Consider the following 228894-nt stretch of genomic DNA (forward strand, 5'->3'; position numbering starts at 1 on the left):
TCCCGAATCCATTGCCGCAACCATGGGCTTGAGCTGGCGCAAGTGGTGACGGCCCTTAGCTGCGGTCGACTCGAGTCCTAATTTCTGCGCCGCAGCTTTTCTGGACCAGCCATTTCCGAGTATCTCCTTTCTCTCGGGTTTGTTTTTTTTGGAGCCCTGTTGAGGCCAGTGGAACTGCCCCATTAAAGAGTCGCGGTCAAGGAGTGTAGGTTTGAAAGAATCTGGCGGCGAACATCCTCGATTGGAATTTCGAGTAAAGTAGCCATCATCTCAACAGCGCAACCAACGTCTCCTGGTGCAATTGGCGTGTCGCCGCGAAGTATGAATGGCCCGTCCGTCTCCGTCAGCACGCGGTCTTTGGGTATGTCGCGCAAAACGCGCTCACCGTTCGTGGAACCGAGCATTCTCTCGTTTATTGAGAAGTAACATCCTCGTTCGACTGCTCGCCGCACGTCGGAACGACTGCCATTGAACCAGTGCAAAACCACCCGAGCGCGATCCGGCGGCAGGTGTTCGTCGAGCATGTCCAAGACCGGCCTCGTCGCCCTGACACTATGCAAGCTTAAAACCTTACCGCCGTCCTCAGCGCAGGCTCGCAAGATGCGCGCGAAAATCGAGCGTTGCAGTTCGAAAGAGCGGTAGTGGGCGGGACCGCGATCAAGCCCGATCTCACCGACGTAACGCGTCCGCGGCAGGAGCTTCTCGAACAGTTCAATCTCATGATGCCGATCAGCGACGAGCTGCGGATGCAGGCCAAGGCCGACCCGAACGAAGTTGCTGCAGGAGGACAATTCGAGGTTCCTTTCAAATGCCTTCGGTGTGGTCGTTACCGCCAAAGTGGCTACCCGCCGCCTGTCACAAGTAGAGATAGCTCGCTGAAGGTCGGGATAGAGATCGAGATGCGTGTGAAAGTCTACGTAGTCGGGCCGCATGGTCAGCCGCCCGGCCGTGTCCGAACACCCTTCAGGAGCTCGGCGACTTCAAGAACGCCGCGCCGATAAACGTCGGCGTAGTCCGGGATCTCATCCGGCACGGCATGGAGTGGACCGGGCTTGTGGACCAGTATGTTCGCGAGACCCGGCTTTGCCCTGATCCGCTTGGCCATCAGCTGAAAAGACCGGACGTGCTCCCCTTCGGGCCTATCGGAGGCCAGGATATTCCCCTTTAGATCCTCAACCATGTAGAGTGTCTCATCGGCTCCATCGAGACCGAATGCGAGCGAAGCTCTACGGATCAGACAGGGAACGCAATACCCGCAATGTCGAGGCGAGAGCCTCTTGTAACGCGCCTTCGCCGGCGATGAGCAAGACATGGAGTTCGCCACGATCTTTTCAAGGAATGGTTTGTCGGCGCAGTTCGCAACCATCTCGCCCTTCGTCATGTGCCTGTACGGGTTGTTCAGTTCGACATCGAGGGCGAGAGTGTCGATTAGCCTCCGCATGCTCGCGATGAAGTGCGGATGCGCCGTCCGCGTGCTCAGTGCCCCAAATCGCAAGGGATCAAGGGGCACGTTGAGCGCAATGAGGCCGTTCTCCGGTATGTCGACCGTGGCCCGTCCATCGATCGCCGACGCCGCCAGCGTCGCCAGCGAGTAGAAGAGAAAGGACCGTCCCCGCTGGGTGTTCTCCGTCTCCCCGGTGGTGAGATGGTGCTTGTCGAAACCGAGCCGCACCCGGAGACTCTTGAAAGCCTCTTTGCCGAACCGGTTTTCCAACCGGTCGAGGATATAGGCTTGCGCTTTGGCAGTCTCGCTGTCCCAGTAGTGACTGACGAATAGCGGGCGTTCACTGCCGCTCAGGAGATCGACTGCGCCGATGAGGCTGTCCAAACCACCGGACAGGAGGCTGACCTTTGTCAGCCCGTCGATCGCCAAGCGCTTCGGAGCGACAGCGAGGGTTCTGGTCCTCTTCGTCCGGTCGCGGAAGAAGACACGCCACCGATCCCCGGAGAGAAAGCGCAACATCGACTCGATCGATCCAGTGCTCGCCGTCCAGGCCGCGGCAGCAGATACCGGGACGTATAGATCGATCTCGCGGGTCCAGCCATCTTGAGCGTTCAGCTTTCGGGAGACTCTCGTGTCCCCGGCGTTGACGAGCGCCGCGAGTACGACGAGGTCAATGGCCCTCTCGGAAGGTTGCAGCCCGAGGGAGGCGAGTTGGTCTAGCGCGTGACCGATACCGAAGCCCATACGCAGGTCACCGTCTAGGAAATCGATCTCGAATACGTCGGAGTCGGACTGGACCAAGTTGATCTTGCCCTTGTCGTCGGGACCGAGCCGACCGATCAGACTGAACCTTCTCATCGGTCGTCTCCCAAGGCCTCTACCAGATCGAGTGCTGCGCCGTAGAGGTCGTCGACGAAGCTATCGATGGCGGCCGCATCCAGGTCTCCGAGGTCGGTGCCACGCGCATCGAACTCATCGCGCACACAACCTTCGACGAAGTCATGCAGCATGGCTTGTGCGCGTTCGACTCCGCCGATGTCCGAAGGCGCCGCGATGGCGTTGGTCCCTACCTCATTGAGAATTTTGCCTTCGATCGAACGGCTCACCACCCCGATGAAGAATTCGCGCAAATCGTCTGCGGAGAGCTCATCGAAGTTCCCGACACCCGAGGCGGCTAGATCAGCGACCGTCTCAAGCATCGCGTCCCTCGCGATCGCTTCGTCAATGGTGCCGCCTGCAGGACACAGCATATCCGTCAAAGCGACGAACACGTCCTCGGCGGGAGCCCCCGCCATGCCCTCAAGATTGAACCGCCTCAGCGCCTCTGTCGGACCCTGATTGACGAAGCTCCTCGCGAGGCCGGCCACACCGCCGGCCACGGCGCGGGAGTTTGGCATACGGCTCGCCGCAGCGCGTCCGCCACCGCTCGCACTTACATATCGGCCTGCGCCTCGCCGCAGGGCTCGCTCATCGGATGCTCGCGCACCCCTCGTGATGTTCCCGCGAGCGCCACCGAGACCCGAACTCGCTGGAACGGCAGGTATCGGCGGGTATGCCTGAGCCGGTGCCGGCCCGGCCGGCGCCTCCCCGTTTTGATCCGGTCCGCCGTTCCCGTCGCCGTCTGTGGAGTCCGGCTCGGCATTGTCGGGCGCGGCCGCGGGCGGCGAGGCGGGCTCGTCGACCCAGCTCGGAACCAGCCCGTTTTTGGAGCCGTCGAATGTTCCGGACGTCCCCATCAGCTACGCTTCCGCTTGCTGGAGAGTTTCATCGCCGCGCTCGCCGCCGCCTTTAGCGGCTTGTTATCATCCTGATCGGCCCATCCCTTGAGCGTCGTCGCAAAGTCCGAACCTACGTCGGTTTCGCTGAAGGCTGACGCCCAGCCGCTGACCGCCCAAGGGCCGAGTTTGGAGACCGGAAGATCCTGCACGAAAGAGAGCAACGGCCTCTGCAGGAAGGGATGCTGACGCGCCATCTCGGCCAGCCCCTTCACGCCCACGGGCTCCTGAGCCAGGTCCTCAGCATCTCGCACTTTGGCGCGCAGCGCATCGAAAACCTGTTCCGCTTCGATCGGCTGAAGCCGAGCAACTTCCGCCGCAGCCTGCTTCACCTGTAGCGGCGAGCCCTGAAGCTTGGCGACGAGTTCGTCCAGTTCGCCCAGGGATGTGACCGCTCCAAAAACGCTTCGCCTGTCTCGGGTTGGTGTTTCCATGACTGATCCTCCGATCCGCCACGCCCTCCCGAAACGACAACCATTTGTTGACAAGGAAGGTTAACACAGAACCCAATTTCCCGTCGTGGCGCCTAAATTACCGGTCTGAAAGTAGACCCGCTCCAGCTCAAACCATCGGCCAAAGCATCACGACCGCCATTCCGATCATCATCAAGTTTTCAGTCAAGCTCACGAACCCTAGCGGGACATTTGAATTTCCACCAACGCAGGCACATTTGAGCTCACGCTTGTCGATGTAGACGGCCTTGAAGACGCTGATGGCTCCAATGCCAGCAACGAAGAGTGCTGCAGGAGCTGACACCCAAGTTAGGATCATGCCGGTCATGAGGATGCCGGCGCCCGTTTCGACGAATGGATAAATGTATGCGTAAGGCACCCACTTCCGCGCAAGAAGGTCGTAGTTGAGGAACATCGTGGAGAAGCCCTCGATATCGCGCAGTTTTTGCATGCCGAGAAGGATCATCGAGACGGAGATGAACCAGCCGAGTGTCTGCCACGTGATCGCGCCGAGAAACCCGATGGAGAGCGCCACGGCAGTAAGTGCCGCGACGGCGAACAGGTACAGGACGGGTCGATAGGTGGTCGCCTTTGGATCCCAGCCCGTCAGTTTTTCGCGCAGGTCCGTGTAGCCGCCAACGCGTTCCCCTTCGATCCAGGCTTGGGGTGTTGTCTTGACGTCGTACTCGGCTTTGAAGGCGTCCACTTCGGCGCGGGTTCGAAACAGCCTGTCGTCGACATCGTATCCCTGACGTTCGAGAAGCCAGCGCGCCTTTTGACCGGAGGGGCACAGATGGTCCGGCAGGGCCATGCGGTAAAGCACAGCCGTCTTGCCCGCCGCCACTTTGGCCGGGTTTGTATCAATGTCGGCAACGTTGCGCGTGTCCTTTGGCATTGGCTTCTCCGTCAATTCATTTGCGAGAGTATTTCGTATTTTCATATACCCCCATAGGGTATACAATCAAGAGTGCGAGCTTTAGTTCCGCACTCACTCGACTTTCTATCTGCCACCATGCGAAAAGAGACCTATGCACGAAAACCGCGAAGCTATTTTAAAACGTCTAAAACGCTTGGAAGGGCAGGTCCGTGGGATCGCCCGGATGGTCGAAGAGGACCGCTATTGCGTTGACGTCTTGACGCAGATTGCGGCGGTGCGCGCTGCGCTGAAAGGCGTCGAAAAGCTCGTGATCGATGATCACGCGTCGCATTGTATCGAGGATGCACTTGCCTCAGGTGATCGTGAGGACCAGCGGGCGAAGTTCACCGAACTCCTTGAACTGCTCGACAAGGCGCGCGGCTAAGTCGTCAGAGATTTACGGGCGGCGTCGTTACGCTTGTGATCGTTGCCGTTGCCAACAGGATCATCACGACGGCCAGTATTTCCATTGAAATAGAACGCCGTAGGGTATGGGCAGCACCGGACTTCTCAGCACTCAAGGCAGGGACCAGCCTCACCTTATTCCAAGCCGCAAAGCCGAGGAGGACTGCAACAATCGCGACTTTGACCAAAAGGGCTAAGCCGTAGGCCGTTCCGAATAGCGCGGTCACAGAGCCTGAAAGGAGCCAGGCGAGCGTTGTACCTACAATGATTAGGACGGCCACTCCGAAAGCAGCGAGCTTTCCAAAGTGGTCCAACAGATCAGCACCATCTGGGACAAGTGCCGCACGGCGCAATGGCACAAGCGCACCAACCCAGAAAGCAGCGGCTAGAAGATGTACCACCAGCAGGACTGCCAGTGCTGCTCTGGGCTCCCCCAGGGCGTGGCCTACCTGAGCAAAGGATATCGCCGCGGCAACGGTCCCTACCAAAGCGATCCATTGGCCTATGCGGGGGACTAAGATTGCCAATATCGCAAGTTCGCCTATCCCGCGCCAAATCGCGGCGGTTCCAAGTGGACTTTCCCAAACGAAGCCGAGCATCATTGGGTCGGTGGCGCCCTCGAAGCCCATCCCGGATATCCGTGCCGCGCGAACGCCGAACCGGATGGCCAGCACAGCGAGACCGACTAGCGCCGCACCGACTGCAAGTTGCCTCGCTAGGCGCAGTACCGATGCCTCAGCCCTCTGAGAAAAGACGGCTGAAAACAGCACGCCTCCCATCGCAAGTAAAGCCGCGCCATAGCCAATCGCCTTGGCCAAGATGGCCAAAACGACAAGGCCGTCGATCGGTGCGAGTCCAGTCACTCAGAGACCGTGAAGGAGAAGCTGCCCTGCATCGGATGACCGTCCGACGCCAAACCGCGCCAGTCGAAGCGATAGCTTCCTGGCGCAAGCTCCTCCATTGGCGAGGCCCGAAACTCTGTAGCGGGGTCCATACCTGTCTCGCGTTCGATTTCGACATCGCCATTTGGAGAGGTGAGCGTGACTGAAATGATGCGCATCGGATCATCGAACCGCATTGAAAGCTCTGACACTTCCGTAACTGTCGCACCGTCAGCAGGTGTTGTTGCTTCAGACTTCGAATGCGCGAAAGCAAATGCGGGTGCAACTGCAACGGCCAAGACGAGAAGAGTATGTTTGATCATTTGAGCTTCCCTCTATTCGGACTGTGCATTCAGTTCGTCGTGATACTGACGAAGGTCGTCGGGCCAAGTTGACTTGATGAAGGACAGCACCGCAATGATCTCGTCATCGGTGAGAACATCCTCATAAACAGGCATGCCGGATGGTGGCGCATTCTCCATTAGACCTGCAAGCCCGTACTTGGTCAGGGTGAAAAGTGTTTCGTCATCATGGTGCCATGTGTGCCCAGTGGCATCATGCGGCGGTGCCGGAAGCAAACCGTCCTCGCCACGTATACGCCAGTTTGGTTGCCCCTCCAGACGCGCACCATGGCAAGCGGCACATTGGTCTGCGTAGATGCTTTGGCCCATAGCGACCACCTCGGCGTCGTTCGGCGTCAAAATACCAACCTCTTTGGAAGGTTGTGCCAGAACAAATGCGGCGGCGAAACCGGCGAACGTGAGCCCGCCGGCTAGCAAAATGGCTTTCCGACTTACCATCAGGTGTCAAACGGCTGGGCGGTGCCAGCGCGGTAGTAAACCGTGCCCGTTCCAGCCTCCTTACCAAATGCAATGACGTCGTAACGGGCGGAAGGGTCGTCTCCCATGCCAGGAGAGCCCATAGGCATGCCCGGAACAGCAAGTCCAGTAATGTCTGGGCGATCCTGCAAGACGGCTTCCAATGCTTCGAACGGCACATGCCCTTCGAAGAGATATCCACCCATTTCAATAGTGTGGCAGGAGGCGAGCTCAAGCGGAATGCCACGCTCTAACTTCTGCGCATCGAGGTCGGTCAGTTCCTCAACGGTGACAGCGTAACCGCGAGTGCGGGCCAAGTCAGCCCAAGCGTGACAGCACCCGCAGCCCGGTGAGGCGAGCACGCGCATAGGTGTGTCAGCACGTACAGGCAGGGCAGCCATGACAAGAGCTGTTGCAGATAGGGTGGTGAAGTGACGACGTGTGATCATGTCTGTCGGTCCTTTGATTTGAAAGTTGAATGGATTGCGAGCGAGCGCCCGTTGCCGTTCAGACTTTCGGAGGACCGGTTGGAACAGCCAGCGTCAGGTTTGAAAAATCACACTCAGTGTACGTCCCAGCCACGACCGTACTGTTTGCAGGATCGATTGGCGAAATCTCCGATGTGGCGGCGAGATCGCCAAAACAGGGCATTGACCCCATGCCGCTTGTGGCGTCGCAGCAGTCCGCGAGTGCCTTCTCAGCATCAGCCAAAGGACCGCTTTCTGACATTTGGGCGTGGTGGTCGGCGTGATCCGATCCATGATTCAAGCCATGCATCACGGATGCGGTGGATGCACCAGCGAATGCAAAAACAAGAATGATCGACAGAACCAAACGAAACATAACCAATACCTACTGGGGGTATATGGCTTTGACAAGTCACGAGGATGTGTCGCCGCGAACCTGCCTAGTTGCACCCGTTATGGCCACGCCACATCTCCGGATCATGCCCGTTTGGACCAGAGGCACAGGGATCATCTGAATAGCCGCGCAAGACCGAGTACCGGCTGACTTGGGCATCAGTCAGCAGTGGCAAAGTCAACAGATGGGCATTCAGATGGACGAGGCGTAGATCTGAACGCGCTAGACCTGCTTCTGCAACCAATTGTTCAAGCGCCTCGGCATCTGGTGCACCTTGTTGAAAAGCTTCGTCCAGCGCTCGTTCTGCCGCGACGAACCGCTCTCCGGCAGCGATGGCTTCTGCTTGCATCTGCGTCCTGATCGGCTCAAGCTCCTCGCGCTGCTGATCAGTCAGACCGATTTCATCGGCAAGCTCAAGTAGGTGAGTTGGCCCTGGAACACCATTAAGCTCCGCGGCGCGGGCGAGTCCCCATCCGCCGCCACGCGCGATTTCTTCCAGGTCTTGCTCCGAAAGAGACTTGATCAAGCGTGTTTCTTCACCTGCGTAGGCGGAAGGCGTCGAACCATGACTTCCATCGTGGGTCTGAGACAACGCGACGTTGGGGAAAGCCATCAAAATAAGTGCAAAGTGTTTGATACCCATAATTGAAGTCCTTGATAGATCCAGCTTTTGCACCAAGGCATTGCATGAGGCGGGCGAAACTGAACATGATAGAAATCATGTCAGATTATTGGCTTCATTATTTTGATGGCGCACCCAAACGAACGTTGGACGCAGGCGAAACGCTGTTTCGGCGAGGCGACCAAGTTGAATGGGCGTTCTTCGTCCGCGTCGGAAGGATTTCACTTCGACGTGCGCTGAAAGATGGCGGGCTTTTGACCCTGCACGCAGCCTGGCCAAACGACCTCGTTGCCGAGGCATCCCTATTTGCTCGTTGCTATCACTGCGACGCTATTGCCGAAGCTCCGACAACGGTTTCTTTGGTATCCAAAGTTGATCTCATTGGGTACCTTGAGAACTCTGCCAAATCCGATCGCCTATCGGTCAAAGCGTTTGAGCGCACTGCGAGAGAGCTGCAGAACCTTCGGACCCGAATTGAGATCATGCGTATGCGGAAGGTTACAGATCGCCTTGATGCCTATCTCGAACTTTACGGTTCGCCGGAAGCAGGCAGGTGGGTGCATGTCGCTGATTGGATCGGAGTGTCACCTCCAGCGCTCTACAGAGAGCTAGCGGAACGGCGGACGAAAAAACTGATCTCTTTAGATTGAGTAGCAGGAAGCTAGAAATTCCAATGTCTGCTTTTGGGAAAGCTGCACCGCAGCATCGGCTGTCACGACGAACGGCTGGTGTGGGCCGGAATTCCCCTGACCTATCCCCGTGCCATGAGAGACCGAAGTCAGATGTAGTCACGAGGACGCTGGAAAACCCTTGTTCTCTTCTCGAATTCCGATTGAACGTTGAAGAAGTAAAATCAGGCGCGACTTGCGGTATCAGGTTTTTTCTCCTGGACTTCTTCATGAACCCGGAAGAAACACTCGCCCCCGCAGTGAGGCGAAAGACGCCGGCCCTCGGCTGAGCAGCCAGAGCGTTTCAACAAGGTACTTCATTCTCAGAGTTCCCACCAAAGAAGAGGCCCGGCGTTCTCCTCTACGTTCGCTTGCCGAAAAACCGAGAATGCTGCATCATCAAGCGAGTGAAGCACGGCTTCAACATCAGGTAGGGACTATTGCTACATATGTGCTACGCGCCAAATTCACCCCCAATAAACACATATAAAACAATACGCTACGCTCAGCCGCACAAATCCATCATGGGTGCCACGCTTAAACGCGCAGCTTGTGTTGCCTTGCCTGTCACAGCAACGCCTCCGTCCTGCTATGCTTCGAAGTCCGATGGCCTGTCAGCGGCCTTGCCCACCCGAATCAAGTCGAAAAGCCCTAACACATTCCTCTGACGACGTCCCGACTGCGACCATCAGAATTCAGCTCCTTCCGATCAGACGCCATATCGGCTCATCACCATCTGGACACTGCTTTCGATCGTTTCCGTCATCTCGGCTTCGCTGAGCACCCCACCCGTAAACAGCAGCGGCCAGAAGGCGCGCGCCTTGATCAGGCCAATGAATTCGCGCCCGGCCCGTTCCGGATCATCGATCCGAAGCTGCCCATCCTCGGCCGCATCTTTGAGCATGGCAATGAATGTCGCCGTCTTGTCCAGCTTGCCCTGCGCTTCCGCCGCAAGCGTCGGGTTGCGCAAGGTTTCGCTGATCACCATCCGGGCCATTGCGATAACATCGGGCCGCATCAGAATGCGCCCTTCGGCCCAGGCCAGTTCAGTCAGTTGCGTACGAATATCGCGACCTTTTTCATACCGAATTTCCAACACTTCAGCAAAGCGGCCGGACAATTCGACCACAATGGAGCGGAACAGGTTTTCTTTACTTTCAAAGTACTTGTACAACGTACGCTTGGACACTTCGGCCCTTGCTGAAATGCGATCCATACTGGCCGCGGCAAAGCCCTTTTCCTGGAACTCGGCCACGGCAGCTTCGATGATCTGTGCGCGCTTGGACGCATTCTGTGCGCTGCATTCGTTCATGTCAGAGCTATAGACCTATTGACGTGCCCCGGTCAAATACTAGGTAAACGCAGGAGTTTACAAGGGCGAAATTATATGCCATGAGTAAACCCGCGAGTTTACCAATTGCGGAAACCAGCACCAACAGGAGACCCCCTCATCATGGCTCTTAAATTGAACCTGAACGGCACGACCCACGAGGTTGATGCCGAACCCGGAACGCCTCTTCTCTGGGTGATCCGAGACGAACTGAAACTGACCGGCACAAAATTCGGCTGCGGCGTGGCATCCTGCGGGGCCTGCACCGTGCACGTGAATGGTGAGCCCGTCCGTTCCTGTCAGACATTCATTGAAGACGTCGAAGACGCCGAAGTCACGACCATCGAAGCTGTCGGTGACGACAAGATCGGCGCCGCCGTACAACAGGCCTGGGTCGAACTGGATGTCGTCCAGTGCGGCTATTGCCAGTCGGGTCAGGTGATGTCGGCTGTCGGGTTGTTGTCCGAGAACCCGAAACCGTCAGTCCAGGAGATTGACGAGTACATGTCCGGCAATGCCTGCCGCTGCGCCACCTATCAACGCATTCGCGCCGGCATCCAGCGCGCGTCTGAAATTCTGGAGGCCTGATCCATGACCATCAACACTTCTCGCCGTGGGTTTCTGAAAAGCGCCGCCGCTGCCGGTGCCGTCCTGCTGGTCGGCACCCGTCCGGACGGTGCACTGGCCGCGGCCTCGTCCGAGACCGCGCAGTTCAATCCATTTGTGAAGATCGATGCCGATGGCACCGTGACCGCCATCGTCAAACATTTTGAAAAAGGTCAGGGCCCGGCGACCGGACTGCCGACGCTGATTGCCGAAGAAATCGGCCTGACCATGGACCAGATCGAATACGAGTTCGCCCCCTCGGATCCGAATGTCTACAACAACCTGCTGTTCGGCCCATTCCAGGGCACCGGCGGTTCGACCGCGATGGCGAATTCGTGGCTGCAATACCGTCAGGCCGGTGCTGCCGCGCGCGAAATGCTGATCAACGCCGCCGCGCAAAGCTGGGGCGTGGATGCATCCGGCATCACCATCGAAGACGGCATCGTGAAGGCAGGCGACAAGTCGGCTCCGATCGCTGAATTCGTGTCCGCTGCGTCGCAACTGGACGCTCCGGCAGAGCCACGCCTGAAGGACCCGTCCGAATTCCGTCTGATCGGAAATGAAACGGTGCGCCGCAAGGATACGGCCATCAAAAGCAACGGCCAGGCGATGTTTGCCATGGACGTTCACCTGCCCAACCAGATGATCGCCATGATCAAACGCCCCGAAGCGAAGGGCGGCGTCGCGCTGGGCTTTGATGACAGCGCATCGAAAGAGGTCAAAGGCTATATCAGCGCCGCGGTTCTGCCCAATCAGGCGGGCGTCGCGGTGTACGCCGAGAACACCTGGGCCGCGATTCAAGCACGCGATGCGCTTGAGGTCGAATGGGACATGTCCGGCGCGGAAACCCGCAACTCGGACCAGATCAAGGCCGAGATCATGGCCGCGCTGGAGGCTGAGCCCACGTATAACGTCAACAAGGCGGATTTTGCCGCTGTGGCAGCCGCCATCGACGGCGCGGACAAGGTCGTCGAAAAAACGTTCTACTTCCCACTGCTGGCCCATGCCCCGATGGAACCGTTGAACTGCACCATCGAGCAGACCGCAGACGGAGACATCGTTCTGCATGACGGGGCACAGATGCCGACGGGTCCTCATATGGCCTACCAGCAGATCTTTGGCCTGCCGGCCGAGAAGATCCACATCAAAACCATGCTGGCAGGCGGGTCTTTCGGGCGCCGCGCCACCCCGGATGCGGATTATCAGGTCGAGGCCGCCCTGGCCTTTGTCGTCACTGACCGCTCGCGCCCGGTGAAACTGGTCTGGACGCGCGAAGACGACATTCGCAGCGGGTATTACCGACCGGCTTTTGGCCACAAGGTTCGTGTGGGTCTGGACGCCGAAGGCAACATCGTCGGGTGGCAGCACCAGATTGCCGGTCAATCCGTGATCAAGGGCACCCCGTTCGAGGCTGTTCTGGTTCATGACGGCATCGACCACAGCTCGGTCGAAGGCGTTTCGGACAGCCCCTACAGCATCCCCGGCATGGCGGTGGGTCTGACCGACACGCCAAAGGCGACGACGGTTCTGTGGTGGCGCTCGGTCGGGCACACCCACACCGCCTATACGATGGAAACCATGATGGATCTGGTGGCCGAGGCCGCCGGTCGTGATCCGGTGGAGTTCCGTCTGGCCCATCTGTCCGACAGCGGCAACCCGGACCAGCAACGCAAGGCAGCTGTTTTGAAGCTGGCGGCCGAAAAGGCAAACTGGGGCAATGCGCCAGAAGGCCGGTCGCAGGGGATTGCCGTTCACAAGTCCTTTGGGTCTTACGCGGCTGAAGTGGTCGAAATCTCGGGCGATCCGGAAAGTGGCATCAGGATTGAAAAGGTCACCTGTGCCGTGGATTGCGGTATCGCCGTGAACCCCGATATCGTGCGGGCCCAGATGGAAGGCGGCATCGGCTATGGCATTGGCCATGTGATGCGTGACCAGATCACCCTGACAAGCGGGGCCGTTGATCAATACAACTTCCCGGATTACGAACCGCTGCGCATCGGGGATATTGCTGCAATCGACGTGCACATCGTGCCATCGGCCGAAGCGCCGACCGGCGTCGGAGAACCCGGCACGCCACCGTCGGCACCGGCTTTGGCCAATGCGATCAAGGCCCTGTCAGGTTTGCATGTGGCGCAATTGCCCATGGAAGAACATGGCGTAAGCTTTGCCTGAAAACAGCTCTCCGCGCCGGTCAATACCGGCGCGGGCGTTCCTTGAATACCCAAGTCAGAATTTGATCAAATTTGGTGACAAAGCACATCCATTGAAGTAAATCACTGGGGAGTTTCACCGACGGAGCCCCCAATGGATCTGAGAGCCCTGCACAATTTTCGCGTTGCCGCATGTGACCTGAACGGTCAGATGCGGGGCAAACGCGTGCCCCCCGGCTATGCCGACAAACTGGGAAAAGGCGCCGTGCGAATGCCGTTTTCGGCACTGAACGTAGACCTGTGGGGCGCTGATATCGAAGGAAGCCCGCTGGTCTTTGAAACCGGCGACGCTGATGGGGTGCTGCGCCCGACCGAACGCGGCCCGGTCCCCGTGCCCTGGCTGGATACGGAAACAGCGCTGGTGCCGATGTGTCTGTATGATGATGACGGCGTACCCTTCCCGGGCGACCCGCGGCATGCCCTGTCCGCCACACTCGACCGCTATGCGCAACGCGGCTGGTCCGTTGTTGCCGCGACGGAGTTGGAGTTCACACTCGTTGACGCTTCTGGCGCGCAGCCGCAACCGCCGGTGAATCCGATCACAGGGCGGCGCCTTGCGGATGAGGCCGTTCTGTCGGTTGCCGAAATGGACGCGTTCGAGGCGTTCTTTACCGACCTGTACGATGGCTGCGCCGCAATGGGCATCCCCGCGCAGACGGCCATTTCCGAAAGCGGCATCGGTCAGTTCGAAATCAACCTGAACCATCAGGACGCCATGCGCTGCGCTGATGATACGTGGCTTTTCAAGGCATTGACGCGTGGATTAGCACGCAGGCACGGATTTGCGGCCACCTTCATGTCCAAGCCTTATGCCGATGACGCGGGCAACGGAATGCATGTGCATTTCTCAGTGTTGGACCAGAACGGACACAATGTGTTCGACAACAACGGGCCGGAAGGCACCGAGATATTGCGGTCTGCCGTAGCGGGCTGTGTCGCGGCCATGCCGGGCAGTACGCTGATATTTGCACCTCACGGCAACTCCTACACACGGCTCATACCGGGTGCACATGCGCCCACGGGCGCCTGCTGGGCCTATGAAAACCGAACCGCTGCCATTCGCATCCCGGGCGGAGCCCCGGCCGCACGGCGCATCGAACACCGCGTCGCCGGCGGGGACATAAACCCGTATCTGATGTTGACCGCGGTTCTGGGCGCGGCACTTGTCGGCATCGAGGACGGCTTGACCCCACCTGCCCCGATCACGGGGAACGCCTATGACATCGCGGACCTGCCTCAACTGATGCCGGATTGGTCGAGCGCGATTGACAGGTTCGCTACGGATCCCTTGGTGGCCCGGCTGTTCCCCGCTGACCTGATCCGCTATCTGACCATGACCAAGCGACAAGAGATCACCCGATTTGCGAACATCCCGCCCGAGGATCACTGGCTGTGCTATCTCGAGACGGTTTGACCCCCTTGCCGCGTCAACCAGTCTCGGTTAGGATTAATTTGATCAAATTTGGTGACACATGAAAATCGGTATTCTACAAACCGGCCACACCCCCGAAGTGCTACAGGAAGAATTCGGGGATTATGACGAACTTTTCCCCGCGTTGCTGCGTGACAACGGGTTCGAGTTCGTGACCTTCGCCGTCGTGGACGGCACTTTCCCCGATGGTGCGGATGATGCGGATGGATGGATCATTACCGGATCGCGCCACGGGGTTTACGAGGACCTTCCCTGGATCGCCCCGCTGGAAGCGTTGGTGCGCGAGATCCGGGAAAGTGGAAAACCCCTGATCGGCGTTTGCTTTGGCCACCAGATCATTGCTCAGGCACTGGGTGGCAAGGTCGAGAAATTCTCGAAAGGATGGGCCGTAGGTCGTACGGAATACGAATATGACGGCAGCAGATTATGGCTGAATGCCTGGCACCAGGATCAGGTTGTCGAATTGCCGAAAGAAGCGCGGGTTCTGGGCCGGAATGCCTTATGCGAAAACGCGATGCTGGCTTATGGGGACACAATCTGGACGGTTCAGGCCCACCCGGAATTCACCAACGGATTCGTGGCAGGCCTGATGCGGACACGGGGCAAGGGCGTGGTGCCCGAAGACCTGATGCGCGAAGCCGCAAATCGCGAGACGGCCCCGGACGACAACGCCAAAATCGCGCGCCACATGGCCGAGTTTCTAAAGAAAGAGAGAGCCTGATGGCTGATTGGACCGATAAACTGCCGGAAGCCGCAAAGGCATATTTCCACGGGCAACGACTGGACGAAGTTGAATGCATCATTTCGGACCTGCCGGGCATTGCGCGCGGCAAGGCGGTGCCTGCATCAAAATTCGCAAAGCAATCCTATTTCCACCTGCCCGACAGCATTTTTTACCAGACCATCACGGGGGGCTGGGGCGAAGCGGCCGGCGATGACGGGTTCATCGAAAAGGATATGATCCTGAAGCCCGATTTCTCGACCACTTCCGCTGCGCCGTGGACGGGGGATTGGACATTGCAAGTGATCCACGACGCCTACGACCGGGATGACAATCCGATCCCTTACAGCCCGCGTAACGTGCTCAAGCGTGTTGTGCAGCTTTATCATGATAAGGGATGGAAGCCGGTTGTTGCACCAGAGATGGAGTTCTTTCTGGTTGCCCCCAACGTGGACCCGGCGCAGGGCATCAAACCCATGATGGGGCGTTCCGGCCGCCCGGCCGCGGCGCGGCAGGCCTATTCCATGACGGCCGTGGACGAGTTTGGCCCGGTGATCGACGACATCTATGATTTCGCCGAGCATCAGGGGTTCGAGATCGACGGCATCACGCAGGAAGGCGGCGCCGGGCAGTTGGAAATCAACCTGCGTCACGGCAATCCGGTGAAACTGGCCGATGAAGTCTTCTATTTCAAACGCCTGATCCGCGAGGCCGCGCTGCGCCACAATTGTTTTGCCACCTTCATGGCCAAACCGATCGAGGAAGAGCCGGGTTCGGCCATGCATATCCATCACTCGATCATCGACATGGAAACCGGTCAGAACATCTTCTCTGGTCCTCAAGGGGGTGAGACGGACGCGTTTTACCACTTCATCGCCGGTCTGCAGAACCACCTGCCCGCTGGTCTGGCGGTCATGGCACCTTATGTGAATTCCTACCGGCGCTATGTGAAGGATCACGCGGCACCGATCAATCTGGAATGGGCCCGTGACAACCGCACCACCGGTATTCGCGTGCCCCTGTCCGGCCCGGAATCGCGGCGCGTCGAGAACCGCATCGCCGGGATGGACTGCAACCCGTATCTGGGCATCGCGCTGTCGCTGGCCTGCGGCTATCTTGGCCTGGTCGAGCAGGAACGCCCACGTCGTCAGTTCTATGGCGACGCTTATGAAGGCGAGGGCGATATCCCGCAGGTCATGGGCGAAGCGCTGGACCTGTTCGACGAGGCCACTGCCCTGCACGAAGTTCTGGGCCCCGAATTCGCCCGCGTTTACGGCATCGTCAAACGGGCCGAGTACGAGGAGTTCCTACAGGTCATCTCTCCGTGGGAACGTGAACATCTGCTGATCAACGTCTGAGACCTTCCGTGAACCTGCTCTATTCCAATGACCGCAAGGGCCAGTACCCTGACAGCTGGTATGCCGCGACGGCACATCCGATGGATCGCTTTCCCGCGTTGTCAGAAGACACCAAGGCGGATGTATGCGTTGTCGGTGGCGGTTATACGGGGCTGTCCGCGGCCCTTCATCTGGCCGAAGCCGGATTCGACGTCGTGCTGCTTGAAGCGCACCGCGTCGGCTTTGGCGCGTCGGGCCGAAACGGCGGCCAGTTGGGCAGCGCGCAGCGGATGGACCAGGAAGACCTCGAGCGTCTTGTAGGCGACGCTGACGCCGCCAAGCTGTGGGAGTTGGCCGAAGACGCCAAGGATCTGGTCAAATCCCTGATTGCAAAACACAAGATCGCCTGTGACTTGAAACCCGGTGTCGCCGTTCTGGGCCTGAGCAAATCCGAACAAAAAGAACTGCATGACCATGCCGGCCATCTTTCCGAGCGGTACGGATACGACCAGATCGAGCTGTTGGACGAAAACGCGGGTCATTCGCTGTGCCCGTCGCCCGCCTATCACGGGGGGTATCTGGATATGGGTGCGGCGCATCTGCACCCTTTGAACTTTGCGTTGGGATTGGCGCAAGCTGCGGCCAAAGCGGGCGTTCGCATCCATGAAAGCACCGAAGTGACCGGTATTGACGAGGGCCAGACGGCTGTGATCCGAACTGCTCACGGCAACGTTCGGGCCGAGCACGTCATTCTGGCCTGCAACGGGTATCTGGGCGACCTCAATCGTTCCGTCGCCGCCAGGGTCATGCCCATCAACAATTTCATTGCGGCCACCGAACCCCTTGGAGAGGACACCGCCCGGGTTTTGACCCGGGATGTGGCGGTTGCGGATACGAAATTCGTGGTGAACTATTTTCGCCTCAGCGCCGATGGCCGCCTCTTGTTCGGAGGCGGCGAAAGCTATGGCTATCGCTTTCCATCAGATGTCGCCGCCAAGGTCCGCAAACCCATGACCGAGATTTTCCCGAATTTGCGGGATGTGAAGATCGACTATGCCTGGGGCGGAACGCTGGCCATCACCATGCGGCGGATGCCGTATCTGGCCCGTGTCGCACCCAATATTCTTTCGGCTTCGGGATATTCCGGTCACGGTGTCGGCACTGCGACCCATGCCGGACAACTCATGGCGATGGCGATTCAGGGTCAGGCCGAAGGGTTTGACACGATGGCACGCGTGCCCGCGCTGTCTTTCCCCGGCGGCCCTGCCCTGCGCAGCCCGCTTCTGGTGCTGGCCATGACATGGTTCGCACTGCGCGACCGGCTTGGGGTCTGATCCACGTAAATTGCGACAGATTGGTGAATTTTCGCCTGCCCGGCGATTGAGGGCTTGGATTGCCTTCCGATTATCTTTATCTTTCCCAAAGATAGAATTCGGGAATTCCAAATATGACGCTGCCCCCCAACGTTCACGACGCCGAACCCATCCCTGCCGCCGCCAAGGACGCGATCGAGGCCCTGATGCAGTCAGGTGACCTGTTCCGCTATACCGCACCGCAGGATGCCCCGGTGGCCCTGCTGGAAGCCGAGTTCGCGGAACTGTTGGGCACGAAATACGCCTTGGCGGTGTCGTCCTGTTCGGCCGCGCTGTTTCTGTCGCTCAAAGCACTGGGCCTGCCTCGCGATGCGCGTGTTCTGATCCCCGGCTTCACCTTCGCGGCCGTGCCGTCTTCGGTTGTCCATGCCGACTGCATTCCGGTTCTGTGCGAAGTGGGTGAAAACTATCGCATCGACATGGCCGATTTCGAGGCCAAGCTGGACAACGTTCAGGCAGTCATCATCAGCCACATGCGCGGGCATACATCCGACATGGATGCGATCATGGCCTTGTGCGACGCACGAAACATTCCGGTGATCGAGGATGCCGCGCATTCGCTGGGCACCACATGGCATGGCCGCAATATCGGTACGATCGGAAAGGTCGGATGTTTCTCGTTCCAATCCTACAAGATGATCAATGCCGGCGAAGGTGGCATCCTGATCACGAATGATGCAGATCTTGTAGCGCGGGCCGTCATCATGTCGGGCGCGTATGAGCACAATTGGAAGAAGCACAAAGGTCCTCAGGGTGACAATTCACCCGAACTGGAAGAGGCCTTTGCCCGCTGGCAGAACAAGCTGCCGCTGTACAATCTTCGCCTGAGCAACCTCAGCGCGGCGGTGATCCGTCCGCAACTTCCGGAACTGGCGCGCCGCGTCCGCGATGGCCTGGCGAACCATGATTACGTGGCTGGTCGCCTGAACACCTCGTCTCATATCGAGGTTCCCGCCCCCCTGCCTCCCGAGCAGCGTGCGCCGGATTCGATCCAGTTCAATCTTGTCGGAATGCAGGAACATGAGATCCGCGCCTTTGCCGCAGCGTCCGAGGCACGCGGCATCAAGGTTCAGGTTTTTGGTCTGAGCGAAGACAACGCCCGCGCCTTCTGGAACTGGCAATTCCTGCCAGAAAGTTTCGACCTACCCAAGACGCGCGACATGCTGATGAAGGCCTGTGACGTGCGCCTGCCCGTCCGCCTGACCCGCGAAGAGCTGGACGTGATTGCAGACATCCTGCTGGCATCGGTTGGCGAAGTGACCGGCCCCATGCCGGTTTATGGCACTTAAAGCAACGGCGCTTTGAACAAGAAAGGCCCGCACAATGCGGGCCTGTTTCTTTGTTCGGAACGGATCAGTTCAACTTGGACAGTTTTTGCTGCAACTCGGCCAGCTGTTTCTTGATGTCGTCCAGATCCTCTTTCGGTTCGGACTTGTCCTCTTCCTTTTCCGGGCTGGACCATCCGCTGGACAGCCCACTGGTCATCGCCTTCAGGAAAGCCTGTTGCTGCGCCTGCAATGCGTCAAAACCCGGCATCTGAGACATCGGATTCATCGCGCTCATGTTTTCCATCATCTTGTTTTGGCTTTCGCGCAGCATCTCGAACGAGCTTTGCAGAAACTGGGGCATCATCCCCCCGCCCGGCAGCATGTAACTACGCACCAGATCATTCAGTACATTCACCGGCAGCACGTTTTCACCCCGGCTTTCATGTTCGGCAATGATTTGCAGAAGATACTGGCGCGTCAGGTCATCGCCGGTTTTCAGATCAATGATCTGTACTTCGCGCCCGTCACGGATGAACCCCGCGATATCTTCGAGCGTCACGTAATCGCTGGTCTCGGTATTATACAGCCGACGGCTGGCATAGCGCTTGATAAGCAGCGGTTTTTCTTGGTCCGACACCGGGTTCCCTCCCCAAGGATGATGCGTTGCAGCACAGGTTATGCGAGTGCAGCACAAAAAGAAAGGGCAGGTCAATGGACCTGCCCAACGCGATTGCACCTAATGGGAGGGTTGGGTGCGCTTCGCGGACGTTTCTTACTTTGCAGCTGCAGCTTTCTTGGCTGCGGTGGTGACCTCGTTGGTCGCTTTTTTGACGGCAGCGGTTGCTTCTTCCGCGGCGTCTTTGCCGGCAGCCATCAGCAGCTCGACGGTTTCGGTCTGAACTTTTTTCGCGATTTCAGCGAAAGCCGCCAGGTTTTCAGCTGCAACTTCAGCCGACGCGCTTGCGAAGTCAGTTGCGGCTTTTGCGTAGTCAGCAGGCTCTGCCTTGGCTTTCGACATCTCGCTCAGCTTGGCCAGGGTGTCCTTGGTCCATTTGTTCGAGATCTCGGCCGATTTCTCAGCAGCGTCCAGGGCAACGCCCGACAGCTTCTCGTTCAGCGAAGCGGTCGATTTGAATGCGCCTTCCATTGCGGTGGTGTCCACCGGAAATGCACCCATCATGTCTTTCATGATCGCGGTAAAGTCTTGGGTCTTTGCCATTGTCCTAATCCTTTTAGCCTGTCCGGGCCCACCCCGGGTTTCATCAGCTTGAGGACAATATGATTGCTGCACCGCAGCATTGCAAGTTTTTTCTTGCTGCGACGCAGAATTTTTAAGTTTCAAAATGAAATCAGGCGTTTGGTTTCGCCACAACATAAGTCCCGGGTGCGGATGCAAGGCTCGGGTGCTTCGAATCACCCGGCTCACGGGCCGGAACCTGCTTGCCGGACCGCTTCTTCAACCACGCGTCCCACATGGGCCACCAGGACCCCTCGTGAAAATCAGCTTCTTTCAGCCAGGTGCTGGCGTCCGACTTCATATCCGGGTTGGTGTAGTGGCCATATTTCTTCTTGCTGGGCGGGTTCACGATGCCCGCAATATGACCCGATTCTGAAACCACGAAGGTTTTGGACCGCGAGCCCATTTTCTGCACGCCGCGGTAACAGTCTTTCCATGCCGCGATGTGGTCGGTTTCGCAGGTTATGGCCATCAGCGGCACATCCACGTCTTCGAGTTTCAGCTTGTGCCCCATCAACTCGAAACCGTCGGTTGCGAACTCGTTGCGCTGGCAGAGGCCTCGCAGATATTCCACGGCCATTTTTGCTGGCAGGTTTGCACCATCGCCGTTCCAGTAGAGCAGATCAAAGGCCGGAGGCACTTCCCCCATCATATAGCTGCGAATGGCCGGACCATAAATCAGGTCGCGTGATCGCAGGAACGACATGGTGCGCGCCATGATCCACGACCGCAGAACGCCCTCCTTTTTTACTTCCTCTTCGATTCCATCGATGAAGTCGTTTTGCAGGAATGGCGTAAACTCACCCTGATCGGAAAAATCCGTCAGTGCCGTGAACAGCGTTGCGGATTTGACCGATTTGTCGCCACGCTGTTTCAGCAAGGACAAGGTCAGGCTCAGCGTCGTGCCCGCGATGCAATAACCCACTGCGTTGACCTCTTTGACCTTGCAGATCTTCTTGGCCGTTTCGATTGCGGTCAGGAAACCGTCCTGAATATAGTCTTCCATGCCGGTTTCGGCATAGCTTTCATCCGGGTTCACCCAGCTTACGACAAACAGGGTATAGCCCTGTTCGGTGATCCATTTGATCATGCTGTTCTGGGCTTTCAGATCCAGAATATAGAACTTGTTGATCCAGGGCGGGAACAGAACGATGGGCGTCTCATAAACCGTTTCAGTCACCGGCTTGTATTGGATCAGCTCCATCATCCGGTTGCGATATATGACCTCGCCCGGCGTTGTCGCCAGGTTTCCACCAACCTCGAACGCGCTTTCATCCGCCAGTTTGACGACCAACTCGCCATCATTGGCTTCGAGGTCTGAAACAAGGTTCTCCAACCCTTTTATCAGCGACTGACCTTCGGTCTCGACCGCCTTTTGCAGAGCATCCGGGTTAGTCGCCAGAAAATTCGTGGGCGCCATCATGTCGATGATCTGCTGCGAGAAATACTGTAGGCGTCTTTTGTCCTTGGCATCCAGATCATCGACCGACGAGACAGCCTGCGCAATCGCTTCCGCGTTCGTCAGGTATTGCTGCCGGATCAGTCGGAAATAAGGGTTTGTCTCCCAAAGGCGATTGGAAAACCGTTTGTCACCGGGCTTGGTTTCCTCGGTTTCCACCTCACCCGTTGTCAGCGCTTTCTGCGCTTCGGCAAAGTTGAGAACCGACTTGCCCCAGAATTCTATCTGTTGCTCCAACAGTTTGGCGGGATTTTGCCATGCATCGGCCCAATACGCCGTTGCTGCTCGTGCGAAAAGCTCTTGATTCGGGCCGTCCAGCGCTGGGGTGTGCGACTTTTTTGACGCCATAATTTCAATCAGGCGCTTCGAGAGCTGCTCGACCTTTTCCATATTTTCTTTAATGCGTTCAATATGTTCTTCGGACACGTCCGGCATTTGGTCTTCACTTGTTGTCATTTTAACAATTCCACCCTAACCTCGCTGCCATGCAGAATAACGTCGTGGGTGCTGGGGGGCAAAGCGACGAATGGTCCAAACTCTCAGGATGACACTCAGGAGGCCCCATTTATGCGCTATATGATGACTTACGACCTGATGGAGTCCATGCGTAACACCAACCAGTGGCTTGGTGCAACCGCAAGCGCGATGGCGTCCTACCCGCTGTTTTCCATGACACCCAACCCGGCGTTCAGCTGGATGGCTGCCTGGGGCGAAGTTACCGAACGAACCTTCCAGCGAATGATCGTCAAACCTGACTGGGGTATTCGAACTTTCACCTGCGAGGATGGAAAGGACCATCTGGTCGAGATCACGACAGTTCTGGAACGCTCCTTCGGCGATCTGGTTCATTTCCGTGTCAACGGCCGGGAAGAACAACCGCGCAAGGTCCTGCTGGTTGCGCCCATGTCCGGCCATTACGCCACGCTGCTGCGCTCGACCGTCAAAAGCCTGCTGGTCAATTGCGAAGTTTACATCACCGATTGGCATAATGCGCGCGATATTCCTGTGTCTGCCGGCAAGTTCGATGTCGAAGACTACACGCTCTACCTTGTAGATTTCATGAAGGAACTGGGGCCGGACACGCATGTCGTGGCGGTTTGTCAGCCCGCCCCCCTGACACTGGCGGCCACCGCTTATCTGGCCGAGGTCGAGCCCAAGGCTCAACCCAGCACTCTGACACTGATTGGCGGGCCGGTGGACCCGGACGCGACCCCGACCGACGTCACCGACTTTGGACGCCGTGTGACGATGGGTCAGCTGGAAGAAACCATGATTCAACGGGTCGGATTCAAGTACAAAGGTGTCGGGCGTATGGTCTATCCCGGCCTGCTGCAACTGGCCTCGTTCATGTCGATGAACGCCGATCGCCACTCCAAGGCGTTTTCCGATCAGATTCAGCGTGTTATCCGCAACGAAGCCTCGGACTTGGATGCGCATAACCGTTTCTATGACGAATATCTTGCGGTGATGGACATGACGGCCGAGTTCTATCTGTCAACAGTCGAACGCGTCTTCAAAAACCGCGAGATCGCACGCAACGAATTTGTTGTCGCCGGCCACAAGGTGGATATCGGCAAAATCACCGATGTCGCCGTGAAATCGGTCGAAGGTGCGAATGACGATATCTCGGCGCCCGGTCAATGTATTGCTGCCCTGGACCTGTGCACCGGCTTGCCAGACAGCAAAAAGGCCAGCCACGTAGAACCCGGCGCGGGCCATTACGGCATTTTCGCGGGCCGCAGCTGGCGCGACAACATTCGCCCGCTTGTGATTGATTTCATGAACGAAAACAGCCGCAAGAAACGTCGCCGCGCAGCGAACACCAACAAGGTCGCCTGATGAACATGGGCGGGCCGGCACATAGTGGCCTCGCCTTTTCCTGCACCTGCGGCCAGTTGAAGGGTCAAATCTCGGACCAGGGTGTTCGGCTTGGAACCCATGTCGAGTGTTTCTGTCATGACTGCCGCGCGGCGCAGCTGTATTTCGGGCAGCCCGACCCGGCGCCCGGCCCGGTCGACATCTTCCAGATGGCACCGGATGAAATCGAAATCACCGCCGGAGGCCAATTCCTTTCCGCCATGAAGCTCAGCCCAAATGGTATGCTGCGATGGTATGCCAGCTGCTGCAACGCCCCGCTGGCGACGACGCCCCAGACTGCACGTTTGCCCTTTGCAGGGTTTATCGTCGGCAGGATTACTGGTGATGTTTCCGCATTGGGGCCGGTCACAACCCGTGGGTTTGTCCCTAGACCCGATGGAAAACAAAGACATGAAAAGGTCAGGTTTGCGGCGTTTGGCCTTTTGCGCCGCGCCCTGCAATCGCGCCTGTCAGGACGGTGGAAGAAAACGCCGTTTTTCGACCCCGAGACCGGCGATCCTGCGGTCGTACCGAATGTCATTTCGAAAGACGAGCGGGCGGCTCTTTACCCTTAGACAAACCTTTGCGGGATATTCAGCCAGGTTTCCAAGGCTTTGTTCACGGCATCGGGCGCTTCAAGCGGTAGCAGATGTCCGGCGTTTTCGACGATCTCCAACGCAGATTCCGGTATCAGGTCAGACATGAAAGAGTGCCGTTTGACCGGGGTAAGCGTGTCATGGGCACCGCACATGATCAAAGTGGGGACTTTGATGCGGCGCAACGATCCCTGTTGGTCGGGTCGGCGCTGCAAGGCACGCATTTGGCGCACAAAAGCTTCGGCGCCCAGATCATTCGCCATTGCCAAAAGATCATTCAGAATGGGGATTCGCCTGGGCCCCGGCGCCAAAGTATCGGTGCCGACCAGTTGGCGCATGACCTCTTCCAGCCGCCCACCCAAGGCCCCGATGATCAGGTCCTCGCGACTGGCCGCGATCTGAGGCGTGTCCGCCTGTGCGTCCGTCGACATCAGGCACAAGCGCGTCACCCGTTCCGGTGCCCGCCGGATCAGTTCCAGCCCCACCACACCACCCATGCTCTGCCCGGCCAATGCAAACCGATGTGGAAGCTGATCCAACAGCCCCGAGGCGATCTCTTCAATTCGCTCGCCTCCGGAAACAGGTGCAACAGTGACGGGCCGTGACCGTGACAACACCTCGATCTGAGGTCGAAACAGCCGGGCATCACACATCAACCCAGGCAACAACACCAGCGGTTCGTTCACGCGGGGGCTCCATCTGCTCGGTTTTCCGAGTCCTTCCAGTTGTTGTCAGGATGAGAGTTTTGCCGCAGCCGGGCAAGGAAAACTTCACGGGTAGGCGATGGTGCGAAATGCCGGAAAATCGGCGTAACGGGCTTGCCGCGTCGCAAGGTCTTCACCGGGTTCAGCGCCGGGCCTCAACAGACACCCACGCGGAGCAATATAGCTGTCGATCCGGCGATGCGGCTTGGGCCGCCACACAAGATTGAACGCACAGAGCTTGGGGAAGAACCAGATTTCGGAATACTCCAGATGATCGTGCATCCACCACGCCAGATCCCGCCAGTCCCGGCCCTGCGCATATTGATCCGCGAACCACGGGATAACGATGGATGCCCCGGCAATCCGCGCATCCCCTTCCCCGCGATCCCAGATGTGGCATTCCAGCGGGTGATCGTTTCGGGCGCAGTTCAGCTTGTTTTCATTGCCAAACCGGTTCAAGGACGATGAACGATAACCCGACCTGACCGCGACCCGGCCAAATGTCTCTTCCAATGGGTCAAGAAGGGTTTCGCAAAACGCGCGGCCTGTTTCGATCGCCAGATCCGGGTTGTCCGGAATATTCTGCTTTTGGTGGAAGTTGCCGATTTCCGAATACAGAAAATCGCGCATGAAGAAATGCCGGGACAAGCGGACACGACCCAGGGTCTCAAGGCTCCACATGCTGCCCGGCTTACGCATCTTGCATCCTTTTTATCCGATCAATCAGGGTTTATTCCACCCCCAAGCCCTTCAGCCACTCCAGAATGCCAGCAACGGCGGCATCGGTTTGACCCGGCGACATCAACCGCCCCGCGATAACATGTGAAGACGGATCGTCACCCGGCCCCATTGTCACCAGCCTGACCGTTGCCGGAGCGCCCCAGGCCTCGGCAACCTTGTGCGTCCGGTCCGGCCGCACAACCTGATCATCATCCGAAAACCAGAACAAGGCGGGTATCAGGGCCTCAGAGAAATCCAGCGCATAGACCGTATCCACCAGCACGGACATCGGCACGACGGCTTCCCACGGGTAGACCGACGTCCAGTACCTGTTCTTCTCTGGGTCCGGCCCTGACACATCGCGTTCTTGCCCCATCAAAACAGGCAACCAGCTTCTTGCCCATGGCAATGAAGGCACCCACGCCGCGACGGTATTCACACCAAAGTTCGGCGAGACAAAAACCATGCCGACCACATCCTGGCTGAGGTCGGCATCCAACGCAGCGGCCGCCGCCAGCGTTCCTCCGGTCGAGGTGGAAATAACGATCACCTTTTCCCCGACCGCGCGCGCCGCTGCCAGCCCTTCTGCGGTATCCTGCATCCAGCCCGAGGCCGTACCCTCGGCCATCGCTGGCCCATCCCGACCGTGACCTTGCAACCGCGTGTAGACCAGATTGGCGCCCAAAGCGTCAGCCACCAGATCAGGAACAGGGCGGATTTCCTCGGAACTTGCTGAAAAACCGTGGATGTACAGAACAGAATACGGCGTGCGCTGTTCCTTGAACCCGTCCTGCCAGATCACGCGTTTTTCGACACCCGGAACGATGTCATCATAGGCGGACTCGGTGCTTTCAAAATAAACCTGAACACCTTCACCAAATTTCCGAGAGTCAAAGGTCGGGTGCAGGTTCACTTCCTCGCGCGGGCCGAACCAGAAGACCAGGCCGCCAAGAACAACCAGCGCTAGAAGAGCGCGCCCCAGAAACCAACCAAAGCGCCGCATCAGGCTTCTCCCAACACGTCAAGAACCGCGGTCTTGATCAGACGCAGGCACTTCTCGTCCGAGAAGCGATGATCGGCCCCCTTGACCAACAGCAGCCGCATGTCAGGGCCCGCAGCATGTTCCAGCAGCCGCACGGCTGTTTCGGTCGAAACTGCCGTGTCTGCGGTGCCTTGCAGGAAACGAACCGGGAACGGCAGATCCAGTGCGCCCCGCAGAACCAAATTCTGGCGTCCGTCTTCGATCATGCGCTTGGTGATGATATAGGGTTCCATATAGTCGGACGGCAGCTCGACATGGCCGACAGTGTCCAGCGCAGCTTTTTGTTCGTCGCTGAACGAAGCCCAATACCCGTCCTCGGTGAAATCCGGCGCGGCGGCGATTGTCACCATGCCTGCAATTCGCTCGGGCATGACTTTGGCCAGCAGCAATGCCTGCCATCCCCCCATTGATGAGCCAACCACGATCAAAGGTCCGTCCGTCAATGCCTTTACCGCAGCCAATGTGTCCTGATGCCAGTCACCGATACAGCCCTCGGTGAACGCGCCCGAGCTTTCGCCGTGGCCGGAATAATCGAACCGCAAGAACGATTGCCCCCGCGCCTGTGCCCAGGCTTCCAGATGCACGGCCTTGGTGCCTTCCATGTCCGATTTGAGCCCGCCCAGAAAAACGATGGTCGGTCCTGCCCCTTCGGTCTTGTGATAAGCCAGTCGCCGCCCCTGCGGCGTCTCCAGAAAATCCGTCGCTGCCATGAAATCCTCTTTCTCTTTAGGCAACATCATGCACGGCAGCACGATGGTCGCAATTCCGGAATTCGATTTCCCGTTGCGTCAGCTACGCACCTTGCGACACTTGACAGTAATTGTTGCACCTGCCACATGGGCCGAACACACATAACCCGCAACCGGGCGTTCAGTGGGCGCCAAACCGACGAGGAGAGCCGATATGGCCCTGGATTCTCAATCCGTCTCTCTCACCTTTCCCGATGGCAATGCACGCACCTACGCCGCAGGCGTCACGCCCGCGCAGGTGGCTGCCGACATCTCAACCTCGCTGGCCAAAAAGGCCATCTCGGCCACCGTTGACGGCCAGCACTGGGACCTGCAATGGCCCATCGAATCCGACGCGCAGATCGCCATCCACACCATAAAGGATGAGGCCCAGGCCAATGAGCTGATCCGCCACGATCTGGCCCATATCATGGCGCGCGCGGTTCAGGAGATCTGGCCCGCCACCAAGGTCACCATCGGCCCTGTCATCGAAAACGGCTGGTATTATGACTTCGACCGCGAAGAGCCGTTCACGCCGGAAGATCTCGGCCTCATCGAGAAAAAGATGAAAGAGATCATCAACAAGCGTGATCCCGTCACCACCGAGGTCTGGGACCGCGAGCGGGCGATCGAGTTCTACAAGGCCAACAACGAGCCCTACAAGGTCGAGCTGATCGAGGCTATTCCCGGCAACGAGCCGCTGCGCATGTACTGGCACGGGCACTGGCAGGATCTGTGCCGAGGTCCGCACCTGCAACATACCGGGCAGGTTCCGGGGGATGCGTTCAAGCTGATGTCCATCGCCGGCGCCTATTGGCGTGGCGACAGCGACCGTGCGATGTTGCAGCGTATCTATGGTGTGGCCTTCACCGGAAAGGAAAAGCTGAAAGCGCACCTGCATATGCTGGAAGAGGCCGCCAAGCGCGACCACCGCAAGCTGGGCCGCGAGATGGACCTGTTCCACATGCAGGAAGAGGCCCCCGGCCAGATTTTCTGGCACCCCAATGGCTGGACGATCTACACCCAGTTGCAGGACTACATGCGCCGTCAGCAGCGCAACGGCGGCTATGTCGAGGTCAACACGCCGCAGGTTGTAGACCGCAAACTGTGGGAAGCATCGGGCCATTGGGACAAGTATCAGGAAAACATGTTCATCGTCGAAGTGGACGAGGAACATGCCCGCGAAAAGGCGATCAACGCGCTCAAGCCGATGAACTGCCCCTGCCATGTGCAGATTTTCAATCAGGGCCTGAAATCCTATCGTGACCTGCCGCTGCGCATGGCCGAGTTCGGGTCTTGCAACCGCTATGAGCCGTCAGGTGCGCTGCACGGTATCATGCGTGTGCGCGGCTTTACCCAGGACGATGGGCACATCTTCTGCACCGAAGACCAGATCGAGTCAGAAACCGCAGAGTTCATCCGGTTCCTGTCCCGGATCTACAAGGATCTGGGATTCGAGAACTTCTCGGTCAAATTCTCGGATCGCCCCGAGAAACGGTCGGGGTCGGATGAAGTCTGGGACAAAGCCGAAGCCGCGTTGCTCAGCGCGACACGTGCTGCCGGGATCGAGCCGGAGCTCAACCCCGGTGAAGGCGCCTTTTATGGTCCCAAGCTGGAATTTGTTCTGACGGATGCGATCGGTCGCGATTGGCAATGCGGCACGCACCAGGTTGACTTCGTGCTGCCCGAACGCCTTGATGCCACCTATATCGGCGCCGACGGCGGCAAGCACCGCCCCGTCATGCTGCATCGCGCGACGCTGGGCTCGTTCGAGCGTTTCATCGGTATCCTGATCGAAGAACACGCCGGCAAGCTGCCCTTCTGGCTTGCGCCGCGTCAGGTCGTGGTTGCGTCCATTACCTCCGATGCGGATGGCTATGTCGCCGAAGTGGTCGAAACGCTGCGCGGCGCCGGTGTGCGGGCCGAAGCCGACATTCGCAACGAAAAGATCAACTACAAGGTTCGTGAACACTCGGTCGGCAAAGTTCCGGTCATTCTGGCCGTCGGCCATCGCGAAGTTGAAGACCGTACTGTCAGTGTCCGGCGTCTGGGTGAAAAACAGACGCAGGTACAACCGCTTGACGTTGTAACAAACGAGCTGTCGCAGGCAGCCACCCCACCGGATTTGCTGTAACAATCGGCAGGAAATCGCAAGAAATCTGGCCCCCGATTTGGGGCCAGATTGAAACATTCCCCCCTTTCTTCATCAAAAACAATGCATTACGCTGCAAGAGGGCACGCCGCCCCCTGACGTGCTTGTGAGACACGGGCTCGTGAATTCAACTCTGTCCACCAAGCTACTACCTTTGTCATTGTCACAAGCAGACATACCCAGTCATCAAGAGGATTACCGAGATGTCGAACACAGCCAAGTCCCTGGTTATCGCAACCGCAGTCGCAGCCGCCGTATCGGGCGCCGCAACCACTGCATCCGCTCAGGCAAAAGAAAAATGCTATGGCGTATCGCTGGCCGGTCAGAACGACTGCGCCGCTGGCCCCGGCACCACCTGCGCGGGCACCTCGACCGTTGATTATCAAGGCAACGCATGGACCCTGGTCGATGCAGGCACCTGCGCGGATATCGAACTGCCAGCACAGGCAGACGGCACCCCGCGCAAAGGCTCGTTGGAAGCTCAGGATCGCGACCTGCCGGCATAAGAACGGCCTGACGAATTCAGGGGGCGGGCACCATCGCCCGCCCCTTCCCTTTCGTGATCAAGGAACTGGCCCATGTTGGATGATGCCCACAGGTCGAACCGCCTGCCCGCAGCTCCGGGCGTAGGTTACAAGCCGCAACACTTCGCTCAGATACTTGAACACGCGCAGCCCGTCGCATGGCTGGAAATTCATGCGGAGAACTATATGGGCGATGGCGGGCGGCCTCTGGCGCAGCTGCGCCATCTTTCCGAACAATTCCCGATCTCGGTCCATGGCGTTGGCCTGTCCATCGGCGGCGAAGGCGCGCTGGACCCTGATCACCTGGCCCGGCTGAAACATCTGGTAGGCTGGCTGAACCCTGCCAGCTTTTCCGAACACCTGGCCTGGTCCACCCATGACACCCATTTCTACAACGACCTGCTGCCCCTGCCCTATACCGACGCAACACTGACACGCGTTTGCGATCATATCGATCAGGTTCAGGACACCGTTGGACGGCAGATGCTGTTGGAAAACCCCTCAAGCTATTTGGCTTTTGAGGAAAGCACCTGGTCCGAGCCCGACTTCCTGCGCGAAATTGCACGTCGTACCGGATGTGGCTTGTTGCTGGATGTCAACAACGTCTTTGTCTCTGCCACCAATCTGGATTTCTCTCCTCAGGGTTACATCGATGCCTACCCACTTGAAAAAGTGAGGGAAATTCACCTTGGCGGCCATGACGAAGATGAAGACGATCACGGCCATCCGCTGCTGATCGACAGCCACGGGCGTGAAGTGGTCGACCCGGTTTGGGCGCTGTTGGATTACGTGCTGGAACGCACGGGGCCGAAACCCGTCCTGGTCGAATGGGACACCGACGTCCCCGACTGGCCCGTTTTGCGAGAAGAGGCCGTTCGCGCGCAGACCGCCCTGGAACGGATCCCGGCATGAGCGTTTCGCAATCCGAATTTCGCGCAGCCATGATGGATGCGTCAGCCCCTGTCCCCGAAGGTTTACTGGACGCCCAGGCGCAGCCAGCCGGTCGTCGGTTCAGCGTCTATCGCAACAATATCGCCGTGTCCTTGACCGAGGCGATGCATCAGGCGTTTCCAGTCATCACCAAGTTGCTGGGGCCGCAGAACATGGATGGGCTGGCCGGGATATTTCTGCGCCAGCACCCGCCATCATCACCTCTGATGATGTTCTATGGTGAAGCCTTTCCCGATTTTCTGGCTGGAATGCAGCAGCTTTCGCATCTTGGGTACCTGCCGGATGTGGCGCGGCTGGAACTTGCGTTGCGCAAGTCGTACCACGCCGCCGACAGCCAACCCGCCCCGGAAGACGCACTGGCCGCAGACCCCGAACAGGTCATGCGGGCCCGGTTGCGTTTTGCCCCGGCCATGCGGGTGGTGCGCTCGGACTGGCCCATTCACGCGATCTGGCGCTTCAACACCGAATCCGACGCGCCGAAACCGGTTGCCCAAGCCGAGGATGTATTGATCACACGCCCGGAATTCGACCCGGTTGCCCAATTGCTGCCCGCCGGCGGCGCCGATTGGATCGCCTATATGCAAGGTGGCGACATGATCGGCGAAGCGTTTGAGAAAACCGCGACGGCGCAACCTGAATTTGACCTTGGAACCACTCTGGCACTGCTTTTGCAGGGCGGTGCAATAACTTCTGTGACTATCGAAAGGCTGGAGACATGACTGCCCTGATCTCACTTCACAACAACGTTCTGGGAAAGGTGGACCTTGCGTCCAACTGGCTTACACCCACGCTGGCGCGGCTGGTCTTTGTCGCTGTCCTTCTGGTCTATTACTGGAACTCGGCAATGCTGAAGATCGACGGCTCGATCTTTTCACCTTCGGCAGGTGCCTTCGGTCAGATTTTCCCCAAAGCCGCCGAAGCCGTCCTTTACGACGTATCCCAAATGACGTTCTTCCAACGTATCGTCATTTTCTTGGGCACGGTTGCAGAATTCGTCCTTCCTGCGCTGCTGCTTGTCGGTCTGTTCACCCGCCTGGCGGCCTTGGGCATGATTGGTTTCATCTGGGTGCAGACTCTGGTCGATGTTACTGGCCATGGCGTGAAACTGGGCAGCCTGTTCGACGCAGCGCCATCCATTATGGATCAGCGCACGATGTGGACGTTCCTGATGCTGGTGATCGTGATCAACGGTGCGGGGCCCATCTCACTTGATCGGATTCTGCGTCTGAAATGACCTAGAAATGCGCTTTGGGCTGGTCCGGTTTACCCGCTGCCAGCCCAAGCACCCCGGCAACCCCGGCAAATGCAATCGGGAACATGGTGAAGACACCAAATCCGAATGCATAATACATCGCCGCCGCTGAAATCAGCAGCAGGATCCCGGCAACAAGGGCGCGCGCGGGCGCCATCGCGCCCCCGGCAATGGCCAACAAAGGTGCAATGATCGAAACAGCCTGAATCAGGTCAGGGTTGTCCACCTGCCTCAGAACGCCGTCTATCTCGCCGACGTGATCGATGACGACCACCTTCGCATACCCGAAAAACCCGACGATCATCCCGATCAGCCCGGCAATAACGCCCAAGATCATGGCGGCATTACGCATTTAACGTCCTCACTGTTGCTTGCAGGCACATAAGCATTCCTTAAGAAATACCAAGCTGCGTGCGTGTTTCCGCAGTCCAGCCGAGAAACAGCTCTCCGCCTTTCTCGATCAACGGGCGCTTCATCAGGGTGGGATGCTGTTTCAAAAGCTCCAAAGGTGCTTTCGCGCGCTGGTTGTCATCCAATCCGCGCCATGTCGCTGACCTGGTGTTGAGCAAAGCGTCGCCGAAGTCAGCAAGAGCCTGCGACAGCACAGCATCCGGCACGCCGTCGCTGCGGACATCCACGAACTCTGCGTCTGGCAATGTTTTCAATGCTTTGCGACAGGTGTCACAGGTTTTCAATCCATAAAGGCGCATGTTTTTACTGCTCCTGCATTTGATTGCATTTTAGGCAAACTTGCCAGTTTCCGGCGGTTATTCTTGATTTTTTACTTCACCGTGCAATGCTGAAAAAGGCGAAACACACGAAACGGACTGTTCAGAAAGTGCCAAACAGTCTTTTTTTGTGGTGACGCTGACCACAGCCCCCACCAATTTGTGGGACAATGCGCAAGTAGAAGGAGACACGGGACATGCCAACCGGCACCGTGAAATGGTTCAATACCACTAAAGGTTATGGTTTTATTGCCCCTGATGAAGGGGGCAAAGATGTGTTTGTACATATCTCGGCCGTAGAACGGTCCGGCCTCACCGGACTCGCAGACAATCAGAAAGTCTCGTACGAGTTGCAGGACGGACGCGACGGCCGACAAATGGCTGCGGAATTGAAGCCGTTGTAACGACATCCCCGCTGATCGCGGGATGAATCCATTAAGGATGGCGGCCAATTTCCGGCCGTCAACCACCCCCTACCGGGCCTGTTCCATTACCCGCGCGCGGATTGTTCATTTGCGCGGCGTCGATGGTGTATATCCGTTGCAGTGGTGTCGGATACCCCGGGTTCCTGCGAACAGATCCCAGCCCCGCCCGCAAACCGGACTTCCCAGGCTTCATTGTGTGCTCGGGGCGACGCTGGCACGTTGCGACGCCCTTCGTTCCGGTTTCAGGTCACCGTGCATGCGTCGCAAAAGCCCACACACTGCTTAGGCGATGGGCCCCTTGGCACGACAATCCAAAGAAATTAGCGCCCGGCAATTCGAATACTATTTGCGAATGATCTCTTCGAATTCGCGCCACTCCCGAGCCGTCATGCCCGAGCTTTCCTGCGTGACGTCCTCACCCGCCAGCATGCGGCGCAGGCTTTCAACCATCTGAGCCGACAGGTTGACGGCCCCAAGACGGTAATCCTCGAACGCTTTATAGGCAAAGGGCACCCAGTCGGCGACAATCTTGCACATCGTATCAGCGTAAACGCGGATTTCATATTGAGCATGAGGGTCAGCGCGCAGCCGCAGAAAATGGAACAGGTTGTGCAGGTCGACCTTCCAATACCACTGCGTATAGATGTTTGCGGGCAGGTTCATCCGGGCCAGTTCACGTGCCAGCCCCTGCTGCCCGTCCTGGCTGATCATCGACTCGTAATTGTCATAGCACCGGGCGCTGTCGGCCTTGAGGATGTCCAGAACACGCGCGGCCTCTTCACTTTCCAGAGTAGAGCCACGGCCTTGATTGTTCACCTCTGATTGGGCGGCCACATGTTCGGGTGCGGGAATATAGAACTCACGATCCAGAATCGAATACCGCGCCGAGTATTCATTTACATTGGCCGTACGGTGCCGAATCCATTGCCGCGCCACGAAGACCGGCAGCTTCACATGCAGTTTGACCTCGCACATTTCGAAAGGGGTCGAATGCCAGTGCCGCATCAGGTACCGGATCAGACCTTCGTCATTCTGAACCGATTTGGTTCCCTTGCCGTAAGACACACGCGCGGCCTGACAGATGGCCGCATCATCGCCCATATAATCAATCACGCGGACAAAGCCGTGATCCAGAACCTGATGCGCGGTGTACAGGTGATCTTCCATTCCCGCTGAAACGACGCGACGAGTGGGATGCGATTGGGCACGTTGCGCTTCGATCTCGGCCTGTTGGTCAGCGGACAGCGGCATCAAGTTTTCCTTTCTGGCAATGAGTCGCCCCCTACTATATCTCGCCAACCGCAACATCGAAACCGCGATATATGCCGCAACCCACGCAAAATTCAGTTCGCCAGACCCAGCGGTCTCGACACGCTAGGTCGGCGCGCTAAGCTCTTTGAAAACTGAGTCGAAAAGGATGACCAAAATGGCGCTGACATATCTTCACACCATGGTCCGCGTGAAGGATCTGGAAAAGTCCATGGCGTTTTACAAGCTTCTGGGCCTGAAGGAAACACGCCGCTATGACAGCGAAGCCGGGCGGTTTTCACTGATTTTCATGGCGCCTCCGGGGCAGGAGGATGCGCCGATCGAGCTGACCTACAACTGGGACGGTGATGACCGCCTTCCCAGCGACAGCCGCCATTTCGGTCACCTCGCATACGGCGTCGACAATATCTACGAGGTTTGCCAGCACCTTCAGGACAATGGCGTCACGATCAATCGCCCTCCGCGTGACGGTCGCATGGCCTTTGTACGCTCACCCGACAATATCTCGATCGAGCTTTTGCAGAACGGCGATGCGTTGGAGCCGAAGGAACCCTGGGCCAGCATGGAAAGCGTTGGCCACTGGTGATCCGGTGGGTCATAACGCTTGGGTTGGCCGCGCTGGCCAGCCCGATCAAGGCCGAGACGTGTCGTCTGGCCCTTGCATTGGCCATGGACATTTCAGTGTCGGTCGATGAGGCCGAGGACTTGCTGCAACGGCAGGGTTTGGCGGCTGCGCTGATCGCACCCGAAGTGCAGGAGGCCTTTTTCTCCTCTCCCATGCCGGTTGCTTTGGCTGTTTATGAATGGAGCGGTCGTTCCACCCAGCACGTCATTTTGAATTGGTTGCTGATAGAAGATGTTGCCGACCTGCTTTTCGCCTCCGGTCAGATAAGTGCCTCTGTGAGATCAGATTCCGGATCAGCGACCGCCATGGGCTATGCCCTGGCTTACGGGTCTACCTTGATGAACCAGGCACCCGACTGCTTGTTTCAAACGATTGACCTGTCCGGAGATGGTTCAAACAACGATGGCTATGGGCCGCAAATAGCCTATCGTCACTTCGCGTTCCAGAATGTGGTGGTCAATGGCCTCGTGATCAACGCGGCGGATTTTGAAGGCGAACTTTTTCTGATCCCGTTTTTTGAAAACAATGTTCTGCATGGTCCCGGTGCCTTTTTGGAGGTCGCTCAGGGGTTCGAAGATTTCGAACGGGCCATGCGGAAAAAGCTGAAACGGGAATTGAGCGGTTTGCAGATTGGTGCGCTTGATGAAGACCCGCAATAAATCCGCGCCTGAGTGCTGCTTTTGCGGGCCTGTTCTCTGGACCGGCATTTGAACAAGGCCGCCAGGCCTGTGCATCAGTGCAGGACGGTTTTGGTTCTGCGCGACACACAACCCCGGTCAGTAGATGTATCGGATCTGGTCGGTCCAATATCGCTCCACCCGGCGCAGTGACGTGGTGATGTCTTCGATACCTTCCAACTCCAACACGCCCCTGCTTTGCAATCCTTCGGCGTGACGCGCAAACAGGTCGGACACGATATTGCGGATTTCCCTGCCTCGTGGTGTCAGACGTACGCGGACAGAGCGGCGGTCAATCTCGCATCTCTGGTGGTGCATATACCCCATCTCAACCAGCTTCTTGAGGTTGTAGCTGACATTGCTGCCCTGATAGTAGCCGCGGCTTTTCAGCTCGCCCGCCGTCACTTCGTGATCGCCGATATTGAACAGCAGCAGCGCCTGAACCGCGTTGATTTCCAGCACGCCGACGCGCTCGAATTCATCCTTGATGACATCCAGCAGCAACCGATGCAGCCGCTCCACCAGGGCCAGTGCCTCAAGATAGCTGGTCATGAACCCCTTGGCTTCAAGCCCGGAGACCTGCATTTCCATACTCATCCGACCCTCCGATTCAGTCGTGCTGTTTGAGACACGATGACCTGAAAGTCCGAAAAATCGGTTAAGCCGGTATTTTCTTATTTCTGAAAGGTCTGCGCGATGTTTGAAATCAGACTGGCAAACTGCGCCGGCGGCTGCACCTGACCTGTGACCCATTGATAAAGGTCCTGATCGTTTTCGTGCAGCAGCGCGTCAAAGACATCCAGCCCGGCGGCATCCATATCTGCCAGGTTGCGATCGGCATAAGCGGACAGGATAATGTCCATCTCTTTGATCCCGCGCCGCATGGATCGCATTTTCATTCGCTTGATGCGTACGTCCCGGGGTTCACTCAATTCTTCTGCTCCAGCATCAGACGCATTTTCTTTTCCAGACGCGCCGCACGTTCAGCGCAAACCCGCATCTCTCCTCGGATGGCGCGCAGTTCGGCCACCGCGGTCGACAGTTCCATTCCACCTTCGCCCTCTTCCACCGGGGCATCCATGCCATCGCCCTCACCGGTCAGCAGCCACATGATCGAGACATTGACCAGCCCCGCCATCATCGACAACCGGTTCGCACGCGGCTCGGACAGATCGTTTTCCCAATCGACAATCGTCGTCTTCTTGACCCCAAGGCGGCGCGCCAGCTCTGCCTGGGTCATTCCGGCCGCTTCGCGCGCGCCTGCCAGACGGTCCCCGAATGTCGCAGACTCAGGTCCATACCAGTCTTTTTCATCATTCATCGGGGTCTCCAATTCACATTGTCCATTCGGCTTGATCGTCATTCCGGCGCACCCTATGACAGTCGGGTTGAACATACAAACCGAGGCCATCCATGAGTTTCCTGTCTGCGACACTGTCACGCGTTAAACCATCGCCCACGATCGCCATGACAGCCAAGGCCGCCGAGTTGAAAGCCGCCGGGCGCGACGTGATCGGCCTGAGCGCGGGTGAGCCGGATTTCGACACCCCGCAAAACATCAAGGACGCCGCCGTTGCAGCGATTGCAGCCGGAAAAACCAAGTACACCGCACCGGACGGCATTCCGGAACTGAAGCAGGCGGTTTGCGCCAAGATGAAGCGCGATCACGGGCTTGACTACACGCCCGCGCAGATCTCGGTTGGAACGGGCGGAAAGCAGACGCTGTACAACGCCTTGATGGCAACAATGAATGACGGTGACGAGGTGATCATCCACGCGCCATATTGGGTAAGCTACCCCGACATGGTTTTGCTGGCAGGTGGAACGCCGGTTGTTGTTGAAACGACGCTGGCCAACAGCTTCAAGCTGACGGCAGAACAACTGGAAGCCGCCATCACCCCAAGGACAAAGTGGTTCATCTTCAACTCGCCCTCGAACCCGACAGGCGCAGGGTACAGCCGGGATGAGCTCAAGGCCCTCACCGATGTTCTGATGCGCCATCCGCATGTTTGGATCATGTCGGACGACATGTATGAACACCTGGCCTATGACGGGTTTGAATTCTGCACGCCTGCCGAGGTGGAGCCCGGCCTGTATGACAGGACGCTCACCTGCAACGGTGTTTCGAAAGCCTACGCCATGACCGGCTGGCGCATCGGTTATGCGGCCGGTCCGGTCGAACTCATCTCGGCGATGCGCAAGATCCAGTCGCAATCCACCTCGAACCCCTGCTCGATCAGCCAGTGGGCGGCGGTGGAAGCGCTGAACGGAACACAGGATTTTCTGACGCCGAACAATGAAACGTTCAAACGCCGCCGTGATCTGGTGGTGCGCATGTTGGACGAGATTGACGGCATAACCTGCCCGACACCCGAGGGCGCGTTTTATGTCTACCCCTCGATCGCCGGGCTGATTGGCAAAACGACACCCGCGGGAACCGTCATCGAAAACGATGAAGCCTTTGCCACGGCCCTGCTGGAAGAGGCGGATGTCGCCGTCGTGTTTGGCGCGGCCTTCGGCCTGTCACCCAACTTCCGGGTCAGCTATGCGACGTCCGATGCAGCCCTGACCGAAGCTTGCGCTCGTATACAGCGCTTTTGTGCATCTCTGAGGTAAACATGTCTGCCGACCTGCCCGAATATTATTTTCGTATCCGTGAAAACGGGGCCGCGGTGTTTCGGATCGATACGGAAAACCGCCAGCGCCGGATCGAGATGGACCAGATCGCCGTCATCAACATCCGCAACGGTGAGGTCAAGCCGCACGGCCAACGGGTTTTGTCCGAACGGGATCAGGCAGAGATCGCCCAATGGATGGACGAGCGCCGGGCCGTACTGGCCCAGCGCGACATCGACGACATTCACCGCGCTGTCGACTATCTGAATCTGACAACGCAATGGGCGCAGTCCAAGGCAAGCGACGAACAGCTTGAGGATGTAACCGACAGGTTGCTGATGGCGATGCACGATCTGCGCACGGTTCTGGTTCGGAAAAAGGCCGACCGGTTGAGCAAAGACTAGGCAGGTTCCGCTGGCGCCTGCATCTGCCGCACCGAATGCATCCAGAACCGGGCCATCAGCAGCACCGCCGCGAAGGCCAGGCCAAGCACCAGTCCCAGCCAGACACCGATGCCATCCATCTGACGGACGAAGCCGAAATAGTAGGACGCCGGAATTCCCACCACCCAATAGCTGAGCGCCGCCATAACCATCGGTATCTTGGCATCCTGCAAACCACGCAGCAGTCCCAGCGCAATCACCTGCGCCCCGTCGACCAGTTGGAACAGGGCAGCCATGGCCAGCAATCCTGTCCCGATTGCCAGAATTTGTCCGCGCTGCGGATCATCGGCCTCCATGAACAGGGAAATCAGCGGCTCGGCATATGTCAGGAACAGGATGACGGTCACGACGGACATGACCAGCGACATGCCCGTCACGGCAATCGCACCTTTCTCCAGATGCGCCTTGTCCCGGCGGCCCAACGCGTTGCCGGCCCGGATGGTGGCCGCATTTGACAGCCCCAGGTGCACCATGAATGTGGCCGACGCCAGATTCAGGGCGATCCCGTGCGCGGCCAGCGGGACCTGACCCAGCCAGCCCATCATCACGGCGGATGTTGCAAACAGCGACACCTCGGCCAGGGTGGTCAGGCCAATGGGCACGCCCAGTTTCCACACGCTGATGAACATTTCCCAATCCGGACGCCAGAAGCGCTGGAACAGGCTGTGTTCCGGCAAGGTCCGGACCACATAGACGACAACCGCGACCAGAGAAACGACCTGCGTCGCGATCGAAGCGATCGCAGCGCCCATCACGCCCAGTTCCGGCGCGCCCCAATTGCCAAAGATCAGCGCATAGTTGGTAAACCCGTTCACAACCGCCGCCGTAACCGTGATCCACAGCACGATCTGAGTTCGCTCCAGAGCCGCAAGGTAGGATTTCAACACCATCACGATGAGCGCCGGAAACAACCCCCAACCGGCAACACGCAAATATTCCGACGCGGTTTCAGCGATATGCGGCTCTTGTTTCATGGCGATCAGGATCGGATTGGACCACCACAACAACGGCATGACCACCGCAGCGTACAGAAGTGACAACCACAGCCCCATGCGCGTCGAGCGGCGAATGCTGGTTTCGTCCCCTTCTGCTGCGGCGGTGGCAACCATCGGCATGACGGCCCAGCCAAAGCCTGCACCAAACAAAAACAGAACGAAATAATAGCTGCTGGCCAGTGTAACCGCCGCCAGCGCCTCGACCCCGTACCAGCCCAGCATGACGGTGTCGGTCAGGCCGATGGCAAACTGCGCCAGATGGCCACCGATCAACGGCAGGCCAAGCACGGCAATTGCCCGAAAGTGGGCCGGATATGTCATCACTTTTGTCATCGCACCAGCCATATGCGCGGGCTTGGCGCGAGACAAGAGATGATCGCTAAAATGTCAACATGATACTTCGGTGCCCGCTTGCGCAGTCCAGGCGGGCACCGGCGTGATTAACGAGCGTCCGGATGCAGTGCTGTACCCAGAATATGCTCGGAGCGGTGAATCACGTGATGCGCCTGCCCCACGATCAACGGATCGGGCTCACCCACAATGTCGTGATCCTTGCCCGGATAGTCCAGCGTCGACAGGAAATGGCGCATACAATTCAGCCGCGCGCGTTTCTTGTCATTCGACTTGATGATCGTCCACGGCGCGTCCGCGGTATCGGTGTAAAAGAACATGGCCTCTTTTGCTTCGGTATAATCGTCCCACTTGCTGAGGCTGGCCTTGTCAATCGGTGACAATTTCCACTGTTTCAGAGGATCCGTCTCGCGACTTTTGAAACGACGCTGCTGTTCTTCCTGCGTGACCGAGAACCAGTATTTGTAAAGCTGGATGCCCGAACGTACCAGCATCCGCTCCAACTCTGGCGTCTGCCGCATGAATTCCAGATATTCATTGGGAGAGCAGAAGCCCATCACCCGCTCGACACCGGCGCGGTTGTACCAGGACCGGTCGTAGAACACCATTTCGCCAACTGTTGGCAGTTCCTGAATATAGCGCTGGTAATACCACTGCCCCTTTTCTTCCCAAGTGGGTTTATTCAAGGCCACGACCCGGGCCTGACGCGGATTGAGGTGCTCCATAAACCGCTTTATCGTACCGCCCTTGCCGGCAGCATCGCGCCCTTCGAACAGCAGAACGAAACGCTGCCCGGTTTCCTGCGCCCACAACTGAACCTTCAGCAACTCTGCCTGAAGCTTGGCCTTCTGTTCTTCGTACACCGACCGCGCCATCTTGCGGCCATAGGGGTACTTGCCGCTTTCAAACGCCTGCCGGATCTTTTCAGGGCTGGGCTCTGCGACCTCTGCAACCGGCGTCGGCCTGGTCTTGACCTGAGTTGAATTTGTTTCGACCCGAGCAATGGCTTCCATGAAATCTTTCCTTTTCTGTTGTCCCGGAAAGGAGCTAGCAGAAAGGCCACGGATGCGCTTTGATTGGGGTCAAATTGATGCCTCAAAAACCCATATATTCCGCACTGGATACAAGGTTCCGATACAAACGCCGTTTTTCAAGCTGTGCCCGAGCGGCCCTTGCCTAAATCCTCAATAGGATCGTCTAATCGACCTCGGCCAACATGGCCGAGGCTGGCGCCCGTTTGGCGCACCGGGTCGCTGATCCCCTTGTTTCAGGCTTCATCTATGCCCCCAATCGTCAGGGTTGTCAGAGTTGTTGGGCGACAGACCCAATTCGTCGCCTTCCGTCGAACATCCCAGCCCCAGAACCGTGCGGTTCGCATAAGAGAAGTAGGAACAGACCTGATTGATCTCGAGGATTTCTCCATCATCCCACCCTGCCGTGCGCAGCGCCGTCACATCCGCTTCGACCAGATCGCCCGGATCCTCGGTCAGTTTGCGCGCATAGGTCATGGCCGCCACCTGCGCTGCATCCAATGGCGCGGCGGCCGGATCGCGGGCTTCGATCGCGGCCCGGATCGCGTTTCCCCGTTCTTCGTTGTCCAGCAACCGCTGCAACCCTGCGAAATGATGTTCGACGCAATATCCGCATCGGTTCAGAGAACTGACCCACACACCCAGCACCTCGAGGAACCACTTCGGTATCTTGTTGCCCGAGTGATGCAGCACTGCCTTGTAGATCGCCATGTGCCCTTCCATCGAATGCGGCCGCAACGAATGCGCCATCATGATATTGTCCACATTGTTGCCCGGGCCCGTGACGCGGTCATAGAGTTTCTTCAGCCTGCCTGTGGCCTGCTCGAATGGGATGGTTCTGATCCAGCTCATTTGGCTTCCTGTTGACGTGATTGCCTGTCCTTCAAAGACTAGAAGCGCTTTGAGCCCGAGGCGAGACGAATTCGACACCCCGTCAGAAAGAACCCGGACCAGCACAGACCGCAATTCGATCATCGGCCCGGTTTCCCGAAACACCAACACGGCAAGTCCAGTTTAAGCCCTGCGAGCATCCGCCCTAAACCATCAGCCGTTCGGCACCCCGGTCAGATTGGGCTAGACGCCCTCTATCTCCATGGTGCGGAACTCATTCTTCAGCCAATTGTGCCGGGCACACATCGGTCTTGTGAAATGCTGACGTATCAATTTGCTCATGGCCTTCTGGATCAGCACCGACGTTGTTGCCGGGTATACTTCGGTTGTAAACAGCGATACTGTGCGAACGAAGTTGCTGCCGGGAAAAGGCATGGCCTTTACGCTGTTGTGAAACCTCTGCGTTCGGTGAAAGCACGCCGCCGTCGTGATTGCCCAGCCACTGCCCTGCGCGACCAGGCCGATGATGGATTGGTTGCACTCCAGTTCAAACCGGTTGGGCAGGCTGAACTTGCTTCGGGCCAGTTGAGTTTCAATCTGCTTGCCGATCACATAGTCACGCGAATACCTCAACAATGGCAGGTCGGCATCCGGGTTGAACAGCTCGTCCGGGGACCCTTCAAACTTGTTGGGAACCACGACGATGAAGGGGTCTCTCATCAACGGGTATTCGATCAGCCCCTCGGTACGACCCAGCGGTCGTGTGGCGACGCCCACGTCAAGCTTGTGTTCCTGAAGTTTGGCAAGAATTTCGTGGCTTGGGCGCGTGAAATGGCGGAAATTGCACCGCGGCAGAGCCTGCGCCAGAAAACGAACAAGGTCGGGCGCGATCTGGTTGTCGAAATCATCGATCAAAGCCAGCCGCAGATCCGTCGCATGCTGCCAGTTTCCCGTTCGTATCTCGGCCTCACCGCGTTTCAGCACAGTCAGACCCTCACGCACATAGCGGGCAAACACCTCGCCCGCCGGCGTCAGGCCCATCGGGCGGCGCCCATGGTCGACCAATTCAATACCCAACGCGCGTTCGAGGCTGCGCAGGTGGTTCGAAACCGTGCTGATCGACAAGTCTGTTTCTGATGCGACTTGCTGAATCGATCCGGATTTGGCGATCAGCTGAAACACTTCCAGCCATCGAAGACTCAGAGATTTGGACACGGCAACCGACCATTGTTTCGATTTGTTCGAAACTAGCGAAGCAGAGTTTTGCCCATGCGGCAATGAAGATGTTGATCGAAAGGGTCGATTCTAGGCTTTCATCCGCACAAAATCAGGGTCGTACGGGCTTGGGCTGATAACCGTCGCACCAATCCGTTTCCCGCAGCTGTCCAGCTCCATTTCGCGGCCAATCTTCGCCAGGGACGGATGAATGAAAGCGTGCGCCAGATTTAGCTCCGTGCGATACCCCCATTCGCCCGACGTGATGGTGCCAACGACAGTATCATCCTGCATCAGTGATGCGCCGGGATGCGCGGGGCCAAGGGATGAATCGATGCGCAAGGGGACCAGCTTGCGTCGTGGTCCATCCGATTTCCGTTTCAACAAGGCATCACGCCCCACGAAGGCGCCCTTTTCCAGTCGGACGAACCGATCCAAGCCGGTTTCAAAAGGATCAAATTCGGTGATCAGATCGGCTTTCCAGTGCAAAAAGCTCTTCTCCATGCGCATGGATTCAACGGCCCTGGCACCGAACAGTTTCAGCCCATGCGTTTCGCCGGCCTCGCGCAAGGCAAGATAGGCCGCATAGAGCGAGGCGTTGGGAACATGGATTTCATAGGCCAACTCGCCCGAGAAACTGAGGTTCATGACCGTCGCCGGAGCAATACCGACAAAGCACTCGCGCACGCTGAGCCACGGGAACGCATCTGCCGCCCAATCTCCTCTGGCGCAGGCTGACAAGACAGAACGCGACTTCGGGCCAGCCAGAACCAGAATGGTCTGATCATTTGTCAGGCTGCGCAACTGAACGTCCTCATCGCTGCGCAGATGCAGGCGCAACCAATCCATGTCGTGAAACTCGCTTGCCGCGGCGGAACCATACCAAACGCGGGCCGGCCCCCTGTCGCAGGCGGGCAGATTGGCAATCGTCGCTTCTGCCTTGATCATACCGTAGTGATTCAACAGGTATCCCAACCCGACATGCCCCTCACGCCGAGGAACAAGCCCGCAAAACAACCGATCCAGGAATGCGTGCCTGTCCGATCCTGTGATCTCGATGCGGTTGAACCCGTTTACCTCTGCAAGCCCAACGCCGGTTCGAATGCTTTCGACTTCGGCGGCCACCAAATCGAAGGTTTCGTCAAAATCGAAACTGAGCGTCGGCGAGAAATCGGGATCGGGTTTGAAATAGTCCACCCTTTCCCATCCGTTGACCACAGTGAACTCGGCCCCTTCGGATGCCAGAACAGGCGTCAGAGGGGTCGTCTTGGCGGGTCGGCCCGCGGGGCGATGTTCATGCGGAAAGTGGAACCTGAATTCGTTCTGATAATCTTCAATCGCCTTGAGCGCGGTGAGTTCCACATTGGCATGACCCGAAAACCTCCGCGGGTCGAGGCACCACGTGTCATAACATGCCTCGCCATGCACGATCTGCTGTGCCAGCAACCATCCGTGACCGCCACCTTCACCCAGCCCTGCCCGCAGTCCAATGATACAGTACGCGTTGCGCTTGCCCGGGATTGGACCGACCAATGGGGCGCCATCAATGGTGTAGGTGATCGGTCCGTTGACCACGGTGTGAATACCAACCTCCATCAAGGCGGGCATGCGCGCAAAGGCCCCTTCCAGCACATCGGTTACCCGGTCCAGATCATCCGGGCACAATGCGTTCACGAAGTTCGGATCAATCCCGTCCATACCCCAGGTTTTGCACCCCTGCTCGTAGAACCCAAGCAACAGGCCGTTCTTTTCCTGCCGGCAATAGTAATCGCTAATCGGGCAGCGCAGCAGCGGCATTCGGTGTCCGGCATCCCGGATGGCCTCGATTTCTTCGGTCAGGAAATACTGATGTTCCATGGACGACACGGGATGATGAACACCCATCATGGCGCCGACTTCGTTGACCCTGTAGCCGCAGGCGTTGACGACTACATCACAGTCGATATCCCCGTGCTCGGTATGCACGGTCCAGGTGTCATCGTTGTGCTGTGTCAGCGCGGTCACCGGCGTATTTCGATACACCTCGGCGCCCGCCTTGCGTGCCCGGCGCGCAAGGGCCTGGCACAATTGCGCCGGATCGATGTCGCCGTCCAGCGGATCCCAAAGCCCACCGATGAGATTATCGGTCGAAATCAACGGGTGTCTCCGGGCACATTCATCCGCGTCTATCACCTCGAAATGCACGTCCATCCCCCGCGCCATGGACGCAAAGTGACGATAGCCCTGCATCTGCCCTTCGGTGTTGGCCAGACGGATCCCACCGTCTGCGTGGTGATAGTTGATAGGGTAATCCGGATCGTCGGCCAGTTCCTTGTACAGACGGATCGAATGAGATTTCAGGCCGACCATCGTCTGGTTCATGCCGAAATTGGTGACCTGCGCCGCCGAATGCCATGTCGTGCCCGAGGTCAGTTCATTCCGTTCGACCAAAACCACATCGGTCCACCCTTCCCGGGTCAGGTGGTAGAGCGTCGAACATCCGGCGATCCCGCCCCCTATCACAACGGCTCTGGTACGCGACTTCATGGCATTGCTCCTTCAACTTCGGCACCAGTCTTGCTGAATAACGGGATGGGCAGACAACAGGGCAGATGCGGGTGCCGGAAAATCGAAACCGCGATTTCGGATTCTGAAAACGGCACTTCTTCTTTGATACCGGGACAACTTGGGTCCTACGGTGCAGGAAAACGCAAGGTGACGAAAACACATGCCATCCGACATCATCAAACGAAGCGGACGCAAAGCACGGCATGCACAGCGTGCGGCCAAACCCGTCATTGATCCTTGCCCGCCCGGTCAGAAAGGCGGGGCATTCAAGCCCTTGAGCCTTTTGGAAATCGAGAAAATCTATGACACGGCGCTGCGTTTGCTGGAAGAGCTGGGGATGGGAGACGTGCCGGTCAGGCTGGCCTTCGACCTCAGGGCAGCGGGTGCCCAGGATCGGGAACAGAACCGGCTGATTTTTCCCCGTTCAATGGTGAAACAGGCCATCGACTCGGCCGCGAAGAGCTTTACCTTTCATGGCCGGGATGAAAAACGATCCATCGAGGTGGGTGGCGACCGCGTGTATTTTGGCACTGGCGGTGCTGCGGTTCAGACCCTTGATATCAACAGTGGGCTTTATCGCCCCTCCACCCTAGCCGATCTGCATGATTTCACCCGGCTACAGGACACTCTGGCCAACGTCAGTTGGTTTACCCGGTGCTGCGTGGCGACCGACGTCCCGGATGTGTTCGATCTGGACGTCAACACCGTTTACGCATTGGTACGCAACACAACCAAGCCAATGGCAACGTCTTTCACGTTGGCGGAACATGTCGGCCCGATCGTCGAGATGCTGGACATCGTCGCCGGAGGTGTCGGGGAATTCGCCAAACGCCCCTTCCTGAAAGCCCATATAAGCCCGATCATTTCGCCAATGCGATATGGCGAGGATGCCGTGGACGTGGTTTATGAATGCATCGCCCATAACATACCGATGTCCTGCATCACGGCCGCGCAGGCGGGCGCAACCGCCCCGGCAACTCTGGCCGGATTTCTGGCGCAATCACTGGCCGAAACGCTGGCCAGTCTCGTGATGGTCAATGCGATCAAACCCGGCTTTCCGATGGTCTTTTCCAACTGGCCCTTCATCGTGGATCTCAGGACCGGCTCTTTCGCAGGGGGCAGCGGCGAGACCGCAATCCTGAATGCAGCGTCGGCGCAAATCACGAACTGGCTGGGTTTGCCGTCGGGTGTGGCCGCCTCGATGGCCGATGCCAAGGCCATCGACGCCCAGCATGGGGCAGAAAAAGGCATCACGTCGCTGGCGGCAGCGCTGGCAGGAGGCAATCTGATCTATGAAAGCTCGGGCATGACGGCATCTCTGCTCGGGGTCAGCTTCGAGGCCTTCGTTCTCGACAACGAAATGCACTCGCACACGTATCGTGTCTTGCGCGGGATCGAGGTCACCGAAGCGAATCTTGGCTTTGACGCCATATGCCATTCGGTTCTGGGAGATGGGCATTTTCTGGGCAGCGAGCAAACCTATGAAGCCATGGAACGAGACTATTTCTATCCGAAACTCGCCGATCGTCAGGAACCCCGCACCTGGCAAACCGATGGCGCGATGGATGCGTGGTCATCCGCACGGCGCGCCGCTCAAGAGGTGTTGCGCACGCATTACCCCGAATATCTCACCCCGGAACAAGACGCCGAAATCCGCCGGCGTTTTCATATCCTGTCTTGAAGAGCGGCGGGCATTTCCAGCCCGGTCCTGAACCGTTAGGGTCACTGAGGAAACTTGCAGAGGATGGGGCATCATGGCCGATTCATTTTTTCAACCGGTGTCCGCCATGGAACTGGCCCGATTTGCCGGCATTCCCGCATTCATGCGCCTGCCCATGCTGGATCTGGCGCACGAACGGATTTCGGAAGTCGAACTGGGTATCGTCGGTATCCCTTGGGACGGCGGAACCACCAATCGCCCCGGCGCCCGGCATGGTCCGCGGCAATTAAGAGATTATTCCACCATGATCAGGGCGATGAACCCGGTTACGGGTGTGGCACCGTTTTCAATGGTGAACTGCGCAGATCTAGGAGACGTCGCCCCCAATCCCGTCGACATAGAAGACACGCTGGATCGGGTCACGCGTTTCTACACGGATCTTCAAGCCCGCAACATCACACCATTGACCGCCGGAGGGGATCACCTGACCACCCTGCCCGTCCTGCGAGCCCTGGCCGCTTCGGGTCCGGTTGGCCTGATCCAGTTCGACAGTCACACGGACTTGTTCGACACTTATTTCGGAGGTCACAAATTCACCCACGGCACCCCGTTCCGCCGAGCGGTCGAGGAAGGGTTGGTGGACCCGAAGCGTTTTGTACAAGTCGGGATTCGCGGCACGGCCTACAACACTGAAGATATCGAATGGGGCGAGGCGCAGGGCATCCGCATCATCCGTATCGAAGAACTGTTCGACAGGGGCATGGTCGACGTTATGAACGAGGTACGCGATATCGTTGGCATGCAGCCGACCTATTGCACCTATGACATCGACTTTGTCGATCCAACTTACGCCCCCGGCACAGGAACACCTGAAATCGGCGGGCCCAACAGCTTTCAGGCCCAGCAGGTCATTCGCAGGATGTCCGGTCTGAACCTTGTTGGCGCCGATCTTGTCGAAGTGTCACCGCCATTCGACCCCCAAGGTGGAACGGCGTGGCTTGGCATCTCGCTGATGTTCGAGTTGCTGTGTGTTCTGGCACAGGCGATCGACGCGCGGCGCTAGGCCCGCGCGACGTTCTCGGCGATCATCGAAATCATCTCGAACATCACGGCCGCCGCCGTCAGCGCGGTGATGTTGTTGGGGCTGTCCTTGGTGGGCATCATGCAGACCACATCGCCGCCGATGATGTTCAATCCGCGCGCCGCGCGCAGGATGCCGACCGCCTCATCTATGTCAAACCCCTTCTCACCCGGTTCCAGATTGGACACGGCCGGCGCGACGGTTGGGTCCAGACAGTCCAGATCGAAGGTGATGTAAACCGGGCGGTCACCCAAAACCTCTTTGGTCTGCGCGACCACATCGGCCAACCCGCGCTGTCGGAACTCTCGCATTGTGACGATATTGTACCCGTAGTCATAAGACGGTTGCAGCCAGTCCAGGCTGCGTGGATGGCCCCGCAGACCGATCTGCATCGACCGGGTTGGATCCACCTGCCCCTGATCGGCCAGATAGGCCCCCCAGTGAGCCGCTGATTTCTTGGCACCAAGAAAGTGATCAACCTTGGTGAAGACATCCGTATGCGCGTCCAGATGCAGAAAGCTGACCGGCTGCCCGCCTGCAAGCTTGCCGCCACCCAGGGCCTGAACAATGCCACCGGTGATGGAATGGTCGCCTCCGACGGAAACGGGGCGCGCTCCGGCCGCGTCTATGGTCTTGTAGAATTCAGTGATGCGTTCGATGCAGTCTTCGTTGTCGTTGGCCTTTGGAAAAGGCACATCACCAACATCGGCGATCCGCGCACTCTGCCAAGGATCAATTTCAAAGACCGAATGCACCCTGCGTTGTACGGCCGAGACATGCCGCAACGCGCGTGGTCCCAGGTGCTGGTCCCTTTCGGTCGTGCCGTTGCCCGTCGAATGCGGCACGCCCGCCAGTGCGATATCCTGCCCTTCGGGCCCGACATTGGGACACCGGAACAGTGTGGGCACGCCCCACCAATACAGGTTGTCCATCATCGATTGTTCATACGGGTCGGTCATGATTTCCTCGGATCAAAGAAAAGCGCCCCCGATCAGAACCGGGGGCGTTTGCGTTCAGAGTTTTTCGTCTTCTCGTCGGAACGCGCCCTGCACGATCCGGTCCATGACCATGGCAAGGAACAGGATCGCAAAGCCCCCCAGCAGGCCCGGCCCCTTGGCCGCGTATTGCAGCGCCTCGAGGATTTCCTTGCCCAAACCGCCCCCGCCGATCAGTGAGATGATCACGACCATGGACAGGCACATCAGGATCGTCTGGTTCACACCGGTCATGATCGATGGCAGCGCCAGCGGGATTTCAACATCCTTCAACAATTGCCATTTCGACGCGCCAAAGGCGACGGCAGCTTCTTTGATGCTTTCAGGCACCCCCCGCATTCCCAGTGCCGTCAGGCGGATCACCGGCGGCATGCCAAAGATGATGGTGGCCAGAATCCCCGGCGGGTTGCCGGTGCCGAAGAAGGCGATGATCGGGATCAGGTAGACGAAGGCGGGAAGCGTCTGCATCAGGTCCAGAACCGGTTCCGCCGCGCGATAAGCGCGCTGCGACTTTCCGAACCAGATACCCAGCGGAATGCCGAAGACGACGCACAGCAACACCGCCGCACCGACCAGAGCAACCGTTTCCATCGCCACGTCCCAATACCCCAGCAACGCGATATAGGCCAGGGAAGACGCGGTGAAGATGGCAACCCTTGGTCCCGCCGCACGCCAGGCCGTCACACAGATGACCAGCATGACCACCGGCCAGGGCGACCCAATCAGTGCAATCGTCAGCGCATCAAGCACCGATCGCACGCCCGCCACGATCCCGTCAAAGATGTCGCCGCCCGCCGCTGCAGCCGCATCAATCCTGGCCTCCATCCAGTTTGCCAGGCTCGAGAACAGCGTGCCGTTGCCTTCGCCAAGAAACATCGCAGACACTTGCTGTTCCGGGAACGCGTCAAGCAATGGAAGGGATGCGTTCACTGTGAACTTGTACACAATCAATGGTCCGATTGCCGCAACAAGGATCGCGCCCATGACGATGTTACGGGTCGAACGCCCACTTTCAGTGCTTTCCGGATCGATACGCCAGTTCGAATACTGTTTCTCGTAGACGCGGTCGGCGTAGAACCCTTGAACCAACTTGAACACCAGCAACATCAACAACCCGGTAATCAGGATTCCTGCCGCCTCGGACTGGGCGGCGGCAGCCCTTTCCAGACTTGTGGCCGCTGCTTTTTGTATGTTCTCGGCCAGTTTGGTGAAACGGTCGATATCGGCCTGTTCCGTGGCATCCGCTGCGCGCGCCAACAGTTCGGCCGCACGTTCCTGCTGACGCGCAGCGCGCTCGGCGAAATCCGCGCCGGGATTGCCCCACGCGCCCCTGCCGATCTGGACCCACGCGATGATCTCAAGGATCAGAAAGGTCCAGAACATGCCCCAAATGGCGCGTGACGCAGACCAGAATGGCCCCAGCACCGCGGCCCACTTGTTGAACGTGTTGGGAATCGCGCTGGTCGCATCATGAATCTTGTGGAACGCATTGACATAGTATTCACCGTTCGGACCCGCGAACTCTTTGATGGAAAGGTCCAGGGCCTCGCGATCGACCTCGATATCAGAGGCGGCCGTTACTTTCATCTCTGTTGCAGCATCAGTCATTTTTGCCCCCCTGGATACCGCGCAACAGGCGCGGCTTGGTCACGACACCCACATCGATACCCGCATCCGTGATGACGACCGGCAGATCAGAATTCACGGCCAGGTCGATCAATTGATCCAGATCCGCGCCCTCGTCGGCTCGGGGCGCACCGTCAAGTGGCCCTGAGTAACTGCCCACCGGCTCCATGATGGAATGCGCCTTGACCAGTTTGAGCTTTGAGATGCCCTGAACGAATTCGCGCACGTAATCGTCGGACGGGTTCATGACGATGTCTTCGGGGGTTCCGATCTGTACGATGACGCCATCTTTCATGATCGCAATCCGGTGGCCGATCCGAATGGCTTCGTCCAGATCGTGGGTGATGAACAGCGTGGTCTTTTTGAGCTGCGCCACAAGTGCTTTGAACTGGTCCTGCAATTGCAGGCGGATCAGCGGATCAAGGGCAGAGAACGGTTCATCCATCAACAGGATTTCCGGGTCCGAGGCCAGCGCCCGCGCGATCCCCACGCGTTGCTGCATCCCGCCCGAAAGCTCTTTGGGCAGGCGGTCCTCGTAACCTGTCAGATTCACCAGGCTCAGCGCGTGATCCGAGACGGCCCAGCGCTTTGACTTGGACACCTTTCGGATCTCCAACGGATAGGCCACATTATCGCGCACGGAACGATGCGGCATCAGCGCCATGTGCTGAAAGACCATCCCGATTTGCTGGGCGCGAATGCGGCGCAACTCGGATTCCGACAGTTTCGAAACGTCGTGACCCAGAATCTCGATCCGACCCGCCGTGGGTTCGATCAATCGATTCACATGTCGCACCAATGTGGACTTGCCCGAGCCGGACAGCCCCATGATACAGAAAATCTCACCCCTCGGCACTTCGAACGTGGCGCCCTGAACGCCGACAACACAGTTGAACCGCTCCAGAACCTCCGGCTTGCCTATGCCTTCGTTTCTGACCGCTTCCATTGCCTCTTCCGCACGCGAGCCGAAGATCTTCCAAACGTTTTCTAATTTTACGACAGGTTCGTCCATTTATCCCCCACAGGGCGATGCCCTGCCCGACAGAAAAAGGCCGCCGCGGTTTTGCGCGACGGCCCGAAGAGTGGTGATTTAGTTGGTCAGCCAGCCGATGACGGTGTCTTCATTCGCAGCCACCCATTCCTTGGCGAAATCCGCAGCTTCGATGTTGTCGACGGCCAGCGCCTTGCCCATCGCGCTCAGATCGTCGCCTGTCATCTGGTAGTTGCTGAACAGGGCGGCCACTTCGGGATAGCTCTCTTCCAGTTCCTTGGCGTAGTGCAAGTGAAGCGTTGCTCCGTTCCAGGCCGAGGACGCCTCGGACTTGGACAACCAATCCGGATCATCCGTGGGCTGAACGATTGTCCAGGTGGCCGGATCATGAGGCGGTTCTTCCAGAACCGTCAGATCCTGTGTCACGAAGATATAGTGGGGGCTGTAGCAGAACCCGATCCACGGGTCGCCCGCTTTGGTTGCATTTGCCAGATTGGCATAGGCAATGGTTTCTTCGTATTCCGTCAGCTCGAAGATCTGGTCATAGCCATAGGACTTGGCCCGGATCTTCTCGACAACGGTCGACGCCCAACCCGGCGCACCGATCCATACCTCGGGTGTTCCGTTGCCATCAGTATCAAAGATCGCAACCTTGTCGGGGTCGCTCAGGTCATCGATCGATTTGATGTCATATTGTTCCGCGATATAGGTCGGCACGCACATGCCCTGTTCGGCCTGAACCGGGTTTTGGTTCATGACGACGGTGCCGTTTTCCTTGACATAGGTATCGTGCAGGTTCTGCTGATTGGGCATCCACACTTCCGGATGGACATGCATCGAACCGCTGTCCATCGCCTCGAAGACAATCGGGTTGGTGCCGTTTTGCAATTCCACGTCCAGGCCGAGGTTTTCTTCGATCACGACCTCAAGAATATGTGCCGTGGCGTTCACCGAGGCCCAGTTGGGCACACCGATCACGATATCCGCGGCCATGGCCGGCCCGGCAATCGCGAAAGACGCGCTTCCAAGTAGCGTTGCAATTTTTTTCATCTGATATCTCCGTGTTGGGTAGCTTCCGCGCTTGTTTTTCTCACCCTCTCGGGCGGCGGTGCGCTCAGGTTTTTGGTGTGGAAAGGTAGTGCCTTTCGGTTTTTTGGGGCCAGCAAAACCAAATGCTGACATAGCCCCGAAAGTGAAGCATGCGGATGCATTGCCCATCAAGGGTTACGTCTTTCTACCTCATGAATGCGATATTATCATAAGTTTGTTTCGGCTTCTTGCAATTCAATGCGGTACTTCCGAAACCTCCGAATCCGAAGATACCTGCTGTTTTCATGAGCACTGAATTGCCTCGCGCGAAAACCACAGCCAGTTTTAAAACGGCTTTTGAAGCTTTCCTTTTGCAGGAAGCAATTGATATCAAGCAGATATTGCTGCACCTGATATAGCGTGTCGCGCACGCCCCACCCTCAAAACGAGGCGTGAAACCTCTCCGTGGCGGTTGCGCCACCTAACCGTACGACCAAGCCCCCCTGACAAGAAACCGTTCAACACTCTGTGAAACGTGTCGAGAATTCTAGTTTTGCAGCTGGCGCTTACCTACCTACTAGTAGATAATATCACGCGTCGTAACCAAGGAAGAGACCTGACCCCATGGAAATCAATTCGGACTTCTCTGACCGCGTTGTCGTTCACTCAGACCAGCTGGAATGGCAGGCCTCTCCTATGAAGGGTGTGGATCGCAGGATGTTGGACAGGATCGGAGGCGAGGTCGCCCGGGCCACCACTATCGTGCGTTATGCGCCGGGCAGTCATTTCTCTGCCCACACCCATACCGGCGGCGAGGAATTCATTGTCCTTGACGGTGTATTTCAGGATGAACACGGTGACTATCCGGCGGGGACCTATGTGCGCAATCCGCCAACCTCGCAACACACACCGGGGTCGGAACCGGGATGCACGATCTTCGTCAAGCTCTGGCAGTTCGACGTGAACGATCGAACCCAGTTTCGCAAAAACATGGTGGATGAGCTGCGCGCGCCCGCGAACGGCATCGCCACCTCAGTCCTGCATGAGGATGCGCGCGAGATAGTGACCTACTCCGATCTGGACGCGGGCGCGACGCTGCGTTCGGACGCCCCTGGCGGGATCGAGGTTCTGATCATCGACGGGTCGGTCACCGAAGGCGGGGACGAACTGGTCAAAAACGATTGGCTGCGCCTGCCTGAAGGCCACAGCCTGACGGCCGTTGCGGGGGCGAACGGGGCCAAGATCTGGATGAAAACAGGCCACCTGCCTTACGCCCAACCGCCGGCGGTGTAACCGATGTCTGAACAAAAACCCTTGGCGCTCGTCGCCGGAGCGGGGGCTGGGCTTGGCCAGGCGTTGGTGTCGCGTTTCCAGGCCGAAGGCATGGTGACCGTGGGTCTGGGCCGAACCCAACCCGACAACCCAATCGGTTCCTTTCATCAGGTCGATCTGTCCGACCCCGGCGAAACGGCACCGGTCATAGCCGATTTGATTGCCGCTTACGGGCCGCCCAAGATCGTGGTTCACAACACCGCAGAACTGGTGATCTCACCCTTCCTGAAAACAACGCTGAACGATTACCAGCGCAGCTGGACGTCGATGGTGCAAACGCTGATCGTGCTGGCGCAATCGGTGATGCAGCCGATGGTCCGTGGCGGTGGCGGAACCTTGATCGTGTCGGGTGCAACCGCCTCTCTGCGCGGTGGTGCACAGTTTTCAGCATTTGCTTCGGCCAAGTTTGCCCTGCGCGGGCTGACACAATCGCTTGCACGAGAGTTTCAACCGGCGGGCGTGCATATCACGCATGTCATTCTGGACGGCATAATCGACACGGCCCGGTCACGCGACCGGCACAGTCTGGACCCAGCCAAAATGATGAAGCCCGAAGATATTGCCGAGGTATATTGGCAACTGGCGCAACAACCCAGGTCGACTTGGACCCAAGAGCTGGACCTGCGTCCTTCAACTGAGGGGTTCTGATCCATGCGCACCGATACGCTCATCATCGGCGGTGGGCTTTCAGGGCTCAGCCTGGCGACACAGCTTGTGGATCAGGGTCAGGAAGTTCTGGTTGTTGAGGCGCGCAGCCGTCTGGGAGGACGCATTCTGACCGAGGTTCAGGGGAACGCCCATCTGGACATGGGTCCGGCTTGGTTCTGGCCCGGCCAGCCACGTATCGCAGCGCTGACAGACCGGCTGGGCCTGCACCGGTTTGACCAATTCAGTTCCGGCGCGCTGAGTTTCGAAGATGAACAGGGCCGTGTTGAGCGGGGCCGCGGGTTTTCATCCATGGAAGGGTCATATCGTCTGGTCGGGGGGCTCGCTGCTTTGACAGATGCGCTGTCGGCACGGTTGCCGGATGGGGCAATTCACCTGTCCACGCAGATCACCGTCTTGGCCTGCACCGAAGGTGGGGTTCGGGTCACCACGCAATCTGGGCAGCATATTCTGGCAAACCGTGTGGTACTTGCCGTGCCCCCACGCATCGCGGCCGAGTTGATCTTTGAGCCCGCCCTGCCCGATGGCACGTTGTCAGCCATGCGGCACATCGCGACCTGGATGGCCGGGCAGGCCAAAGCGGTTGCGGTCTATGACACTCCGTTCTGGCGCGAAGACGGACTGTCAGGGGATGCTATGAGCCGGCACGGTCCCATGGTGGAAATCCACGACGCGTCGCCTGCCAGCGGTGGTCCCTTCGCGCTGTTCGGTTTCATCGGCATCCCCGCGCAAGTTCGCCGGGATGAAGGGGATTTGCGGCAGCAGGTTCTGGCTCAGCTGGGGCGATTGTTCGGGCGCAAGGCGACCAGCCCCGGCGCGCTTTTGCTAAAAGACTGGGCGTTTGATCGCTTCACAGCGACCGACCTGGACCTTCAGCCCGTATATGCCCATCCGCAGTACGGCATGCCGAAGGCCATGACACGGATCTGGGAAGACCGGATCATTTTCAGTGGCACCGAAACAGCCGCGCAATTTGGGGGATATCTGGAAGGTGCATTGGAAGCAGCAGAAAACACCGCGGCATTGTTGAGCGCAAATAGGATGAACGTGGTATGGAAATAGATACAAAAACCGCTTTGCTGAATTCTGCCGAATTTGCCGTACGCAGCAAAGGCTTCGACGGCTTCAGCTATGCCGACCTCGCCAATGATGTGGGCATCCGCAAGGCATCGATCCACTATCACTTCCCGACCAAAGCCGCGCTGTCAGCCGCTTTGATGATACGCTACCATACCGAGTTTATGGGACGCTGCGACGAGATCGAGGAAACTTGCGAAACGGCGGGCACGCGCATGCGTGCACTGATCGCGCTGTATCGCGCGGCTTTGAACGACGGAAAAACCCTGTGTTTATGTGTGTCGCTGATCATCAGCCGGGAGAGCTTGTCGAATGAGGTCACCGACAAAATCCGCGAGTTCCGGCGCATGATGACCCGGTGGATCGAGAATGTCTTTGCGCTTGGCAAAACCGATCATTCGATCACGGGCGTTGAAGATCCGAAAGCAGAAGCACGCGCGGCTTTGGCCTTGCTGGAAGGCGCTCATCTGACGGCGCGGGCCGAGAATAGCGCCCAAACATTTGATTACGCCGTGGAAACGCTAACAGCACGTTGTTTGTGACACGGCCTATGCTTGCTCATACAGAGTGGCCGCGTCGATTGTTGAGGCACATACCTGCCTCAACCCGGTTTTTCAAACAAGGCCTGCAATTCAACCCGCAAAGCAGAAAGCCTCACTCCAGCTTGACCCAGGCCGAATTTCTGGCAGAGCTTTGCACGCATGCGGCCACAAACCTGACGCCTTCAAGCCCATCCCGGACCGTTGGATAGACGACGGATGCGTCAGGTAAACTTCCGTTTCTGAACGCCAGAATGGCTTCGGCTGCTTCGCCATAGATATTGGCGAACCCTTCCAAGTAACCTTCGGGGTGTCCCGGGGGCACTCTGCTGAGCCGATTGGCCGCATCCCCTGCCCCGACCCCATTTCGGGTGATCAGACGCTTTGACTCTCCGTAAGGAGTAAACCAAAGATAGTTCGGGTCTTCCTGAGCCCACTCGATGCCGCCCCTTTCGCCGTACACACGCAATCGCAGAGCGTTTTCGTTACCGGGCGCAACCTGCGAAGACCACAGCATGCCACGGGCTCCGCCTTGGAACCTCAGCAACACATGCGCGTTATCGTCGACCTGACGACCCGGCACAAAAGCCTGCAAATCCGCCGCAAGGCTTTCTGCCCTTAATCCGGTTACAAAGCAGGCAATATTATACGCATGAGTTCCAATATCACCGGTTGATCCTCCGGCACCGGAGCGTTCCGGATCAGTCCTCCATTCGGCCTGCTTGAAATCCTGCGGCTCGGTCAGCCAGTCTTGCGGATACTCAACCTGAACCACGCGGATTTTGCCGATATCCCCGTTGGCAACCATCTCACGCGCTTGCCGAACCATTGGATAGCCCGTGTAGTTGTGGGTAAGGATGAACAGCGCGTTTGAGTTTTCAGCGGTTTTGACCAGTTTCTTCGCATCACCAAGGGTCGACGTAAGCGGCTTATCGCAAATCACGTGAATGCCGCGTTTCAGAAACTCACGCGCGGCAGCATAGTGAACGTGATTTGGCGTGACGATCGAAACCGCTTCGATCCCGGATTTCAAACGCGCTTCTCGCATCGCCATCTGCTTGAAGTCATCGTAAACCCGCTCGAGGCCCAGCGCCTCGCCGCTTTCCCGGGATTTTTCGGGCGTCGAGGACAACGCGCCTGCAACCAGCTCGAACTTGTCATCCAGTCGCGCGGCTATGCGGTGGACACCACCGATGAAAGCATCGTTTCCACCGCCGACCATACCAAGGCGAATGCGCCCCGTTCTTTCTTCGTTGCGTCCTGTTACCATCAGCCTATCCCCAGCATTTTCCGATTGGCCGCTTCGTCGGTGCCGCCGTCGGCAAAATCGTCAAAGGCCTTCTCGGTCACGCGAATAATGTGATCGGAAACGAACTGAGCACCTTCACGCGCGCCATCCTCGGGATGTTTCAGGCAGCATTCCCATTCGACCACGGCCCAGCCATCAAAGTCGTTTGCCGCCATCTTGGAAAAGACAGCCCCGAAATCCACCTGTCCATCACCGAGTGACCTGAACCGCCCTGCGCGATCGACCCAGCTTTGATAGCCGGAATAGACACCTTGCCTTCCGGTCGGATTGAACTCGGCATCCTTTACGTGAAACATCCGGATGCGGTCTTTGTAGATGTCGATATTGTCAAGGTAATCGAGGCATTGCAGGACATAATGCGACGGGTCGTACAGCATGCACGCCCGCGCATGGTTGCCTGTTCGTTCAAGGAACATTTCGTATGTCACCCCGTCATGAAGATCCTCGCCGGGGTGGATTTCATAGCAAACATCAACGCCACAGTCTTCGGCGTGGTCCAAAATCGGCACCCAACGACGGGCGAGCTCATCAAATGCGGTTTCAATCAGACCAGCAGGACGTTGAGGCCAGGGATACACGTAAGGCCAGGCCAGCGCGCCAGAGAATGTTGCATGAGCCGAGATTCCCAAATTCCGAGAGGCTGAAAGCGCTTTCTTGACCTGATCAACGGCCCATTCCTGCCGGGCTTTGGGATCTCCCCTTACGCTTTCGGCCGCAAAACCATCAAACGCCGTATCATAGGCCGGGTGAACAGCGACAAGTTGGCCTTGCAGGTGCGTCGATAATTCTGTGACTTCAACGCCGTTCTCTTGGGCTTTGCCCTTGAAGTCATCGCAATAGTCTTTGCTTGTCGCGGCCGTTTCAAGGTCGAACAACCGCCCGTCCCAACTGGGCACTTGAACGCCCCTGTATCCGCAATCCGCCGCCCATTTGGTTATGGCGTCCCATGAATTGAACGGCGCTTCGTCACCGGCAAATTGTGCAAGAAATAATGCAGGCCCTTTGATCGTCTTCATTCAGTTTCCTCCCCGAAACCAATGCCTCTATGGCGGCAAGTTTTCCTTCAGATAGATGTCGATGCGGATGCGTTCCTGTGATTTGTTGAAAGGCACTTTGTCCGATGTTGCACGCAACAGACGCACGGCGGACCGCACCAGATGCCCAGAATCCTGCGAGATCAGCGCGTCAAATGTGCCACGGCGAAGCGCATCACGACTAAGCGGTGTGAGTTCATGCGCGATAATGACCAGATCCTTGCTGATCCTGCTCTCTGACAGAAATTGAACCAAACCCGCATTGCCCGCGGCGGAAGAGTATATTCCGACCAGGTCGGGGTAGGTCTCAAATATCCCAGGCATCATCTTGTAGATCAGATCCGGGTCATCCCTGCCCTCGACAGACGCCACGACTTCCAGATGAGGGAACTCTTCAGCGACAACAAGATCAAATCCCTGGCGCCGCTCCAGATGATCACGTGCCAAACGTGAGCCCGTCAGAACCAAAACCTTACCCGGACGATGCACAAAGCGCCCCATCAACTGAGCTGCGGTTCGCCCGGCCGAAACGTTATCGATCCCGACAAAATGATCTCTGTCCGAGCTTGGCAAGTCCGACACCAATGCAACCACTGGAATGCCTTTATCCCTGACCCTCTTCACAGCGTCGCGGACCGAAGGCGTTTCCGGCCCGAATACGGCCACCCCGTCGACGCTCAGGTGGTCGACCCCATCCAGAATGTTGACTATGTCCTGAGGCTCGAACGGAGCGACCTTTTTTATCGTGACCCGCGTTCTTTCTATGAACTGATCGCGCGATTGTTCAGCTATCTGATCGCATATCGCCTCGACAAATTCATTGCCGGCATCCGGCAGAATAAAGACGAAATTATAGACACGGTTCCGCGCGAGGTTGGCGGCAGCGGTGTCGCGCACATACCCAAGCTCATCAATCGCCTTTTGTACTTTCTGCACGGTCACCGCCCGCACACCGGGACGCCTGTTCAAGACCCGGTCAACAGTCGCCAGACTGACACCCGCAACGCGCGCGATGTCGTTTACGGTTGGCTTTTTCACCAATTCTAGTTTTTGCTTTTGGTCTTCCACGTGTCTTTCAGCCCTCAATCTCCCGTGCCAAGCCTTCGAACAACAATGCAACAGCTTCTGCACCCGGGTCGTTATGTCCGATCAGGTTTTCTTCGGGAACATAGGCTGCACGGCCTGCTTTGGCACGGTGAATATTTGCGGTTTTGTCAGCACCTTCGCGCGCGGCTTTCGCGGCTTGCACCAGCCCTGAAGGCAGCGCCTCAAGCGCAGGTGCCAGAGCATCAATCATTGTCCTGTCGCCAACTTTGGCCCCACCTACCTGGCTGACCCGGTTCAGGCCTTCGACCAAAGACTTTGATATGGAAGCGCCACTGGCACAGGCATCTCCGGCGGCATTGAAAAAGATCGCCAGGATCACACCGGAAGATCCCCCCATGGTCTGGCTCAGCTCATTGCCCAGCGCGGGAAACAATTGCGTCAGATCCGCAAGAGGCATTCGATCCAGGCTTCCCTGCAAAGATCTGGCTGCTGTCGCCAAGGTACTGCCTGTATCTCCATCTCCGGATTTCGCGTCCAATTCGTTCAGGTCTTTCTCGGCTTGGATCAGCAGTTCTGCCAAGCGATTTATTGTTTCCTTGGTCGCCGGATTGTTCGACGGGATGGGGTCAATCGGGGTCAAACCATCAGGCAAAGGGGCAATTCGAACCGGCTTTATCGTTTTGACCCCTGGCCATGCCACCAACTCGACCGGTTCTTCCAGCGCCAACAAGTCACTCGGATCAACCGGCAGAATCGAAACAGAAAATCCATGCATGTCCAGCGAAGTCATCAGCGGTGCCGGACCGATAATATGTCCCGCGATACCGGTTTCGGACAAGGCGTGCGTCAAAACAGACATCTCAAGCGGTGTTGTAGACCCCAAGTTGTTTACCAGCGCCACGCAGTCACCCGCCCCCACTCGCTGCTGCAACTTTTCCACGACGGTGGACATTGCGGTCACGGCATTTGCGAACTCCACCTGCTCAACACCCGGCTCGCCGTGAATACCCAGCCCGAGCTCTGCTTTGCCGGGGGCAATCCTGTCTTCTTTCGGGGAACCCGGAACGGTGCAGGTGTCCAAACTCATCCCGATACTGACTACTTTCTCGACTACGTTCTTAGCGGCTTTGGTTACAGTTTCCAGATCAGCCCCACGTTCTGCCAATGCTCCGGCAATCTTGTGCACGAACAGGGTCCCTGCCACGCCACGCGGTTGCGGCAGGTCAGGAAGCGCGATGTCATCATCGACCACCACCATTTCCACCTTGCGCCCCAATGCGCGGGCGCGCTCGGCCGCCAGTCCAAAATTCAGCCGGTCGCCAGTATAATTCTTGACGATCAGCAAACACCCCGCCTCACCGGTCACGGCCAGAATGCCCGCCAGGACAGCTTCTACCGATGGGGAAGCGAAAACCTCTCCGCATACGGCCGCAGTTAACATTCCCGCGCCCACAAACCCGGCATGGGCAGGTTCGTGGCCGGAACCTCCGCCCGAAACCAGGGCGACTTTCGATTTGTCCCAATCCGATCTGTAGACAACCTTGATATGAGGGTACCCATCCAATCTGGTCAGTGCCCCACCTGAGGATGCAAGAAGACCATCTATCGCCTCGGTCACGAGGGTTTCTTTTGTGTTGAGGAACTGGGCCATGCTTTTGCTCCTTAATTCACGCGCGCGCCGGACGCGTCAAAATACAACGGGTTTCGTGGGCTAATTTTGATAGTCTTACCTGCGGGGTAATCTTGATGGACATCGATCAGCGTCACGACCGGATGGCCATTCAAGTCCAGATGAAGTCGGGTTTGGTCACCCAGGTGTTCGGCACGTATCACGCGCGCGTCACTGCCTTCGCCTTCAATGATGTTTTCCGGGCGAAGACCAATCTGCGGGCCCTTGTGATCTCCTCCGAACAACTCCGACGGAAGGATATTTATCCGCGGCAGACCCAATCGACTGGCAACATAAACACTGCACGGGTTTTCATAGATGTCCCTTGGCGTGCCGTACTGAACCAGCCTGCCCTCTTCCAGAACTCCGATATGTGTTGCCATTGTCATGGCCTCAACCTGATCATGGGTCACATACAAAAGCGTGGACCCAAGGTCGGCCTGAATTCTCTTGAGCTCAACGCGCAGATCCGCTCTCAGCTTGGCATCCAGTGAACTGAGCGGCTCGTCCATCAAGAAAATTTGGGGATCCCGCACCAATGCGCGACCAATCGAAACACGTTGCATCTCTCCGCCGGACAATTCCGTGGCCTTGTTGTCCAGCTTGTGCGGGATTTGCAGGATTTCCGCGACTTCGTTCACCTTTTTCTTGATCTGATCCTCAGGAGTTTTCAGGATCGGCGAACGCAGTGGAAACGACAGATTCTCGCGTACCGTCATATGCGGGTACAGCGAATATTGCTGAAAAACCATCGCCACATCGCGTTGGGCAGGCGTTTCCAGGCCAACATCTCGGCCGGCGATGCGTACCGATCCCGAATCCATCTTCTCGAGTCCGGAAATCAATCGAAGCGTTGTCGTTTTTCCCGCACCTGTCGGACCCAAAAGCACGACGAAGGCACCATCGGGAATTGTCATCGAGATACCATCGACGGCTTGAACAGTTCCGAATGACTTCGAGATGTTCTGCAAAATGACTTCAGCCATTGCTCAGCACCTCTTCGTTCAGGGCGGATTTCAGCGCCCGGCCCGTGGAGCGCTCAAAAAGAGTCACCGTTGTCGAACGGAAATCCAATCCCACGGTTTCACCCGGCGCAACCTTTTCACCTGCGCCGATGCGGGCCTTCAACTCACCGTTCGGGCTTTGCAATGTCACGATCTGGGTTGTCCCCAAGTATTCAGCTGTCAGAACTTTGGCCCGATAGTCACTGTCGTCGGACAAAAAAACATGTTCCGGCCGGACACCGAAGACCAGTTCCCCTTCCGCCCCCTCCATCAGCTTCGGGACCGCTTCGTCATGGCCGTTCAGCCTGACCCTTTCAGAGCCGGGTGCCACTTTTCCCTGAAACGGCAAGAAGTTCATTGACGGAGATCCTATGAAATCCGCCACAAACATGGTCGCAGGTTTGTCGTAGATTTCTTGCGGCGTTCCGAATTGTTCGATCACTGCGTTATTCATGACAACAATCTTGTCGCCCATCTGCATGGCTTCTAGCTGATCGTGTGTGACGTAAACCGTTGTCGCTCCCATTCGATCGTGAAGCGCGCGCAACTCTTCGGCCATATGCTCGCGAAATTCGGCATCCAAAGCGCCAAGAGGTTCGTCCATCATGAACGCCTTGGGCTCGCGAACGATCGCCCGCCCAAGTGCAACGCGCTGCCTGTCGCCACCCGAAAGCCCCCCCACCGGGCTTTCCAGAATGTCAGTTATCCCCAGAATTCCGGCAACTTCTTCGACTTTGGCTTTGACGGCTGCACGTGACATGCCTTGTGAAATCAGTGGATAGCTGATGTTCTTGCGAACATTCATGTGCGGATACAGCGCGAACATCTGGAAAACGAACGCTATGTCACGTTCTGAAGGCGGCTTTTGGCTGATTTCCTCACCATCCAGATAGATTTCGCCGGAAGTCGGAAGTTCCAGCCCCGCAATCATCCTGAGCGTTGTCGTCTTTCCACATCCCGACGGCCCAAGCAGCATGAAAAACTCACCGTCCTCAATTGTAAAAGAGCTTTCGCGCACAGCAGTGAAATCGCCGAACATCTTCTTTACGTTTTTGACTATGATTTGGGCCATTTCTACTCCGGAAAATGGCTGACGATGATGAACATGACGGTTCCGATCAGCGTGACGATGAAGGAATAGGTGAACGCCCAAAGGACAAAGGGCTGCATCAGCATGAAGACACCCAGTGCGATCAGGATGGTGGCGACCATCTCCCACGGGCCGCGGCGGAGCCGCATCAATCCGGTAAGAAACTCGCTCATTTGCGTACGGCTCCGAATGTGATCCCGCGCAGCAGGTGTTTGCGCATCAGGATGGTGAAAATCATAACGGGGATCAGGAAGATCGTCGCACCAGCCGCAACCGCTGGCCAATCCAGACCGCCGATACCGATGATGGTGGGGATAAACGGGGGCGCTGTCTGCGCGTTGGCCGAAGTCAGCAGCACGGCGAAAGCATATTCATTCCATGCGAAGATCAGGCAGAAGATCGCAGTTGACGCAATGCCTGTGGCGGCTTGCGGCAGCACCACTTTGTAAAAGGCCTGAAACCTCGTGTAGCCATCTATAAGGGCGGCTTCCTCGTACTCTCTTGGAATTTCGTCGATGAAACCCTTCAGCAACCAAACCGCTAGGGAGATATTCACGCCCGTATACAGGAGGATCATTCCCAGATGCGTGTCGCTCAGCCCAAGGTTTCTGAACATCAGGAAGATCGGGATGGCGACAGCGACCGGAGGCATCATCCTTGTACTAAGAATGAAGAACAGAAGGTCGTCTTTGAGCGGTACCTTGAACCTGCTGAACGCATAGGCGGCCAGCGTGCCGAGGAAAATACTCAAGAACGTGGATCCAAATCCGATGATGACCGAATTCATGAAACGCTCGCCGAATTTGGAGGGCCCAACGATCACCATGTCGTATTGGCGGACGATCTCATCGGCCCAGTTCTGTGGCGGGTTGGCTTCCAGAAACTCCTGCGTCTGCCTCGTGCGCGTGGTGAAAAGATTGACGTAACCTTCGAGCGTTGGGTCAAAGACCACTTTGGGCGGGTAGCTGATCGCGTCGGCAGGGGATTTGAACCCGGTCAGCAAAATCCACACCAGCGGGATCATCGTGATCAGCGCATAAGTGATGACCAGGATTCCTGCGATCCATTTGGACCGGTTCGAAGGTTCAGTGACGGAAAAGCCGCTCATCTCTGCTTCACCTTGTTCAGGGCTTTGACGTAAATCGACGCAAGGCCGAACACGGTGACGAACAGGATGATTGCATAAGCCGATGCATACCCTGTACGCCACTTCTCAAACGCCTCTCGCTTGAGATTGATCGAAGTGAGTTCCGTAACGGACCCCGGCCCACCGCCGGTCAACTGCACCACCAGATCAAACATTTTGAAGTTCTCGATCCCTCGAAACAGCACCGCCAGCATCAGGAATGGCAGCACCATCGGGATCGTAATCGTAAAGAACTGCCGCAGCTTGCTGGCCCTGTCGATCTCGGCCGCCTCGTAGATGTAATCGGGAATACTGCGCAGCCCGGCCAGGCAGATCAGCATCACAAACGGCGTCCACATCCATGTGTCGACGATGACGATGGCCCAGGGCGCCAACGTCACCGAACCCAGCATCTCAAAACTTGACGGGTCTTTGCCGGTGAACCACGAAACGATATAGTTGAACAGTCCGATCTGAGGCTGATAGAGAAACTTCCAAAAGTTCCCGACGACAGCAGGGGACAGCATCATTGGCAAGACAATAATCGTGGTCCACAGGTCATTTCCCTTAAACTTCTTGTTGATTAGCCACGCCAAAGTGAACCCGATCAGAACCTGAAAAAAGATCGTCCAGAACAAAAAATGCGCCGTCGCCTGCATATTCAACCAGGTGTCGGAATCCGTCAGGATACGCTCGTAATTCCTGAACCCGACATCCTTGACCTCGCGCCCTATCCGATTGGCTTTGTAGTTGGTAAAGCTAAGCTGGATTGTCCAAATCAACGGAAAAATGTTGATTGCAAGCAGCAGGAAGATCGTCGGGGAAATGAATATCCAAGCAATTGCTCGATCGGATAACCCTCTGATTTTGCGCGCAACTCGCGTGGGCGTTGCCTGCGCAACGCGATCTATGGTCCGGTCAGACATTTCTTTGCCAGTTCTTGTCGGTTTGGGACACACGGGTCATGGTGGAGCGGGATTGAACCCGCTCCTGCCCTGCTTCCGGATTAAAGCTTGCCTTCGTCTTCGAAGACTTCGGTCCAATCCTCGATCAAAAGATCAAGCGCTTCCTGGGCGGTGCCTTGATCGGCGACAACGTAGTCATGGATACGTTTCTGCATGGCCAACAACAATTCCGCATAAGCAGGCTCCTGCCAGAAGTCCTGCACACCTGCCATGGCTTCCAGAAAGTCACCGGCAAAGGGTTGGCTGTCCACGAAGCCGGGGTCTTCCAGCACGGAATTATGTGCTGAATAACCGCCCAGTTCCCACCATTTGGCCTGAACTTCGGGTTGCGCGAACCACTTGATGTACTCAAGCGCGGCATCCTGTTTGTCAGAATAGCTGACGACAGAAATCCCTTGCCCGCCCAACGTTGAACCTGCCTGATTTTGCGGCGGGTTCACGAAGAAGTCGATCTTGTCGCCACCGGTATTGGGATCGGCATAGAGGCCCGGGAAGAATGCAAACCAATTCATGGCCATGGCGACCTGACCTGACTTAAAGGCGTCCAAGCTTTCACCCATGTAAGAGTTTGTGTAACCCGGAGGTGTCGCTGTTTTGTAGAACTCTTTGTAGAATTCCAGCGCTTCGACGGCTTCGGGTGAATTCACGGCGCCTTCCATGTCATACGAGCCCGGCGTATTTTCATACTTGAACCCCCAAGGGTAAAGCGCACTCGTCACACCCATTGTTATCCCTTCCGAACCGCGCTCGGTAAAGATCGCAGCGCCGTACACGGTTTTTCCGTCGATCTCGCGACCTTGGAAAAATTGCGCAATCTGCAACAGCTCTTTCTGGGATTCCGGTTCACGCAAATCTTGACCGGTTGCTTCCTTGTAGGCTGCTTGGATATCGGGATCTTCGAACCAGTCCTTGCGATAGAACCAACCGTTCGCATCACCCATTGCAGGCAGCGCATAGTAATTTGGCGTGCCCTTTGGCCAAGTCGAATAAGCGTACACAGTTGCCGGCGCGAAATCATCCATACTGATGCCCTCAGCATCAAAGAAGTCATTCAGCTTTACATAGTGACCGTTCTCAGCTCCGCCGCCAATCCATTGGCTGTCCCCGATCAGCAGGTCACAAAGCTTCCCTCCGGAATTCAGCTCGTTCAGCATGCGGTCCGCAAAGTTCGGCCAGGGCACAAACTCGAAGTTCATTGTGTGGCCAGACTCGGCCTCGAATTCTTTGGATAGCTCAACCAGCGCGTTGGCCGGGTCCCATGCCGCCCAACACAGTATCAGGTCTTCAGCATTTGCCTTGGTAGAAAGAGTAGTAGCGGCAAGGACTATTGCGCTGGCAGACGCCAGTTTTGAGTAAGTCATCCATTCCTCCCTTTTTAACGCCGTCAATCGAGGATGTGCGAATCGCGGCATACTTCCAAGGCTATTTGAGGTACGCACCTCAAGTCTAGACAATTTTGAGGTTCGTACCTCAAAACGCCCTATACAACTTTAATTTACCATTCTATTTCATTGTTTTTGAAAAATTTATACCGAAACGTTTCCTTCCACATACTTTCCAACAATCCATAGGAAAAACCGCTAGTCTCAAAACAGTTCTTTGAAACTGACCTGCTGGCAGCTTTGGATAGCCAGTTCTCACAGGCCCTGCATTGCTGGATTTCCGGCTTTACGCCCCCCGCCCGAACGCGTGGAAATCGATGGCCCAGAAGACGAAAGACGAGCCAAATTCGGCTATACACGACGGATCGGAAACCAAGGCATGAGCGAACTCACCATTGTCAGAATGAAGCGTTACCCTATCAAGGGTCTGAGTCCGGAGCCGCTGAACACAGTCAACCTGAGCGCGGGTGAGGGTGTACCTGGTGACCGCCTTTTCGGCTTTGCTCGCTACAATTCCGGCTTTGACCCGACTGACCCAAAGCCACTTCCTAAAGACCGCTTTGTTGTTTTGCTGAAAGAAGCTGGGCTTGCGGGTCTCAGGACACGTTTCGACGCAACAACTCAGCAGTTGGAAATTGATGTGGACGGCCGCACCCACTGCTTCCGCATGAGCGAGCCCCAAGGAAAAACGGATGCCGCCAGACTCCTCTACGATACGCTGGAACTACAGGATCCTGAACCGCCTAGATTCGTGTCTTCGCACCCGCATCGTTTCACGGATGTTTCAGTCGTTTCACCGAAGATGATGAATGCGATATCGGTTCTCAACTTAAGCTCTGTTGATGCGTTAAGCAGAAAGTTGCGCACAGACATTCACCCGGACAGATTTCGGGCGAATATCGAAATTGACGGATTGCCACCGTTTTCCGAGCTGAGCTCTGTCGGTTCCACCTTTGTGTTTGGCGATGTCAGGCTGCGGATACTCTCGCGGACGAAAAGATGCGCCGCTACCGAGGTGAATCCTGAGACGGCCCTACGAGACTTGAACATTCCGTTCTTACTTCGAACCCATCTGGGCCATATGGATATGGGGGTTTACGTAGAAGTGCTGGATGGCGGCACCCTCTTTGCTGGCCAAAAAGGAAAATGCCCGCAGGAATAAGTGGCCCAATTGATCTGACACTTACACGTCGCCGGAGTTCTTTTGGCATTCATCGGACGTGATCAGACCAACCTGTGCTCGGAGTCACGCTATGCAACGCGCGAAAATTGCAGCATGAATCCAGATCGTCGAATGGAAATGATGCGAAACGGATACAAATGGCGGTGCTGTAAGACAAATTGGAACCAGTCTCTGCTAAGCCAGTATAGCTGCCCTTTTTGTCGCACCAAGTTCGCGCGGCCCGGCGAGAGCGATTGTGCGTGTTCGCTTATCCTACGCTCATTCATCAGGTCTTCGACATTGTAAAAGGCACAGGAAACCGAAGGTACAATATCACGGCCCGACGAATGATCCTGGGGTTGGCCTTGAATTCCTTGAATGGGCTTAGGTTGGTCATAGGTGGAGGCTTCGAAAGCCCCTACCCGTTTCAACCCGAGTTCTTCTGACAAGACTATTTTAGATGTTCACCTGTTTTCGCAATTCAGGTCTGATTTTGGGTTGGTGCAATAATGGTTCAGAGCTTGCGAAGGAAATCATTGCACTCCGGCGAAAAGTATTTGTTTCTTGCGGTCTGCATCCCTTTGACACAAATCGAAATCGTTCTCATGCAAAAAGCCCCGAGGGGAAGGCGCAACTAAGAAATGCCCAAAATCATCTTGCCCCGCGACAAGCGCAACCAGAGTTTTCACGCCGTTTTTCTGTTTCATCGAGGGTTTTATGAAACGCAACGCCGCGCCAATGCGTCTGTCGTCAGTGTTATTGGGTCCCGATGCGTGAAAGAGATGCCCGTGATGCATGGATGCCTGCCCCGCACGCAATTCCGCAGCCACTGCATCTTGTTCGTTCACATCGACTGCGATTTCCTGCCCGCGTGATAACAGATTGTTTTTGCTGAAGGTGTCTACGTGAGGCACGATACGGTTTTTATGACTGCCGGGAACAAACTTCATACACCCGCTTTGCTCAGACGCTTCTGAAATCGCAACCCAACAAGTAACCTCTTCTGCATCATCCAATCCCCAATAGGTCAAGTCCTGGTGCCACGAGACGATTTTCGATGATCGCGCCTCTTTTACGAAAAGTGCACCGCTCCAAACCATGAGGTCCGGCCCCAACACCGTTGAAGCAGCCTCAATCAGCTTCGAATGGCGGAGAAGTGCATCGAATGATGGTATCAGCCTGTCCGGATACGAGTATAGAAGCTTGAGTTTCTCTGGGTCATCTCTGAGGGTGCGCTCTGCTTTCTCAAAATCATCGCGCAGCGTTTGAACCTCGGAAACTGTCAGGATATCCAGCGGAGCCACGAAACCATCTCTTTCATAAGTCGTCGCTATATCAGGCATTCGTTTAACCATTGTCATTATCCGGAAATGTTAACTGCACCTTCATTGATCGGCTTCGATCAGACGCAACCTCGAAAGCAGTGACAGCCTCCCCAACTTCGAAGGAATGCGTCACCAGATGGTCGACGTTTAGTAGTCCGCTTCGCATCATTTCGACAGCGACCGCGAACTCGGAATGGAAACGGAAAGATCCGCGAAGTGCAATCTCTTTTGCAGTCAACGCCTGCATCGGCACTGTCATGTCTCCGCCCAGGCCAAGCTGAACCAAAGTTCCACGCGGGCGCAAGCATTCGACGCCAGAAGCCAGGGCCGATTGAGCCCCGGAACATTCCAGTTGGACGTCAATCTGGCCCTTGTCCTTTTCAAACCGTTCCAACATTTGCGGATCAGTGTAGGTGTTGATGACATCGTCTGCCCCGCATTCACGCGCTATGGCTAGGGTCTGGTCCGAGATATCTGTCGCGACTATTCTGGCCGCCCCAGAACGACGTGCCACCAAGGTCGTAAGGCAGCCGATCGGGCCGCATCCGGTGATAAGCACCGTTTTACCAACCAGGCTTCCAGCTTGTTTAACCGCGTGCAAACAAACCGCCAGCGGTTCTGCCATAGCGGCCTGTGCAGGGCTCAACCCGTCTGCCGGAACACATTGACTGGCTTTCGCCACGAGTTTGCTCCGAAAAGCGCCTTGGATATGCGGGAACGGCATTGCGCTGCCATAGAACTTCATATCAAGACAGTGGTTTTGCTGCCCGTTCAGACAATAGTAGCAGGCTTGGCAGGGGCGGGATGGAGAAACTGCAACCAATTGACCTAGGTTCAGCCCCTGCACACTTGACCCGAATTCTACGATTTCGCCGGCGACTTCGTGTCCAAGCACCATCGGTTGAAGCAACTTGATCGCGCCGAAGCCACCGTGGTTGTAATAATGCAGGTCAGAGCCGCAAATCCCCCCCACGCGCAATGCAATTAAAACTTCGTCTTGTCCCAGGTCGCGTACATCCCGGTTTTCCAACCTCAGATCTTTCGCAGCATGGATAACAACAGCAACACTGGCCGAAGACATTGCGCAGACTCCCTATACACATCGCCAAAAGATACGGATAGTCGGTGCCGACAACCAAGGGATTTTTGCATGACGCTTGAAATGTTCAGCCTAAGTGGAACTCGGGCGCTGATAACAGGCTCCAGTCAGGGAATTGGATTTGCACTGGCGCGAGGTTTGGCTGCTGCCGGTGCGCAGGTCGTTTTGAACGGGCGCGACACCACAAAACTGGCGGCAGCAGCCTCCGAACTAAGTGAAACAGGCGCCTCGGTACGGGAACTTGCGTTCGATGCGACCGATCATGAAGGCGTCCGATCTGCTGTGGACGACTTTGAAGAAAAGGTCGGCCCGATAGACATCCTGATAAACAACGCCGGAATGCAACACAGGACGGAGTTACAGGATTTCCCCGCTGATGCCTTCGAGCGCCTACTACAGACAAATGTGGCGTCCGTCTTTCACGTCGGTCAGGCAGTGGCACGGCACATGATTGAAAGAAAGTCGGGTAAGATCATTAACATTGCGTCGGTTCAATCCGCATTGGCAAGACCGGGTATTGCGCCTTACACGGCGACAAAAGGTGCCGTGACCAACCTTACAAAAGGAATGGCGACTGATTGGGCCAAGTATGGTCTGAACTGCAATGCCATTGCGCCTGGATATTTCGATACACCTTTGAACGCCGCATTGGTTGCTGACCCAGCGTTTAGTGCATGGCTCGAGAAACGTACTCCAGCCGGTCGCTGGGGAAATGTAGAAGAACTTGTCGGTGCCGCCATATTCCTTGCGTCCCCTGCATCCAGTTTCGTCAATGGACATACTCTCTATGTCGATGGTGGAATAACGGCGTCACTTTGATCTGTGGCTTTCAATCCTATGCTGAATGCGACTGACCGTAGATATCGTTTACAGCGCCGACGCCAAAGCAATCACCACAACAACAATCAAGGAAGCCGCCATCGCAAAGTTGATCCTTCGATGCGATCTTTGGCTTATATCAAGTCTGCCCAGTTTTGCGCCAGCACCCAGCCAGATCATGTGAACTGGCACCCATATCATATTGAAAACAAGGATTTTTATGACGACCTCCCAAACGGGCGCATCGGGCAAAAAGGCAAACCCTGAAAACAATGCTGTGCTGACCACGTAAGCCTTGGGATTAATGAACTGAAGTGTCAGCCCATTCGCAAAACCAAGTGGCGAAACCGCTGGAGAAAACCCGACCTTTGAGCCAGCGCTGGCAATTCGCCAGGCCAGAAATACCAAATACCCGACTGAGGCGAATAGCAGCAAAGTTCTGAGCGCCGGTATAGCCAAAGCTACCGCAGCGACTCCAGACACAACCAACATCATGTTGATGAACCCGCCCAGCATCAAACCAGCCACGAAGGCGAGACCAGCTCGAAAACCAAATGCTGATCCAATACCCGCAGTTGTTAGAACACCTGGGCCCGGCGTAATCAGCAGAAAGAAAACCGCGACAGCAAACTCAAACACTCTTCAGATTGGCCTTTTACAGATCTCTGCATTCTGGCACAGCTGTGATCACCGATCCGTCCTTAAGGTGTTGCAGAAGATTGTCGACGGTTAGGTCACCCATAGCTGCACGCGTCTCAATAGTCGCGCTACCAGCGTGAGGGAGCAGAACGACATTGGACATCTCGCGCAACGCTTTTGGAACACGCGGTTCGTCCTCGAAAACATCAAGCCCCGCCCACCCAAGCTCGCCGTTTTGCAATGCGTTGATAAGGGCAGTTTCGTCGACGACCGAACCTCGACTAACGTTTATCAGAGTGCCGCCCGCCCCCAACGCGCGAAGCACCTCAGCGTTGACCAGCCTATTGGTCGACGGACCGCCGGGCGTGATGCATATGAGGACGTCAACATGTTCTGCCATTTCAACCAAATTGTCAAAATAGCGGTACGGGACATCCTTTTGATTGCGGGTATGATAAGAGATTTCGGGGGCCCACGGCTCTAACTTATCAACGATCGCCTGACCAATGCGACCAAGACCAAGAATGCCTATCTTTTGATTGTCTGCTGATCGGGTCAAAGGGGCATTGCCTTCAACCTCCCACCGTTCGGACCGAACGTAATTGTCGTCACGTAAAAGCTCTCGGTAACATGACAGCAATAGCAGAACGGCGGTGGTTGCGACTTCTTTGTTCAAAACATCAGGTGTGTGTGTCACAACAATTCCGCGCTTAGCCGCAGCACTGGCGTCGACGGCGTCGTAACCGACCCCATAGACACTGATCATCTTAAGATTACTGAGTGATGTCATCAGGTCATGCGGAACACCATCGTGCCCGTTCGTTACGATATGCGTAATACTATCCGCGTTGAAATCGTCCAATTGATGAATGTCGAACGCTGCGGACAGGCGTTCTCGCATCCGTTCAGTGATCCCGCCGATTTGCAATAAGTCAGTCATCTTGGCCGACCGTTTGCCGCTGAACACCAAGCCCATCGATGCGAAGCTCCATGACGTCGCCTTTTTTCAGGTAAACTGGTTCCGGTTTGATCCCCATTCCGACGCCGGGCGGTGTTCCAGTTGAAATGACGTCACCGGGGTGCAGTGTGAAAAGTTGGCTTAGATGTTCAATGATCTCGGCAACGGAAAAGATCATCGTAGAAGTATTCCCGGTTTGCATGCGCTGACCGTTCACATCCAGTGACATACCAAGGCTTTGAGGATCCGTCACCTCATCCCGGGTCACTAGCCAAGGACCTGTGGGGCCAAATGTGTCGCAAGACTTGCCTTTGGTCCATTGACCGGTCAGTTGAGTTTGAAAGTGCCTTTCAGACACATCGTTCACGATGCAATAACCGGCAACGTATTCGAGCGCGTCGGCCTTGGACACGTATTTGGCCGTTTTGCCGATGACGACGCCCAGTTCGCATTCCCAGTCGGTGTGAGTAGATCCGCGCGGCATGACAACATCATCATAGGCACCAATGACGGCTGAGTTTGCCTTGAAAAAAAGTATCGGATGCTCTGGAATATCTGCGCCGGTTTCTGCGGCATGGTCCGAGTAATTCAAACCGATGCAAAGAAATTTTCCGATGCCACCGACACACGGTGCGATACGAGGATCCCCCTCGACAATTGGCAGGTTATTCGGATCCAATGAGCGCAGATTATCAAGCGTTCCGTCATCCAGAACATCGCCCGTAACATCATTGATGTGGGCGGACAAATCCCGCAATTGACCCTGGGAATCGACCAAAGCAGGCTTTTCCGAGCCCTCGGCTCCGTAACGAACAAGTTTCATTTCTGTTCCTTTTAGTGATTGTCGCGTGGCATGAAGCCTCGTGCGATATCGCGGTAGTTTTCGGCACCCTTGAGCGTCATACCGCGATCCAACCGATCTACTTTTTCGCGGAATATTTCCTGCCATGGGGATTGATTGGGCGGCATTGTATACCCACCCTTTGCCTCCAGATCGCGGGCGCGTTCATGCAGTTCTTCAAGCGAAACCAGCATATCTGCTGTGCCTTTGCCAAGATCGATGCGCAGTCGGTCGCCAGTTCGCACCAAGGCCAACCCACCGCCCTCTGCAGCTTCTGGTGAAGCATTCAGGATAGACGGGCTTCCTGATGTGCCGGATTGCCGGCCATCACCGATGCAAGGAAGGGCTTCGATGCCTTGTTTCAACAAATATGCAGGCGGACGCATGTTCACGACCTCTGCGGCACCCGGGTACCCTTTTGGTCCTGCTCCGCGCATAATCAGAATACAGCTTGCATCGATTTTTTCGGCGGGATCATCGATCCGATGGTGAAAATCCTCGGGCCCGTCAAACACAACCGCCCTGCCCTCAAATGCATTAGGATCATCCGGGTTCGACAAGTAGGTCTCTCGAAATGCCTGCGAGATCACAGATGTCTTCATAATCGCACTCTCGAACAAGTTGCCCGAGAGATTGATGAACCCCGCTTGTGGCTTAACCGGGCTACTGACAGGCTTGATCACGTCGCTATTCTGAGACCGGCGCGTCGAGCAATTTTTGCCTATCGTCTTACCGTTCACCGTTATCGCATCGGGATGCGGCAGCAATCCTGCATCAAGAAGCTCTCCGACAACTGCGGGAATGCCCCCGGCCTGTTGGTAATCTTCGCCCAGATATTTTCCCGCAGGCTGCATGTTAACCAACAGAGGAACGTCGTGGCCAAGCTTCTGCCAATCATCGTTGTTCAATGGAACACCAAGATGCCGGGCGATTGCATTCAGGTGGATCGGCGCATTTGTCGATCCGCCGATCGCCGAGTTTATGACAATCGCATTCTCAAAAGCCTGACGTGTCATCACATCACTGGGGCGTAAATCCTCCCAGACCATGTCCACAATGCGTTTACCCGTTTCATAACTGATTTGACCGCGCTCTCTGTACGGGGCTGGTATGGCTGCTGATCCTGGCAATTGCATACCCAAGGCTTCAGCAAGCGAATTCATGGTCGTTGCTGTTCCCATCGTATTGCAATAACCCACCGAAGGTGCCGCGGCGGCTGCGATCTCCATGAACTCATCGGTGTCGATTTCATCAGCCGCAAGGTCTTCGCGCGCTTTCCAAATAACCGTTCCTGATCCTGCGCGCTCACCTTTCCACCAGCCGTTGAGCATTGGGCCGACCGACAGGGCAATCGCTGGGATGTTGACGGTCGCAGCGGCCATAAGAAGTGCGGGCGTGGTCTTGTCGCAACCAATGTTAAGAACAACGCCATCAATCGGATACCCGAATAGACTCTCAACCAGGGACAGATAAGCCAGATTGCGGTCGAGAGAGGCCGTTGGCCGTTTACCGGTCTCTTGTATCGGGTGGACCGGTATTTCGATGCACGTTCCCCCGGCGGCGATGATCCCGTCGCGAACGCGTTTGGACAACTCGATATGATGCCGGTTGCAGGGGCTCAAATCACTCCCGGTCTGAGCAATCCCAATGATCGGCTTGCCGGATTGCAGTTCTGCGCGGGTCAATCCGTAATTCAGGTATCTCTCAAGATACAATGCCGTCATCTCAAGGTTCTCAGAATTCATGAACCACTTGCGAGATCGCAGATCATTTTTTGATATTTTAGTCATTGGCCTGACCATCCCCCATCAATTATGTGCGTGTGTCCCGTGGTGAATGCACTTTCATCGCTCGCCAAATAGACGACCAATGCAGCAATCTCTTCTGCCTTCGCTACACGCCCCATGGGCTGACGCGCCACAAATTGTGCAAGGGCTTCTTCTCTGCTGCCCAGTTGCTCGCCCAACGCATCTACGCGGTCACGCCAACTGGGACTGTCGACTGTTCCCGGACAAATGCAATTGCACCGAATTCCTTGTGTTATGAAGTCCACGGCTACCGATTTCGTCAGCCCAACAACAGCAGCCTTAGTTGTTCCATATACAAAACGATTTGGCGCACCGATTATGGAACCCAATGCGGAAGACATGTTGATAATCGAGCCTCCTCCGCGCTCTAGCATCCCCGGCAATACAGCCTTTGTTGTGCGCACCATTGAACGCACATTCAGGTCCATGGCGAAGTCCCATTCTTCATCGGTTGCATCCAGAATAGTTCCATGATGCACGAACCCGGCGCAGTTGAACAAAACATCCGGCCGCGCTCGCGCGACCCCATGATGAATACTGTCATTATTTGTCACATCCATCTCGAAAATTTCGAGATTTTCGAGATTCCGATCGCGAATCAAATTTAGTTTTTCAGGGTCAATATCCGTCGCATAGACTTTCGCACCCTCTCTTGCCATCGCAATTGCGCTTGCAAGTCCGATCCCTTGTGCGGCGGCTGTAACCAGGACGTTTTTTCCCTTAAGTCTCTCTGACATATACATTTTCCGACCCTAAAAGTGGCGACTGGACAAGTGTTGCTTCGTCCCACAGATCAACCGAGAAGCAAAGAAACCTTGGTGGATTTGCAACGACTTCTGGCATGTGGGCCCAGAGCCGTTAGCGTATGACAGAGATTTTGGTTTGGCCATAACCATGCGTGGCGCACCTTCGGAAGGACAGAGGATTATGAGCAAGCAGTTCAAAGTAGCTCTATTGGGAACCGGCCTGATGGGCGCTCCTATGGCGAGGAATATTTTGCGCGCCGAATTTCCGCTAACTGTATGGAACCGCAGCTTGGATAAGGCAAAACCGTTGACGGCGGAAGGCGCGACATTGGCGGAAACTGCCCCGCTGGCGGTTTCGGGTGCAGACGTAATTGTAACGATGCTGTCGGACGGATACGCGACCGGCGCGCTACTTTCTGACGAGGCTTTCCGCAAACAACTCAAACCCGGAATGATCTGGATTGATATGTCCAGCGCCAAACCCGAACACGCCCGTGAACAATCCGCGCAATTGTCTTCGATGGGGTTGCAGCATCTCGATGCCCCGGTTTCCGGCGGCACCAAAGGTGCCGAAGCTGCCACGCTTGCGATCATGGTCGGTGGTGATCAGGACGTTATGGAGAGCGTCCGACCAGTTCTGTCAGCAATGGGCCGCCCTGTGCATGTAGGCCCAAGTGGTTCTGGCCAATTGTGCAAATTGGCCAATCAGACGATTGTCGCTGTGACTATATCGGCTGTCGCCGAAGCGACTTTACTGGCTCAGCGAGGCGGGGCTCACCCTGCCGCGTTGAGGGCCGCACTGAAGGGGGGATTTGCTGATAGCATTATCTTGCAACAACATGGCGAACGCATGTCTGACGGAAATTTTGTACCCGGAGGTTTGTCCAAGTTTCAGTTAAAGGATTTGGACAACACGCTGGAGGAAGCGCGAAGCCTTGGCGTTGAGCTACCTAGCACCCAATCTGTGCGCGACCGTTTCGAATATCTGATTGACGAAATGGATGGGGCCGAACTGGATCATTCGGCTTTGTATCTAGAACTCAAAAAACGGAACGGAATGCTGTGACGCGGATCCTGATTATAGGCGGCGGAGGAATGCTGGGCCAGAAACTGGCCCATCGCGTGTCGACCCAAGAAACCTTTGGAGCCGATGCCCAAGTTTCACTGTTCGATCTCTCGTTCCCGCCCGACAGTGCGGCAGGTAATCAAATTGTGGGGGACTTGACCGCGTCAGGCATGGCTAAGTCTTTTGCTGCGCAGCGACCGGATGTCATTTTCCATCTTGCAGCGATCGTTTCTGGCCAAGCCGAGACAGACTTTGCGTTGGGCTGGGATGTAAACCTTATGGCGACGTGGGCACTGCTGAACGCACTTACGTATGAACACGAGGCATCAGGAAGGGAGTACACTCCTCGCCTGGTTTTTGCCTCATCCATAGCGGTGTTCGGGTCACCGTTCCCTGAAAAGATAACCGATGAGTTCCTTTCGGCACCTTTGACCAGTTACGGAGCGCAGAAAGCGGCGGCTGAATTGATGATCACGGATTTCAGCAGGAAAGGATATATCGACGGTGTTTCCTTGCGCTTGCCCACTTTGTGTGTGCGCCCGGGCAAAGCCAACGCTGCCGCTTCGTCCTTCTTTTCAGGTATAATCCGAGAGCCATTGAATGGGGATGAGGCTGTCTTGCCAGTTGCCGAAACTGTTCGACACTGGCACGCTAGCCCCCGCGCCGCTGCGACTTTTTTGACCCACGCAGCAACATTGGACACGCAGCTTTTGAATGACCGACGCGCCTTGAACATGCCAGGTGTCAGTTGCACCGTCGCCGAACAAATCGAAGCTCTGCGCAATGTCGCCGGTCAAGGCGCGGTTGGCCTAATCAGGCGAAAACCAGACAAGACAATTGAAGGAATAGTCAAGAATTGGCCGCGCGACTTTCAAACAGATCGCGCTCTGAAGCTGGGGTTTGAGGCGGAATCAAGTTTTGATGATATCATTCAGGTGTATTTGGAAGACGATTTTCGGCCTTAGTCGCCCATCGTCTTTCCGGTTAGATGGCGTTTCAGATGATTGTGGATTTTCTCCCGTGTTAACTGCTCATCCCCCGACAATGCCGCTTCAAGTATATCTGCATGATGCCTTATGTTCTGAGAAATGAACTCAAAGTTCCGGTCTGCCACCATCAACTGTTGTCTGAATTGCGCGTAAATCCGGCTATGCAATTGTTTTAAGGTTTCCGAACCACAGGCAGAAATAAGCGTCTGGTGAAACTCCTTCTCCGAGGCAAACCAGATCTCGACAAGGTCGCTTGGGTCGTCCGTGGCGTGAATGCGTTTTTCGATATGGCTGAGTTTGTGATGTGCAGCCGTCAATCTTGCTTCCCAATCCACCCCGCCATTTCGGATCGACATTGCGGTGCCTTCGGCCTCCAACAGAACACGGACATGCGTCAATTCGATAAGCTTCTGCGGTGAACGCTTTGGTACGCGGAAACCTTTTTGTTCCTGAAAGTCCACCAAACCAACAGCGGCCAAACGAAAAAGGACTTCACGAACCGCACTTGCGGAACAGCCATACACTTTACGTAGTTCTTCGGCCCGCACCTTGGCTCCATGCTCGAATCCATTAGAGATCAGGCGCATCTTAAGGTCTTGATAAATATCTATTTCTTCGTTCATCGCGGCATGCACCTTAAAGTTTTGTCCAAGTAGCGTCCTAAACTTATTTTCGAATTATCGCAAGAATCTCGAAATTTTTGGAAATTTCAATTTTTTCTTGTTGCATTCGATTCGTCGGCTTAACGTTTACCTGCGTGACAGCAAAGGAGGCGGCAAGATCTTCCACACCGCGCAACGCACAACGTCTGGGAGGACAATATGAAAGTAGTCAAGACAGCGGCCGTGGCGGCCGTAGCCACGACAATGGCAGCCGGTTTCGCGATGGCCGAAACAACGAAGCTTAGAATTCAAACCCATTTTTCGCCCGAAACTCTGTCTGGCCAGATGGCTGCAAAATTCGTTGAAGACATTCAGGAAATGTCGAACGGCGAAATCGAAGTTGAAATGTTCTATTCCTCTTCGGTGGTCAAATCGGTTGAAACCTTCGATGCCGCAGCTACGGGAATTCTGGATTGCGACATGACGGGCGGCGGCTATCAGACCGGGAAAAACCCGGCCTTCCAGTTTGCGGGTGACCTGCTCGGCGGATATCAGAACCCATACCAGCAAATGGCTTGGCTTCTTCATGGCGGCGGAAGAGAAGCTGTAAACGATCTATACAACGGCTACGACATGGAGTTCATCGGATGGTGGATTCCCGGGCCGGAGTCGCTTTCTTCGACCAAGCCGATTGCAAAAGTTGAAGACTTCAAGGATTGGAAATTCCGCTCGCCTCCAGGCCTTGCAACCAAAGTGTTCGCGGAACTTGGTGCTTCTCCGATCGTGATGGACTTCAACGAAATCTTTACGGCCTTGGAAACCGGCATCATTGATGGTGCGGATGCTGCGAACCTGACTAACAACGTGGGCCTCGGTCTGTACGAGATCGCAGGTCATACAAACTATCCCGGTTTCCACTCGATGCCCGCAGATCACCTAGCCTGTCGCAAAGACGTCTGGGAAGCGATGCCTGCGCACCACAAGAAGATCATGGAAGTCGCAATGGATAGCCTGGCATTGCACAATGCGACAATCAATGAAGTGCAGAACGCTCAGACTGCAAAAGACCTGAAGGCAAAAGGTGTTCAGTTGTACGAATGGTCGCCTGAAGACCTGGCAGCGTATCGCGCGGCCGTTCAGGTTGGTTGGACTGAGTTCGCAACGACTCCTGAGGCAAAGGCGCTTTTGGAAAGCCACATCAACTTCCTGCGTGACCTGGGCGCAATGCAGTAATCAGGCTTCGACCGCATTAGGACACTCGGAAAGGCCGCATCAGCGGCCTCTCCGCATCTGCGCCAGGGTTCAGAACTTCATGAAAATTACCAGAATTATAAGTCATGTACTGCAGTACGACATGCCGGAAGTTCTGGGCTACTCGCAACAGTATTATGACAGGCGCACAACCCATCTGGTCGAGATTCAGACAGATGAAGGGGTAACCGGTTGGGGCGAGTGCTTTGGTCCCGGAAACGTAGCCATAGCCAACAAGTCCATCGTCGAAAAGGTAATCCAACCAATGGTCCTCGGATTGGACCCCTTGGACAAAGACGTGATCTGGCACAAGGTGTACAACCTTTTGCGAGACCATGGCCAAGGCGGAATGCCAATACAGGCTTTGTCCGGGGTGGACATCGCACTTTGGGACATCACCGGAAAAATCTCTGGCCTCCCCCTCCATAAACTTGTCGGGGGCGCGCATCGCACAAGCGTTCCTTGCTACGGCTACGGCATGATGCTCCGGGATGAACCGATTTCTCATCTGGCCAGCCGTTTTGAGGATGAAGCCGCAAAGATCAAGGCAATGGGGTTTACCGCCACCAAAATGAAAACGGGCTTTGGCCCGAAGCCTGATGTGAAGCTGTGCGAAGCAGTTCGACGCGGAGTTGGTGACGACTTTCCTTTTATGGTCGATGCGAACCATGCCTATACGACTTCGGACGCGTTTTTTGTCGGTCGGGCGCTGGAAGAACTGGACGCATATTGGTTCGAAGAACCCGTCGCGCCAGAAGACATGGAAGGATACCGAGAATTGCGCGCTTCGCTTAAAGTCAACATCTCGGGCGGAGAGGCGGTATTCAACCGCTGGGCCTGGCGCAGTCTTCTTGAAAATCGAGGTATAGACATAGCGCAGCCAGAAGTATGCGCTTTGGGCGGTGTTTCAGAGTATCTCAGGGTACTGGCCCTATGCCACGCACATTTCACTCCGGTCGTAAATCACGTCTGGGGCAGCGCCATCGCCGTCGCAACTAATCTGCACCTACTGGCGGCCATGCCAGCAATTCCAGGCGGTTTGCATCCTTGGGAGCCGATGCTGGAGTTCGACACAACGGACAACAAGTTTCGGGACGATCTGCTGACCGTACCGCTGGAAATTCAAAATCAGGTCAAGGCCAATAATGGCCGTGTCATGATCCCGACTGGCCCCGGACTGGGTGTCGAGCCGGATCGAGACTTTATCGATCATTACAGGATCGAAGGATAGGGACGAGGGTTACGCGATGCACAAGAATTCAGGCGGACCAATTGAATGGCTCATACCGTTGGCCTTCGTCGCGACTGCCAGTTGGCTTGTTTGGCATCTTCCAGCATTCCTGTTGGATTGGCTGCCTTACACCTCTGAATCCCTCAAAAGTCAGGTAACGGAAATATATCTACGCAGCGACGTCACGCCAGAATTGCCGGGTGTGTTCGGGGGGTTTGTCGACATCATCGACGTGGCCGCGCTCGTCCTTCTGCCGTTTCTTGCAGTGATTGGTACAAAGACCGTGCGCCCGGCGACGATGGAGTTCGAAGGCTCGACGGTTATGGATCGTTTCGCCCTGTTCATAGGCCGAGTTACGATGATGATGATAGCAATCATGACTGTCGTCATGCTCTACGAAGTCTTCATGCGCTATATCCTTGAGAAGCCGACCGAGTGGGCCAACGAAATGACGCTCTGGTTCGCCAGCTTTGTGTTTTTGATGTCTGGCTACTACGCCATGCAGCAACGCAGTCACATACGAATATTCCTGCTTTACGACGCAGTTCCACGTTGGCTTCAGCGCGTTTTTGACACGGTTTCGACAATACTGATCGTCCTGTTTGCCTTCTTTCTGGTCTACGGCAGTTACAAACAGGTGTTCGTCAATAAGCTCTATAAATGGGAGCTTTATGGCTCCGCCTTCAATCCTCCGATCCCGGCGACGTTGCAGCCGATGGTACTGATCGTGATTACGCTCGTCGCAATGCAGGCAATTTTGAACTTGGTCGCGGATTGGAACAAAGAACCGGAAATCCACACAGATGAACCGGACGAAGACGAAATTGAAATGATCAAACGGGCGATGGGACAAGACTGATGGATATTGGAACAATCTCACTCATCCTGATGGTCGCCCTGATCATTCTCCTGGCGATCGGGATGCCCCTGGGTCTGGCCTCGGCTTCGCTTGCGGTTCTGGTTCTTGTCCTGAAGTTCGAACCGACACTTCTTTTGAACCCGTTTTCATTCGGCGACGGGATTCTCACCGGGCGGCCAGGCACTGGGCCGCTCTATATCCTGGCGCAAAAGATATACGGGCTCTTAACGGACTATGTGCTTATATCCGTACCTTTGTTTATCTTCATGGCGTCGCTGCTAGAGCGGTCTGGGATCGCGCGCGACATGTATTCGTCGCTGAATGTCTGGCTGTCCAGAACGCGTGGCGGTATCGCGATCGTGACCTCGATTATGGCAGTGATCATGGCGGCCATGTCCGGCATCATCGGCGGTGAGGTTGTCCTGCTGGGCCTGATCGCCCTGCCCCAGATGCTGCGCCTCGGCTATGATCAGAACCTCGCGATCGGCGTCATCTGCGCCTCGGGGTCGCTGGGTACCATGATCCCGCCCTCGATCGTTCTGATCATCTATGGGCTGATCACCGAAACCTCGATCAAGTCGCTGTTCACCGCGTCTTTCATTCCAGGCTTCATGCTGGCCTCGATGATCATCCTGTACATCATCATTCGCACGCGGCTGAATCCTCACCACGCGCCGCTGCCGGAACCGGACCCGAGCGACCCCGAACCGGCTGAAAAGCGCAAACTGTTTGCGGCCTTCATGAGCATCGTCGTCGCTGGGTTTTCTACTGTTCTTTTTATCCGGGCTGCGTTTTTCGAGCTTTCCGGCTCGAACGCTGCCAGCCAGGGCGAGCCCGCACGGCTGGGTACGGCTGACTACCTGCCCTGGTTTGCCGGCATCACGATCATCGCCCTTCTGCTGATCTTCTTCGTCTTTGGCAGACAGCGCGCCAAAATCGGGTGGGAAATGGGCAAAGGTCTCGTCGCGCCGCTGGTCGTCATCGGCGTCGTGCTCGGCTCGATCTATGGCGGGATCACGGGCATCACCGAGGCTGCAGGCATGGGTGCCTTCGCTGTTCTGATCATCGCCATTCTGCGGGGCGAAGGATCATTCGAGCTGGTTTGGGACAGCTTGATGCGGACGCTCAAATCCACAGGCACCATCATATGGGTCACCATCGGGGCCGCCGCGCTGGCGGGTGCCTACACCATTGCCGGCGGACCTCAATACGTGGCCGACCTGATCGTCGGGCAAGACCTGCCGACCATGCTGGTCATTCTGGTAATGATGCTGATCCTGCTGTTCATGGGCGCGTTCATGGATTGGGTCGGCATCGTGCTGTTAATCATTCCGGTCTTTCTGCCGATCGTCCTGCGCCTTCCTATCGAGGAAATCGGTCTCATTGGCGAGTTGCAACCGAGTCATGTCGCGATCTGGTTTGGTGTCGTGTTTTGTATGAACATGCAGGTCAGCTTCCTGTCCCCCCCGTTCGGCCCGGCTGCGTTCTATCTGAAATCTGTGGCTCCGCCGCATATCAGCCTGACGGATATCTTCCGCGGCTTCCTGCCATTCATCGGGATCCAGTTGCTGGCGCTTTCCGTTCTTCTGATCTGGCCGGGCATCATCGCGCTGCTTTTGTGAGGTTGTACACATGCTGACACAAGATCAGATTGGCAAGTTCCAGACCGATGGATACCTCGTGGTCGAGGATGTAATTCCCGGTGACGTCCTTGATCGGGTGCAAGCCGAATATTCGGATGTCCTGAACCGGCTATATGACGGTTGGTACGATAAAGGGCTGGTCAAGGACGAGCCGTCCGGAATGTCCTTCTGGGACAAACTCCTGTCCGCCTATCAGGCCGGTTGCGACTATTTTCAGCCATTGGACATCTCATTGCCCGGCGACCGGATCATGGCTGACACACCTTTCCATATTGGGCCGGCCGTGTTCGACTTGCTGACGGCCCAACCCATGCTGGACATCGTCGAGCAGTTGATCGGGCCAGAGTTGGTCAGCAATCCGATCCAGCATGTTCGGCTGAAGCCCCCTGCCCTCAAGCTGTCCAAGGACGAGGTGCGGGCGCATATCACCGCAACGGACTGGCATCAGGACCGGGCAGTTGCGTTGGAGGATGCGGACCAGACCGACATGGTCACGGTCTGGATTGCCGTCAACGATGCAACAGTCGAAAACGGCTGCCTGCAAGTGCTGCCTAAGGCACAGGACCAATCCATCCTGCCGCATTGCGCGCGGACGCAGACAGGCATTGCCGACGGGTTCATTGACGAAGACCGCGCCCTGCCCCTGCCTGTCAAGGCGGGCGGGATCATCCTGTTTCACCCTCTGACACCACATGCGTCGCTGGTCAATAAAACGGACCGGTTCCGCTGGTCTTTCGACATCCGCTTCAGTGCAGCAGGCCAACCCACCGGTCGAGACCATTTCCCAGGCTTCATCGCGAGGTCCAGATCGCGCCCCGAAACCGAGCTGCGTGATTGGCGTGTCTGCAAGTCAAATTGGGAGGCGGCGCGGGCAAGGCTGTCCGGGCAACTGCACATAGATATTCACCGGTGGACATCGGACTCGCCCTTTTGCGCTTAGATTCGGCTGCCAGGAAAGCTGATTATGACTTTTGTACGTTTAGATCGAACGGATAGCGTGGTGGTTGCAACTCGGCCTCTGGAGGCCGGCAGTTTGGTCGAGGATGTCACGACCAATGCGCGCATCCCCTCGGGCCACAAGGTCGCCACGCAGATGATTGTACCGGGCGATCCGGTGAGAAAATATGCCCAGATCATCGGTTACGCGACCCAAATGATCCACCCCGGCGATCATGTGCATACCCACAATGTCGAGTTCCGCAACACCAGCGTGGACTACGAGTATGCGACGGATCACAGGCCTATGAGACCCGCCGCTTCGGTCGATACGTTCATGGGCTACCACCGGGACAGTGGTCGGGTCGGTACGCGTAATTACATCGCGGTTCTGACCACCGTGAACTGTTCGGCGACGGCGGCTCGCATGATCGCCAATCACTTCACGCCGGACAAGCTGGCCGAGTATCCAAATGTCGACGGCGTGGTGGCTTTTGTCCACGGAACAGGCTGCGGAATGGCCGATTCAGGCGACGGTTTCGAAGCTCTTCAACGGGTCATGTGGGGGTTTGCCAAACATCCCAATCACGCTGCCGTTCTGATGGTCGGTCTGGGCTGCGAGATGAACCAGATCGACTGGCTGCTGGACGCGTATGGGCTGAAGCAGAACCCCACTTTCCAGACGATGAACATCCAGAACATCGCCGGACTGCGCCGGACCGTGGAAATGGGCATCACCAAGATTAATCAGATGCTTCCCATTGCCAATGAGGCGCGGCGCAGCGAAGCCCCTGCGTCCGAATTGATGGTTGCGCTACAATGCGGTGGATCGGACGCCTGGTCCGGAGTGACCGCGAACCCGGCGCTCGGACGCGCCTGCGATCTGTTGGTCGCCCAAGGCGGCACGGGTGTCTTGGCTGAGACGCCCGAGATTTACGGAGCCGAACACCTTTTGACCCGCCGTGCCCTTGATCGCGCAACCGGGGAAAGTCTGATCGGACTGATCGATTGGTGGCAGGACTACACCGCCCGCAATCACGGTTCGATGGACAACAACCCAAGCCCCGGCAACAAACAAGGGGGTCTGACGACCATCCTTGAGAAATCGCTGGGGGCGGCGGCGAAGGGCGGAACCAGCCCTTTGACCGGTGTGTTCAAGTACGCCGAACCCATCACCGCCAAGGGCTTCACCTTTATGGACAGCCCCGGATATGACCCAGCCTCGGTGACAGGGCAGATCGCGGCCGGGTGCAACCTTGTGTGCTTCACCACGGGGCGCGGCTCTGCATTTGGATCGAAACCGGCGCCCACGCTCAAAATCGCCACCAATTCGGAATTGGCAGCGCGCATGCCTGAAGACATGGACGTTGATGCGGGCGACATCCTGACCAAAGGCGTCAGCGTCGAAGAAAAAGGACAGGAAATATACCGACGACTGCTCCAAGTCGCCTCGGGTGAGCAAACCAAGTCCGAGGCGCAGGGCTTGGGTGATTACGAGTTCGTTCCCTGGCAGATCGGAGCGGTGATGTGAAACGGATCCTTGTAGCCGGCGGCGGATTGATAGGTATCCGCCACGTGCGCGCCGTGATTGAGCATCCCGGCTGCACGTTGGTCGGGTTGGCCGATCCAGACGGCTCGATCCAGATCGACGCGCCGCGTTTTGCCAGTATGGACGAGGTGCGGGACCCGGTGGATGGCGTTATCATTGCAACGCCGACCCGCCTGCATGCCGAACATGGCATTCTGGCCGCATCCCGCGGTTGGCACATGCTGATCGAAAAGCCGGTTGCCGCGTCGGTCGATGATGCCCTGCGCCTGAAGACGGCCGTTCGTCAAGCCGAACTCCGCAGTCTGGTGGGGCACCACCGGCGGTATCACAGCACCTTGCAGCACCTGAAAAAAGTGATCGAGAAAGGTGCGATCGGACAAGTCATCAACGTCTCGTTGTTGTGGGCCATGCGCAAGCCCGAAAGCTATTTTGAACAGAACTGGCGGACTTCGGATGGCAGCCCGGTCATGATCAACCTGGTGCATGATATCGATGTCCTGCGCTTTGTGATCGGAGAAATCTCGGATGTCGTCGCCCTGCCCGGTGCGTCGATCCGCGGATCGGATCGGATAGAAAGCGGCGCGGTCGCGATTGCGTTCGAAAACGGCGCGACGGGCGCCATCAGCTTTGCTGACACCGCGCCCAGTCCCTGGGGGTTTGAAGCCGGAACCGGCGAAAATCCGAACATCGGCACGACCCACCAGGACATGATGTGGATCACGGGAACCAGCGGCGCTGTCAGTTTTCCCTCTATGACCCTGTGGCGCGGAAATGATTGGAGTACTGCGGCCCAAAAAAAACAACTTACACGACCGGAACAGCAACGCGCACCGCTGGAGGCGCAACTGGATCACTTTCTTGACGTGATCGACGGCGCGTTTCCACTGATCGACGTCGAGGATGCGGCCCGGACGCTCGAAGTCACATCAAGGATCGAAATGGGGCTTAAGGCGCGATCAGCTCGAGTGCGGGCGCCGGCCTGATGTACATGCGGTCCGGCAATATACCTGCCACTCAAGAACCAGCGATTGTCCTCCGGGCGAATTAGCATCCAAACCGCGAAACCGCACACACCAGACACAAGAATGAAAACCAGACACATTCACGGAAAGGGAAACCAATGAGCAAACCATCAATCGGGTTTATCGGCCTGGGTCTCATGGGCGGAGCCATGGTGAGCCGGCTGTTGGACCAGGGATACTCGGTCACCGTGTTGGGAAACCGAGACCGCACACATCTGGACGCCGCCATTGACCGGGGCGCCCGCGAGGCGCAAAACGCCCGGGAACTGGCTCAGGTCTGCGACATCGTGATGCTGTGCATGGGAACCTCTGAACAGGTCGAGGGCCGTATGCGTGGTGCTGATGGAGTGATCGCGGGACTGAAACCCGGGGCGATCGTCATCGACTTTGGCACCTCGCTTCCGGGCAGCACGCGCGCCGTGGCCAAGGAGGTTGCCGCAGCCGGCGGAAGCTATCTTGATGCGCCGCTTGGCCGGACGCCCTCGCACGCGCTGGAAGGCAAGCTCAACATCATGACGTCCGGCGACAAGGCTGCCTTTGACAAGGCCGAGCCGACACTAAAGGACCTGGGCGAGAACGTCTTTTACCTTGGCCCGGTCGGATCGGGACACACCATCAAACTGATCAACAACTTCTTCGGAATGACCGTTGCGAACGCGATGGCCGAGGCCTTTGCCATGGCCGACATCACCGGCGTTGACCGCAAGCAGCTGTACGACGTGATGGCCGCAGGGCCGCTGCATTCCGGAATGATGGATTTCGTGAAGGCCTACGGTGTCGAGAATGATCCAAACCAGCTGGCCTTTGCCATCAAGAACGCTGCAAAAGACCTTGGGTACTATGATCGAATGGCGCGCGAGGCAGGCGTTTCAAGCGTGATGTCGCAGGGTGCGCTTTCGGCGCTGAAGGACGCGCGCGACCACGGTCAGGCGGATGACATGGTCAGCCAGATGGTTGACTACTACGTCAAGCGTTTCAACACCTAATCGATGGGCGTCACCGCCAACCCCACTGCGGACCTGCCGCGCCTTGGCATCGTGCTGATGCTGATGGCGTGGCTGATCTTTTCGCTGGTGGACCTTGGGGCCAAGTGGTTGGCGTTGGCCGGCGTGCCGGCATTTCAGTTGGCGTTCATGCGCTATGCGGGGCACTTCGTGATCTCGGTGGGCGTGATCGCCAAAGGTGGGATTGAGGCCGGCCGGTTCAAAACGGACCATCCATGGCAAGTCATAAGCCGGGCCTTGTTGCTGATCTCGGCGACCGTTTTCAATTTCTATGCCCTGCGGTTTTTGCCTCTGACCGTCGTATCGGCAATCATGTTTTCCAGCCCGGTCATCGTGTGTTTTCTGTCCGTCTTCGTGTTGAAAGAAAGCGTGGGCCCATGGCGTTGGGCGGCCATCATCCTGGGCTTTCTGGGGGTGTTGGTTGTCGTGCAGCCGTTTGGTTCGGCCTTTCATCCAACTATGCTGCTGATCGTCTACAACGCCACCGCGTTGGCCTTGTACTCGATCATGACGCGCAGGCTGTCCGGGGTTGTTGCGGTGGACACCATGCAATTCTACCTCGGGCTTACCGGGACTGTAGTTCTGTTGCCCTTCGCCCTCTGGTACTGGGTCCAGCCGGAAAACACCTGGAGCCTGATTGTCCTGATCGGCCTTGGCGTCTTTGGCTGGGGCGGGCATCAACTGCTGACGAACGCGCATCGGTTCGGAACGGCCAACCAGTTGATGCCATTCACCTATTCGTTCCTAGTCTATGTTGCGATTTGGGGCTATCTGTTCTTTAACACGGTACCTGATGCATTCACGTTGGCAGGAGCTGCGCTGATCATGGTCGCCGGGCTCATCATCTGGAAAAGAGAAAAGAAATGACGCGAATTGCCTGCATCGGCGAAGCAATGATCGAATTGTCCATGCTGGAAACCGGCGCACAGGTAGGCGTCGCGGGGGATACGCTGAACACAGCCATCTACATGCGCCGCGCAGCGCCTGACCTGCAGGTGGGGTATGTGACATGTCTGGGTGACGACCCGTTTTCGGGGCGCATCGCGGACTTCATCGCCAGCCATCGCATCGGGACATCCGGCATCCGCATCATTCCGAACGCCTCTCCTGGATTATATGCAATCACGACATCCGCGGACGGTGAACGCAGCTTTACCTATTGGCGCAGTGAGGCGGCCGCCCGCCAGCTTTTTGCCGATCACGATTTCAGCTCGTTGAACGGTTATGACGTGCTGTACTTGTCGGGTATTTCTGTGGCCATTCTTCCGCAAACGGTTCGGCTTGCGCTTCTGGACTGGCTCGAAGGCTCTTCCGTCCGGTTGGTCTATGACAGCAACTTTCGTCCGCGTCTTTGGGACAGCGTTGAACACGCCCGGCAGATCAACCAGCGGCTTTGGCGGCGTGCTGACATTGCCCTGCCATCCATCGACGACGAGATGGCACTGTTCGGGGAAAGCGCGGATCAGGTGGCAGCACGCTTTGCCGTCCATCACGGCATCGGTGCGTTGAAACGCGGAGAGAACGGACCTCTGTCCATCGGTCAGAACATTGAACAAACCTATGAACCTGCCAAGAGCGTACTGGATACCACAGCAGCGGGCGACAGTTTCAACGGTGGGTACCTCGCGGCCTTGCTGACCGGGAAATCACAGGCCGTGGCCCTGATGGCTGGACACAATCTGGCATCCACCGTTGTTCAGTTCCGCGGCGCGATCATTCCCGGATAAGTGGCGCGAGGTCTTCGGCCCCGACAAGACGCAAAAGCGGCACTAGCGGATCTGGCTGCTTGGCAGCCAAAGCGATTTCCGACGCGCAAGGATCGTTCAGCGCCCTGCCTTTGGCGGTCTCAGACGTGCAATAGGAAATCCAGGCCCGCACCCCCGTGATCGCCGCCTGAGACCCGGTTTCACGGAGTGTGGGAATAAACCGATAGGGCAGCTTTTGGCTGCCATCCATCGCTATTTGGTCCAAACGGTGCGCCAGCTCGGGGTTTTCAAACCGGCGCAACAGAGCCTCGGCATAGTCCATGACCTGCGCTTGCAGCGCAGCGGGCAGCGTTGCACCCGCATCCTTCATCAACCCGGAAACAAGCGGGCGCAAGACCGGGTCTCGAACCGCTTCGTGAACGTAGCTCAGGCCCCGCTCCAAACCTGCATAAGCCAACAGGGAATGGGCACCGTTCAACATGCGCAGCTTTCGCATCTCGTGCGGGGCCACATCATCGACCAGTTGCACGCCAGGCCATTCCGGGTGCGGACCGGCAAAATTGTCTTCGACCACCCACTCCGAGAACGCTTCGGTCGGTACGGCCATAGGATCGCCGCAGATTGCGCGAACGGCGTCCGTAGTGGCCGGGGTGATCCGGTCGACCATCGCGTTGGGAAAGCGAACGGCATCCCAATTGACGTCCAGACCGGCTGCATTCGCAAAATCGGAAACGGCCATCTCGAGCGTTTTTCCGTTTTCCATGCGGTTGTCGCAACTCAGCACCGTCACTGGCTTGCGCCGTTCCGCAAGGCCAAAAGCCAGAAACCCGATCAGCGTCGCAGGCCCTTGCCCCGCCAGATCGGCGGCAATCGCCGAGTCCTGAAGGTTCAGCTTGCCCGCGGCATCCAAATGATAACCTTTCTCGGTCACGGTCGCCGAGATAATCTCGGCATCCGCCATCGCGTCTAATACCGCTGCACGATCCTCGGGCGCGACCAGAACGTCCCGCAGGGCCTTGATGCGCCGGACGCCCTGCCCCTGTACGCACAGGTCGTACTCGAAACCCTGACGGGCCAATCCATCTCGAACCGAGGATGAACGCAGGCTGACGCCGACAACGTCCCATCCGCCCGCTTGATCGGTGTAGTCCAGCAAATGCGCCCGGGCAAAGTTTCCAAGGCCGAAATGAAGAATTGTACCCATCTAGCTTTGCAACCCGTAAACCTGTTTCGCCAGATCAACCGCCAGCAACCGCGCAAGATGCTCGGCACTGTCCCGACTGAAGCAACCGCGCGCAACCTGCTCGGCCAGATGAATCGCCACGCCCCGCCGCCAAAGGTCGTGTCGTGCAGGAATGGACAGAAAGGCTCGCGTGTCGTCATTGAATCCGGCCAAATTGAAATATCCGGCCGTTTCAACAACCTGATCGAAATACCGCACAATCCCGGCTGGGCTGTCATGGAACCACCAAGGCGGCCCTATCCGAAGGCATGGCCAATGTCCCGCCATCGGGGCCAGTTCACGGGCATAGGTGCTTTCGTCCAGTGTAAACAGAATGATGCGCAGTTCCGCCGTGTTTCCGACCCGGTTCAACAGTGCCTCAAGGCCCGTGACCCAGTCCATCGCTATTGGAATGTCGGCCCCCTTATCCCGTCCGAAGTCCCGCATTACAGCGGGGTTCGTGTTGCGCTTGCTCCCAGCATGTATCTGCATGGTAAGACCATCATCGACAGACATCTGTGCCATTTCGATCAGCATATGCCCATAGAACCGGCGAGCATCCTGTTCGGTCCCTTCCCTCCGTCTCAGCCGCTGGTACATCGCATCCGGATCTTCCAGCCACTCGGTCTGCACGCGTTCGATACCGTGGTCGGTGGCTGTACAGCCCAGCTGGATGAAATAAGCCCGCCGCATCCGCAGCGCATCGAGATAGCCATCATAGCTGCCCAGATCGCAACCTGTCAGTTCGGCCAACTTGTTCAGGTTCTGTACGAACTCCGGATCCGCCCCATCCAAAACCCCGTCTGGGCGGAACGTCGGAACAACCCGCCCGCCCCAACCGCTTGCACGGATCTCCTGATGCTCCACGAGGTCGTCGAGAGCGGAATCCGTGGTAGCCAGAACCTCGATCCCAAACCTGTCGAACAAAGCCCTCGGGCGAAACTCGGGTTGCGCGAGCTTTTCTGAGATCTTGTCATAGATCAGGTCTGCCGTGCGCGAAGACAACTCGTCAGACACGCCCAGCGTTTCATGCAGCACGTAGTTCATCCAGATCCGGGATGGCGTTCCCAGAAACAGATGCCAGTGCTCGGCAAAGGTGCGGAACACGGCGCGAGGATCCTTTTTTCGTCCCTCTTCCCCAACGCCAAGTTCGGACAAGGGAACGCCCTGCGAATAGAGCATACGGAACACGTAGTGGTCGGGAACCACCAACAGCTCTGCCGGGTTGGGAAACGGCGCATCGGTTGCAAACCAACCCGGATCGCAGTGACCATGCGGAGACACGATCGGCAGGTCTTTGATGCCCAGATACAGGTCTTCTGCCATCCCATTCAAATTACCAGTCAATTCTGCCTCCGATACTGCCGCCCGCAATTGTTAACACAGTTTTTAATGGTTGCATCTTTCCCGTTCGAACCCGCAGACTGACCGAGTGATCCGGGGGATTTAATGAATATAGCGTTGATTGGTTTGGGGATGGTTTCTGGCACGCATGTCGCCGCCATTCGGGCATCGGAACAAGGCCTCAGTCTTGCCGGCGTCCTCGGGCGCAATCCTGAAAAAACAGCTGAGTTCGCGCGGCGAAACGATACCCTCGCATTCGGCTCGGTCGAGGAAATTGCAAACGACCCAAACGTTGACTTTGCGATCATCGCAACCCCGCCCGATCAGCGCACAGAGTTGGTGCGGGTTCTTTCGACCGCTTCGAAACCGATCCTGATGGAAAAACCCATCGAAAGAACGCTGGACGCCGCGACAGCCATTGTCGAGCAGTGCGAGATGTCCGGCGTGCCGCTGGGCATCGTCTTTCAGCACCGCGCCCGCGCCGCCTCGCAGGCGCTGAAATCAGCCATCGAACAGGACGAGTTCGGCGCGATTGCCACGGTCGAGATCCGTGTCCCCTGGTGGCGCGATCAAAGCTACTATGACGAACCGGGTCGCGGCACTTATGCACGCGACGGTGGCGGCGTCATGATCTCGCAGGCAATCCACACGCTTGACTTAGCGATGTGGATGCTGGGGCCGATCTCGGACATTCAGGCCGTGATGAGGAAAACTCCACTACACGATCTCGAGGCCGAGGATTGGGCAGGTGCCATCTTTGAAATGGGTAACGGCGCGGTGGGCACGTTGATGGCAACCACCGCCGAATTCCCCGGGGCCGCTGAATCAATCACCATCCAGGGCACGCGCGCCAAGGCGCATCTGGAGTCAGGTGTCCTGACCCTGACCACTTTCGACGGTCAGAAATCCACCATTGGCGAAACCGCCGCGACAGGCGGAGGAGCCGATCCCATGGCGTTCACGCATGCGTGGCATCAGACGGTCATCGAGGATTTTTCCAAGGCCGTTTCCAGTGGAACGCAGCCCATGGCCACCGGACGCAGTGCCCTTTTGACACACGCCGTCATAGACGCGATGCAGATCGCCAATCGAACCGGCCAGAAAACACGAGTCATCTCATGAGCCTGACCTGCGTCGCCCTTGGCCTGGACCACCGCCATATCTATGGCATGACAGAAAACATGCGCAAAATCGGCGTGGACTGCGTTGGCTATTGGACACAGGGCGATCCGGAAACGCTGGCGGGCTACGTCAATAGGTTTCCCGATATTCCGCGGCTGGCCCGACTGGAAGACGCCCTGACCTGCGGGGCGGATCTCGCGCTGATTTCGGCAATACCGGCAGATAGGGCCGCGTTGACGATCCGCGCCATGCAAAACGGCATGGATGTCATGAGCGACAAGCCTGGCTGCACGACGTTCGAACAACTCGAGCAAATCAAGCAAACGGTCGCGGACACCGGTCGCATCTGGTCGGTGAACTTCTCCGAACGGTTCGAAACGCCCGTCAGCACCCGGGCGACCGAGTTGGTCGAGGCCGGTGCCATCGGGCGCGTGATCCAGACGGTCGGACTTGGCCCACACCGATTGAACCGGGCGACCCGGCCAGAATGGTTTTTTCAGCGTGACCGCTATGGCGGCATTCTGACCGACATCGCCTCGCATCAGATTGATCAGTTCCTGCATTATACAGGTTCGAAAACCGCAGAAATCACAAACGCTTATGTGACAAACTACGCAAACCCAAACGATCCCGGATTGCAGGATTTCGGCGAGGTCAATCTGCGCGGCGAGAATGGAACCGGGTACATCCGGGTTGACTGGTTCACGCCGGATGCCCTGCCAAATTGGGGGGATGGTCGTCTGACGATCCTGGGCACGGAAGGATATATCGAGTTGCGGAAATATGTCGATGTGGGTGGAGCCCCGGGGACAGATCATCTGATCCTCGTCAATGGTGAAACCTGCCAAAGGATCGACGCATCCGACGCCGGCCTTCCCTACTTTGCGCGCCTGGCCGATGACATTCGCAACCGGACTGAAACCGCAATGACGCAGACCCACTGCTTTACGGTCATGGAACTGGCACTGCGCGCGCAGGAAATGGCGGAACGCAGATGATCAACGTTGCGATCCTCGGCGCAGGTATCGGTGCGCAACATCTGAGCGCACTGGAACGGCTTGACCGTACTTTCCGGGTAACCGCTGTGGTCGACCAGAATATCGACCGGATCGAACAGATACGGCAGAACTCGGGTTTTCGAGCATTGATCAACATTCAGGACGCTCTGGATGATCCGACGATTGATGTCATCGACATCTGCCTGCCGCCCCATCTGCATGTACCGACTACCCTTGCAGCACTGGCCGCAGGAAAAAACGTTGTCTGCGAAAAGCCTCTTGCGACCTCGATGCGGGATGTGGATCGGATCACGGCAGCCGCACGCGACGCGGGCAAGGAGGTGTTTCCGGTTTTTCAATACCGGTGGGGCCCGTCACTGGCCCAATTGCGCCACCTGCAACGCGCAGGCCTGACCGGAGCGGTCCAAACTGCCGCGCTTGAAACCCATTGGTCCCGAGGGGCGGACTATTACGCGGTACCGTGGCGGGGAACATGGGCCGGTGAACGCGGCGGCGCGGTTCTGGGCCATGCCATCCACAACCATGATCTGCTGACTCATATCGCGGGTGATATCGCCTGGGTGTCTGCGATGACCACAACGCGGGTCAACCCGATCGAGACCGAAGACTGCGCCGCGATCTGCTTTGGCATGACTTCCGGCGCTTTGTGCACAAGCAATATCACCCTAGGCGCCGCCACGGACGAAACCCGCCTGCGGTTCGTCTTTGAAAAACTGACCGCCACTTCTGGCACCGAACCCTATGCCCCGGGTCAAACGCCCTGGACATTCGTCGCGCGGGACCCTGTGGATCAATCCGCTATCGACGAGGCCCTTGCAGCCGCCGCTGCCGAACCAACGGGGTTCGAAGGGTTCTTTACTGAAATCGGCAAGGCGCTGCGGTCCGAGGCAAATTCGGCCGTTACGCTGAAGGATGGCGCTGCGTCCATCGGCCTTGTGACGGCGATTTATCACGCGGCGCGCACCGGGCATCGCGTTGCCCTTCCCATCAGGCCCGATCACCCGCTGTATGAAGGATGGCTGCCATGAAACAATGTTGGCGTTGGTTCGGACCCGATGATCCGATCGCCCTGGCCGATCTCCATCAGGTCGGGGTTCAGGGCATCGTCACCGCGCTGCATCACATCCCTCCGGGACAGCCCTGGGACGAACCAAGCATAGCCGACCGGCAAGCCGTTCTGGCCGCTGCCGGGTACAGTTGGGACGTTGTCGAAAGCCTACCCGTCTCCGAGGCGATCAAGACGCAGTCGGCGGACATGGCCGAGCATCTGAAGGCGTACAAATCCAGCCTCCGGGCCCTGTCCGCCCGTGGCGTCAAAGCCGTTTGCTACAACTTCATGCCGATCCTGGATTGGACGCGCACCGCCCTTCGCGCCCCGCAGCCGCATGGCGGAACGGCCATGCTGTTCGACCTGACCGACTTTGCTGTATTTGACATACATATTCTCGAACGTCCGGGCGCGTCCGAAGACTATTCCAGCGCCGTCCAGCAAACGGCCAAGGATCGCTTCTTGCACATGTCGGATGAATCCAAAGCCCATTTGCAGCACAATGTCACTGCGGGATTGCCCGGCGCCAACGATCAGTGGAGCGTGCAGGACGTGCGCGCTTTGTTGCAGACATATGCGCATATCGACCGTGACCGGTTGCGCGCAAACCTTGTCGACTTCCTGTCCGAGGTCGCCCCATTCGCCCAAGAACTGGGGCTGCGCTTGTGCTGCCATCCTGATGACCCGCCATTCTCGTTGCTTGGCCTGCCGCGGATCATGTCCAGCTCCGATGACTACGGCGCCGTTTTGGATGCCGTTGACATACCGTCGAATGGCGCAACGTTGTGTACCGGGTCTCTGGGTGTTTCCCCGGAATTCGATGGGCCGGATTTCGTGCGCCGGCATGGCGACCGGATTCACTTTGTTCACTTGCGAAACACCCGACGCATTGCGGGGTCGGACAGACAGAAGCCGGATTTCTATGAGGCTCCGCATCTGGAGGGCGACACCGACATGGTCGGCACCATTCGCGAGCTGATGAACGAACAACGCCGCCGCAAATCCCAAGGACGCAGCGACTGGCAAATTCCGATGCGGCCTGACCACGGACAAGAACTGCTGAGCGATCTGGGCGGACACAGCACTCCGGGCTATCCGCTGATCGGGCGTATGCGCGGGCTGGCGGAACTGCGCGGCATTATGGCCGCGTTCTCATAACGCGTCCGGTCAGGCGGTTTCTTCCCGCCCGGAACACTTCTTTGCTTGCCTGAACGCCGCATTCTTCGTTTACTTACGGCACGTAAACGGGCAGCGGGGTGTCTTCCGGACTCGCCCGACGTCTGTTCAAGACGCGTGAAACTCCCGCGAAAACCGATGCGATTGGGCATCATTTTTCGAAACGTCTGCCGTACGGAAATGGCGGAAAAACGGGAGGACTCCAAATGAAAACTGCAGGCGTAATCGGTCTTGGCGACATGGGCAGCGGCCTTGCCAAGAACCTGATCAAGAATGGCTTTGAAACATCAGGTTTCGACCTGAGCGAGACACGCATGACGGCATTTGCCGACATGGGCGGCCTGCCCAAGAACAGCGTTGGACAGGTTGGTCGTCACGCCGACAGCGTATTTGTCATGGTGATGAACGGAGATCAGGCCCGCGATGTCATTCTGGGTGAAGACGGGCTGGTTGCGAATATGGCCAAAGGCGGAACGGTCATCCTGTCGGCGACCATTACCCCCGCCGAAGCCCACGCTATCGGGCAAGACATGGAGGGCTCGGGCATTCATCTGATCGACACGCCGGTCTCGGGTGGGTTTCCCGGCGCGCAAAACGGCACTTTGACGATGATGGCTGCCGCCGCAGCGGATGTGCTGGACCGAAACGCCGAAGTCATGCAGGCAGTGTCAGCAACCATTCATCGGGTCGGAGAAAACGCCGGCGACGGCCAAACCGTGAAAGCCTGCCTGCAGTCCCTTATCGGATCGATCTTTTCCGCGACGTTCGAGGCTGCGGCCCTGGCGGCCAAAGCCGGTGTCAGCGGTCAAGCATTGCTTGACGTGTTCTCATCCTCCAGCGCGGGGTGCGGTGTGGTGAATACCGCCCTTGAAAACATCATTGATCGCAAGTTCGAAGCTACCGGCAGCCACATCGCAACCATGCACAAGGACCTGACGATCTCTCTGGCACTGGCCGGTACGTTGGGCGTTCCGATGCATACAGCCTCGTCCGCAATGCAGATCTTTCACGCCGGAAAAACCAAATACCCGAACGGCGACAATTGGGTGTGTACCCGCGTCATCGAAGAGATCGTTGGCGCAGAATTGCATCGCTGAGGGGGCTGAACATGAAACTAGGTGTGATTTGCGACGGCATTTCCCGCGATTTGCGGCATGCCGTTGACGTGATGGACGAATTCGGTCTGGACTATGCAGAGCTTCAGTTCGTTGATGATACGGAGGTTGGGGACCATTCCCCGCAGCAAATTGCCGAGATCGACGCGCTCTTGCGTGACCGGGGCAAGCCTGTGTCCTGTCTGTCGCGCCATATCTTTGCCGGAATGACAGCTGCAAACAGGCCCGGTGACGGCCTGCACACCGAACACATGGACGCCTTGAAGCGCGTAATCGACATGGCGCATGTTGTTGGGTCTCCGCTGGTTCGGATCATGACCCAACGAAAAGAGCAAATACTGTGGGGAAAAAACGGCGCCGAAAAGTGGAACGTAGCACATGGGGTATGGGACTCGATGCCTCCGTTAATCGCGCCAGCGGTTGAACTGGCAAGAGCTGAGGGGGTGACGCTTGTCGTAGAAACCGGAAACGGCACCCTGGTCAACTCCAACTATACAGCCCGCAAGCTGATTGACGATTTGGATGCGAAGGATGCGTTGAAAGTTCTTTGGGACCCCGGAAACAACTGCTGGTGCCATGAACTGGCATACCCGGACGGTTATGAAGAACTGCGCGGCGGCTATCTGGGGCACATTCACATCAAGGACGTGAAGGTCGACACGCCACGGGCAACACTGGAAGTGCGCCGCATGGGGGAAGGTCAGCTTGCGCCTCTGTTCCAACCCATCGCCGACGCGCTCCGATCCGACGGCTATGATGGCGTGATTTCATTCGAAAGCGTTTATCATCCCGGCAACGGAAATTTCGAAGATGGGTTTCGTCTGTGCATAGACAGGTTCAAAAGCCTGTTTGCATGAAAGAAAGCTATAGAGTGTAATTAATCAGATACTTAAGCCTCAAAGTTGAATGCCGTATGGGGTGCGGAAAGCTGGGCGCATTCCCGCAAGATCAAGGAAAGGATCTGATGGATGAAGCAAGAGCTTTTTGAGTTGTCCATTGAAACGCCCGGCAAATCCCTGACCGACATCAGCGGGATTGTTCAGCGTGCGGTTTCCGAACATGAGTTTGTCTCGGGCCTGCTGACCCTTTGGTGCGTCCACACAGGTGCCGCGCTGTTGGTGCAAGCCAATGCCGATCCCGAAGTGGTCAAGGATATCGAGACGTTCTTCGAGAAACTCGTACCCAAGTCACCAGGCAAGTATCACCACCGCCCGACCGAAGACGACAACGCCCCGTCGCATCTGCGGGCGCTGTTGACACAAACTCAGGTATCGATCCCGGTCGAACAGGGGCAGCTTCCGCTGGGCCGCGTGCAAAGCCTGTACCTGTTCGAACATCGCGAGGCACCTAAAACCCGCCGATTGAAGGTGCACTACATCGGGGATTGATGCCTTGGGTCCCATGGAGGGTTGACGGTGCTACCGCCCCATCCAGCCCCCGTCGACAACAAGGATTTCACCGTTGACGTAGTCCGACGCTGCAGAAGCCAAAAAGACTACAGGTCCGGCAAAATCACCAGGCGTACCCCAGCGGCCCTGAGGTGTTCGTTCCAGGATCGACTTCGACCGGACCGGATCGTCCTGCAGGGCTTGGGTATTGTCGGTCGCGATGTAACCAGGGGCGATCGCATTCACGTTCACGCCCTGCCCGGCCCATTCGTTGGCCAAAGCTTTGGTAAGCTGTCCAATCCCGCCTTTCGAGGCCGCGTAGCCCGGCACAGTGATGCCCCCCTGAAATGTCAGCAGCGATGCGGTGAAGATGATCTTCCCCGAGCCGCGTGCCAGCATGTCCTTGCCGATCTCTCGGGACAGAACGAACTGCGAGGACAGGTTCACCTCGATCACTTCGTCCCACCAGTCGTCCGGGTGTTCGGCGACGGGTTTGCGTTTGATCGTGCCGGCATTGTTGACAAGGATATCAATAGTTTGTCCGTCTGCCCTCAACTGATCAATAAACGCATGCAGCGCAGCGCGATCCGAGAAGTCGCATTGGTAAGCCCGGAAATTGCGTCCCATCGCCGTCACGGCTTTTTCGACATCAGACCCGGACAGCTCGAGCGAGGCCGACACTCCGATGATATCAGCTCCGGCCGATGCCAATGCCTCGGCCATGCCGCGCCCGATGCCGCGTTTGCACCCGGTCACAAGCGCAGTCTTTCCCGTCAGGTCGAAACTTTGCAAAACACTCATGAACGCGGTCCAACTTCGATCAGGCTTTTCATTGCGGTTGGGCTGCGATCCAGTGCTTCGAACGCAGCCTGAATGTCTGACAGAGGGCTGACGTCGGTAATCACAACATCCGCGTCCACTCCGCCCGAAGCGACAACTGCGATCGCCTTCTCGTAATCCTCAGGCTCATAGACCCGAGCACCGATCAGTTGCAGCTCTCTCCAGAAGAATTGGAACAGGTCGATCTGGGGCTTTTGGGCATGGATCGCGACCATCACGATCCGGGCCCGCGTCGCGGCAACGGCGGTCATCGCATCAACACCAGGCTGCGTTCCCGATACCTCAAAAACCACATCCGCCCCTTTGTCGCCCGTGCGCGCGTTGATCGTCGTCACCAGATCGGTTTCGATTGGGTTGATCGTGTCAAAACCAAGCTTTTCAGCAATCGCCAGACGGTTCGGATTCACTTCGGAGATCACGACATTGCCACCCGCGTCCCGCGCGACCATGGCAACCAGTATGCCGATCGGGCCGCCGCCGATGACGACAACGTCCTCGCCAGGTTGCAGGCCGGATAGCCGCACATCGTGGCAGGCAACGGCGACCGGCTCGATCAGCGCCGCGTGATCCATACGCAATTCATCCGGCAGAACGTGCAACGTGTGGGCTGGAACGGTCCAGATCTCTTGCATGGCGCCATCAGTGTCGAGGCCCAGGAACTTGAGATTCTGACAAATATGCTGATGCCCCCGTTTGCAGGCTGGGCATTCTCCGCAGTGATCAAGCGGTCGGACAACGACCTTCTGGCCGGGCGTTATCGTATCGACGCCCTCGCCCACCGCTTCGACGACACCGGACATCTCGTGCCCGATTACCCGGTTCAGACCGACACGGGCATCCATGTTACCGTGGTAGACGTGCATATCTGTCCCGCAAATCCCGCAATAGGCAACGCGAATGGCGACCTCGCCGGGGCCCGGAGCTGCCGCCGCGGCCTGTTCTACGGCAAAGCTCTTATTGCCCCGATAATACGCCGCAGAGATCGTCTGGGTCGTCATGTATGCATCTCCTTGTGTTCCTCATTCAGTTTGTCCCAGTCGAATTCCACTCCGGTCCCCGGCGTATCCGGGGCCACGGCCAGGCAGTTTTCCACAACCAGCGGACGGGTCGTGTACTGGTCTATCGGGAATGAGTGTACTTCCAGCCACCCCGCGTTGGGTTGCGCCGAAACGAGGCTGACGTGCAATTCCTGCATGCCATGGCTGCAAACCGGAATGCCATGCTGAGCGCTCAGCGCGGCCACGCGCAACCAGCCGGTGATCCCGCCGCAATTTGAGGCATCGGGCTGGATGAAACTCAGCTTCGCGTCATCAAAGGCGTACTCGAATTCGTGAATGGTGTGCAGGTTTTCACCCATGGCAAGGGGAACGCCCGTGGCTTCGGCAATTCGGCCATAACCTTTGTAGTCGTCTGGAATAGTCGGTTCCTCGAACCACAGGATATCGCAGTCGGCGAACCCTCGGGCGGCCTCGATGGCCTGTTCGACGCTCATGGAGTAATTCGCATCGACCATGAAGAACCGGTCCGGTCCCAGCATCTCGCGCACCGCCCGGGCGCGCGCCAGATCATCGGCCAGATCCGGTTGCCCAACCTTGATCTTGACCGCGTTGAACCCACGCGCAAGGTAGCCTTCGGTCTGCCGCAGCAGTTTCTCTAACGAGAAATTCAGGTCGATCCCGCCAGCATAGGCCTTGCACTGTTTGGACGCTCCGCCGGCCATTTGCCACAGCGGTGCATTCTGCGTTCTGCCGCGAATGTCCCAAAGTGCAATATCCACTGCCGAAATAGCGAACGAGGCGATCCCGCCCCGTGCAACGTAGTGCACGTGCCACTGCATGGCATCGTACAGGCTTTCGATCTGTTCGGCGTCTTGTCCAACCAGGAACGGCGCAAGGTCATGCTGGATCATCGCCAGAATGGCATGACCGCCCTTGCCGCCCGTATAGGTGTACCCAACCCCCTCAACCCCATCCGACGTTTGAATGGTGACGGTGATCAATTGAAAGAACGTGTGATCCCCATGTTTGGCATCAACCAGGACTTCGGCGAGCGGGACGTTGAACAGCCGCGCTGAAACACTTTCTATGCGATTCACGAACCCAAGACCTTCTGCTGCCTGGCAATAACCCGAGACTGTAAAAGGATGACCGCAAAAAGAAAGCCTCCACGTATGACCATCTGCCAATAGGCACTGAAACTGATGGTCCCCTGACCGTTTTCAAAGTTCAGAACGTTGAAGACCAGCCCCAGCAGCAGCGCGCCGGCCACCGTCGCGGGGATCGACCCCATTCCACCCGTCAACAGAGTGCCGCCCACAACGACGGATGCGATGGCCGACAATTCCCATCCTATGCCCTCAAGGGGTTGTCCGGCTCCAAAGCCCGAGGCCAGAAAGACGCCAGCCAGCCCAGCACAGCCACCCGATAGCAGGTAAACGAAAGCCTTGGCCCGGTTGACTTTCAGGCCCATGAGGTTCGAGGCATCCTCGCTGCCCCCGATCGCCAACACGGTCCGCCCGATGGTTGTTCTTTCCAGCACCAGCCAAAGTGCCAGCGTCAGTCCGGCCACGATGACGATTGCCCATGGAAACAGGCCGAACGCCTGCCCCATGCCAAGCTTAGTAAAGTTCGACCCCCAATCGACTGAAATTGTCTGGGCGCCCGAAATCACCAATGCGCCGCCTTTTGCGGCAAGCATCGTCGCCAGAGTGGCGATGAAGGGCGGAATCCGAAGGATGATAATGCAAAAGGCGTTGATCGCTCCGAAGCCCACCCCGGCAAGTACGGCCCCCGGCAGCGCAACCTGAATCCCGTATGGGCTGAGATAGGCCGCAACAACCGAGGTAAAGGCCGCCACGGATCCGACCGACAGATCAATCCCGCCGGTCATGATCACAAAACACATGCCAAGCGCAATCGCGATGAACATCGCGTTGTAATTCAGGAAAGACGAGAAATTGTAGGCGCTGCCAAAGTTGTCATAGCGCATCAGCCCGAACAGGATCAAAGCCAGCAGTGCGATCCACACCGTCACCGAGGCCGAATTACGTCGAAGGTATTTTCGCAGGTCAAAAGCCGTTTCATCCAACATCGATCAAGCCCTCCGAAACTGCTGGACCCAAACGGCCAGGATAATGATGACGGCCTTGGCTATTAGCGCAACTTCGTCCTCTACCCCGTTGGCCAGCAACGTATATTTGACCAACTGGATGATCACGGCTCCCAGAATGGCGCCAAAGATCGGCGCCCGCCCGCCTTGTAAAAGCGCCCCGCCCACAACCGCGGCCGCGATGGCATCAAGTTCCATCAGATTGCCGTTGCGCGCAGCGTCCGAGGCCGAGTTGATCGCAACCACGATCAGACCCGCCAGGCCCGCAAGCACCGCGCAGATGACATAAGCCCCGATCTTGACCCGCCAGACGGGACCGCCCGACAGATATGCCGCGCGTTCATTGCCGCCTATTGCCAGCAGGTAACGGCCCCATGTGGTTCTGGTGATCACCCAGAACAGCACACAGGCAATGGCCAGCGCCAGCCAGCCTTGAAACGGCAAGCCAAGCACTTTTCCGGTTCCAAGATAACTGAATGAAGGGTTTGAAAATGTCTGTAGGTTCCCGTTCGTCAAAACCTGGGCAATACCGCGACCAGAGATGAAGAGAATGAGCGTTGCCACAATGGGCTGAACGTTCAATATGGCAACCATCACTCCGTTGAACACCCCGCATAACCCTGCGATGAACAGCGGCAGGATAATGGCCAAAGTGACGCCGAGCATTGGATTAGCGACTCCCAGATCCGACAGAAATATCAGCGGGGCCAGCGCCCCCGCCAGAGCCATGACCGCGCCAACCGACAGATCAATCCCACCCGTGGCGATGACCAGCGTCATACCCATGGCCACGATGGCGATCGTGGCAACCTGGCTGATATTTACGAACAAAGTTTGCAGTTGCAGGAAATTGGGGGTGAAAAACGCGTTGAACACCAGCAGGGCGACCAACGCGGCGATGCCGCCGTGAAAGCGGAAGGGCATCGATGCGACCCGTTGCGGCAACTTCATTGCGCGGTCCATGAACCAGTTCCTTCTTCATGATGCGCAAGCGCGCGCACCAGTATGTTCTCGGTAATCCCGGGGTTTGTCAGCTCCTTGACCGAACGCCCCTCGTGCATGACAACGATGCGGTCGGCACCTTCTACCAGTTCTTCGAATTCCGAACTGATGAGGACAACGCCGAACCCCTTTTCGACATAAGACCGAATGAACGACTGGATCTCTCGCTTGGCACCGACATCCACGCCTCGGGTCGGCTCGTCCAGTATCAAGATGTCGGGCTGCGTCGCCAGCCAGCGAGCAAGCAACACCTTTTGCTGGTTGCCGCCGGACAATTCGCGAATGGGCTGGTCCATATGCGCCGCCTTGATGCCCAGATCGTCGATAAAGGCCTGAACGATCTCGCGCTCGCGGGCAAAGTCGATTTGACCACGGCTGGCCAGTTTCGGCAGCAGGGCCAGCGTCATGTTCTCGCGCACGGACATGTCTGGAATGATCCCTTCGGCCTTGCGATCTTCGGTCAGAAAGCCGACGCCGTTTGCGATCGCGTCACCCGGTCCGGACGGTTGACCGACCGTGCCATGCAACTCGATTGCGCCGCTGCGTTTCCCGTCCACTCCGAACAAAGCGCGCGCCGCCTCGGTCCGGCCAGAGCCCAGCAATCCGCCCAACCCGACGATTTCCCCACGGTGGAGCGTGAGGTCGAAATGCGTCAGCCGCGGGCCTGTTGAAACAGAGTCCGCCCGTAAAACGATATCGCCTTTCTTGGCCTTGGCACCTGCGAAGTCCGTCAAACCGTCTGCCGCGATCTCATCCTTGTTGCGGCCCAGCATGTCCGCGATCATTTCCAGTTTGGTCGTGTCCTGGACGTTACGCGTGCTGACGGTGCGCCCATCTCGCATCGTTGTGACTCGATCGCATATTTGGAACAGCTCATCGAGGAAATGCGAAACATAAAGAACAGACACGCCCTGTTTCTTCAACTCGCGCACAACACCGAACAGCACCTCGACTTCGCTGGCATCCAGCGACGACGTGGGTTCGTCCATGATGACAAGTTTCGCATCCAGCGAAACAGCCCGCGCAATTGCAACCAACTGCTGGATCGCTGTCGAGAAATTTCCTAACGGCTCGGTCACGTCGATATCTATGCCAAAGCGCGTAAGCACCTCGCGTGCGCGCCTGTTGCCCTTGCGCCAGTCGACCAGAAAGCCGAGACGTTTGGGCTCGTACCCCATGATGATGTTCTCGGTCACTGACCGCAGAGGCACCAGGTTGAGCTCTTGATAGATTGTGGCAATTCCGGATTCCTGTGCTTCGCGCGGGGTGGAAATGCGGCTTGGCACACCGGCCAGATGGACGTCACCGACATCCCGGTCGTACACTCCGGTCAGAACCTTGATCATCGTCGATTTACCGGCACCGTTCTGGCCGATCAGCGCATGAACCTCGCCGGGTGCGATCTCAAGGCTGGCCTGGCTGAGTGCCGGTACACCGGCAAAGGACTTTTCAATTCCCGACATCGAGACGAGCGCATTCATGAGATGTCTTCCTCCGATTGCTTGCAGGCGGCGCCGACCACAGGCCAGCACCACCCACCAGGGAGAATCAATAGGCTTCGTCGATGTGATCGGCCGCATTGTCCTTGGTAAAGATGCGATCTTCGACCTTCACCCATTCCGGGATCGTCTCGCCAGCCGCGTATTTCTTCATGACTTCACAGGCCAATGGGCCAAAGAAGGGCGAGCTTTCCACCGTTACCCCCATCTTGCCATCGATAATGGCCTGAAGCGCGTCGCGTGTCCCGTCGATCGAAACGATGGTCACGTCCTCGCCGGGCTTGCGCCCAGCCAGTTCCAAGGCCTGAATCGCGCCGATCGCCATCTCGTCATTATGGGCGTAAACCACGTTCACGTCTGGATGCGCCTGAAGCAGGGTTTCCATCACTTGTCGACCCAGGTCGCGTGCAAAATCACCGGTCTGAGAGGCCACGATCTCAAAACGGTCATCCGCTGCAATCGCGTCGTCGAAACCTTTTTTGCGGTCATTTGCAGGTGAAGACCCTGTCGTGCCTTCCAACTGTACAATGATGCCTTTGTCGCCGTCGAAATTCTCCATCAGCCATTGTGCGGCCCGGCTGCCCTGATCAATGAAGTCGGACCCAAGGAATGCCACGAAATGCTCGCCCGGCTTGGCAACGGCCGGATCAACCGAGCGGTCCACCAGAAAGGTTGGGATTCCCGCAGCACGGGCCTTCATAACGGCAGGGATTAGCGGCTTTTCTTCCCGCGGGGGCAGGAACAGAACGTCGATACCTTGCGCGATCATGCTGTCCACATCCGCAACCTGCTTGGCAGCAGATCCAGCCGCATCCGTCGCGATCAGATCCCAGCCACAGGCCTCGGCCGTGTCATGGAACGATTTCGTCTCAGCAATGCGCCACGGGTTGTTCGACTCCATCTGCGCAAAGCCGACCTTGTAGCGATCCTTCTGCTCAAGCGGTGGTAGATCCTGTGCCATCGCCGTAGTGCCCAAGAGCGCACCCGCGACAACAGTCGAGATCAAAAGAGTTCTGCGTTTCATGGTTATTCCTCCTCCATTGGTGCGGTCGCCTCCATTTTGACCGCAAGTTTTCAGGTCATGCCCAATTCATGTAAGTCGTCTGTTTCCTCAGATAGCCATCGAAGCCATAAGCGCCGTCTTCACCCCCAACACCGGACAGCCCCCAACCGGTGTGAAATCCCTGCACGGCTTCGCCATTCGAGCGGTTCAGGTACAATTCGCCGAACTTCAATCGGCTCGGGGCCTCCATCAATCGGCGGTGCGATGCCGTAAAGAGATAGGCAGACAGCCCGAATGAAGTGTCATTCGCAAAACTTATCGCCTGATCAAAACCCTCGACTCGCATGGCTGTCGCGACGGGGCCAAAGACCTCCTCTTGCATCGCGGCATTGCCGTTGTCGGAGACCTCGAGAACGGTCGGGGACATCCAGTGCCCCTTGCGATGCGCGCCGTCCGTCAAGGGCCCACCTTCGAGATGGACCGTGGCACCTTCGGCGATGCTGCGTTGGATGATATTAGCGACCTTGGTCACCTCGACTTTACTGACTTTGGGACCCAGATCGCAGTCTTCCATGGGATCCCCGATCGACAAAGCGCGGGCTGCGGACACGAATTTTTCAAGGAACTGATCCGCAATGTCGTGATGCAGATACATCCGCTCGTTGCAGGTACAAATCTGGCCGCAATTGGCAAACCGGGCGCCAATGGCGGCCGAGACTGCGGCATCAATATCCGCATCCTCCATCACTATGAACGGAGCCTTACCGCCAAGCTCGAGCCGGACGACCTTGATTCGGTCGGCCGCGGCGCGAAATATCTCTTTCCCGGCGCGTGTGCTGCCGGTCATCGTGATCAGTGATGTATCGGGGTGTTCGACCAGCCGCTGCCCCACCACCGGCCCCTTCCCCGTCAGAACATTCAGAACACCGGGCGGAAACCCGACCTTGTCGGCAAGCTCGGCGACCGCAAGACCGGACAACGGCGTGATTTCATGCCCCAACAGAACAACGGTGTTGCCCGCGACCAGCGCGGGTCCGACCTTCCTGGCGGCCAATGCCAAGGGGTAGTTCCAGGCCGTCAAAGCAACAACAACGCCATAAGGATGACGCCGGATCTGGATTTCCTCGGACTTGTTGTCCGATGCCACTATGTCACCCGAAATCCTCCGGGCCTCTTCAGCTGCATGGCAAAGAAAAGTGACGGCGGCATCTACTTCACCTCGGGCTTGCGAGATCGGCTTGCCCTGCTCGGCCGTGATCAGAGCTGCCAGACGACCGGCGTCGGCCCGGATAGCCTCGGCGAGCTTCAGAACCAATCGCGCCCGCTCGATCGCCGGGCGCGAAGACCACGCGCCAAAAGCGCGGCGGGCCGCCTCGACCGCTGCATCCGCATGAGCGGCAGTGCCATCTGGAACTTGCGCAACGATCTCTTCATTTGCAGGGTTCTCGACATCAACCGTGCCCGCGCCAAAGTCGGCAAAGCGGCCATCGACAAACATCGAATGGCGAATGACTTGACCCAACTCCCCCACTACAGATCGCAATTTCGCCTCCCGCGCTTGCTCGGCCAAACCACAGTGGCGACCGCACCGTCGATCAAAACACTAATAATATTATTTCGTCAACACTAATATTAATTATTAGTCACTAATATTAGTTGCGCACCTTCTGCATAGTCGATAAAAAGGATGCGAACAAAAAGGTTGAGCGATGAACAATCAAGCGAACAAAGCCGGGCAGCACAGGGGTGTGGGACGAGTCGCGGGCCGGCAGCGCGTAACGATGCACGACATTGCACGCGTCGCCGGATGCTCGCAGACGACAGTATCGCTGGTCCTCAACAAAAACGATTCCGTCAAAATCTCCGAGGACACCAAGCAACGAGTCCTGGATGCCGCCAACACGCTTGGATACGCCATGCCCTCTCAACTCAGGAAACCCCAGGACAGCGCGCGCCGGCCCGCGGCGTTGGACAGAACCATCGCTTTTGTCGTGGATGATCTGGCGTCGAGCCCCGAAATGGTAAACGCGTTCAATGGCGTGAAACAGGCCGTTCGGGACACCGGAAATCTTGTATTGCTGGCAGAAACCCAAAACGACCCCGAGGTCGAGCCCAGAACGCTTAGTTATTTCCTCGACCAACAGGTTGCGGGCATCATTTACGCAACCGTTTTCACCCGGCGGGTGGTTGTTCCGGAAATCCTCAGGCAGACCGCTACCCCGGTTCTGCTGCTGAACTGTTTTTGTGACGACCTCTCTTTTCCTGCTGTGATCCCCGGCGAAGTCGCTGCTGGACATACGGCGACCAACGCCCTGATCAAGGCTGGGCACAAGCGAATCGCCACCATCACCGGCGAGCCGTTCATGGAATGCGCCGCAGGACGTACGACCGGGTATAGAAACGCTTTGGCTTCTGCCGACATTCCATTTGACGAGGACTTGGTCATCGAGGGCAACTGGCTGCCCAGCGCAGGCTATGCTGCCACGCGTGAATTGATGGACCTGCACTCTCCGCCAACCGCCATTTTCTGCCAAAATGACCGCATGGCGATCGGCTGCTATGAAGCGCTCAAGGAACTTGGCCTGTCCATCCCCGAGGACATCTCGGTCATCGGATTTGACGATGACGAAACCGCGCGACACCTGTCGCCGCCCCTGACCTCGATGATCCTTCCTACTCGGGCGATGGGACGCTGGGTCGTCGAACAACTGTTCCACGGACCAACTGATGGTCAGCGGCACCCTCTCGTGAAGCTTGAATGCGAACTGGTCGAGCGCGACTCGATCAGCGAACCCAAACGCCGGACCTGAAGGCGAAATCATGACGGAAACCTTTGATCACATCGTCATCGGCGGCGGCTCTGCCGGCGCCGCAGCCGCAGCGCGACTGGTCAACCAGGGCAAGTGCAGGGTTCTGGTGTTAGAGGCCGGTCATTCGCATCGCCATCCGTTGCTGGACATGCCGCCGGGCATCTTCAAGATGATCAACGGGTCAAAGTTCATGACCTATCACAAAACTGAACCGCAAGACCATCTGGACGGTCGTGTGCATGACATTCCGCAGGCCAATGTGTTGGGCGGCGGGTCTTCCGTTAATGCGCAGGTCTATATGCGTGGTCGCCCTTCTGATTATGACGCGTGGGACGACCTGCTACGACAGACCAACGACGGGGTCGGCTGGGGATGGGACGATGTACTGCCCTATTTCCGCAGGATGGAAGACAATAACAGGCTTCACAATGACCTGCATGGCAGCGACGGTCCGGTGCAGGTTTCGGATCCGGGGCATATCGATGACATGTCCCGTTGGTTCGTCCAGTCGGTTCAGGCCCTTGGCGAACCATTCAACACGGACTTCAACGGCGCAACGCAGCGTGGTGTCGGGTTCTATCAGTTCACCAATCGCGCTGGAAAGCGCAGCTCGTCGGCCTATGCTTTCCTCGCCCCTCTAGAGATGAACCCGAACTTGACCATCCGGCTTGGCGCAACGGTCAGCAAAGTCATCATTGAGAACGACAGGGCGGTCGGGGTGCAGTACCGGGACAAACGCGGAGCAAACACCGTCCGGTGCGATGGTGAGGTTGTCCTTGCTGCGGGCGCTCTGGTCACGCCGAAAATCCTAATGCTGTCAGGTATCGGACCGGATGCACAACTTGCAGAACACGGTATTCCCGTCATCTGCCCATTGCCCGGGGTCGGACAGAACCTAATCGACCACCCCGAAGTTCCCATCACCGCCTTTGCCAATGGTCCTTACGGATATTTCAAACAAGGTGAGGGCTGGCGGATGCTGCGCAACGGCATCCAGTTCAAACTGTTCGGCAGCGGCCCGGTGACTTCCGCGGGGGTCGAAGCCGGCGCCTTTGTCAATCCGTCAAATCCCGACGGAGAACCGACCATTCAGGCCTTTTGCGTGCCCATCGTCTATCTGGATCGCGACGCGCTGGACGAGGTGCAGGATGACTTTGGCCTGACCGTTACGACCGTGGTGGTCAAACCGAAATCACGCGGAGAGGTTCGGCTTCGCTCGGCCGATCCTCACGCCATGCCGGTGGTCTCGCCCAACCTTCTGAAGCATGAAGACGACATGCAGGAGATGATCCGGGGGCAGCAGTTCTTTCGCCGGGCATTCACGTCCGGCCCGCTTGCGCGAAGGATCCGCGAAATCGTCATTCCAACAGCGGATGACGATCAGACGTTGCGAGCACATTGCAAGCGGTTTGTGAAAACCAACTATCACCCGGCGGGCACCGCGAAAATGGGCCGGGACGGCGACGGAATGGCCGTGCTGGACGCCAGAATGCGCGTGCGCGGGATCGAGAGCTTGCGGGTGTGCGACATGTCCGCCGTGCCGGACATCAACGCCGGCAACACAAACGCACCTGCCATGATGCTGGGTGAACGATGCGCCGACCTGATCCTTGGCATCGGTTCGGCCCGCGAGATACGCAATTCCTGACCTGAGCTGCGACGTCACCATTGGTTGATCCAACTTCTGACGCAATGAAATGGCCCCCGCCCTGCCCGTTGCACCGAAAACAGAATACCCTCCTGCCACAAGCCGTCAGGACGTTCCCCGCCAAAGGTGCAGGAGCGTGTGGCATACGCCCTACAGAAAGTTGTCCCGCCTGGGCGTGAAACAATCGATCAACTCTCCGGCAGTAAGGCAAACACACCCATGGCTTGCACCGGACGGAATGATCAGGCTGTCAACAAGTCCCACCCAAAGCGACCCTGCCAAAACGCGACAATGAGCCCGGGGCCTGTCTCGTGCGCCGAGGGTACGGTCTGCTTCGCCTCTGATGGATAGCGCATGCGTCAAATCGCTGGAATTGCGCCTCAATTCCGGATCAGAAAACACAACTGAAGTGAAACGGGTATGAGTGGCGGGGAGACAGGGATTCGAACCCTGGGGACGCTCTCACGCCCAACGGTTTTCAAGACCGCCGCATTCGACCACTCTGCCACCTCCCCGTCGAAAGCAGGGTCTAAGGCGAAGTTCGCGCAGAGGCAAGTCGAAATCGGGAAATCTTGCCGAAGCCCATGCAGCGGTCTTTCCATGACACTTCAGCCACGTTATGATCCGTACGAAAGACCGCAACAGGCTGGCACACAGAACCAGCAGATCGGCAGTGGGGTTCGGAAAACGAAACCCCTTCAGGCAAGGGAAAAGCAGATGAAGCGAGCGATCGAGACACGCCCGGGGCCTAAACGGCTGGCGTATCTGGCGTTGACTTTGACGATACTGGCCGGATGCGAAGAAGTTTTGTCAACTTCTGAATCGACTGAAAAACCGGAAGACAATTCGGGAAAAACAGAACTCCTGCCCGAGGTGACTTCCGGCTCTCAGCGTGATGTCGAGGCCCCTGAGGTTTTTCAGACAACCGAAGCAGGGCTTTGGGATGGCCGGCCTTCTCTTGGCGGGATATGGGTTGCGCACCCGGATGCGTCCCAACCTGAACGTGTCGTGATCAAAAACACGTCCAACAACAAATCGGTGACCGGTGCCTTGTTCCGGCGCGAGCGCAATTTGCCCGGACCCGCGCTTCAGGTGTCGTCCGCTGCCGCGAAAGAACTGGGAATGCTTGCGGGCGCGCCGACAAAAGTCAGCGTCGTCGCACTGCGCCGTGAAAAGATCGAAGAACCATCGTCGGAGGATACTCCAGAGGCAGAAGAATCGGCCGCTGAAACCACGGCCGCGGTTGCTGATGGAGCTTCCGACACGCAAGCGTCCGCAGAGCCGGAAAAACCGGTCAAACGGAAGTGGTGGCAGAAAAAGGAACCAGCCGCCGCGGCTGGTACGGCTGCGGTTGCAGCCGGTGCGGCCAGTTCATCCGATGAAACGGCTGATGACGTCGAGCCCGCAAGCGAAGATGCCGAGACTACCACATCAACCGTCGATCAGGCCGATGCACCTGCCGAAAAACCTGCAAAGCGGAAATGGTGGCAGAAGAAAGCCCCCGCCGCTGCGGCTGCGGGAACGGCCGTGGCCGCGGCAGACACAGCAACCGAAAGCGCAGAGGTAGCCGCCGAAGCCGCTGCGGCCGTGGCATCGCCCTCTTTGTCGGATGCAACGGTCACGCCCCCTGCCGAAAAACCTGCCAAGCGGAAATGGTGGCAAAAGAAAGACCCCGCCGCGATCACCGAAACACCGCTGGACCCGGCAGAGGGGGCCGCAGCAGCAATTGATGCGTCAGACGCCACGCCTGTTGCAGCAGCCACAACGTCGGCGACATCTTTGAGCAAACCGTATGTTCAGATTGGAACTTTCAGCGTTGAGGCAAACGCCAAGTCAGCAGCCCAAAAGGTGCGTCGCAACGGATTGCCCACAGTTGTTCGGGAACTGAAAACAGCGAATAGTACAGTCTGGCGCGTGCTGGTCGGCCCCGCCACAACCCGGGCCGAGCGCAAAGCCTTTCAAAAGGACGTGAAAGACCTTGGCTTCAAAGATGCGTTCACGGTAACCGACTAATTCAGGGAGGCGTAACATGCTGTCCTCAATACGAACATCTGTTCTGGCTCTTGGGCTTGCCGTTCTGGCGATACCAGCCCAGGCTTTTGATACATCCGCCCGCGCGGCTTACGTGATCGACCAAACCACCGGTACCGTTCTGCTGTCGAAAGAAGCCGACCAACCGTTGCCGCCTGCGTCGATGTCCAAGCTCATGACGCTTTATGTTGCGTTCGAAGCATTGCGGGACGGACGCTTGACGCTGGACGAAACTCTGCCTGTTTCGGAACACGCGATGAGCTATGGCGGCTCGACGATGTTCCTGAATACGCAGGATCGCGTTCGTGTCGAAGATCTGCTGCGCGGCATTATCGTTTTGTCGGGCAATGACGCCTGCGTCGTCATTGCCGAGGCGCTCAGCCCGGATGGAACCGAAGCGGGATTTGCGCGATACATGACCCAGCGGGCCAAGCAGATGGGTATGAACAATTCGAACTTCGCAAATTCGAACGGCTGGCCCGCCGCCGGGCATATGATGTCGGCTCATGATCTGGCCGTTCTTGCAGACCGGCTGATCACCGACTTTCCGGAATACTATCCCCTTTTCGCCGAAGAAGTTTTCGAATTCGATGGCCGCGCGCCGTCAAACGCCCGCAACCGCAACCCGCTGCTGCGGCTGGATATCGGCGCAGATGGCCTGAAAACCGGCCATACACAAGAAGCGGGCTATGGCCTTGTCGGGTCCGCCAAACAAGGCGACAGGCGTGTGATCTTTGTGCTGACGGGTCTCGACAGCACCGGCCAACGGGCAGAGGAGGCTGAGGCCGTGGTTAACTGGTCGTTTCGAAATTTTGTCGAGAGGACAGTTGCCACCGCGGAAACGCCGATAGCCGAAGCCAAACTGTGGATGGGCGAGAAAAAGACCGTGGGGCTTGTTCCCGAAGGTGATCTGAATGTGCTGTTCCCGGTTCTGGGCACTCAGAATGTCGAGGCCGAAGTGGTCTATGAGGGCCCGATCAACGCGCCCGTCAAAAAAGGTCAGCAACTGGCCGAACTGGTGATCAAGCCCGAAGGGTTGCCGGAAATCCGGCGCCCGCTGGTGGCAGCCGAAGATGTTGCGATTGGCGGGTTTATGGTGCGCATGCTGACCGTCGGCGGTATCGTGTTGAAAGACGTGATCAACAACCCGCTGGAGTCGATGTGACGAAAGCGGGGTTATTTCTGACCTTCGAAGGCATTGACGGTTCAGGAAAGTCAACACAGGCGCGGATGCTGGCGGAACATCTGCGCGCGCAGGGTCACGAGGTGGTACTGACGCGCGAACCCGGCGGTTCTGCGGGGGCCGAGGAAATTCGCAGCCTGGTTTTGGAGGGCGACCCGGATCGCTGGTCGGCCGAGACCGAGATTTTGCTGTTCACAGCAGCCCGCCGCGACCATCTGGAGCGTACAATCGAGCCCGCGCTGGCGGCAGGGAAGGTGGTGATCTGCGACCGCTTTGCTGACAGCACACGTATGTATCAGGGCTTGTCCCGGGGTGACCTGCGAAATCTGGTGGATCAGTTGCACAGCCTGATGATCGGGCGCGAACCGGACATGACGCTGCTGATCGATATGGACCCTGAAACGGGCCTGGCACGCGCCAAGGGGCGACAAGGCACCGAAGAACGGTTCGAGGATTTTGGCCCGGAATTGCAGAAGAAGATGCGCGCCGGCTTTCTGGCGCTGGCCGATGAGTTCTCCGACAGGTTTCACATCGTGGATGGCAACAGGGACATGGACAGCGTTGCGCAGGATGTGACAGAAATCGTCCAGGCAGCACTGCGGTAGACGATGAGCGACGATATCCCTTCTCCGGATCAGGTGCCGGGCGCACCACATCCGCGCGAAACCGTTCGGCTTTTTGGCCAGGATGCGGCTGAACAGGCATTCCTGACCGCCTACACGTCGGACCGTTTGCATCACGGTTGGCTGCTGACAGGGCCACGCGGTGTCGGCAAGGCGACCCTTGCCTGGCGAATTGCAAGGTTTCTGCTTGCCACGCCGCCGGTCGAGGATGGCGGGTTGTTCGGCGCGCCGCCTCTGCCCGAGACGCTCGATATCGATCCCGATCACCCGGTGGCCCATCGCATTCAGGCCGGGGCAGAACCGGGTTTGGCGGCGATAACCCGGTCGCTGAACGATCAGGGACGGCTGCGCGGTGAGATCGTCGTGGATGACATCCGCAAGCTCGGGAAATTTTTTGGCCTGTCCTCTGCGGACGGCGGCCGCCGCGTCGTGATCGTGGATTCAGCAGACGAAATGAACGTCAGCGCCGCCAACGCGTTGCTGAAAATGCTGGAAGAGCCGCCTGCCCGCACCACCCTTTTGCTGGTATCGCATCAACCCTCACGCCTTTTGCCAACCATCCGTTCGCGCTGTCGCACGCTGCGCCTCGGTCCGCTGAACGCGCAAAACATGCAAGCCGCCCTGTCACAAACGGAAACCGAAATTCCCGCGCAGACAGAACACCTTGCCGCGCTTGCCGCAGGTTCAGTCGGAGACGCCGTGCGTTTGATCAATCTGGGTGGTCTGGACATCTATGCCGAACTGATCGCCATTCTGGGCACCCTGCCCCGCATGGACCGCCAGCGCGCGCTGGCCCTAGCCGAAGCGGCAGCACAGCGCGGCGCGGCGGACCGGTTCGAACTTTTGCTTACCCTGATCGACATCGCTCTGTCACGGCTGGCCCTGACCGGGGCAACGGGCACGCCCCCGCTTCCTGAAGCCGCCCCCAACGAGGGTGAAACACTGGCGCGTCTGTCAGCATCGCCAAATCAAGCCCGTCGCTGGGCCGAGGTCGCCGCAACGATCACAGCCCGAGCGCGACATGGTCAGGCAGTCAACCTTGACCCTGCCGCTCTGGTCCTAGATACGGTGTTCAAGATACAGGAAACTGCCGGTCAGAACAGATGAGCGACACCCCCCAGATTACCGACAGCCATTGCCATCTGGACTTCCCGGATTTCGAAGGCCAGTTGGACGACATCATCGCGCGTGCTGCCCAGGCTGGCGTGACCCGGATGGTGACGATCTGCACCAAACTGCGCAACGAACCGGCCGTCCGTGCGATTGCCGAAGCCCACGCGCCGGTCTTCTATGCCGCCGGCACACACCCGATGAGCGCCGCGGACGAGCCATTGGCCTCGGTCGATGATCTGGTCGCCCTGACACGGCATCCTAAATTCGTCGGTATCGGTGAAACCGGCTTGGACTACCACTATACCGCCGACAGTGCCGAAGTGCAGAAACAGTCACTGCGCATTCATATCGAAGCGGCCCAGCGCACCGGGTTGCCCCTGATCATTCACGCCCGCGCAGCTGATGAAGATATGGCCCGCATTCTGGCCGAAGAATATCGCAACGCACCCTATTCCTGCGTCATGCACTGCTTCTCATCGTCTGCTCAATTGGCCAAGGCCGCGCTGGAGCTGGGGTTTTATCTGTCCATGTCCGGCATCGCAGCCTTTCCGAAAAGCCAGGAGTTGCGCGATATCTTCGCAAACGCCCCGGTGGACAGGATTCTGGTGGAAACTGACGCGCCCTATCTGGCCCCGCCGCCCTATCGCGGCAAACGAAACGAGCCGGCCTATACTGTGCACACGGCCCAAAAGGGGGCCGAAATCTTTGGCATGGACTATGCCGCCTTTGCTGATCAGACACAGACGAACTTCGACCGGCTGTTTACCAAAGCGGCATCATACAAGGCCGCCGCATGACCGGCTTCCGATTTACAATTCTGGGCTGCGGGTCCTCTGGCGGCGTGCCGCGGCTGGGCGGTCAGTGGGGCCATTGTGATCCTGCGAACCCCAAGAACATCCGGCGCCGCTGTTCGATGCTGGTCGAACGCGACGGGCCAGATGGGACAACCTCGGTTCTGATCGACACCACGCCGGATATGCGCAGCCAGTTGCTGGATACGGGTACAGGGCGGTTGGATGGGGTCGTCTATACGCACTCCCACGCAGACCATGTGCATGGAATCGATGATTTGCGCATGATCGTGTTCAACATGAAAACCCGCGTTCCCGTTTGGGCGGATGGAGACACCCAGAACGCCTTGTTGGGGCGGTTTGGATACGCGTTCATTCAGCCGGAAGGCTCTCCTTATCCTCCGATACTCGAGCTCAAGTCCATCAACGGTCCATTTGAAATCAACGGCCCCGGCGGCCCGATTCCGTTTCGTCCTTTTAAAGTGAATCACGGTTCGATCGATTCCCTTGGATTCCGCATAGGGCAACTCGCCTATCTTCCGGATGTCGCCGAGATCTACGACGATGCCTGGCCCGAAATGAAAGGGCTGGACTGCCTTGTCATCGACGCCCTGCGCCGCTCACCTCATCCAACGCATGCGCATCTGGAAAAGACGCTTGGGTGGATCGAAAAACTCCAACCGAAGCGCGCGGTTCTGACCAACATGCATATCGATCTCGACTATGCCACCGTCGATGCTGAAACCCCCGACCACATCACCCCCGCCTTCGACGGGATGGTGATCCATCAGTCGCAGTAGGCCGCTGCCCGTCGCCCGCATGATATCGCAGCAGGCCCGTCGCACGGGGGCCACATGCTGCAAAGCCTGATCGACGTCATTCTTCCGGTTTTCCTTGTAATCGGGGCCGGGTATACGGCAACCCGCACGGGGTACTTCAAAGAAGCGCATGTCGATGGGCTGATGAAGTTCACCCAAGGCTTTGCGATTCCCTGCCTTTTGTTCCTGGCCATTGCGCATCTGGACCTCAGCGCCAGTTTCGACCCCCGGCTTTTGGCCAGTTTCTATTCCGCTGCCGCCCTGTGTTTCACAGCAGGCCTGTTCGGCGCACGCATCATTTTCGGGCGCGATTGGGAAGATTGCGTCGCCATCGGGTTTTGTTGCCTGTTCTCGAACTCTGTCCTCTTGGGCCTGCCGATTACCGAACGCGCATATGGGCCCGAGAACCTGACGGGCAACTACGCGATCATCGCCTTCCATTCTCCGTTTTGTTACGGCGTCGGGATCACGGTGATGGAGGTCGTGCGAAATCGCGGTCATGGAGGCATCCGCATGGCACGGTCTGTTTTGTCCGCAATGTTCAAGAACGCGCTGATCCTTGGTATCGCCCTTGGGTTTCTGGTCAACCTATCCGGTCTGGCGATCCCTGCCGTGGTCGACGAAGCGCTGGGGTTGATCACCCGTGCTGCCCTGCCCGGGGCGTTGTTTGCCTTGGGCGGAGTGCTGGTCAAATACAAGCCCGAAGGCGACCTGCGCACCATCGCATATGTTTGCTGTATCTCGTTGATGCTGCATCCCAGCCTGGTGTGGATGTTCGGCAAATCCGTGGGCCTGCCGCAGGATCTGTTTCGGTCGGGCGTATTGAATGCCGCCATGGCTCCGGGTTTCAACGCCTATATTTTCGCCAATATGTATGGTCGCGCAAAACGGGTCGCAGCGTCGGCCGTGCTTATCGGAACAGCCTCGTCCATTCTGACCGTCTGGCTATGGCTGACACTTCTGGGCTAACTGTGGTGTTGACTTCAGGTCGACGTGAAACACCTATCGCGCAACGCAGCAGGAGATCCGAATGTCACATGCAATTATCGTCGCTCATGGCCAACCGTCTGACCCGGAACCGGCCGAAGCTGCACTTGCTGCATTCGCAGCCAAGGTCAACGCGCTGACCCAGCATGTGGCGGTGCATTCGGCCACTCTGGCCGCGCCGGGCGCGTTGGAGGCGAAGCTGGACCGCGCGCCCGACAATTCGGTCATCTATCCACTTTTCATGGCAAAGGGGTGGTTTGTCACCAGCGCGTTACCCAAACGGCTTGGGCACCATCCGGCAAAGATTTTGGACCCGCTTGGAATTGACCCGGACCTGCCGGCCCTGACCGCAGAGGCCCTGCAATCGGAATTGTCCGACAAACACTGGGCCGCTCGGTCCACCGATCTGGTCATTGCCGCGCATGGTTCCGGGCGCAGCCGGAACCCGTCGTCCGTGGCGTTGCAGTTTGCGAAACAGCTTGCGGGATTGGTGGCTTTCAAATCTGTTCGCGTCGGTTTCGTCGAAGAGCCACCTTCCATATCTGACGCTGCCAACGGCACCGAAGATCAGGCGCTGTGCCTTCCGTTCTTTGCCTGTGCCGGAGGGCACGTGCAGGAAGACGTCCCGCAAGAGCTGGATCGCGCGGGGTTTTCAGGCGTGGTCCTGCCGGTGGTGGGAGAGTTGCCTCCGATCCGGCAACAGATAGCCAAGAAGATAAATGAGGCATTCGATTCAGCCTGAAGCCCCGATGCGTTGCCCATCGTGTTTCCCGGGCGAATTCAGGTTTGCGCCTTGCTCAACGCTGAATACATGCGATGGCATGACCGGCCGTCACGTTTGGCCTGATAAAGGGCCAAATCTGCTGCGTGAAGAATGTCGGCGGCGTTGGGGCAGTCGAACTGCGTGGACAAGGCGGTGCCAATACTGGCCGAGATCGTACAGCTTTGATTCTGAAACGTCATCGGTTCATTCAACCTTGATATCAGGCGCCCAGCAATGCAGGCCAGAGTATCTTCCCGCGTCAGATCTTTGAAAACAATAACGAATTCATCCCCGCCGACCCGGGCCACAGTGTCGTTGCTTCGTGTTTCCTCCTGCATGATGCGGGCGGCCTGCTGCAAGACGAAATCACCAGCCGCATGACCCAGCTTGTCATTCACGGCTTTGAAAAAATCCAGATCCAGATGCATGAGCGCGAAGGTGGAATTTCCCGAGATCAAATGCTCGAGCAAGTGATCCATTGCCCTGCGGTTCTTCAGTCCGGTCAACGTGTCGGTATAGGCCTGCTCTTCGGCGGCAAGCATCGCACCCTGAAGCCGAAGGTTGAGAGAGCGGGATGCCTCCATCGCGGCGGATTTGGCTTCGACCAGATACAACAGCTCGATCGCCAGATCCGTGCCCGAGAAATCAGCACTAGTCAGCGCATAGTCCCGTACCGCATCCAAAATCGAGATACCAAATGACAGATTGATGACCGCACCACCTGAATGCGGCAAAGGAGCGACCAAGCCTTTGAGGATTGTACGGGGTTCATCATGGAACCTCAGATGCAGCTTCGCCCCCGCCATTGACATCAGGGCGGGAACGGTTGTGATCGTTCTGGGGCGGATAAGTTCAAATACATCCAGAAAACCCTGCCCCACCAGCGGCAATTCTGGTCGCAACTTTTGCAGGGTCGGACCTGCTTGTTGAATATGCCCGTTTTGGTCCACCAACAGGAACATCGGGCAAAGCGTTTCCAGCAGACCAGCCAGTTCTTGGGTATCTGTCATCCGTTCCGAGCCCCCAGATCAAAATGCCGCCCCTCAGCAAATGCGCTTTCAACCAACATGATGGAAATGACGTCACTCCCTTGCTGCTGCCCCTCGTGTGACAGCATCACCAGCGCACCATAGTCATCCGCCATTGCGCGCAGGACCCCAACCATGACATTGGAGTACCCGGGCAGGCCCGGGGAACAACTCAGTTGAAATTCCGTGGCTGACAGCTCTCTCAGTTCCAAGGTCGGCAGGGTCAAATCAGACACCGCCAGCCGTACGCGGTCCGCCAGATCGTCGAGCGAATGAAGAAACTCGACATAGCTGACGCCGCCAAACCTGAGAAGGCGGCGCAGCCCTTCCATATTCGGGTGAGACACGAGATACGTTCCCAAGTCCTCAAAGACTTCGGCTTGCGGCCGGTCGAGGTCGGCGCTCAGCGCCTCCATTACCTTGGACGTCATGTCATCGTCATAGACGAGCATGGCTTCAAACTCGACAAACCCCAGCCGCGCGGCGTCGGTCACGCGCAACCAGCAGGATCGCCCGTAGGTCGCACAGACAAAGGACTGTATCGCCCGATTGATCAGACCATGCATCAGATGCCCCAGATTTGTGTCCTGTGCACTGTGGCCGGAAAAACCTTAACAAATAGCCAAAATCCACCCTGAGTTGTAGCGAATTCAACCGAGTATCAACTCGATACCACCCGTCCGGTCAGAAATCCGTGGGCGCGCCGCCTTCCGCTTTGCGGCGTTCGACAAAAGCGGCCAGTTCCTCGCGAATACCTTCATCCATCGGGGGGGCTTCAAAGCTTGAGATGATCTCCTTGAACATGTGATGCGCGCGTTCTGCGGTCCAGATACCGCCGGCGACCTCCCATCCTTCATAGTTTTTCCAGTCACTCAGGAAGGGTTGATAGAACGCCGTGGTATAGCGATCCTGCGTATGCTGAATGCCGAAGAAATGGCCGTCATTGCCGACTGCCCTGATCGCATCCAGGGCAATCTCGTCCGGCCCTGTGGCGGTCAACTCGGGGTTCATATAGCGTTGAATTTGCTGTAGGATTTCGCAGTCCATGATGAACTTTTCCGGGCTGGCGATCAGACCGCCCTCAAGCCAACCGGCTGCGTGGTAGACCATATTGGTGCCCGATTGCACGGCGGCCCAAAGCGAGTTCGAAGTCTCCCACACCGACTGCCCGTCCGGCACATTTGCCGCACAAACACCCGAAGACCGCATGGGCAAACCATAGAACCGCGCCATCTGGCCGGTCATCTGGGTCGAACGCATATATTCCGGTGTTCCAAAGGCCGGCGCGCCGGATTTCATATCCACATTCGACGTGAATGTACCGATCACACAGGGAATACCGGGGCGCACGTATTGGAACAGCGCAATGGCACACAGCGCCTCGGCCAAGGACTGCGCCACGGCACCCGCCATGGTAACGGGGGCCATCGCACCCGCCAGCGTAAAGGGCGTGACAACAATCGCCTGACCACGCCGCGCCAGGCGCAGACACCCGTCGATCATCGGGTGATCGTGTTTCAGCGGCGAGGTCGAGTTGATATTGGTATACATCCGCGGCGCGGCTTCGAACTCCTCGTGACTCAAACCGCCTGCGATGCGCACCATCTCCATGACATCTTCGACGCGTTCCTTGCCCAGCGAATAGGCGTGCATCGCCTTGTCGGTCAGGGTCAGCTTGTCGTACAGCACGTCCAGATGGCGCACGCTGGCGTGGATATCGACCGGCTCGACCGGGTATCCGCCGGCGAAATGGATGCAGTTGAAGTATTGCGTCAGCTTCAGAAGGTTCCGGCACATCTCACGATTGCCCGGTACTTTTTTCCCGATCTCCATGTCCCAGTAATTCGGTGGGGAAGAGACGTTGCCGAACAGGATGTTCTTCCCGCCGATTTCGATCTTGCGATCCGGATTGCGAGGGGTGATCGAAAAACGGCTGGGAGCCTTGGCGATCATCTCCATGACAAAGTCCCGCCCCATGCGGACATTGTCGCCGTCGATGGTGCAACCCGCCTCGCGCAGGATGCCTATTGCCTCTTCGTTGTAAAACTCGATCCCGATCTCTTCGAGGATGCGCATCGCCCCTTCATGGATCGCTTCGATGCCGGCCTGATCCAAAGGTTCTGTGGGTCGATCGATGTTGACCGGCGGATCCCAAGGCATCTGGTCAATCGCTGCACTGCCCCTGCGCGCAGCCGCCCCTGCGCGCCCTCCTCCGCGGCGCTTGCGTGTCTTGGTCTCGGCCATCGGTGCCTCCTGTTCTTGCTTTCGTAAAGCAAGCCCTGAAGAGACGCCTATGGCCGCTCCGTCTGCGACAGAATATGTCGGTTTTTCATCCCGTTTTGTCGAATCTCGGATTTGAAAATCAGATTTTGGCCAACCATTCGGGAATATGTCCGATATCCGGCAAAATCACATCCGCCATCGGAGCCAATGCATCCGCCTCGGCCAAACCGGTCAAAACACCGATCGTGGTCATCCCCGCCGCACGCCCGGCCTGCAAGTCATGAAGACTGTCACCCACCATCGCTATACGAGATGGCTCGACCCCGATATGGGCGGCAAAGGCCAGCAACTGGCCCGGTCCCGGCTTGAACCCGTGACCACTGTCATACCCGGCGACGAAATCGAAATGCCCCCTTATTCCGACAGATTCGAGATGCTGCAAAGCGGGATGTTCACTGTCATTCGTCGCAACGCCCAGCTTGATTCCGGAATTTTGCAGACCTTCCAGGAAAGGAACCAATGGCACGGCGGGCACCTGCGGGGCCGAGGCGGCCTCGGAGTTCATCAAATCAATGATCTCCTGCAAGGTTACGCCATCGACATGGGCAATCAGAACTTCTGCGATTTCCTCGACCGTGGCGGCGATTACAATACTGTCTTCGGTATATTTCCCTTGCTCGAAATCATATCCGATGACACGGCCAAGCTTGGTCGCGCGATCTTCGTCCCCGTTGGACAGGCGCAACAGCATCGAGCGTCCGAACCCTCCCCACGTATTGGCAAAGTCAAACAGCGTGCCATCTTTGTCAAAGATGATCGCATCTATCGGCATCCGGTGCTCCTGCGGAAAATATGGTTATGTCCAGTGTATCTCAGCGCCGCCGGACAATACCGCCCTTGCCTGGGCGGGAAGATCATAGGCGAGTGAATTGGCGTCACAAAACGCCATGACCCACGAATCGTCAAGCACCAGAAAATCAAGAACCGATGCCAGAAACTCGGTATCGCTTGCCCGATCGCGCACATCCTCGATCGATGCGCCCGTAGAGCCCAGAAAAACAGGCAAAAGCTCGTCATTTCTGACCAGCCAGGCCAGGGCCGTCAGCGCAAGAGTTTCGGCGGAATCAGAGGATATCGGCATAAACTTGGGTCAGATCCGGTCTTGGAAAGGGTTTGTTAACCAGAGTCATAAACACTTTGTTCACGCATGCAATCAACGGTGAACAACTATGTCTGTGCAGGGAACCATCCTTGTCCTCGACGGGGTATCGACCAATCGCATCATGCTGAAGGTACAGCTGACGGCGGCCTGGTATCACGTGGTGCAGGGCGAAAAGCTTGAAGGGTTGCCCGGACTCGTGCGGCGTACGCAACCGGATCTGGTTCTGACGGCCCAGACGTTGCCGGACGGAACGGCTGCGGATGTGAAGAAGGCGATCGCGAAGGAACCCGGCCTTGACGACGTTCCGGTCGTGGTGATTGCCGCGCAAAATGACCGGGACGCCCGGCTGCGGGCGTTGAAGGACGGGCTGGATGATGTTCTGACGCACCCGTTCAAAGACACTTTGTTGTTGGCGCGGATTCGCAGCCTTCTGCGTGCCCGTGCGGCCACTCAGGATTTGCAGGTCAGCAACGGATCGCAACCGATTGGCTTCGCAGAGCCGGCCCAACCGGTAATCAGACCGTTCAAAGCGGCGCGGGTTGATATTCTGACCCACACGGCCCGAAACGGCACGCTTTGGCAAAAGGCCCTGGAAGATCAACGTCAATTTGATTTGAACTGGCATCTTCAGTCAAACCTGCGAGGTGTTTTGTCCGGCTCTGTTCCTGATGCGATCGTGGTTGAACTGGGCTCGAACCCGGCAGGTCTGAATATCCTTGCCGACCTGAGATCACGCGGCGTGACCCGGCACACAGTTTTGATCGGGGTGCTGAAAGACGAAGACGCCGGACAAGCTTCGGAAGCTCTGGACCGAGGGGCCGATGCCGTCTGTCTCGGCGGGTTCTGCGCGCAGGAGATCCTGCTGCGGCTTGAAAACCAGATTGCCCGCAAGGCGCGGCTGGATCAGATGCGGGTCTCTCTCAAAAGGGGTATCGCGGAATCCTGGATCGACCCGTTGACCGGGCTGCACAATCGCCGCTACGCCATGCGCGCGCTGGATCAGATCGCGCGCCAATCCGCCAGAACGGGGCGCAGTTTTGCCATCATGCTGGCCGATCTGGATCACTTCAAGGCAATCAATGATGGCCATGGCCATGCAAGCGGCGATTACGTTTTGACGCAAGCGGCGGAACGAATGCAAAATGCCTTGGGATCCCGTGGCTTTGTCGCTCGCATCGGCGGTGAAGAGTTCATGATCGGGGTACCGGATGTGTCGCCCAAACAGGCGTTGAACCTAGCCGAAACCGTTTGTGACAGCATCTGTCAGTCCCCGTTCCTGTTGCCGGACCATGGGGCACAAGTTGATGTGACGGTCAGTATCGGGTTGAAGTTGTCTCAGGTCGGTTTCGCCCGGCAAGACTGTGCGGCTGAAAGCGTGGAAAACCTTATCAAATCCGCGGACAAAGCGCTGTATGCTGCGAAGAAGGCAGGGCGCAATCAGGTGAGTATCAGGCAAAGTGCCGCCTGATCTGTTCAGTCTCTTTTCTTGTGCCCATGCGGCCCGCGTTTGACGACCTCCTGCAATCGGTCTGCATAGGCCTGCCGCTCATCATCACTCATGGCGGTCACACGTGCCAGCCATTGCGTTTGCAAGGCCTGCTGCAAATCGGCGGTGGCCTGTGCTTGTTGTTGCAACAGAACCTGAACGGCCACCGGGTCAAAGGGCGTTGCACGCAACGCCTGACTGAGCGCTTCAAAATCCTGAGCACGACCCTTGGATCCCTTTTTGTGCAGGCCCGTCAGCTCGCCTCGCATCGCCTTTCGATCATCCTTGGGCAGGGCCCGGTACAACGTGGGGCCGAAGCCGGGCGGTGATTTGGCATGATCCCCACCTCTCAGGCGCAATACGGTGCCCACAGCGACACCGACAACCAGCAGGTTCAGCGCCAGTGACAGGGCCAGGACGACAGGCACCCACCTGCGTTTGGGCTTGGGATCAGCGTTCATTCCGTGCTCTCCAGAAAACTCGAGTCAAATCCAAGGTCCGCGACGAGGAAGGGTGTCTCCTCTGACGTCAACAGGTTGGCCGGGTCCGGCAGAAAGCCCGGTGCGGAAAACCCGATCCAGACCCCGGCAGCGCTTGCGGCGACAAGCCCGCCAAGGCCCTGCCATCCTCCTACATTGCTTATCAACCTGTTCCATATCGAAGGCATCGGCTGCGGTGCGGGCGCAAGGCGACCGAGGCGAACAGTTTCAGCATCCGTCTGGATGCGCACGGCAAGATCGTCTGGCAGTGCTGGTCGCTGCCGCTGTGCCTGTGCAAACAAGTGATCCAGTTCCAGGTCTTCATCCGCCATTGTCATACCCCAGTTCTTCGCGTCGTCCGGCCAAGATCGCGGTCAGGCTGCGCTTGCCTCTTGCGGTCAGGCTTTCAACTGCTTCTACCGAAATGCCCATTATCCCGGCAATCTCGGGGTTGGGCAGCTCTTCAATATGGCGCAGCACGACCGCTTGTCGCTGCCGCTCGGGCAGCTCAGCCAAAGCCGACTGCAGGGCATCCTTGCGCGCCTCGTCCTGCATGCGGTCAACAACGCTGGCCTTGCCATCTTCGGGTTCGGGAACGTCCGACAACCTGTCGGGTGTCTTCTTGCGCCTGATGTCCACGCACAGGTTCAGCGTCACCCGATACAGCCAGGTCGATACCTTGGCCTGACCCGAAACCCAATTCGGCGCCATCTGCCACAACCGCATCATCGCATCCTGCGTCACGTCTTCCGCCTCGGCCCGATTGCCCAACATGCGCAAAGCAACCGAGTAACAGCGAGGCCCCAAACGATCGGTCAGGATCCGTGCCGCCCCCGCCTCGCCGTCGGCGAATTGCCTCAGCAACGCATCGTCGCTGAGTGTGTTCGCGGTGCAACCCGCACCGCGAACATCTTGTGGGTGGGAGGTCAGGTCCTCCATCCTGCATCAGTTATCGCTTGCATTCGATTTTTGATGCTTTTTCTTATGGTGCCGTCCCATCCGATCTTTGGCATCGGCAAATTCCTGTTCCGAGATTCCGCCACTGTTGTCCGCATCCATCCGATCAAACATCTTGTCAGCCCGGCGCGGTTTCGGCAACTCATCCTGGCTGAGGAAGCCATCTTTGTTCGCGTCGTTGTTTTCGAACATCCTGGCAACCCGATCGCTGGCTTTCTTCTGGGCGGCAGCCTGCATTTCTTCCTGGCTCAGCATTCCATCCCCATTGGTGTCCGCCTCGGTGAAACGAGCGGTGCGATGCGCCTCCATCTCTTGTTGCGTCACCTGACCATCGCCATCGGCGTCCAGTTCCTGAAAGGACACCGGCTCGCGGCCACCCGGGCCAGCGGCCAGAACAGAAGTACCGGTAATCGCAACAGCCGACATAACAATGGCCGAGATGAATGTAACGTTTTTCATTTCCGTTTCCTTTTGTTGACGCGGCCCGAGTGCCGCCGCTCATACCCATTCAAACGGGCGGCGCCAGGATATCCGTCGCTGAAATCGAATTTATTTTTGAAAGGTTCGGGGTCGCCCCATGCCGACGTGTCGGGCAGACGTTGCAAAGCGACGCACCCCCCTTTTAAATTTTCACGATCAGGCCCATTATCCGCAAAAGATTACTGCGCGAGTTACATTATGACGGATCAGACGATCGAAACGACCTCTGAAGATGAGCGTGAGACATGGCCCGCCCTGGTCAAGGGGTTTCGCTGCAAATGCCCCAACTGCGGGGAAGGCAAGCTGTTGCACAGCTATCTCAAGGTCAATGACTCCTGCTCGAACTGCGGGCAGGAGTTGTTTCACCATCGCGCAGATGATGGGCCCGCCTACCTGACAATCCTACTGGTCGGCCACCTGCTGGCGCCAGCTCTGCACGTGTCCTATGTGCATTGGCGGCCCGATCCGTGGACCATGGCCATCGGCTTTTCCGTCGCCTGCGTTGCCCTGTCCCTGTACCTGTTGCCACGCCTGAAAGGTGCGGTGGTGGCGTATCAGTGGGCACGCCGCATGCATGGCTTTGGAAAAACCGCGTGACCCGACCCAGTTGACCAGTTTGGACATGACACCCGACAAAACAGCCATCCGGGACGCAGCGACGGTTATCGTGCTGCGGGACAGATGGACAAACCCCTCGATCCTTATGGGGCAGCGCGGGTCCAAAGCGGCCTTCATGCCGAACAAGTTCGTCTTTCCCGGTGGCGCGGTTGATCCGGCTGACGCGGATGTTCCATTGGCAACGGATTTGCCGGATCTGTGCTTTGAACGTTTGGGCGAACAGGCCGAGCCGGGGACTCAACGCGCCCTCGCCGCGGCCGCCATACGCGAGCTTTGGGAAGAAACCGGTCTTGTTCTTGGCCAGCCGGGCACATGGCCCGGTCATGTATCTGACGATTGGCAGAGCTTTGCCGCGTTGGGTTACCTGCCAACTGCCGCTGCGCTTCAGTTCGTCTTTCGCGCGGTAACTCCGCCTGGCCGGCCCCGCCGGTTTGATGCGCGGTTCTTTCTGGTCGACGCCGACGCTCTGCAAGGTGATGTGGATGATTTCAGTCACGCCTCGGATGAGCTGTCGCACCTGCAATGGGTGCCACTGGATCGGGCACGGGATCTGGATCTGCCGTTTATCACCGAGGTCGTTCTGGCGGAAATAGCGGCCCGGGTTACGTCCCCCGAGCCGCCATCGTCGGTTCCATTCTACAAAAACAACGAAGAAGCCAACCTGTTCCTGCGTCTCAGGGGCTATCCGATGCCAACCCACGACTGACGGATCGGTTTCACCGCATCCGGCTGACCACCACCGTCACTTCGGGCTTTTTGCCAATTTCGGCTTTGGCTGTCTGCCGCACGATGCGGCGCATTTCTTCTTCCAGCTTGTCGTCATCGCGCAGGGTCTTGGCGGCGGCCCGCATCAGGAACTGGTTCAGGTCCTCTTCCAGAACTTCGACCAACGCGGCACGGGACGTGCCGGTTTCGGGCAGCCCCATGGTATCGCACCACGGCTCGCCCAGCGGTTCGTCTTCTTCGTCCAGAACCACCGTCACCGTAACATGGCCGTTCAAAGCCATGCGGATACGATCCCGCACCACGCCGTCAAGGGCGCCGATCTTAACGGTGCCGTCCAGATATGTGCGACCGGTTTCAACATAATCAACGACAACAGGCGCATTGCCGCTGAGATCCAGCATGGTGCCGTTCACTGCCAGCACTCCGGTTCTGCCGCCCTGCTCTGCCAGTTTGACATGCTCGCGCAGGTGCCGGTGTTCGCCATGCATCGGGATCACGAATTGCGGATCGGTCAGTGCGTGCACTTTCTCGAGGTCCGGCCGGTTCGCATGGCCCGAGACATGATAGAGGCCCGAACTGTCATCGACGACATCCACGCCCTTTTCGCTGAGCTGGTTCATGATAAAGATCACGCCCCGCTCGTTCCCGGGAATGGTTTTCGAGGAAAACAGGAACAGATCGCCCTCGGCCAGCTCCAGACCACGGTACTTGCCACGGGCCAGTTGGGCGCTTGCGGCCCGTCGTTCCCCCTGGCTGCCGGTCACGATCAGCATCAGGTTCTGGCGCGGAAGGTCCAGAGCCTCTTCGGCGCTGATCACCTTGGGAAAATCCGCAAGAATACCGGTTTCGGTCGCGGCTTCGATCATCCGACGCATCGCGCGCCCCAGCAGGACGACGGAACGCCCGGCCCGCGCACCCGCCTCGGCCAGCGTTTTGACCCGCGCGACGTTTGACGCAAAAGTGGTCGCCACGACCATACCTTCCGCGCCTTCGACCAGCTTGACAATCTCGGGGCCAACTTCGGATTCCGAACGCCCCGGATGGGTCGAAAACACATTCGTACTGTCACAGACCAGCGCCTTGATGCCGGGCTTGGCGACCTCGGCCCACAGGTCAGGGTCAAAAGCCTCTCCAACGACCGGAGCAGCATCCAGCTTGAAGTCGCCCGAATGCACGACACGCCCTGCGGGGGTGTCGATGACCAATGCGGCACTTTCGGGAATCGAGTGCGAAACCGGAAGGAAACCAACCGTGAACGGCCCGACGGACACCTGTTCAGGCCAGGCGGAAACGGTCGTGACCGCCTCGGTCGGGTGTGCGTGTTCTTCCATCTTGCGGCGCGCGATATTGGCCGTGAAGGCGCGCGCATAGACCGGCGCGCCCAAAGCTTCATAACAATGGGCCACGGCACCGACATGGTCTTCATGGGCGTGCGTGATGAAAACACCATCCAGTCGGTCGGCACGCTCTTTCAGCCATGAGATATCGGCAAAGATAAGGTCAACGCCCGGCGTTGTGTCCATATCGGGAAAAGTGACGCCCAGATCCACAAGGATCAGGCGTTCCTTTCCCGGTTCACCGTAGCCGTACACATAGGCGTTCATGCCAATTTCGCCCGCGCCACCCAGCGGCAGGTAGATCAATCTTTCACTGCTCATACGGAGCCATTATCCTTGTTGTAGCGATGGATCACGGTCAGGCCGTGCATCGTCAGATCATCCTCGATTGCGTCGAACCCCACGTCGGCCTGATCGAACAAGGGGGCCAGCCCTCCGGTTCCAACGACTTTCATCGGCATTCCATATTCAGCCTTGATCCGGGCGATCAGCCCCTCGATCAAACCGGAATATCCCCAATACACGCCCGATTGAATACAACCAACCGTATTCGTACCGATCACCTTGTCAGGTCGGGAGACATCGATATGCGGCAGCGCCGCGGCGCCCTGATGCAGGGCCTCAAGGCTCAGGTTCACACCGGGGGCGATAATGCCCCCCACATATGCGCCGTCGGCGGCGACAACGTCGAAATTCGTTGCGGTTCCGAAATCCACGACAACCACATTGCCACCATGGCGGTCAAAAGCGCCCACGGCATTGGCCAGTCGATCCGGGCCAGGCACCGTGCCTTCATCCACACGCGGCGGGACAGGCAACAGGCAATCGGGCTTGCCCACAACCAATGGTCTGCAACCAAAAAAACGATCGGCGAAGATACGCAGGTTGAACACGACGCGCGGAACGGTCGAGGCGATGATCACATCGGTGATGTCCGCCTCGATCCCGTAATGCTTCACCAGCGTCGAATACCAGGTGAAATAAGCGTCTGCCGTGCGCGCATGGTGGGTCGAGGTGCGCAGGGTACACAAAAACTCCTCACCGTCCCAGATCGAAAAGACGGTATTGGTATTGCCGCAATCGATGGCCAGAAGCATCCGCGCCCCTCTCAGAAATAGACATCCGCCGCAGGAATGCTCACGCGGCCTTTGGCGGTGTTTAAGACAAGGTTACCGCTTGCGTCCACCGTTTCGAAGGTTCCAACCGTTTCTGACGTACCGGTCCGCGCGGTGATGACCTCGCCCAACCGGGCCGCGCGGGACAGCCAGGCGGTGCGGATCGGTTCGAACCCATAGGTGACGAACTGGGTTTCATACGCGGCGTAGGCCGCGGCCAGTTCGGTCAGAAAATCCTCGGGCGAGACATGTGCCCCGGTTTCCGAAAGAAGTGAGACGGGACGAACCGCACCGGGCTCTACCGCGTCGGCATCCGGGGCATTGGCCAGATTCACTCCGATGCCGATGGACAGATGCCCCACGCCATGCCCCTGCCCCGTGCTTTCCAGCAGGATACCGGCAAGCTTGCCGCCGTTCAGCAGCACGTCATTGGGCCATTTCAGCGACAGTCCGGCAGCCCGCCCGGTAACGGCGACGCACGCGTCAAAAAGGGCCAGCGCCGCCACGAAACTGCGCAAAGCCGCCTGTTCCGGCGCGCCCTGAGGACGCATCAGCAAGGTCGCCGCCAGGTTGCCCATCGGGTTGGCCCAGCTTCGTCCGCGCCGCCCGCGCGCCGCCGTCTGGTGATGCGCCATGATCCAGACGGGACCACGCGCATTCGGAGCAATCCGCGCCGCTTCATTCAGCGTGCTGTCGACTTCCTGCACCTCGTGCAGGCCATAGCCTTGGGGCCATTTTGTCATATCAAAAAGGCTCGGTCGCGCAACCGAGCCCCTCTTTCCGGTTGTGCAAAACGATCAGTTGACAAGCGTGGCCGCCGCGGCTGCTGCCGCGCCCTCGACGCCGAACTGATAGAAGATACCGACCAGCATCAGGGCCGCAGACCCCATCAATGCCACCCACAGAACAGGGGTCGACCGGGTTTCGATCGGCTCTTCGTTCTCGGCCCCGAAATACATGTAGAACACGATCCGCAGGTAATAGAAGGCACCGATGACCGAAGCGATGGCCGAGACGACGACCAGACCGGTCAGACCCGCACTGACGCCCGCCTGCCAGACGCCGAATTTCGCAAAGAAACCAAGCATCGGAGGCACGCCCGCAAGGCTGAACATCAGGATCAGCACCGCCAGCGCCTTGCCCGGATCACGCTTGGAGTATTGCCGCAGAGCGTCAATGTCGGTGATGGGTTTGCCGTCACGCTCCATCATCAGAATGAAGGCGAAGGTGCCGATATTCATGGTCACGTAGATGGCCAGATACATCAGCATCGCCTTGATACCCAGCTCGGTACCGGCGGCAAGGCCAATCAGCGCATAGCCCATATGGGCAATCGACGAAAACGCCATCAGACGCTTGATGTCGCGCTGCCCGATCGCGGCCACGGCCCCCAGCAACATCGACAATACGGACAGCAGGACAATCACTTGCTGCCAGTCTTCGACAACACCGCCGAACGCGTCATGCAACAGGCGCGCGAACAACGCCATCGCCGCAACCTTGGGCGCGGTCGCAAAGAAGGCCGTAATCGGCGTGGGAGACCCCTCGTAAACGTCCGGCGTCCACATATGGAACGGAACGGCCGAGACCTTGAAGGCCAGACCCGAGATCAGGAAGATCAGACCAAACAGCAGCCCCAACGAAACATCGCCATGGTGAACTGTCTGGATGATGCCCGAGAACAACGTTGTGCCGGTGAAGCCATAGACCAGCGAGGCGCCATAAAGCAGCAGCCCCGAGCTCAGCGCACCCAGCACGAAATACTTCAGACCTGCCTCGGTCGATTTCGCGCTGTCACGACGCAGAGCAGCCACGACATAGAGCGACAGCGATTGCAGCTCGAGCCCCATGTAAAGCGACATCAGATCGCCTGCGCTGACCATCATCATCATCCCCACGGCGGCCAGTGCCACCAGCAAAGGATATTCAAATCGCAGCAGATCACGGCGCGCCATGTATTCCTGGCTCATGACCAGAACGGCACCCGCCGACAGCAGGATGGCAACCTTGGCAAAGCGGGCAAAGCCGTCATCGACGAACATGCCGTTGAAGGCGACGTTTGTACCCTCACCCTGAGTTGCAATCCAGATTGCCAGAAGGGCCATAAGACCTGCCGTGGTCCAGACCAGCAGAGGCGCCAGCCCGTCCTTTGTCGTATAGACAGCCCCCAGCAGCGCCGCCATCGCATAAAGCGCCAGAACGATTTCCGGCAGGATAATTGTCAGATCAGCCTGGATCATGTCTCCAAAGCTCCCTTAATGCGAAGCGGCTGTCTGAGTCGCAGCCTCAGCCGCGGCCAGAGCCGTGTCATAGTTCGAAATCAGCGCCGCTGTGGATTGCCCGATCACATCGGTCACCAGCGACGGGTAGACACCCAGCAGGATGGTCATCACGATCAGCGGGGCGAAGATCAACCGCTCGCGCGTGCTCATGTCGGTCATCGCCTTGAGGCTTTCCTTGATCAGATCGCCAAACACGACCCGGCGGTAGAGCCACAGCGCATAAGCCGCCGAGAAGATCACACCGGTCGCGGCCACCGCCGTTACCCAGGTGTTGACCTGGAACGCGCCCATCAGGGTCAGGAATTCGCCGATGAACCCGGATGTACCCGGCAGGCCGACATTGGCCATGGTAAACAGCATGAAGACCAGCGCGTATGCAGGCATCCGGATCACCAGACCGCCATAAGCCTCGATGTCGCGGGTGTGCATCCGGTCATAGATCACGCCGACACAGAGGAAGAGCGCGGCCGAGATGAACCCGTGGCTGAGCATCTGGAAGATCGCTCCGTCAATGCCCTGCTGGTTCGCAGCAAAGATGCCCATGGTCACAAAGCCCATATGCGCGACCGAGGAATACGCGATCAGCTTTTTCATATCCTCCTGCACCAGCGCCACCAGCGAGGTGTAGACAACCGCGATGGCAGACATCCACAGCACCAGATCGGTCATCACGGCCGAACCCACCGGGAACATCGGCAGGCTGAACCGCAGGAAACCATAGCCGCCCATTTTCAAAAGGATCGCCGCCAGTACGACCGAGCCCGCCGTGGGCGCCTGAACGTGGGCGTCCGGCAACCAGGTATGCACCGGCCACATCGGCATTTTCACCGCGAAAGAAGCAAAGAAGGCCAGGAACATCAGGGTCTGCATGCCGCCGACAACATAGATGCCCAGCACGCTGAAGCCCTCGGACGAGAACTGGTGCGTCATCAGCGCGGCAATGTCCGTGGTGCCTGCGTCCGCATACATTGCAACCATGGCCACCAGCATTAGGACCGAGCCAAGGAAGGTGTAGAGGAAGAACTTGAAGCTGGCGTAGATCCGATCCTTGCCACCCCAGATCCCGATGATCAGGAACATCGGGATCAGGCCCGCTTCGAAGAACAGGTAGAACAGCACCAGATCAAGCGCCATGAAGACGCCCAGCATCAGCGTTTCCAGCAGCAGGAAGGCAACCATATATTCCTTGACGCGATCCGTGACATTCCAGCTGGCCAGGATGGTAAGCGGCATGATGAAGGTGGTCAGCAGGACGAACAGAACACTGATGCCATCAACACCCATCTTGTACTTGAGGCCCATCAGCCACTCACCCTCTTCCACCATCTGGAAGCCGGGGTTCGACGGGTCAAAGCCTGTATAGATGCCGATGGAAACCAGGAAGGTCACAGTGGTGGCCAGCAGAGCAGTCCACTTAGCGTTCCGCTGTGCCGCTGCATCGTCACCCTGTAGGAACAAGGCCAGAATGCCTGCGGCGAAGGCGGGGATAAACGTGACGATCGAAAGGATATAGTCCATTAGTGGGCCCCTCCGCCGATCGACATCCAGGTCACAAGGGCCGCGATGCCCAGCACCATCCAGAAGGCATAGGTAAAGATGTACCCGGTCTGCGCCTTGCCGGCGAGGCGGGTGAAGAAGGGAACGACGCCCATTGCTACTCCGTTCAGGAAGCCATCGATTGTATTGCCGTCACCGCGTTTCCACAGGAAGCGGCCAAGCGCGACGGTGGGTTTGACGAAGATCGCATCGTAAATCTCGTCAAAGTACCATTTGTTCAGCAGGAACAGGTACAGAGGACGCTGGTTGGCGGCCAGACGTGCCGGTAGCGACGTATTCACGATGTAGAACCAGTACGCGACCACAAAGCCAAGCAACATGGCAGCGAACGGCGAAAACTTGACCCATTTCGGCGCGGCGTGCGCGTCGTCCAGAACATGGTTGTCTGGTGCCATATAGAGAGCACCCTCACCCGGCTTGCCCGCGAACACATAATGATGGTCACCGCCATGCGTGTCTTTCTCGCCATGTTCTGCATTGTCGGCATGGCTGTCAGCCGCGTGGCTTTCATCGGCATGGCTGTCTTCACCGTGCGAAGCATCCGCCGCAGCATGATCACCGGCCTCGGCATGTTCTGACGCTTCTGCCACCGGAATACCGTAGAACTTGCCGACCTTGTCCGCATGGCCGAAGAAATTGCCATACCAGATCATTCCGGCAAACACCGCACCCAGTGACAACACGCCCAAAGGCACCAACATGGTCATCGGGCTTTCATGTGCGTGGTCGTGGGTGTGCTTGTCCCCACGCGGTTTGCCGTAGAAGGTCAGGAAGATCAGACGCCAGCTGTAGAACGAGGTGAACATCGCCGCGATCACCAGCATCCAGAAAGCATAGCCAGTGCCGCCCGCATAGGCGCTTTCGATAATCGCGTCTTTCGACAGGAACCCAGCAAAACCGATCGTGGTAAGCGGAATGCCGACACCTGTGATGGCCAGCGTACCGATCATCATCGCCCAGAAGGTATAGGGGATCTTTTTGCGCAGACCGCCGTACTCCGTCATCTCTTGCTCGTGATGCATGGCGTGGATCACCGACCCCGCGCCAAGGAACAACAGCGCCTTGAAGAAAGCGTGCGTGAACAGGTGGAACATGGCCGCCGAGTACATGCCGACGCCCGCGGCCACGAACATGTATCCCAGCTGGGAACAGGTCGAATACGCAATGACGCGCTTGATGTCGGTCTGTACCAGACCCACGGTCGCCGCGAAGAACGCAGTCGAGGCCCCAAGGAAGGTGATGAACCCGGTCGCGCCCGGCGCGAACTCCATCAGCGGCGACATGCGGCAGACCAGGAACACGCCCGCTGTCACCATGGTGGCCGCGTGGATCAGGGCCGACACAGGCGTCGGGCCTTCCATCGCGTCCGGCAACCAGGTGTGCAGGATCAGCTGCGCGGATTTACCCATCGCACCGATGAACAGCAGAACACAGATCACCTCGACCGCGGTCCATTCGCCCCACAGGAAATGCAGCTTTTCTTCTGCAAGCGCGGGTGCCGATGCGAAAATGTCCGAGAAGTTGATGCTGTCGGTCAGGAAGAACAGCGCAAAGATGCCCAGAGCAAAGCCGAAATCGCCCACACGGTTGACGATGAACGCTTTCATCGCCGCCGCATTTGCCGAAGGCTTGCGATAGTAGAAGCCGATCAGCAGGTAGGATGCGACCCCCACGCCTTCCCAGCCAAAGAACATCTGCACAAGGTTGTCCGCCGTCACCAGCATCAGCATGGCGAAGGTAAAAAAGGACAGATAGGCGAAGAAACGCGGCTTATAGCTTTCGCCTTCGCGCCATTGCGGGTCGTGATCCATGTAGCCAAAGCTGTAGAGATGCACGAGCGCCGAAACCGTGGTGACCACGATCAGCATGATGGCGGTCAGCCGGTCCAGACGAATGGCCCACGAGGTCGAGAGCGACCCGCTTTCGATCCAGCGCATGATCTCGATCTGCTGGGTCTGTCCGTCAAAGCTGAAGAAGACGATCCACGAAAGCAGACAGGCCAGGAACAACAGGCCCGTGGCCGTCCACAGCGCGGCCTTTTCACCGATGAACTTCCAGCCAAAGCCGCAGATCAGCGCGCCCACCAGCGGGGCAAAGAGGATTGTGGTTTCCATGATCCCTTACCCCTTCATCATATTGACGTCTTCAACCGCGATGGTGCCGCGGTTGCGGAAGAAGCAGACCAGAATGGCCAACCCGATCGCCGCCTCGGCCGCCGCCACCGTCAGAACGAACAGCGTGAAGACCTGCCCGACCAGATCGCCGAGGAAACTGGAAAACGCCACGAGGTTGATATTCACCGCCAGCAGCATCAGTTCGATGCTCATCAGCAGGATGATGACGTTCTTGCGGTTCAGGAAGAGACCGAAGATGCCGATGACGAACAGCGTCGCCGCGACCGTAAGATAGTGTTCAAGTCCGATCATGGTCTCAAAGTCCCTGCCCCGGTTTCACGTCCTTCAAATCCATTGCCTTGGCCGGGTCGCGCATCATCTGGCCGACGATGTCCTGACGCTTGATGTCCTGACGGTGGCGCAGCGTCAGCACGATGGCACCGATCATGGCCACCAGCAGGATCAGGCCCGCCAGCTGGAACAGAAGGAAGTATTGATCGTAAAGAATGACGCCAAGCGCCTCGGTGTTGTGACGGTCCGCCGGGACCGGCTGCGCCAAATTGGCCGCTGCGCCCTGCGCGCTGTCCCAGGCCCCGAAGGCCATGACGAACTGCATCAGGATGACCAGACCGATCAGCAGGGCCAACGGCATATAGCGCGCCATCTCGGCCTTGAGTTCGGCAAAGTCCACGTCCAGCATCATAACGACGAACAGGAACAGAACCGCGACCGCGCCCACGTAAACGATGATCAGCAACATCGCCACGAACTCGGCCCCCAGTAGCACAAACAGCCCCGCCGAGGATAGAAACGCCAGGATCAGCCACAGCACCGAGTGCACCGGCTGGCGGCTGATCACCGTGAACAGCCCGCCGGTGATGGCGCTGATGGCAAACAGATAGAAGGCAAAGACGGTCATTGATCCTCATCCTCGTTGTCGCCCATGACCTCTTGCGCCAGATCCAGCGCGCGGGTCATGGCCGGGATGCCGGCAAAGACCGACATCTGACCGATCGTTTCCACGATCTCTTGTTTCTTTGCGCCTGCCTCCAGTGCATGGCGCACAGTCTGGCGTACGGCCGAGTCCGCCTGAGCGCCCTGACAGGTCAGCCCGGCCAGCGTCAGCAACAGGCGAGTCTTGGCATCCAGCCCGTCCTTGTTGACGGTGTTGCCGAACATCATCTCCATGACCTCTTTCGGCATGGTCGGCCACAGCGCCTCGAACCCCTTGGGCGAGAAGCTTTCCATCGCCGGGTTCATCGCCTTGGCCATGTCCTGAGCCTGCTTCATCATCAGCTCGAACGGATTTGTCGGGCTGTCAGTCATCGGTAAGGCGCGTCCAGTTCCAGATTGCGGGCGATCTCGGCTTCCCAGCGTTCGCCGTTGTCCAGCAGTTTTTGCTTGTCATAGAACAGCTCTTCGCGGGTTTCCGTTGCGAATTCGAAATTCGGGCCTTCGACGATGGCATCGACCGGGCAGGCCTCCTGACAGAAACCGCAATAGATGCACTTGGTCATGTCGATGTCGTACCGCGTAGTACGGCGGCTGCCGTCTTCGCGCGGTTCGGCGTCGATGGTGATGGCTTGCGCCGGGCAGATCGCCTCGCAGAGTTTGCAGGCGATGCAGCGTTCTTCACCATTCGGATAGCGGCGCAGAGCGTGTTCGCCGCGGAAACGTGGGGACAGAGGCCCCTTTTCGTGCGGATAGTTCACCGTGGCCTTGGGCGCGAAGAAATACTTCAGCCCCAGCTTCATGCCGACCCAGAAGTCTTGCAGAAGGAAGTATTTGGCAGCGCGGGTATAGTCAATTTGAGTCATATCAGCCTCCTACGCTCCAACGGGCAAATGCGCCCCAGAACCAGTCGAATTTCGCCGCGAAGGCCACGAAAACCACCCAAGCCAGCGAGAATGGCAGGAACACTTTCCAACCCAGCCGCATCAGCTGGTCATAGCGGTAGCGGGGCGTGATCGCCTTGACCATCGCGAAGATGAAGAAGAAGAACGCCATCTTGGCGACCATCCACAGCACGCCATCGGGCAGGCCCGGGATCGGCGAAAGCCAGCCGCCGAAGAACAGCAGAGAGGTCAGCGCGCACATCAGGAAGATCGCGATGTATTCGCCTGCCATGAACAGCAGGAAAGGCGTGGCCGAGTATTCGACCTGATAACCGGCGACCAGTTCAGATTCCGCCTCGGGCAGGTCGAAGGGCGGGCGGTTGGTTTCGGCCAGGGCCGAGATGAAGAACAGGAACACCATCGGGAAATGCGGCAGCCAGTACCAGCTGAAGAACCCGAACGAGCCGTCCTGAGCACGCACGATGTCACCAAAATTCATCGAGCCGGTCGAGATGATCACACCGATGATGATCAGGCCGATCGAAACCTCGTAGGAAATCATCTGCGCGGCCGAGCGCAGCGAGCCCAGGAACGGGTACTTTGAGTTCGACGCCCAACCGCCCATGATCACGCCATAAACCTCGAGCGAGGACACGGCGAATACATAGAGGATGGCCACGTTGATATCCGACAGAACCCATCCATCGTTGAACGGGATCACCGCCCAGGCGATCATGGCCAGAACGAAGGATGTCAGCGGTGCGAGGATAAAGACCGTCCGGTCGGCGCCCGCAGGAATGACGACCTCTTTCACCACATATTTCAGGGCATCCGCCACCGATTGCAGCAGGCCATAGACGCCCACCACGTTGGGGCCGCGGCGCATCTGGACAGCAGCCCAGATCTTGCGGTCCCCGTAAACAAGGAACAACAGTGAAATCATCACAAAGGCAACAACGGCAAGCACTTGCGCCAGAATGATGATGGCTATTCCGCCTGGGGTGTTAAAGAATTCAGCCATTGGTCCTCACACCGTGGGTATTCCGTTTTCCGCGCGCGATGCAAAGGCCAGAAGCCTGCGCAAATTGCGGCTGGGTCGGCGCGTTGGTGTAAACAGCATCTGCCGCCATTGCGCCACCCTTAATATTCGGTTTCACATGCAAATCTGGCGCGGCGAACTGCCACCCGGCAGCCGCTTTTGCCTGCGATATGAAACAGGTCTGGGTCATTCCGCCGCGATCTTCTCGGATTTGCGGGCCTGCGCCTGTGCCGACAACTCGGCCATCAGCTGTGACGCCCGTGCGATCGGGTTGGTCAGGTAGAAATCCTTGATCGCATAGCGGAAAGTTGCGTTGCCCAGAGCACCGGCGTCGAGAGCTTTCACTTCGTTCTCGATCACTTCGTCGATGCGGGCCAGATGCGGAACCGCCTCGATCAAGGCCGTGCGCAACTGTGCCAGAGAGTCGAAGGGCAGTGTTGCGCCCAGTTCGGCCGACAAGGCGCGCAGGATGGCCCAGTTCTCCTTCGCCTCACCCGGCGCAAAACCGGCCCGCATCGCCAGCTGAGGACGACCTTCGGTGTTTACGAACACGCCGTTTTCCTCGGTATAGGCCGCGCCTGGCAGTATCACATCGGCGCGGTGTGCGCCCCGGTCACCATGGCTGCCCTGATAGATCACAAAGGCGCCTTCGCCGATCTCGACCTCATCCGCACCAAGGTTGTAGATCACGTCGGCGGCGCTGATCGCGTCCATTCCGCCTTCGTTCGTGGCACCCACATCCATCGCACCGACGCGCGACGCCGCAGTGTGCAAAACGATCAGACCACTTTCCGTATTGGCCGCGATGGCTTGCGCAGCAGCCAGCACGGCGGCGCCGTCCGCTTCCTGCAAAGCGCCCTGCCCGATGATGACCAACGAACGTTTGCCCTTGATCTCATCATCTCCGCCCATGTCGACAACTTTTTGCAGCGCTGTTCGATCATCGCCAACATGGTGATACTCATATGTCAGATCCACCGCAGGACCGACCAAAGCGACTTCGGCCCCATGCGCCCACGCCTTGCGAATGCGCGCGTTCAGGACAGGCGCTTCGTCACGTGGGTTGGTTCCGATCAGCAGGATGCGTTCCGTGGTGTCGATGTCTTCAATCGCGGAGGTACCAGCGTAAGCGCCGCGATTGCCCGCCGGAAGCTTTGCGCCATCGGTACGGCATTCGACAACACCACCCTGCCCTTCGATCATCTGTTTCAGCGCAAACGCCGCCTCGACCGGAGCCAGATCGCCCACGATACCGGCAGGTTTCTCGGCGCCCTTCAGCGCCTCTGCTGCCCTGGTAAGCGCCTCGGACCATGAGGCCGGGCGCAGCTTGCCATTTTCACGGACATAGGGCTTGTCCAAACGCTGACGGCGCAGGCCATCCCAGACGAAACGTGTCTTGTCGCTGATCCATTCCTCGTTCACGCCGTCATGGTTGCGCGGCAGGAAACGCATGACTTCACGGCCTTTGGTATCGACGCGTATGTTCGATCCCAACGCATCCATCACATCGATGCTTTCGGTTTTGGTCAATTCCCACGGACGCGCGGTAAAGGCGTAGGGCTTGGAAGTCAGCGCCCCAACCGGGCACAGATCGATGATGTTGCCCTGCAAATTCGAATCCAGCGTCTGGTTGAGATACGAGGTGATCTCGGCATCCTCACCGCGACCGGTCTGACCCATCTGAGTTATCCCGGCAACTTCGGTGGTGAAGCGCACGCAGCGTGTGCAGCTGATGCAGCGGGTCATCGCCGTGCCCACAAGCGGGCCAAGATCCAGGTCATCGACTGCCCGCTTTGCTTCCTTGAAACGGGATCCGGACATGCCATAAGCCATCGCCTGATCCTGAAGGTCGCATTCACCACCCTGATCGCAGATCGGGCAATCCAGAGGGTGGTTGATCAGCAGGAACTCCATCACGCCTTCGCGGGCCTTTTTGACCATGGGCGAGTTCGTCTTGACCTCCGGGGGTTGCCCTTCAGGCCCCGGACGCAGGTCACGCACCTGCATCGCGCAGGAGGCCGCAGGTTTCGGCGGCCCGCCGACGACCTCGACCAGGCACATCCGGCAATTGCCAGCAATCGACAGACGCTCGTGATAACAAAAGCGCGGCACTTCGACCCCGGCTTGTTCACAAGCCTGGATCAGGGTCATCGCGCCATCGACTTCGATTTCCTGTCCGTCGATATTGATCTTGCGGAGGTCAGACATGGCTTTCAATTCGCCCTCAAATAAACGCCAATGGCGCTGTTTCTTTGGATTTCCTTCTGCCCCAGAGTGCAGAATGTGTTGGGGTTGTCATAGGTCACGCCATTCGAAGCCAGATACGCCTCGCCCTTGGCGCGCATCCGGTCCTTTTCAGCATCCGATTCGACGTAAGAGCGGATTTCGGTATCCGAATACCCCAGCTTGTTCGCCTTGGACCGCAGCCCCCACATCACACTGATCGCTTTCAATCGACGCCCGCTGATCGAGGGGCAATATTCCGAAATTTCATTTGCGATGGCGATGTAATAGAGTTCGTCGTCGATCTCTTTGACATCCCTCAAGGGCGGCTTCGCATTTGCGACGGCAGGCAATGTGATCAAGACAGCCAGGGTGAGTGTTTTGGCAAAAGACATGGATCTTCCCTTCGTTTTGGACGCACCAAAACGAACCGGTCCGGTCTTGCTAGGCAATAGCGGCCGGCAATCCGTGTCGTGATATGCAAAACCGCGCGTCATGGCCGTTGGCATTTTCCCGCAAAGGTCAATTGATCATCACTGATGCGCAGGTTCTGCGGTTCAGTGTCCGGCCCCACTTTCCAGTCGATCCGCGAAGACCCGAAATTCTGCACGCAAAACTTGGTTCCTTCGTGTCGGCCGGCCTCACGCGCGCCGTCCAGCGATGCGGACGCACCCTTTACCACAACGGTAAAGTCCGTTGGCGATGCTTTCTTGTCGACCGCCTTCGCCTTTGCCTTGAACGCCTTTCCATCGAACAGAATACGATCTTCCGACGGCTTGATGATGCCGCAGGCGGACACGCTTGCCAGTGCCAGCAGGACTACAAGGGTTTTTCGGGCCTTCATACTATCCCTCTTCGTGTTCTCATCTGCCGGGACGTCATCACAACGCCGCCACCAATGCCATAAGCCCAATCACAAACATGCAGGCCCAGCCCAATACATACAGCACGGACCGAAGGCCACTGTTCGGTTTGCCTATGCCTTTGATGTGCACCACCAGCATCACCAACCGCGCGACCAAAGCGACAGACGCCAGCAGATTGACCCAGAACGGGCTGGCGCCCAGCAATACCGCCGCGGTCACAACAGCCACAAACGCCGGAAGCGTTTCCGTTCCGTTCAGATAGGCCCGGTTCAGTCGATAGGCCTGGTCGGAATAGTCCTGCTCAGGGGTTGCCCCCGGCGCGAGGCCCTTGCCCTGCTTGGCCAGTGCTGAAAACGGGGCCAGGAACAGAACCACCAGCGTGAAAAGCACAACCGATGAAATCGCGTGGCTGTATTCTGCAAACATGTCCATCCCGATCACTCCGCCGCCATCGCACCCATACGGCCCGATTTCTGAGCCTTGATGCGATCTTCGATTTCTTCGCGGAAATTCCGGATCAGGCCCTGGATCGGCCAGGCGGCCGCATCGCCAAGGGCGCAGATCGTGTGACCTTCCACCTGTTTGGTCACATCAAACAGCATGTCGATCTCTTCCAGCTCGGCCTCGCCGCGCACCAAGCGGTCCATGACCCGCATCATCCAGCCGGTGCCTTCGCGGCAGGGCGTGCACTGGCCGCAGCTTTCGTGTTTGTAGAATTTCGACAAGCGCCAGATCGCCTTAATGATGTCGGTGGACTTGTCCATCACGATCACCGCCGCCGTTCCAAGCCCCGAGCCCAGATCGTTGCGCAGATAATCGAAATCCATGATCGCGTCGCGCATGTTCTCACCGCGCACACACGGAACGGAGGATCCACCGGGGATCACGGCCAGCAGATTGTCCCAGCCGCCGCGAATGCCGCCGCAATGGGTCTCGATCAGCTCCTCGAAGGAAATCGACATCGCCTCTTCGACCACGCAGGGGTTGTTGACGTGACCCGAGATTGCAAACAGCTTGGTGCCCGCGTTGTTCTGGCGGCCGAAACCTGCGAACCAATCCGCCCCACGACGCAGAATCGTAGGCACGACAGCGATGGATTCGACGTTGTTCACGGTCGTCGGGCAGCCATACAAGCCCGCACCTGCGGGGAACGGCGGCTTCATCCGCGGCATGCCCTTTTTACCTTCGAGGCTTTCAATCAGCGCGGTTTCCTCGCCACAGATATAGGCGCCTGCCCCGTGGTGTAGAAACAGGTCGAAATCCCAGCCCGAGCCGGCGGCATTCTTGCCCAGAAGACCCGCGTCATAGGCCTCGTCGATCGCGGCCTGCAACGCCTCGCGTTCGCGGATGTACTCACCACGCAGATAGATGTAGCAGGTGTGAGCGTTCATGGCGAAAGACGCGATCAGGCAGCCCTCGATCAGCGTATGCGGATCATGGCGCATGATCTCGCGGTCTTTGCAGGTGCCGGGTTCGGATTCGTCCGCGTTGACCACCAGATAGGACGGGCGCCCGTCGCTTTCCTTGGGCATGAACGACCATTTGAGACCAGTCGGGAAACCCGCACCGCCGCGTCCGCGCAGCCCGGAATCCTTCATCGTCTGGATGATCCAGTCGCGCCCTTTTTCAATCAGGCCAGCAGTGCCGTCCCAATGCCCGCGAGCCTGCGCACCTTTCAGCGTGCGTTCATGCATCCCGTAGATGTTGGTAAAGATCCGGTCCTGATCCTTCAGCATCGCGTGTTACCTTCAGCTGTCCTGACGCATGCGCCAGAGTTGAAAAATGTTGACACCCGCATAGATGAAACCCGCCAGAGCGGCGAAATCAAACAGCAGCGCATGCCGGGTTGTCAAACCCAGCGCGGGGCCAATGAACAGGTTCATCGCAAGCCAGATCAGCATGGTCACGGCGATGACCACCCCGATATGTCGGCCCTTGCGGGCTATGGCTTGTTCCTTGTCCTTGTCCATCTTCCCCCGAAGCCCGGAACGGGCATCCGTCTAGTCTTCGTATGTGCCCTCGGATTTGGCACGTTTGGCGAATTCGGTTTCCTCACCCGCAGCAAGCTTGGCCGCCTGCTCGATCCAGCCATCGCGTTCGATCCGGCCTTTGAATTTCAAACGCGCATCGACCCAGGCCACATGTTCGGGCGTCCAGGCCGCTATCTGGTCGTAGTGATAGAAACCAAGCTGGTTCAGCGTTTCTTCCAGCTTGGGGCCGACGCCTTTCAACAATTTAAGGTCATCCGCCTTGCCGTCACGTGCCGCGGTTAGAGTGTTAGGCTGGGTCTCCTGAACTTCCGGGCTATCCGACTTTGCTGCAGCGCCCTCGGGAGATGCCGGTTCGGTATGGGTCGATTTTTTGGTTCCACTCTGTTGTGCCGCCGTCTTGCCGGGCTCCGGCTTTTTCGGCGGTTGAGGAGCGGAACCGGAAGCTTCGGCTTTGCCATCCTTGCCAAGCCACGGTGTCAGTATCGGAACTTCGGTTCCGTCGATACGCTTGACCGTGTCCCCAAGCTCTGTCGCCAGCTCAACACTTGCGTTGTATTTCGGCTTGCCAGCTTCATATTCGGACAGGCTGGAAAGTCCTTTCAACGGCTCGGCCGCGTAACGCCCGTTCTGAGGACCGGGCGTCGGCACCTTGCCCGCCACCAGATCGTCGAGGATCTTGCCAAAGCTCTCGGCGGTCAGATCCTCGTAGTAATCCTTGCCGATCTGCGCCATTGGCGCGTTGGTGCAGGAACCGAGGCATTCGACCTCTTCCCAGCTCAGCTTGCCATCGGCAGAAAGTTCATGCGGTTTCGCGGCGATCTTTTCCTTGCAGACCGCGATCAGATCTTCGGCCCCGCAGATCATGCAGGATGTCGTTCCGCACACCTGAATATGCGCCACAGATCCAACCGGTTGCAGCTGGAACATGAAGTAGAAGGACGCCACCTCGAGCACGCGGATATAGGCCATGCCCAGCATGTCGGCGATGGATTCAATCGCCGGGCGGCTCAGCCAGCCCTCCTGTTCTTGCGCGCGCCACAGCAGCGGAATGACCGCGCTGGCCTGGCGGCCTTCGGGGTATTTGGTGATCTGCGCTTCGGCCCATTGCTGGTTGGCAGCGGTGAAGGCAAAGCTTTCGGGTTGTTCGGGATGAAGACGGCGGAGCATTAGCGGTCAATCTCTCCAAATACGACATCCATGGTGCCGATGATGGCGGCGACGTCGGCCAGCTGGTGGCCTTTGGCGACGTGGTCCATGGCTTGCAGGTGCAGGAAACCGGGCGCGCGCAGCTTGGCGCGGTAGGGCTTGTTGGTGCCGTCGGCGACCAGATAGACGCCGAACTCGCCCTTGGGGGCTTCGACCGCGGCATAGACCTCGCCTGCGGGAACGTGGAAGCCTTCGGTATACAGCTTGAAGTGGTGGATCAGGCTTTCCATGGAGGTCTTCATGTCCGAGCGTTTCGGCGGGGTGATCTTGCCGCGCGCCAGAACGTCGCCGGGGCAGTCGCGGATTTTGACGATGGCCTGCTGGATGATCGACAGCGACTGGCGCATCTCTTCCATGCGGACAAGATAGCGGTCATAGCAGTCGCCGTTTTTGCCGACGGGGATTTGGAATTCAAACTCGTCATAGCATTCATAGGGCTGCGCGCGGCGCAAATCCCATGCCAGCCCGGATCCGCGCACCATCACGCCCGAGAAACCGTATTTCTGAATGTCATCTTCGGTCACGACACCAATATCGGCGTTGCGCTGTTTGAAGATGCGGTTTTCGGTCAGCAGACCGTCAATGTCGTCCAAAACGGCGGGGAATTCGTGGCTCCAGGCCTCGATATCGTCCAGCAGTTCCGGCGGCAGGTCCTGATGCACACCACCGGGACGGAAATAGGCCGCGTGCAGACGGGCGCCGCAGGCACGCTCGTAGAACACCATCAGCTTTTCACGCTCTTCAAAACCCCAGAGCGGCGGGGTCAGCGCGCCCACATCCATAGCCTGCGTGGTCACGTTCAGCAGGTGGTTCAGGATGCGGCCGATCTCGGAATACAGAACCCGGATCAGCGAACCCCGACGCGGCACTTCAACCCCGGTCAGCTTTTCGATGGCCAGACACCAGGCATGTTCCTGGTTCATCGGCGCCACGTAATCCAGACGATCGAAATACGGCAGGTTTTGCAGATAGGTCCGGCTTTCCATCAGCTTTTCGGTGCCGCGGTGCAGCAGGCCGATATGCGGGTCGCACCGTTCGACGATCTCACCGTCGAGTTCCAGCACAAGGCGCAGAACCCCGTGCGCCGCAGGGTGTTGCGGGCCGAAGTTAATGTTGAAATTGCGGATCTTCTGTTCTCCGCTCAGCGCGTCCGTGCTGCCGTCATCGTATCTTGAGCCGTCCATCAACGCCCTCGTTTCTTTTTCGCATCGGCCCGAACCCGAACCTTTTCCGCCTCGGCCGCTTTGACTGCGGCCCCGGCCAGAAGAACCCCCAACGCGCCCAGAATGATCAACTCACCCATCATCTCAGCGGCGCTCCAACTCTTGCAGTTTCAGCCCGACCCACCACAGCAAGGCGATCGTGCCAAAGGGAACCAGACACAGCAGGCACCAGTATTTGTTGATCCCGAAGAACGGCAATATCTTCACCATCGGAATGATGGTCAGCGCAGACAGGATCAGCCACCAGATGCCACCCATTATTCAGTCTCCTGTTTTTCATCCCCCGGCAGAATGTAGTTCGCACCCTCCCACGGGGACATGAAATCAAACTGACGGTATTCCTGCACCAGGCTGACCGGCTCGTAGACCACGCGCTTTTGCGCCTCGTCATAGCGCACTTCGGTATAGCCGGTGGTCGGGAAATCCTTGCGCAGTGGGTAACCACGGAACCCATAGTCGGTCAGGATGCGCCGCAGGTCCGGATGGCCCGAGAACAGGATGCCGAACATGTCGAACACCTCACGCTCGAACCAATTGGCCGAGGGGTGCACGTCAACGATCGACGGCACCATGTCGTCTTCACGGATCGAGACCCGCAGCCGGATACGCTGGTTCTGGTACATCGACAGGAAATGGTACACCACGTCGAACCGTTTGGCGCGCTCGGGGTAATCCACGCCAGTGATGTCCACAAGGGTCGAAAACTGGCAGCTGCGATCAGATTTCAGGAACTCAATGAATTCCACGAGATTCGACGGTGCCACGTCCACGTTCAGTTCGCCATGGGTCACATCCCACGACAGAACACAATCAGACCGTTTCAGCTCCAGCTGTGCGCCGAGTTCTTTGAGTGCTTCACTCATTGCGGCCCTCCTGCAAAACTTCGTCATAGAACGTAGCTTCTGCGTCGTAAGATTTGAAAAACTTCGCCATAAAGTCGGGCATAACCGTCTTTGCGACGTTCTCGCCCGCATAATTCGCAACAGCGGCCATGTCACGCCATTTGGTCAGTACCATGACTTGGCAGGGATCCTGATCGCGCCGGACGAGGAAGGACACGCTTTCAAACCCATCCACGGCGCGCATGCCGGGGAGCGCACGTGTCCGAAAAGTACCGACCCACTCGGCAACATCGTCTCGGGCAACCACAGCCTCCCAGCGCCTGACAACCGGATCACTCATCGCACAATCGTTCCCGTGCGGCGGATTTTGCGCTGCAGCTGCATCAGACCGTAAAGCAATGCCTCAGCAGTCGGAGGGCAGCCGGGCACGTAGATGTCCACCGGAACAACCCGGTCACAGCCACGCACGACGGAATAGGAATAGTGGTAATACCCCCCGCCATTCGCGCAGGAGCCCATCGAGATCACATAGCGCGGCTCGGGCATCTGGTCATAGACCTTGCGCAGCGCGGGCGCCATCTTGTTGGTCAGCGTACCGGCCACGATCATCACATCAGACTGACGTGGCGACGCCCGGGGCGCGATACCAAACCGTTCCGCGTCATAACGTGGCATCGAGGTGTGCATCATCTCGACCGCGCAGCAGGCCAGACCAAAGGTCATCCAATGCAGCGAGCCAGTACGCGCCCAGTTGATGATGTCTTCGGTCGAGGTCAGCAGAAAACCTTTGTCCTGCAACTCGGCGTTCAGGGCCTGAGTGGCGACTTCCTTGTCCACACCGGCAGTGTTGGCACCTGTCATCACTCCCATTCCAGCGCCCCTTTCTTCCATTCATAGGCAAAGCCGATGGTCAGAACGCCCAGGAACACCATCATGGACCAGAACCCGACATCGCTGATGTCTCTGAAGCCCACGGCCCAGGGAAACAGGAAAGCAATTTCCAGATCGAAGATGATGAACAGAATCGAGACCAGATAGAATCGGACGTCGAATTTCATCCGCGCGTCGTCGAAGGCATTGAAACCACATTCATATGCGCTGACCTTTTCGGGGTCGGGATTGCGGACGGCCAGTACTACGGCGGCCAGAATCAAGACGATCCCAAGGCCCACGGCAACGGCCAGAAACACCAGAATCGGGAGGTACTCCCGCAGCAGGTCTTCCACGAATAGCTCCTTTCCTGCGCACATGTCTTGTCGGGTGCGCCGTCAATTGGCGTGTTGACTGGACATTCTCTATCTCTGCGGGGTCAGAGGGTCAACCGAACACAGCCCCCTTCGCGATCAAACCTGCGTTTGACAGCGCGGCATAGAATCGCAGCACCGGCGTTTGACTTTGGCTTGGCGGAACCTAGTAAAACCTACTTATTCCATGCAGGTTTTCGTTTTTCAAAAAACGCCGCGATCCCTTCGCGTGCCTCTTGTGTTTCCCAGCGCTCGACCAACTCGCCTATGGTCTGATCGATCACGGCATCGTCGATGCGCGGACCCAGAGCGCGTACCAGCGCCTTGGCAGAGGCAACCGCCCCGGGCGCGCAAGACAAATAGGGGCGAATTTCGTCCTCAACCGCGTCCGAAAGCCGATCTGCCGAAACAGTTTTCGCCAGCAGGCCCAGATCAACGGCCTCGGACGCATCGAACAAACGAGCTGACATGAACACCCGGCGCGCGCGGGCTTCGCCCATACGGGCGATGACATAGGGGCCAATTGTTGCGGGGATCAGCCCCAGGCGCGTTTCGGTCAGCCCCATCTTCAGACTGTCGACCCCGATCGCGACATCACACACGGCCGCCATGCCCACCCCGCCCCCAAAGGCATTGCCCTGCAACGCCCCGATCAGAGGCTTTGGCATTGTGTTCAGAGCCTGCAACATCTCGGCCAGCTTGCGCGCCTCGACAAAACGCGTCTTTTTGTCAGCCGCCATCTGGTCCTGCATCCATACCAGATCACCACCGGCACAAAACGTCTTGCCCGCCGCGGCCAGAACGACCGCCCGGACCGCGTCATCCTGACCAAGTTGCGATGCCGCCTCGGTCAATTCCGTGATCATCTGCCCCGACATGGCATTGTGTTTTTCAGGCCGGTTCAGGGTAAGCGTCGCGACACCACGCATATCCGTCGAGATCGTGATCGTTTCAAACATGTCAGCCCCTCAAAGCCCTGGCCATCTGCGCGGCCTTTTCAATGACGTCGATATCCAGGCCAGTTTCATACCCCAGCCGCTGCAAATGCGCCGCAACTTCCTCGGTGGCCACGTTACCGGCCGCACCCGGGGCGTAAGGGCAACCGCCCAACCCACCCACGGCTGCATCGAACACCCGCACGCCCAGCGCCAATGCCGCATCGATGTTGTCGATCGCGCGCCCGTTGGTGTCATGGAAATGCCCCGCCAGCCGCGTCACCGGAACCCTCTCGCGCACTGCCAAAAGCATATGTGCAACCTTGTCCGGAGTTCCCTGCCCAATCGTGTCGCCCAGCGAAACCTCGTAACAGCCCAGCGCGAAAAGCCGATCAGCAACCTCAGCCACTTTTTCGGGCGGCGTCGGACCGTCATACGGGCAATCCGTCACGCATGAGACATAGCCACGAACCGGCAGGTCGATATGGCGCGCCGCCTCCAGAATCGGCGTGAACCGCTCGATCGACTCGGCGATGGAGGCATTGATATTGGCCTTCGAGAATCCTTCGGAGGCCGAGGCGAACACGGCGATCTCGTCCGCCTTGGCCGCCAGCGCGTCGCCATAGCCATGCATGTTCGGCGTCAGCGCGGCATAGCGCACCCCACTCGCACGCGTAATCCCCCCCAGTACCTGAGCGGAACCCGCCATCTGCGGCACCCATTTCGGGGACACGAAGCTTGCAACTTCGATCCGGCGAAACCCCGCACGGCTGAGACAGTCGATCAAGGCGATCTTGTCCGCGACCGGTATTTCGCGCTTTTCGTTTTGCAGCCCGTCGCGCGGCCCGACCTCATAGACTTCGACCAGCTCACCCATGTCCGCCCCCCTTCTGGATTGTCGTCGTTTCAAGCAATTATTGTCTGACCTTGGCACGCCGCGTTGCGCGGGTACAGATCAAGCTTCGTCCTCCAACCTCACCAGAGCAGCCCCGGCTTCGACCTGCGAACCATCCTCGACCAGCACTTCGGCAACGATCCCGTCCCGCGCCGCAAGCAGCGAATGCTCCATCTTCATCGCTTCCAAAATGGCCAGACGATCGCCTTTCTGTACGGTTTGTCCCGCTGTGGCAAAGACGGCTTTGACCAGACCGGGCATAGGCGCCTCGATCACATTGGTGTCGCCGGTCGCGCTGGTATCCCGGTCCAGCGGATCGATGACGTCGAAGCTCTGACCGTAATCGGTGAAAACCGTCAGGGTCCCGTTATGTGCGGCAACGCGAGGCATCGGCGTGCCGTTCAACATCCAGCGCCCGGCGGTGCGTTCCGCAACGACACGGTTTTCGCCAATCTGCCAAATCTGGCGATCCGGCCCATCGACCTGCACGTCCAGATCCAGCACGTCGTCGCGACGGGACAATTGTACGGCGCGATGCAGCGGCGCCCACAGCGAAAACCCGGTTTCCGGATCGACATCCACCAGATCCAATGCCGTCATCGCAGCCGCGACCGCGGTAACATCCGACGGCTCGGGTTCCTGCACCAACGTTTCAAGGTCTCGCCCGATCAGCCCCGTATCGACATCGCCCGAGGCAAATCCTTCGTGACGCGTCAACGCGCCCAGAAAGGCCAGATTGGTAACAGTACCCGCAACTTCGGTCTGTTGCAGCACCCGGTTCAACGTCTCAAGTGCAATGGCACGCGTCGATCCATGCACCACCACCTTGGCGACCATCGGGTCATACCACGGGCTGATCGTGTCCCCGACGCGAACGCCGCTATCGGCGCGACAGTTGCCGGGGAAAACTAGATGAGTCAGCGTTCCCGTCGCGGGCAGGAACCCTTTCGGCACATCCTCGGCATAAAGACGGGCCTCGAAGGCATGGCCAGAGATCGCAAGATCATCCTGTTTCTTGGGAAGGTTCTCGCCTGCGGCCACGCGAAGCTGCCACTCGACCAGATCGATCCCCGTGATGGCCTCTGTCACCGGGTGCTCCACCTGAAGGCGCGTGTTCATTTCCATGAACCAGAATCTGTCGGGGCGCAGCCCGTCCGAGGCATCGACGATGAATTCGACCGTGCCCGCGCCTTTATAGCCGATCGCCTCGGCGGCGCGCACGCCGGCCTGCCCCATAGCCTCGCGCATTTCAGACGTCATGCCCGGGGCGGGGGCTTCTTCGATCACCTTCTGATGGCGGCGCTGCAACGAGCAGTCCCTTTCAAACAGATGAACTGCATGGGTACCATCGCCGAACACCTGCACTTCGATATGGCGAGGTTTGGCCACGAATTTTTCGACCAGCACGGCATCATTGCCAAAGGCGGTCCGGGCCTCACCCCGCGCGCTGTCGAGCGCGGTCGCGAAATCCTCGGGGCGTTCGACAAGGCGCATCCCCTTGCCGCCGCCGCCCGCAACGGCTTTGATCAGAACCGGATAGCCGATGGCATCCGCTGCACCTGCCAGATGCTCGGGGTCCTGATTGTCGCCGTGATAACCTGGCACGACCGGAACGCCGGCCTTCTCCATCAGAACCTTGGCCGCGTCCTTGAGGCCCATCTTGCGGATCGCATCAGCCGAGGGGCCGATGAACGTCAGCCCCGCCGCCTGTACGGCATCCACGAAATCGGGGTTCTCGGACAGAAAGCCATACCCCGGATGGATCGCCTGTGCGCCGGTGTTCAGCGCGGCCTGAATGATCACATCACCCTTCAAATAGCTGTCCGCCGGGGCGGGGCCGCCAATATGAACCGCCTCATCCGCCATCTGAACATGTTTTGCGGCTGCATCCGCATCGGAATAAACAGCAACGCAGGACACGCCCAGGGACTGGGCCGTTTCCATGACGCGGCAGGCGATCTCACCCCGGTTGGCAATCAGAATTTTGTTGAACATGGCCTTCACCCTTCCAATGCCAGATCTTCGACAAGACGGAACCGTTCGCACACGAGTTTCATCTCAGGATCAAAGCCGCCGTTTCGCTGGAAATATCGACGATGATCTTCCCGCCATCCTTCAAGCGTTTCATTTTCACCTTCCGCCAAGGCGAATTCCTCGGTCACATCGCAGTAACGCTGGATCGAAACATCAACGGTTTCAATGACCAACGCCGGAGTGTCATCCCAGTTCAGCGCAATATCGCGGCGACCGGACTTGGGCATCTCAAGGCTGTCATCAGGATAGTTTCTGAGCGCGTCGCAGGTCGCTGTTTTACGGCCAGAACGGACCAAGGCCAGAAGCTCTGAACTCAGCACGGGGTTGTCGCCGAATTTGAAGGTTTGTGCACCCGGATAGCGGGCTATTATGTCTTTCAAACTCTCGCTCATCTCACATCCTGAACACGCCGAAACGTGTCTCCTCGATCGGGGCATTCAAAGCGGCGCTGAGCGACAGGGCCAGCACATCGCGGCTTTTGCGCGGGTTGATGATGCCGTCATCCCACAGACGGGCCGAGGCATAGAGCGGATGCGACTGTTCCTCGAACATATCCAGCGTTGGGCGTTTGAACTCGGCCTCTTCTTCGGCGGACCACGTGCCACCCTGCCGTACTATCCCGTCGCGTTTGACGGTGGCCAGAACGCCAGCGGCCTGCTCGCCGCCCATCACCGAAATGCGCGAATTCGGCCAGGTCCACAGGAACCGGGGCTGATAGGCACGACCGGCCATGCCATAGTTCCCGGCCCCGAACGAGCCGCCGACCAGCATGGTGATCTTGGGCACCGACGTCGTGGCCACCGCCGTCACCATCTTGGCCCCATGCCGCGCGATGCCTTCGTTTTCGTATTTGCGACCGACCATGAAACCGGTGATGTTTTGCAGGAACACAAGCGGGATTTTGCGTTGTGAACACAGTTCGACGAAATGGGCGCCCTTTTGCGCGGCCTCGGAAAACAGCACGCCGTTGTTGGCGATGATCCCCACCGGGCAGCCTTTGACATGGGCAAACCCCGTGACCAGCGTTTCGCCGAAGCGCGGTTTGAATTCGTCGAACCGAGACCCATCGACCAGACGCGCAATCACTTCACGGATGTCATAGGGCGTGCGCAGATCAGCAGGGACAACGCCCAGGATTTCCTCGGGGTCATAGGCCGGATCTTCGGGGCTGGCCCAGTCCACCGTCTGCGGCTTGTGGCGGTTCAGCGACCCAACCGCCCGGCGGGCCAAAGCCAGTGCGTGGGCATCATCCTCGGCCAGATAATCGGCCACGCCGGACAGGCGCGTGTGTACATCGCCGCCGCCCAGATCTTCGGCGCTGACGACCTCGCCCGTTGCTGCCTTGACCAGCGGCGGACCGGCCAGAAAGATCGTGCCTTGTTCTTTGACGATAATCGTCACATCCGACATGGCCGGCACATAGGCGCCACCGGCCGTGCATGACCCCATCACCACAGCGATCTGAGCGATCCCCTTCGCGCTCATCCGCGCCTGGTTGTAGAAGATGCGGCCAAAGTGATCGCGGTCGGGAAAGACCTCATCCTGATTGGGCAGGTTCGCGCCACCGCTGTCGACCAGATAGATGCAGGGCAGATGGTTTTCCTCGGCAATCTCCTGCGCCCGCAGGTGTTTTTTGACCGTCATCGGGTAATAGGTGCCGCCCTTCACGGTGGCGTCGTTGCAGACGACCATAACCTGCTGCCCCTGCACAAGGCCGATGCCCGCAATCACCCCGGCACAGGGCGCGGCACCGCCATACATCCCATGAGCCGCCGTCGCGCCGATTTCGAGGAACGGAGACCCTGGGTCCAGCAGGTTCGCCACCCGCCGGCGCGGCAACATCTTGCCCCGCGACACATGGCGGTCGCGCGATTTCTCACCCCCGCCCATGCGCGCGGCCTCGGCGGCCTCAGAGATCTGCGCCAACGCTTCGAGATGAGCAGTACGGTTTGCTTTGAAGCCCTCGGATGTGGGCATGGCTTTGGTTGTGAGTTTCATTTTCGTTCTTAAAACCTCGCATTCCCCAAATATTCTAACATGTTGACTCGTGTTGACGGAGCATACGCCAAATGTGCATTGCTCATTGCCACGAACATGGCCCATGGGCGCTGCGAGAAGTAAGAACACCAGTTGTATCCCAGACGAGGAATTATACTTACTTCCTCGGGCAACTTGTCATTAACTGACTTGTCCGGGTGGTCGACTGTCTTTGCCGCAACTCGCGTGTTTCCATCCAATGAAAAAATGGCTTCGATCAGCGCTCCAGTCGCTGGCTGCGCCTCAAGTGCATCTCGGGTCGCATTATAGAAATTTTCTTTGGTGCCTGTTTCTACAGCCAGAACAAAAAAGAAAGGGTGCCAAAGAGAACTTATTTCGACCCCTTTAAATCTAACAGGTTGAGCAAAGTAATTCGGGTGCAGTTGTGCTGATCTATCTAAGTTCTTAAAGGACGCACATTTAACGAACGCGTCAAGAACCTCCGTTTTGTTCAATTTCGTTTTTATCTCGCCAGCCGCATAAACGCATTCCGATGGCAAAACAGAGATTCCTTTTGAGAATATCGGCAACGTCGCGAATTTGTCGTATAGAATAATATCAAGTTGCTTAGATATCGATCCTTTGGAATCTTGAACGAAACCTGAGCAAACTCCAACTCTATCTGGAAGTGCGTCAGCAAGTGCCGCATGAAAGACCCGCTCAACTTCTGATCCGATTTCACCGGAATGCGGAAGTAGGCCACGAATACTCTTTATTTGGTTTTGTATATTTTTCTCCGCTGTATCCAAACCCAATAAGTATCCAGAGTCTTTTGTACCGTTGTCATTCATCATTTGCCACCAAACATGCGAGTTTCCCCCGCCGCACGGGCCTTCAACTCCTTGCGGATCACCTTCCCCGTCACGGTCATCGGCAGTTCCTCCAGAAACGTCACCTCACGCGGGTACGAATAATGCGCCAGACGGTCCTTGACCCAATCCTGCAACTCTTGTTCCGAAGCCTCGGCCCCCGGTTTCAACACCACATAGGCCTTCACGATCTCGGTCCGCAGCGGGTCGGGCTTGCCGACCACGCCCAAGGTGGCCACCGCCGGATGGGTCAGCAGGCAATCCTCGATCTCGGCCGGGCCAATGCGGTAACCGGCGGATGTAATCACATCATCATCGCGGCCCACAAAGCGCAGATAGTCGCCTTCCCACACGCCGCGGTCTCCGGTGATCAGCCAATCACCCCGGAATTTCTCGGCCGTCGCTTGCGGATTGTTCCAGTATTCCAGCAGCATCGAGGCCGAACCCCGCCGGATGGCGACATCGCCTTCCTCGCTGGTCGGGATGCCGTCATCGTCGATCACCGCGACTTCATGCCCGGGCACCGGCTTGCCGATACAGCCGGGTTGAACGGGGAAATCCTCGGCGCAGGAGGATACGACCATGTTGCACTCGGTCTGGCCGTAGAATTCGTTGATCGTCAGACCAAACGCACCTTGGCCCCAGGCCAGCATCTCGGCCCCCAGCGGCTCACCCCCGGACGCGACCGAGCGCAAACCGGGGATCGCCTGATCCGCCGCCTTGAGCATCCGCAGCGCGGTCGGCGGAAAGAACACATTCCGCACCCCGCCCCGCGCAATGATCTCGGCGCAGGCTTCCGGGGTGAACTTCTCAAGCCGTGCCGCGACAACCGGAATGCCCAGCGCAAGGCCCGGCATCAGCACATCGAACAACCCGCCGATCCACGCCCAATCCGCCGGGGTCCACAGGCAGTCTCCTTCGCGCAGGTGATTGTGGCTGATCGAGACACCCGGCACATGCCCGGTCAGAACCCGATGCCCGTGCAGTGCGCCTTTCGGGCTGCCGGTTGTACCAGAGGTGTAGATCAATACGGCAGGATCCTCGGGCCCGGTCGCGGCATAGGGCAGCGCAGGACCGGTCACGCCAATTTCGGATGCGATAAGAGGTTCAGCCAGATCGCCCAGCAGATCCGCTCCTTCAGCATCGGTCAGCACGATCTGAACGCCTGCATCGCGCGCTCGCGACCGCAGCGCATCCTGCTTGAACAACTTGAACAAGGGCACCGAAATCGCGCCGATCTTCCAGATCGCCAAATGAGCTGCCGCACACCAGGGTGACTGGCTCAGCAGCACTCCGACCCGATCACCGGGCCAGACGCGGGCCAGCAGGGCGCGGGCGATCCCATCAGCCATTTGCGACAGCTGCCCATAGGTTATCAGCCGCCGCCCTGATCCGGTCAGATCGATAAGCGCCACCTGATCAGCCGGATGGTTCAGACATTGCTGCGCCATGTTCAGCCGGTCCGGTATGTCCCAGCCTCCTCCTGAGCGCAAACCCGGTATGCGCTCAGCGTGCAACAACGCGAATTCCCCTTGTTTTCCTGATGCTTCGCGACCTGACCTTGGGCGGACACATCACGCAAACTTGATGCAGATCAGAGTGGCCGGACACCGCCTTTGCGAAACCAAGAGCATCAACATAACCAAAGGCAAGAATATGACAAAGAAACTCGCCGCTTTGACACTGTCTACCGCGTTGGCCGCCCTGGCGGCTCCGGCTTTGGCCCAGTCGCAAGGGGACTGGACGCTGGGTATCGGTGTTGGCTATCTGGACCCGAAATCCGACAACGGCACGCTGGCCGGTGCGGCAGCGACGATCGACGCGGACACCCGCCCGATTTTCACCGCCGAGTACTTTATTCGCGACAACCTGGGCATTGAGCTTCTGGCTGCGACCCCGTTCAAACACACCGTGGCCCTTGGCGGTACGGACGCGGCCACGGTCAAGCACCTGCCGCCCACCTTGTCGCTGAACTATCACTTCCCGACCAACAGCGCCTGGAAACCCTATGTCGGCGCCGGTCTCAACTATACGATCTTCTTCGACGAGCAATCGCCCCTGGGTAACATCAAGGTCGATGACTCCTTCGGCGTCTCGTTGCAGGCCGGTCTGGATTACATGGTCACCGACAACGGGGCGATCCGCCTGAACGTGCGCTGGTTCGATATTGACTCGGACGTCTCGCTCAACGGCGCGCCCATCGGCACCGCGGAAATCGATCCCTGGCTGGTCGGTGTTTCCTACGTCCATCGGTTCTGATCCCGTTTCCAAAGCGCCCTGCGGTTACCTCGTCCGCAGGGCGTTCTTTCTTTCAGAGCATTTCATTCATCATTTCGCGGCCGATCAGCATCCGACGAATCTCGCTGGTGCCTGCGCCGATTTCCATCAGCTTGGCATCCCGGAAAATCCGGCTGACTGGCGCATCCGACAGGAAGCCCGCCCCGCCCAGCGCCTGAACCGCCTGATGGGCCTGAACCATCGCCTGTTCCGACGCGTAAAGGCAGCACGCTGCCGCATCCTGTCGGGTCACGTCACCGCGGTCACACGCCTTGGCGACTTCATAGACATAGGCCCGCGCCGAGTTCATCGCGGTGTACATGTCGGCAATCTTGCCCTGCATCAACTGAAAGCTGCCGATAGGTTTGCCGAACTGCTTGCGTTCCGCCAGATAAGGCATCACTTCGTCCAGACAGGCGGCCATGATGCCGGTCCCGATGCCTGCCAGCACGACCCGTTCATAATCCAGCCCCGACATGAGCACGGCAACACCCTTGCCCTCTTCGCCCAACACGTTCTCGAACGGCACCTCGACGTCTTCAAAGATCAGCTCAGCCGTGTTCGACCCGCGCATACCCAGCTTGTCGAAATGGGGCGAGGTTGAAAAACCCTTCATCTCTTTTTCGATCAGAAATGCGGTTATACCCTTCGATCCAGCATCGGGGTCCGTCTTGGCATAAACCACCAGAGTATCCGCATCCGGCCCGTTGGTGATCCAGTATTTGTTACCGTTCAGACGGTAATGGTCGTTCCGCTTTTCCGCGCGCAGCTTCATCGACACCACATCCGACCCGGCCGAAGGTTCCGACATGGCCAGCGCCCCCACATGCTCGCCCGAGATCAGCCGCGGCAGGTATTTCTGCTTCTGTTCTTCATTGCCGTTCAGCTTGATCTGGTTCACGCACAGGTTCGAATGCGCCCCGTATGACAAAGAAACCGAAGCTGAAGCGCGCGCGACCTCTTCGACGGCGATCGTATGCGCCAGATAAGACATGCCTGCACCGCCGTACTCTTCCGGCACTGTAACACCCAGCAGACCAAGCTCTCCCATCTCTTTCCACAGCTCGTTCGGAAAGGCATTGGTGGCGTCGATCTCGGCCGCCATCGGCTTGACACGCTCCTGCGCCCAGCGATGCACCATCTCGCGCAGGGCATTCACATCCTCACCCAGATCGAACTTCATCGTGGCCATGAACATCTGCGTCTTCCCTCCGCTTTAATGAACAAGTGTTCAATAAATCTCTAGCAGCGAATCTTCTGCCGGTCAATCTTTGTGACAGCGCGTCCGAAACGGAAAACGCCGCCCCGAAAAGGGCGGCGTTTCTAAAGATCGAGCGTGCGCCGCAGGCGCACTCCGATTGGTCAAGACTGATAAACCGCGCTCACTTCGGCCCGGATGATCCGGGCGATCAATCGACAATCCTCCAGGGAAAACGTCAAAGGCACGCGCATATCCATAACGCCGGCCAGAACGCGGTCGCTTTCCGGCATCCGCTCGCTATCGAAATATCGCCAACTGTCATAGCGCGACGTGAATCCTGTCGGTTCGGCACCGCCGAACCACTTCAGCTCAACCCCACGCGCCCCGCAACGGCTGATCACTTCGGCTATCCGTTCAGGCGCCCAATCCAGCAGCAGGAACTGAATCGAAGACCCGACATAGGTTTCCTCTTCGGGCCGTTCGACGATCGTCAGGCCCGGCGTACCCCGCAACCCGGTTTCGATCTCGTGATAACGTTCGTTCCACCGGGCCACCTGCCGGTCCAGATCCCGCAATTGCGGGCGCAGGATCGCCGCGCGCAAATTGTCCATCCGGCCCGAGACGTTGGGCGTGGTGTATTTGATCCGCTCGAACACGTCCGGCCCCGGGGCGGCCAAGTGGCGTTCGTACAACATGTAGGACCCCGACAACATGGTGGCCTTGGCGGCCAGTTCCTCGTCATCGGTGACCAGCAAGCCCCCTTCGCCCGAATTGACATGCTTGTAGGTCTGACAGGAATAACACCCGATCGCGCCCTGCCGTCCAGACAACTGACCGCGCCAGGCTGCACCCATCGTGTGTGCGCAATCCTCGATTACGATCACCCCGGCCGCATCACACATCCGCATCAGCCGGTCCATATCGCACAGATGCCCGCGCATATGGCTGAGCATCAGAACACGGGCTTGATCCAGCTTGCCCTCAAGATCATCCAGATCGATGGTCAGGTCTTCCGTCACTCCGACAAAAACTGCCCGTCCTCCGACCGAGGCAATCGACCCCGGGACCGGGGCCAGCGTAAACGCATTGGTTAAAACCGGATCGCCCGACTGCACGCCGACCGCGCGCAGGGCCGTGGCCAGAGCGTAACCGCCAGACGAAACCGCAAGACAGTATTTGGCCCCCATCTGCGCCGCAAATTCCTGCTCCAGCAGGGCCGTTTCCCCCAACTCTCCGGGGACGACATTGTATCGATGCAGACGCCCATGGCGCAGAACGGCCAGTGCCGCCTCGATTGCATCTTCCGGAAGGGGTTCTTGCTGCGTAAAGCTGCCAGAGAATACGTCGGTCATGGTCTTGTTCTGAGGCTCCGAAAGGGTCCGGTCAAGGTTTCAGGCTGCCGCACCGATCAGATCAGGCACGAGGCCGGGCAAGTCGTCAAAATGATGCAGAAGGGCTTCGGGTTCCAGCGCCGCCATGTCATCCCCCGATGGCCCGAAGGTAACCAGCACCGAAGGAACGCCCGCCGCTCTGGCGGTGTTGCGGTCGGTATCCGAGTCACCGACCAGCACGCACAAGTCCGGATCGCCCCCGGCACGGCGCGCGGCTTCACGCAAAGGCGCCGGGTCCGGTTTGCGGACCGGCAGCGTATCGGCCCCGACCAAAGATGCAAAACGGTCCCGTACCCCCATGCGCGTCAGCAACAATTCGGCCAGATGTTCCGGTTTGTTCGTGCAAATGCCCACACCGTAACCCGCGTCACTCAGCATCTCGACCGCCTGTAGGGCACCCGGGTAGAAACTGGTGTGGGTGTCGATGTCCTGCGCGTAGGCCTCAAGAAGAACCGGGTAATAGGCCTGCACCGTATCCTCGTCATAGACCCCGACTCGTTTCAGCCCGTGAGTCAGCATCATGCGTCCACCTCGCAGGGCCACACCGGAATCCGGCCCGTGGACCAGTACATCCCCGTGCCCCATCTTGCGGAAACAATGGTTCGCGGCCGCCAGCAAATCGCCGGATGTGTCCGCCAAAGTGCCGTCCAGATCGAAGATGACGGTGCGCATTTCGCCCCCTTGCTCGGCAGGTTTTCGCCGTATCCTGTTTCAATCGGCAATCTTGTTTGATGGCCGAACGGCTTGCGCCTTTGACCTCAGCGGATAAAACGGAAGGCAACAAAACACAAAGAGAAAACGAATTCATGACCACTGCCCTCGTCATCCTTGCCGCCGGAAAAGGCACCAGGATGAATTCGGACCTTCCCAAAGTTCTGCATCCCATCGCTCAGGTTCCGATGCTGATCCATGCGATGCGCGCCGGATCTGTCCTGTCGCCCGAACATACCGTGATCGTCACCGGCCACGGGTCCGAAGCTGTGGCAAAGGTTGCACGGGCCGAGGATGAAGGGGCGCAGATCACCGTGCAGGAAGACCAGTTGGGTACGGCCCATGCGGTCGCCCAGGCCCGAAGCGCATTGAGCGGGTTCGAAGGTGATGTGGTCGTTCTTTACGGCGACACCCCGTTCTTGCAGCCCGACACGCTGGAAAGGATGATCGAGGCACGGTCAGGGAATGACCTTGTTATTCTTGGCTTTGAAGCAGCCGATCCCGCCCGTTATGGCCGGCTGGTTATGAATGGCGACGTGCTGGAACGCATTGTCGAATTCAAGGATGCGTCGGATGAAGAACGATCCATAACATTCTGCAATTCAGGGCTTTTGGCCTGCAATGCGCAGCTGCTGTTTTCGCTGATCGATGAGGTCGGAAACGACAACGCTTCGGGCGAATACTATCTGACCGACGTGGTTGAAATTGCGCGCCGTCGGGGGCTTAACGTGACCGCAGTCGCGTGCGACGAGGCGCAGACGCTGGGCGTGAACTCTCGCGCTGATCTGGCGGCCGCCGATGCCGTATTTCAGGCGCGCGCCCGTGCCGAGCTGCTTGACCTGGGCGTCACCTTGATGGCGCCTGACACGGTGTATCTGGCCGCAGATACGGTGGTCGGGCGCGATACGGTGATCGAACCGAATGTGGTGTTCGGCCCGGGCGTCACGGTCGAAAGCGGCGCAACGATCCGCGCCTTTTCTCATCTTGAGGGCTGCCATGTCAGCCGGGGCGCTGTCGTCGGCCCCTACGCTCGCCTGCGCCCCGGTGCCGAACTGGCCGAAAACACGCGGGTCGGCAATTTTGTCGAGATCAAGAATGCCGAAATCGCCGAAGGCGCGAAGGTCAATCACCTCAGCTATATCGGGGACGCTTCGGTTGGCGCTGCGACCAACATCGGCGCAGGCACGATCACCTGCAACTACGATGGCGTGATGAAGCACAAGACCACGATTGGTGAGAATGTCTTTGTCGGCTCGAACACCATGCTGGTAGCGCCGGTCACAGTGGGCGACGGCGCGATGACCGCGACGGGCACTGTCGTGACCAGGGATGTGGACCCTGATGCGCTGGCTGTTGCGCGGGCCAAGCAGGAAAACAAGCCCGGATATGCGCGCAAATTGTTTGATATGTTGAAGGCGAAAAAGGCTCGCCGCGATAAAAAGGCCTGAGATATGTGTGGAATAGTAGGTGTTTTGGGGCAGCACGAGGCCGCCCCTATTCTGGTAGAAGCCCTGAAACGGCTGGAATATCGCGGCTATGACAGCGCCGGGATTGCAACCGTCAACGACGGCGCATTGGGCCGGCGGCGCGCGGTTGGCAAGCTGGTCAACCTCAGCGACCTTCTGGTGCATGATCCTCTTCCCGGAAAATCCGGCATAGGCCATACCCGCTGGGCCACGCATGGCGCCCCGTCGGTCAACAATGCACATCCGCACAAGGCGGGCCCTGTGGCCGTCGTTCACAACGGCATCGTCGAAAACTATCGCGACCTGAGGGCCGAACTGGCCGAACATGGCGTTGATTTCCAAACCGAAACCGACACGGAAACGGTTGCCCTCATGACGGAACACCACCTGAACTCGGGCCTGTCCCCGGTTGAGGCCGCGTTCAAGACGATCGACCAGTTGGAAGGCGCCTTTGCGCTGGCCTTTCTGTTCGACGGAGAGGACGACCTTATCGTGGCGGCCCGCAAGGGATCACCACTGGCCATCGGCCATGGGGATGGCGAGATGTATGTGGGCTCTGACGCCATCGCCCTGGCGCCTCTGACCAACCAGATCACATATCTGGAAGAAGGCGACCGCGCGGTTCTGACGCGAACGTCGCTTGAAATCCGCAACGAAGCCGGTGAGCTGGCCAACCGGGAAAAGCGCAAGATCAAGCTGGATCATACGCGTGCGGACAAGGGCGAGCACAAGCATTTCATGGCCAAGGAAATCGCTGAACAGCCCATCGTTGTAGCAGAGGCGATCCGGTCCTACCTGCCCACGGGTGGTGACCGCGTGGCACTGCCCGATGCCGATCTGGATTTTAGCAAGCTAGACCGTCTGACCATGGTGGCCTGCGGCACCGCGTTTTACGCCTGCCTGACCGCGAAATACTGGTTCGAGCAACTGGCCAAGATGCCGGTCGAGGTCGATATCGCCAGCGAGTTCCGCTATCGCGAACCTCCGATCACGGATCGAACACTGGCGCTTTTCGTCAGCCAGTCGGGCGAAACCGCCGACACGCTGGCCGCGTTGCGGTATTGTGAGGGCAAGGCAGACAAGATCGTTTCGGTCGTCAACGTGCCCGAAAGCTCGATTGCACGCGAAAGCGATATCGCCTTGCCGATCCATGCCGGTGTCGAAATCGGAGTGGCGTCGACAAAAGCCTTCACCTGCCAGTTGAGCGTGCTGCTGATGCTGGCGCTCAAGGCCGCAGCAGACCGGGGCACGATGACGGATGAGGACATCGCCGATCATGCCGCCGCGCTGCGCGGGTTGCCGACCGTATTGAACGCCGCACTCGATCAGAACCGGGCAATCCGCAAAGCCGCCCAACGCCTGTCCGAGGCACGCGACGTCCTGTTTCTGGGCCGTGGCCTGATGTATCCGCTGGCAATGGAAGGCGCGCTGAAGCTGAAGGAAATCAGCTATATCCACGCCGAAGGTTATGCGTCAGGAGAGTTGAAACACGGCCCCATCGCCCTGATCGACAAGCATATGCCCGTGGTTGTCATGGCACCCCGTGACACCGTGTTCGACAAGACCGTGTCGAATATGCAGGAAGTGATGGCGCGTAAGGGCAAGGTGATCCTGGTTTCTGATGATGACGGCATTGACGAGGCCGGCGACGGCGTCTGGAGCACCATCCGCATGCCGCATGTTCACACCAGCCTTGCACCGATCCTGTATTCGGTTCCCGCGCAATTGCTGGCCTATCACACGGCGGTTGCCAAGGGCACGGATGTGGATCAGCCGCGCAATCTGGCCAAGTCGGTCACGGTGGAGTGAATTATGGCCAAGCAGTTCCCGCAGCTTGAGGAAGCGCATCAAAAGTTCATCGAAGATCAGCATATGTTCTTCGTCGGCACCGCTGGGGCCGAAGGTCGGGTCAATATTTCCCCCAAGGGAATGGATTCGCTGCGGGTATTGGGGCCGAACCGCATCGTCTGGATGAACCTGACCGGCAGTGGCAATGAAACGGCGGGGCATCTTTTGCAGATCAACAGGATGACGCTGATGTGGTGTTCCTTCACCACACGTCCGATGATCCTGCGCACCTATGGCACGGCACGTTGCCTGCATGTCGGGGATGATGGATGGGACGACCTTGCCGGCCTATTCCCAAATCACCGAAGCGCACGGCAGATCTATGACCAGTCGATCGACATGGTACAGACCTCTTGCGGCTATGCCGTGCCTTTCATGGAATTCCAATCCGACCGCGATACGATGCAGAATTGGGTGGATGGAAAATCAGACGAGGACATCCGCTCGTATTGGGTGGAGAGGAACAGCCAAACGATTGATGGAAAGCCAACCGGCGTACCAAAGTGAGCCCGATGCTGAGTGGATATCTCGATCAGATCAAAGCGCATGGTGACCCCGAGCGGGCGACCCAGATGGCCAGTTACCACAAGGCGGATCGCATCTATCTGGGCGTCGCGAACCCGGTTCTCAACGACCTGACCAAGGCGTGGCGGAAAGAACTGGACGTGCCGGCGCGGGTCGCATTGGCGGACGGGCTATGGCAAAGCAACATCCACGAGGGGCGACTTGCCGCATCCAAACTCTTGACTCAGGCACGCATCCGACCGGATGCGGCGGTTTGGAATTTGCTTCAAAGCTGGCTGCCGGATTTCGATGCCTGGGCCGTTGCGGACCACGCGTGCATGGCGATGCAAAAACGGCTTTCAGCAGATCCCGAACGGTTGGACGAGGTCGAACTGTGGACCCGGTCCGATCACATGTGGACCCGGCGCGCGGCCTTGGTCGCAACCCTGCCCTGGACCAAACAGAACCACCCCAAGCCTGACGATCTGCACCGCCGTGACCGCATCCTTGGCTGGGCTGCGGGATATGTTTCGGACCGCAACTGGTTCATCCAGAAATCCATCGCCTGGTGGCTGCGCGAACTGTCCAAACATGACCCGGAACGCGTGATCGCCTTTCTGAAACAACACGGTGATGCCATGAAGCCGTTTGCCCGCCGCGAAGCAGGCAAATACCTGAAGAATCAGTTCACATAGACCTCAAGCTCGACAAGTTCGTCGAAGGGCACCAGCAGGGCCCTCATGGCGTCCAGCGACAAGCGGCTGCCGCTGCTGTCCGGACCGGAAACCGGGACCAACGTAATATAGGCCTGCGCCCCGGTCCGTGGCACGACGACACGCGCCGTAACTTCGCTGTCCACCAGCGGCGTCTGCATCCAGCGCCCCGGAGTGGTCGGATCCCCAAGCCCGGCGATGGTGGTTTTCGCGCCAACCCAGTTCGGGCGCGCGGAAACCGGTTCGGGTTGCAACACCTCTTCGGCAACTGCGGTGCCCGTTTCCGTGTCAGACACCGTCTGGGCGGGCGCGTCGCCGCCGCCGAACACTCGATCAGTCGTTGACTGCACGGCGTCGCATCCGGCCGTCATTACGCATGTCAAAACAAGTATTTTCTTCATGCCAGAAACCTACAACCCTGCGCCCACCTGTTCCAGCGCAAAGCGCAGTTCGCCCTTGTCGCGGCCATGTTCCAGCTTTACCTATATGGCATGACAGCTCCGCTAATCGACCCGTTTGCCCGCGCCATCACGTATCTCCGCGTCTCCGTCACGGATCGCTGCGATTTCCGCTGCGTGTATTGCATGTCCGAGAACATGACCTTTCTGCCCAAGAAAGACCTGCTGACATTGGAGGAACTGGACCGGATGTGTTCGACCTTCGTCAGAATGGGGGTCGAAAAGCTGCGCATTACGGGTGGTGAGCCTTTGGTGCGTCGCAACATCATGACGTTCTTCAATTCGATGACACGTCATCTGGACAGCGGTGCATTGAAGGAGTTGACGCTGACAACCAACGGTTCGCAACTGCACCGATTTTCCGAAGACCTGTATGCGGCCGGTGTGCGTCGGGTGAATGTCTCGCTGGACACTCTGGATGATGACAAGTTCGCCAAGGTGACGCGCTGGGGTCGCCTGAAACAGGTTTTGAACGGAATCGACGCCGCGCAAAAAGCTGGCCTGCGGATCAAGATAAACGCCGTTGCCCTGAAAGGGTTCAACGAGCCCGAACTTCCTAAAATCACGGAATGGTGCGCCCAGCGGGATATGGATCTGACCTGGATCGAAGTCATGCCCATGGGCGATATCGGCAACGAAGACCGCCTGGATCAGTACTGGTCGCTCAAGGACGTGCGGAAAGAATACGAAAACCACTATTCGGTCACCGATCTGGCCGAACGCAGCGGTGGCCCGGCCCGTTACGTGCGCCTCGAGGAAACCGGCCAGAAAATCGGCTTTATTACGCCGCTGTCGCACAATTTCTGTGAAAGCTGCAACAGGGTCCGCCTGACCTGCACGGGCGAACTCTACATGTGCCTGGGTCAGGAAGACATGGCCGACCTGCGCGGCGCCCTGCGCGATCATCCTGATACCGAACAGCCACTTGAGGACGCGATCCGATCTGCGATCAATCTCAAGCCCAAAGGGCATGACTTCGACTATTCCCGTCAAGCCGTCGATGGCCGGATGAGCCGTCACATGAGCCATACAGGCGGCTGATATGCCGGATCACGACGGCCGCCCCACGGCGTTGTACCATGTGTACTGCGCCCTCACATCTCTGGCAGCGCCTCTGATTTGGCGGGTCGTTCGGAACAAGCTGCGTGCAGCAAACGTACCTGATAAGCGTCAACAAGAACGCCTTGGCCATGCCAGCCTGCCCAGACCGAATGGGCGTTTGGTCTGGTTCCACGCCGCCAGCGTCGGCGAAAGCCTTTCGGTTCTCAGCCTGATCAGACGGCTGGCAGATCGCCTGCCTGAGGCCGAGTTTCTGATCACCTCGGGCACCCCGACCTCAGCGGCTCTGATCGAAAAACGCCTGCCGCCCCGCACACGGCATCAATTCCCGCCGCTGGACACGGCAGGCCCGGTCCGGCGCTTTCTGAACCATTGGCAACCAGAGGGCGGAGTTTTCGTCGAAAGTGAGATATGGCCGCGTTTGATCGTCGAAAGCGCCAGACACGGCGTTCCGCTGGCTCTTCTGAATGCACGACTGTCGGACAAGTCCGTTGCCGGTTGGAAAAAACGCCCCAGAACAGCGCGGTTCGTTTTGAACAAGTTCAACCTGTTCCTGACGCAAAACGACAAAACCGCAGCCAACCTGGCAGCCATGGGTGCCCCTGCCGGTCGCGTCCGGCCCGGCACCAATCTCAAGGCCATGTCAGACCCTCTTCCCATAGACCACGGCACGCTCGAAGACATCGGTTCTCAGATTTCTGGCAGACCTGTGTGGATCGCCAGTTCAACCCATGCCGGTGAAGAGGAAATCGTTCTGGCCGCGCATAAATCACTTCTGGAACGCTGGCCCGATCTGCTGCTGTTGCTGATCCCCCGCCACCCAGAGCGCCGCGGCGATATCGCAAAACTACTGGACGCCTCCGATCTCAACGCCGCGTTCCGATCAGAAAGTTCCCCGATCAAAACCGAAACCCAGGTATATGTCGCCGATACATTGGGCGAGACCGGCACATGGTACGCTCTGTCTCCCATCGTGTTCCTGGGCGGCTCCCTGAAAAACATCGGCGGCCACAACCCTTTCGAACCCGCCCAGGCCGGAGCCGCCGTGATAACCGGCCCCGGATACTTCAATTTTGCTGAAACTTTCGCGCCGTTGATCAAAACCGGTGGCGCCATCGAGGTTCGAACCGAAACAGATCTCTCTGCGGCGGTCGACCATTGGCTTTCAGACGACCAAGCCCTGACCCGGGCCCGCAGCGCCGCCCAATCCTGCGTCAAGACGCAAAGCAACGCACTGGACTCCGTCGTGGAAACGCTGTGCCGTTCGCTCGACCTGACGTAAGTAGGCGGGATCCTTCTTCATCTGGCCAAAAATATCCCGGGGTGTGGGGGCAGAGCCCCCACCCGCCCCATCAGGCCGCCGGCATCCGCTGCTCGACGATCTCTGCCCACCAGCTGCACCCGGCGGGAATCGCCTCATCGTTGAAGTTGTATTCCGGGTGGTGAACCATGGCCGTATCGCCGTTACCCACTAGAATATAGGCGCCTGGGCGCTCCTCCAGCATAAAGGCAAAATCCTCGCCGCCCATGACCAAAGGCGCATCATCACAATCACCAGATACCGACCGGGCAACAGCTGCTGCAAACTCTGTCTGCTCTTCACTGTTCACCATCACCGGATACCCGCGGATATAGGTCACATCGGCGGTGCCTCCGAACGTTGCCGCCACACCATTGCAGATCTCATTGATCCGCTTTTCGGCCAGATCCCGCATATCCTTGCTCATGGTGCGCACGGTACCCTTGATCTGAACAGTCTGCGGGATCACGTTGAACGCTTTCGACGAGGTCTCGAACGACGTCACCGACACCACGACCTGATCGATAGGGTCGGCATTGCGCGAGGAAATCGTCTGAAGCGCCAACACCGCCTGCGCGGCCAGTACCGTGGTATCTACTGTTTCATGCGGCTTGGCAGCATGACCGCCGCGCCCTTCGAAAGTGATGTCGAACTGATCGGTTGCGGCAAAGAAAGAGCCGGGACGGATGGCGAACTTGCCCACAGGTTGTCCCGGCCAATTGTGCATGCCGTAGACTTCCTGAATATTCCAGCGTTCCATCATGCCATCTTCACACATTTCGCGACCACCACCGCCGCCCTCTTCGGCAGGCTGGAAGATTACAACAACCGTGCCATCGAAATTTCGGGTTTCAGACAGATACTTCGCCGCACCAAGCAGCATCGCCGTGTGGCCATCATGGCCGCAGGCATGCATGGCGCCCGGCGTTTTCGACGCATAGTCCAACCCCGTCGCCTCATGGATCGGCAACGCATCCATATCCGCCCGCAAACCGATCACCTTGCCGCTGCGGTCCGAATTGCCCTTGATCACGCCAACAACGCCTGTACGCCCGATGCCGGTGACGACCTCGTCGCAACCAAACTCCTGCAACTTCTCGGCCACCATTGCGCTGGTGCGGTGCGTTTCGAACAGGATTTCAGGGTTTTGGTGCAGATCCCGTCGCCAGGCGGTGATCTCATCCTGCAATTCGGCAAAGCGGTTTTTGACTGGCATGTCTATTCTCTCCTAATTCAGTTCAAGCCGCCGGCATTCGGCGCTCGACCATTTCTGCGAACCACGAACATCCAATCGGGATGATCTCGTCGTTGAAATCGTATTCAGGGTGGTGCAACCCGGCGCTGTCACCGTTGCCCAGAACGATGAAAGCTCCGGGCCGTTCCTCCAGCATGAACGAGAAATCCTCGCCCCCCATCACCATCGGCGCCTCGATGCAGCTGCCCCCGACCGAGACTGCGGCCTCCGCCGCATATCCCGTCTGAGTTTCGGCATTGATCGTCACCGGAACGCCGCGCGAGTAATTGACGTTCACTGAACCACCGAATGTTGCTGCAATCCCTTCGGCGACCTCTTTGAGGCGCTGTTCGATCAGATCTCGCATCTGGTTGGAATGGGTCCGGACCGTGCCGCGTATCTGCGCCGATTGCGGGATCACGTTGAACGCTTTCGATGATGTCTCGACAGACGTCACCGACAGCACGGCTTGCAGGATCGGATCGGCATTGCGCGACACGATCGTCTGCAATGCTACGATCATTTGCGACAGCATCACCGTCGTATCGACCGTCTCATGGGGTTTTGCAGCGTGACCTCCGCGCCCTTCAAGATGGATATCAAATTCGTCCGCTGCGGCCAGCAAAGGGCCCGAACGGATCGCGAACTGCCCGGTTGGCAGGCCCGGTACGTTGTGCATCGCATAGACTTCCTGAATGCCGAACCGGTCCATCAGACCGTCCTTGCACATGGCCTCGGCGCCATTCCCGCCCTCTTCGGCAGGCTGAAAGATCACGATTGCAGTGCCATCGAAATTGCGCGTCTCAGAGAGGTACTTTGCCGCCCCCAAAACCATGGCGGTATGCCCGTCATGCCCGCAGGCATGCATCGCACCTGATGTCTTCGAGGCATAGTCCAGCCCGGTCTGTTCCTGCATCGGCAGCGCATCCATGTCGGCGCGCAGGCCAATCACCCGACCCTGCGTGTCGCTCTTTCCCCGAATGACCCCGACCACGCCGGTGCGACCGATGCCTGTAACGACCTCATCACAGCCGAATTCCTTCAGCTTTTCCGCCACCAGCGCGCTGGTGCGGTGCGTGTCGTACAGAATTTCCGGATGTTGGTGAATGTCACGCCGCCAGCCTGTGATCTCTTCGTGCATCTCTGCAAGGCGGTTTTTGATCGGCATGTCACTCTCCCTCAATTATGCCACGGGCAATCGTCGTTCCACGATCTCGGCAAACCAACTGCAACCGGCGGGAATCGCATTGTCGTCAAAATTGTATTCCGGGTGATGGCACATGGCCGTGTCCCCGTTCCCGATAAAGATGTAAGCTCCGGGCCGTTCTTCAAGCATGTAGGCAAAATCTTCCGACGGCATGATCGGATCAGTGCTGTCATTGACCTTGCCCGCCACGGCCTCGGCCGCCTCGGCAGCGTATGCCGTTTCGGCCTCGGAATTCACAGTCACAGGATAGCCGGGTGTCCAGACGACATCCGCCTTTGCGCCGAAGGCCGAGGCCGTATCCTCGGCGATCCTGCGCACGCGTTCTTCCGCAATGGCGCGGTATTCGGGGTCGAGCGTCCGGACGGTCCCCTGCAAGCGGACGGTATGAGCGATCACGTTCGACGCGACACTGTCCGTTTCAAACGTACCCACGGTCAGCACCACGCGTTTGATCGGATCGACGGTGCGCGCCACGACGGACTGCAACGACACGACGATATGCGAGGCCACCAGCGTGGTGTCTACCGCGTCATGCGGTGCAGCCGCGTGTCCGCCCTTGCCGGTGATCGTGATTTCGAATTCATCAGATGAGGCCAGCAAGGCGCCGGGTCGGATCGCGAATTCTCCCACCGGCAACCCCGGCATATTGTGCATGCCATAGACCTCATCAATGCCCCAGCGATCCATCAGGCCGTCCTGACACATGGCCAAACCGCCTGCGCCACCTTCTTCGGCGGGCTGAAAAATCAGAACTACGGTGCCATCGAAGTTTCGGGTTTCAGCCAGGTACTGGGCGGCCCCAAGCAGCATCGAGGTATGCCCGTCATGCCCGCAGGCGTGCATCTTTCCCGATACGGTCGAGGCATAATCCAACCCCGTCGCTTCTTCGATCGGCAATGCGTCCATGTCAGCACGCAACCCGATCACGCGCCCGGTCGTATCCTGCCGCCCCCGGATCACGGCCACGACACCCGTCCGGCCAATTCCCGGCGTGATCTCATCCACACCAAATTCCCTGAGACGCTCGACAACGAAAGCAGCGGTTTCGTGCACGTCATACATCAATTCAGGATGTGCGTGCAGGTGGCGGCGCCACTTGGTAATATCGCCATGCATCTCTGCAAGTCTGTTTTTGACAGGCATCTCAAGACCCTCCCCTGAACAATTGATGCTGTGTTGAATGCTACTCTGCGCCGAGCTTTTCAACCAGTCGTTGCATAAACTTGTGCCCCGCATCGAACTGCGCGATTGATATGAACTCGTTCGGCTGATGCGCCTGCGCGATATCGCCGGGACCGCAGATCACGGCTGAATACCCGGCCTCCTGAAACTGCCCCGCCTCGGTCCCGTAGCTGACGACGTGGCTTGCGTTGTCCCCGGTCAGGGCGCGCACCAAAGCTTCGGCTTCTCCGTCCTGTTCAGGCACCAGCCCCGGGATCGCGAAATGTTCAGACAGTTCGATGCGGGCATCGGGGTGAACGGCCTGCATCCGTGCTTCGACCTGGCGAACCTGTTCGATATAGACCTCGCGCCATTCAGCCTGCGTTTCGTCCGGCACCGTGCGGAAATCCATCATGAACTTGCAGTCTTTGGCAGTGATGTTGTGGGCTGTCCCGCCTTCAATCATGCCGACATGACAGGTGGTCCACGGCGGGTCAAAAACAGCCGCGATTTCGCTCGGCTCAGCGGCCATGCTCTCGGCGTTTCTGTGATTTGCCCAATCGATCAAAGGCGCCGCCGCCATGATGGCGTTCACGCCAGTATGCATGATCGAGCTGTGCACTTCGAACCCGACGATATGTGTATCAATGCCGAACCCGCCCTTGTGCCCCGTCACCGCCTGCATCATCGACGGCTCACCCACTATCACTGCCGATCCCTTGGGCAGAACCTGTTGCATTGCTTCAATCATGGGCGGCGCACCGGTGCATCCGACCTCTTCATCAAAGCTGAGCGCCAGCTGAAGCGGCCGGCTGATATTGGCATGGTGTGCTTCGACCAGGGCCCAGATGGCCAGGGCGTCAAACCCCTTCATGTCGCAGGTGCCGCGACCGAAGTACTTGCCGTCTTTCTCGGTCACCGTGAAAGGATCAGTGTCCCACGGCTGACCGTCCACCGGCACGACATCCGTGTGACCGGACAGAACCACCGCACCTTCTTCGGATGGACCAACATGCGCAAAGATCGCGGCCTTGTGCGGTTGGTCCGGATCTGGCCAGCGGTGGCTTTCGATTCCGTGGCCCTGCAAGTAGTCCTGAACCCAATCCACCAGCGGCAGATTGGTATTACGGCTTACGGTCGGAAATGAGATCAGCTGTGTCATGATCTCAAGCGGGGTCAGGCGTTTCGCCATTGGGGTCAATACCCGCTGTCCGTGGTCAGAATGAAGTGCCCTGCCTCAACCTCTTGATATTGCGAAGGTTCCGGCGTGTAGTTGGTGGGGTGAATAGGAGAAGGGATCGGTTTGAAATTCAGATCCTTTTCCGATTTCCGCTTGTTCGGGTCCGCGATCGGAACCGCCTTCATCAGCGCCTGTGTATAGGGATGCTGCGGGTTCTCGAACACCCGCGCCCGGGGCCCAAGCTCGACAATGCGCCCCAGATACATGACCCCGACATAGTGGCTGACCCGTTCGACAACGGCCATGTCGTGGCTGATGAACAGGTATGACAGGCCCAGCTCGGACTGCAATTCCATCATCAGGTTCAGAACCTGCGCCTGAACCGACACGTCAAGGGCCGAGACCGCCTCATCCGCAATGATCAGCTTGGGGTTCAGGGCCAAAGCGCGGGCAATTGCAATCCGCTGACGCTGACCGCCGGACATTTCATGCGGGAAGCGACGCATGAAGCTGCGCGGCAATTGCACCTTGTCGAACAATTGTGCCACGCGATCCTGAAGTTCGGATCCCGACGCCACATCATAATTGCGCATCGGCTCGGCCACTTGGTCGACCAGCTGCATCTGCGGGTTCAGCGAGGCGAACGGGTCCTGAAAAATCATCTGCATGTCCAACCGCGCCTTGCGCAAACCAGACGGATCAAGCTTCATGATATCGACACCGTCCAGATCAATCTCGCCCGCCAACGGCTCAACCAGCCGCAGGATCGAGCGCCCTGCTGAAGACTTGCCGCACCCGGATTCCCCGACAAGACTGAGCGTCTGACCTTTGTTCAGAGTGAACGAGACATCCTCGACCGCATGAACGTTCGAAATCGTGCGCCGCAAAAGCCCGCCTTTGACCGGGAACCGTGTTGTCAGGTTCTTGACGGTCAGCAGAACCTCTTCCGTACCCGGAATTGGCGCAATATTCTGCCCTTCGACCCCCAGCAGCTTCATTGGCTCGGGCGCAGATTTACCCTGCATCTCGCCCAGTTTCGGCACCGCGGCCAGCAACGCCTTGGTATAGTCGTGCTGTGGGTTTTCAAAGATTTCCTTGACCGTGCCTTCTTCGACCTTGTTGCCGCGGAACATCACAACAACGCGGTCAGCCATCTGGGCAACCACGGCCATGTCGTGGGTGATGAACATCACCGCAGTTCCGGTTTCCCGCTTGAGGCGGTCCATCAAGGCCAGGATCTCGGCCTGAATGGTCACATCCAGCGCCGTGGTGGGTTCGTCGGCGATCAACAGGCGCGGCTCACAGGCCATCGCCATCGCAATGACAACACGTTGGCGCATCCCGCCCGACAACTCGTGAGGGTATTGTTTCAGACGGCGCTCGGGCTCTGGGATACGGACCTGACGCAGCAATTCCAGCGCCCGTTCCTCGGCCTGCGCTTTCGTCATGTCCTTATGGATGCGCAGACCTTCGGTCAACTGGCGGCCCACGGTGAAAACGGGGTTCAGCGCGGTCATCGGCTCTTGAAAGATCATCCCGATCTCGTTGCCGCGAATCTGCTTCATCAGATCCTGATCGGCCTTCGCCAGGTTCATTTCTTCGCCATCACGACGATCAAACAGCAATTCACCGCCCGCGATTTCGCCGCCACCGAACTCGACCAGACGCATCAAGGACAAAGATGAAACCGACTTCCCCGAGCCCGATTCGCCAACGATACAAACGGTTTCGCCTGGTTTGACCTCGAACGAGACGTCCTCAACACCAACAACGGGACCGTCCTTTGTCTGAAACTCCACCCGCAGTTTTTTGATTTGAGCAATAGGCTGATCCAGCACGTGCGCGCTCCCTTGACGAGGTTATTCTTGTTCTGAATGCCGAACGCTACGGCGGGCCACCGGGAAAAGTCAAACCCATTACACATTTTCGCGACGGCACCACTTGCATTTTTCTCAAGTTCTGTTTCGATACCCAACGTAACCGCCTTGGGGAGGCAGCGCCGATTTATGTCGTTAGCGCTATTATCTTTGTTGATCAAAAACTTACCCCGAAGCGGCAACGCCAAACCCGCAGGCCTTGCGGAGATAATCGAGACACGAACGTGTCCAATTCGGGAGTGACTTATGAAAATCAAAACCCTTTTGCTTGGTGCGATCGCAAGCACGGCAATGGCCCCGATGGCCTTTGCCGAGCGCGGTTCGGACGGCAATGTCAGCATCATCTATTGGCAGGCTCCGTCGATCCTGAACCCGTTCCTGTCCGGCGGTACGAAAGACGTGGAATCAGCCTCGCTGGTGATCGAACCACTTGCCCGCTACGACCAGGACGGCAACATGGTGCCATATCTGGCGTCTGAAATCCCGACCGTGGAAAATGGCGGTGTCAGCGAAGACCTGACGTCGATCACATGGAAAATTGCACCGGGAATCACATGGTCTGACGGCTCTCCGTTCACCGCTGCTGACGTGAAGTTCACCGCCGATTACTGTATGCACCCGGAAGGTGGCTGCGCGCAGGTGACCAAGTTCGAAGGCGTCACCTCGGTCGAAGCTGTTGATGACCTGACCGTCAAGGTCACTTTCGACGCACCGACCCCCTTCCCCTATGGCCCGTTCGTCGGCGGTGAAAGCCCGATCCTTCAAAAGGCCCAGTTCGAAAACTGCATGGGCGCAAAAGCCCCGGAATGCACCGAACAGAACTTCAACCCGATCGGCACCGGCCCCTTTGTCGTCACCGAGTTCAAACCGAACGACGTGATTACCTTCAAGGCCAACGACAACTATCGTGATCCGGCGAAACCTGCCTTCGCGACCGTGACCTTCAAAGGCGGCGGTGACGCGACGGCTGCAGGTCGTGCCGTCATGGAAACCGGTGAATTTGACTATGCGTGGAACCTGCAACTGGCTCCGGAAGTGATCGCACAGATGCAGGAAGGTGGCAAAGGTACGCCGGTTGCAGGCTTCGGCCCGCTGGTCGAGCGCATCATGCTGAACCAGACCAACCCGTCGCCCGAGTTGCCGGAAGGCGAGCGTTCGACGGCCAAGCATCCGCACCCATTCCTGAAGGACCCGGCCGTTTACAAAGCCATGTCGATGGCCATCGACCGTCCGCTGCTGGTGGAAATCGGCTATGGTCAGGCTGGTAAAGTGACCTGCAACTGGGTTCCGGCCCCTGCGGCGTTCAACTCGACCTCGATGACCTGCGACACCCAGGATATCGAAGGCGCCAAGAAACTGCTGGATGATGCCGGTATCGTCGACACCGATGGCGACGGCGTCCGCGAGAAGGATGGCGTTCCGCTGAAGATCGTCTATCAGACCTCGACCAACGCTGTCCGTCAGGACTTCCAGGCACTGATCAAGGAGTGGTGGAGCCAGATCGGCATTGAAACCGAACTGCGCAACATCAACGCATCGGTCTTCTTCGGTGGTGACCCGGGCTCGCCCGACACGTTCCAGAAGTTCTATGCCGACGTTGAAATGTACGCCAACACCTTCAACGGCACCGACCCGCAGTCCTATCTGGGCAACGGTCTGTGCGACAAGGCACCGCGTCCCGAGACGCAGTGGCAGGGCGAAAACATCAGCCGCTTCTGCAACGAAGAGTTCGACAAGCTGCACGCTCAATTGGCCGAAACCGCTGGTCTGGAAGCGCGTGCGGAAATCGCCAAGCAGCTGAATGACATCATGGTTCAGAATGGTGGTATGATCCCGCTGGTTCACCGTGGTCGCCTGTCGGCACATGCAAACACACTGGGTGGCGTTGTCCTGAACGTTTGGGACAGCGAGCTGTGGAACATTGCGGACTGGTACCGCAAAACCGGTTCCTAAGCACTGACCTTGCAAAACCGCGCCCCGATCGTTATCGGGGCGCGGTCATTTGCATCCCACCCCAACAAGAAGACGCATATAAAGGCGCCTCTTAATGCTTAATTTCACAATCAGACGACTGGTGCTGGCCGTTCCAACGCTGCTGTTCATCAGCCTCGTCATCTTCCTGCTCCTCGAACTCGCACCCGGCGATCCGATGGCACAGGTTCCGCTCACCGTTCCCCCCGAAGTCAAGGAAAAGATGCGCGAGGCGCTCGGCCTTGGCCAGCCGATGCATATCCGGTTCTGGAAATGGATCGTGCAATTCTTCTGGATCGAACCGCAGGTTCTGATCGACCACATCTTCGGCACCAATTTTTCCGCAGGCGACCTGCGCGTGATATCCTGGCAGACCCGCTCGCCCGTCATGGACATCGTCGTTCAGCGTATCCCGCAGACCCTGTGGGTTGTCGGCACCGCCTATGTTGTCGCCATTCTGATCGCCCTGCCCATCGGCATCTATTCGGCCTATCGCCAGTATTCCTGGTTCGACCAGATGGGCACCTTCGTGTCGATGGTCGGCTTCTCGGTCCCTCCGTTTTTCTCGGGCGTTCTGGTGATCGTGATCTTCTCGGTCCAATTGGGCTGGTTCCCGTCGATCTATGACACGACCCATGTCGTCAACAGCTGGGACAGCTTCGTCGTGCAGCTGAAGCAGATGATCATGCCGGTCATGGTGCTGGCGTTGCAGATCACTGCACAGCTCAGCCGTTTCATGCGCGCCTCGATGCTGGACAATCTCAACCAGGATTACGTCCGCACCGCGCGCGCCAAGGGGCTCAGCGAATACACCGTGGTCATGGTCCACGTTCTGCGGAACTCGATGATCCCCGTGGTCACGGTCATTGCACTGGGCATTCCGGCCATCTTCGGCGGCGCCATCATCACCGAGCAGGTTTTCAAGGTGAATGGTATCGGCCAGTTGCTGATCGGAGCCATTCAGGCCAACGACCTGCCGATGGTGCAAACCCTGACCTTCATCTTTGCCGTGCTGATCGTGCTGTTCAACCTGATCGCCGACGTCCTGTATGGCATTCTGGACCCGAGGATTCGCTATGACTGATCACGACAAATCAGACACGCTGATCCCCGACGAAGGTCTGGCCCCGGCATCCACCGCGCTGCCAACCGCTGATGTGATGGAGGAACTCACGACCCCGCCGCGCAGCCAATGGCGCGACGTCTGGGATCAGTTCAAGACGCACAAGGGCGCCATGGTGGGTGCGGTGCTGTTTATCCTGATCGTGGCGGGCGTCTATCTGGGCCCCTATCTCTGGAGCATTGATCCAACGCAGATCGATATCCGGGCCCGCAATCAGGGGCCAAGCTGGGCGCATCCTTTCGGCACCGATCAACTGGGCCGGGATATTCTGGCGCGCATGATGTCGGGCGGTCAAACCTCGGTATCGGTGGGCATCACCGCGATGCTGCTGGCACTGTTCCTGGGATCCTTCATCGGCGTTCTGGCCGGGTTCTTCAAACGGCTGGATGGTCCGCTTATGCGTCTGACAGACCTGTTTCTGGCCCTGCCCCTGCTGCCCTTGCTGCTGGTCATGATGCTGCTGTTCCGTGAACCCCTGTCCGCCGCGTTCGGGCTGGAGCGCGGGATCTTCATCCTGATCGTCTGCGCCATCGGTATCACCTCGTGGATGCCTACGGCGCGGATCGTACGGGGTGACGTGCTGGCCATCAAAGAGCGTGAATTCGTTCTGGCGGCCCGGTCCATCGGCACCAGCAACACTCAGATCATCACGCGGCATATCCTGCCGAACGTGTTGTCTCCGATCATGGTATCGGCGACGCTGGGGATTGCGACGGCGATCATTACCGAAAGCGCGCTTTCCTTCCTGGGTCTGGGCTTTCCGCCCGACTTCCCGACATGGGGCCGCCTGCTGTTCGACGGAGTCGATTATCTACAGCAATACCCCGAGCGTGTGTTCTGGCCTGGTCTGGCAATCTCGCTGACCGTCCTGAGCGTCAACTATCTGGGTGACGGTCTGCGCGATGCGCTGGATCCCCGCATTCGCGGTCGTTGAACACTCTCAGCCGGCGCGCTTCATCGCGCCGGCCAACAACACGATCAGAACGGCCAATGGCAGCAGCACGGCGAATGCCAGACGCAGGCCGAACACTTCCGCCAAAAAGCCAATCAACGGCGGACCGATCAACAGCCCCCCATACCCCAATGTTGCAACACTTGCGATGGCTTGCCCCGGCGGCACATTCGGATCGCTGGCCGCGCGGCTGAATGCCAGCGGCATGATCACGGCATAACCTATTCCCATCAAGGCAAAGCCGGCCAGCACGGGCAGGATCGTTGCTGTCGAAACCACCGTGAAAACGCCCAAAGCCGCGCAAATTCCTCCGAACCGGGCGGAAACGACCGGACCGAACCGGGTGATGACAAGCGCGCCTGCAAGTCGAAACGCCACCATGGTCACTGAAAACACCGCATAGCCCAAGGCAGCAACGCTTTCGGACGCCCCTGTAATGTCACGCAGATATATCGCGCTCCAGTCCGCGACGGCCCCTTCGCCCAATGCCCCGCACAAGGCGGCTATGCCAACCAGTATCAACGCCCCGGATGGCAAGGCGAAAACCGTACTCTGAGGCCCTTGGGATTGGCGCGAGGTCCAGCTTACCCAGGATGACGCAAGCGCAAGGCCAACAACCACGCCACCCGCCAACAGGAAGTGCACAAGAACCGTCAGCCCCATCTGAACCGCGGCATAACCGCTGAGCGCGCCAAGGCCAGCACCAAGGCTCCACATTGCGTGGAACGAGGACATAACGGGTTTGTCATAGGCCTGCTCTACCTCGGCGGCCCATGCATTCATCGCAACATCCATCGACCCGTGAAAGGCGCCAAAGACAAACAGAAACACTGCCAGCCCCCAAAGCCCATCAGCCATGGAAAGCAGGATCAGTGACCCCGTGTACAGAACCGCAATGATCCGGGTGATTGCAACCGCGCCGAAACGATCCGTAAGCCGCCCGGTTATCGGGAAAGAGCAGACAGCCCCCGCAGCCATGAACAACAGGCCATATCCAAGCGCCTCATGGGACAGTTCCAAGCGGTCACGTATGGCGGGAATGCGCGACGCCCAGATTCCGAACAGGGCACCATTCAGAATGAACATGGCGGCGACAGCGCGCCATGCTGCAACTATGCTTATCATCCCAAGTCCTCGCTCTGCTTGCCCAATGCCCCTGTTCTACAGGTCAGACGAACACTGGCAATTGCTGCTCAACCGAGCCGTTTGCGAATGCGTCGCACCGAGTACCACACCCCGGCGACAACCGGGATCGTAACCGCTGCCGTCAGCATGCCCTTGCTGATGCCAGAGGCCGTCAGCGGATACAAAAGATAGCTGACCAGCGAAACCGCGTAATAGCTGATGGCAACCACGGAAAGCCCCTCGACCGTATGTTGCAAGCGCAGTGCCAGATCAGCGCGACGGTCCATGCTTTCCAGCAACGCCTGGTTTTGCGCGCTGCGTTCCACATCCACTCTTGTCCGCAGCAACTCACCCGCGCGGATCGCCCGATCCGACAAGGCCTGAAGCCGGCGTTCCGTGGATTTCACGGTGCGAATTGCAGGGTCATATCGGCGCATCATGAAGTCAGCGAAATTCTGACCACCCTCGAAACGTTCTTCTCGCAACACTTCGATCCGCTGGTTGACGATGGCCTCATACGCCCCCGTAGCTCCGAAACGGAAAGAACACCGGGCCGACAATGTCTCGAGCTCGATCGACGTTGCCAGCAAATCCTGTAACAGCGCGTCAGGCTGCGCCGAGTTGCCGGTCATCTGCCCCATCAATCGGGTGAGTTGCCCGTCCAGCTCTCCGATACGCGGCATCAGCTGCTTGACGCGCGCAAAACCCAGCATCGACATCGCCTTATACGTTTCTATTTCGCAAAGACGCTGAATAATCCGTCCCGTCCGGCGCCGTCCGGTGCCCTCGGCCACGAACAAGGCAAAGCGCATGTGACCTGCCGGATCGATCCGAAAATCACTGGCACAAACCGCGGCATCGTCCAACACCCTGGACACGGCCAGGCTTTCCGGCTCGAACCAATCCAGCAGTTTCGACTTCACCAAGTCGTCACTGTCGCGTTCAACGACGCGCATCAATACTGACGTAACCCTTTGGCCAGGACTGGCCATCAACCAATCGGGCGGAAAGACCTCAAAGTCAGCCGGATCAAAGGCGCGATCACTCACATTCTGCGCGATCGCCGTGTAAGTCACGAATTCGGTATGCTGCTCCCACTTCAACCAATGGCGGCCAATCTGACCCGCGTAATGCGTGGCGTCCGGCCGAGGGTGCTGCGCACCGTGGCGATCCAGCAGGTCGATCAAATGAGCCAAATCCTCACGTCGATCGCGCGCCACGGCGGCCTCGGGCTTTTTGATCGCAAGAAAGACCACCGTACAGGGCATTGACGCGACCGGGAACGGTCGCGCATGCAGTTCATTTGCCAGCGCATAGCGAAGGGGATGGTCGTCTATCGGTGTCATGTATGGCTCCGCCTCGTCACGCGCACTATACGGTACATAATTGATACATCAATTCTCTTTTTATTTCATATACTTACAGGGATACAACGGTATACAACCCTGCTATCTCATTGATTTGGCTGCCACAGCTCGATGGGGTTGCCTTCGGGATCATGGATGCGGGCAAATTTTCCAACTTCGCTGTCCCAGTCAGGATTGGTTTCCACCGTGATTCCAGCCTGCTCAAGCTGCGCCGTCAGCGCGGCCAGGTCATCAACACGAAAATTGATCATCCACTGTTGATCGGTCCGTCCGAAATATTCAGTGTCCTCCTCAAATGGCGCAAAGACCGTATAGCCTTCTCGCTGCTTCCAGGGCACGGGGTCATAATAATTGACGCCCAGGTGCTTCTCATACCAGGCGCTCAGCGCTTTAGGGTCGCGGGCGCGAAAGAACACTCCGCCAATACCATTCACTTTCTCCATCCTCGACCTCCTGCCATCTGTGCCGCCACCCCAGACTACCACACTCCGCCTGCTTCATCTGGCTGGAAATATCCTGGGGGTTTGGGGGCAACGCCCTCATGCACACTCAAAAAGAAAAGGGCGCCCAAAGGCGCCCTTTGCAATCTGATCAAACGCGACGATCAATCGATCATCGGCAGCAGCTTGTCCAGCGACTCCTTGGCGTCGCCGTAGAACATCCGGGTGTTCTCTTTGAAGAACAGCGGGTTTTCGATGCCGGAATACCCGGTGCCCTGACCACGTTTCGAGACAAACACCTGCTTGGCTTTCCAGCATTCCAGAACCGGCATTCCGGCGATGGGGCTGTTGGGATCTTCCTGCGCCGCCGGGTTCACGATGTCGTTCGAACCGATGACGATGGCCACATCGGTGTCCGGAAAGTCGTCGTTGATCTCGTCCATTTCCAGAACGATATCATACGGCACCTTCGCTTCGGCCAGCAGAACATTCATGTGGCCCGGCAAGCGGCCCGCCACAGGGTGGATTGCGAAACGAACGTTCTTGCCCTTGGCCCGCAGCTTGCGCACCAGTTCGGAAACCGATTGCTGCGCCTGTGCCACGGCCATCCCATAGCCCGGAATGATGATCACGCTGTCCGCGTCGTTCAAAGCCGCAGCAACGCCATCAGCCTCGATAGCGATCTGTTCGCCTTCAACGGCCATCTGTTCGCCCTGCGGGCCACCAAAACCGCCAAGGATCACGCTGACAAAATGGCGGTTCATCGCCTTGCACATGATGTAGGACAGGATCGCACCCGACGAGCCCACCAGCGCACCGACCACGATCAACAGGTCGTTGCCCAGCGAGAAACCGATCGCCGCAGCCGCCCAACCCGAATAGCTGTTCAGCATCGACACCACCACCGGCATGTCAGCGCCGCCGATGCCCATGATCAGGTGATAGCCGATGAATAACGCCGCCAGCGTCATCAGGATCAGCGGGAACAGACCACCTGTCGATGTGTACCAGATCAGGCAGATCAGCGAGAGACCCGCCGCCGCCGCGTTCAACGCATGGCCACCGGGCAGCTTGGTCGCTGCCGAGGTCACCTTGCCCGCCAGCTTGCCATAGGCGACAACCGACCCGGTAAAGGTGATCGCACCGATGAAGATGCCCAGGAACAGTTCCACGTGCAGGATTGCCAGTTCAGCCGGGGTTTTCTTGGCAATCAGCTTGGCAAAAGACCCAAGGTCGGACAGGTCCGCCTGGCTGGCGCTGTCAGCAATGGCCATGACCTGCGCCACGTTGCCGATCTCGAAATGCGCGTTGAAACCGACGAACACGGCCGCAAGACCGACCAGCGAGTGCATCGCCGCAACAAGCTGCGGCATCTCGGTCATCTGCACGCGCTGCGCAACATACTGGCCGATGAAACCACCGCCCGCGATCAGCAGCAGTGACAGCAACCACAGGCCCGAGCCCGGGCCAACCAGCGTGGCGAATACCGCCAGCGCCATACCGACGATGCCATACCAGACCGCGCGCTTGGCGCTTTCCTGGTTCGACAAACCGCCGAGCGAAAGGATGAAAAGGACAGCCGCAACAACATAGGCGGCAGTGGTGAAGCCATAATCCATGTGCCCGGCCTCCTTAAGATTTCTGGAACATGGCGAGCATGCGCCGGGTTACGAGGAAGCCGCCGAAGATGTTGATCCCGGCCATGAAAACGGACAGTGCCGCCAACAGAATGACCAGGAACGACCCCGATCCGATCTGCATCAAAGCCCCGACGATGATGATCGACGAAATCGCGTTGGTGATCGCCATCAGCGGAGTGTGCAGGCTGTGCGCGACGTTCCAGATCACCTGGAAGCCCACAAAGATGGCCAGCACGAAGACGATGAAGTGCTGCATGAAACTGGCCGGAGCGATCAGCCCCACCAGCAGCATCAGCGCGCCCCCGACACCCAACAGGGTGAACTGCTGCTTGGTCTGCGCCTTGAAGGCCGCGATTTCCTGCGCCTTCTTTTCTTCCGGGGTCAGCTCCTTGACCTCGGGCTTTTTCTGCGCCGCGATCGCCTGCACCTTGGGTGGCGGCGGCGGGAAGGTGATCTCACCCTCATAGGTCACGGTCGCGCCGCGGATCACGTCATCTTCCATGTCGTGGTCGATCTGACCGTCCTTTTCAGGCGTCAGATCGGTCATCATGTGACGGATGTTTGTCGCGTACAAAGACGAAGACTGCGCCGCCATCCGGCTGGGGAAGTCGGTATAGCCGATGATGGTCACGCCGTTGGGCGTCACGACCTTTTCGTCCGGCACGGTGCCCTCGACGTTCCCGCCGCGCTCGGCCGCAAGGTCAACGATGACCGAGCCCGGCTTCATTGCCTTGACCATGTCTTCCAGCCACAGCTTTGGCGCCGGACGATTGGGGATCAGCGCCGTCGTGATGACGATATCCATTTCCGGGGCCAGCTCTCGGAACTTGGCCAGCTGCGCATTGCGGAACTCTTCTGACTGGACCGACGCATACCCACCGGTGGCCGCACCATCCTGCTGTTCTTCTTCGAAGTCCAGATAGACGAACTCTGCCCCCATCGATTCGACCTGCTCGGCCACCTCGGGGCGCACATCGAACGCGTAGGTGATTGCACCCAGCGAGGTCGACGTGCCGATCGCGGCAAGCCCGGCAACACCGGCCCCGACGATCAGAACCTTCGCAGGCGGCACCTTACCGGCGGCTGTCACCTGACCGGTGAAGAAACGGCCAAAGTTGTTGCCGGCTTCGATAACGGCGCGGTAGCCGGCAATGTTGGCCATCGACGACAATGCGTCCATCTTCTGCGCGCGAGAAATACGCGGCACCATTTCCATGGCGATCACGTTTGCGCCCTTGGACTTGGCAAGTTCCATTCCTTCTTCGTTTCCGGCAGGATTGAAGAAGGAAATCAGCGTCTTGCCCTTGGTCAGACGCTTCAGTTCCGTCTCGGTCGGGATACGAACCTTGGCGATGATATCTGCGGCCTTCCACAGCGATGCCGCGGTTTTGACAACCTCAACGCCCACAGCCTCATACGCCGCGTCCGAAAAACCGGCGGCAGCACCTGCGCCTTTTTCGACCAGGCACTCATAGCCCAGTTTTTGCAGTTGCACGGCCGAGTCCGGTGTCATCGCGACCCGGTTCTCGCCGTCCAGTATTTCCTTTGGCGTGCCTATCTTCACTGGCAGTCCCCCTAATTCTTACTCGGTCTGAGCGGGTGATCGGTATTCTTTGTTAAGCAAAGATGTATCCTGCGCAACATTATTTCGCAAGCGCAGCATTCCTGACGTGATGTCATTGCAGAATTCACCCTAGATCCAGCGCCGTGTCTTGCGTTCATAACGCGCGAAGTCGGCGCGAAAGGTTCGACGCAGGCGATCTTCTTCCGGCAGGATGAACCGACGCTCCAACACCCAGACGAAGACTGGCACAAGAACCAGGGACAATACGGCGTCAAAACGAAGAATAAGACCTGCAAGGATCAGAACGTCGCCCACATAGATCGGATTGCGACTGCGCTTGTAGATGCCGGATTGCACCATCGACGATGGTGTTTCATGCGGAACAACAGTTGTCTTGTGACGGCGGAATTCGACCACCGCCAGGACAGCTATCAGGATTCCACCTCCGATCAACAGCCCGCTCAGAAGGTCCGTCAAACCGCCCTCAAGCGACAGGCTGAATTTCAGATACTTGCCCTGCAACCAAGCAAGCGCAGCAAAAGCAATCAGCCAAACCGGCGGCACGTCTATCCAGCGCATGCAGAGCCCTCATTGAGTGACGACAAGATCGAGTACATGTCGCATCTGAGCGATGTCCTACCGCTTTTGGGTCAAAATGGCAAAAGACCAGTATGTCGCATCGCATGGACTCACATTTGAGGATCGACTACCTCAAAAGCAATCACCGACGTTCACACAAGTTAGCGAGCCCTCATGACTGATTTTGCAGCAACCAAAGCCATGTTCGACCTGCCCGAGGGCGTCATCTATCTGGACGGCAATTCTCTGGGCTCGCTGCCGAAATCGGCAGGCGCGCGAGTACAAAGGATGCTGACCGAAGAATGGGGCCAGATGCTGATCACCGGATGGAACAAGGCAGGTTGGATGGGCCTGCCCACCGGGCTTGGTGACCGGATTGGCCGCCTGATCGGAGCAGAGCCCGGCAGCGTGGTGACCGGAGACACCTTGTCGATCAAGGTCTATCAGGCCCTGGCCTCGGCCCTTGAACTGAATCCGGATCGCAAAGTGGTTCTGTCGGATAACGGCAACTTTCCTTCGGACCTGTACATGGCGGATGGCCTGTTGCGGTCACTCGGCGACGACTACGAATTGCGGATTGTCGATCCGGAATCCGTGGCCGACGCAATCACCGAAGAGGTCGCCGTTCTTATGCTGACCGAGGTGGATTACCGCTCGGGCCGGATGCACGACATGAGGGCGCTGACCGAACTGGCGCATGCCGCCGGTGTAGTGACGGTATGGGATCTGGCCCATTCCGCAGGGGCCATCCCCGTAGACCTTTCAGGGTGCAACGCCGATTTCGCGGTCGGGTGTACGTACAAATACCTCAACGGGGGACCCGGCGCACCGGCCTTCATCTATGTCGCACCCAGATTGGCAGACAACACACGCCCTGCCCTGTCCGGTTGGCTGGGGCACGAAGCACCCTTTGCCTTCGATCTCGACTACCGCCCCGGCAGCGGCATTGAACGGATGCGGGTGGGAACGCCGCCCATCATCCAGATGACGGCCTTGTCGGCTGCGATGGACATCTGGGATCTGGCGGACATGACCGACGTCCGGGCCAAATCGATTGAACTGACCGAGCTTTTCATAGAACGCGTCGAGGCAACCTGCCCGGATCTGCAACTGGCCAGCCCCCGTGATCCGCAGCAGCGCGGCAGCCAGATCTCGTTCCGTTTCAAGGAAGGGTATGCCGCCATGCAGGCCCTGATCGCCCGCGGCGTGATCGGAGATTTTCGTGCACCCGACATCATGAGGTTCGGCTTTACACCTTTGTATATCGACGAAGGCGATGTTGAACGCGCCGTCGGGATTATGGCCGATATCATGCAGAACCGCCTGTGGGACACGCCCGAATACAAGATCCGTCAGCGCGTTACCTGACTTCGAGTCCAGCGCCGAAAAGGGCCGCGACCTGTGCGACCTGCCGTTCATAGACCTCGGCGCCGGCACCAATCAGCTTCAGCCCCTTGAGCGTGGCCGTGATCGTCCGACCGGTCTCTGCCGCGTCAGCCAGCAGGCGAACCCGGCCCGCCTTTTCCTGTTGCACCAGCCAGTCCGCATAAAGCGCGGCCAGCTTGGCCTCACCCGCCGCGATGATTTCCGCAGACAGGGACTTTGTGTTGTCGAGTATCTCAAGCCCGTGGGGCGAGGCCAGAATTTTTGCCATCCCCTCGGTCTGCGCCTGGATCGCGCGGCTCAGAACCTCGGGCACCGAACCCTGGGTGGCCAGCGCTTCGGCCACCGCAACGCTCTTTTCGGCATAGTACAGCTCGGTCAGTTTGCTGACGATCGCCTCTTTGTTCTTGTAATGCAGATACACCGCCGGCCGAGACATCCCCGCGCCGCGCGCGATGTCGTCCATCGAGGTCTTTCGGTATCCATAAGTGGAAAACGCCTGAAACGCCGAGTTCAGGATCGCCTGTTGCCGTGAGCCGTCACCATTGTCTTTCATATCCGAAGCCCTGACATTTTTTGTCCAATTTGTCAATTGACATCCTGACACTTTCGTCCAATTATGTCAGAAACCAGCCACAGCAACACGAGGTGCGCCATGGCGACGACCCTGAAGATCAACGGCAAGCAACATCAGGTGGATCTGCCTGATGACGTCCCCCTTCTTTGGGTTCTGCGGGACGAGGTCGGGCTGACCGGCACCAAGTTCGGCTGCGGCGTGGCCGCATGCGGGGCCTGCACCGTGCATATCGATGGCGAGGCCGTGCGCTCGTGCCAGGTGGCGCTGTCGGATGTCTGGGGTGACGTGACCACGATCGAAGGGCTCGGCTCGCCGGACGCGCTGGCCACGATCCAACAGGCCTGGATCGATCATCAGGTCGCGCAGTGCGGATACTGCCAGTCCGGCCAGATCATGCAGGCCGCGGCATTGCTGGCGGAAAACCCGGACCCCACTGACGCAGACATCGACGAAGCGATGCAGGGCAACCTGTGCCGCTGCGGCACCTATCCCCTTATCCGCGCAGCAATCCATGACGCGGCATCCAAGCTGAAGGAGGCGTAAGCAATGGCTTCCGTTGGAAAAATCCTCCGCCGTACGTTCCTGATCGGCTCTGCCGCGATCGTTGGCGGCGTGGCCTTCGGGGCCTATTACGTGACCCGCCCCGCGGCCAACCCCTTGAAACCCCGCGAAGGCGAGGCAGCGCTGAACCCGTTTGTGCTGATTGACCAGAATGGTGTCACATTGTTCGCGCCCCGCGCGGAAATGGGTCAGGGCGTCCGAACCACATGGGCCGCGCTGATCGCCGAGGAACTGGATGTCGATCTGGATCAAATCACCGTTCTGCATGGTCCCGCTGCGGCGGCCTATTACAACTCGGCCCTTGTGGGCGAAGGGTTGCCGAACAAGGGGTACGATATCTCGAATTTCCAGCACAATCTGGGCGAGGCGCTGGGCATTCTGGGCAAGACGCTCAGCCTGCAAGTCACGGGTGGCTCGACCTCGATGAAAGATGGGTTCGACCGGATGCGGCAAGCCGGTGCTTCGGCCCGTGAAACACTCAAACGCGCTGCCGCAGACCGGTTGGGCGTCGACCCCTCGGATCTGAAAACGGCGTCAGGCCATGTCATTGCACCCAACGGCGACAAGATCGCCTATTCAATGCTTGCCGAGGATGCCGCCGGGCTGGAACCCGTTGAGGTACCGTTGCGAGACCCGTCTGAATGGCGCTATCTGGGCCGAAGCCAACCGCGTCTCGACATGGTGGGCAAGGCGACGGGCACCGCTGAATTCGGCGTCGATGTCCGCCTGCCGGGCATGAAATTCGCCAGCGTCCGAATGAATCCCAAACTGGGCGGCGCGATGAACGGCTTTGACGACAGCGCCGCAAGATCCATGCCCGGGGTTGAGCAGGTCGTCGATCTGGGCACAGGCGTGGCCGTGATCGCAAACAACACATGGTTGGCCAATCAGGCAGTCGAGGCCATTGTTGTCGATTGGGGCGACGCGCCCTATCCGCCGGAGACCGAAGACATCTTCGCCAGGATCGCCGAGGCGTTTGACGACGCACCGAACTCGACCATGCGCGACGACGGCGATGTCAGCGCGAGCCCGGAAAACGCCACTGAAATCACCGCCGAGTATCGCGTGCCCTATCTGGCCCATGCAACGATGGAGCCAATGAATGCCACCGCGCTCTACACGGGAAATGCGTTGGAACTCTGGTGCGGCAACCAGGCCCCCACACTGATTCAGTTCCGCGTCGCCAACACTGCCGGTCTGGATACCGAAGCCGTCCAAATCCACACCACCTATCTGGGTGGCGGGTTTGGTCGCAGGGGCGAACTGGATTTCGGCGAAATCGCAACCAAGGTTGCCATGGCCATGCCCGGCACACCGGTTCAGACGACCTGGAGCCGCGAAGAGGACATGCGTCACGACTATTTCCGCCCCGGCGCCATCGCCCGGATGCGCGGCGCGGTTCAGGACGGCAAAGCCGTGCTCATTGACGGGAAGGTCGCGGCCCAATCTCCGACCCAACAGGCGGTCGAGCGCTACACCGGGTTCCCCGGCGGCGGCCCTGACAAGGTGCTGGTCGAAGGTTTCTTCAACCAGCCCTACGCGGTACCGAATTACCGCATGAGCGGCCACATTGCTGATTTGGCTGTTCCCGTGGGGTTTTGGCGCTCGGTCGGCAACAGCCATAACGGCTTTTTTCACGAGACATTCATGGATGAGATGGCTCATGCCGCAGGCCGTGACCCGCTGGAGTTCCGGCTGGACCTGATGAAGAACGAACACGCGCCGTCGGCGGGATGTTTGGAAGCGGTGAAGGAAATGTCAGGCTGGACGGGTCAGACGACCGAAGGCGTCGGCCGGGGCGTGGCTTTCACATACAGCTTCGGCACCCCGGTGGCCCAGGTCATCGAAGTGGTCGACGAAGACGGCACCATCCGCATCAGCAAGGCCTGGATTGCCTGCGACATGGGGCTGGCGCTGGACCCGGAAAACGTCAAGGCACAGATGTTCGGCGGCATGATGTACGGCCTGTCTGCCGCATGTTTCGGCGAGATCACCTTTGCGGAAGGCGAAGTCGAGCAGTTCAACTTCCCCGACTATGACGCGATGCGGATACACACAGCCCCGCAGGTCGAGGTGCGCGTGCTGGAAACCAATCGGCATATGGGCGGTGCGGGCGAGCCCGGAACACCGCCTTCGATGCCGGCACTTGGCAATGCGCTTTTCGACCTGACGGGCAAGCGCGCACGTTCACTTCCGCTGATCAATCAGTTCAACCTATTGATCTGATCGTCTTGGCGCCGCCTTTTGACTTGAGGCGGCGCTTTCCTTTTTCGCCCCTTGAGGATCAGAAGCTGACAGAAAGAAAAATGGACGCTTCGGTCGTATCCAGATCATCTTCGAACAAACTCAGATATCCCAGTGTCGCCTCGACAAAAACGGCCTCACTCGCACACACACACCCACGCGCGAGGCCCAAGTCAAGTCGGCCTGCGATCCAGCGCCTAATCCAACATTTTCACGGTCGAACCAGTAGGTCGCGCTCAGCGTCGCAAACGGAGACACGATCGATCGCGAAGTGACAAATGGCCTGCTGATTTCCAACTCAGGTGTTAAGGCGCTGTAACTCACTGAAGCAACTTCGCCAACTATGTTGACCGGAACACCTGCCACAGTGCCGCTCAGATCATAGTCTTCTGCGCTGTAGTTGTAATAGTCATAGGCAATCGACGGACGTAACAGGAAATTCCCGGCCTCGTACTGACCGATCGCCTCCAGATTGGCTCGCCACCGGGTCCGGTCGAAATCGCCACTTAACCCCAGCACGTTCACATCCGTCGAAAACTCGCCAAAGGTCGCCAGTCCATTCAGCACCCATCTCTCGGACATGCGCCAGGCAAAATAGGGGCCCGCAGCAAGCCCTTTAGTGTCTTGTCTGAATTGACCCTGAAACCCTTCGACATCAAGGTTTTCATATTCAACCTGAAATCCAACGACCAAGTCCGGCCTGACAAGCCTGTCGAACCCCGCCGCAAAATAGTTGTCATTTATGTCGACTTCTCTGACCCCGCGCGTGTCTTCGATTTCGGTATAGGTGAAATCAGTCCATACATTCCATGTGGACGGCGGCGCGAGATCTCGGCCTTCGGTCAAAGGAGGGCCCAAAATAGGAGCGGTAACAGAGGGATCACATATTGCCGCGTCAAGGTTACCCGTCGCTGCGTCAACACACTCAACACCGACAGCGTATACCCCGTCAGCAGCACTTTGTGGTCGAGTACGAGGTACAGCGGCCGCAGTTCCACCTCCAGCAAAACCACCACCAGAGCCACCGGAACCGCCACCGGAGCCACCTGAACTGCCACCGCTGCCAAAGCCGCCGCCGGAGCCACCTGAGCCACCTCAACCGCCAAAGCCGCCGCCCGAGCCACCTGAACCGCCACCGGAGCCGCCTCCACCGCCACCTCCACCGGGCAAGCTCCAGTTTCTCTGTTGGTTTTGCGTATCGATCAGGCAATCCTTGCCATTTGGTGCTCCACCGATTTCGAACAATCGGTGAATTCCACCATTTCCGTTTGAGACAAAGGGTGAAAAACTTAGATGAACGCCTCTGCGAGACTTGTTCCACGTGTCCACCGTTGTGTTGCCTTGCGCGGCTTCCAAACGAAAACCGCCTTGCTCAGTCGCAGACAACCAAACGGAGGATGCTGAATCACGCGTGCGTCCGATGTAGAGCAGCTCACCTAAAGAACCACACTGCTGCGCATCACTTCAGCTGCGAAACCGGAAGTTGCTAAAAATGCCACTGCGAGAAACCTAACTGAACACAGTCGCCATTGGGTTGATCCTTGCATATCTCAATCTCGCACCGTTTCGTGGCATCGGGGGCAAGCATTCAGACCTGCTGGCGGATAAACAAAGGTATTGGGCTCGTCTCATAAACAATTATTCGAATGTTGCGTTCAGAGACGGGGAATCGAGGGCAGCCCACTGGCGCCGGTCAAGCAGATTGCCTTAGCCTTGCAGAACGATTTCTACAATTCCAGTTTCTAACCGCATCGCCGAAGGCTTCGAACAGGGGGCGCGAGACCGGGTCATTGATCGCATCCCATTCCGGGTGCCATTGAACCGACAAGGTAAAGCCGGGCGCATCCTTGATGTAGATCGCCTCGGGCGTCCCGTCCGGTGCATGGCCATCAATGACCACGCGCTGCCCAATCGTTTTGATGCCCTGACCGTGCAAGGTGTTGGTCATGACCTCGGTTGCGCCGAACAGTTTGTGGAAAACGCCGCCGTTTTCCAGTGCCACCACATGACGCAGAGCAAACTTTTCCTCCAAGGTTCCATCGGGCGGCATCCGGTGGTTCATCCGCCCCGGCAGATCGCGGATCTCGGGATAAAGCGTTCCGCCCATGGCAACGTTAACTTCCTGAAACCCCCGGCAGATGCCCAAAAACGGCTGTCCCTTTTCAACGCAGGCGCGAACCAACGGCAGAGTTATGGCGTCGCGTGCCCGGTCGAATTCGCCATGTGCATCGGTTGCAGGTTCCCCGTATTCTTCCGGGTGCACGTTCGGGCGACCGCCTGTCAGCAGAAAGCCGTCACAGACCTCCAGCAACTCATCTACCGACACGTAACGCGGATCTGCGGGTATTAACAACGGAAGACATCCTGACACGTTGGCCACGGCATCCGAATTCATCGTTCCCCCAGCATGTGTGGGGTATTGATCGTTCATGAGGTACGAGTTGCCGATGATACCGACGACAGGCCGAGACATTCCGCTTTCCCTGCTGTTGTTGTGCCTGTCAAGGAAGCTAGCGGCAGCGGATTTAACGTGCAAGAATACACGCCCTGCATGAAAGCGCAGGGACGTGTTCGAAGACGCACTGTACGTTCTGGTCTGCCCAGCTTAATTGGAAAAATTTTCCAACAAACAGCTACGCGGGGGAATAATTTCCCCACTCAGATGGAAAGACGTATAAATACAACGCTCTCGTTAAATCTCACCGATCAGGCCGGCTGCCTCAATTCCCGCCATTGCGGCCAGCGCATCATTGTCTGATGTATCTCCGGTAACCCCAACGGCGCCGATCACGGCCCCCTTGCGATCACGCAACAGCACGCCACCCGGAACAGGCACGACCTGACCACCATAGACGCCATTTACCGAGGCCATGAAATAGGCCTGTGTTTCAGCGCGTTGCATCTGCGCAGTGCCCGCCATTCCCAGCATGACCGACCCATAGGCCTTGCCCTGCGCAATCCCGAACCGGCCCGGTGCTGCACCATCCTCGCGCTCGAACGCAATGACATGCCCACCGGCGTCCAGAACCACGACGGAGAGCGGCTTCAACTCCATCTCTCGGCCCTTTTCCAGGGTTTTTCGGATGATGGTGCGGGCCTTGCGTAGGGAAACTGACATCTGAAGGTCCTCTCGTCAGATTGAAGTTCGACAAAGCCCACAAACGATCGGTCTGTGGGCTTTTTTCGGTGTTATCTTTGGCTGGCTTTCGATTCCAGACGGCGCGCATGCAGGACCGGCTCGGTATAGCCCGACGGCTGAACCCGGCCCTTGAACACCAGATCGCAGGCCGCCTGAAAGGCGATACCGTCAAATCCCGGCGCCATCGGTGTGTAATTCGGATCGTCTACATTCTGGCGATCCACGACGGCGGCCATCTTTTGCAGTGCGGCCATGACCTGAGCTTCATCCACGATGCTGTGATGCAGCCAATTGGCCAGTGCCTGCGACGAAATCCGGCACGTCGCGCGGTCTTCCATCAGGCCGACATCGTTGATGTCGGGCACCTTGGAACAGCCAACGCCCTGATCGACCCAACGCACGACATAGCCAAGGATACCCTGCGCATTGTTTTCAAGTTCACGCGTGATTTCCTCGTCACTCAGATTGCGCCCAGCCAGCAAGGGGATGGTCAACAGATCCTTCAACGTACCACGTGCGCCGCCTGCGGCCAACTCGTCCTGACGGGCCAGCACATCGACCTTGTGGTAATGCGTTGCGTGCAGGGTTGCGGCCGTGGGCGACGGCACCCAGGCACATGTCGCTCCGGCCATGGGGTGGCCGATCTTGACCTCAAGCATATCGCCCATGCGATCCGGCATGGCCCACATGCCCTTGCCGATCTGCGCCTTGCCCTTCAGGCCACAGGCCAGACCAATATCGACATTGCGATCTTCATAGGCCGCAATCCATGGCGTATTCTTGATGTCACCCTTGGGCAGCATCGGACCGGCCTCCATCGAGGTATGAATTTCATCGCCTGTCCGGTCCAGGAAACCCGTATTGATAAAGGCGACCCGTGATTTTGCGGCGCGAATGCACTCTTTGAGGTTGACCGAGGTGCGGCGTTCCTCATCCATGATACCCAGTTTCACCGTGTTGCGCGGCAGACCCAAAATGTCTTCGACCATGTCGAATATCTCGACCGAGAACGCAACTTCCTCGGGTCCGTGCATCTTGGGCTTCACCACATAGACAGAGCCCTCGACAGAATTGCCCCCGTCTTGCTTCAGGTCGTGCATGGCGATCAGGGTGGTGCACAGAGCATCCATCAAGCCTTCGCCGATCTCGCGCCCTTCTGCGTCAAGCACGGCCGGGTTGGTCATCAGGTGACCCACGTTGCGCACGAGCATCAGCGACCGGCCTTTCAGCTTGGCCTGATCACCCGACGGAGTGGTAAAGCTCAGGTCCTCGGCCAGTTTTCGAGTGAACGTGGTGCCGCCCTTGGTGACCTCTTCGGTAAGGTCGCCTTTCATGAGGCCCAACCAGTTGCCATAGGCCACGACCTTGTCGGCAGCATCGACGCAAGCAACCGAGTCTTCACAATCCATGATGGTGGACAGCGCGGATTCCAGCCGGACATCTGCGATGCCCGCGGGATCGGTCGCGCCTATGTTGCTTGTGGGGTCGATCATGATCTGGATGTGCAGACCGTTGTTTTTCAACAGCACAAAGTCGGGCTTGTCTGCCGAACCGCCAAACCCGGCAAATTGGGCGGGATCGCCCAGCGCAGGGGTCAACGCACCGTCGGTGACACCCAATTCGCTGACATCCGCCCATGATCCCGACGCCAGAGGCACGGCATCATCCAGAAACGCCTTGGCCCACGCGATTACCCGCGCGCCGCGCGCCGCATCATAGCCACCGCTTGCCGGCAGATCCCCCATTGCATCCGTTCCGTACAGCGCATCATAAAGGCTGCCCCAGCGCGCGTTGGCCGCGTTCAGGGCAAAGCGTGCATTGGTAATCGGAACAACCAGTTGCGGGCCCGGGGTCAGGGCGATCTCGGGGTCGACATTGGCCGTTTCAATCTGGAACTCGTCGCCTTCTTCGACCAGATACCCGATCTCTTTCAGGAAAGCCTCATATTCAGCGGCATCGGTGTTCTGCCCCTTTCGGGACATGTGCCACCCATCGATGCGGCTTTGGATCTCGGCCCGTTTGGCTAGCAGCTCACGGTTTTTCGGCCCCAGTTCGTTCACCATCCGCGCCATGCCGGCCCAGAACTTCTGCGAAGAGACGCCCGTGCCCGGCAGCGCTTGCGTCTCGATGAACTCAGCCAAAACCGGATCGATCTGCAGTCCGCTCAGGGTCTGTCTGTCCGTCATATTCCTGCTCTCCTGCGATTGTGCGCCATTGTATGCACTGTGACTTAGGCGGAAAGTTTCCGATAGGCAACTTTCATCCCGTCATTTGGGGCATTCGCTTCGGCTTGAAGCTGTTTCAAAAACCTCAAGGCAATGGCAGGGCCGGTTGCAGCGCCGGAACGAAGCCCCTAACGTCGCGCCAGTCCCGAACAGATACGAGGCCCAAGATGCGCGACGCTGCCCCTACCACGATCTACCTGAAAGACTACACACCGTTTGGCTATCTGGTGGACAGCGTGCACCTGACCTTTGATCTGGACGCGCACGCCACGCGCGTCACCTCGCGCATTGCGTTCCGGCCCAATCCTGACGCCACTGACCGCACATTCTTTCTGCATGGGGAAGAACTGAAACTGATCCGCGCCGCCATTGACGGGGCCGAGATCACGCCGGACGTGACCGATAAAGGACTAACCGCAGATGTCCCGGACGCGCCGTTCCTGTGGGAAGCCGAGGTCGAAATCGACCCCGGAAACAACACCGCGCTGGAAGGTCTGTACATGTCGAACGGCATGTACTGCACCCAGTGCGAGGCCGAGGGGTTCCGCAAGATCACCTTCTATCCCGACCGTCCCGACGTGATGTCCACCTTCACCGTTCGGATCAACGGCGACCTGCCGGTTCTGCTGTCGAACGGCAACCCGTCGGGCAAGGGTGAAGGCTGGGCCGAATGGGTCGATCCATGGCCCAAACCCGCCTATCTGTTCGCTCTGGTCGCCGGAGACCTGATCGCACATCCCGGTCAGTTCACCACCAAGTCAGGTCGCACCGTCGAACTGAATCTCTGGGTCCGTCCCGGAGACGAGGGGAAATGCGCTTTCGGCATGGAGGCGTTGAAGAAGTCGATGAAATGGGACGAGGATGTCTATGGCCGTGAATACGATCTGGACGTCTTCAACATCGTCGCCGTCGATGACTTCAACATGGGCGCGATGGAGAACAAGGGGCTGAACATCTTCAACTCGTCGGCCGTTCTCGCCAGTCCCGAAACTTCGACCGACGCCAATTTCGAACGGATCGAGGCGATCATCGCGCATGAGTATTTCCACAACTGGACCGGCAACCGCATCACCTGCCGCGACTGGTTCCAACTTTGCCTCAAGGAAGGTCTGACAGTATTCCGGGATGCGCAATTCACCTCCGACATGCGCTCGGCCCCGGTGAAACGCATCCACGACGCGATAGACCTGCGTGCCCGGCAGTTCCCCGAGGACAACGGTCCGTTGTCGCATCCTGTGCGCCCCGAAAGCTTTCAGGAGATCAACAACTTCTACACCGCCACCGTCTATGAGAAGGGTGCCGAGGTGATCGGCATGCTGAAACGGTTGGTCGGGGATGCGGCCTATGCCAAGGCGCTTGATCTGTATTTTGAACGCCATGACGGTCAGGCCTGCACGATCGAGGACTGGCTGAAGGTTTTCGAAGACACCACTGGGCGCGATCTGACACGATTCAAACGTTGGTACAGCCAGTCGGGCACTCCGCGCATCAGGGTTGAGGAAAACTGGGCCGACGGCACCTATACACTTACGCTGAAACAGCGAACCGATCCCACGCCGGGACAGGAGGAGAAACTGCCTCAGGTCATCCCGGTTGCCGTTGGCCTGCTTGGGCCCAACGGCGATGAGGTTCGCGCGACCGAGGTGCTGGAACTGACGCAGGCTGAACAGAGCTTTGCGTTCACTGGTCTCGCGGCGAAACCCACAGCATCGATCCTGCGCGATTTCTCGGCACCTGTCATTCTGGAACATGACCAGTCCAACGCGGAACGCGCGTTTCTTCTGGCGCATGACACGGACCCGTTCAACCGTTGGCAGGCAGGGCGAGATCTGGCACAGGACACCCTGATGCGGATGATCCTTCAGGATGCGGCACCGGATACCGATTACCTTGACGGAGTGTTGGCCGTGCTGCGCAATGACGAACTGGACCCGGCCTATCGTGCGTTGATGCTGGGATTGCCGACACAGTCGGAATTGGCAGCGGCCCTGCATGACCGCGGTCACACGCCCGACCCCATGGCGATCTGGGCCGCGGTGGAAACGCTGCGGCAGGCAACGGCCCAGAACGTGCAGGATTTGCTGCCCCGCCTGCACAGTGAGGCCTTTGTGGACGGCCCCTACAGCCCGGACGCCGAGCAGTCCGGCAAACGGGCACTTGGCAGCGCTGCGCTGGCACTGACCTCTCGTCTGGATGGTGGGGCGATGGCGGCTGAGGCGTACGACACAGCCGACAACATGACGTTGCAACTGACTGCGCTGTCTTGCCTTTTACGCGCCCGCAAGGGTGAGGCGCAGTTGGACGCATTCTACGAACAGTGGCAGCATGACCGGCTGGTCATGGACAAATGGTTTGGCCTGCAAGTCGCGATGGCAGCACCCGAGGCGACACCCGCGATTGCCACGACCCTGACCGAGCATTCGGATTTCAACTGGAAAAACCCGAACAGGTTCCGCGCCGTCATGGGGGCCCTGGCGATGAACCACGCAGGGTTCCACCAGCCGGATGGCGCCGGATACGCCCTGCTGGCCGACTGGCTGATCCGTCTGGACCCGGTGAACCCACAGACCACGGCCCGAATGTGCTCGGCGTTCCAGACCTGGAAACGGTATGATCCGGATCGTCAGGCCCTGATGCGTGCGCAGCTTTCCCGCATCGCGGAAACACCGAACCTGTCGCGGGACACGACCGAAATGGTGTCCCGCATCCTCGGCGCATGACGCCTTACAGCTTTGCCCGCAGCAACCGGAATTTGCGAACGCTGGCCATCCTGGCCGGTGTTTATGCGGCGTTGCTGGCGCTGGTTGTCCTGTTTGACGCGGCCTGGTGGATCGCGGGGCTGCTGTCTTTGGCCACGCTGCCCGCAGTTTGGGACGTGGTTCAGAACACCAGCGCGGGCATGCAACTGGATCAGAATGCGCTAAGCTGGTTCACGGGGAACCGGCAGGCAGAGGTCGCGCTGCGCGACATCGACCATTTCCGGTTTGACACCCGTTGGGATTTCTCGGTTCGAGTGTCGATTGTTTTGCATTCCGGCAAACGAATCCGTCTGCCGGATGAGTCGCTTCCGGCGCATCTGGATTTGGAAACCCTTCTGAAACAAGCCGGATTTCGCGTAGAACGGCATCATTTCACTGTTTTCTGAAACACTGGACCTTTGAGGGGCGAATTGGACACAAAAGAAAGAAATTAATAGGCAATTTACTTGATTTGAACCCGATATCCCGCCAGACTTCGGTGTCAGTTATACGTTTTTACAGTTTTGAGTATCGCCATGTTTCGGTCGCTAAGGGCACTGTTCGCCCCATCCACAGCTACTCCTACAATTGCTTCAGCAGACCTGTGCGCGACGAAATCCGCGCTTGCGGCCGCCTTGCCCGAGCAGGGTCAGCTCAATATTCCCGTTGCAACATCCGATCGCGATGATCTGATCGGACATTCCGCGATCGAACATGGCCGCTACCTCGCCCGGCAAGACCGCTGGGCAGAGCTGTCGCAGGAAATGCGCGTGGCTGATCAGGATCGCGCCGCCGTTGCTGATGGTATGCCTGTGGCCGATCTGCTGGCCTTCGGTGCCAGATCGGACGTTGTACTGGCCGCTGAACATGCGCTCTCGGATGGCGCGGCCATTTCGGATTACGACCTGTTGGGTGGCATCTCGGAACTTGAAGGCGAGATGGCGGACAACCCCGATGACCCGATGATCGCCACCGTCGTTGCTCTTGCCCATATCGATCTGGCGTGGGCATGGCGTGGAACGGCCTCGGACGCGACGCTGCCACCTTTGCATCGGTCACGCTGCGCCGCGCATTTCGACCGGGCCGCAGCAATCCTGCCCAAATGCAGAAAGGATGCTCCCGACAGCCCCCTGATTGCAGCGACCGGATGTGCGCTGCTGGCTGGTCAGCGCAAATCCAACGCGCGGGTGGCCGAAGAATATGAACGGCTGATCACGCTGGATCCATGTAATCAGCGCCACATGCGCGCGATGGGCAGCCACCTTCTGCCCCGGTGGTTCGGCAGCTACGAAGAGCTGGAGCTGCAAGCCTTGCGTACAGCCGCCAGGACACAGGATATCTGGGGCGCGGGCGGATACACATGGGTTCAGTTCGACGCTATTGCATTGGACGAAGAGGCCTGTGCCCGCGTCGATATCGAATATTTCCTTGAAGGTCTGCGCGATATCCTGCGCCTGCGGCCCGATCAGCAGATGATCAACATGCTGTCATCCTACTGCGCGATCACTGTCCAGAACGGATTTGGCCTGAACGATCAGGCCGACCTTGTCCGTTCGCAGATGCGCGACACGGCAAACCGGCTTATCCGCGATCACCTGACGGAATTGCACCCGTTGATCTGGGCGCATGCGGCCAACGGTTTCAACAATTCCGTCCGCATAAACTCGCCCGAACGATTTGCAGCGCGCGGTCAGCGCGATGCCTTGCGCGCCATCTCGGATCTGTTCCGGGAAGAACTGCGCAGCGGAATGGATGTGACATTCACACCGTCGGGCCTGCGGTTTTCCCAGAACTGAACACGACAGGATTCCCCCTTGCCCCTAGGCCCTCCCGGGCCTAATACGCAGGCTTAGACTTCTGCGGAAATGAGGCGCGCCATGCTCGATCTGACATACGAAATGCCCAAACCCAAAACCATTGCCGGGGCCAAGCACGATTGGGAACTGGTGATCGGGATGGAGGTGCATGCTCAGGTCTCATCCAATGCCAAGCTGTTTTCGGGTGCATCCACCCAATTCGGGGCCGAGCCGAATTCAAACGTGGCCTTCGTGGACGCGGCGATGCCGGGGATGCTGCCGGTGATCAATGAATACTGCGTGGAACAGGCAGTGCGCACCGGACTGGGCCTGAAGGCGGATATCAATCTGAAATCGGCCTTTGACCGCAAGAATTATTTCTACCCCGACCTGCCGCAAGGGTATCAGATTTCCCAGCTCTACCACCCCATCGTGGGCGAAGGCGAAGTGCTGGTCGAACTGGGCGACGGTACCGCGCGAAAGGTGCGGATCGAGCGTATCCACATGGAGCAGGACGCGGGTAAGTCGATCCACGACATGGATCCGCATATGTCCTTCGTCGACCTGAACCGCACCGGTGTCTGCCTAATGGAGATCGTCAGCCGCCCCGACATCCGCGGGCCGGAAGAGGCCGCGGCCTATATCGCCAAGCTGCGCCAGATCATGCGTTATCTGGGTACCTGCGACGGCAACATGCAGAACGGCAACCTGCGGGCCGATGTGAACGTCTCGATCTGTTTGCCCGGCGCCTATGAGAAGTATCAGGAAACACAGGATTTTTCGCATCTGGGCACGCGCTGCGAGATCAAGAACATGAACTCGATGCGCTTCATCCAGCAAGCGATCGAGGTCGAAGCCCGTCGTCAGATCGCCATCGTCGAGGCCGGCGGCGAGGTCGAGCAGGAAACGCGTCTGTACGATCCGGACAAGGGTGAAACCCGTTCGATGCGTTCCAAGGAAGAAGCGCATGATTACCGCTATTTCCCCGACCCCGACCTGCTGCCTCTGGAAATCGAGCAGGCCTGGGTCGATGATATCGACGCCAGACTGCCCGAGCTGCCCGACGAGAAAAAGGCGCGTTTCATCAATGACTTCGGCCTGACCGACTATGACGCATCAGTGCTGACCGCCGAGGTCGAATCCGCCGCCTATTTCGAGGAAGTGGCCAAGGGCCGCAACGGAAAACTGGCGGCGAATTGGGTCATCAACGAGCTGTTCGGCCGCCTGAAGAAAGACGACCGCGACATCACCGGCTCGCCGGTTTCGCCCACGCAGCTGGGCGGGATCATCGACCTGATCGCCTCGGACGCGATTTCGGGCAAGATCGCCAAGGAGCTGTTCGAGATCGTCTATACCGAAGGCGGCGACCCGGCGCAGATCGTCGAGGAACGCGGCATGAAGCAGGTGACCGACACCGGCGCGATCGAGGCCGTGCTGGACGAGATCATCGCCGCCAACCCGGCGCAGGTCGAGAAGGCCAAGGTGAACCCGAAACTGGCGGGCTGGTTCGTGGGTCAGGTCATGAAAGCCACCGGCGGCAAGGCGAACCCGAAAGCCGTCAACGAACTGGTCAGCAAGAAGCTGGGCTCGTAAACCTTTCTTTTTGTAAAAGCCTGCCGGCAGTCTTTGGCGGGTTTGTACAATCCGGTTTCTCACGAAATCTCAAAACTTGGGGTCAAGCCATCGGCTTGACTTCCTGCTGTTCGCGCCCTTTCCTCCGCCACAGAGAGGTGAGGTATTATGCAAAGCAGATTTGATCAGGAACTCGAAGACCGGCTGGTGCGTTATGCCGCCATCGACAGTCAAAGTGACGAGACATCCCCGACGACCCCGAGCACTCAGATCCAGTTCGACATGCTGAACCTGTTGCGTGATGAGCTGATCCAGATCGGCGCGCAGGATGTTGAGATGACGGGCGACAGTGTTGTTGTCGCGACCATTCCCGGAACGGCGCCGGGGCCGACCGTGGGCTTTCTGGCCCATGTCGATACGGCCCCTCAGTTCAACGCAACCGGCGTCAAGCCGCGGGTGATCAAGGGGTACAAAGGTGGGGACATCACCTTTCCCGACAACTCGGATCTGGTTCTTTCTCCGGATGACAACCCCTATCTGGCCGAAAAGATCGGCCACGACCTGATCACCGCGTCGGGCACAACCCTGCTGGGCGCGGACGACAAGGCCGGTGTATCGATTCTGATGACGATGGCACGGCACCTGATCGAAAATCAGGATATTCCACATGGCCCTATTCGTATCGCGTTCACTCCGGATGAAGAGATCGGCCGGGGCGTCACGGAACAACTTCCCAAGGATCTGGGCGTGGATTTTGCCTATACGCTGGATGGGCAGCAAGTGGGTGAGATCGAGTATGAAAGTTTCTCGGCCGACCGCGCCGTGATCCGGATCGAGGGTGTTTCGATCCATCCCGGCCTGGCCAAGGAAAAGATGGTGAACGCCACGCATCTGGCGGCAAAGATCGTGCAGACATTGCCTCAGGCCACCATGACGCCGGAAACCACGGACGGGCGCGACGGCTTCATCCATGTCACTGACATGAACGGCGGATCATCCGAGATGGAGATCAAGCTGATCCTGCGTGATTTCGAGATGGACGGGCTGGAGGCGCAACGAAACATCGTGCGGCAGGTCTGCACCGCCGTGCAGGCCACGGAACCGCGCGCGACCATCACCTGCGACATCAACCACCAGTACCGCAACATGCGGTATTGGCTGGAAAACGACATGACTCCGGTCGAGCTGGCGCGCGATGCGTGTCGCGAACTGGGGGTTGAACCGTTGTCGGTGCCGATCAGGGGCGGCACGGACGGATCCCGCCTGACCGAATTCGGCACCCCCTGCCCCAACATCTTCACCGGTATGCAGTGCGTTCACGGCCCGTTGGAATGGATTTCAGTGCAGGACATGGCGCTGGCGACGGAACTGTGCCTGTCGGTTGTGGCCAAGGCGGCACAGGCCGAAACGAATGGTCAGAGGTGAATTCCGCCGGATGAGCAAGGGCCCTTTCACCCGGGGGGCAGCGTGTTAAGTTAGCGCGGAAACGCATTTAGGAACAGTAGATGAAGCGCTACGAATACAAGGTCATCCCCGCCCCGCAAAAAGGTGTCAAAGCCAAAGGCGTGAAAACGGCCGAGGGCCGCTTTGCCGTCTCGGTCGAGCAACTGCTGAATCAGATGGGTCAGGATGGCTGGGAATACCAGCGGGCCGAGCTGCTGCCCAGCGAGGAGCGCTCGGGTCTGACCGGATCGACCACAAACTGGCGCAATGTGCTGGTGTTCCGCCGCGTGGTGGAAGAGGAAGTCGATGCCTCGTGGGTCGGCGCAGTACCTGAGATGGATGACACCCCGTTGGCCCAGCCGATTCCGGGCCCCGACCAGGTACAGGCCCCGAAACCAATTGCCGCAGAGACGGACGAGCCGCCTTTGTCGTTGAAGCGGTCTGATGACGCCGTTGATGAAAGCGGCCCTTCGAAAACTTAGGCCTGAGGGCTGTTACGACCGCCAGACCGAATGCACCAGACCGAATGCAAATGCCCTGTGGCCGTGTGCAGGACATCCGTGTTCGCTCTGGCATACGTCAAGTCGATCCGGGACGGCCTGACCGCATTGGAAAGCAATAAAGGCTACACCCTTGGGAAATCTGTGGCATGTTAGCCGGATATTCTGGAGGGACATCGAAATGGCTATTCGGCAGACACAAGGGCGGACACGCCTGTATGACAGCATTCTCGACACGGTCGGTGACACGCCTTGCATTCGGGTCAATCGGATCGCGCCCGAGCATGTGACCGTCTATGTGAAATTCGAGGCCTTCAACCCGGCAGGCTCGGTCAAGGACAGACTGGCGCTGAACATCATCGAGGCGGCGGAACGTGACGGGCGGCTGAAGCCCGGACAAACCGTTGTCGAAGCGACATCCGGCAACACCGGGATCGGGCTGGCCATGGTGTGTGCGGCCAAGGGATATCCTCTGGTCGTGACAATGGCCGAGAGCTTCTCGGTCGAACGGCGAAAGCTGATGCGGTTTCTGGGCGCCAAGGTTGTTCTGACCCCCAAGGCGCAAAAAGGGTTCGGCATGTATACCAAGGCAAAGGAACTGGCCGAGGAAAACGGATGGTTCCTTGCCAGCCAATTCGAAACTTCTGCCAACGCCGATATTCACGAAAACACGACGGCGCGCGAAATTCTTGCCGATTTCGAAGGACGACGGCTGGATTATTGGGTGACGGGCTATGGGACCGGTGGCACCGTTTCGGGTGTTTCGCGTATCTTGCGGAAAGAGCGGCCCGAGACCAGAATCATCCTGACCGAACCGGCAAATGCCGCAATCGTATCATCAGGTTACGTCAATACGCGCAACGCTGACCATCAGCCGACCGAAAGCCACCCCGATTTCGAGCCCCACCCGATTCAGGGCTGGACACCGGATTTCATCCCCTGGGTTCTGCAGGAAGCCATCGACAATTCATACTATGATGAGCTGATCCCCATTCCCGGACCCGAAGGAATCGCATGGTCGCGCCGGCTTGCAGCCGAAGAAGGGATATTCACCGGGATTTCGGGCGGATCGACCTTTGCGGTGGCCATGAAGCTGGCCGAATCCGCGCCGGCAGGCTCTGTCATACTGGTCATGTTGCCGGACACCGGCGAGCGATACTTGTCGACCCCCCTGTTCGAGGGAATCGAAGAGGTCATGACACAAGAGGAATACGCCATCTCGGCATCTACGCCGTCCGCGCAGATGGAGGCTGGTTGACACGTAAAGGTCTTCAGACGCCGATATCCAGGGCCAGCGCGTGGATGCGCGGCACGATGTCGCCCAGCGCCTTGTGTACCGCACGGTGGCGGGCGACGCGGGATTTGCCTTCGAATGCGCTGGCGCGGATACGAACGTTGAAGTGGCTTTCACCACCTTCCTGATATCCTGCATGGCCCCTATGGCTTTCGCTGTCGTCGATCACTTCAAGCTCGCGCGGATCAAAGGCGGCTTGCAGGCGGGTTCGGATCTCGTCGGTCACACTCATTTTTTTGCTTAGCGGCAAAAATATTGCCGCACCCCTCTTCTACTTTCGGCTGCTTAGATTAAACTGCTGCCTCCGAGTCGAAAAGACGCGTTCTTGAGGATTAGAGCATGGCGAAATCAGACCCCTTCGGATTCGATATGTCCGTTTCCAGCGCCAAAAAGAAGAATCCGCGGGGACGCCGGGGCATGTCGGGAGCCTCTGAAACCTCGGTCCGGATCTGTGACCACGAGGGATGTGAAGAGCCGGGAAAGTTCCGCGCGCCAAAAGCACCGGATGTCCTGGATGATTATTTCTGGTTCTGCCAGCAACACGTGCGGGAATATAATCAGAAGTGGAATTTCTTTGACGGCACCACCGAAGCCGAGCTGAACGCACAGCGTTCGAAAGACAAGGTTTGGGAGCGCGAGACCAAGCCGATGGGCGACCCCGAAGCACGTGCCTGGGCCCGTTTGGGGATCGAGGATCCGCATCAGGTTCTTGGTGCTAACAGCACGCAGAACAAAGGCCGCACGACGGGTGGCGGCGGACGACGCCTGCCGCCGACCGAACGCCGTGCGATCGAGATTCTCGAGGCCAATGACAGCTGGACCAAGGCCGAGGTTCGCAAAGCGTACAAGAAGCTGATCAAAGTGCTGCATCCGGACATGAACGGCGGAGACCGCTCGCAGGAAGAGCAGTTGCAGGAAGTTGTCTGGGCCTGGGATCAGATCAAGGACAGCCGGAACTTCAAGTAAGGGGACGGCTTTCCCTGCTTTGCGTTCGCGGCGCGCTCTGCCTGAATGGTTGGGTGCCGCAGACGACACAACCTGAAAAAACTGCGCAAGTTCCGTATGGAATCCTGTTTCATTCCACACGAAAGTGATGGAGGATTTGGGACAGGAGTTTCCAGGGATCAGTTTCGTGCGCACATCCATTTGCCTGTTGCTCGTCTCGCTAAGCGGGCTCATCGCTGCCAGCTTCATTCCGACTGATGCGGATTGGCTGTTCCTTTTGGCGCTGATTTGCGTGATGGCCAGCGCAATCTTGTTCATACGGGCCTGGTTCAGGTGGCGCCGGGCAAATACATGGATCATCGTGGACGGCTCGAACGTCATGCACTGGAAAGATGGCACGCCGGATCTGGGTACGTTGAAGAAGGTCCTTGAGACTTTGAAGCGCGCAGGGTTCAAACCGGGCGTCATGTTCGATGCGAATGTCGGGTACAAAGTCGAAGGCCACTATATGGACGACCGGAAGCTGAGCCGCGTCCTGGGCCTACGATCCAAGCAGGTCATGGTGGCCCCCAAAGGGACACCTGCGGATCCGCTGATCTTGCGGGCGGCGCGGGATAGCAAGGCACGCATCGTCACAAATGACCGGTTTCGGGATTGGGTAGACGAGTTTCCGGATGTGTTGAACGCGGATCGTCTGGTAAAAGGTGGCTTTCGCAACAATGAGCTTTGGTTTTCGCTATAGTCAAGCAACAGTTGACCCAAGGCACAGATGTGTAAGGCCATCACAACGGTGCTGCACTGAGAAATTGCCTAAGGCAACTGATCCGAGAGAACACATTTGAAGGGGTTTGTTGAGGCCAGGGATCAAACCAGGGGCGGTTCGGATTACAACTATTCGCGCTTTAGTCCGGGTATGAGCTTCGCAATGCAATTGCTTCCCGGCGCTTCAAACAACTTAAGCGAGTTTGTTGCGACTCTGCAGTGCCGTCACGCAATTCGGGGAACAGTGCGAGCAGTTCTTCGACGTCTTCACGACAGAAAGACTTCAGCGCTGTGTCGCCCAGAAAAAGACTTTCACTGCGTAACCCCTGCGAGTGCAGTACTGCGTGTCGAGAGCAGGCAATGTGGTAATATGTGATGTCTTCACCTGTGTGCACCTGCTGAATTGTTCCGTCATTCACCAAGTGGATTGCCGCAACAAAGACCCGATCTTGTCCGAACAACAACTCGGCGCGCCAGCCTTCCAGCATGATCCGATGTTCCGGGGACACAAAAACATCCTGGTTGGGTTGACCCTTGCAAATCGCGTCGCGCCGAATGCGAACGGGTCTAAATTTTGGTTGCAAAGCCAGTGTTTGTGCACTCAGCACTTTTTTCCCGATCCACAAAATCGGCAGCGTTTTCCCACCTGACACGCAAACTCTGTCACCGATCATCAGGTTCTCGACCGGGCGTGGACCGGCCTCGGTCTCGATCAGGGTTCCAGCAACAAAACAGGGCGGATTGTTTGGATCAAGATCTCCGGTTGTGATTTGCCAGTTTCCGGTTGTCATTGGCCCGGTGGGGTTGTTGGTGTCCCAGGCATAGATTTCGGTCCCAACCTGAATAAACTCACCAGATTCGCCGGTACCTCTGTAGTTACCTTGTCCGAGGTACGTGTAGGGTACGAACGGACCACCGTTGATCGAAATCGTTTGACCCGAGACAGTGGCTGGATCGGTCTTGTTTTGGACGATCAAGTCGCCTTGCCCGCTTGTGTTGACCGAATGAAGTAAGACATCAAACGACATACGTTGTGTCCGCTAAGCAGGTTGGACCAAAAGGAAACTCGCAACGAACAAGCTCCCTCTGTGTGTTGACTGAACAGAACACCACAGACCTCACAAACTCACAAAGAACGCCAAAAACCACATTTAAAAGTCATGTTAACGCGCCGAAGAAGCATTTCAATGATAGTATGTTAATGTTTGCATTTGAACGAGGCGCGAAGGTTGTTGCCAACCTTTCACCGAGGACTTCTGGGTTATGCGCAATCGGCCTCAAAGCTTGTTAACGCGAGGTGCCAAATCGTAGTGTGGGTCATCATTCTGGAATGACACCCCATGCGCAACGATAGGGCCAGTTTGCAAGAAAAACATGCGCACCTTTGGGCGTCTTTCGCTTTCCCTTGCCCTTGCCCGCAATATGTTGCACCACACACGGGTTCATACCCGGTGAACGGGCCAAAGGATAAGGACTAGGCGCATGGCTGACGGATCGATCGATATCAACGCAAAACCTACCGAGGATATCTCGGTCCGTGACGTGTTCGGCATTGACAGCGACATGGCGGTCAAGGGTTTCGCCGAGCGCAGCGACCGAGTGCCGGTGATCGATCATACCTACAAGTTTGATCCGGAAACCACGCTGGCGATTCTGGCGGGCTTTTCCCATAACCGTCGTGTGATGATCCAAGGCTATCACGGTACGGGTAAATCGACACATATTGAACAGGTCGCTGCCCGTCTGAACTGGCCCGCCGTGCGTGTGAACCTCGACAGCCATATCAGCCGGATCGACCTGATCGGCAAGGACGCGATCAAACTGCGCGACGGCAAGCAGGTGACCGAGTTCCACGAAGGCATCCTGCCCTGGGCGTTGCGCAACCCGGTTGCCATCGTATTCGACGAATATGATGCGGGCCGCGCAGACGTGATGTTCGTGATCCAACGTGTGTTGGAGCATGACGGCAAGCTGACCCTGCTGGATCAGAACGAGATCATTACCCCGAATCCGAATTTCCGCCTGTTTGCCACCGCCAACACGGTCGGTCTGGGCGATACCACGGGCCTGTATCACGGCACGCAGCAGATCAACCAGGCGCAGATGGACCGCTGGTCGCTGGTGTCGACCCTGAACTATCTGAGCCACGACGCCGAGACGATGATCGTTCTGTCGAAGGCGCCGCATTACAACACCGCCGAGGGCCGCAAGACCGTCAGCCAGATGGTCACGGTCGCCGACCTGACCCGAACCGCCTTCATGAATGGCGATCTGTCCACCGTCATGAGCCCGCGGACCGTGATCAACTGGGCCCAGAACGCCGAGATTTTCCGCAACGTGGGCTATGCGTTCCGCCTGTCCTTCCTGAACAAATGCGATGAGCTGGAGCGCCAGACCGTGGCCGAGTTCTATCAGCGCTGCTTCGATGAGGAGTTGCCTGAAAGCGCCGCGAGTGCGAGCTTGGGGTAAGCACCCGAATTGCGCCCGGAGCGGGCGCAATGCCTCCGGCGGGGATACTTTTGGCCAGATGAAGACGGATCCGTTACTGTTTTCGACGCCGGGCAGGCCAGTACTATGAGGGCTTAAGGACATGGCACAGAAGAACGACAACCCCGCCGATCCGTTCAAGAAGGCCTTGGCCGAGGCCACCAAGGTCATGGCCGATGATCCCGAACTGTCGGTGACCTATACAGTGGACCCTTCGGGCATGACGGGCGAGTCGATGCGGCTGCCTCAGGTCTCGCGTCGGATGACGCGTGAAGAGGTGCTGTTGGCGCGTGGCACGGCGGACGCCTTGGCATTGCATCGCAAGTATCATGACGACGCGACCCATGCGCGCTATGCGCCCCCGGGCGATATGGCGCGGGATCTGTACGAGGCGATGGAGACCGCCCGCTGCGAGGCGATGGGCGCGCGGGACATGCCGGGCACCGCCAGCAATATTGACGTCAAGATCGGGCATGAAGCAATCCGGCGTGGGTATGATCAGTGCAAGCAACCCGCCGATGCACCTCTTTCGGTTGCGGCAGGCTACCTGATCCGGCATCTGGCCACCGGGCGTGATCTTCCGCCTGCTGCCGAAAACATAATGAACCTGTGGCGTGGATTCATCGAAGAGCAAGCGGGCGGGACGTTGGAGAATCTGGACGAGATTCTCTCGGATCAGGCGGAGTTTGCCAAATTCGCCCGTCAGGTGATCAAGGATCTGGGATATGGCGACCAGCTTGGGGATGACCCCGATGAGCTGGACGACGAGCAGGAAGACCAGGCCGAGGACGACGCCGAGGAACAGCCCGATCCGGACAGCACCGGTCAGGATGATCAGGACGAACAGGACGCCGACGCGACCCCTGAGCAGACGCAGGAAGAGCAGCAGGATCAGTCTCAGGCCCAGGTCTCGATGGACGAAATGGCCGAAGACGAGATGGGTGACGAGGCTGAGATGCCGGATGGCGAGGCGCCTCTGGAGCCGCCTGCCCCACCGCCGGCATCTGAAGCGGACCCGGATTACAAGGTCTATCTGGACACTCATGACGAAGAGATCGCCGCCGAGGACCTGGCCGAACCGGCCGAACTGGAACGTCTGCGGGCCTATCTGGATCAGCAGCTGGAGCCCTTGAAAGGCGCGGTGTCGCGTCTGGCCAACAAGCTGCAACGCCGATTACAGGCGCAGCAGAACCGCAGCTGGGAGTTCGACCGCGAGGAAGGCATTCTGGACGCGGGTCGATTGGCACGTGTGGTCGCGAACCCCACCACTCCGCTGAGTTTCAAGGTCGAGAAAGACACCGAGTTCCGCGACACGGTGGTGACGCTGCTGCTGGACAATTCGGGGTCGATGCGCGGACGTCCGATTTCGATCGCCGCCATCTGTGCCGATGTTCTGGCGCGGACGCTGGAGCGGTGCAATGTAAAGGTCGAAATTCTGGGCTTTACCACGCGGGCGTGGAAAGGCGGTCAGGCGCGCGAGGCGTGGCTGAATGATGGACGCCCGCAACAGCCGGGCCGTTTGAACGACCTGCGCCACATCATCTACAAGGGCGCGGACGCCCCTTGGCGTCGTGCGCGGCCCAATCTGGGTCTGATGATGAAAGAGGGCCTGCTGAAAGAAAACATCGACGGTGAAGCACTGGAATGGGCTCATCGCCGGATGCTGGCACGGCGCGAACAACGCAAGATCCTGATGGTGATCTCGGACGGTGCGCCGGTCGATGATTCGACGCTGAGCGTGAACCCGGCCAACTATCTGGAAAAACACCTGCGCGACGTGATCGCGATGGTCGAAAAACGCAAGATGGTCGAACTTTTGGCCATCGGGATCGGCCATGACGTGACCCGGTATTATGACCGGGCGGTGACGATTACCGATGTAGAGCAACTGGCCGGCGCGATGACCGAACAACTGGCGGCTCTGTTTGACAGTGACCCGCGGGCGCGGGCGCGGGTCATGGGGATGAGAAAGGCCGGCTGAGGCTGATCTTCTGCCCGGCGGGCGCATTTCCCCGAGGGCGACGTGTTTTTCGTTGCTGATCATCGGCTTGTTCAGGCGGGGTGTTCCCGTCTGGACATTTTTTGAAATGCGCCTCAGGGTCACGCTCAAATGCTGTGAATGAGGCCGCCCATGTTCCAATCCTTCGAAGTGACCGCCCGCCCGGAACAGGGGCCACCGCGGCTGGCCGCCTTGCGCGAACAGATGGTGCAAGAAGGGCTGGACGGGTTTCTGATCCCGCGGGCGGATGCGCATCAGGGAGAGTATGTCGCAGCGCGCGATGAACGTCTGGCCTGGCTGACCGGGTTCACGGGCTCGGCCGGGTTTTGCGCCGCCCTGCGCGACGTGGCCGGAGTTTTCATCGACGGGCGGTATCGCACCCAGGTCAAGGCACAAGTTGCCGCAGATTTCACCCCGGTCCCCTGGCCCGAGGTAAGCCTGAGCGCCTGGCTGAAACAGCAATTGCCCAACGGCGGCAAGATCGGATTTGACCCGTGGCTGCATGCGGCGGGGCAGATTTCCGGCACATTGAGTGATCTGGAAGGATCGGACATCGAACTGGTGAAATGCGAAAACCTTGTGGACCGGATCTGGGCCGATCAACCGGCACCGCCGATGAACCCGGTCAAGGCGCATCCGATCGAATTTGCAGGGGAAGGTGCGGACAGCAAGATCGCCCGTCTGGCCGTAGACCTTCGGCAGGCCGGGCACAAGGCAGCGGTGATCACCCTGCCGGATTCCATCATGTGGCTGTTGAATATCCGTGGGTCGGATATCGCCTATAACCCGGTGGCCCACGGCTTTGCCATTCTTCATGCAGGAGGTCAGGTCGATCTGTTCATGGCGGCAGAAAAACTGGCCGGGGTACGGGATCATCTGGGCTCTCAGGTGACCTTGCGCGCTGTGGGCGATTTTCTGGATGCGGTTGCGGCTCTGGCCGGTCCGGTGCAAGTGGATGCCGCTTCGGTACCTCAGATCGTGGCCGATGCGCTGGGCGACGCTATGACGGATGGCGGCGATCCCTGCGCCCTGCCCAAAGCCTGCAAGAATGCGGCTGAAATCGCGGGCAGCGCCGAGGCGCATTTGCGCGATGCGGTGGCGGTCATCGAGACGTTGTGCTGGCTGGACCAACAGGCCCCGGGCAGCGTGACCGAAACACAGGTTGTCACCCGGCTGGAAGAAAACCGGCGCAAGGACAATGCGCTTCAGGACGTCTCGTTCGATACCATTGCAGGCACGGGTCCGAACGGCGCGATCATGCATTACCGCGTGACCGAAGAGACCGACAGCCGCTTGGAAAACGGCCACATTCTGGTGCTGGACAGTGGCGGGCAGTATCTGGACGGCACCACCGACATCACCCGAACCATCGCCATCGGTGACGTCGGAACCGAGGAAAAAACCTGCTTCACCCGGGTGCTGAAGGGCATGATTGCCATGTCGATGCTGCGCTGGCCTGCGGGCCTTGCCGGGCGGGATATCGAATGTGTGGCCCGCGTGCCGCTGTGGTCTGCGGGACAGGATTTCAACCATGGGGTCGGACATGGGGTCGGCGCCTATCTGAGCGTGCATGAAGGGCCGCAGCGGCTGTCCAAAGTCAGCCATGTACCGCTGCAACCCGGCATGATCCTGTCAAACGAACCCGGGTATTACCGGGAAGGCGCCTTTGGCATCCGCATCGAAAACCTTGTGGTGGTGGAAGACGCTCCTCTGCTTCCCGATGGCGATGCCGAACGCGCGATGCTGAACTGGCGCACGCTGACCTATGTACCAATTGACCGCAGACTGATCATGGTCGATATGTTGACGACCGACGAACGCGACTGGCTGAATGCCTATCACCGCGACGTTGCGGAAAAAATCCGCCCAAGGCTGGGACATGACGCACAACTGTGGTTGGATGCCGCAACTGCCCCAATCTGACACTGGTCTGTTACATAAAACAGGCAGAGGGGTGGCCCTGATACGACGACGGAAGGAAGAGGAATGGCTGAGATCACGATCCGGAAAGCGCCGGGCAAATGGACTGTCCGCTCGGGCGGTGCGATCCTGGGCGAAACGAACAACGCGCTGGAACTGCTTGAAGGCGACAAGGATCCGGTGATCTATTTCCCGCGCAACGATGTTGCGATGGCGTTTCTGGATCGGACCGACAAGGTGACCCACTGCCCCGGCAAGGGCGACGCGACGCATTTTTCCATCGTCAACAAGTCATCCGTGACAGACAACGCGGTCTGGAGCTATGAGGATCCGATTCAGGCAGTGGCCGAGATCAAGGACCATCTGGCATTCTACCCGGCTGAATCGGTAAAGGTGGAGCAGATCTAACGCCAGCCCCCCCGCGCCCACCTCACGCAGCTGTGGCATGCACGTGAACGGCATTTGCGGCACACTTGCTCCGGGGTAACACCGGAGGCTTCCATGTCGATGTCACGTCGCGGTTTTGCTGGGATGATCGGGGCTGGTGCAATGGCACCCGGTGTGCTGTGGGCGCAGCAGGATCCGGTTCTGGACGCGTTGCGCAGCACGCTGAGCGGGCGTCGGACCGCGTTTGAGGCGCAGATGGCGTATCTGAAGGACCGTGGCCAGCCGGATGTCGTGGCCGGGTTGCTGACTGCGATGCGTTATGCCGACAGGCGACGGGATGAGATTGTCGAGGTGATGGAGGCCTTGACCGGGCAACGGCACGGCAATGACTGGTTCGAGTGGATGCTGTGGCAAGAACGAAACCCGCAGATTGTCCCTCATCCGTCGTTGATCCCGTTCAAGCGCGAGGTTCTTCTGGGGATCGACCCGAACTTCGATCTGTTCCTGCGGCCCGAATATCTGCAACGCGACAAGATGAAGATCCGCCTGGAAGAGATCGCCTGGGGCGGTGTGTACAAGGATGGCATTCCGTCTCTGGACAATCCCACCCTGATCTCTGCTTCGAATGCGGGGTATCTGAAGGGCGATGATCTGGTATTCGGCGTGGCCATCAACGGGGATGAACGCGCCTATCCCCTGCGGATCATGGGCTGGCACGAGATGTTCAACGAGGTGATCGGTGGCGTGCCCGTGGCGCTGGCCTATTGCACGCTTTGCGGGTCGGGCATCCTGTTTGAAACCCAGGTGGCGGGGCGGCGAAAGCCGTTCATTTTCGGGTCGTCAGGTTTCCTCTATCGTTCGAACAAGCTGATGTTTGACCGAGAGACGCATTCGCTGTGGAACCAGTATACCGGCAGGCCTGTTGTGGGGCCTTTGGCGAACAGCGGCATCACGTTGAAACAGCGCCCTGTGGTGATCACGACATGGGACAGCTGGAGGACCTCGCATCCCAAAACCCGTGTTCTGTCGCTGAACACCGGGCATCGGCGCAATTACGGATCAGGGGTGGTTTATCGCGACTATTTCGCCTCGAGCGAGCTGATGTTCCCGGCGGTTGTGGATCAGTCCCGGCATCGGCAGAAGGATTACATCTTTGCCGTGCGCCAGTTTGGTGAAGCCCGCGCCTGGCCTCTGGATGCGTTCAAGGGCAAACCGGTGATCAACGATGCAATCGGTCGGACACCTCTGGTTCTGATTGGCGATCCCAAAGAGCGCAGCGTGCGGGCCTATGAGCGAAAAACGCATGCGTTCCGGGCGACGCAAGGCGGGTTGCAGGATAGCGCGGGGAACGGTTGGACCGTCACGGAAGAGGCTTTGATCGGGCCGGATGGAACGCGTTTGCCACGAGTCGCCGGTCATGTTTCCTATTGGTTTGCGTGGGACAATTATCTGGGCGACGCAGCCAGCGTGTATGGTGAGTGAAACTCAGGAATGCTCTTCGGCAGCCGTGGCCGCAAGCGCCCTGTTATACGCCTTGAGCGCATCGACGTGATAGAGCGCGCCAACCGGTGTTTCGGATCCGTCTTTTTCCAGAATGATAACCGGAATGCAGGGGATGTCGTCACGATCAAAGTAGGGCATGGCGGCTTCCAGCGTGGCGCTGGCCTGAATGCACAGGCCCTGGTCGATCAGCCCCTGTGCCTCTTCCTTCGTGATCGACCGCGGATCCCCAAGCGGGCGCATCACGGCCCCGGCGCGAAGCATTGCCAGCAGATAAGCCTGCGGCCCCGCGGCCAGGTGGACATCACGCCGTTCCAGCTGCGTCAGGAAGAAAGACCGGTCCACAAGTCTCGAGGCCAAGGCCGTGGACATGGACACGCTGACCATCACGGCAAGGCCGATCTGCCAATCGCCGGTCAGTTCAAAAACGATCAAAGTGGTCGAGATGGGCGCACCCAGCACCGCCGCAGCCACGGCGCCCATTCCGGCAAAGGCATAAAGCGTATGCGTGCCCGACACATCCGGCAGCAACCCGGTGGCGATCAGACCGAAGGCCAGCCCGGTCAACGCCCCGACCATCAGAGACGGAGAGAACACTCCACCGCCCATGCGCCCGCCCATGGTAATCGCCACCGCAACCGTTTTGATCACCGCAAACAGGATGGCCGTGGTCAGCACCAGATCACCGGTCAGGGCGCGAATTGTCGTCTCGTACCCCACGCCGATGATATGCGGAAACCAGATCGCCATCAGCCCCAGCATCGCCCCGGACACCGCAGGGCGCAGCCAGGCCGGAATCGACAGGCGGTTCTGGATATGGCTGCCAATATCCTCGGCAAAGAAAATCGACCGCATCAGCAGCAGCGCGACAAGTCCGCAGATCAGGCCCAGGATCAGGAAGGCCGGAAGCTCGACATAGAATTGCAGCGATCCCGGCGTCTCCAGCGTGAACTCGGTAACGTCGCCATATTCCAGCCGGTTGATCACCGTTCCCGCGACCGAGGCGATGACGATCGGAGCAAATGCGTGAACGGCGAAATGGCGCAGCACGACCTCGAGCGCGAACAAGGCCCCCGCGATGGGGGCGTTGAAGCTGGCCGACACGGCCGCAGCGACGGCACATCCCAACAGGTCACGTCCCGTGATCCCATCCGCGTGTATGCGGTTGCTGACCCATGTGGAAATCACTCCGGCCATATGCACCACCGGACCCTCGCGGCCTGTTGACCCGCCCGAACTGAGCGTGATCAGCGAGGCGAAGAACGACGCGATGCCCGCCTTGACCTCGACCCGCCCGTCGGTGATGGCCGAACCTTCGATCACGTCGGCAACCGACCGGACGCGGCCGTCATTGGTGAACCGGTTCAGGATGATGCCGACGACCAGGCCACCGAAGAAGGGAATGATCAGAACCATGAACCATGGCAGTTTCTCGGCGTGGCTGTGCAGCAGCAGGATGTCATCGGTATCGTAAAGATAGGCTTGCAGCGCGCGGATGGCCTTGCGGAAGCCAAGCGCCATGAAACCGGCCGCGATCCCGATGGCCAGCGCAATGAACCAGAACTGGATCTGGCTTGGCCCCCGGCGCAGCATGACCTGCCACGCATCCTTGATCGCGGCCAGAGCCTGATTGAACTGGTTGCGCAGAACGGTGCGGGTCGATTGGGTCATTGGCCCTCGGGGATCATCACTTAATCCTTAGTAAGCCACGGAGCGCCCATATAAAAGTGAGATAGCGACAGTGTGAGCACCAATTCACGCCATCGCCGCGTCATGCCTGCAACAGAGCCCGTGCGGCGGCACGGGCTTCTTCGGTGATTGTATCGCCGGCCACCATGCGCGCGATCTCGTCCACCCGATCCGGTTCGGCCAAAGGAATGACGGTGGACAGGGTTTGTCCGTTGGTGACCTGTTTCTGCACCCGCCAGTGATGCGCCGCCCGTGCGGCGACTTGAGGGGAATGGGTGACAACCAGAACCTGCCCGCCCTGCGCCAGCGACGCCAGCCTGCGCCCGACGGCATCGGCTGTTGCCCCACCGACACCACGATCGATTTCGTCAAAGATCATCGTCCGGGCACTGTCGTCGCCAGACAGACAGACCTTGAGGGCCAGCAGGAAGCGGCTGAGCTCACCCCCCGAGGCGATCTTGTTCAGCGGCCCCGCCGGTGCACCGGGGTTGGTGGCCACGGTGAAGGCCACCGCGTCGGTGCCTTCGGGGCCGGCTTCAGCCGGGGTGATCTCGGTCTGGAACACGGCACGTTCCATCTTGAGCGGGGCCAGTTCCGCCATGACGGCCGCGTCAAGCCGCCCAGCGGCGGCCTTGCGCGCGGCGCTGAGGTCGGCTGCGGCGGCGTCATAGGCCTGTTGCGCCGCTTCTACGGCAGCTCGCCTGTCTGCCAGGTCGGCATCCCCTGCCTCCAACCGGTTCAACCGGTCACGCAGAGTGTCGGCAAACGAACCCAAATCATCCGGGGCCACGTCATGTTTGCGGGCCTGCGCACGGATGGCAAACAGGCGTTCCTCGGCCTGTTCCAATTCTGCCGGGTTGAAGTCCAGCGCTTGAAGGCAGGCATTCACGCCATCCTGCGCCTCGCCCAACTCGATCATCGCGCGCCCGAGCGCTGCTATCGGTTCTTCCAACTGGCCGCCCGCATTGTCCGAGACGCCTTCCAGCCAGCGGATGGCGTCGGACATGGCCCCTTCCGCCCCGTCCCCGGACAACAGGGCAAAGGCACGCGCAACATCGTCGCGAATCCGCTCGGCCCCTTGCATCATGCGGCGGCGGGCATCCAGTTCGGCATCCTCACCGGGTTGCGGGTCAAGCTGGTCAAGCTCGGCGACCGCGTGACGCAGGAATTCTTCCTCGCTGCGGACGGCAGCCAGAGCGGCCTCGGTCTCGGCCAGCGCCTTGCGGGTACGGGACATCGCGGCCCAGGCGGTTCGCAAGTTTGACAGCTGCTCCGAGACCTGTGCAAATTCGTCCAGCATCGCCCGATGACCACGCGGGTTCAGCAAACCGCGGTCATCATGCTGTCCGTGCAGTTCGATCAGGGTCTCGGACAGCGCCCGCAGAACTTCGCCCGAGCACCGGCGATCGTTGACCCAGGCGGTCTTGCGCCCCTCGGCAGTGTTTACCCGGCGCAGGATCAGTTCTTGCCCCCCCGGCAAACCGGCTTCGGCCAAAACCGCATGTGCGGGATGATCGGAAGAAAGCTCGAACTCGGCGACGACCTCACCCTGCGCGGCACCCTGCCGCACCAGTTCGGCCCGACCGCGCCAGCCAAGCACGAAGCCCAGTGAGTCCAATAAAATCGATTTGCCCGCACCGGTTTCGCCGGTCAAGGCGTTCAAGCCCGGCTGAAAGCTCAATTCCAGCCGGTCGATGATCAGCATATCGCGGATATCAAGGGCGCGCAGCATGTGGTCTTCAGCGTCCCGGACCAAAGGCCATCGCGATTACAACCATTCACCTTTGATGGTCTGACGATAAATCGTGCTGAGCCAGTTGTTACCGCGGCTCTTGAGATCAAGCCCGCGAGAGGTCAACAGTTTGTACGCATCGTCATACCATTCCGAGGACTGGTAGTTGTAGCCAAGAATGGCACCTGCGGTCTGCGCTTCGTCCAGCAGGCCAAGCGACAGATAGGCCTCGACCAGACGATACAGTGCTTCGGCGGTGTGGGATGTGGTCTGAAAGTCTTCGACCACAACTCGGAACCGGTTGATCGCCGCGATATAGTGATCCTGACGCAGGTAGTAGCGCCCGATCTCCATTTCCTTGCCCGCCAGATGGTCGAAGGCCAGATCGAACTTCAGAACCGCCGATGTGGCGTATTCGCTGTCCGGATAGACCTCGATCACGGTCCGCAGAGATTGCAGCGCCTGGAAGGTCAGGCCCTGGTCACGCCCGACTTCGTCGATCTGATCATAATAGCTGAGCGCCAGCAGATACTGCGCATAAGCAGCATCTTCATCCGTCGGATAGAAATCGATATAACGCTGCGCCGCCGCGCGGCTTTCTTCGTAATTCTGGTCCGAATGGAACGAAAACGCCTGCATGATCAGCGCGCGCTTGGCCCAGTCCGAATACGGATACAAACGTTCTACTTCCGAGAAATACCACGCCGCGTCGTCCGAGCGATTCTGCGACAGTTCGTATTCACCTCGGGTATAGATCTGTTCCGGCGTGAACCCTTCCAGGTTCTGTTCACGGTCCGCGCCCTTGTTGCCAAAAAGGCCGCCGGCGTTGCCGCATGCCGTCAAAACTGCTGCCAGAAGAATCGCACCCGCGAATCTGACTGCCGCTTTGCTGCCAACCATACCGCCCATCCTTGTCGTCTTGCTTAATGGGGTTTGCCCCGATTTGAGCCATGGTCTAGCACAGAAAATTCCGGTGCAAAACGCCTTATGCGACTTCTGGCGCAAATGTCGTCAGAGTTGATCTGATCAGGCCACTTCGGGGATTTCGTTGACAACAAGCCCCTGCCCCGGCAGGCGCGCGGCCTGTTCCGGTGTGCACAGCACCGGGCGCACGGCGCCTGGCGTTTCGAACAGGTTGCGCAGCAATGTGTTGGTCAGCGAATGACCCGACTTGTTTCCGGTGAAGTGACCCAAAATCGGCCCACCAGCCAGATAGAGATCACCCAGAGCATCCAGCATCTTGTGGCGCACCGCCTCGTCGACCCGGCGGAAACCGCCCGGTGTCAGAACTTCGACGCCCTGAACGACCACGGCATTTTCAAGCGTGCCGCCCAAAGCCAACCCGTTTTCGCGCATCGCCTCGACATCCGTGCGACGGCAGAACGTTCGACAATCGCTGAGTTCACGAGCGAAGGAACCGTTGCGCATGTCCAGCATTTTGCTCTGGCTGCCGATGGCACCGTCTTCGAAATCGATATGGAAGTCGATGATCAGCCCGTCAGCGGGCGCAATGCTGGCGCTGGCCCCTTCGCGGGATGCGGTGACGGTTTTCAGTACCTCATAGGCCAATACCGGGCTGGCCTGACGGCGCACGCCCCGGGCCATGATGCCACGCACGAAGTCAATCGAGGAGCCGTCCATGATCGGAACTTCGGGGCCGTCGATCTCGACAAGCGCGTTGTGCACGCCACATCCGGCCAATGCAGCCATGATATGTTCGACGGTGGAAACCGAAACACCGGCATCATTCACCAGACGCGTACAAAGCGGGGTCCGTTCAACCGCATAGTAGATCGCCGGGATCATCGCGTCGCCCAGTTGAATATCCGTCCGCTTGAACCAGATGCCATGACCAGCCGCCGCCGGTTTCAGGACCATGGTCGCCGGCTTGCCGCTGTGCAGCCCGACGCCTTTAAACGTGACCGGAGATTTGAGCGTATGTTGCAAAATGGGCCTCGGTGAGTAGTGTCCAGCCTGCTTGGGCCGTGTTGGACACTGAGTTAAGGAAGCCCGCGTCAAGGCTCAACTCACTCTTTGCAACCGATTGAAACATGTATGTAACAGATCGGCAAAACCCTGCTCACATAGTTGCAAGTTACTGTTAATAAACAATTAAGGGCCGCCAAATGGCAGCCCTTTGAGTGGATTTTGTTACCGCGATCAGTTGGCTTGACGGCGCAGGAAGGCCGGAATTTCGATACGGTCCTGATCCGGATCGGCCTCTTCCTGAAGCGGCGCGGTCGCCTCGGACTGTCGCAAAACGGGCTGCTGCCGCGGCGGTTGGGCCGGAGTATCCGAGGCATGGCCGGTCATCCGATCGATCAGACGATTGAAGCCAAAACGCGACCGCTCCTCGGGTTCCGGTTGCGAAACCGCTTCGGGTTGGCGAGGCGCTGCCGGTCGCTGTGGCGCCGACGGAACCTTCTGCACAGCGGCCTGCAAACGCTGCAATGCTTCGGGCGACGGGGTGCCAGCAGCATGTCCACGCGGTGCCACAAATGCCTCGGGCGCGGGCTCAACATGCTCGGGCTGCGGCTCGAATTCGGCCACACGCGGCTGATACGCGGGCGGCGGCAGGCCATCCTCGTCACGCTCGTCGCGCGGCTGGAATTGCGGCTGCGCCGGTTCTTCAGCGGCTTCGAACAGCGAAGGTTCGCGGTTTTCTTCCGGCTGCGGGGCAGGCTCTACTGCGTCGGCAACCACCCTGGCTTCTTCCTGAATATGCTCTTCAGCCGAAACCGTGCGGGTCAGCGGTTCGGACATCGAACGGCGCGCCACCGGGACTTCGGTCGTTTTTTCGCTGGCGTCGATGCCGGTCGCAACAACCGACACGCGCATTCCGCCTTCCATAGCGGTATCCAGCGTCGAGCCGACGATGATATTGGCCTCGGGGTCCACTTCCTCGCGGATGCGGTTGGCGGCTTCGTCCAGCTCGAACAGAGTCAGGTCGTGCGACCCGGTGATGTTGATTAGCACGCCCTTGGCGCCCTTGAGGCTGATTTCGTCCAACAGCGGGTTTGCAATAGCCTTTTCCGCCGCCTGGATGGCGCGATCTTCGCCTGTTGCCTCGCCGGTGCCCATCATTGCCTTGCCCATCTCGTCCATCACGGCGCGAACGTCGGCAAAGTCGAGATTGATCAGGCCGGGGCGCACCATCAGGTCGGTCACGCCTTTGACGCCCTGATACAGAACGTCGTCAGCCATCGAGAACGCCTCGGTAAAGGTGGTCTTTTCATTGGCCAGGCGGAACAGGTTCTGGTTGGGGATGATGATCAGCGTGTCGACAACCTGCTGCAGCGCCTCAACCCCATCTTCGGCTTGGCGCATCCGCTTGGCACCTTCGAACTGGAAGGGCTTGGTGACGACACCGACGGTCAGTACACCCAGCTCACGCGCGGCTTGCGCGATGATCGGAGCAGCCCCCGTTCCGGTACCGCCGCCCATACCGGCGGTGATGAAGCACATATGAGCGCCGGCAAGGTGGTCCACGATCTGTTCGATGCTTTCCTCGGCGGCGGCTGCGCCTACGGTCGGGCGGGCCCCTGCCCCCAGACCTTCGGTGACTTTCACGCCCAGCTGCACCCGCGCCGAGGACTGGCTTTGTTGCAGTGCCTGTGCGTCGGTGTTGGCGACCACGAAATCAACACCGTCCAACTGTTTTTCAATCATGTTGTTGACGGCGTTCCCGCCTGCGCCGCCAACGCCAAATACTGTAATCCGAGGCTTCAGTTCGTCGTGCCCGGGCATCGAAAGATTCAATGTCATGCTCTGTCCGCCTGTATTTATGTCCCGCCAAAGCGGTGTTTTTCTTACCTATCCTTGTACGATTCTAACGGCCTGATGCCAAAAGGTCACGTCAAAAATCGCGTTTTCCCACAAAATATGGAGGAAATAAGGCAGAAACCGGCGGCATTTCGCAGGCCATGCCAGATATAGCGGAAACAACGGCGACCATCACTAGACAACCGGCATGAACGCGAGGACACATTCGTTCATCGCGCTCTGATCGACTGCCATATACATTGCGGAAAACTGCTCAGGTCCTGCCGCGAGGCCTCTTTCGGGCCTTGTGGATATCTTGCGGGATAAATCGAAACGCTGCAACCGGTTTCTTCAGCTGAGCGGTGCATTTGGACAGTCCAGGCCGCGGTCCGTCATGGATCGCACTTCCTGTATTTCCCCATCGACGAATGAGGCAAGCCGCACCATCAAACGACCTTCATGCAAAAACGGCCACCAACAGACCGGAATGCCGTCCGGGTCATTGTCGTACAGAAAACACAACTGACCGTTTGGCGTCGTGATCTGCCCGTAGACACAGCCCTGCCCCTCTTCGCGCCAGACCGACATGCGGCGGTTCAGGAATTGTTCGGTTCCCACCAGGCCACCGCTGCGGATTTCGTAGAATGTCAGAGTTTTGCCGACCGCCGCGTCCAGAAACGCCTCGGGCGTGATCATGGTCTGGGCCGAGGCCCAGCCAGGCAGCAGCGCCGCGCACAGAGAACCCCCGCGCAGGACACTACCAGTTGTCACGGAACCACCGTACGGCGCGCTTGAACGGGCGCGCGGCATAGGTGTCGACCGGGATTTCAAAATCCCACCATTCATCCTGAGGATGGGCCGCAAACAGGCTGAGGCCGACAGCGGACGAGAACCCGGGCCCGGTGGCTGATTGCGGCAGGCCATGCACGCGCAAGGGGCGGCCCAAGCGAACGCGCTGACCGAGGATGCGCGTGGCCAACCCGTCCAGCCCCATGATCTGGCTGCCGCCGCCGGTCAGCACGATCTGCTGGCTTGGCATATGTTCAAACCCGGCGGCGTCCAGCCGGACGCGGACCTCTTCAAGAATTTCCTCGACACGCGGGCGCATGATGCCGATCAGTTCAGCGCGGCTGACGGTGCGGCGGTCGTGTTCCCAGTCGCCGGTATCACCACCGATATCAATCATATCCCTGTCGTCGGCCCCGGTGGCATGAACGCCACCATTGAATGTCTTGATCCGTTCCGCCACGGCGGCAGGCACACCCAGGCCCATCGAGATATCGGCGGTCACGTGATCGCCGCCCATGCGCACGCAATCGGCATAGATCATGTGCTTTTTCATGAAGATCGACACGCTTGTGGTGCCGCCGCCCATGTCGATACAGGCCGCGCCCAGTTCCTGCTCGTCTTCGACCAGCGCCGAGATGCCCGAGACATAGGCCGAGTTGGCAATACCCGCGAGTTCAAGATCGCAGCGCTTGATACAGCGCACGATGTTCTGGATCGCTGACGAATCCACGGTCAGCATATGCATGTCGACCGCAAGGCTCTGGCCCATCTGCCCGCGCGGGTCGATCAGGCCAGACCGGTTGTCGAGCGCAAAATTCACCGGTTGAGCATGCAGCACTTCGCGCCCGTCACCATAATCCGGCACGTCGCAAGCGTTCAGAACCCGGCCCACTTCAGCCTCGGTCACGATCTGACCGTCCAGATCGACTTGCGCATCCAGCCCGTAAGAGCGCGGGTTCGCGCCCGAGAAACAGGCGATCACATGGTCGACGCGGATGTCGGCCATCTTCTGTGCGGCCTGAAGCGCGGTGCGGATGGCACGTTCGGTTTCCTGCATGGCTGTGACTTCGCCGAACTGGACACCCCGCGACCGGGTGGTCGCGGCACCGATGACGCGAAAACCCGTCTGCCCCGCCATGGAACCGATGGTATTGTCCTCGCTCAGCCGACCTGTTCCGTCAAAGCGCAGCACAAGACAGGCGATTTTCGAGCTGCCCACATCCAGAATCGCAATCACACCGCGTTGCAAAGCCTGTCGCCGCATCTGACGCATGGCGCGTTGGGACTGATAAAGATCGGTCATCATGGTCGTTACTGCCCGTTACTCACTGTCACTTTTGTGTTCCACCAGTCTTCGCTGGCGGCTTTGGTCATTCGGATGGTCGGACGCTGCCCTAGGCGCATGTCGACCACGGCCACGTCACGTTCCAGAAGGTCCTGCACCTCGTTCACGGCAAGCACGCGTTCCAGCGCACGCACCGGGCGTTCGGTCGGCAGCATGATGCGCTGACCACGGTCCAGCACCAGATCCCAGCGCCGCTCTCCCACGCGCACCAAGCCGCGCACGCGATTGCCCAGGCTGCGCGAAGTCAGCAGAAGCTCCAGTGCTTCTCCGACGTGATCGTCGGCGCCCGTCCCTGCGATCAGCGGCAGATCGGCGTGATCCTTGCGAGAGGTGGCTTCCTTGACATGCGCGCCTGTCTCATCCAGCAGTTCAAGCCCCTCGCGCGTTCGCCAGACGATCACCGGCTGACGCTCGACGACATCGACCTGCAGGATGCCTCCGGGGCGGATTCTGACGGTTGCGGATTTCACCGGGTCCAGCCCGATGATCGTGTCGCGGATCTGTTCCACATCCAGATCCCAGGAACTGATCGGGAAATCCAGCGGCACGATTTCGCGGATGTCTTCGGACAGGTCGGTTCCGGCCCCGTCGATGGCCATCAGGTTGACCATGAATTCGGGGCGCTCCTGAATTGAAGTGCGCACATCGGAGATATAAGCGGCAAGTGCGTCGCGACGGTCCTGCGAGGCAAAGAAGATGCCAAGCGCGGCAGCGATGGCGCAGATCGGCAGGCCAACCTTGACACCAAGGCGAATGCCCGGCGTCAGCATCCAACGTTGCAGCCGATAGCTGAGACGGGACGGCGCAGGGTCACTGCGTCTTGCGGAGCGGGAAAACACACGCGCACCGCGCAGGCGCAAAAGCGGTTCGGCCTCGTGCGAGTCCGTGTCGGCGGAGGAGAAATCGGCATCCGGCCCCGCAAGTGGTTTGCTGCGGTGGATTTCCAGTGAACGGCTGGCGGTCAGCGGTCGCATGAGGCGTCCTCCACCATCCAGGCGCAGAGCTGGCCGAATGTCATTCCAAGATGAGCGGCCTGTTCCGGGACCAGAGAGGTTGGCGTCATGCCGGGCTGGGTATTGGTTTCCAGCAGGAACAACCCATCGGCACCCTTGCTGTCATCCCAGCGGTAATCCGTGCGGGACACACCCTTGCACCCCAGCACGTTATGCGCCCGCACGGCGTAGTCCATGCAGCGGTCGAAAATGTCCTGCGGGATGTCGGCGGGCAGGACATGCCACGAGCCGCCGGGCTTGTACTTAGCGTCGTAATCGTACCAGCCGCCGTCGGTCATGATCTCGGTCACGGTCAGGGCGCGGTCGCCCATCACGGTCACGGTCAACTCGCGGCCTGCCACGTATTTCTCGACCATCACCAGATCGGGCATCGCCTCGTCCAGCTGCGGCGGACCATTGGCATTTTCGTGGACGATGTAAATCCCAACGCTGGAGCCCTCATTGTTCGGCTTGGCCACATAGGGTGGCTCCATCACGTGAACTTCGACCACCTCGACCTTGGGCACGATCACGCTCGGTACGACGGGCAGCCCTTCGGTTTGGTAAATCTCTTTGCTGCGCTGCTTGTCCATTGCCAGCGCCGAGGCCAGAACACCGGAATGGGTGTAAGGGATACGCATCCATTCCAGCAGGCCCTGCACACACCCATCTTCGCCCCAGCGGCCATGCAGGGCGTTGAAAACCACATCCGGTTTGATGTCCACAAGGCGCGCGCAGAGGTCGGGACCTGCGTCCAGTTCGACCACTTCAAAGCCTTCTCCCACAAGGGCGGCCGCGCATTCGCGCCCAGAGCTGAGAGACACCTCGCGTTCCGCCGAGGGTCCACCCATCAATACCGCCACTTTGGGGTTTGTCCTGCTCGACATACCCAATGTGCGCCTCAATGTCCCCGGACCTTATGTGGTGGTCCGTACTGCGTTTATGCCTTTGATCCGTCGCCTGAATTTGCCTGTTATGGTCTGACGGTTGGGGCTTTATTCTGTCAGCGGATCACCGACCCGCATGATTTCCCACTCTAGCGTGATGCCGCTTGTTTCGTAAACCTTTTTTCGCACCTCTTCGCCAAGACCTTCAAGGTCGGCAGCGGTGGCCGCGCCGGTATTGATCAGGAAATTCGAGTGCTTCGGGCTCATCTGCGCACCGCCAAGCGTCGCGCCGCGCATTCCGGCGTCGTCGATCACCTTCCACGCCTTGAGGTCATGCACGTCATCCGCCTGCCCGGTCGAAGAAAACCCGGCTGGATTGCGAAAGGTCGACCCCGCACTGCGATCTTTGGTCGGCTGGGTTTCGTCGCGCTTTTTCAACTGCGCCGCCATACGGGCATGGAGATCTTGGGGATTGCCTGCAGGGGCCTCGAACACAGCCGAAATCAGCACT

222 protein-coding genes, 1 tRNA gene and 1 pseudogene (1 of these 224 only partly in view) are annotated in these 228894 nt (G+C 58.3%); 88 read left to right on the top strand and 136 right to left on the bottom strand.

Annotated features, from left to right (window positions below; all coding sequences use genetic code 11):
* Positions 1–182: 182 nt before the first annotated feature.
* From qatD to GS620_RS10600, 5 genes are all read right to left on the bottom strand, one after another.
* Positions 183–932, bottom strand: a complete 750-nt coding sequence (qatD, locus tag GS620_RS10580) for a Qat anti-phage system TatD family nuclease QatD (protein ID WP_171615752.1) — start codon at positions 930–932, stop codon at positions 183–185.
* Positions 933–934: 2 nt separating this feature from the next.
* On the bottom strand, positions 935–2302 hold the full coding sequence (gene qatC / locus GS620_RS10585; protein WP_171615753.1) for a Qat anti-phage system QueC-like protein QatC: 1368 nt from the start codon (positions 2300–2302) through the stop codon (positions 935–937).
* A complete protein-coding gene (gene qatB / locus GS620_RS22240; RefSeq protein ID WP_305849894.1) occupies positions 2299–3180 on the bottom strand; it encodes a Qat anti-phage system associated protein QatB in 882 nt (293 codons plus the stop codon). Before qatB ends, qatC begins: the two co-directional genes overlap by 4 nt.
* Positions 3180–3653, bottom strand: a complete 474-nt coding sequence (locus GS620_RS10595; protein WP_171615757.1) for a hypothetical protein — start codon at positions 3651–3653, stop codon at positions 3180–3182. Before GS620_RS10595 ends, qatB begins: the two co-directional genes overlap by 1 nt.
* Positions 3654–3780: 127 nt before the next feature.
* On the bottom strand, positions 3781–4566 hold the full coding sequence (locus GS620_RS10600) for a MauE/DoxX family redox-associated membrane protein (protein WP_171615759.1): 786 nt from the start codon (positions 4564–4566) through the stop codon (positions 3781–3783).
* A 133-nt stretch (positions 4567–4699) separates the two neighbouring features.
* Between GS620_RS10600 and GS620_RS10605 the strand changes: the two genes are divergently transcribed.
* Positions 4700–4972: a metal-sensitive transcriptional regulator gene (locus tag GS620_RS10605; protein ID WP_171615761.1), complete on the top strand. Its 273-nt coding sequence runs from the start codon at positions 4700–4702 to the stop codon at positions 4970–4972.
* 4 nt (positions 4973–4976) lie between these two features.
* Here the strand turns inward: GS620_RS10605 and GS620_RS10610 are convergent, their stop codons facing one another.
* From GS620_RS10610 to GS620_RS21860, 5 genes are all read right to left on the bottom strand, one after another.
* Positions 4977–5855: a CopD family protein gene (locus tag GS620_RS10610; protein WP_171615763.1), complete on the bottom strand. Its 879-nt coding sequence runs from the start codon at positions 5853–5855 to the stop codon at positions 4977–4979.
* The gene (locus tag GS620_RS10615; RefSeq protein ID WP_171615765.1) at positions 5852–6196 is read right to left on the bottom strand and encodes a copper resistance CopC family protein; all 345 of its coding nucleotides are present in this window, start codon (positions 6194–6196) and stop codon (positions 5852–5854) included. Before GS620_RS10615 ends, GS620_RS10610 begins: the two co-directional genes overlap by 4 nt.
* A gap of 12 nt (positions 6197–6208) precedes the next feature.
* Complete coding sequence (locus tag GS620_RS10620; protein WP_171615767.1) at positions 6209–6673, bottom strand: cytochrome c; 465 nt, start codon at positions 6671–6673, stop codon at positions 6209–6211.
* Complete coding sequence (locus tag GS620_RS10625) at positions 6673–7140, bottom strand: DUF411 domain-containing protein (protein ID WP_216597885.1); 468 nt, start codon at positions 7138–7140, stop codon at positions 6673–6675. The genes GS620_RS10620 and GS620_RS10625 overlap by 1 nt, the downstream gene beginning before the upstream one ends.
* A 458-nt stretch (positions 7141–7598) precedes the next feature.
* On the bottom strand, positions 7599–8228 hold the full coding sequence (locus tag GS620_RS21860) for a Spy/CpxP family protein refolding chaperone (protein ID WP_216597886.1): 630 nt from the start codon (positions 8226–8228) through the stop codon (positions 7599–7601).
* A 44-nt stretch (positions 8229–8272) separates the two neighbouring features.
* Between GS620_RS21860 and GS620_RS10635 the strand changes: the two genes are divergently transcribed.
* Positions 8273–8824 (top strand): Crp/Fnr family transcriptional regulator, encoded by a 552-nt coding sequence (locus GS620_RS10635; protein ID WP_171615769.1) that lies wholly within the window; start codon positions 8273–8275, stop codon positions 8822–8824.
* A gap of 727 nt (positions 8825–9551) precedes the next feature.
* On the opposite strand, the gene GS620_RS10640 is transcribed toward GS620_RS10635, so the two are convergent.
* Positions 9552–10154, bottom strand: a complete 603-nt coding sequence (locus tag GS620_RS10640) for a TetR/AcrR family transcriptional regulator (RefSeq protein ID WP_171205537.1) — start codon at positions 10152–10154, stop codon at positions 9552–9554.
* A 141-nt stretch (positions 10155–10295) separates the two neighbouring features.
* Between GS620_RS10640 and GS620_RS10645 the strand changes: the two genes are divergently transcribed.
* The 7 genes from GS620_RS10645 (at position 10296) to GS620_RS10675 (ending at position 19140) form a co-directional block, all read left to right on the top strand.
* Positions 10296–10760, top strand: a complete 465-nt coding sequence (locus GS620_RS10645) for a (2Fe-2S)-binding protein (protein ID WP_152458467.1) — start codon at positions 10296–10298, stop codon at positions 10758–10760.
* A gap of 3 nt (positions 10761–10763) precedes the next feature.
* Positions 10764–12950 (top strand): xanthine dehydrogenase family protein molybdopterin-binding subunit, encoded by a 2187-nt coding sequence (locus GS620_RS10650; protein WP_171615771.1) that lies wholly within the window; start codon positions 10764–10766, stop codon positions 12948–12950.
* A gap of 132 nt (positions 12951–13082) precedes the next feature.
* Positions 13083–14402 (top strand): glutamine synthetase family protein, encoded by a 1320-nt coding sequence (locus GS620_RS10655; RefSeq protein ID WP_171615773.1) that lies wholly within the window; start codon positions 13083–13085, stop codon positions 14400–14402.
* A 58-nt stretch (positions 14403–14460) separates the two neighbouring features.
* Complete coding sequence (locus GS620_RS10660) at positions 14461–15141, top strand: type 1 glutamine amidotransferase (RefSeq protein ID WP_171615775.1); 681 nt, start codon at positions 14461–14463, stop codon at positions 15139–15141.
* Positions 15141–16499: a glutamine synthetase family protein gene (locus tag GS620_RS10665; protein WP_152458471.1), complete on the top strand. Its 1359-nt coding sequence runs from the start codon at positions 15141–15143 to the stop codon at positions 16497–16499. Before GS620_RS10660 ends, GS620_RS10665 begins: the two co-directional genes overlap by 1 nt.
* Positions 16500–16507: 8 nt before the next feature.
* Positions 16508–17812: an FAD-dependent oxidoreductase gene (locus GS620_RS10670; protein ID WP_171615777.1), complete on the top strand. Its 1305-nt coding sequence runs from the start codon at positions 16508–16510 to the stop codon at positions 17810–17812.
* Positions 17813–17925: 113 nt separating this feature from the next.
* The gene (locus GS620_RS10675) at positions 17926–19140 is read left to right on the top strand and encodes a DegT/DnrJ/EryC1/StrS aminotransferase family protein (RefSeq protein ID WP_171615779.1); all 1215 of its coding nucleotides are present in this window, start codon (positions 17926–17928) and stop codon (positions 19138–19140) included.
* A 64-nt stretch (positions 19141–19204) separates the two neighbouring features.
* Here the strand turns inward: GS620_RS10675 and phaR are convergent, their stop codons facing one another.
* From phaR to GS620_RS10690, 3 genes are all read right to left on the bottom strand, one after another.
* A complete protein-coding gene (gene phaR / locus GS620_RS10680; RefSeq protein WP_152458474.1) occupies positions 19205–19756 on the bottom strand; it encodes a polyhydroxyalkanoate synthesis repressor PhaR in 552 nt (183 codons plus the stop codon).
* Positions 19757–19891: 135 nt separating this feature from the next.
* Positions 19892–20338 carry a phasin family protein gene (locus GS620_RS10685; protein ID WP_152458475.1) on the bottom strand — a complete coding sequence of 149 codons (447 nt, stop codon included), beginning with the start codon at positions 20336–20338 and terminating at the stop codon, positions 19892–19894.
* A 130-nt stretch (positions 20339–20468) separates the two neighbouring features.
* Positions 20469–22271: an alpha/beta hydrolase gene (locus tag GS620_RS10690; protein ID WP_171615781.1), complete on the bottom strand. Its 1803-nt coding sequence runs from the start codon at positions 22269–22271 to the stop codon at positions 20469–20471.
* A gap of 111 nt (positions 22272–22382) precedes the next feature.
* Here GS620_RS10690 and phaZ point away from each other — a divergent pair, with 111 nt between their 5' ends.
* Together phaZ and GS620_RS10700 are read left to right on the top strand one after the other, a co-directional pair.
* Entirely contained in the window at positions 22383–23654 is a 1272-nt protein-coding gene (gene phaZ / locus GS620_RS10695) for a polyhydroxyalkanoate depolymerase (RefSeq protein WP_171615783.1), read from the top strand.
* Positions 23654–24247, top strand: a complete 594-nt coding sequence (locus GS620_RS10700) for a DUF6151 family protein (protein ID WP_371809800.1) — start codon at positions 23654–23656, stop codon at positions 24245–24247. Before phaZ ends, GS620_RS10700 begins: the two co-directional genes overlap by 1 nt.
* Here the strand turns inward: GS620_RS10700 and GS620_RS10705 are convergent.
* The 4 genes from GS620_RS10705 to GS620_RS10720 form a co-directional block, all read right to left on the bottom strand.
* On the bottom strand, positions 24244–24954 hold the full coding sequence (locus GS620_RS10705) for an alpha/beta fold hydrolase (protein ID WP_171615785.1): 711 nt from the start codon (positions 24952–24954) through the stop codon (positions 24244–24246). The two genes, GS620_RS10700 and GS620_RS10705, sit on opposite strands and share 4 nt — an antisense overlap.
* Before the next feature lie 84 nt (positions 24955–25038).
* On the bottom strand, positions 25039–25653 hold the full coding sequence (locus GS620_RS10710) for a hypothetical protein (protein ID WP_171363043.1): 615 nt from the start codon (positions 25651–25653) through the stop codon (positions 25039–25041).
* Positions 25654–25702: 49 nt separating this feature from the next.
* Positions 25703–26695: a carboxylesterase gene (locus GS620_RS10715; protein ID WP_171615787.1), complete on the bottom strand. Its 993-nt coding sequence runs from the start codon at positions 26693–26695 to the stop codon at positions 25703–25705.
* Positions 26695–27444 (bottom strand): alpha/beta fold hydrolase, encoded by a 750-nt coding sequence (locus tag GS620_RS10720; RefSeq protein ID WP_171615789.1) that lies wholly within the window; start codon positions 27442–27444, stop codon positions 26695–26697. Before GS620_RS10720 ends, GS620_RS10715 begins: the two co-directional genes overlap by 1 nt.
* Before the next feature lie 193 nt (positions 27445–27637).
* Here GS620_RS10720 and thrS point away from each other — a divergent pair, with 193 nt between their 5' ends.
* The 5 genes from thrS (at position 27638) to GS620_RS10745 (ending at position 32323) form a co-directional block, all read left to right on the top strand.
* Positions 27638–29596, top strand: a complete 1959-nt coding sequence (gene thrS / locus GS620_RS10725; RefSeq protein WP_171615791.1) for a threonine--tRNA ligase — start codon at positions 27638–27640, stop codon at positions 29594–29596.
* A gap of 221 nt (positions 29597–29817) precedes the next feature.
* Complete coding sequence (locus GS620_RS10730; RefSeq protein ID WP_170343841.1) at positions 29818–30120, top strand: DUF2282 domain-containing protein; 303 nt, start codon at positions 29818–29820, stop codon at positions 30118–30120.
* A 72-nt stretch (positions 30121–30192) separates the two neighbouring features.
* Entirely contained in the window at positions 30193–31050 is an 858-nt protein-coding gene (locus GS620_RS10735; RefSeq protein ID WP_171615793.1) for a DUF692 family multinuclear iron-containing protein, read from the top strand.
* Complete coding sequence (locus GS620_RS10740) at positions 31047–31808, top strand: DNA-binding domain-containing protein (RefSeq protein ID WP_171615795.1); 762 nt, start codon at positions 31047–31049, stop codon at positions 31806–31808. Before GS620_RS10735 ends, GS620_RS10740 begins: the two co-directional genes overlap by 4 nt.
* A complete protein-coding gene (locus GS620_RS10745) occupies positions 31805–32323 on the top strand; it encodes a DoxX family protein (protein WP_170343838.1) in 519 nt (172 codons plus the stop codon). Before GS620_RS10740 ends, GS620_RS10745 begins: the two co-directional genes overlap by 4 nt.
* A 1-nt stretch (position 32324) precedes the next feature.
* Here the strand turns inward: GS620_RS10745 and GS620_RS10750 are convergent, their stop codons facing one another.
* Together GS620_RS10750 and GS620_RS10755 are read right to left on the bottom strand one after the other, a co-directional pair.
* Positions 32325–32693, bottom strand: a complete 369-nt coding sequence (locus tag GS620_RS10750; RefSeq protein ID WP_152458486.1) for a hypothetical protein — start codon at positions 32691–32693, stop codon at positions 32325–32327.
* Positions 32694–32733: 40 nt separating this feature from the next.
* Positions 32734–33051 (bottom strand): ArsC/Spx/MgsR family protein, encoded by a 318-nt coding sequence (locus GS620_RS10755; RefSeq protein ID WP_152458487.1) that lies wholly within the window; start codon positions 33049–33051, stop codon positions 32734–32736.
* 215 nt (positions 33052–33266) lie between these two features.
* Here GS620_RS10755 and GS620_RS10760 point away from each other — a divergent pair, with 215 nt between their 5' ends.
* Positions 33267–33473 (top strand): cold-shock protein, encoded by a 207-nt coding sequence (locus tag GS620_RS10760; protein ID WP_152458488.1) that lies wholly within the window; start codon positions 33267–33269, stop codon positions 33471–33473.
* A gap of 363 nt (positions 33474–33836) precedes the next feature.
* Here the strand turns inward: GS620_RS10760 and thyX are convergent, their stop codons facing one another.
* The gene (thyX, locus tag GS620_RS10765; RefSeq protein ID WP_171615797.1) at positions 33837–34745 is read right to left on the bottom strand and encodes an FAD-dependent thymidylate synthase; all 909 of its coding nucleotides are present in this window, start codon (positions 34743–34745) and stop codon (positions 33837–33839) included.
* A 175-nt stretch (positions 34746–34920) separates the two neighbouring features.
* On the opposite strand from thyX, the gene GS620_RS10770 reads away from it, so the two are divergent.
* Complete coding sequence (locus GS620_RS10770; protein ID WP_171167477.1) at positions 34921–35349, top strand: VOC family protein; 429 nt, start codon at positions 34921–34923, stop codon at positions 35347–35349.
* Positions 35346–36047, top strand: coding sequence for a DUF1194 domain-containing protein (locus tag GS620_RS10775; protein WP_171615799.1), 702 nt, complete (start codon positions 35346–35348; stop codon positions 36045–36047). Before GS620_RS10770 ends, GS620_RS10775 begins: the two co-directional genes overlap by 4 nt.
* A gap of 117 nt (positions 36048–36164) precedes the next feature.
* Here GS620_RS10775 and GS620_RS10780 read toward each other — a convergent pair whose 3' ends face one another.
* The 3 genes from GS620_RS10780 to GS620_RS10790 all read right to left on the bottom strand — a co-directional run bounded on the left by GS620_RS10780 (position 36165) and on the right by GS620_RS10790 (position 37386).
* The gene (locus GS620_RS10780) at positions 36165–36662 is read right to left on the bottom strand and encodes a MarR family winged helix-turn-helix transcriptional regulator (protein ID WP_371807722.1); all 498 of its coding nucleotides are present in this window, start codon (positions 36660–36662) and stop codon (positions 36165–36167) included.
* Between the two features lie 77 nt (positions 36663–36739).
* The gene (locus GS620_RS10785; RefSeq protein WP_170344713.1) at positions 36740–36964 is read right to left on the bottom strand and encodes a succinate dehydrogenase assembly factor 2; all 225 of its coding nucleotides are present in this window, start codon (positions 36962–36964) and stop codon (positions 36740–36742) included.
* A 29-nt stretch (positions 36965–36993) separates the two neighbouring features.
* Positions 36994–37386, bottom strand: a complete 393-nt coding sequence (locus GS620_RS10790) for a helix-turn-helix domain-containing protein (protein ID WP_171115209.1) — start codon at positions 37384–37386, stop codon at positions 36994–36996.
* Positions 37387–37478: 92 nt separating this feature from the next.
* On the opposite strand from GS620_RS10790, the gene GS620_RS10795 reads away from it, so the two are divergent.
* Both GS620_RS10795 and GS620_RS10800 read left to right on the top strand, forming a co-directional pair.
* On the top strand, positions 37479–38681 hold the full coding sequence (locus GS620_RS10795) for a pyridoxal phosphate-dependent aminotransferase (protein WP_171615801.1): 1203 nt from the start codon (positions 37479–37481) through the stop codon (positions 38679–38681).
* Between the two features lie 2 nt (positions 38682–38683).
* Positions 38684–39085 (top strand): hypothetical protein, encoded by a 402-nt coding sequence (locus GS620_RS10800; protein ID WP_170343830.1) that lies wholly within the window; start codon positions 38684–38686, stop codon positions 39083–39085.
* Here the strand turns inward: GS620_RS10800 and GS620_RS10805 are convergent.
* From GS620_RS10805 to GS620_RS10825, 5 genes are all read right to left on the bottom strand, one after another.
* A complete protein-coding gene (locus tag GS620_RS10805) occupies positions 39082–40440 on the bottom strand; it encodes an MATE family efflux transporter (RefSeq protein ID WP_371809376.1) in 1359 nt (452 codons plus the stop codon). The two genes, GS620_RS10800 and GS620_RS10805, sit on opposite strands and share 4 nt — an antisense overlap.
* Before the next feature lie 119 nt (positions 40441–40559).
* Positions 40560–41483: a polyphosphate kinase 2 gene (gene ppk2, locus GS620_RS10810; protein WP_171205518.1), complete on the bottom strand. Its 924-nt coding sequence runs from the start codon at positions 41481–41483 to the stop codon at positions 40560–40562.
* A gap of 261 nt (positions 41484–41744) precedes the next feature.
* Positions 41745–42353 carry a carboxymuconolactone decarboxylase family protein gene (locus GS620_RS10815; RefSeq protein WP_171327772.1) on the bottom strand — a complete coding sequence of 203 codons (609 nt, stop codon included), beginning with the start codon at positions 42351–42353 and terminating at the stop codon, positions 41745–41747.
* 222 nt (positions 42354–42575) lie between these two features.
* Positions 42576–43547, bottom strand: a complete 972-nt coding sequence (locus GS620_RS10820) for a LysR family transcriptional regulator (protein ID WP_171615803.1) — start codon at positions 43545–43547, stop codon at positions 42576–42578.
* 90 nt (positions 43548–43637) lie between these two features.
* Entirely contained in the window at positions 43638–46073 is a 2436-nt protein-coding gene (locus GS620_RS10825; protein WP_171615805.1) for an FAD-dependent oxidoreductase, read from the bottom strand.
* A gap of 181 nt (positions 46074–46254) precedes the next feature.
* Here GS620_RS10825 and GS620_RS10830 point away from each other — a divergent pair, with 181 nt between their 5' ends.
* Positions 46255–47775: a trimethylamine methyltransferase family protein gene (locus GS620_RS10830; protein ID WP_171615807.1), complete on the top strand. Its 1521-nt coding sequence runs from the start codon at positions 46255–46257 to the stop codon at positions 47773–47775.
* 73 nt (positions 47776–47848) lie between these two features.
* On the top strand, positions 47849–48817 hold the full coding sequence (locus GS620_RS10835) for an agmatinase (protein WP_171167462.1): 969 nt from the start codon (positions 47849–47851) through the stop codon (positions 48815–48817).
* Here the strand turns inward: GS620_RS10835 and GS620_RS10840 are convergent.
* From GS620_RS10840 to GS620_RS10855, 4 genes are all read right to left on the bottom strand, one after another.
* Positions 48814–49794 (bottom strand): arginase family protein, encoded by a 981-nt coding sequence (locus GS620_RS10840; RefSeq protein WP_152458502.1) that lies wholly within the window; start codon positions 49792–49794, stop codon positions 48814–48816. The two genes, GS620_RS10835 and GS620_RS10840, sit on opposite strands and share 4 nt — an antisense overlap.
* Positions 49795–49848: 54 nt before the next feature.
* Positions 49849–51438 (bottom strand): proline/glycine betaine ABC transporter permease, encoded by a 1590-nt coding sequence (locus tag GS620_RS10845; protein WP_171615809.1) that lies wholly within the window; start codon positions 51436–51438, stop codon positions 49849–49851.
* A complete protein-coding gene (locus GS620_RS10850) occupies positions 51431–52468 on the bottom strand; it encodes a glycine betaine/L-proline ABC transporter ATP-binding protein (RefSeq protein ID WP_171167455.1) in 1038 nt (345 codons plus the stop codon). Before GS620_RS10850 ends, GS620_RS10845 begins: the two co-directional genes overlap by 8 nt.
* Before the next feature lie 78 nt (positions 52469–52546).
* A complete protein-coding gene (locus tag GS620_RS10855; protein ID WP_152458505.1) occupies positions 52547–53497 on the bottom strand; it encodes a glycine betaine ABC transporter substrate-binding protein in 951 nt (316 codons plus the stop codon).
* 603 nt (positions 53498–54100) lie between these two features.
* Between GS620_RS10855 and GS620_RS10860 the strand changes: the two genes are divergently transcribed.
* From GS620_RS10860 to GS620_RS10875, 4 genes are read left to right on the top strand one after another with little or no spacing between them, the layout of a single operon-like run.
* Positions 54101–54769, top strand: coding sequence for a cupin domain-containing protein (locus tag GS620_RS10860; RefSeq protein WP_171615811.1), 669 nt, complete (start codon positions 54101–54103; stop codon positions 54767–54769).
* A 3-nt stretch (positions 54770–54772) separates the two neighbouring features.
* Positions 54773–55456 carry an SDR family NAD(P)-dependent oxidoreductase gene (locus GS620_RS10865; RefSeq protein WP_171615813.1) on the top strand — a complete coding sequence of 228 codons (684 nt, stop codon included), beginning with the start codon at positions 54773–54775 and terminating at the stop codon, positions 55454–55456.
* A 3-nt stretch (positions 55457–55459) separates the two neighbouring features.
* A complete protein-coding gene (locus tag GS620_RS10870) occupies positions 55460–56536 on the top strand; it encodes an NAD(P)/FAD-dependent oxidoreductase (protein WP_171615814.1) in 1077 nt (358 codons plus the stop codon).
* A complete protein-coding gene (locus GS620_RS10875) occupies positions 56527–57093 on the top strand; it encodes a TetR/AcrR family transcriptional regulator (protein WP_171615816.1) in 567 nt (188 codons plus the stop codon). Before GS620_RS10870 ends, GS620_RS10875 begins: the two co-directional genes overlap by 10 nt.
* Before the next feature lie 112 nt (positions 57094–57205).
* On the opposite strand, the gene GS620_RS10880 is transcribed toward GS620_RS10875, so the two are convergent.
* The 10 genes from GS620_RS10880 to GS620_RS10925 form a co-directional block, all read right to left on the bottom strand.
* Positions 57206–58360: a Gfo/Idh/MocA family protein gene (locus tag GS620_RS10880; RefSeq protein WP_171615818.1), complete on the bottom strand. Its 1155-nt coding sequence runs from the start codon at positions 58358–58360 to the stop codon at positions 57206–57208.
* A complete protein-coding gene (locus tag GS620_RS10885; RefSeq protein WP_171167441.1) occupies positions 58360–59415 on the bottom strand; it encodes a sugar phosphate isomerase/epimerase in 1056 nt (351 codons plus the stop codon). Before GS620_RS10885 ends, GS620_RS10880 begins: the two co-directional genes overlap by 1 nt.
* A 27-nt stretch (positions 59416–59442) precedes the next feature.
* On the bottom strand, positions 59443–60501 hold the full coding sequence (locus GS620_RS10890; RefSeq protein ID WP_171167439.1) for a LacI family DNA-binding transcriptional regulator: 1059 nt from the start codon (positions 60499–60501) through the stop codon (positions 59443–59445).
* Positions 60502–60508: 7 nt separating this feature from the next.
* A complete protein-coding gene (locus GS620_RS10895) occupies positions 60509–62131 on the bottom strand; it encodes a dihydroxyacetone kinase subunit DhaK (RefSeq protein WP_152458513.1) in 1623 nt (540 codons plus the stop codon).
* A gap of 11 nt (positions 62132–62142) precedes the next feature.
* Positions 62143–63135: an ABC transporter ATP-binding protein gene (locus tag GS620_RS10900; protein ID WP_171615820.1), complete on the bottom strand. Its 993-nt coding sequence runs from the start codon at positions 63133–63135 to the stop codon at positions 62143–62145.
* Positions 63128–64225: an ABC transporter ATP-binding protein gene (locus GS620_RS10905; protein ID WP_171115167.1), complete on the bottom strand. Its 1098-nt coding sequence runs from the start codon at positions 64223–64225 to the stop codon at positions 63128–63130. Before GS620_RS10905 ends, GS620_RS10900 begins: the two co-directional genes overlap by 8 nt.
* 2 nt (positions 64226–64227) lie before the next feature.
* The gene (locus GS620_RS10910; protein ID WP_058274732.1) at positions 64228–64416 is read right to left on the bottom strand and encodes a hypothetical protein; all 189 of its coding nucleotides are present in this window, start codon (positions 64414–64416) and stop codon (positions 64228–64230) included.
* The gene (locus tag GS620_RS10915; protein WP_171115165.1) at positions 64413–65351 is read right to left on the bottom strand and encodes a carbohydrate ABC transporter permease; all 939 of its coding nucleotides are present in this window, start codon (positions 65349–65351) and stop codon (positions 64413–64415) included. Before GS620_RS10915 ends, GS620_RS10910 begins: the two co-directional genes overlap by 4 nt.
* On the bottom strand, positions 65348–66295 hold the full coding sequence (locus tag GS620_RS10920; RefSeq protein ID WP_171115163.1) for a carbohydrate ABC transporter permease: 948 nt from the start codon (positions 66293–66295) through the stop codon (positions 65348–65350). The genes GS620_RS10915 and GS620_RS10920 overlap by 4 nt, the downstream gene beginning before the upstream one ends.
* Before the next feature lie 80 nt (positions 66296–66375).
* On the bottom strand, positions 66376–67695 hold the full coding sequence (locus tag GS620_RS10925; RefSeq protein WP_171615822.1) for an ABC transporter substrate-binding protein: 1320 nt from the start codon (positions 67693–67695) through the stop codon (positions 66376–66378).
* Positions 67696–68095: 400 nt separating this feature from the next.
* Between GS620_RS10925 and GS620_RS10930 the strand changes: the two genes are divergently transcribed.
* Positions 68096–68878, top strand: a complete 783-nt coding sequence (locus tag GS620_RS10930; protein WP_171615824.1) for an MOSC domain-containing protein — start codon at positions 68096–68098, stop codon at positions 68876–68878.
* A 533-nt stretch (positions 68879–69411) separates the two neighbouring features.
* On the opposite strand, the gene GS620_RS10935 is transcribed toward GS620_RS10930, so the two are convergent.
* Both GS620_RS10935 and GS620_RS10940 read right to left on the bottom strand, forming a co-directional pair.
* On the bottom strand, positions 69412–70233 hold the full coding sequence (locus tag GS620_RS10935; protein WP_253283879.1) for a phytanoyl-CoA dioxygenase family protein: 822 nt from the start codon (positions 70231–70233) through the stop codon (positions 69412–69414).
* On the bottom strand, positions 70226–71284 hold the full coding sequence (locus GS620_RS10940) for an L-idonate 5-dehydrogenase (RefSeq protein ID WP_171615828.1): 1059 nt from the start codon (positions 71282–71284) through the stop codon (positions 70226–70228). The genes GS620_RS10935 and GS620_RS10940 overlap by 8 nt, the downstream gene beginning before the upstream one ends.
* A 69-nt stretch (positions 71285–71353) precedes the next feature.
* Between GS620_RS10940 and GS620_RS10945 the strand changes: the two genes are divergently transcribed.
* On the top strand, positions 71354–72121 hold the full coding sequence (locus tag GS620_RS10945; RefSeq protein ID WP_171231347.1) for an SDR family oxidoreductase: 768 nt from the start codon (positions 71354–71356) through the stop codon (positions 72119–72121).
* 48 nt (positions 72122–72169) lie between these two features.
* Here GS620_RS10945 and GS620_RS10950 read toward each other — a convergent pair whose 3' ends face one another.
* Genes GS620_RS10950 through GS620_RS10970 form a run of 5 tightly spaced genes read right to left on the bottom strand, consistent with a single transcriptional unit; the run spans position 72170 to position 77104 of the window.
* Positions 72170–72760, bottom strand: a complete 591-nt coding sequence (locus tag GS620_RS10950) for a LysE family translocator (protein ID WP_152458521.1) — start codon at positions 72758–72760, stop codon at positions 72170–72172.
* A gap of 16 nt (positions 72761–72776) precedes the next feature.
* The gene (locus GS620_RS10955; RefSeq protein ID WP_253283880.1) at positions 72777–73661 is read right to left on the bottom strand and encodes a 2-hydroxyacid dehydrogenase; all 885 of its coding nucleotides are present in this window, start codon (positions 73659–73661) and stop codon (positions 72777–72779) included.
* A gap of 31 nt (positions 73662–73692) precedes the next feature.
* Positions 73693–74541, bottom strand: coding sequence for a fumarylacetoacetate hydrolase family protein (locus tag GS620_RS10960; RefSeq protein WP_171615832.1), 849 nt, complete (start codon positions 74539–74541; stop codon positions 73693–73695).
* Positions 74542–74552: 11 nt separating this feature from the next.
* Positions 74553–76349 carry an IlvD/Edd family dehydratase gene (locus tag GS620_RS10965; protein WP_171615834.1) on the bottom strand — a complete coding sequence of 599 codons (1797 nt, stop codon included), beginning with the start codon at positions 76347–76349 and terminating at the stop codon, positions 74553–74555.
* Positions 76346–77104, bottom strand: a complete 759-nt coding sequence (locus GS620_RS10970; protein WP_171115147.1) for an SDR family oxidoreductase — start codon at positions 77102–77104, stop codon at positions 76346–76348. The genes GS620_RS10965 and GS620_RS10970 overlap by 4 nt, the downstream gene beginning before the upstream one ends.
* Before the next feature lie 157 nt (positions 77105–77261).
* On the opposite strand from GS620_RS10970, the gene GS620_RS10975 reads away from it, so the two are divergent.
* Positions 77262–78179 (top strand): NAD(P)-dependent oxidoreductase, encoded by a 918-nt coding sequence (locus GS620_RS10975; RefSeq protein ID WP_253283882.1) that lies wholly within the window; start codon positions 77262–77264, stop codon positions 78177–78179.
* A complete protein-coding gene (gene denD / locus GS620_RS10980; protein ID WP_171615835.1) occupies positions 78176–79144 on the top strand; it encodes a D-erythronate dehydrogenase in 969 nt (322 codons plus the stop codon). The genes GS620_RS10975 and denD overlap by 4 nt, the downstream gene beginning before the upstream one ends.
* On the opposite strand, the gene GS620_RS10985 is transcribed toward denD, so the two are convergent.
* Positions 79141–79791, bottom strand: a complete 651-nt coding sequence (locus tag GS620_RS10985) for a GntR family transcriptional regulator (protein WP_171231342.1) — start codon at positions 79789–79791, stop codon at positions 79141–79143. The genes denD and GS620_RS10985 overlap by 4 nt on opposite strands.
* Before the next feature lie 198 nt (positions 79792–79989).
* Here GS620_RS10985 and GS620_RS10990 point away from each other — a divergent pair, with 198 nt between their 5' ends.
* The 10 genes and pseudogenes from GS620_RS10990 (at position 79990) to GS620_RS11035 (ending at position 90992) form a co-directional block, all read left to right on the top strand.
* Positions 79990–81003, top strand: a complete 1014-nt coding sequence (locus GS620_RS10990) for a TRAP transporter substrate-binding protein (RefSeq protein ID WP_171205500.1) — start codon at positions 79990–79992, stop codon at positions 81001–81003.
* A gap of 79 nt (positions 81004–81082) precedes the next feature.
* Entirely contained in the window at positions 81083–82252 is a 1170-nt protein-coding gene (locus tag GS620_RS10995) for a mandelate racemase/muconate lactonizing enzyme family protein (protein ID WP_171615837.1), read from the top strand.
* 58 nt (positions 82253–82310) lie between these two features.
* Positions 82311–83111 (top strand): TRAP transporter small permease subunit, encoded by an 801-nt coding sequence (locus GS620_RS11000; protein ID WP_253283884.1) that lies wholly within the window; start codon positions 82311–82313, stop codon positions 83109–83111.
* A complete protein-coding gene (locus GS620_RS11005) occupies positions 83111–84733 on the top strand; it encodes a TRAP transporter large permease subunit (protein WP_171227998.1) in 1623 nt (540 codons plus the stop codon). The genes GS620_RS11000 and GS620_RS11005 overlap by 1 nt, the downstream gene beginning before the upstream one ends.
* Positions 84734–84743: 10 nt before the next feature.
* Complete coding sequence (locus GS620_RS11010; protein ID WP_171615839.1) at positions 84744–85694, top strand: phytanoyl-CoA dioxygenase family protein; 951 nt, start codon at positions 84744–84746, stop codon at positions 85692–85694.
* A 24-nt stretch (positions 85695–85718) separates the two neighbouring features.
* Positions 85719–87221, top strand: a complete 1503-nt coding sequence (locus GS620_RS11015; RefSeq protein ID WP_171615841.1) for a UxaA family hydrolase — start codon at positions 85719–85721, stop codon at positions 87219–87221.
* The gene (locus tag GS620_RS11020; RefSeq protein WP_171615843.1) at positions 87218–88222 is read left to right on the top strand and encodes a Gfo/Idh/MocA family oxidoreductase; all 1005 of its coding nucleotides are present in this window, start codon (positions 87218–87220) and stop codon (positions 88220–88222) included. The genes GS620_RS11015 and GS620_RS11020 overlap by 4 nt, the downstream gene beginning before the upstream one ends.
* A 101-nt stretch (positions 88223–88323) precedes the next feature.
* Positions 88324–89247: pseudogene (locus GS620_RS11025) on the top strand (NAD(P)-dependent oxidoreductase); the annotation flags it as partial.
* A gap of 3 nt (positions 89248–89250) precedes the next feature.
* Positions 89251–90132 (top strand): DMT family transporter, encoded by an 882-nt coding sequence (locus tag GS620_RS11030; protein ID WP_171615845.1) that lies wholly within the window; start codon positions 89251–89253, stop codon positions 90130–90132.
* Complete coding sequence (locus GS620_RS11035) at positions 90129–90992, top strand: sugar kinase (RefSeq protein WP_171615847.1); 864 nt, start codon at positions 90129–90131, stop codon at positions 90990–90992. The genes GS620_RS11030 and GS620_RS11035 overlap by 4 nt, the downstream gene beginning before the upstream one ends.
* On the opposite strand, the gene GS620_RS11040 is transcribed toward GS620_RS11035, so the two are convergent.
* Together GS620_RS11040 and uxaC are read right to left on the bottom strand one after the other, a co-directional pair.
* Positions 90979–92175, bottom strand: a complete 1197-nt coding sequence (locus tag GS620_RS11040) for a mannitol dehydrogenase family protein (RefSeq protein WP_171615849.1) — start codon at positions 92173–92175, stop codon at positions 90979–90981. The genes GS620_RS11035 and GS620_RS11040 overlap by 14 nt on opposite strands.
* The gene (uxaC, locus tag GS620_RS11045) at positions 92176–93519 is read right to left on the bottom strand and encodes a glucuronate isomerase (protein WP_171616146.1); all 1344 of its coding nucleotides are present in this window, start codon (positions 93517–93519) and stop codon (positions 92176–92178) included.
* Positions 93520–93642: 123 nt separating this feature from the next.
* On the opposite strand from uxaC, the gene GS620_RS11050 reads away from it, so the two are divergent.
* The 7 genes from GS620_RS11050 (at position 93643) to GS620_RS11080 (ending at position 100405) form a co-directional block, all read left to right on the top strand.
* Positions 93643–94659, top strand: coding sequence for a Gfo/Idh/MocA family protein (locus tag GS620_RS11050; RefSeq protein WP_171615851.1), 1017 nt, complete (start codon positions 93643–93645; stop codon positions 94657–94659).
* Complete coding sequence (locus GS620_RS11055) at positions 94656–95657, top strand: Gfo/Idh/MocA family protein (protein ID WP_171615853.1); 1002 nt, start codon at positions 94656–94658, stop codon at positions 95655–95657. The genes GS620_RS11050 and GS620_RS11055 overlap by 4 nt, the downstream gene beginning before the upstream one ends.
* Positions 95654–96706: a Gfo/Idh/MocA family protein gene (locus tag GS620_RS11060; protein ID WP_171615855.1), complete on the top strand. Its 1053-nt coding sequence runs from the start codon at positions 95654–95656 to the stop codon at positions 96704–96706. Before GS620_RS11055 ends, GS620_RS11060 begins: the two co-directional genes overlap by 4 nt.
* Positions 96703–97884 carry a mannonate dehydratase gene (gene uxuA / locus GS620_RS11065; protein ID WP_171205489.1) on the top strand — a complete coding sequence of 394 codons (1182 nt, stop codon included), beginning with the start codon at positions 96703–96705 and terminating at the stop codon, positions 97882–97884. The genes GS620_RS11060 and uxuA overlap by 4 nt, the downstream gene beginning before the upstream one ends.
* Before the next feature lie 224 nt (positions 97885–98108).
* Positions 98109–98999: an NAD(P)-dependent oxidoreductase gene (locus GS620_RS11070; RefSeq protein ID WP_152458543.1), complete on the top strand. Its 891-nt coding sequence runs from the start codon at positions 98109–98111 to the stop codon at positions 98997–98999.
* An 11-nt stretch (positions 99000–99010) separates the two neighbouring features.
* A complete protein-coding gene (locus GS620_RS11075; protein WP_171615857.1) occupies positions 99011–99874 on the top strand; it encodes a sugar phosphate isomerase/epimerase in 864 nt (287 codons plus the stop codon).
* 111 nt (positions 99875–99985) lie between these two features.
* Positions 99986–100405, top strand: coding sequence for a secondary thiamine-phosphate synthase enzyme YjbQ (locus GS620_RS11080; protein ID WP_171615859.1), 420 nt, complete (start codon positions 99986–99988; stop codon positions 100403–100405).
* 30 nt (positions 100406–100435) lie between these two features.
* Here the strand turns inward: GS620_RS11080 and GS620_RS11085 are convergent, their stop codons facing one another.
* The 8 genes from GS620_RS11085 to GS620_RS11120 form a co-directional block, all read right to left on the bottom strand.
* Complete coding sequence (locus GS620_RS11085; protein WP_171227984.1) at positions 100436–101206, bottom strand: SDR family oxidoreductase; 771 nt, start codon at positions 101204–101206, stop codon at positions 100436–100438.
* Entirely contained in the window at positions 101203–102243 is a 1041-nt protein-coding gene (locus GS620_RS11090; protein ID WP_171615861.1) for a zinc-binding dehydrogenase, read from the bottom strand. The genes GS620_RS11085 and GS620_RS11090 overlap by 4 nt, the downstream gene beginning before the upstream one ends.
* Positions 102240–103340 (bottom strand): mandelate racemase/muconate lactonizing enzyme family protein, encoded by a 1101-nt coding sequence (locus GS620_RS11095; protein WP_171231327.1) that lies wholly within the window; start codon positions 103338–103340, stop codon positions 102240–102242. Before GS620_RS11095 ends, GS620_RS11090 begins: the two co-directional genes overlap by 4 nt.
* Complete coding sequence (locus GS620_RS11100; protein WP_152458549.1) at positions 103337–104335, bottom strand: ABC transporter permease; 999 nt, start codon at positions 104333–104335, stop codon at positions 103337–103339. Before GS620_RS11100 ends, GS620_RS11095 begins: the two co-directional genes overlap by 4 nt.
* A gap of 3 nt (positions 104336–104338) precedes the next feature.
* Positions 104339–105316: an ABC transporter permease gene (locus GS620_RS11105; RefSeq protein ID WP_171615863.1), complete on the bottom strand. Its 978-nt coding sequence runs from the start codon at positions 105314–105316 to the stop codon at positions 104339–104341.
* The gene (locus GS620_RS11110) at positions 105301–106836 is read right to left on the bottom strand and encodes a sugar ABC transporter ATP-binding protein (RefSeq protein ID WP_253283888.1); all 1536 of its coding nucleotides are present in this window, start codon (positions 106834–106836) and stop codon (positions 105301–105303) included. The genes GS620_RS11105 and GS620_RS11110 overlap by 16 nt, the downstream gene beginning before the upstream one ends.
* A gap of 67 nt (positions 106837–106903) precedes the next feature.
* Positions 106904–107878: an ABC transporter substrate-binding protein gene (locus GS620_RS11115; protein WP_152458551.1), complete on the bottom strand. Its 975-nt coding sequence runs from the start codon at positions 107876–107878 to the stop codon at positions 106904–106906.
* A 55-nt stretch (positions 107879–107933) separates the two neighbouring features.
* Positions 107934–109400, bottom strand: coding sequence for an aldehyde dehydrogenase family protein (locus tag GS620_RS11120; protein ID WP_216597889.1), 1467 nt, complete (start codon positions 109398–109400; stop codon positions 107934–107936).
* A gap of 166 nt (positions 109401–109566) precedes the next feature.
* Between GS620_RS11120 and GS620_RS11125 the strand changes: the two genes are divergently transcribed.
* Together GS620_RS11125 and GS620_RS11130 are read left to right on the top strand one after the other, a co-directional pair.
* Complete coding sequence (locus GS620_RS11125) at positions 109567–110667, top strand: LacI family DNA-binding transcriptional regulator (RefSeq protein ID WP_253283890.1); 1101 nt, start codon at positions 109567–109569, stop codon at positions 110665–110667.
* 10 nt (positions 110668–110677) lie between these two features.
* Positions 110678–112315, top strand: a complete 1638-nt coding sequence (locus GS620_RS11130) for a GMC family oxidoreductase (protein WP_171615865.1) — start codon at positions 110678–110680, stop codon at positions 112313–112315.
* Positions 112316–112740: 425 nt separating this feature from the next.
* Here the strand turns inward: GS620_RS11130 and GS620_RS11135 are convergent.
* Positions 112741–112830: transfer RNA gene (locus tag GS620_RS11135), tRNA-Ser, on the bottom strand.
* Positions 112831–113032: 202 nt separating this feature from the next.
* On the opposite strand from GS620_RS11135, the gene GS620_RS22300 reads away from it, so the two are divergent.
* The 8 genes from GS620_RS22300 to GS620_RS11175 all read left to right on the top strand — a co-directional run bounded on the left by GS620_RS22300 (position 113033) and on the right by GS620_RS11175 (position 120603).
* Complete coding sequence (locus GS620_RS22300) at positions 113033–114328, top strand: SPOR domain-containing protein (RefSeq protein ID WP_171615867.1); 1296 nt, start codon at positions 113033–113035, stop codon at positions 114326–114328.
* A 16-nt stretch (positions 114329–114344) separates the two neighbouring features.
* On the top strand, positions 114345–115511 hold the full coding sequence (locus GS620_RS11145) for a D-alanyl-D-alanine carboxypeptidase family protein (RefSeq protein WP_171362553.1): 1167 nt from the start codon (positions 114345–114347) through the stop codon (positions 115509–115511).
* Positions 115508–116134 carry a dTMP kinase gene (tmk, locus tag GS620_RS11150; RefSeq protein WP_171615869.1) on the top strand — a complete coding sequence of 209 codons (627 nt, stop codon included), beginning with the start codon at positions 115508–115510 and terminating at the stop codon, positions 116132–116134. The genes GS620_RS11145 and tmk overlap by 4 nt, the downstream gene beginning before the upstream one ends.
* A gap of 3 nt (positions 116135–116137) precedes the next feature.
* Complete coding sequence (locus tag GS620_RS11155; RefSeq protein WP_171615871.1) at positions 116138–117259, top strand: DNA polymerase III subunit delta'; 1122 nt, start codon at positions 116138–116140, stop codon at positions 117257–117259.
* Positions 117256–118062 carry a TatD family hydrolase gene (locus tag GS620_RS11160; protein ID WP_171615873.1) on the top strand — a complete coding sequence of 269 codons (807 nt, stop codon included), beginning with the start codon at positions 117256–117258 and terminating at the stop codon, positions 118060–118062. The genes GS620_RS11155 and GS620_RS11160 overlap by 4 nt, the downstream gene beginning before the upstream one ends.
* On the top strand, positions 118059–118856 hold the full coding sequence (locus GS620_RS11165; RefSeq protein ID WP_171615875.1) for an MBL fold metallo-hydrolase: 798 nt from the start codon (positions 118059–118061) through the stop codon (positions 118854–118856). The genes GS620_RS11160 and GS620_RS11165 overlap by 4 nt, the downstream gene beginning before the upstream one ends.
* Before the next feature lie 54 nt (positions 118857–118910).
* The gene (locus GS620_RS11170) at positions 118911–119843 is read left to right on the top strand and encodes an AEC family transporter (RefSeq protein ID WP_171615877.1); all 933 of its coding nucleotides are present in this window, start codon (positions 118911–118913) and stop codon (positions 119841–119843) included.
* A gap of 61 nt (positions 119844–119904) precedes the next feature.
* Positions 119905–120603 (top strand): CbiX/SirB N-terminal domain-containing protein, encoded by a 699-nt coding sequence (locus tag GS620_RS11175; RefSeq protein WP_171615879.1) that lies wholly within the window; start codon positions 119905–119907, stop codon positions 120601–120603.
* A 38-nt stretch (positions 120604–120641) separates the two neighbouring features.
* Here the strand turns inward: GS620_RS11175 and GS620_RS11180 are convergent, their stop codons facing one another.
* The 5 genes from GS620_RS11180 to GS620_RS11200 all read right to left on the bottom strand — a co-directional run bounded on the left by GS620_RS11180 (position 120642) and on the right by GS620_RS11200 (position 125016).
* On the bottom strand, positions 120642–121634 hold the full coding sequence (locus GS620_RS11180; protein ID WP_171615890.1) for a GGDEF domain-containing protein: 993 nt from the start codon (positions 121632–121634) through the stop codon (positions 120642–120644).
* A complete protein-coding gene (locus GS620_RS11185) occupies positions 121631–122218 on the bottom strand; it encodes a heme NO-binding domain-containing protein (protein WP_171615892.1) in 588 nt (195 codons plus the stop codon). Before GS620_RS11185 ends, GS620_RS11180 begins: the two co-directional genes overlap by 4 nt.
* Before the next feature lie 118 nt (positions 122219–122336).
* Positions 122337–123896 (bottom strand): trimethylamine methyltransferase family protein, encoded by a 1560-nt coding sequence (locus GS620_RS11190; protein WP_171615894.1) that lies wholly within the window; start codon positions 123894–123896, stop codon positions 122337–122339.
* Between the two features lie 118 nt (positions 123897–124014).
* Entirely contained in the window at positions 124015–124707 is a 693-nt protein-coding gene (locus tag GS620_RS11195; RefSeq protein ID WP_171615896.1) for an HAD family hydrolase, read from the bottom strand.
* A gap of 24 nt (positions 124708–124731) precedes the next feature.
* A complete protein-coding gene (locus tag GS620_RS11200) occupies positions 124732–125016 on the bottom strand; it encodes a DUF3572 domain-containing protein (RefSeq protein WP_171115067.1) in 285 nt (94 codons plus the stop codon).
* 88 nt (positions 125017–125104) lie between these two features.
* Between GS620_RS11200 and GS620_RS11205 the strand changes: the two genes are divergently transcribed.
* Positions 125105–126505 carry a diguanylate cyclase gene (locus GS620_RS11205; RefSeq protein WP_171615898.1) on the top strand — a complete coding sequence of 467 codons (1401 nt, stop codon included), beginning with the start codon at positions 125105–125107 and terminating at the stop codon, positions 126503–126505.
* Positions 126506–126510: 5 nt separating this feature from the next.
* On the opposite strand, the gene GS620_RS11210 is transcribed toward GS620_RS11205, so the two are convergent.
* Genes GS620_RS11210 through GS620_RS11225 form a run of 4 tightly spaced genes read right to left on the bottom strand, consistent with a single transcriptional unit; the run spans position 126511 to position 128418 of the window.
* Complete coding sequence (locus GS620_RS11210) at positions 126511–126984, bottom strand: periplasmic heavy metal sensor (RefSeq protein ID WP_171615900.1); 474 nt, start codon at positions 126982–126984, stop codon at positions 126511–126513.
* Entirely contained in the window at positions 126981–127334 is a 354-nt protein-coding gene (locus GS620_RS11215; RefSeq protein ID WP_171615903.1) for a hypothetical protein, read from the bottom strand. Before GS620_RS11215 ends, GS620_RS11210 begins: the two co-directional genes overlap by 4 nt.
* Positions 127324–127941 (bottom strand): RNA polymerase sigma factor, encoded by a 618-nt coding sequence (locus GS620_RS11220; RefSeq protein ID WP_171205471.1) that lies wholly within the window; start codon positions 127939–127941, stop codon positions 127324–127326. The genes GS620_RS11215 and GS620_RS11220 overlap by 11 nt, the downstream gene beginning before the upstream one ends.
* A 6-nt stretch (positions 127942–127947) precedes the next feature.
* Positions 127948–128418, bottom strand: coding sequence for an EF-hand domain-containing protein (locus GS620_RS11225; protein ID WP_171167334.1), 471 nt, complete (start codon positions 128416–128418; stop codon positions 127948–127950).
* A gap of 219 nt (positions 128419–128637) precedes the next feature.
* Between GS620_RS11225 and GS620_RS11230 the strand changes: the two genes are divergently transcribed.
* Complete coding sequence (locus GS620_RS11230; protein ID WP_171115058.1) at positions 128638–129036, top strand: DUF983 domain-containing protein; 399 nt, start codon at positions 128638–128640, stop codon at positions 129034–129036.
* Positions 129037–129061: 25 nt separating this feature from the next.
* Positions 129062–129763, top strand: coding sequence for an NUDIX hydrolase (locus GS620_RS11235; protein WP_171168614.1), 702 nt, complete (start codon positions 129062–129064; stop codon positions 129761–129763).
* A 10-nt stretch (positions 129764–129773) separates the two neighbouring features.
* Here the strand turns inward: GS620_RS11235 and GS620_RS11240 are convergent, their stop codons facing one another.
* The 32 genes from GS620_RS11240 to GS620_RS11390 all read right to left on the bottom strand — a co-directional run bounded on the left by GS620_RS11240 (position 129774) and on the right by GS620_RS11390 (position 158887).
* Positions 129774–131441: a ribonuclease J gene (locus GS620_RS11240; protein ID WP_171615905.1), complete on the bottom strand. Its 1668-nt coding sequence runs from the start codon at positions 131439–131441 to the stop codon at positions 129774–129776.
* Complete coding sequence (locus GS620_RS11245) at positions 131438–132217, bottom strand: type III pantothenate kinase (protein ID WP_152458573.1); 780 nt, start codon at positions 132215–132217, stop codon at positions 131438–131440. Before GS620_RS11245 ends, GS620_RS11240 begins: the two co-directional genes overlap by 4 nt.
* Positions 132218–132228: 11 nt before the next feature.
* Positions 132229–132978, bottom strand: a complete 750-nt coding sequence (locus GS620_RS11250; protein WP_152458574.1) for a biotin--[acetyl-CoA-carboxylase] ligase — start codon at positions 132976–132978, stop codon at positions 132229–132231.
* A 54-nt stretch (positions 132979–133032) separates the two neighbouring features.
* Entirely contained in the window at positions 133033–134475 is a 1443-nt protein-coding gene (gene nuoN, locus GS620_RS11255; RefSeq protein ID WP_171615907.1) for an NADH-quinone oxidoreductase subunit NuoN, read from the bottom strand.
* Positions 134476–134490: 15 nt separating this feature from the next.
* On the bottom strand, positions 134491–136035 hold the full coding sequence (locus GS620_RS11260) for an NADH-quinone oxidoreductase subunit M (protein ID WP_170343791.1): 1545 nt from the start codon (positions 136033–136035) through the stop codon (positions 134491–134493).
* The gene (nuoL, locus tag GS620_RS11265; RefSeq protein ID WP_171615909.1) at positions 136035–138188 is read right to left on the bottom strand and encodes an NADH-quinone oxidoreductase subunit L; all 2154 of its coding nucleotides are present in this window, start codon (positions 138186–138188) and stop codon (positions 136035–136037) included. The genes GS620_RS11260 and nuoL overlap by 1 nt, the downstream gene beginning before the upstream one ends.
* 6 nt (positions 138189–138194) lie before the next feature.
* Complete coding sequence (gene nuoK, locus GS620_RS11270; RefSeq protein ID WP_005984024.1) at positions 138195–138500, bottom strand: NADH-quinone oxidoreductase subunit NuoK; 306 nt, start codon at positions 138498–138500, stop codon at positions 138195–138197.
* Between the two features lie 4 nt (positions 138501–138504).
* Complete coding sequence (locus GS620_RS11275) at positions 138505–139107, bottom strand: NADH-quinone oxidoreductase subunit J (protein WP_171615911.1); 603 nt, start codon at positions 139105–139107, stop codon at positions 138505–138507.
* The gene (locus tag GS620_RS11280) at positions 139104–139514 is read right to left on the bottom strand and encodes a carboxymuconolactone decarboxylase family protein (protein ID WP_152458579.1); all 411 of its coding nucleotides are present in this window, start codon (positions 139512–139514) and stop codon (positions 139104–139106) included. Before GS620_RS11280 ends, GS620_RS11275 begins: the two co-directional genes overlap by 4 nt.
* Positions 139511–140005 carry an NADH-quinone oxidoreductase subunit NuoI gene (nuoI, locus tag GS620_RS11285; protein ID WP_152458580.1) on the bottom strand — a complete coding sequence of 165 codons (495 nt, stop codon included), beginning with the start codon at positions 140003–140005 and terminating at the stop codon, positions 139511–139513. Before nuoI ends, GS620_RS11280 begins: the two co-directional genes overlap by 4 nt.
* 1 nt (position 140006) lies before the next feature.
* Positions 140007–141044: an NADH-quinone oxidoreductase subunit NuoH gene (nuoH, locus tag GS620_RS11290; protein WP_152458581.1), complete on the bottom strand. Its 1038-nt coding sequence runs from the start codon at positions 141042–141044 to the stop codon at positions 140007–140009.
* Positions 141045–141248: 204 nt separating this feature from the next.
* The gene (gene nuoG, locus GS620_RS11295) at positions 141249–143270 is read right to left on the bottom strand and encodes an NADH-quinone oxidoreductase subunit NuoG (RefSeq protein ID WP_171615913.1); all 2022 of its coding nucleotides are present in this window, start codon (positions 143268–143270) and stop codon (positions 141249–141251) included.
* Positions 143271–143275: 5 nt separating this feature from the next.
* Positions 143276–143680 carry a DUF5333 domain-containing protein gene (locus GS620_RS11300; RefSeq protein ID WP_171167319.1) on the bottom strand — a complete coding sequence of 135 codons (405 nt, stop codon included), beginning with the start codon at positions 143678–143680 and terminating at the stop codon, positions 143276–143278.
* A 98-nt stretch (positions 143681–143778) separates the two neighbouring features.
* Positions 143779–144129, bottom strand: coding sequence for a hypothetical protein (locus GS620_RS11305; RefSeq protein ID WP_171167317.1), 351 nt, complete (start codon positions 144127–144129; stop codon positions 143779–143781).
* A 37-nt stretch (positions 144130–144166) separates the two neighbouring features.
* Positions 144167–144583, bottom strand: coding sequence for an MAPEG family protein (locus GS620_RS11310; RefSeq protein WP_171329746.1), 417 nt, complete (start codon positions 144581–144583; stop codon positions 144167–144169).
* 5 nt (positions 144584–144588) lie between these two features.
* On the bottom strand, positions 144589–145887 hold the full coding sequence (nuoF, locus tag GS620_RS11315; RefSeq protein WP_152458587.1) for an NADH-quinone oxidoreductase subunit NuoF: 1299 nt from the start codon (positions 145885–145887) through the stop codon (positions 144589–144591).
* 12 nt (positions 145888–145899) lie between these two features.
* Positions 145900–146121, bottom strand: coding sequence for a DUF5337 domain-containing protein (locus GS620_RS11320; RefSeq protein WP_171115038.1), 222 nt, complete (start codon positions 146119–146121; stop codon positions 145900–145902).
* Positions 146122–146151: 30 nt separating this feature from the next.
* A complete protein-coding gene (locus GS620_RS11325) occupies positions 146152–147309 on the bottom strand; it encodes an NADH-quinone oxidoreductase subunit E (protein WP_171329744.1) in 1158 nt (385 codons plus the stop codon).
* Complete coding sequence (locus tag GS620_RS11330) at positions 147309–148532, bottom strand: NADH-quinone oxidoreductase subunit D (RefSeq protein ID WP_171167312.1); 1224 nt, start codon at positions 148530–148532, stop codon at positions 147309–147311. The genes GS620_RS11325 and GS620_RS11330 overlap by 1 nt, the downstream gene beginning before the upstream one ends.
* Positions 148532–148654 (bottom strand): hypothetical protein, encoded by a 123-nt coding sequence (locus GS620_RS22210; protein ID WP_256369214.1) that lies wholly within the window; start codon positions 148652–148654, stop codon positions 148532–148534. Before GS620_RS22210 ends, GS620_RS11330 begins: the two co-directional genes overlap by 1 nt.
* 1 nt (position 148655) lies before the next feature.
* The gene (locus GS620_RS11335) at positions 148656–148829 is read right to left on the bottom strand and encodes a hypothetical protein (RefSeq protein ID WP_010442775.1); all 174 of its coding nucleotides are present in this window, start codon (positions 148827–148829) and stop codon (positions 148656–148658) included.
* Positions 148829–149434 (bottom strand): NADH-quinone oxidoreductase subunit C, encoded by a 606-nt coding sequence (locus GS620_RS11340; protein WP_171115033.1) that lies wholly within the window; start codon positions 149432–149434, stop codon positions 148829–148831. The genes GS620_RS11335 and GS620_RS11340 overlap by 1 nt, the downstream gene beginning before the upstream one ends.
* On the bottom strand, positions 149427–149753 hold the full coding sequence (locus tag GS620_RS11345; RefSeq protein ID WP_171115030.1) for an antibiotic biosynthesis monooxygenase: 327 nt from the start codon (positions 149751–149753) through the stop codon (positions 149427–149429). Before GS620_RS11345 ends, GS620_RS11340 begins: the two co-directional genes overlap by 8 nt.
* Complete coding sequence (locus GS620_RS11350; RefSeq protein WP_010442777.1) at positions 149750–150283, bottom strand: NADH-quinone oxidoreductase subunit B family protein; 534 nt, start codon at positions 150281–150283, stop codon at positions 149750–149752. The genes GS620_RS11345 and GS620_RS11350 overlap by 4 nt, the downstream gene beginning before the upstream one ends.
* Positions 150274–150639: an NADH-quinone oxidoreductase subunit A gene (locus tag GS620_RS11355; RefSeq protein ID WP_068335558.1), complete on the bottom strand. Its 366-nt coding sequence runs from the start codon at positions 150637–150639 to the stop codon at positions 150274–150276. Before GS620_RS11355 ends, GS620_RS11350 begins: the two co-directional genes overlap by 10 nt.
* Before the next feature lie 194 nt (positions 150640–150833).
* On the bottom strand, positions 150834–151616 hold the full coding sequence (locus tag GS620_RS11360) for a crotonase/enoyl-CoA hydratase family protein (protein WP_171615915.1): 783 nt from the start codon (positions 151614–151616) through the stop codon (positions 150834–150836).
* Between the two features lies 1 nt (position 151617).
* Complete coding sequence (locus GS620_RS11365; RefSeq protein ID WP_171615917.1) at positions 151618–152469, bottom strand: hydroxymethylglutaryl-CoA lyase; 852 nt, start codon at positions 152467–152469, stop codon at positions 151618–151620.
* 78 nt (positions 152470–152547) lie between these two features.
* Positions 152548–154482, bottom strand: a complete 1935-nt coding sequence (locus tag GS620_RS11370) for an acetyl/propionyl/methylcrotonyl-CoA carboxylase subunit alpha (RefSeq protein WP_171615919.1) — start codon at positions 154480–154482, stop codon at positions 152548–152550.
* A 5-nt stretch (positions 154483–154487) separates the two neighbouring features.
* Positions 154488–154913, bottom strand: a complete 426-nt coding sequence (locus GS620_RS11375) for an ASCH domain-containing protein (RefSeq protein ID WP_171615922.1) — start codon at positions 154911–154913, stop codon at positions 154488–154490.
* Position 154914: 1 nt separating this feature from the next.
* Entirely contained in the window at positions 154915–156519 is a 1605-nt protein-coding gene (locus tag GS620_RS11380) for a carboxyl transferase domain-containing protein (protein WP_171615924.1), read from the bottom strand.
* An 8-nt stretch (positions 156520–156527) separates the two neighbouring features.
* Positions 156528–157352, bottom strand: coding sequence for a DUF6602 domain-containing protein (locus tag GS620_RS11385; protein ID WP_171615926.1), 825 nt, complete (start codon positions 157350–157352; stop codon positions 156528–156530).
* Positions 157349–158887, bottom strand: a complete 1539-nt coding sequence (locus tag GS620_RS11390; protein ID WP_171615928.1) for an AMP-binding protein — start codon at positions 158885–158887, stop codon at positions 157349–157351. The genes GS620_RS11385 and GS620_RS11390 overlap by 4 nt, the downstream gene beginning before the upstream one ends.
* A gap of 136 nt (positions 158888–159023) precedes the next feature.
* Between GS620_RS11390 and GS620_RS11395 the strand changes: the two genes are divergently transcribed.
* Positions 159024–159626 carry an OmpW family protein gene (locus GS620_RS11395; RefSeq protein ID WP_171205456.1) on the top strand — a complete coding sequence of 201 codons (603 nt, stop codon included), beginning with the start codon at positions 159024–159026 and terminating at the stop codon, positions 159624–159626.
* Between the two features lie 52 nt (positions 159627–159678).
* Here the strand turns inward: GS620_RS11395 and GS620_RS11400 are convergent, their stop codons facing one another.
* From GS620_RS11400 to GS620_RS11410, 3 genes are all read right to left on the bottom strand, one after another.
* The gene (locus GS620_RS11400) at positions 159679–160842 is read right to left on the bottom strand and encodes an isovaleryl-CoA dehydrogenase (protein WP_171115013.1); all 1164 of its coding nucleotides are present in this window, start codon (positions 160840–160842) and stop codon (positions 159679–159681) included.
* A gap of 164 nt (positions 160843–161006) precedes the next feature.
* Positions 161007–162197, bottom strand: coding sequence for a DegT/DnrJ/EryC1/StrS aminotransferase family protein (locus tag GS620_RS11405; RefSeq protein ID WP_171115011.1), 1191 nt, complete (start codon positions 162195–162197; stop codon positions 161007–161009).
* A 39-nt stretch (positions 162198–162236) separates the two neighbouring features.
* Positions 162237–162908, bottom strand: a complete 672-nt coding sequence (locus GS620_RS11410) for an HAD-IA family hydrolase (RefSeq protein WP_171115009.1) — start codon at positions 162906–162908, stop codon at positions 162237–162239.
* Between the two features lie 134 nt (positions 162909–163042).
* Here GS620_RS11410 and glmU point away from each other — a divergent pair, with 134 nt between their 5' ends.
* From glmU to GS620_RS11430, 4 genes are read left to right on the top strand one after another with little or no spacing between them, the layout of a single operon-like run.
* Entirely contained in the window at positions 163043–164395 is a 1353-nt protein-coding gene (gene glmU / locus GS620_RS11415) for a bifunctional UDP-N-acetylglucosamine diphosphorylase/glucosamine-1-phosphate N-acetyltransferase GlmU (RefSeq protein ID WP_171615930.1), read from the top strand.
* Positions 164396–164398: 3 nt separating this feature from the next.
* On the top strand, positions 164399–166222 hold the full coding sequence (gene glmS / locus GS620_RS11420; protein ID WP_171167300.1) for a glutamine--fructose-6-phosphate transaminase (isomerizing): 1824 nt from the start codon (positions 164399–164401) through the stop codon (positions 166220–166222).
* A gap of 3 nt (positions 166223–166225) precedes the next feature.
* Positions 166226–166768 (top strand): pyridoxamine 5'-phosphate oxidase family protein, encoded by a 543-nt coding sequence (locus GS620_RS11425; RefSeq protein ID WP_152458605.1) that lies wholly within the window; start codon positions 166226–166228, stop codon positions 166766–166768.
* Between the two features lie 5 nt (positions 166769–166773).
* Positions 166774–167460 carry a DNA alkylation repair protein gene (locus tag GS620_RS11430; RefSeq protein ID WP_152458606.1) on the top strand — a complete coding sequence of 229 codons (687 nt, stop codon included), beginning with the start codon at positions 166774–166776 and terminating at the stop codon, positions 167458–167460.
* Here GS620_RS11430 and GS620_RS11435 read toward each other — a convergent pair.
* Positions 167448–167879, bottom strand: coding sequence for a hypothetical protein (locus GS620_RS11435; protein WP_152458607.1), 432 nt, complete (start codon positions 167877–167879; stop codon positions 167448–167450). The genes GS620_RS11430 and GS620_RS11435 overlap by 13 nt on opposite strands.
* A 90-nt stretch (positions 167880–167969) precedes the next feature.
* Between GS620_RS11435 and moaA the strand changes: the two genes are divergently transcribed.
* Positions 167970–168977 (top strand): GTP 3',8-cyclase MoaA, encoded by a 1008-nt coding sequence (gene moaA, locus GS620_RS11440; protein ID WP_171231291.1) that lies wholly within the window; start codon positions 167970–167972, stop codon positions 168975–168977.
* A gap of 1 nt (position 168978) precedes the next feature.
* On the top strand, positions 168979–170277 hold the full coding sequence (locus GS620_RS11445) for a 3-deoxy-D-manno-octulosonic acid transferase (protein ID WP_171615932.1): 1299 nt from the start codon (positions 168979–168981) through the stop codon (positions 170275–170277).
* Positions 170278–170347: 70 nt separating this feature from the next.
* On the opposite strand, the gene GS620_RS11450 is transcribed toward GS620_RS11445, so the two are convergent.
* From GS620_RS11450 to GS620_RS11470, 5 genes are read right to left on the bottom strand one after another with little or no spacing between them, the layout of a single operon-like run.
* The gene (locus GS620_RS11450; protein ID WP_171114998.1) at positions 170348–171511 is read right to left on the bottom strand and encodes a M20 aminoacylase family protein; all 1164 of its coding nucleotides are present in this window, start codon (positions 171509–171511) and stop codon (positions 170348–170350) included.
* Positions 171512–171533: 22 nt separating this feature from the next.
* The gene (locus GS620_RS11455) at positions 171534–172697 is read right to left on the bottom strand and encodes a M20 aminoacylase family protein (protein ID WP_171231288.1); all 1164 of its coding nucleotides are present in this window, start codon (positions 172695–172697) and stop codon (positions 171534–171536) included.
* A gap of 15 nt (positions 172698–172712) precedes the next feature.
* On the bottom strand, positions 172713–173879 hold the full coding sequence (locus tag GS620_RS11460) for a M20 aminoacylase family protein (RefSeq protein ID WP_152458612.1): 1167 nt from the start codon (positions 173877–173879) through the stop codon (positions 172713–172715).
* Between the two features lie 40 nt (positions 173880–173919).
* Complete coding sequence (argE, locus tag GS620_RS11465; RefSeq protein WP_171615934.1) at positions 173920–175089, bottom strand: acetylornithine deacetylase; 1170 nt, start codon at positions 175087–175089, stop codon at positions 173920–173922.
* A gap of 5 nt (positions 175090–175094) precedes the next feature.
* Complete coding sequence (locus GS620_RS11470; RefSeq protein WP_171615936.1) at positions 175095–176915, bottom strand: dipeptide ABC transporter ATP-binding protein; 1821 nt, start codon at positions 176913–176915, stop codon at positions 175095–175097.
* Between the two features lie 285 nt (positions 176916–177200).
* Between GS620_RS11470 and GS620_RS11475 the strand changes: the two genes are divergently transcribed.
* The 3 genes from GS620_RS11475 to GS620_RS11485 all read left to right on the top strand — a co-directional run bounded on the left by GS620_RS11475 (position 177201) and on the right by GS620_RS11485 (position 180982).
* The gene (locus GS620_RS11475) at positions 177201–178907 is read left to right on the top strand and encodes a peptide ABC transporter substrate-binding protein (protein ID WP_152458615.1); all 1707 of its coding nucleotides are present in this window, start codon (positions 177201–177203) and stop codon (positions 178905–178907) included.
* Positions 178908–179001: 94 nt separating this feature from the next.
* The gene (locus tag GS620_RS11480) at positions 179002–180009 is read left to right on the top strand and encodes an ABC transporter permease (RefSeq protein WP_152458616.1); all 1008 of its coding nucleotides are present in this window, start codon (positions 179002–179004) and stop codon (positions 180007–180009) included.
* A complete protein-coding gene (locus tag GS620_RS11485) occupies positions 180002–180982 on the top strand; it encodes an ABC transporter permease (protein WP_152458617.1) in 981 nt (326 codons plus the stop codon). The genes GS620_RS11480 and GS620_RS11485 overlap by 8 nt, the downstream gene beginning before the upstream one ends.
* 6 nt (positions 180983–180988) lie before the next feature.
* Here the strand turns inward: GS620_RS11485 and GS620_RS11490 are convergent, their stop codons facing one another.
* The 6 genes from GS620_RS11490 to GS620_RS11515 form a co-directional block, all read right to left on the bottom strand.
* Positions 180989–182125, bottom strand: a complete 1137-nt coding sequence (locus tag GS620_RS11490) for an MFS transporter (protein ID WP_171615938.1) — start codon at positions 182123–182125, stop codon at positions 180989–180991.
* Between the two features lie 68 nt (positions 182126–182193).
* Positions 182194–183471, bottom strand: a complete 1278-nt coding sequence (locus GS620_RS11495; protein WP_171167283.1) for a DUF3422 family protein — start codon at positions 183469–183471, stop codon at positions 182194–182196.
* 107 nt (positions 183472–183578) lie between these two features.
* Positions 183579–183935, bottom strand: a complete 357-nt coding sequence (locus GS620_RS11500) for a VOC family protein (protein ID WP_171615940.1) — start codon at positions 183933–183935, stop codon at positions 183579–183581.
* A gap of 161 nt (positions 183936–184096) precedes the next feature.
* Positions 184097–185551 carry an NAD(P)(+) transhydrogenase (Re/Si-specific) subunit beta gene (locus tag GS620_RS11505; RefSeq protein ID WP_152458621.1) on the bottom strand — a complete coding sequence of 485 codons (1455 nt, stop codon included), beginning with the start codon at positions 185549–185551 and terminating at the stop codon, positions 184097–184099.
* A 13-nt stretch (positions 185552–185564) separates the two neighbouring features.
* The gene (locus GS620_RS11510) at positions 185565–187136 is read right to left on the bottom strand and encodes a Re/Si-specific NAD(P)(+) transhydrogenase subunit alpha (protein ID WP_171615942.1); all 1572 of its coding nucleotides are present in this window, start codon (positions 187134–187136) and stop codon (positions 185565–185567) included.
* 129 nt (positions 187137–187265) lie between these two features.
* Positions 187266–187715, bottom strand: coding sequence for an isoprenylcysteine carboxylmethyltransferase family protein (locus tag GS620_RS11515; RefSeq protein ID WP_171615944.1), 450 nt, complete (start codon positions 187713–187715; stop codon positions 187266–187268).
* Between the two features lie 174 nt (positions 187716–187889).
* Between GS620_RS11515 and kynU the strand changes: the two genes are divergently transcribed.
* Positions 187890–189083, top strand: a complete 1194-nt coding sequence (kynU, locus tag GS620_RS11520; protein ID WP_171615946.1) for a kynureninase — start codon at positions 187890–187892, stop codon at positions 189081–189083.
* On the opposite strand, the gene GS620_RS11525 is transcribed toward kynU, so the two are convergent.
* A complete protein-coding gene (locus GS620_RS11525; protein ID WP_170343746.1) occupies positions 189076–189654 on the bottom strand; it encodes a TetR/AcrR family transcriptional regulator in 579 nt (192 codons plus the stop codon). The two genes, kynU and GS620_RS11525, sit on opposite strands and share 8 nt — an antisense overlap.
* Before the next feature lie 99 nt (positions 189655–189753).
* Here GS620_RS11525 and GS620_RS11530 point away from each other — a divergent pair, with 99 nt between their 5' ends.
* Both GS620_RS11530 and GS620_RS11535 read left to right on the top strand, forming a co-directional pair.
* On the top strand, positions 189754–190218 hold the full coding sequence (locus GS620_RS11530) for a (2Fe-2S)-binding protein (protein ID WP_152458626.1): 465 nt from the start codon (positions 189754–189756) through the stop codon (positions 190216–190218).
* Between the two features lie 3 nt (positions 190219–190221).
* Positions 190222–192462 (top strand): xanthine dehydrogenase family protein molybdopterin-binding subunit, encoded by a 2241-nt coding sequence (locus GS620_RS11535; protein WP_171615948.1) that lies wholly within the window; start codon positions 190222–190224, stop codon positions 192460–192462.
* Positions 192463–192582: 120 nt separating this feature from the next.
* On the opposite strand, the gene GS620_RS11540 is transcribed toward GS620_RS11535, so the two are convergent.
* The 5 genes from GS620_RS11540 to GS620_RS11560 all read right to left on the bottom strand — a co-directional run bounded on the left by GS620_RS11540 (position 192583) and on the right by GS620_RS11560 (position 197805).
* Positions 192583–193326: an autotransporter outer membrane beta-barrel domain-containing protein gene (locus GS620_RS11540; protein WP_171615950.1), complete on the bottom strand. Its 744-nt coding sequence runs from the start codon at positions 193324–193326 to the stop codon at positions 192583–192585.
* On the bottom strand, positions 193323–193643 hold the full coding sequence (locus tag GS620_RS11545) for a hypothetical protein (RefSeq protein ID WP_171615750.1): 321 nt from the start codon (positions 193641–193643) through the stop codon (positions 193323–193325). The genes GS620_RS11540 and GS620_RS11545 overlap by 4 nt, the downstream gene beginning before the upstream one ends.
* Positions 193644–194173: 530 nt before the next feature.
* Complete coding sequence (locus tag GS620_RS11550; RefSeq protein ID WP_171329700.1) at positions 194174–194953, bottom strand: gamma-glutamyl-gamma-aminobutyrate hydrolase family protein; 780 nt, start codon at positions 194951–194953, stop codon at positions 194174–194176.
* A 219-nt stretch (positions 194954–195172) separates the two neighbouring features.
* Entirely contained in the window at positions 195173–195598 is a 426-nt protein-coding gene (locus GS620_RS11555; RefSeq protein ID WP_152458631.1) for a heme-binding protein, read from the bottom strand.
* A 71-nt stretch (positions 195599–195669) separates the two neighbouring features.
* Positions 195670–197805, bottom strand: a complete 2136-nt coding sequence (locus GS620_RS11560; protein ID WP_171615952.1) for a malate synthase G — start codon at positions 197803–197805, stop codon at positions 195670–195672.
* Between the two features lie 206 nt (positions 197806–198011).
* Between GS620_RS11560 and pepN the strand changes: the two genes are divergently transcribed.
* The 7 genes from pepN to GS620_RS11595 all read left to right on the top strand — a co-directional run bounded on the left by pepN (position 198012) and on the right by GS620_RS11595 (position 207151).
* On the top strand, positions 198012–200564 hold the full coding sequence (gene pepN / locus GS620_RS11565) for an aminopeptidase N (protein ID WP_171615954.1): 2553 nt from the start codon (positions 198012–198014) through the stop codon (positions 200562–200564).
* On the top strand, positions 200561–200989 hold the full coding sequence (locus tag GS620_RS11570; protein WP_171231273.1) for a hypothetical protein: 429 nt from the start codon (positions 200561–200563) through the stop codon (positions 200987–200989). The genes pepN and GS620_RS11570 overlap by 4 nt, the downstream gene beginning before the upstream one ends.
* 129 nt (positions 200990–201118) lie before the next feature.
* The gene (locus tag GS620_RS11575) at positions 201119–202378 is read left to right on the top strand and encodes a hypothetical protein (protein WP_253283892.1); all 1260 of its coding nucleotides are present in this window, start codon (positions 201119–201121) and stop codon (positions 202376–202378) included.
* Between the two features lie 81 nt (positions 202379–202459).
* A complete protein-coding gene (gatB, locus tag GS620_RS11580) occupies positions 202460–203971 on the top strand; it encodes an Asp-tRNA(Asn)/Glu-tRNA(Gln) amidotransferase subunit GatB (protein WP_171615956.1) in 1512 nt (503 codons plus the stop codon).
* A gap of 147 nt (positions 203972–204118) precedes the next feature.
* Positions 204119–205375: a peptidase T gene (gene pepT / locus GS620_RS11585; protein ID WP_171615958.1), complete on the top strand. Its 1257-nt coding sequence runs from the start codon at positions 204119–204121 to the stop codon at positions 205373–205375.
* 80 nt (positions 205376–205455) lie between these two features.
* Positions 205456–205875 (top strand): DUF4177 domain-containing protein, encoded by a 420-nt coding sequence (locus GS620_RS11590; RefSeq protein ID WP_171615960.1) that lies wholly within the window; start codon positions 205456–205458, stop codon positions 205873–205875.
* A 199-nt stretch (positions 205876–206074) separates the two neighbouring features.
* Entirely contained in the window at positions 206075–207151 is a 1077-nt protein-coding gene (locus tag GS620_RS11595; RefSeq protein ID WP_171615962.1) for a PLP-dependent cysteine synthase family protein, read from the top strand.
* Positions 207152–207164: 13 nt separating this feature from the next.
* Here GS620_RS11595 and GS620_RS11600 read toward each other — a convergent pair whose 3' ends face one another.
* On the bottom strand, positions 207165–207419 hold the full coding sequence (locus GS620_RS11600) for a BolA family transcriptional regulator (RefSeq protein ID WP_171167246.1): 255 nt from the start codon (positions 207417–207419) through the stop codon (positions 207165–207167).
* Between the two features lie 107 nt (positions 207420–207526).
* Between GS620_RS11600 and GS620_RS11605 the strand changes: the two genes are divergently transcribed.
* The gene (locus GS620_RS11605; protein WP_152458640.1) at positions 207527–208153 is read left to right on the top strand and encodes a J domain-containing protein; all 627 of its coding nucleotides are present in this window, start codon (positions 207527–207529) and stop codon (positions 208151–208153) included.
* A 166-nt stretch (positions 208154–208319) separates the two neighbouring features.
* Complete coding sequence (locus GS620_RS11610; protein WP_371808354.1) at positions 208320–208874, top strand: hypothetical protein; 555 nt, start codon at positions 208320–208322, stop codon at positions 208872–208874.
* 160 nt (positions 208875–209034) lie between these two features.
* Here GS620_RS11610 and GS620_RS11615 read toward each other — a convergent pair whose 3' ends face one another.
* A complete protein-coding gene (locus tag GS620_RS11615) occupies positions 209035–209922 on the bottom strand; it encodes a Hint domain-containing protein (protein WP_171615964.1) in 888 nt (295 codons plus the stop codon).
* 454 nt (positions 209923–210376) lie between these two features.
* Between GS620_RS11615 and cobS the strand changes: the two genes are divergently transcribed.
* From cobS to GS620_RS11640, 5 genes are all read left to right on the top strand, one after another.
* A complete protein-coding gene (cobS, locus tag GS620_RS11620; RefSeq protein WP_152458642.1) occupies positions 210377–211363 on the top strand; it encodes a cobaltochelatase subunit CobS in 987 nt (328 codons plus the stop codon).
* Between the two features lie 121 nt (positions 211364–211484).
* Positions 211485–213362, top strand: a complete 1878-nt coding sequence (gene cobT / locus GS620_RS11625) for a cobaltochelatase subunit CobT (protein ID WP_171615966.1) — start codon at positions 211485–211487, stop codon at positions 213360–213362.
* A 150-nt stretch (positions 213363–213512) separates the two neighbouring features.
* Complete coding sequence (locus GS620_RS11630; protein WP_171615968.1) at positions 213513–215303, top strand: aminopeptidase P family protein; 1791 nt, start codon at positions 213513–213515, stop codon at positions 215301–215303.
* Positions 215304–215366: 63 nt separating this feature from the next.
* A complete protein-coding gene (locus tag GS620_RS11635; protein ID WP_171205428.1) occupies positions 215367–215708 on the top strand; it encodes a DUF427 domain-containing protein in 342 nt (113 codons plus the stop codon).
* A 93-nt stretch (positions 215709–215801) separates the two neighbouring features.
* On the top strand, positions 215802–217169 hold the full coding sequence (locus GS620_RS11640) for a DUF3179 domain-containing protein (RefSeq protein WP_171615970.1): 1368 nt from the start codon (positions 215802–215804) through the stop codon (positions 217167–217169).
* Between the two features lie 3 nt (positions 217170–217172).
* Here the strand turns inward: GS620_RS11640 and GS620_RS11645 are convergent, their stop codons facing one another.
* The 10 genes from GS620_RS11645 to murB form a co-directional block, all read right to left on the bottom strand.
* Positions 217173–218858: a chloride channel protein gene (locus GS620_RS11645; protein ID WP_171615972.1), complete on the bottom strand. Its 1686-nt coding sequence runs from the start codon at positions 218856–218858 to the stop codon at positions 217173–217175.
* Positions 218859–218958: 100 nt separating this feature from the next.
* Complete coding sequence (recN, locus tag GS620_RS11650; protein WP_171615974.1) at positions 218959–220608, bottom strand: DNA repair protein RecN; 1650 nt, start codon at positions 220606–220608, stop codon at positions 218959–218961.
* A 36-nt stretch (positions 220609–220644) separates the two neighbouring features.
* Positions 220645–221508: an outer membrane protein assembly factor BamD gene (locus GS620_RS11655; RefSeq protein WP_171114936.1), complete on the bottom strand. Its 864-nt coding sequence runs from the start codon at positions 221506–221508 to the stop codon at positions 220645–220647.
* 126 nt (positions 221509–221634) lie between these two features.
* Complete coding sequence (lpxC, locus tag GS620_RS11660; RefSeq protein ID WP_171615976.1) at positions 221635–222555, bottom strand: UDP-3-O-acyl-N-acetylglucosamine deacetylase; 921 nt, start codon at positions 222553–222555, stop codon at positions 221635–221637.
* A 213-nt stretch (positions 222556–222768) separates the two neighbouring features.
* Complete coding sequence (gene ftsZ, locus GS620_RS11665) at positions 222769–224373, bottom strand: cell division protein FtsZ (RefSeq protein ID WP_171615978.1); 1605 nt, start codon at positions 224371–224373, stop codon at positions 222769–222771.
* Positions 224374–224721: 348 nt separating this feature from the next.
* Positions 224722–225141 (bottom strand): hypothetical protein, encoded by a 420-nt coding sequence (locus GS620_RS11670; protein WP_171615980.1) that lies wholly within the window; start codon positions 225139–225141, stop codon positions 224722–224724.
* A complete protein-coding gene (gene ftsA, locus GS620_RS11675; RefSeq protein ID WP_170344711.1) occupies positions 225128–226462 on the bottom strand; it encodes a cell division protein FtsA in 1335 nt (444 codons plus the stop codon). Before ftsA ends, GS620_RS11670 begins: the two co-directional genes overlap by 14 nt.
* An 8-nt stretch (positions 226463–226470) precedes the next feature.
* The gene (locus GS620_RS11680) at positions 226471–227478 is read right to left on the bottom strand and encodes a cell division protein FtsQ/DivIB (RefSeq protein ID WP_171615982.1); all 1008 of its coding nucleotides are present in this window, start codon (positions 227476–227478) and stop codon (positions 226471–226473) included.
* Entirely contained in the window at positions 227466–228383 is a 918-nt protein-coding gene (locus GS620_RS11685; RefSeq protein WP_171167228.1) for a D-alanine--D-alanine ligase, read from the bottom strand. The genes GS620_RS11680 and GS620_RS11685 overlap by 13 nt, the downstream gene beginning before the upstream one ends.
* A 108-nt stretch (positions 228384–228491) precedes the next feature.
* Positions 228492–228894, bottom strand: the 3' end of a protein-coding gene (murB, locus tag GS620_RS11690; protein ID WP_171615984.1) for a UDP-N-acetylmuramate dehydrogenase. The gene runs 524 nt beyond the window's last position; only the last 403 of its 927 coding nucleotides appear in the window; its start codon lies beyond the right edge, outside the window — the gene reads right to left on this strand; its stop codon occupies positions 228492–228494.

Source organism: Ruegeria sp. HKCCD6428, from assembly GCF_013110595.1.
In the GTDB taxonomy this organism is placed as follows: Bacteria; Pseudomonadota; Alphaproteobacteria; order Rhodobacterales; family Rhodobacteraceae; genus Ruegeria.

What these genes read in the sequence shown, in the direction of transcription:
- qatD (WP_171615752.1), bottom strand. Translation starts at nt 932, where the DNA reads ATGCGGCCCGACTACGTAGACTTTCACACGCATCTCGATCTCTATCCC.
- qatC (WP_171615753.1), bottom strand. Translation starts at nt 2,302, where the DNA reads ATGAGAAGGTTCAGTCTGATCGGTCGGCTCGGTCCCGACGACAAGGGC.
- qatB (WP_305849894.1), bottom strand. Translation starts at nt 3,180, where the DNA reads ATGGGGACGTCCGGAACATTCGACGGCTCCAAAAACGGGCTGGTTCCG.
- GS620_RS10595 (WP_171615757.1), bottom strand. Translation starts at nt 3,653, where the DNA reads ATGGAAACACCAACCCGAGACAGGCGAAGCGTTTTTGGAGCGGTCACA.
- GS620_RS10600 (WP_171615759.1), bottom strand. Translation starts at nt 4,566, where the DNA reads ATGCCAAAGGACACGCGCAACGTTGCCGACATTGATACAAACCCGGCC.
- GS620_RS10605 (WP_171615761.1), top strand. Translation starts at nt 4,700, where the DNA reads ATGCACGAAAACCGCGAAGCTATTTTAAAACGTCTAAAACGCTTGGAA.
- GS620_RS10615 (WP_171615765.1), bottom strand. Translation starts at nt 6,196, where the DNA reads ATGATCAAACATACTCTTCTCGTCTTGGCCGTTGCAGTTGCACCCGCA.
- GS620_RS10620 (WP_171615767.1), bottom strand. Translation starts at nt 6,673, where the DNA reads ATGGTAAGTCGGAAAGCCATTTTGCTAGCCGGCGGGCTCACGTTCGCC.
- GS620_RS10625 (WP_216597885.1), bottom strand. Translation starts at nt 7,140, where the DNA reads ATGATCACACGTCGTCACTTCACCACCCTATCTGCAACAGCTCTTGTC.
- GS620_RS10635 (WP_171615769.1), top strand. Translation starts at nt 8,273, where the DNA reads ATGTCAGATTATTGGCTTCATTATTTTGATGGCGCACCCAAACGAACG.
- GS620_RS10640 (WP_171205537.1), bottom strand. Translation starts at nt 10,154, where the DNA reads ATGAACGAATGCAGCGCACAGAATGCGTCCAAGCGCGCACAGATCATC.
- GS620_RS10645 (WP_152458467.1), top strand. Translation starts at nt 10,296, where the DNA reads ATGGCTCTTAAATTGAACCTGAACGGCACGACCCACGAGGTTGATGCC.
- GS620_RS10650 (WP_171615771.1), top strand. Translation starts at nt 10,764, where the DNA reads ATGACCATCAACACTTCTCGCCGTGGGTTTCTGAAAAGCGCCGCCGCT.
- GS620_RS10655 (WP_171615773.1), top strand. Translation starts at nt 13,083, where the DNA reads ATGGATCTGAGAGCCCTGCACAATTTTCGCGTTGCCGCATGTGACCTG.
- GS620_RS10660 (WP_171615775.1), top strand. Translation starts at nt 14,461, where the DNA reads ATGAAAATCGGTATTCTACAAACCGGCCACACCCCCGAAGTGCTACAG.
- GS620_RS10665 (WP_152458471.1), top strand. Translation starts at nt 15,141, where the DNA reads ATGGCTGATTGGACCGATAAACTGCCGGAAGCCGCAAAGGCATATTTC.
- GS620_RS10675 (WP_171615779.1), top strand. Translation starts at nt 17,926, where the DNA reads ATGACGCTGCCCCCCAACGTTCACGACGCCGAACCCATCCCTGCCGCC.
- GS620_RS10685 (WP_152458475.1), bottom strand. Translation starts at nt 20,338, where the DNA reads ATGGCAAAGACCCAAGACTTTACCGCGATCATGAAAGACATGATGGGT.
- GS620_RS10690 (WP_171615781.1), bottom strand. Translation starts at nt 22,271, where the DNA reads ATGACAACAAGTGAAGACCAAATGCCGGACGTGTCCGAAGAACATATT.
- phaZ (WP_171615783.1), top strand. Translation starts at nt 22,383, where the DNA reads ATGCGCTATATGATGACTTACGACCTGATGGAGTCCATGCGTAACACC.
- GS620_RS10700 (WP_371809800.1), top strand. Translation starts at nt 23,654, where the DNA reads ATGAACATGGGCGGGCCGGCACATAGTGGCCTCGCCTTTTCCTGCACC.
- GS620_RS10710 (WP_171363043.1), bottom strand. Translation starts at nt 25,653, where the DNA reads ATGTGGAGCCTTGAGACCCTGGGTCGTGTCCGCTTGTCCCGGCATTTC.
- GS620_RS10715 (WP_171615787.1), bottom strand. Translation starts at nt 26,695, where the DNA reads ATGCGGCGCTTTGGTTGGTTTCTGGGGCGCGCTCTTCTAGCGCTGGTT.
- GS620_RS10720 (WP_171615789.1), bottom strand. Translation starts at nt 27,444, where the DNA reads ATGGCAGCGACGGATTTTCTGGAGACGCCGCAGGGGCGGCGACTGGCT.
- thrS (WP_171615791.1), top strand. Translation starts at nt 27,638, where the DNA reads ATGGCCCTGGATTCTCAATCCGTCTCTCTCACCTTTCCCGATGGCAAT.
- GS620_RS10730 (WP_170343841.1), top strand. Translation starts at nt 29,818, where the DNA reads ATGTCGAACACAGCCAAGTCCCTGGTTATCGCAACCGCAGTCGCAGCC.
- GS620_RS10735 (WP_171615793.1), top strand. Translation starts at nt 30,193, where the DNA reads ATGTTGGATGATGCCCACAGGTCGAACCGCCTGCCCGCAGCTCCGGGC.
- GS620_RS10740 (WP_171615795.1), top strand. Translation starts at nt 31,047, where the DNA reads ATGAGCGTTTCGCAATCCGAATTTCGCGCAGCCATGATGGATGCGTCA.
- GS620_RS10745 (WP_170343838.1), top strand. Translation starts at nt 31,805, where the DNA reads ATGACTGCCCTGATCTCACTTCACAACAACGTTCTGGGAAAGGTGGAC.
- GS620_RS10750 (WP_152458486.1), bottom strand. Translation starts at nt 32,693, where the DNA reads ATGCGTAATGCCGCCATGATCTTGGGCGTTATTGCCGGGCTGATCGGG.
- GS620_RS10755 (WP_152458487.1), bottom strand. Translation starts at nt 33,051, where the DNA reads ATGCGCCTTTATGGATTGAAAACCTGTGACACCTGTCGCAAAGCATTG.
- GS620_RS10760 (WP_152458488.1), top strand. Translation starts at nt 33,267, where the DNA reads ATGCCAACCGGCACCGTGAAATGGTTCAATACCACTAAAGGTTATGGT.
- thyX (WP_171615797.1), bottom strand. Translation starts at nt 34,745, where the DNA reads ATGCCGCTGTCCGCTGACCAACAGGCCGAGATCGAAGCGCAACGTGCC.
- GS620_RS10770 (WP_171167477.1), top strand. Translation starts at nt 34,921, where the DNA reads ATGGCGCTGACATATCTTCACACCATGGTCCGCGTGAAGGATCTGGAA.
- GS620_RS10780 (WP_371807722.1), bottom strand. Translation starts at nt 36,662, where the DNA reads ATGAGTATGGAAATGCAGGTCTCCGGGCTTGAAGCCAAGGGGTTCATG.
- GS620_RS10785 (WP_170344713.1), bottom strand. Translation starts at nt 36,964, where the DNA reads ATGAAAATGCGATCCATGCGGCGCGGGATCAAAGAGATGGACATTATC.
- GS620_RS10790 (WP_171115209.1), bottom strand. Translation starts at nt 37,386, where the DNA reads ATGAATGATGAAAAAGACTGGTATGGACCTGAGTCTGCGACATTCGGG.
- GS620_RS10795 (WP_171615801.1), top strand. Translation starts at nt 37,479, where the DNA reads ATGAGTTTCCTGTCTGCGACACTGTCACGCGTTAAACCATCGCCCACG.
- GS620_RS10800 (WP_170343830.1), top strand. Translation starts at nt 38,684, where the DNA reads ATGTCTGCCGACCTGCCCGAATATTATTTTCGTATCCGTGAAAACGGG.
- GS620_RS10805 (WP_371809376.1), bottom strand. Translation starts at nt 40,440, where the DNA reads ATGACATATCCGGCCCACTTTCGGGCAATTGCCGTGCTTGGCCTGCCG.
- ppk2 (WP_171205518.1), bottom strand. Translation starts at nt 41,483, where the DNA reads ATGGAAGCCATTGCTCGGGTCGAAACAAATTCAACTCAGGTCAAGACC.
- GS620_RS10815 (WP_171327772.1), bottom strand. Translation starts at nt 42,353, where the DNA reads ATGAGCTGGATCAGAACCATCCCATTCGAGCAGGCCACAGGCAGGCTG.
- GS620_RS10825 (WP_171615805.1), bottom strand. Translation starts at nt 46,073, where the DNA reads ATGAAGTCGCGTACCAGAGCCGTTGTGATAGGGGGCGGGATCGCCGGA.
- GS620_RS10830 (WP_171615807.1), top strand. Translation starts at nt 46,255, where the DNA reads ATGCCATCCGACATCATCAAACGAAGCGGACGCAAAGCACGGCATGCA.
- GS620_RS10835 (WP_171167462.1), top strand. Translation starts at nt 47,849, where the DNA reads ATGGCCGATTCATTTTTTCAACCGGTGTCCGCCATGGAACTGGCCCGA.
- GS620_RS10840 (WP_152458502.1), bottom strand. Translation starts at nt 49,794, where the DNA reads ATGACCGACCCGTATGAACAATCGATGATGGACAACCTGTATTGGTGG.
- GS620_RS10845 (WP_171615809.1), bottom strand. Translation starts at nt 51,438, where the DNA reads ATGACTGATGCTGCAACAGAGATGAAAGTAACGGCCGCCTCTGATATC.
- GS620_RS10850 (WP_171167455.1), bottom strand. Translation starts at nt 52,468, where the DNA reads ATGGACGAACCTGTCGTAAAATTAGAAAACGTTTGGAAGATCTTCGGC.
- GS620_RS10855 (WP_152458505.1), bottom strand. Translation starts at nt 53,497, where the DNA reads ATGAAAAAAATTGCAACGCTACTTGGAAGCGCGTCTTTCGCGATTGCC.
- GS620_RS10860 (WP_171615811.1), top strand. Translation starts at nt 54,101, where the DNA reads ATGGAAATCAATTCGGACTTCTCTGACCGCGTTGTCGTTCACTCAGAC.
- GS620_RS10865 (WP_171615813.1), top strand. Translation starts at nt 54,773, where the DNA reads ATGTCTGAACAAAAACCCTTGGCGCTCGTCGCCGGAGCGGGGGCTGGG.
- GS620_RS10870 (WP_171615814.1), top strand. Translation starts at nt 55,460, where the DNA reads ATGCGCACCGATACGCTCATCATCGGCGGTGGGCTTTCAGGGCTCAGC.
- GS620_RS10875 (WP_171615816.1), top strand. Translation starts at nt 56,527, where the DNA reads ATGGAAATAGATACAAAAACCGCTTTGCTGAATTCTGCCGAATTTGCC.
- GS620_RS10880 (WP_171615818.1), bottom strand. Translation starts at nt 58,360, where the DNA reads ATGGTAACAGGACGCAACGAAGAAAGAACGGGGCGCATTCGCCTTGGT.
- GS620_RS10885 (WP_171167441.1), bottom strand. Translation starts at nt 59,415, where the DNA reads ATGAAGACGATCAAAGGGCCTGCATTATTTCTTGCACAATTTGCCGGT.
- GS620_RS10895 (WP_152458513.1), bottom strand. Translation starts at nt 62,131, where the DNA reads ATGGCCCAGTTCCTCAACACAAAAGAAACCCTCGTGACCGAGGCGATA.
- GS620_RS10900 (WP_171615820.1), bottom strand. Translation starts at nt 63,135, where the DNA reads ATGGCTGAAGTCATTTTGCAGAACATCTCGAAGTCATTCGGAACTGTT.
- GS620_RS10905 (WP_171115167.1), bottom strand. Translation starts at nt 64,225, where the DNA reads ATGGCCCAAATCATAGTCAAAAACGTAAAGAAGATGTTCGGCGATTTC.
- GS620_RS10910 (WP_058274732.1), bottom strand. Translation starts at nt 64,416, where the DNA reads ATGAGCGAGTTTCTTACCGGATTGATGCGGCTCCGCCGCGGCCCGTGG.
- GS620_RS10915 (WP_171115165.1), bottom strand. Translation starts at nt 65,351, where the DNA reads ATGAGCGGCTTTTCCGTCACTGAACCTTCGAACCGGTCCAAATGGATC.
- GS620_RS10920 (WP_171115163.1), bottom strand. Translation starts at nt 66,295, where the DNA reads ATGTCTGACCGGACCATAGATCGCGTTGCGCAGGCAACGCCCACGCGA.
- GS620_RS10925 (WP_171615822.1), bottom strand. Translation starts at nt 67,695, where the DNA reads ATGACTTACTCAAAACTGGCGTCTGCCAGCGCAATAGTCCTTGCCGCT.
- GS620_RS10930 (WP_171615824.1), top strand. Translation starts at nt 68,096, where the DNA reads ATGAGCGAACTCACCATTGTCAGAATGAAGCGTTACCCTATCAAGGGT.
- GS620_RS10935 (WP_253283879.1), bottom strand. Translation starts at nt 70,233, where the DNA reads ATGGTTAAACGAATGCCTGATATAGCGACGACTTATGAAAGAGATGGT.
- GS620_RS10940 (WP_171615828.1), bottom strand. Translation starts at nt 71,284, where the DNA reads ATGTCTTCGGCCAGTGTTGCTGTTGTTATCCATGCTGCGAAAGATCTG.
- GS620_RS10945 (WP_171231347.1), top strand. Translation starts at nt 71,354, where the DNA reads ATGACGCTTGAAATGTTCAGCCTAAGTGGAACTCGGGCGCTGATAACA.
- GS620_RS10955 (WP_253283880.1), bottom strand. Translation starts at nt 73,661, where the DNA reads ATGCGAGAACGCCTGTCCGCAGCGTTCGACATTCATCAATTGGACGAT.
- GS620_RS10960 (WP_171615832.1), bottom strand. Translation starts at nt 74,541, where the DNA reads ATGAAACTTGTTCGTTACGGAGCCGAGGGCTCGGAAAAGCCTGCTTTG.
- GS620_RS10965 (WP_171615834.1), bottom strand. Translation starts at nt 76,349, where the DNA reads ATGACTAAAATATCAAAAAATGATCTGCGATCTCGCAAGTGGTTCATG.
- GS620_RS10970 (WP_171115147.1), bottom strand. Translation starts at nt 77,104, where the DNA reads ATGTCAGAGAGACTTAAGGGAAAAAACGTCCTGGTTACAGCCGCCGCA.
- GS620_RS10975 (WP_253283882.1), top strand. Translation starts at nt 77,262, where the DNA reads ATGCGTGGCGCACCTTCGGAAGGACAGAGGATTATGAGCAAGCAGTTC.
- GS620_RS10985 (WP_171231342.1), bottom strand. Translation starts at nt 79,791, where the DNA reads ATGAACGAAGAAATAGATATTTATCAAGACCTTAAGATGCGCCTGATC.
- GS620_RS10990 (WP_171205500.1), top strand. Translation starts at nt 79,990, where the DNA reads ATGAAAGTAGTCAAGACAGCGGCCGTGGCGGCCGTAGCCACGACAATG.
- GS620_RS10995 (WP_171615837.1), top strand. Translation starts at nt 81,083, where the DNA reads ATGAAAATTACCAGAATTATAAGTCATGTACTGCAGTACGACATGCCG.
- GS620_RS11005 (WP_171227998.1), top strand. Translation starts at nt 83,111, where the DNA reads ATGGATATTGGAACAATCTCACTCATCCTGATGGTCGCCCTGATCATT.
- GS620_RS11010 (WP_171615839.1), top strand. Translation starts at nt 84,744, where the DNA reads ATGCTGACACAAGATCAGATTGGCAAGTTCCAGACCGATGGATACCTC.
- GS620_RS11015 (WP_171615841.1), top strand. Translation starts at nt 85,719, where the DNA reads ATGACTTTTGTACGTTTAGATCGAACGGATAGCGTGGTGGTTGCAACT.
- GS620_RS11030 (WP_171615845.1), top strand. Translation starts at nt 89,251, where the DNA reads ATGGGCGTCACCGCCAACCCCACTGCGGACCTGCCGCGCCTTGGCATC.
- GS620_RS11035 (WP_171615847.1), top strand. Translation starts at nt 90,129, where the DNA reads ATGACGCGAATTGCCTGCATCGGCGAAGCAATGATCGAATTGTCCATG.
- GS620_RS11040 (WP_171615849.1), bottom strand. Translation starts at nt 92,175, where the DNA reads ATGGGTACAATTCTTCATTTCGGCCTTGGAAACTTTGCCCGGGCGCAT.
- uxaC (WP_171616146.1), bottom strand. Translation starts at nt 93,519, where the DNA reads ATGGCAGAAGACCTGTATCTGGGCATCAAAGACCTGCCGATCGTGTCT.
- GS620_RS11050 (WP_171615851.1), top strand. Translation starts at nt 93,643, where the DNA reads ATGAATATAGCGTTGATTGGTTTGGGGATGGTTTCTGGCACGCATGTC.
- GS620_RS11055 (WP_171615853.1), top strand. Translation starts at nt 94,656, where the DNA reads ATGAGCCTGACCTGCGTCGCCCTTGGCCTGGACCACCGCCATATCTAT.
- GS620_RS11060 (WP_171615855.1), top strand. Translation starts at nt 95,654, where the DNA reads ATGATCAACGTTGCGATCCTCGGCGCAGGTATCGGTGCGCAACATCTG.
- uxuA (WP_171205489.1), top strand. Translation starts at nt 96,703, where the DNA reads ATGAAACAATGTTGGCGTTGGTTCGGACCCGATGATCCGATCGCCCTG.
- GS620_RS11070 (WP_152458543.1), top strand. Translation starts at nt 98,109, where the DNA reads ATGAAAACTGCAGGCGTAATCGGTCTTGGCGACATGGGCAGCGGCCTT.
- GS620_RS11075 (WP_171615857.1), top strand. Translation starts at nt 99,011, where the DNA reads ATGAAACTAGGTGTGATTTGCGACGGCATTTCCCGCGATTTGCGGCAT.
- GS620_RS11080 (WP_171615859.1), top strand. Translation starts at nt 99,986, where the DNA reads ATGAAGCAAGAGCTTTTTGAGTTGTCCATTGAAACGCCCGGCAAATCC.
- GS620_RS11085 (WP_171227984.1), bottom strand. Translation starts at nt 101,206, where the DNA reads ATGAGTGTTTTGCAAAGTTTCGACCTGACGGGAAAGACTGCGCTTGTG.
- GS620_RS11090 (WP_171615861.1), bottom strand. Translation starts at nt 102,243, where the DNA reads ATGACGACCCAGACGATCTCTGCGGCGTATTATCGGGGCAATAAGAGC.
- GS620_RS11100 (WP_152458549.1), bottom strand. Translation starts at nt 104,335, where the DNA reads ATGTTGGATGAAACGGCTTTTGACCTGCGAAAATACCTTCGACGTAAT.
- GS620_RS11105 (WP_171615863.1), bottom strand. Translation starts at nt 105,316, where the DNA reads ATGGACCGCGCAATGAAGTTGCCGCAACGGGTCGCATCGATGCCCTTC.
- GS620_RS11110 (WP_253283888.1), bottom strand. Translation starts at nt 106,836, where the DNA reads ATGAATGCGCTCGTCTCGATGTCGGGAATTGAAAAGTCCTTTGCCGGT.
- GS620_RS11115 (WP_152458551.1), bottom strand. Translation starts at nt 107,878, where the DNA reads ATGAAACGCAGAACTCTTTTGATCTCGACTGTTGTCGCGGGTGCGCTC.
- GS620_RS11125 (WP_253283890.1), top strand. Translation starts at nt 109,567, where the DNA reads ATGAACAATCAAGCGAACAAAGCCGGGCAGCACAGGGGTGTGGGACGA.
- GS620_RS11130 (WP_171615865.1), top strand. Translation starts at nt 110,678, where the DNA reads ATGACGGAAACCTTTGATCACATCGTCATCGGCGGCGGCTCTGCCGGC.
- GS620_RS22300 (WP_171615867.1), top strand. Translation starts at nt 113,033, where the DNA reads ATGAAGCGAGCGATCGAGACACGCCCGGGGCCTAAACGGCTGGCGTAT.
- GS620_RS11145 (WP_171362553.1), top strand. Translation starts at nt 114,345, where the DNA reads ATGCTGTCCTCAATACGAACATCTGTTCTGGCTCTTGGGCTTGCCGTT.
- GS620_RS11155 (WP_171615871.1), top strand. Translation starts at nt 116,138, where the DNA reads ATGAGCGACGATATCCCTTCTCCGGATCAGGTGCCGGGCGCACCACAT.
- GS620_RS11160 (WP_171615873.1), top strand. Translation starts at nt 117,256, where the DNA reads ATGAGCGACACCCCCCAGATTACCGACAGCCATTGCCATCTGGACTTC.
- GS620_RS11165 (WP_171615875.1), top strand. Translation starts at nt 118,059, where the DNA reads ATGACCGGCTTCCGATTTACAATTCTGGGCTGCGGGTCCTCTGGCGGC.
- GS620_RS11170 (WP_171615877.1), top strand. Translation starts at nt 118,911, where the DNA reads ATGCTGCAAAGCCTGATCGACGTCATTCTTCCGGTTTTCCTTGTAATC.
- GS620_RS11175 (WP_171615879.1), top strand. Translation starts at nt 119,905, where the DNA reads ATGTCACATGCAATTATCGTCGCTCATGGCCAACCGTCTGACCCGGAA.
- GS620_RS11180 (WP_171615890.1), bottom strand. Translation starts at nt 121,634, where the DNA reads ATGACAGATACCCAAGAACTGGCTGGTCTGCTGGAAACGCTTTGCCCG.
- GS620_RS11185 (WP_171615892.1), bottom strand. Translation starts at nt 122,218, where the DNA reads ATGCATGGTCTGATCAATCGGGCGATACAGTCCTTTGTCTGTGCGACC.
- GS620_RS11190 (WP_171615894.1), bottom strand. Translation starts at nt 123,896, where the DNA reads ATGGCCGAGACCAAGACACGCAAGCGCCGCGGAGGAGGGCGCGCAGGG.
- GS620_RS11195 (WP_171615896.1), bottom strand. Translation starts at nt 124,707, where the DNA reads ATGCCGATAGATGCGATCATCTTTGACAAAGATGGCACGCTGTTTGAC.
- GS620_RS11200 (WP_171115067.1), bottom strand. Translation starts at nt 125,016, where the DNA reads ATGCCGATATCCTCTGATTCCGCCGAAACTCTTGCGCTGACGGCCCTG.
- GS620_RS11205 (WP_171615898.1), top strand. Translation starts at nt 125,105, where the DNA reads ATGTCTGTGCAGGGAACCATCCTTGTCCTCGACGGGGTATCGACCAAT.
- GS620_RS11210 (WP_171615900.1), bottom strand. Translation starts at nt 126,984, where the DNA reads ATGAACGCTGATCCCAAGCCCAAACGCAGGTGGGTGCCTGTCGTCCTG.
- GS620_RS11215 (WP_171615903.1), bottom strand. Translation starts at nt 127,334, where the DNA reads ATGGCGGATGAAGACCTGGAACTGGATCACTTGTTTGCACAGGCACAG.
- GS620_RS11220 (WP_171205471.1), bottom strand. Translation starts at nt 127,941, where the DNA reads ATGGAGGACCTGACCTCCCACCCACAAGATGTTCGCGGTGCGGGTTGC.
- GS620_RS11225 (WP_171167334.1), bottom strand. Translation starts at nt 128,418, where the DNA reads ATGAAAAACGTTACATTCATCTCGGCCATTGTTATGTCGGCTGTTGCG.
- GS620_RS11230 (WP_171115058.1), top strand. Translation starts at nt 128,638, where the DNA reads ATGACGGATCAGACGATCGAAACGACCTCTGAAGATGAGCGTGAGACA.
- GS620_RS11235 (WP_171168614.1), top strand. Translation starts at nt 129,062, where the DNA reads ATGACACCCGACAAAACAGCCATCCGGGACGCAGCGACGGTTATCGTG.
- GS620_RS11240 (WP_171615905.1), bottom strand. Translation starts at nt 131,441, where the DNA reads ATGAGCAGTGAAAGATTGATCTACCTGCCGCTGGGTGGCGCGGGCGAA.
- GS620_RS11245 (WP_152458573.1), bottom strand. Translation starts at nt 132,217, where the DNA reads ATGCTTCTGGCCATCGATTGCGGCAATACCAATACCGTCTTTTCGATC.
- GS620_RS11250 (WP_152458574.1), bottom strand. Translation starts at nt 132,978, where the DNA reads ATGACAAAATGGCCCCAAGGCTATGGCCTGCACGAGGTGCAGGAAGTC.
- nuoN (WP_171615907.1), bottom strand. Translation starts at nt 134,475, where the DNA reads ATGATCCAGGCTGATCTGACAATTATCCTGCCGGAAATCGTTCTGGCG.
- GS620_RS11260 (WP_170343791.1), bottom strand. Translation starts at nt 136,035, where the DNA reads ATGGACTATATCCTTTCGATCGTCACGTTTATCCCCGCCTTCGCCGCA.
- nuoL (WP_171615909.1), bottom strand. Translation starts at nt 138,188, where the DNA reads ATGGAAACCACAATCCTCTTTGCCCCGCTGGTGGGCGCGCTGATCTGC.
- nuoK (WP_005984024.1), bottom strand. Translation starts at nt 138,500, where the DNA reads ATGATCGGACTTGAACACTATCTTACGGTCGCGGCGACGCTGTTCGTC.
- GS620_RS11275 (WP_171615911.1), bottom strand. Translation starts at nt 139,107, where the DNA reads ATGACCGTCTTTGCCTTCTATCTGTTTGCCATCAGCGCCATCACCGGC.
- GS620_RS11280 (WP_152458579.1), bottom strand. Translation starts at nt 139,514, where the DNA reads ATGACTGACAGCCCGACAAATCCGTTCGAGCTGATGATGAAGCAGGCT.
- nuoI (WP_152458580.1), bottom strand. Translation starts at nt 140,005, where the DNA reads ATGACTCAAATTGACTATACCCGCGCTGCCAAATACTTCCTTCTGCAA.
- nuoH (WP_152458581.1), bottom strand. Translation starts at nt 141,044, where the DNA reads ATGGCTGAATTCTTTAACACCCCAGGCGGAATAGCCATCATCATTCTG.
- nuoG (WP_171615913.1), bottom strand. Translation starts at nt 143,270, where the DNA reads ATGTCTGACCTCCGCAAGATCAATATCGACGGACAGGAAATCGAAGTC.
- GS620_RS11300 (WP_171167319.1), bottom strand. Translation starts at nt 143,680, where the DNA reads ATGTCTTTTGCCAAAACACTCACCCTGGCTGTCTTGATCACATTGCCT.
- GS620_RS11305 (WP_171167317.1), bottom strand. Translation starts at nt 144,129, where the DNA reads ATGAAGGCCCGAAAAACCCTTGTAGTCCTGCTGGCACTGGCAAGCGTG.
- GS620_RS11310 (WP_171329746.1), bottom strand. Translation starts at nt 144,583, where the DNA reads ATGGACATGTTTGCAGAATACAGCCACGCGATTTCATCGGTTGTGCTT.
- nuoF (WP_152458587.1), bottom strand. Translation starts at nt 145,887, where the DNA reads ATGCTGAAGGATCAGGACCGGATCTTTACCAACATCTACGGGATGCAT.
- GS620_RS11320 (WP_171115038.1), bottom strand. Translation starts at nt 146,121, where the DNA reads ATGGACAAGGACAAGGAACAAGCCATAGCCCGCAAGGGCCGACATATC.
- GS620_RS11325 (WP_171329744.1), bottom strand. Translation starts at nt 147,309, where the DNA reads ATGCTCCGCCGTCTTCATCCCGAACAACCCGAAAGCTTTGCCTTCACC.
- GS620_RS11330 (WP_171167312.1), bottom strand. Translation starts at nt 148,532, where the DNA reads ATGGACGGCTCAAGATACGATGACGGCAGCACGGACGCGCTGAGCGGA.
- GS620_RS22210 (WP_256369214.1), bottom strand. Translation starts at nt 148,654, where the DNA reads ATGATGGGTGAGTTGATCATTCTGGGCGCGTTGGGGGTTCTTCTGGCC.
- GS620_RS11335 (WP_010442775.1), bottom strand. Translation starts at nt 148,829, where the DNA reads ATGGGTGGCATCTGGTGGCTGATCCTGTCTGCGCTGACCATCATTCCG.
- GS620_RS11340 (WP_171115033.1), bottom strand. Translation starts at nt 149,434, where the DNA reads ATGAGTGAAGCACTCAAAGAACTCGGCGCACAGCTGGAGCTGAAACGG.
- GS620_RS11345 (WP_171115030.1), bottom strand. Translation starts at nt 149,753, where the DNA reads ATGAGTGATCCGGTTGTCAGGCGCTGGGAGGCTGTGGTTGCCCGAGAC.
- GS620_RS11350 (WP_010442777.1), bottom strand. Translation starts at nt 150,283, where the DNA reads ATGGGAGTGATGACAGGTGCCAACACTGCCGGTGTGGACAAGGAAGTC.
- GS620_RS11360 (WP_171615915.1), bottom strand. Translation starts at nt 151,616, where the DNA reads ATGTTTGAAACGATCACGATCTCGACGGATATGCGTGGTGTCGCGACG.
- GS620_RS11365 (WP_171615917.1), bottom strand. Translation starts at nt 152,469, where the DNA reads ATGGGTGAGCTGGTCGAAGTCTATGAGGTCGGGCCGCGCGACGGGCTG.
- GS620_RS11370 (WP_171615919.1), bottom strand. Translation starts at nt 154,482, where the DNA reads ATGTTCAACAAAATTCTGATTGCCAACCGGGGTGAGATCGCCTGCCGC.
- GS620_RS11375 (WP_171615922.1), bottom strand. Translation starts at nt 154,913, where the DNA reads ATGAGCGAGAGTTTGAAAGACATAATAGCCCGCTATCCGGGTGCACAA.
- GS620_RS11380 (WP_171615924.1), bottom strand. Translation starts at nt 156,519, where the DNA reads ATGAAACTCACAACCAAAGCCATGCCCACATCCGAGGGCTTCAAAGCA.
- GS620_RS11385 (WP_171615926.1), bottom strand. Translation starts at nt 157,352, where the DNA reads ATGATGAATGACAACGGTACAAAAGACTCTGGATACTTATTGGGTTTG.
- GS620_RS11395 (WP_171205456.1), top strand. Translation starts at nt 159,024, where the DNA reads ATGACAAAGAAACTCGCCGCTTTGACACTGTCTACCGCGTTGGCCGCC.
- GS620_RS11400 (WP_171115013.1), bottom strand. Translation starts at nt 160,842, where the DNA reads ATGTTCATGGCCACGATGAAGTTCGATCTGGGTGAGGATGTGAATGCC.
- GS620_RS11405 (WP_171115011.1), bottom strand. Translation starts at nt 162,197, where the DNA reads ATGACCGACGTATTCTCTGGCAGCTTTACGCAGCAAGAACCCCTTCCG.
- GS620_RS11410 (WP_171115009.1), bottom strand. Translation starts at nt 162,908, where the DNA reads ATGCGCACCGTCATCTTCGATCTGGACGGCACTTTGGCGGACACATCC.
- glmU (WP_171615930.1), top strand. Translation starts at nt 163,043, where the DNA reads ATGACCACTGCCCTCGTCATCCTTGCCGCCGGAAAAGGCACCAGGATG.
- glmS (WP_171167300.1), top strand. Translation starts at nt 164,399, where the DNA reads ATGTGTGGAATAGTAGGTGTTTTGGGGCAGCACGAGGCCGCCCCTATT.
- GS620_RS11425 (WP_152458605.1), top strand. Translation starts at nt 166,226, where the DNA reads ATGGCCAAGCAGTTCCCGCAGCTTGAGGAAGCGCATCAAAAGTTCATC.
- GS620_RS11430 (WP_152458606.1), top strand. Translation starts at nt 166,774, where the DNA reads ATGCTGAGTGGATATCTCGATCAGATCAAAGCGCATGGTGACCCCGAG.
- GS620_RS11435 (WP_152458607.1), bottom strand. Translation starts at nt 167,879, where the DNA reads ATGAAGAAAATACTTGTTTTGACATGCGTAATGACGGCCGGATGCGAC.
- moaA (WP_171231291.1), top strand. Translation starts at nt 167,970, where the DNA reads ATGACAGCTCCGCTAATCGACCCGTTTGCCCGCGCCATCACGTATCTC.
- GS620_RS11445 (WP_171615932.1), top strand. Translation starts at nt 168,979, where the DNA reads ATGCCGGATCACGACGGCCGCCCCACGGCGTTGTACCATGTGTACTGC.
- GS620_RS11450 (WP_171114998.1), bottom strand. Translation starts at nt 171,511, where the DNA reads ATGCCAGTCAAAAACCGCTTTGCCGAATTGCAGGATGAGATCACCGCC.
- GS620_RS11455 (WP_171231288.1), bottom strand. Translation starts at nt 172,697, where the DNA reads ATGCCGATCAAAAACCGCCTTGCAGAGATGCACGAAGAGATCACAGGC.
- GS620_RS11460 (WP_152458612.1), bottom strand. Translation starts at nt 173,879, where the DNA reads ATGCCTGTCAAAAACAGACTTGCAGAGATGCATGGCGATATTACCAAG.
- argE (WP_171615934.1), bottom strand. Translation starts at nt 175,089, where the DNA reads ATGGCGAAACGCCTGACCCCGCTTGAGATCATGACACAGCTGATCTCA.
- GS620_RS11475 (WP_152458615.1), top strand. Translation starts at nt 177,201, where the DNA reads ATGAAAATCAAAACCCTTTTGCTTGGTGCGATCGCAAGCACGGCAATG.
- GS620_RS11480 (WP_152458616.1), top strand. Translation starts at nt 179,002, where the DNA reads ATGCTTAATTTCACAATCAGACGACTGGTGCTGGCCGTTCCAACGCTG.
- GS620_RS11485 (WP_152458617.1), top strand. Translation starts at nt 180,002, where the DNA reads ATGACTGATCACGACAAATCAGACACGCTGATCCCCGACGAAGGTCTG.
- GS620_RS11490 (WP_171615938.1), bottom strand. Translation starts at nt 182,125, where the DNA reads ATGATAAGCATAGTTGCAGCATGGCGCGCTGTCGCCGCCATGTTCATT.
- GS620_RS11495 (WP_171167283.1), bottom strand. Translation starts at nt 183,471, where the DNA reads ATGACACCGATAGACGACCATCCCCTTCGCTATGCGCTGGCAAATGAA.
- GS620_RS11500 (WP_171615940.1), bottom strand. Translation starts at nt 183,935, where the DNA reads ATGGAGAAAGTGAATGGTATTGGCGGAGTGTTCTTTCGCGCCCGCGAC.
- GS620_RS11505 (WP_152458621.1), bottom strand. Translation starts at nt 185,551, where the DNA reads ATGGATTATGGCTTCACCACTGCCGCCTATGTTGTTGCGGCTGTCCTT.
- GS620_RS11515 (WP_171615944.1), bottom strand. Translation starts at nt 187,715, where the DNA reads ATGCGCTGGATAGACGTGCCGCCGGTTTGGCTGATTGCTTTTGCTGCG.
- kynU (WP_171615946.1), top strand. Translation starts at nt 187,890, where the DNA reads ATGACTGATTTTGCAGCAACCAAAGCCATGTTCGACCTGCCCGAGGGC.
- GS620_RS11525 (WP_170343746.1), bottom strand. Translation starts at nt 189,654, where the DNA reads ATGAAAGACAATGGTGACGGCTCACGGCAACAGGCGATCCTGAACTCG.
- GS620_RS11530 (WP_152458626.1), top strand. Translation starts at nt 189,754, where the DNA reads ATGGCGACGACCCTGAAGATCAACGGCAAGCAACATCAGGTGGATCTG.
- GS620_RS11535 (WP_171615948.1), top strand. Translation starts at nt 190,222, where the DNA reads ATGGCTTCCGTTGGAAAAATCCTCCGCCGTACGTTCCTGATCGGCTCT.
- GS620_RS11550 (WP_171329700.1), bottom strand. Translation starts at nt 194,953, where the DNA reads ATGTCTCGGCCTGTCGTCGGTATCATCGGCAACTCGTACCTCATGAAC.
- GS620_RS11555 (WP_152458631.1), bottom strand. Translation starts at nt 195,598, where the DNA reads ATGTCAGTTTCCCTACGCAAGGCCCGCACCATCATCCGAAAAACCCTG.
- GS620_RS11560 (WP_171615952.1), bottom strand. Translation starts at nt 197,805, where the DNA reads ATGACGGACAGACAGACCCTGAGCGGACTGCAGATCGATCCGGTTTTG.
- pepN (WP_171615954.1), top strand. Translation starts at nt 198,012, where the DNA reads ATGCGCGACGCTGCCCCTACCACGATCTACCTGAAAGACTACACACCG.
- GS620_RS11570 (WP_171231273.1), top strand. Translation starts at nt 200,561, where the DNA reads ATGACGCCTTACAGCTTTGCCCGCAGCAACCGGAATTTGCGAACGCTG.
- GS620_RS11575 (WP_253283892.1), top strand. Translation starts at nt 201,119, where the DNA reads ATGTTTCGGTCGCTAAGGGCACTGTTCGCCCCATCCACAGCTACTCCT.
- gatB (WP_171615956.1), top strand. Translation starts at nt 202,460, where the DNA reads ATGCTCGATCTGACATACGAAATGCCCAAACCCAAAACCATTGCCGGG.
- pepT (WP_171615958.1), top strand. Translation starts at nt 204,119, where the DNA reads ATGCAAAGCAGATTTGATCAGGAACTCGAAGACCGGCTGGTGCGTTAT.
- GS620_RS11590 (WP_171615960.1), top strand. Translation starts at nt 205,456, where the DNA reads ATGAAGCGCTACGAATACAAGGTCATCCCCGCCCCGCAAAAAGGTGTC.
- GS620_RS11595 (WP_171615962.1), top strand. Translation starts at nt 206,075, where the DNA reads ATGGCTATTCGGCAGACACAAGGGCGGACACGCCTGTATGACAGCATT.
- GS620_RS11600 (WP_171167246.1), bottom strand. Translation starts at nt 207,419, where the DNA reads ATGAGTGTGACCGACGAGATCCGAACCCGCCTGCAAGCCGCCTTTGAT.
- GS620_RS11605 (WP_152458640.1), top strand. Translation starts at nt 207,527, where the DNA reads ATGGCGAAATCAGACCCCTTCGGATTCGATATGTCCGTTTCCAGCGCC.
- GS620_RS11615 (WP_171615964.1), bottom strand. Translation starts at nt 209,922, where the DNA reads ATGTCGTTTGATGTCTTACTTCATTCGGTCAACACAAGCGGGCAAGGC.
- cobS (WP_152458642.1), top strand. Translation starts at nt 210,377, where the DNA reads ATGGCTGACGGATCGATCGATATCAACGCAAAACCTACCGAGGATATC.
- cobT (WP_171615966.1), top strand. Translation starts at nt 211,485, where the DNA reads ATGGCACAGAAGAACGACAACCCCGCCGATCCGTTCAAGAAGGCCTTG.
- GS620_RS11630 (WP_171615968.1), top strand. Translation starts at nt 213,513, where the DNA reads ATGTTCCAATCCTTCGAAGTGACCGCCCGCCCGGAACAGGGGCCACCG.
- GS620_RS11635 (WP_171205428.1), top strand. Translation starts at nt 215,367, where the DNA reads ATGGCTGAGATCACGATCCGGAAAGCGCCGGGCAAATGGACTGTCCGC.
- GS620_RS11640 (WP_171615970.1), top strand. Translation starts at nt 215,802, where the DNA reads ATGTCGATGTCACGTCGCGGTTTTGCTGGGATGATCGGGGCTGGTGCA.
- GS620_RS11645 (WP_171615972.1), bottom strand. Translation starts at nt 218,858, where the DNA reads ATGACCCAATCGACCCGCACCGTTCTGCGCAACCAGTTCAATCAGGCT.
- recN (WP_171615974.1), bottom strand. Translation starts at nt 220,608, where the DNA reads ATGCTGCGCGCCCTTGATATCCGCGATATGCTGATCATCGACCGGCTG.
- GS620_RS11655 (WP_171114936.1), bottom strand. Translation starts at nt 221,508, where the DNA reads ATGGTTGGCAGCAAAGCGGCAGTCAGATTCGCGGGTGCGATTCTTCTG.
- ftsZ (WP_171615978.1), bottom strand. Translation starts at nt 224,373, where the DNA reads ATGACATTGAATCTTTCGATGCCCGGGCACGACGAACTGAAGCCTCGG.
- ftsA (WP_170344711.1), bottom strand. Translation starts at nt 226,462, where the DNA reads ATGACCGATCTTTATCAGTCCCAACGCGCCATGCGTCAGATGCGGCGA.
- GS620_RS11680 (WP_171615982.1), bottom strand. Translation starts at nt 227,478, where the DNA reads ATGCGACCGCTGACCGCCAGCCGTTCACTGGAAATCCACCGCAGCAAA.
- GS620_RS11685 (WP_171167228.1), bottom strand. Translation starts at nt 228,383, where the DNA reads ATGTCGAGCAGGACAAACCCCAAAGTGGCGGTATTGATGGGTGGACCC.